Genomic DNA, 230686 nt, shown 5'->3' with positions numbered 1-230686 from the left:
CGGTCCGGTCACCGCCGCGAGCGCCGTTGCCAACACCCATTCCCGGGTACGCCGTAACGACCGTACCGCCCCCGACGACGGCGGCGGACTCACCGTGCTGGCGAGCAGTCTCGACCTGCTGCCCACCATCAACGCCCGGGTCCACGCCGGAAACTGGCTCAACCCGGCCACCGCGGACTTCCCGACCGTGGTGCTCGGCTCCGTCGCGGCCGGCCGTCTCGGCATCACCGACCTGCCCGCCGGCGGCCCGGCCCCTCAGGTGATCATCGAGGACGTCCCGTTCACCGTGATCGGCATCCTCGGCACCACCCCGCTGACCCCGGACATCGACCGTGCGGTGCTGGTCGGGTGGGAGGCGGCCCGCACCAGTCTGCGCTTCGACGGGCATCCGACCGTCCTCTACGTACGCTGCGACGAGGAACACCTGGAGGCGGTCCGCGGCGTCCTCGCCGAGACGATCTTCCCGGAGCGCCCCGGTCAGGTGATCGTCACCCGGCCGTCCGACGCGCTCGCCGCGAAACGGGCCACGCAGAGCAGCTTCTCCGTGCTGTTCCTCGCCCTCGCCGCGGTGGCCCTGGTGGTGGGCGGCATCGGCGTGGCCAACACGATGGTCGTCGCCGTCCTGGAACGCCGCTCCGAGATCGGCCTGCGGCGGGCCCTGGGTGCCACCCGCGGACAGATCCGGGGACAGTTCTTGACCGAGTCGGTGCTGCTGGCCGCGCTGGGCGGGATCCTCGGCACGACGCTGGGCCTGCTGGCCACCGTCGGGTACGCGGCCTGGCAACACTGGCCACTCGTCATCCCGGCGACGGCGGCGCTGGGTGGCGTGGGCGGGGCGGTGCTGATCGGGGTGCTGGCGGGCGTCTATCCGTGCGTACGCGCGGCCCGCCTGACCCCGACCCAGGCCCTGGCAACCGTCTGACACCGATCCGGTCTCGTCATGTGCACCCGGCCGTGTGGTGACAGGCGTGCTGGACACCCGAAATCACCACACCCGTCGGGCCGTGGTGATTACGGGCGCCCAGCACGCCCCAAATCAACACACCCGTCGGGCCGTGGTGATTAGAGGCGCCCAGCACGCCCCAAATCAACACGCCCGTTGAAGGTGTGGTGATTACGGGTGCGCTGCGCGCCCCAAATCAACACACCCGCCGTGCCCCTCCTCGGGGTCGCGCGAAGCATCCCGGTGGACGGGAAAGCCTGACCGGTGCGGCCGCTGGGGGTGCGCGGACCAGCGTCGACGTCGACGGGGACCGCGCCGCGGGTCATGCGGACGGCGGCGTCAGCAGGTAGTCGTCGGCGTCCGGGCTCCACGCCAGCGCCACCGCTCCGCTGGTCGCGGCGGCTTTCGCGAACTGCAGGAAGCTGCGGTAGCCGAGTTTCTTCTCGCTGAAGTCGGGCGCTACCTTGCGTACCTGATTCTTCAGGCCGGAGAGGGCCGCCGGGCCGGAACCCGACGCGAGGTCGGTGACCACCGCGCGGAGCAGGGCGAAGGCCGCTTCCCGGTCGCCGTGTTCGGGCAGGGACACTTCCGGGTCGCCTTTGGCCTGGCCGTCGCTCAATTCGATCACGTTGGTGCCGGCCAGGTGGCGCAGCAGTTCGCCGAAGGCGCGGAAGCCGTAGTCGGCCTCGTTGAACGTCGGGTCCTTGCGCAGCAGGGTGCGTTTGAGAGTGGACGCCGTCACCGAGCCGCTGGCGCTGCGCTGCAGGCCGGAGACGGTCTGGGCGACGAGGGTGGCGAGGGCTTCCGGTTCCGGGGCGGCGAGAGGTTCGGGGACGGCGAGAGGTTCGGGGACGGCGAGAGGTTCCGGGGCGGCAAGCGGTTCGGGGACGGCAAGCGGTTCGGGGACGGCGAGAGGTTCGGCCGCCTTGACGGGTGCCGGGCGGGAACGGCGGGCCTGCGGTGCGGGGGCGTCGACCCCGTCCAGCCGGTCGTAGAAGAGGAACTCGTCGCAGGCCGGCGGGAGCAGCGCCGAGGTGGTGCGTTCCACCCCGACGCCGATCACCCGCTTGTTGAGTTCGCGCAGTTTGTGGACCAGGGGTGTGAAGTCGCTGTCGCCGGTGCAGAGCACGAACGTCGAGATGTAGTCGCGTTCGAAGGCCAGTTCGAGCGCGTCCACCACCATTTTGATGTCGGCCGCGTTCTTGCGGGACGCGCCCATCCGCTGCGGGATGTCGATCAGTTCGACGTGGCCGCGGGTGAGCATCCGGCGGTCGTTGTCGAAGTACGACCAGTCGGCGTATGCCCGGCGCACCACGACCCGGCCGCGTTCGGCCAGGGCGTCGGTGACCGGGCGCAGGTCGAAGGCCATGCCGCCGAGGTGGTCGCGGGCTCCGATCGCCAGGTTCTCGTAGTCGAGGAACATCGCGATGCGCTCTTCTTGATCCACGACCACCAGGCTAGACGCTAAACCAGGGCGGCGGCGGGGAGGCGTACCTCCAGGTCTGTTCCGGGGTTGAGAGTCACCACACGTCCGGCCAGCGACGAGGCGGGCAGGAGCCGCCAATCACCGGCGGAGGGGAGATACCGGTCGGACGTCCAGGCATGGAGCTCATCACTGCTCGAGGCGGCCGGATCGACGAAGACCTGACCGGCCAGCAGCGCGTCGCGGACGGCCGCGTCGTCGCCGTGCCCGGTGGCCGCATTCTGGACGGCGGCCTCGATCTCGTTGGCCGGGGCCGGCCAGCCGAGGGCGCGCGGTGACGGCCGGTAGTCCGGGTTGGGGATCATCTCCTCGGCAGGGCTGCCGTCCTCCCCCACCGGGTAGGCGCCGGCTATCGCGTACGGCGGGATCTGCTCGGCGCCCTCGTAGGCGGGGTCGACGGCGTACATCCAGCGCATGGACGGATTCCTCACTTCTTCTTCGCCACGTAGTCCGGGTTGTCGATGAGCTGCCATCGGCTCTGGCCTGGGGGGATGTCCAGCTGCTGCACGCCGTTCTTGATACCCACGTTGTAGGGCGAGTCGATCAGGAACGCGTGCGAGATGTTCTTACCCGGGATGTGGTCCAGTGCCGCGAACTCCGTCTGCGACGCCTTGGTCACGTCCTTGATCGTCTGCACGTTCAGTTCGACGAACGGCTGACTGTCGGCGCGGATCGCGTACACGTATCCGTAGTGCAGTTTGTAGTCCTTGCCCCCGATGTTCTCGGTGAACTTGACGCCGTCCAGCGGCTTGCCCTGCAGCATGAACGCGATGTCCTTGTCCCGGACGAACTGCAGCGAGACGTTCAGGTCGTCGGTGGTGGAGACGAACCCGCTGAACGTGTTGTCGTCGCGGGCCTTGGAGCTGTTCTGCTGGTGCAGCTTGATGTCGTAGTGCGAGTTCGCGTTGTTGCGCAGGGCGTTGGACTGCAGGCCCTCCTTGAAGATCACGTCCGGGTGCATGTCCGAGCCGTGGTAGAGGAACGTCGGCTGGGACTTGTTGGGCACCAGGCCGGGGATGAAGTCGGCCGGGTTCTTGAACTCGGGCGTGTCCAGCTTCTGGACGATGGCGGGGATGTCGGCGGAGCCGGGGTTCGGCTTGGGCACGCCGGAGCCGCCGGGGCTGGTGCACATCAGGCCGAGCGGGTCGGCGGTCTGCAGCGGGTTGGCCGCGTATCCGGCGGGGTCGATCGCCGGTGCCAGGCCGAGCGGGTCCTGGCTGAGGTAGCGGCCGGTCATCGGGTCGTAGTAGCGGAACACGTTGTAGTGCAGGCCGGTCTCGTGGTCCCGGTACTGCCCCGGGAACGAGACCGACATTTCAGAAATGTCGGAAGCGCCCCACAGGGTGGTGTCGTTCTGCCAGCGCAGCGTGCCGTCCGCGGCGAGCAACTCGGTCGGCGTGCCGATCCGGTCGGTCACCACGGTGGCGAAATCCAGGTCGCCGTCGATCCGCACGGTCCGGGCCACCGGGCGCCCGTCCGACGGATGGTGATCCCAGGTGGTCACCCGCAGCGTGCCGTCCGCCGCGGTGTGCGCCTCCTCCACCAGAGTGCTGCCCGACCAGGCGAAATCGTAGCGCTCGACCCCGTCGGTCTTACCGATCCGGCGTCCCAGCGGATCGTAGGCGTAACGCCAGGTCGTGCCTCCCGGGGTCACTGCCGCGACCATCCGGCCCTCGTCGTCCCAGGAGAAGACCCAAGATCCAACCTCCTCTATGGTACGCCTGACCACTCGCCCGAGGCCGTCATAGGTGTTCGACACCGCCCCCGATGATCGCAACGAGGTGCCGTCGTACACCCCGTCCGGACGACCGTCCACGTAACGGTAGGTCTCGTCCCGGCCCGGCCCGTGCACCCGGGTGACCCGGCCGACGGGGTCCAGCGTGTACGCCGTCCGCCCGGTCCAGTCCACCTTCCCGGCGATCACCCCGTCGGCCCGGTGCTCGAACACCCGCTCGCCGACCGCCGGCAGGCTCTGCCCGAGCAGGCGGCCGTCGGTCCCGTGGCGCTGGGCGAGCACCGGCGTCCCGTCGACCGTCCGGGCGATCTCCCGCCCGGTCACGTCGTGCCGGAACCGGAGCGAGTGACCGGCACTGTCCAGCGTGAACGGCTGTCCGAACGGATCCGCCGTCCAGGTGCTGACCGCCCCGGCCGGGGTGCGCCGGACGACCGTGGCGCCGTCGACGTCGATCCGGACCGTCCGCCCGTTGACCGTCTCGGCGACCTTGCGCCCGTCCGCGTCCCACTCGACGCGCAGGTCCACGCCGGGGCTCTGCGCCGCGACCAGCCGGCCCTGAGCGTCGTAGGAGTAGGACGTGTCGCCGCGCCGGACCAGGTTCCCGGCCGCGTCCCGTTCCAGCGGTACGCCGTCGACCGCGGTCACGTGGCCCGCCGCGTCGTGGGTGAACCGCCGTTCCCGTCCGTCGAAGTCGGTCATCGCCGTGACCCGTCCGGCCGGGTCGTACTGGTAACGCCAGACCAGCCCGGCCGGATCGGTGACCGAGGTGACCCGCAGTTCGGTGTCGTAGGTGTACGCGGTGCGCAGCCCGTCCGCGTCGACGGAGGCCAGCACCACGCCGAACGGACCGTACTCGGTGCGCCGCACGTTGCCGGCCGGGTCGGTGCGTTCGACCGGGTAGCCCTCGGCGTCGTAGACCACCGTCTCGCCGTCGCCGGTGCGGACCGCCCAGCCGGCCAGGCCCTCCACCCGCTCCGGCGCCGCCGGCCGGCCGCCGCGCAGCCGGTCCAGGTCGAGTCGCGCGCCGGTCGCCGTGGCCGACGGGTCGTTGCCGAGCGCGTCGGTCCGGGACAGCTGCTCGTTGTAGCGCCCCCAGGTGGCGGTGCTGGTGTTGCCGAGCGGGTCGGTGACGCTGGTGACGTGGTGGTACTCGTCGAAGGTGTAGACGGTGCTGTGCCCGAGCGAGTCGGTCCAGGTGGTCCGGTCGTCCTCGTAGGTGAGGGTGGCGCTGAGGTAACCGTCCTCGCCCATCGTGCCGACGCAGCGGCCGTCCTCGTCGTAGGTGTACCGGTACCCGAACCCGGTCCGGTCGATCCACTGGGTGATCCGGCCGTCGTCGTCGTAACGGAACCGCGCCGGCCGGCCGGAGATGTTCGCGGCCTCGACGAGACGCCCGCTTTCGTCGTACGCAAAGGAAGCGACCGTGGTGCCGCCCAGGGTGACCGCGGTGATCCGGCCCTCGGTGACGGTGAACAGGACCCGGCGGCCGGACGGGTGGTGCAGTGCCAGCGGTGTGCCGTCGGGCGCCCGCTCGACGCGCAGCGTGTTGCCGGCCGGGTCGGCGACCGTGGCCAGGCGGCCCTGGTCGTCGAAGCCGAGCACCCGGTCGCCGGTCTCCAGGGTGGCGCTGCCGTCCGCGGCCGTCGTCAGCGGCCAGCGCGGGCCCTCCTCGGGCAGCACCGCCGCGCCCGGCACCCCGATCGGGTAGACCAGCACCATGGCGTCCGCGGCGAAGAACAACGTCGCCTTACTGTCGGATTCCAGACGCTGATCGATGGTGGACGACCAGGACGCCCCGAACAGGCCCCCGGCCCGGTACGACGACAGGTGCGTGCGCTCGAGGGCGAACGGCAGCGGCGCGGGCAGTTCCAGGTCGACCAGGGGCAGCACCATCTCGCCGGTGGCCACGTCGATCGGGTCGGTGACGCATTCCCGGATGTCGATCGAGCGGGAGACGTCCTTCGGCACCGGCGGCACCTTGATCTGGAACAGGTCGGTGAGCTTCGCCGCACCCAGGCCGGCCAGGCCACCGAGGTTCTTGACCAGGGTGACCGCGCCCGCGCCGACGCCCTTGACGATGTTCACCATGTCGTTGGCCAGCGTCTTCATGCCCTGCAGCGCGGCCTTGCCGATCTCCTTGAGACCGCCGGCCTTGTAGAGCGCGCTGAGCTTGGAGAGCGAGGTCAGGCCCCGGACCCCGGGGATCACACCGAGCAGGCCGAAGACGAGGTCCATCACCGACCCCTTGCCGCCCGCGAAGTCGACCACCGCCTTGATCAGCAGGATCGCTCCCGCGGCCAGCGCCACCCAGGCCAGCGGCCCACCGATGATCATCGCGATCACGCCGGCCACCAGGGCCACCCACTTGGCGACCTCGCAGATGATGTCCCACATCTGCTTGAACGCCTCGCCGAGCTTCTCCCAGAACGACCGCGGCTGGATGCCCGCGTCGGAGGCGTCGTCGATCTCCCGGGCGCAGGTGCGGGCCGCGCCGTCGCGCAGTTCCTTGGCCTGCATGGCCAGCTGCTTGGCCAGGTCCAGCTCGCCCTGCGCGCCGGCCACCGCGGCCTGGGCCTGGTTGCGCTTCTGTTCGGCGGCCTCGGCGTCCCGGACGGCCTGCTTGACCTGATCGGGATCGGGCTTCTGGGTCTCGGCGCGAGCCCGCTCGGCGGCCTGCGAGGCACCGGAGAAGTCGGCCTCGGCGATGCCCAGCGAGCCCTGCAGGGACTTCAGCTTCTCGGCCGCTGCGCGCCCGTCGGCGAGGGCCCGGTCGGCCTGCGCCTGCGCGTTCTCCAGAGTGGGCGCGTACGCGTCGAGCGCGTCACCGACCATCAGGTGCGAGCGGTACAGCTTGTCGACCTGTCCCGGGAAGTCGCCGAACTGCGAGCGGAACGCGTCGCCGGACTGGCCGACCCAGGTGAGCAGGGCGCCGTCGCCCTGCAGGGAGTCCACCGCCATCTTCGCCCGGTGGGCGTTCTCCGCGAAGTCGTGGAACCGGGAAGCGAGCTGGCGCAGCCGTTCCGGGTCTCCGGGCGTGGGGTCGCCGTCCATGTCCAGGACGTACCAGTCCGCCGGCCGAGCCATTGATGCCTCCCGTTGATCCGTGCGCCGGGAGTCTAGCGTGCCCGGTCACCCAGCGTTCCGATCACAAGGTTGGATGATCTTGCCGGGGCGACGTACGCTGCCCCTCGGCGTTCGAGACGACAGAGGCGGAGGGCCATGGCAGCCGACCGATTGACGGTCAATCTGGACGGCCTGACGGAGTTCTCCGTCCAGTTGGAGGGCATTCGCCAGGGAATGGACTCGGCGAAGTCCTGGATGAACGAGTTCTCCGGCGACCTCGGCGGCCGTGAGGTCGACAGCGCCATCAGTAACTTTGAGTCACATTGGCGGGACGGTCGGGGACGGGTCGACGAGAACTGCGCCCAGCTGATCAAGATGGCCAAACAGGCGGTCGAGAATCTGCGCAAGGCCGACGACGATCTCGCGTCGAACCTGCGCGACAGCATGAAGGGCTGAACATGGGCGTCACCGGTTTCACGATCACCGTGCCCGACTCGTGGTTCGAGGTCGAGCTGCACCCGGACGCCCGCAACGCCGCGATCGGCAAGCTCGTCGAAGACCGGATCAGGGACGTGCCGCAGCTGTACGAACATCGGACGGCCCTGGCCAAGGTGCTGCGTGAGACGTCGCGGCGGGCGTACGACAGCGGCGCCCGGTTCTGCGGCACCCTGGTCACCGTGGTCGGCGACGCGATCATGTCGGCCACCGTCACGGTCACCATCGTCAACGCCCCGGACCAGCAGGGCGCGGCCGACGCCATCGCGCCGCACCTGACCGCCCGTCCCCGGCGCGGGGCGGACTCGCTGTGGCGGGAGGTCGAGTCGGCCGAGCTTCCCGGCGTCGGCCCGGTCCCCCGCACCCGGGGCGTCGACGACGTCACCCTGCCTGACGGCTCCGGCTGGATCCGGTCGCTGATCATGCAGACCTTCGTGCCGTTCCCCGGAACCGACCCGGACCGGGTGGCACTCATCACCGGCAGTTCCCCGGTGCTGGCGCTGGAGACCGAGTTCTTCGACGTCTTCGACGCCGTCACCGGCACGTTCCGATTCACCAGTTAAGGGGCTCTATCATGGCAAACGTCAATGTGACCTACCAGGAGATGCGCGACGCCTCCAACCGGCTCAACTCCGGTCGCGAGGAGATCCTCTCCAAGCTCAGCGAGCTGAAGAACCTGGTCAACAACCTGGTGAACGGCGGGTACGTGACCGACTCGTCCAGCAAGCAGTTCGACGAGTCGTACAACGAGTTCAACGAGGGCGCCACCAAGGTGATCGGCGGCCTCGAGGGCATGGGCAAGTACCTGACCACCGCCGCGGACACCTTCCAGCAGGCCGACGACGAGCTGGCCAAGGCCCTGCGCAGCTGATCTGCGTGGTGAGTTCGGGCGCCTCAGGCGCCCGAACTCACCACAGTCGCCGCGGTGTGTTGTTTTCGGGCGCCTGAGGCGCCCGAAAACAACACACCGCGCTTCTATTCGGGGACCTGCACCGTGATCGGCTCGTTGTCGCCCAGGTGCAGCAGCGCCCGGCCCGGCCGGATCGGCTGCCCGACCGCGGTCCGCTGCAGACGGATACCGACCATGTCGCCGTCGGTCCGGTTCTGCGGCGACAACAGCGCGCCCCGCCGGCTGCGCCGCGCGTCGATCAACCAGCCGCTGAACCCGACACCCAGATCGTCCGGGTCACCCGCGTAAATCACCGCGAGCTTGCGGGCCTCGCCGTTGCGGATCACCTCGCGCAGCTCGCCCGAGGCGGCCGCGTCGCGCAGGGTGGCCGCGTCGTCGACCACGATCAGGCCCCGGCCGGTGACCTGCGCCAGCGCGGCGTTCAGCTCCTCCGGCGTGACATCGGTCCCGGTCAGCACGGTGATCACACCCGGCTTGCCGGCCAGATCCCGGACCGGCGAGGTACGCGGCGCGAGAACGATCACCTGCTGGCCCGAGTCCAGCGCGGACTTCGCCATGCTCGCCAGCATCGTGCTGCGACCGGACTTGGCCGGTCCGCCGACACCGAACGCCGGGACACCGGTCGCCAGGTCCGGCCCGAAGCCGAGCAGCTGGTTCTCCCCGCCGACCCCGGCGAGCAGCCAGCCGGCGCCGTCCGCCGCCCGGGGCAGCGCCTTCGCCTGGGCGTACCCGATCTGGTTGGGGATCTCCCCCAGCCGGAACGGCCGCAGCGCGCCCGGCACCGCGGCGTCGCGCTCGGTGGTCCGCCGGCCGATCTCGGCAAGCGCAGCCGCCTGGGCCGCACCGCTCGGATCCGCGGTCAGCAGCGCCACCTGCACCTCGACGCCGGTCTCCGAACGGAACGCCCGGCCCGGCGCGATCTCGTCCGGCAGGTTGCGCGGGTGCAGGCCGAGCATCGCCACGTCGGTCTTGTCGGCCAGCCGGAACGCCAGCTTGTCCTCGGTCAGCGTGGAGATCCGGCCGCTGAGCACCGACCGGTCACCGGTGATCACCAGGTGCACGCCGACGCTGGCGCCCTCCCGCAGGAAGGTGAAGATCTTGTCGGTGAGCGTGCCGGCGTCCAGCTCACCCAGGGTGGACAGGAAGCCCTCCCATCGGTCCAGCAGCAGGAAGACGTGCGAGAGACGTTCCGTCCCGCTCTTGGCCTTCCGCTGCTCGGTGACGTCGGCGAACCCGTCCGCGGCCAGCACACCCTGCCGGCGGCGGATCTCCTCGCCGATCCGGTCGATCAGCCGGACCGCCCGTTCCACCTCGGACCGGCTGACCACCGCGCCGCAGTGCGGCAGACCGTTCAGCGGCAGCAGCGCGCCGTTGCCGCAGTCCAGGCCGTAGAGATGCACGTCGGCGCTGGAGTACGCGGTCGCGAGCGACCCGGCGATCGTCCGCAGCAGCTGCGAACGGCCGGTCCGGGGTGCGCCCGCCACGATCAGGTGCCCGAACGTCTCCAGCTTCAGGGACGCGGTCCGCTGCACCTGCTGGGCCGGCAGGTCCTCCCGGCCGAACGGGACACCGTCGCCGGCGTCCAGATCACTGAGGAGGACGGACTCGGGCAGGGCCGGCAGCCACGGGCTGTGCTGGGCGGGGACACCGGCCTGCTCGGCCGCCTCCCGCAACGCCTCGACCAGCACCTGCAGGTCGGTGACCTCGTCCTGGTGCTGCTCCTGCGCGGCCCGGGTCACCTCGATCGGGCGGACCAGGTCGGCCCAGTCCAGCACCCGCAGCTCCGGCGCGGGCACCCCGGTGGTGCCCGCCGCACCGGGACGACGGCCGCCGACCCGCCCGGACTGGAACGGCACCAGCGAGGCGTGACCCAGCCGCACGTACGCGCGGCCCGGGGTGCTCTTCGCGATCCGCGCCGCGTCCGGGGCGTTCAGCACGTCCTGGCTCTCCGACGCGTCGGTCACCCGCAACGCGATCCGCAGGTTGGTGTTGGCCCGAATCTCCGGCGACACCACACCGCTGGGACGCTGCGTGGCCAGCAGCAGGTGGATGCCGAGCGACCGGCCCCGCTGCGCGATGTTCACCAGACCGGTCACGAAGTCCGGCAGTTCCCGGGCCATCGACGCGAACTCGTCGATCACGATCAGCAGGCGCGGCAGGGGCGCGGTCTGCGTACGGACGTAGTCCTCGATGTCCTTGGCGCCCGCGTCGGCCAGGATGTGCTCCCGGCGGCGCAACTCGGCGCCGAGCGACTCCAGTGCCCGGCGGACCAGGTGCTCGTCCAGGTCGGTCACCATGCCGACGGTGTGCGGCAGCCGGACACAGGCGCCGAACGCGCTGCCACCCTTGTAGTCGACCAGCACGAACGTCATCGCATCCGGCCGGTTCGCCACGGCGAGCGAGGCGACGATCGTCTGCAGCAGCTCCGACTTGCCGGAACCGGTGGTACCGGCGATCAGACCGTGCGGACCGTCCCGGCGCAGGTCGATCTCGAACGGGCCGTCGAACGACTCGCCGACCACGGCCGCGGTGCTCGCACCCCGCATCGTCCAGCGGGCCAGGATGTCCGTCGCCTTCGGCGGGTCCAGCGACAGCACGTCGAGCAGCCGGCTCGCCCCGGGCAGCGCGGCGTCGTCCTCGTCGTCGCTGACGTCCCGGACCGGCGCCAGCGCGCGGGCCACCCGGACACACCAGTCGATCGACGGGAAGTCCGGCTCGATCCCGGTCAGCGCGCCCGAACCGGTCCGGGAGATCCGCAGGCCACCACCCTCGACCACGGCGACGGCCTGGCACTCGGCGGGGAGCAGGCGCTCGTCGGTGTCCAGGCAGATCGCGTACACGCCGACCGCCGGCCCCTCACGCAGCAGCTGGACCACACCGGGCAGTGACCGCAGCCGGCGCGAGCCGTCCAGCACCACCAGCATGTCCGGCTCCCGGACCCCGGCGTCACCGGTCTCCTTGCGGACCGCGACCCGCTGCTCCAGCAACTCCAGCAGGCCGGCCACCCGGCGGCCCACCGAATCGGCGTCGTGGCCGAGCAGCACCGGCGGCGCGCTCGGATTGTTGCTGCGGGCATGCGGCAGCCAGCGCACCCAGTCCCAGTTCCGCTTGCCGGCCGGATCGGTCAGCACGGTGATCTGCAGATCGGTCGGGCTGTGCAGCACCGCGGCCTGCAGCACCGCCCATCGGCCCAGCGCGGCCCGGGTGTCCCCCGGTCCGGCGAAGCCGATCACACCGTGCTCACTCAGCGACAGGGTCACCGGGGTGTCCGGAATGGACCAGTGCACGGTACGCCGGTGCTCGTCCTGCTCCGGGTCGTCGAGCGCCACCTCGGCGGGCAGCTCGCCACTGCCGACCCGCAGCAGCAGGTGATCGGGGTCGCGGCGGCGGCGCTCCCACAGCCGGCGGCGCGGACCGGTCGCGATCACCGCGATCAGCGCCGGGTCCGGACACAGCTCGCGGCGTTCGGCCTTCTCCAGCTCGAGGGCCTCCCGGGCGTCCTGCTCGATCCGGCTCTTCCGCTCCTGGTACTCCTTGCGCAACTGGGCGTACGACTGCTTGCCCTGACGGCGGTTCATCACCCAGTTGCCGATCAGTGACAGCGGGCTGAGCAGCGCGAGCAGCAGCAGCGTCTTGTTGCCGGTGACCAGCATCAGCGCCACCGAGCCGACCAGCGGGATGACCGCCATCAGCCAGGGCAGCGGGCTGCGCTGCGGCTCCTTCGGCGGCACCGGCAGCTTGAACCTGGTCTGATGACGCGGCGGACGGATCCGCGGCGGACGGTTGTAGTCGAACCCGGTGCCGTCCGCGGACGGTTCCAGGGCGGCGTCCGGGCGGCTGTATTCAGCCAGATCGAACAGCGAGCCGCCGACCCGCAGCAGCAGCCCCGGACGCCACTCGGCCGCACCGGTCAGCTCCTCACCGTCCAGGGTCACCGCGACACCGGACAGCGGCTCGACCGTGCAGCGGGCCCGGACGTCCACACTGACCGCGACCGCGGCGGCCGGCAACGCCGGGTCGGCGATCGCGATCCAACCGTCCGGGTCACTGCCCAGGTCGCCGCCGCCGGCACTGAGCCGGACGAACGCGCCGGTCGCCGGGCCGCCGACGACCCGCAGCTCGAGCAGGCCGGCCTGCTCCGCGGGCGGCCACCCGGCCGGACCGTCCAGGCCGAGCACGCCGCCGTCGCGGACCGGAGCGTCGGCCACCGCGAGCGCCGGATCGATCGGCTTGCCGTCGGCGTAGAGCACCGGCGCCCCGGACCGCTCGTTCACATCCCGGAGCAGCTGTTGCGCAGCGTGACCGAGCGCTTCCACCGTGGATTGGCCGTCGGCGATCAGCGCCACATCGGCCGCGTCACCGGTCCTAGAATCTACAATTGTCAATAACAGCTGCACAGTGCCTCCGGACGCGGAAATCCGCACGCTCGCGGACCTCAGGGCTTCCCGGCAAAGGGCGGTGCGCGACGGGCGGATAGTCGGGCAACGTTATCGCACACCGTAAATGTAGGGTGTCCGCGTCACGATCAACTATGCGCGCGGAGAAGATGACAGATATGGACCGTCGAACCCTTGGTCGCGTTCTGGGGTGGGGGCTGGCCGCGGTCGCCTTCGCACCGGCCCTCGCTCCCCCCGCTCCCGCCGTCGCCGCTCCCGCGGTCACCGCTCCTGCCTTCGCCGCTCCCGCCGTCGCCGCTCCTGCCTTCGCCGCTCCCGCGGTGGTGCGGCAGCTCCGGGCCGACCCCAAGTGGTACCAGGTGCAGTCGGCGGTCGGCGGCAAGCCGGAGTTCCTCTACGGCATCGCCGAGCGGTTCCTCGGTGACGGCGACCGCTACCTGGAGATCTTCGAGCTCAACAAGGGCCGGGTGCAGGCCGACGGCACCGCGCTGAGCGACCCGGCGGCGATCACCAGCGGCTGGATCCTGATCCTGCCGGACGACGCTGAGGGTGAAGGCGTCCAGACCGGTCCGATCCCGAGTGCTGCTCCGGTTGCTCCCGTCGCGTCGGCCAACACTTCGGACGCTTCGGATATTTCGGATTCTTCTGACTCGGCTGTTACGTCCTCTTCGGTGTCCGGCGGGCTGATCGCGGCGATCGTGGCCGGCGTCCTGGTGCTGGCCGGCGCCGGAGCCGGGGTGTGGTGGTTCCTGCGCCGCCGCCGCTCGGCCCCCTCCACCTCGTCCTCCCCCGACGCTGTGGCCGCGCCCAGCCGCACCTTCGACACGGCCGCCGCCTGGAGCATCGACCGCGCCCTGCAGGTCCTGGTGACCAGCGCCGACGCGGCCGGCACGACACTCCCGTCGATCTACGGTGTCTCGGTCGACGAGAGCCGCATCGCGCTGCGGCTCGCCGCCCCGGACGAAACCCCGCCGGAACCGTGGGAATCCGCCGACAGCGGCCGGGTGTGGCAGGCTCAGCTGCGCGACCTGCAGGCCCTGCCGGCCAGCAACGACGTCGCCGCCCCGTGCCCGCGCCTGGTCACCCTCGGCACCGCCGGCGGCGTCCGCGAACTGATCGACCTCGGCCAGGCCACCGGCATGATCAGCGTCCAGGGCGACGCCGCGGCGACCAAGGCCCTGGTGTCCTCGTGGACCGAGGAACTCACGAGCAGCCCGTGGGCCGGCGGCGTACAGGTGGTGGCCGGCGACATCCGCCCGCACCTGACCGGCGGCGAGCGGGTCAGCATCCGCGACGCCCTGGCCGCGGCCGAGGGCGAAGGCTCCGACACGGCGTTCACCCTGCGCGGCGGCGGCAACGCGGACCGCAAACTGGGCGTGCTGATCCTCGGCTCCACCCCGGGCAACCGCGAGCTGGAGCGGGCCCAGTCCCTGGTCAACCGCCCCGACGCCGCCTGGGTGGTAATCGTCCTGGGCAAAACCCGCTACGACCGCTGGCGTTTCACCGTCGACGCCGACGGCAAGCTCGACACCGGCGCCCTGGGCATCACCGTCTACACCGGAACCACCACTCCCGCCCGTTCCTCCCGCTGACGCCCCACCCCACCCGCGTTCCTGCCACCAACGTCCCGCCCCACCCGGGTTCCTGCCACCGACGCCCGCCCCACCCGGGTTCCTCCCGCTGACGACCCACCCCACCCGGGTTCCTGCCACCAACCGTCCCGCCCCACCCGGCGCCCCCGAACCGCACCGAACACACCCCTCATACCGGCCGTTTCCGAACCGCCCCAAACACCCGCTCTCACCAATCGTTTCCGAACTGCCCCGAACTGCCCCGAACGCCCCTCGCACCAATCGCTTCCGAACCGCCCCGAACGCCCGCTCGTAACCGCCCACTCCGACCGCAACTGACCGGTGGGAGTGGGCGGCACGCGCCCCCAGTCCCTTGATCGGGTGCCCTCACTGCCCTAAACCAACAGGCCCCGGCACCCAAGCCGAGGAGACTCGGCCGCGTACCGCGCCCCCTTAATCGGGTGCAGTCACCGCCCACGATGAACGGCCGGCGCACCCAAACTCCCGATCGGGTGCAGCCACCACCCCAAAACGGCAGGCCCCCACCCCCGAAACCTTGATCGGGTACACCCACCACCTGCAAAGACGGCCGGTGCACCCAACCCGCCGATCGGGCACCCCCACCACCCGAAGTGGAGGGCAACGCCCCCGAAACCTTGATCGGGTGCGGCCACCACCTCACCACGACGGCCAGCGCACCCAAACGCCTGACCGGGCACAGCCACCACCCCAAAACGGCAGGCCCCCACCCCCGAAACCTTGATCGGGTACACCCACCACCCGCAAAGACGGCCAGCGCACCCAACCCGCCGATCGGGCACCCCCACCACCCCAAGACGGAGGTCCAACGCCCCCGAAACCTCGGTCGGGTGCGGCCACCGCCCACGAAGACGGCCAGCGCACCCAAACTCCCGATCGGGCACAGCCACCACCTCACCACGACGGCCAGCGCACCCAAACGCCTGACCGGGCACAGCCACCACCTCACCACGACGGCCAGCGCACCCAAACGCCTGACCGGGCACAGCCACCGCCTCACCACGGCCGGTCACCGCCCCGAAACGGCGGGAGTGCTTTACGGCGTACCCCGCAAAGCTTCTGATCGTCTCCCGGTCACCGCCCGTCGTGGAACCGGCCTCCACGCTCCGCACCGGCACGCTCGCGAACACCATCACCGACGGCTACGCAGCGCTACGGCACACTGCCGCAGTGAAGGACGTCGTCGGCGGTGACCAACCGGCGCACCGGTACCCGTAGGATCGCGGCGTGACCACGGCGCCACCTGAGACGACCAGCACCTCCGACCCCTCGGAGGAGGTGCGGAGGGCGGGGCTTCGCCGGGTCCCCGACCTGGTCCGGCGGCGTCTCGCGATCCTCGACGACTGGAAGGACCCGTACTCCTGGCTGGTCACCGTCAGCATCACGCTGACCGCGGCGATCCTGCGTTTCCAGGGACTCGCCAATCCCAAGGGGTACACCTTCGACGAGGTCTACTACCCGACCGACGCGTGGGACATGCTCACGTACGGTGTGGAGTGGGACGCGGAGAAGGATATTCCCGCGTACGTGGTGCACCCGCCACTGGGCAAGTGGCTGATCGCCCTGGGTGAGTATTTCTTCGGCAACGAGGAGTTCGGCTGGCGGGTGTCCGCTGCGGTCGCCGGCACGCTGATGGTGTTCGTCCTCGTCCGCCTCGCCTACCGGATGTTCCGGTCGATCGTGCTGGCCGGGGCGGCCGGTCTGCTGATGACGCTCGACGGGTTCCAGTTGGTGTTGTCCCGGACCGGGCTGCTGGACATCTTCCTCGGGTTGTTCCTGCTGATGTCCTTCACGGCTCTGGTGATCGACCGTGACCACTACCGCCGGCGGCTGCTCGCCGTCGTCGAGGACCCGTTCACCGATCATGCCCGGATCGTGCCGTGGTGGCTGCTGACCAGCGGTGTCCTGTTCGGGTTGGCCTGCGGCGTCAAGTGGAACGCGCTGTTCTTCCTGCCGTTCTTCGGCGGGCTGGTGCTGTACTGGCGGTGGCAGGCCCGGATGTCCGCGGGACTGCGGCAGACCCTGGTGCGCGACCTCGGCTGGGGACTGCTGAGCGTGGCGATCAGTGCCGTGGTGTACCTGTCGACGTGGACCGGCTGGTTCGTCACCGACTACGGCTACTTCCGGCATTACCGGCTGGACAGTGGTCTGAGTGAGCCGCCGGTCCTCGGTGCTCTGCTGAACCTGGCGCACTATCACTCGGAGGCGTACAACTTCCACAGTGGGCTGGATTCGGCGCACCCGTATCAGTCGTGGCCGTGGCAGTGGCTGCTGCTCGGGCGCCCGGTCTCCTTCGACTGGGAGCGGCCGCCCGGCTGCGGCGCGGACCCGTGCGCCGCGGAGATCCTGCTTCTCGGCACGCCGGTCCTGTGGTGGTCGTTCCTGCCCGCGCTGGCCGCCCTGATCTGGCTGGGCATCGCCCGCCGCGACTGGCGTGCGTGGGCGATCCTGACCGGCGCGGGCGCGGGCCTGCTCCCCTGGTTCTACTTCGCCGTGGCCGACAGCCGGACGATGTTCTCGTTCTACGCGCTGCCGGCCCTGCCGTTCCTCATCCTCGCTGTGGTGTACGTGCTGGGCGCCGTCATGACCCCGGACAGCGGGATGGCCCGCGGCACCGACCGGACCGACCGCCAGTTGATCGGGGTGGTGGTCGCCGGGGTGTACGTCGCGGCGGTGGCGCTCTGCTTCGCCTTCTTCCATCCCGTGTTCGTGGGCGAGCCCATCCCGTACGAGGCGTGGCTCACCCGTATGTGGCTCGGCGGACGCTGGATCTGATCCGCCGGCGTCACTGCATCTGGGCGACCACCTCGTCCGCGTTCAGACGTCCCCGGTCGTCGGCCGTCCGGGTGCGCTGCGCCGGCGGGTCGGCCGGGCGGCGCCAGTGCCAGTCGGTCACGGCCTGGTAGGCGGCGACGACCGACAGCAGGCGGTCCTCGCCGTAGGGTTCCCCTCCCAGGATCGTGCCGACGGGTACGCCCGCCGCGCTGAACCCGATCGGGAACCCGATCTCCGGCAGGCCGAGGATGTCGAACGGCACCGGTCCGGTCTGCACCACCACGTCGCAGCGGTCGAAGATCTGGTCGAGGACCCGTTCGAGCAGGCGCTGTTTGGCCCGCTGGCCGGTGAGGAACTCGGTCGAGCCGAGCAGGGCGCCTTGCAGCCAGCCGGTCACGGATACGCCGAAGCCGCGCAGGTCGGTCCGCAGGAGCGGCAGGAACGGCTCGCTGCGTTCGGGCAGGCGCACGTTGTTGAACTCCGTGCCGGTCAGCAGCTCCCACTCGTCGGGCAGCGGCACGTCGACCAGCGAGATCCCGTCGACGCCGTCCAGCGTGGACAGGAAAACGCGGCGTTCGGTGCTGGTCACGTACCCCGGAAGGACCCCGACCCTGGTCTTCCAGCGTGACCGGACGCGGCCTTTGACGGTGACCGGCGTCGCGGCGGTGACCAGGTCGGGCACGGGCGGGAGGCCCTGTGTGCGCGGGTCGGCCGGGTCCTCTCCGGCCATCGCGGTCAGCATGATCGCGGCGTCGCGGGCGTCGCGCGCCAGCGGCCCCGGGTGATCGCGGGTGTAGCTGAGCGGGATGATCCCGGCCAGCGACACCCGGCCCATCGTCGGTTTGAGGCCGGTCAGGTTCTGCGCGTTCGACGGCGCGGTGATCGAGCCGCCGGTCTGTGTGCCGGTGCCGGATGCGGCCATCCGCCCGGCGACTGACGTGGCGGTGCCGGTCGACGAGCCGCCGGGGTCCACCGTCGCGTCGCCGGGCGTCCATGCGTTGACGGTGGTGATCCGCCCGTCCGGGGTGGTCGCCCGGGTCGTGGCGAGCGGCCCCATCTGCGTCTTGCCCAGCACGATCGCGCCGTTCGCGGTGAGCCGCGTGACGGCGGTGGCGTCCCGCGGCGGCACGAAGTCCTGGAACAGGTAGGAGTTCGCGGTGGTCCGCACGCCCGCGGTCCAGTAGTTGTCCTTGATCGCCAGCGGGATCCCGTGCAACGGCCCGGTGTGCTTCCGCCGGCCGGCGGCCTTGGCTGCGGCCCGCGCCTGCTCGGCGAGCACGGTGTTGAACGCCTGGTAGACCCCGTCGAACCGGCCGATCCGGTCCAGGTAGGCCTCGACCAGCGCGGCCGGTGTCAGCTTCCCGTTCTTGATCATCCAGGCGGCTTCGGCGATCGTCAGCTCCGTCGGATCGGCCATCGCCTCGGGCCGCGGCCGCAGGTAGGCGCCGGCACCGAACCGTGCCGGTCCTGCCGCCAGCGCAGACCCGGGGGTGGTCCAGGCCGTCGCCCCGGTCGCTGCGGCGGCGGACACCGCGAGGGTACGCGCCAGGAAGTCCCGCCGGTCCACTGTGCTCACCGCCGCCACTCCGTCCCGATCGACGGGTACAGCATCGGCGCGGGCTGCTGCCCCAGCGCCGGAACCGGGTCGAACTGATACCCGGCCAGCGTCGCGACGGTCCCCCGCACGAACGACCGCAGCGACGCGAGCACGGTCTCCCGCCCCGGCGACCCGGTCTCCGGATCCGGCGCGCTACCGGCGGGCAGCTGATCGAGGTCGATGCCGAGGGACGCCAGCCGAGCCCGGATCATGACATCCAGCTCCGCGTCCGTGGGTGGTTTCACAGCCATGTCGACCACTGTCGATCTCCACTGTGTCCCGCCGATGACACCGTGATCACGTCCCGGTAGCCCGTTCGGGGGTGGCCGGTCGCCCAGGGGAACGGGTCAAGGGCTGAGGAAGACGACGCGGTTACGGCCGGTGCGTTTCGCCTCGTAGAGGGCCTCGTCGGCGATCTTCGTCAGCTGGTCGGGGCCCGCGACCGCCGGCGGCCCGCCCGTCGTCACGCCGACGCTGATCGTGACGACGCCGCCGTCGGCGAGCTCGTGGGGTTCGGCCAGGGCGGCCACCGCCTCACAGGCGCGTTCGGCGACGAGCAGCGCGTTCTCCGGGCCGGCGCCGGGCATCACGATGCAGAACTCCTCGCCGCCGTAGCGGGCCACCAGATCGGTCACCCGGACCGCGCCGCGCAGGGTTTCCGCGACCATTCTCAGACAGTCGTCGCCGCCCTGATGCCCGTAATGGTCGTTGTACTTCTTGAAGTTGTCGATGTCGATCATCGCCACGCCGATCGGTGACTGGGAGCGGCGGGAGCGCAGCCATTCCTCGTCGAGGAACATGGTCAGTTTGCGACGGTTCGACAGGCCGGTCAGCGGGTCGGTCACCGCCAGCAGTTCGAGGCGCAGGTTCGCCTCGGCCAGTTCCTCGGTCCGTTCGGCGACTTTGCTCTCCAGCGACGCGTACAGGCGGGCGTTCTCCAGCGACACCGTCAGCTGGCCGGCGATCAGGCGCACCGCGTCCAGCCGGCCGATGGAGAAGGCCCGGCGGCTCAGCCGATTCTCCAGCAGCAGCATCGCCCGCGGCTGCCCGTGGCTGAGCACCGGCACCGCCAGCAGCGAGCAGTGTTCCAGGCCTTTCAGGTACGGGTCGCGGCCCACCCGGTCGTCCAGGGCCACATCCTCCACCAGCAGCGGCTCCCGGGTGCGTTCGGCGTAGCGGATCGCGGTCAGTGGGAGCAGGCCCTGGTGGGCGGCCTCCCCCACCGGGATCTCCGGGCGGTCGCCTTCGGCCGGCAGGGTCCAGCCGCCGGACAGATCATCCCAGAGGATCATGTGGACGACGGTGGCGCCGGTCAGCTGGCTCAGCACCTTGCGCACGCTGATCCGCAGCGTGTCCAGCGACGTCGCGGAGCTCAGTGCCCGGGCCGCTTCGAGGACCGCGATCAGGTCGATGTCCGCGCTGGACAGGTTCACGCTGTGGGTGCTGCCCACGCTGGCCCCCGCGGACGGGCCACGGGTGATCGGCACGTCGGCCAGCGCCGGGTACGCCCGCAGCATCGCCCGCACCTTCCCGGTGGCACCCCACGCCGCGTACCCCTGGAGGGCTTCGCCCAGCAGTCGTGTGCCGACCTGGTCCAGTTCGTGGTCGAGGTAGAACCGCCCGGCGCGTTCGAAGATCAGCGGCCGGTGCCAGGACGATCCGGTGGTCACCGCGTCGGACATCGCCGCGTCGTACGCGCGCACCGCCGCCGTGAAGTCGCCGTGCACCGCGGCCCGGGTCGCTTCGGCCAGCCGGTGCAGGTGGCGGAAGTTACCGGGGTGGCCGGCGGCGCGGGCGGCCAGGAAGTCGCGGCTGCGGTCCAGGTCGGCCAGGGCGCTCTCGTGCGGCGGCCCGAACACCGTGCCGGCCCGGACCTGCGCGGCGAGTACCGTCACCACGTTCCCGGTCACGGTGTTGTAGCTGCCCGGAATGGCCGCCAGCATCTCCGCCATCCGGGGGCCGTGCCGGGCCAGGGTCGCGTCGTCCCCGGCTATCGCGGCGACCAGGCAGCGCACGATCAGGTAGATGACGGTGGCCATCCGGTCGCCGGCCAGCCCGGCGAGGTAGGCGGGTTCGTCGGAGTCGTCGAACCCGTCCGCGCCGCGCACCGCCTTGATCATCTTGGCGAAGGCACCGAACGTGGCGGTCTCCCGGGCCGCACCGATCCGGTCGGCGAACGCCAGCGCCGCCTGCACCTCGTGGTCCAGCGCGTCCAGGTCGGCGCAGCCCACCATCTGTGCCACCGACGCGTAGTTGGTGTAGAGCGCGTTGCGCAGGTCACCGACGCGCAGCAGGCCGTCACGGGCCTCGTGGGTGTAGCGCACGGCCTGGTCCAGCGGCTCGAACCAGTGCGCGGTGAACGAACTGTGCAACCATTTCACGTGCGGGGTGCCGCTCTCGTACCCGTGTGTCTCGCTGACCCGCAACACGTGCCGGACCGCCGTGTACGCGTCCCGGTAGTCGCCGTCGCCGCGGATGGTCACCGCACCGTGGTAGGCGAGCACCCCGGCGAGGGGTTCGCAGGTGCCGCCGGACGCCCACATCTCCGAGGCCCGGGCCACCAGCCAGCACATGATCTGCTGGTCGGTCAGGTAGGCGACCACGATCAGCCGTTTGATCAGGTGCGCGGAGGCGAGCATCCGGTGGTCGGTCATCTCCGGCAGCGCGGCGGCATCCCCGGCGCTCGCCATCCACGTCCGGAACGTGGTGAGCCCGGCGTCGATGCTCGCCGGCATCCGGTCGTCGGACGGCGGCACCAGCCCGAGCCGGCCGAGCATGCCGATGCCCAGGCGCAGCGCGTCGGCCAGCCGGCGGCGGGCGGTCAGGGTGCTGACCTGCTCGGTCACCGGGCCGGCCAACCACACCGGCGACGCGGCGGCCGCCACGATCTCGTCGAACAGCAGGTCGGCCTGGATGAAACGGCCGAGCGCGCAGAGCGCCGCATGCCAGTCCGCTCGCGCGGCGGCGTACCCCGCATCGGTTTTCGTCAGCAGACGCAGCGCGGTCGCGAGATAGAGCTCGGCCCCCGCATGGTTGGCGAGCCGCCGGGCCGCGTGCGCGGCCCGGCGCAGGAGATCTGCCGCCGCCTGCGTCTCCCCGTCCCGCGCCTCTCCGGGTACGAGCAGAGCACCGGCCCCGGCCAGGTAGTGCGGCGCCGCCGCGATCGTCGACAGCGGCCCGTCCGCGAGCCGCCGCGCGATGGTGAGGCTCAGTTCGGCCCGTTCGGTCACCGCCATCCGCTCGAACGCCGCCTGCTGCACCCGGTCGTGCCGGAACCGCGCCGCGTCCTCGTGCACGACCAGCAGACCGTCGTCGACCGCGGGACGCAGCACCGTCCCGATCACCGCCGGTTCGCAGCCGCTCGCCACCGCCACCAGTTCCGGTCCCGGTTCGGCGCCCAGGCAGGCCATCACCGCGACGAGTTCCCGGGTCCGCGGCGGCAGCGCGTCGATCCGCGCGCCGAGCAGGTCCACCACGTCGCCGCTGCCGACGAACCGCCGCACCTGTTCGGTGTCCCACCGCCAGCCGGCGCCGTCCGGCACCAGATCACCCTCGCGGCGCAGCGCGTTGATCAGTTCGGCGGTGTCGAACGGGTTCCCCCCGGTCCGTTCCCCGAGCACCGCCGCGAGCGGCGCGGCCTGCGGCACCGGCAGCCGCAGCATCTCCGCGACCAGCGTGGCCAGGTCGTCGGCGCCCAGGTTGTCCAGGTGCACCTCGCCGGAGGTCCCCCGGTCGCGGCGCACCCGGGCCCGCACCGCGCTCAACGGGTGCGTCTCGTCGACGTCCTCCTCCCGGTAGGCCCCCAGCACCAGCAGCCCCGGCAGGTCGTCGCGGCCCAGCACGTCGTCGAGGAACCGGTAGGTGCCCGGCGCCGCCCACTGCAGGTCGTCGACGAACAGCACGACCGGATTGTCCGGCCCGGCCACCGTCCGCAACAACGCCAGCGCCACCAGCCGGCTCCGGGCGAACACCTCCTGCGGGTCGGGCACGGCATCCTGCGGTGTCACCTCCTCACCGAACAGCGCCCGGAACGCCGGCATCGTCACGGCCAGCATCCGGTGATCCGGGCCGAGCGCCTCGCGCAGCTGCCCGCGCATGTCGTCGACCACATCGTCCGGTTCGGCCAGCAGCAGCGTGCCGAGCTGGTTGAACGCCTCCGCCAGCGCGTCCGCCCGATCCTGCTGGAACTGGTCGAACTTGCCGTGCACGAACCGCCCGCCGGCCGCCGCCACCGCCGGGCGCAGCCGCTCCACCAGGGCGGTCTTGCCGACGCCGGGCGGTCCGGTGATGAACGCCAGCACGCTGCGCCCGGCCAGCGCCTCACCGAGCAGTTCGTGCAGCGCGGCCAGCTGGGCACGGCGGCCGATCAGCCGCGACGGCGGGGCCAGGCGGATCGGGAAGTCGCGGACACCCAGCCGGAAACCGTCCGGGTTGCCCCGGGCCCAGCGGTCCCGCAGCAGCGCCAGGTCGTACGCCAGACCCTCCCCGCTCTGGTAACGCCGGTCCGGCTCCTTGTGCAGCAGCCGCATGACGATCTCGGACAGCCCGGTCGGCAGACGCGGGTCCCGTTCGGCCGGGGCCGCCGGCAACCGGGCCAGGTGATCGTGGATCAGGCTCAGCGGATCCCGGTCCCGGCCGAACGGCGGAGCACCGGTGGCCAGCTCGTACAGGGTGGCGCCGAGCGCGTACAGGTCGGCGCGGTGATCGACCGGGCGGCCGGTGCGGCCGGTCTGCTCCGGCGCCAGGTACGGCAGGGTGCCGGCCATCCCCTCCTCCGGCCGCAGCGCACCCCGCTCCTGCGCGGGCAGCACCGCCAACTCGAAGTCGATCAGGGTGGGCCGGTCGTCCGCGCCGATCAGGATGTTCGCCGGGCTGACGTCACGGTGCACCACCCCCCGCCGGTGCACCCCGGCGAGCACCTCGGCCAGGCCGTGCGCCAGGTCGATCAGAGCGCCGGCGGGCCACGGGACGGGCAGCCCGGACAGGACACGGGCGGGCGCATGCCGCAACGTCAGGACACCCCGCGGCGCGTCGTCGCCGATCAGGTGCGGGGTGCCGGGCACGCCCCGGAGCAGCCGCAACGCGGCCAGTTCGTTACGCAGTCGCTCGGCGGCACGGGGGCCCAGCGGGCGTTTGCGGACCACCCACCCGCCGTCCTCGGCACGCACCCGGGCGACGTGGGTACGGTCGCTGTCGTACAGCACCTCTTCCGCACCGTCGGACCCCACTACCTTCGCATCGGCAGGCCCCGCCCCGGCGATGAGGCCTTCCCCTCGACGGACCCGGCGGCGGCGACGAGGCCTGCCCTTTGGCGGGCCCGGCTCCGGCGGCATCGGCGGACCCGGCAGCGTCGGCGGACCCGGCAGCGTCGGCGGACCCGGCAGCGTCGGCGGGCCCGGCAGCGTCGGCGGGCCCGGCGGGCCCGGCTCCGGTGGCATCGGCGGACCCGGTCCCGGCGATGAGGCCGGAACCGGGTCCATCGTCGGGTCAGGACCAGGACTTGGTCCAGAGCGCCCGATCAGTTCCGGCCACGAAGACCTCGATCTGGCCGAATCCGGGTGACACGGCGCCCGGGCCCTGGTTGTTCTGGATCCGGCCGTCGAGGGACTCCCATTCGTACCACCGGTCGTCGTCCCAGGCCCGGTGCCACAGGGCGCCGTCGGTGCCCCGGCCGAACAGGTCCAGCCGGCCGCCACCCCAGCTCGCTACGGCCGGCGACGACGTCAGCACGCCGCCCTGGGTGTCCCAGCTGTTCCAGCGGTTGTCGTCGTACGCCCGATGCCAGGCAGCATTGTCGGTGCCCCGCACGAACACGTCGATCCGCCCGTAACCCCACGACACGGCCGCCGGCCCGGAGGTCAGCACCCCGCCCAGCGACTGCCAGTCGGTCCACCCGCCCCGGGTCCAGCGCTTGGTCCACAGCGCGTTGTCGGTGCCGCGGACGAACACGTCCAGCCGGCCCGGACCCCAGCTGGCCGCGGCCGGCTCCGAGGTCAGTACCCCGCCGAGCGACTCCCAGTCGGTCCACTGGTCATTGTCGGACGTCCGGTGCCAGAGCGCGTTGTCGGTGCCACGCACGAACACGTCGATCCGCCCGTCGTCCCAGGAGACCGCGGCGGGCGCCGAGGTCAGCACCCCACCCCGGGACTGCCAGCCGGACCAGTTACGTCCCTGCCGGGACTTCTGCCAGAGCGCGTTGTCGGTGCCGCGGACGAACACGTCCACCCGGTTACGTCCCCAGGACGCCGCCGCCGGCCCGGACGTCAGCACGCCGCCCAGGGATCGGTAGTCGGACCAGTCCGCAGGTCTCTCCTGATTCGCTCGTCTTTCCTGACTCGTCGCGGGCGCTCTCGTCACGAGCCCACTTGCCGCCTGCTCTCGTGCCGTCTGCTTTCTTGCCGTCTGCTCTCTTGCCGCCTGCTCTCGTGCCGCCAGCGCGGGCGACGGTACCGCCGCCGTGCCGAGGCCGAGAGCAACCACCGCGAGCATCGCCCCCATCTTGATACGCATCACTTCCTCCTCACGTTTCCGCAGGTCTAACAGCGCCTGCACTAGATCACGCGAGGCGCCCACACCGACGTGGTTCAGCTGCGCGCAGAAGGACGGCGTGTTTCGTCCCTCGTAGTCCGGGAAGGGAACCCAGGTACCGTCAGCGACTTTCTGAGGAGAATCCCCCATGGCAGGCAACGAGCACGAGGTCAACCGCAGCGCCCGGTCCGGCCAGTTCGTCAAGGAGAGCACCGCCGAACGCGACCCCCGCCACACGACCACCGAGCAGGTGGGCGGCGAGTCGTCCACCGACGACACGGATCGCGAGATCCACCGGAGCGCAAGCACCGGCCGGTTCGTCACCGAGACGACGACGGAGCTGCACGCGTCCACCACCGAAACCCAACACCGCTGACCCCCACCCGGGTACGCCCGGCTCCTCCGCCCCTGGATGATCGAGTCCTGAGTCGTTGCCGGCCGATGGTCGTACGCGATGAGCGATCGCGGGTTGGGCACGTCGATGCCGGTGTCGCGTCCCCGGCGTTCGGCATGTATCCGGACTTCGCACACGACCCCATCTGACCTGCGCTGACTACCTGAAGTGCTGGATCTTGCATGCGGTCTGACCAGCGACTATGCGGCATGTGCGAAAGACGGGGCTAGACACCTAATGAGTGGTCAGGGTGCGAAGCCCATCCGCGTGGTGATTTCGGGCGCGCTGGACGCCTCAATTCACCACACCCGTGGCGGTGTGGTGATTACGGGCGCGCTGGACGCCCCAATTCACCACACCCGTGGCGGTGTGGTGATTACGGGCGTGCTGGACGCCCGAAGTCACCACGCTCGGTCGGGTGTGGTGACTTCGGGCGCGCTGGGCGCCTGAAGTCACCACGCGGTTGTGGGTGTGGCGAATACGGGCATGCTGAGCGCCCGAAATCACCACAGAGGCAGACCCTGACTGCGAAAAGTGTCTAGAGGTGTTAGGGCTGCGGGGCCGGCGGCGTGAACGAGGCGGGGGCGCACGCCGGGTGCAGGGCCAGCAGCACGCCGCCGGTGATGACCCGCAACTGCTCGACCTGTGGGGCGGTCAGGTGGCGGAACAGGTTCTCGTGGAGGGCCGCGTAGTACCCGGGCAGGCAGGCCTCCACCTTGGCCCGGCCGAGGGGCGTGATCGCGGCCAGGGTGAAGCGGGCGTCGCGCGGGTCGGGGCGGCGCTCCATCAGGCCCTGTTTCTGCAGGCGGGTGGCGATGCGGGACAGGTGGGAGGGTGTGACGCTGGCGGTGCTGGCCAGGTCGCCCATGGTGCAGGTGCCGTCGTCGCTGAGGTGCAGCCACCACAGGGTCTGGAAGTCGCTGTGGCTGAGGCCGGACTCTCGCAGGTGTGCGTCGAGGGCGGCGGGCAGCCAGATCATCACACCGAGCAGGGAGCTCCACGTCTCCAGCTCGACGGGGGTCAGATCGTCCCGGCTCACGGCGGCGACGCTAACACGAGTTGGTTTCCGCGGAAAGTAATCCGGATAACACTTGCCGCGGAAAGTATCTCGACGTTACGTTACTTTCCATGGAAACTATGCGAGCCGCACGCTTTCACGACTACGGATCCACCGACGTCCTCGTCATCGAGGAGGCCCCCCAGCCGCACGCCGGCCCCGGCGAGGTCCGCATCAAGGTGGCCGCGGCCAGCGTGAACCCGGTCGACTGGAAGATCCGGATGGGTGCGGTCCGTGACTACTTCCCGGTCGAGTTCCCGGCGATTCCGGGCCGGGACGCGGCCGGCGTCGTGGACGAGATCGGCGACGGCGTCACCGGCGTCACGGTCGGTGACCGGGTCTTCGGTCTGGGCGGGCTCTTCGGTGGCTCCGCGGAGTACGCGGTCCTGTCCGCCTGGGCCCCGGTGCCGGACGCCTGGACCGACGAGCAGGGCGCGGCGGCCGGCCTCGCGGTGGACACCGCGGGCGTGGCGCTCGACGCGCTCGGCGACGTGTCCGGCCGCACGATCCTGGTGGAGGGCGCGACCGGCGGCGTGGGCAGTGCGGCGGTCGCCCTCGCGGTGTCCCGCGGCGCGACCGTGATCGGCACGGCCAGCGCGGGCAAGCACGACTACCTGCGCTCGCTGGGTGCGGTGCCCACCACGTACGGCGAAGGCCTTGCTGTCCGGGTCAAGGAACTCGCGCCGAACGGGGTGGACGGCGTCGTCGACACGGCCGGCTCCGGCTCGCTGCCGGACCTGGTCGGCATCGCCGGGGACGCGTCCCGTGTGGTGACGGTCGCCGACCACCTGCGCGCCGAGGGTCTGGGCGTGCGCCACCTCAGTGCGGGCAACAACCCGGCCCTGCTGGCCGAGGGTTCGGCTCTGGGCGCCCGCGGCGGCTGGGCTCCCAGCATCGCCGCGTCGTTCCCGCTGGAGCGGATCGCCGAGGCGCACGACCTGTCCGCCCAGGGCCGGACCCAGGGCAAGATCGTCGTCACCCCCTGAGGCAACTGAGGAACTCTGAGGCCCCTGCGGCCACTGAGGAACTCTGAGGCCCCTGCGGCCACTGAGGAACTCTGAACACCGGGCCGGCCACGGGGGCGCCCTCCCGTGGCCGATCATGGCATCGACGGTCGTTGACCTCCGGCAGCGCCCGGCCCTAGGTTGGCCGGATGAGACGCTTTGCTGCGGCCGCCGCGTTTCTGCTGCTGGCAGGATGTGGCGGCACGGGGGACAGGGACGACGACGCCGGGAAGCGGGACAAGGTCGCCGTCGGGGTCATCGCGATCATCGACGTGGCGCCGATCTATCTCGGACAGGCGCAGGGATTCTTCGGGCAACAGGACATCGACCTGACACTGACCACGGCACAGGGCGGCGCGGCGATCGTGCCGGGCGTGCTGAGCGGCGAGTTCCAGTTCGGGTTCAGCAACACGATCTCGCTGCTGCTGGCCCAGGGACGGAACGTGCCGATCAGGGTGGTGGCGAACGGCAACAACTCCACCGGGGACGCCGCGAACGACTTCGGCGGGCTCTACGTCCGGGCGGACAGTCCGATCCGGTCGGCCAAGGACCTCGGCGGGCGGACCGTCGCGGCCAACACGCTGAAGAACATCACCGAGACGACGGTCAAGGCGACCGTCAAGAAGGCCGGCGGGGATGCGAGCGCCGTCCGCTTCACCGAACTGGCGTTCCCCGACCAGGTGCCGGCGTTGCAGGCCGGGCGGGTGGACGCGATCTTCGTGGTCGAGCCGTTCCAGCAGGCGGCCATCGCGGCCGGGGCGCGGCGCATCGCCTCCCCGTACGCGGAGGCCGCACCGGACCTGACCGTCGCGATGTACTTCACCTCGCAGCAGCTGATCGCGGAGGACCCGGAGCTGGTCACACGGTTCACGACCGCGATGCGGCAGTCGCTGGCCTATGCGGACACGCATCCGGACGAGGTCCGGGCGGCGCTCGGCACGTACACGAAGATCAGCCCGGAGACACGGGACGCGCTGGTGCTGCCGCGCTGGCCGGTCGAGGTGAACCGCGGGTCGGTGACCGAACTCGGGCGGCTGGCGAGGGAGGACGGCCTGCTCACCGCAGAGCCGGATCTGACCGCGCTGCTCCCCGGATCCTGACCACGTCGGCGAGGGCGACCAGGCGGGCGGTCAGCCGGTCCGGGTCGAGCGGGCCGGGGTCGTCGCCCGCCAGCCACTCGCTGACGATGGTCCCGGCGCCGCCGGTGACGAACGCCCGCAGGTCGTGGATCACCGCCGGGTCGAGGTCGCCGAAGGCGCCCCGCAGCCCGTCGGGGGTGATCAGCGCGCCGAACAGTTCGTGCAGCACCCGGGTCATCGCGAACGCGCACGAGCCGGTCAGCATGGCCCGGTAGAACTCCCGGTATCCGGCGAAGTGCCGGGCCATGGCCAGCATCCGCACCCGCATCGGCTGATCAGGATCGGCCAGGGCCGGGAGCAGTTCGCGTTCCACCAGGTCCGCCGCGGCCGCCACCAGCAGGCCGTCGCGATCACCGAACTGCAGATAGACGAGCTGCCGGCTGACCGTCGCGGCGTCGGTGAACACGCCGACCGGCACGGCGGTGGTGCCGGCTTCGGTGACCAGTCGCACCGCGGCCGCCATCAGCGCGGACCGGTTGCGCAGCACTCGGCGGTCCTGTCGTTCTTCCATCACCGCAACATTAGACAGTTGTCAAAAGCGGTCGATGCTGTTTTCGAGTTCGGCGTCCCCGAGGGTGGCGAGGTGGTCGCGTGGTGACATCTCCTCGCTGTTGACCGCGTCCGGGTCGGCGCCGGCCTCGGCGAGCGCCACCAGCAGGGCGGCCGGTCCCCGGTTGTCGACGGCGTAGTGCAGCGGCGTGTTCCCGTCGCGGTCCCGGGCGTTGACGTCGAGCCCGGCCGCGATCAGCCGCGGCAGCAGCATCGCCGGATCGAAGGCGACGATCCAATGCAGGAGGGTACGCCCGTGCGGGTCCTTCAGCTGCGGGTCGAGGCCCTCGTCCAGCAGGGACAGGACGACACCGGTGCCGCCGTGGATCATCCGCTGCCAGAGGTCGTCGCGGTGCCGCTGGAGTTCGGGTGGCAGCAGGTCGTGGGCGCCGTCGGACCACGCCTGGTCGAGGGCGAAACAGCCGGTGACCTCGCCGCGGAGGGCACGCAGGGTCCGTTCGCGCTGCTGTTCGGCGGGAGTGTGCGCGCAGAGTTCGAGGCAGCCGAGACGCACGCCGACCTCGTGATCACCTTCCTGGCAGGGCACCCGCACCGTGTCCGCCGGGGCGGCCTCGACCACCCGCACCGCCGGTCCGGAGGTCGAGGGGATGTCGCGCGCCAACGGGTGCAGGTCATCGGGTGTCAGGAGACCGCGGGCGATCAGGTCGTGGTCGAGGGAGTAGCGGAACTGGTCCGGTTCCAGGCGGGGCAGCAGGCGTTCGGGCGGGTTGCGGCCCAGCCCGCAGGACTGCCAGGACACGCCGATCCGCGCGTCGGTCACGTCGAGGCGCAGGAACCACCAGGCGTCCACCCACAATGCCCAGGTCGTGGAGTCGCACCGGCTGCTGAGCCACCGCACGTCGCGGGCCAGCCGCACCGGGTCGACGGCCGACATGACCGGGCCGTTCTCGTAGCGGGGCCAGTGTTCCTCCGGGTCGTCGGTGACCACGAGCCCGGCCTCGCCGAAGGCCGCCGCCAGGGTAGGCGCGTCCTGCACCCGAAGACGGTCGTTCCCGGGCACCCCGAGATGGTCACCAGTGGCCGACCATTGGTGGGCGGGGACCGGCAGGCAGCCGTCGCAACTCCGGGACGCCGCGAGGGTGAGGCGTTGCGAGCCGAGCCGGGACCGCGCCGTCCGCACGGTCAGGAACACACCCGACGGTTCGTCGGGGATCAGGGCGTACCGGCGGTCGCGGACCAGGGTGTGGTATCCGTCGAGGATCCGCGGAAGGTGCCATCGGAGCAGGTCGGGCGCGAGGTCGGCGGCGGCCTTCTCGGCCTCGCCGGCCAGGTCGTCGTCGAGGGCGTCGAAGGCGATGTCGTAGCGGGCGGCGGCACAGGCGGCCCGCCAGTCGCCGCGTTCCCGGGCTTCGGCACAGGCCGCGATCATCGATGCGGGCACCGCGTATCGGCGGATTCTCTCCCAGGCCGCGAGATCGCTCATACCTTCCATGTTTACCGGAAAGGTGCGCGGGGCCGGCATCGACCGGCCCCGCGCATCGTCAACGAACGGTCGTGCTGAACGGGGTGACGGTCACCTTGTCGATCAGCGGGGCGTACGCCGACCGCAGCAGCACGTCCGGCCAGTCGTCCGAGGCGTAGGTGGTGCCGTCGAAGTTGGGCAACTCCTGCGAGCGGAACGACAGGGTGTTGCCGCCCTTCTCGAGGGTCACCGGCACGGTCAGCTCCCAGAAGTTGTCGTCGTGGAAGCTGTGCGGGAACAGCACCCGGGTGGCCGTTCCCCCGTTGACCGACAGGTCGGCGTGCCGGGCCAGCGGGTCCGGGTTGTAGTGGGTGGCCACCGCCTGTTCCGGGTTGGAGTACCGGATCCGCAGCGCGTAGGTGCCGGCCCGTGCCGCGGTCACCGGGAACGTCAACGTGTTGCCGTTGCCGGGAAGTCCACCCACACCGGTGACGGCCTTCGTCCCACTGGCGAGTGGCTTCGTCACCACCGACGCGGTGCCGGCCACCGTGGCGTTCTCGGCCTCCAGGACGGTCAGCGGCAGCCTGCCGGCGGACGGCCGCACGTCGAGCCGGTCGATCCGGGTGCCCTTGGCGGTGCCGGTCACCACGACCTTGTTGACGCCGCCGGAGAGCGAGACGGCGGCCTTCGGGGACGTGGTGATCCCGTTGACGGTGACACGCACCGAGCCGCGGTCCACGGCCAGGTCGAGCAGCGCCTCCGCGTCGGCCTTCGCGTAGACCCAGAACGTCGCCGTCCCGCCCCTGCCGAGTTCGGCACCGGCGTGTCGCTGGTAGAACGGTTTCGCGCGGGCCAGGTCGGCCAGTTCGGCCTCGTAGGAGGCGGCCGGGCGGGGCAGGGCGAGGGTGATCCGGTCGAGGATCGCGTCGCCCTCGGTGCCCCGGGTGCCGTCGAGACTGCGGGCCGCCAGCGAGATCGTGTGCCGGCCGGCGGTCAGGTCGACCGTCGTGTCCGCGTGGTCCCAGACCACCCATTTGTAGCCGAGCGGCAGGAACAACTCCTGTTCGGCGGCGCCGTCCACGCGTACGAAGATATTGGTCGGCCCTTGGTCCTTGACGAGGTCGTAGGTGTTCAGCGAGTTGGCGAAGACGCTCAGGTCGTAGGTGCCGGTGGTGGGCACGTCGACGGTGAAGTCGAGCACGCCGTCGCTGCCGGTCCGCAGGCCGCCGACGTCGTATCCGCCCGAGGTGTAGAACTTCGACACGTCCGACGGCGAGCCCTCCGGGCCGTTGCGGCTGTAACCGCTGCCGGTGTAACGGGCGTCCTCCGCCTCGTAGGATCCCTGCCAGGTGGCGGGAGACGCGGCGGTCCGGTCGCTCTTCCCGGCGGGGCTCACCACGATTTCGTACGCGGAAGCCTCCGTCAACTGGTCGAACTCCATCACGACCGATCCGTCGACGACCGTGAGGTCCTTGTCGGCGAGGAGTCGCGGCTGGGCCGAGTCGCCGATCTGCCCGGTCCACGGGATCTCCCGGATCCAGGCGTGCACCTTCTTGCCGAAGGATGTCGGCACGTCGTCGAAGCGGATGTATCCGGCACTCGACGCCCCGCCGAAGATCAACCGCGCCTGCTTCTTGGCGGTGTCGAGACTGGCCACTCCCTGCAGCGTGTAGTTCTGCCCGGGGAACGGCGGCGACACCTTGACGGTCTGGCCGGTCATGCTGCCGTACGCGTTGAACAGCCACCACTGCCCGTTGCCCCGGTTGGCCTGCACCGCCGAATCAGACAGGTTGCCGTCGATGTTCCAGTACGCGATGTCCGCGTCGACCTTGGACTCCTCGATCGCCGAGATCCACTGGATCATCTGGCCGGGCACGCTCGTGTGGTAGTTGAAGGCGTACTCGTTGATGTTGATCGGCAGGTGCTCGCCGGGCAGCAGCTCGGCCTCCCACGCCCGGTACTTCGCGACCGACTCGCGGACCGCCTCGGGGTGGCTCAGCTCGTGCCAGGTGATCACGTCGGGCAGTGTTCCGGCCGCCAGTGTGTGCGTCAGGAAGCCCTTGACCTGGTCATACAGGATGCTGGTGTTGGGCCCGGCGATCCGCGCGTCCGGGATCCGGCTCTTGATGATCTCGTGGACGTCGTCCCAGGCCTGCAGATAGTCGTCCGGGTCGCTGAGCCAGCTGACCCGGTTGTAACTCCACTCGCCGGTGCCGAACATGTTGCCCTCGGGCTCGTTGAACGGCACGAAGACGATGTTGTCGCGATACTCCGGCTCCAGGGTGAGCACCTGCTCGACCTGCTTGACGATCTTCTGTTTGAAGAGGTCGAGCTTCTCCTGCGGGGTGCTGCCCGGCCACTGGTACGGGAATCCGCGGTGGATGTCGGTCATGTAGATGTAGACGTCGCCGTCGGTGCTGTCGGCGAGCGGCTTCACCACCTCGAGGGCGTCCGCACCGGGGTGCTGCGGTCCGTCCTGCGCCTTGGTCGACACGGTCCGCAGGTGCATGCCCTCGATCAGGTTGTTCGTCGGGACACCGTCGCCGTACAGGCCGTAGAGCGTGCCGGCCGCGCCACCGTGGAAGTCGCCGGTGGTCTCGCCGAGGTCGACGATCAGCTCGCCCTCGCGGACCACGGTCACCGTGGCGGTCACGGTCCGGCCGGCCACGACGCCGTTCACGCTGAAGGTGCCGCGCTGGGCGTACCGCGCAGGGTCGACGGCGTCCCAGGTGATCGGGACGTCCCGGTCGTAGCCGTCGCTGAACGTGCCGCGGACCGCGGCCGGCAGCGTGGGCGCCGTCCCGATGGTGGTCCGCACGTCGAATGCGGTCTGGCTGATCCCGGTGGCGGTGGGCGGTGTCGCACCGTAGTCCTCGGCGACCTGGTCGGCGGTGAGCGCCGTGCCGTAGACGCGGAAGTCGTCGACCGCCCCGTCGAAGAGCGGGTCCTGGTAGAACGAGCGTCCGATGTACCCGGCGTGCGGGGTGCTCGCGTCGACGAGTTGGGCCGGGGTGATCGTGGTGGCCGCCGACGACACCTGCGCGCCGTCCAGGTAGCCGGCGATCCGTCCGCCGCCGAGTGTCACGGTCAGCGTCTTCCAGGAGTTCGCGGGCAGCGCCGCCACCCCGGTGACCTGGGCCTCCGCTCCGCCGCCGCCGGTGGTGACCGAGCTCCGCAGCCGGCCGTCGCCGTTGTACGGCGTACTGAACAGGTAGCGGGTGGTGTCCGTGCCGAGCGCGTAGATCCACTGCCAGGGCGCGGTGGTGCCGTCCCAGCGGATCCGGGTGGAGACGGTCAGCTCGGTGCGTCCCTGGAGTGCGCCGATCGGGATGCGGACGTACGCGCCGTCCGAGGTGGGACCGCCGCCGGGCAGTTGGACGGCGTGCCCGCCGGACGCGCCGTCGACCAGGGCGGCGGTGGAGCCGTTGACCAGGGCGCCGTCGAGTCCGTTGCCGGAGCTGTCGGTGATCACGCCGGTGCTGAGGTCGTCGGCGTCGAAGTCGTAGGCGAGCACCGGGACCGGGAGGTCCGCGGCGTGCGCGGGGAGGGCGGGGATGACGGGCAGCGCCACGATGACGGCCACGGTGAGCAAGCGTCTTCCGGGACTCATGTGTTCTCCATGTCGCGGGACGGTTGCGCGAACGTTACGGAGAGAGAACCACGCCCGTCAATGCCCTTCAGGAAATCGATTGCCGCCCACAACACCCCTCAGGGCGTGTTGAGTTGAGGCGCCACAGACGCCCAAAGTCACCACACCCGACGGGCTGTGTTGATTTCCGGCGCCGTGGACGCCCAAAGTCAACACACCGCTCGGGGTGTGGTGACTTCCGGCGCCGTGGACGCCCAAAATCAACACACCGCTCGGGGTGTGATGACTTCCGGCGCCGTAGACGCCCAAAATCAACACACTGCTTGGGGTGTGGTGACTTCGGGCGCCGTGGACGCCGGAAGTCGACACACTGCTTGGGGTGTGGTCAGACGGCGGTGGAGGCGCGCGGCACCAGACGGCACGGGCGGGCGTGCTGGCCGCGGACCGGATCACCGTTGATGGTCTGCAGCAGCAGCTCGGCCGCCGTCCGGCCGATCCCCTCCAGATCCATGTCCACGCTGGTCAGCGCGGGCCGGCAGCCCTCCACCATGACGTCCCAGTTGTCGAACCCGACAAGCGCCACGTCCCGCGGGATCACCCGGCCGGCATCGCGCAGCGCCTCGGCCAGCCCGCGGGCGATCTGGTCGCTGCCGCAGAAGACCGCGTCCACGTCGGCGCCGGTCGACAGCAGGATCCCGGCCGCCTGCCGCCCCCACGCCTCACTCCATTCCCCGTAGAGTGTCGGCGCCGCCGAGGTCAGCCCCTCGGCGGCCAGCGCGTCGGCCGCCGCGGACGCCCGGATCGTCGCCGAGTGGTGATGTTCCGGCCCGGTGACATGGGCGATCCGGCGCCGGCCGATGGCGAGCAGGTGCCGGATCGCCCGGCGGGCGCCGTCCGCCTCGTCCGGGACGACCGAGCAGTCGTCCGGGTCGGCGGAGCTGATGAACGCGTACACCACCGGGACCGGCAGGCGCACGCCGATCGGGGCCCGCGCCAGGGTCCGCCGGCCGGTCACGATGATCCCGTCCACCTTGCGGCTGAGCAGCGTCTTCAGGTAGTACTGCTCGCGGATCGGATCGTCGCGGGCGTCGCAGAGGAAGACCGACATCTGCCCGGCCCCGAGCGCGTCCTCGGCACCGATCAGCAGCGGGATGCTGAACCGGCCGATGCTGTCCGTGGTGATCATGCCGACCGTGTAGGTGCGGCCGGTCTGCAGGCTGCGGGCGGCCGCGTTGGCGACGAATCCGAGCCGCTCGGCGGCCTGCTGGACACGCAACCGGGTCTCCGGCCGGAGCGCGCCGCGACCGTTGAGCGCTTTGGATGCCGTGCCGGTGGAGACCCCCGCGAGCGCCGCCACCTGGCTGATGGTGACCGCGCGTTCCACGCTGCTCAGAGTTTCCTCCCAGGTTTCCGGACGGGCCGAAGGGCCCTGCGTAATGGGACGGTAACTTGCTCTTGACATGCGAGCAAGCCGTTACTTAGCGTCTAGGCAATCGATTTCCTAGCCTATCCGGCTCGGGTGCACCGCCCCCATCGCACCACGCATTGAACACTCCTTGTTAGGGGATTCGATATGCCTTCCTCCCGAAACTCTCGACGACGCCTGCGCGCCGCCGTGGCCGTCGCCCTCGCCACCTGCCTGGTCACCACCGGCTGCTCGTCCGAGTCCGGTTCCGGTGGCGCCACACCGACCGGCGACTACACGATCTGGGATCCGTACCCGCAGTTCGACGACAGCTCCGCGTGGGTGCGGCTGCTGACCACGTGCGGCACCGACGCCGGGGTGACCGTCGAGCGCACCGGATACGACACCACCGACCTGACCAACAAGGCGCTGCTCGCCGCCCAGCAGGACAACTCCCCCGACGTGCTGATCGTCGACAACCCGGTGGTGTCCACGCTGGCCGACGCCGGGGTGCTGACCACCACCGACGAGGTGAAGGTGGACGTCGCCGCGGTCTCGCCGAACCTGCTCGCGGCCGGCCGGATCGGCGGCAAGTCCTACGGCATCCCGATCGGCGCCAACACCCTCGCGCTCTACTACAACAAGAAGGTGCTGGACGCGGCCGGCGTCGACCCGGCGACGGTCACCGACTGGACCTCGCTGACCGCGGCGCTGACGAAGGTGAAGACCGCCGGCAAGAAGGGCATCACCTTCTCGGCGATCGGCACCGAGGAGGGCTCGTTCCAGTTCCTGCCCTGGTTCTGGGGCGCAGGCGCGAACCTGACACAGCTCGACTCGGCGCAGGGCGTCGCCGCGCTGACCCTGTGGACCGACTGGCTGAAGAACGGCTACGCGCCGAACTCGGTCCTCAACAACACGCAGACCACCAGCTGGCAGGAGTTCGCCGCCGGGGACTTCGCGTTCGCCGAGAACGGCACGTGGCAGCTGGCCAACGCCAAGAAGACCGGCTTCGAGTACGGGATCATCCCGATCCCGTCGCAGGCCGGTGGCACCGCCCCGGCGCCCACCGGCGGCGAGTTCGTCACCGCCCCGGTCCAGTCCGACACCGCGCGCTACGCCGTCACGGAGAAGCTGGTCGCCTGCCTGACCAGCGCGGACAACGCGCTCGCCACGGACACCACGCTGTCGTACATCGCCGCGACCGACGCCGTCCAGCGCACGCAGGTCGCCGACGACGACGAGCTGACCGTGTGGGTGGAGGCGGTCAAGGCGGCCAAGGGCCGGACCAGCGACGACCTCGGCACCAAGTACCCGAAGATCTCGCAGCCGCTGTGGACCGCGTTCCAGGCGGCACTGAGCGGGTCGGCCTCCCCGGCGGACGCGTTGAAGACCGCCCAGACCACGGCAGCCGCGGCGACCAAGTGACATCACACGCCTCGACCCTGGCCCGGACCCGGGAGAAGCCCCGGGTCCGGCCCGCAGGCCACGACAGGCTCGCCGCCTGGGCGTTCCTCGCTCCGGTCGTGGTCTACCTGGTCGCCTTCTACGCGTACCCGCTCTACCGCAACCTGGACCTGAGCCTGCGGCACTACACCGTCCGGTCGTTCGTACGGGGGGACGCGCCGTTCAGCGGACTGGACAACTACCGGACCGTGTTCGCCGATCCCACCTTCGGTCCGGCGCTGCTGCACACGCTGGTGTTCACGGTCGCTTCGATCGCGGTGCAGTTCGCGGCCGGACTGGCGCTCGCGGTGTTCTTCGCCCAGCACTTCCGGTTGTCGTCGACGTTGCGGGCGCTGTTCCTCGTACCGTGGCTGCTGCCGTTGATCGTCAGCGCGTCGACGTGGTCCTGGATGTTGAACAGCGACTCCGGGGTCGTCAACTATGCACTCTCGCTGGTCAATGTTGATGCAGTCAACTGGTTGACGTCACCGGACTGGGCGTTGGCCAGCGTCGTCATCGCGAACATCTGGATCGGTATCCCGTTCAACCTGGTGGTGCTCCACAGCGGCCTGCAGGCGATCCCCGCCGAGGTGCACGAGGCGGCCGCGATCGACGGCGCCAACGGGTGGCAGCGCTTCTGGCGGGTCACGTTCCCGCTGCTCCGGCCGGTCTCGGCGATCACCCTGCTGCTCGGGCTGGTCTACACGCTCAAGGTCTTCGACATCATCTGGATCATGACGAAGGGCGGGCCGGCCGACGCGTCGACGACCTTCGCGACCTGGTCCTACCGGCTCTCCTTCGGCAACCTGCTGCCCGAGTTCGGACCGGGCGCCGCGGTCGGCAACCTGCTGATCGTCATGGCGCTGGTGTTCGGACTGCTGTACATCCGGATCCAGAGGAGGCAGAGCCTGTGAGGCAGTACGCCAAGACCGGCCTCGGACTGCTCTTCACCGCGATCATGCTGTTCCCGGTGTACTGGATGGTCAACGTGTCCTTCACGAAGGACACCGACATGCGCGCCGACCCACCGCACCTGTTCCCCTGGGACGGGACCCTCGAGGGTTACCGCGCGGTGCTCGACCAGCAGCTCCCGTACCTCGGAACGAGTTTGATCGTGGGTCTCGGCACCGTCGCGCTGACCCTGGTCCTCGCGGCGCCCGCCGGTTACGCGCTGGCCAAGCTGCGCCCGCAGGGTGGCGGCACGCTCAGCTTCGTGCTGCTGATCGCCCAGATGATCCCGGGGATCATCATGGCGATGGGCTTCTACGCCATCTACCTGCGGCTCGGTGTCCTCAACACGATCCCGGGCCTGATCCTGGCGGACTCCACCATCGCGGTGCCGTTCGGTGTGCTGATCTTCACGGCGTTCATGTCCGGCATCCCCGACGAGCTGATCAACGCGGCGCAGATCGACGGCGCGTCCCGGTGGCGCACCTTCCGATCGGTGATCCTGCCGGTCTCCCGCAACGCGATCGTCACGGTCAGCCTGTTCGCGTTCCTGTGGGCCTGGTCAGACTTCGTCTTCGCCACCACGCTCGACGGCGGCGGCGACCACCAGCCGATCACCCTCGGCATCTACCACTACATCGGCAACAACAACCAACAGTGGAACGCGATCATGGCGACCGCCGTGGTCGCCTCCATCCCGGCAACGCTGCTGCTCATCCTGGCTCAGCGGTACGTGGCCGCCGGTGTGACCGCCGGCGCCGTCAAGGACTGAAGAAGGAACATGAACGACTTCGTGCCGCACGGCCCCGTCCTGCCCACCGCCGACGCGATCTCCGCGCTGCGCCCGCTGCCCGCGAGTGGCGTGCGGCTCAGCACGGAGGGCCTGCTCGGCGGCTGGCAGGAACGCAACGCGACCGCCACCCTGCCGCACTGCGTGACGCAACTCGACCGTCACGGCAACCTGGCCAACCTGCGCCGGGTCACCGGGGACCGCTCCGACGTGGCGTTCCGCGGGTTCTGGTTCGCCGACACCGATGTGCACAAGACGCTCGAGGCGGCGTTCTGGGAGCAGGGCCGCTCCGGCACCGCGTCGCCGTTCACCGTGGACGCCGCCGCGCTGCTGGAGAAGGCGCAGGACCCGGACGGCTACCTGGACTCGTACTACCAGGTGGAGAACCGGGACAAGCAGTGGACCGAGCTGCACTTCAGCCACGAGATGTACACCGCCGGTCACCTGATCCAGGCGGCGGTCGCCGCGGCCCGGACCGCACCGGGTGACGCCGCGGCCCAGCAGGTGCTGACGGTCGCGCGCCGTTTCGCCGATCTCCTCGTCACACGGTACGGGGATTCGCCCGAGGTCGACGGGCATCCGGAGATCGAGACCGCGCTCGTGGAACTGTACCGGGTCACCGGCCACCGGCCCTACCTGGACCTGGCCGGCCGGTTCGTGGACAACCGTGGCCACGGGGTGCTCGGCGAGGGCCGGTTCGGTCCGCGGTACTTCCAGGACCACGAGCCGCTGCGCAGCGCCGCCGAGGTCACCGGTCACGTGGTCCGGCAGCTCTACCTGCTGGCCGGCGCGGTGGACGTGGCCGTCGAGACCGGCGACCGGGAACTGCTGGACGCCGTGGTGCGACTGTGGGACTCGGCGCAGAACAGCCGCACCTACGTCACCGGCGGCCAAGGCTCCCGGCACCGCGACGAGGCGTTCGGTGACCCCTACGAGCTGCCGCCGGACCGGGCGTACGCGGAGACCTGCGCCGCGATCGGCAGTTTCCAGCTGGCGTGGCGGCTGCTGCTGGCCACCGGCGAGGCCCGGTACGCCGACGAGATGGAACGGGTGCTGCTCAACGGCATCGCGGGCAGCACCTCGGTGGACGGGACGGCGTTCTTCTACTCCAACCCGCTGCACCTGCGGACCGGGCACGACGGGTCACACGAGGACGCGCCGACCCAGCGTCTGAGCTGGTACTCGTGCGCGTGCTGCCCGCCGAACCTGGCCCGCCTGATGGCGTCGCTGCACGGATACGTGGCCACCGGCTCGGCCGGCGACGGCCTGCAGCTCCACCTCTACGGTCCGGGAACCGTCGCCGGCGGCGGGCATGAGGTCACCGTCGACACCCGGTACCCGTGGGACGAGCAGATCACCGTGACGGTCTCGTCGGCGGCGGACACACCGTGGACGCTGGCGATGCGGGTGCCCGCCTGGTGCGACGCCCCGCGGCTGATCGTCAACGGGACGCAGGCTCCGGCCCGGGGGCAGATCCAGGACGGCTACCTGCGACTGCACCGCTCGTGGAAGCCGGGCGACACGGTCGTCCTCACGCTGACCATGCCGTCGCGCCTGGTCGCGGCGCATCCGCGGGTGGACGCCAGCCGGGGCGCGGTGGCGCTGGCCCGCGGCCCGCTCGTCTACTGCCTGGAGCAGGCCGACGTCCCGGCCGACCACGATGTGGAGGATCTCGCGCTGGATCCGGCGGCGCCGCTGGCGGTGTCCTATCACTCCGGCGGATTGTCTCCGGTCACTCTGCGCGTACCCATGCGGGTGCGGTCTTCCGATTTTGTTCCTCTTTATTCCGACATCTCATCCTTCAAGACCACGGCGGCCACCGTCACCGCCATCCCCTACTTCCTGTGGGCCAACCGGTCCCCCGGCGCCATGCGCGTCTGGATCCCGCTGGCCACGCGGGAGGAGTAACCGTCCCCTTTTCCCCATCCCCCGAGGTGAAGCAATGCGTTCCCGAAGAAAGGCACTGCTGCTCGCCGCCCTGCTGGTGACCACCGGGCTGGCCGTCCCCAGCCCGGCGGCCGCCGCCGGCAACACCCTCACCGTCAACGTCGGCACCACCGTCCGGCCGGTCACCCACGTCGCGTCCGGCGGCCTGTACGCCGTGGACACCGGCAGTAGACCGCCGCTCGGCCAGATGTACCCGCTGCGGCTCAACCACCTCACCCAGCCGCCGCCCGGCGGCACGCAGCTCGGCAACGGCGCCACCGAGCCGTGCTGCGACGGCCTCGAAGTCGCCGGCAAGGTCACCAGCGCCGGTGCCCAGCAGTTCTACCGGATGCCGGACATCTACCCGAACTTCCCCTACCGGTGGGTGAGCTGGGCGGACTGGGAGGCCAAGGTCCGCACCATGGTGCAGGCCCGGCTGAACGCCACCTCGGCCACCAACGTCGACGGCTGGGAACTGTGGAACGAGCCGGACTGGACGTGGAACACCGCGGCGGCCGGGGCGTTCACCGCCGGCTGGACCCGCACCCACCGGCTGATCCGCACCCTCGACACGGTCACCCCGATCGTCGGGCCCAGCCACTCGATCTACAACCACAACTGGATGGTCGAGTTCCTCACCAACGCCCGGGACACCGCCACCCTGCCCGACGTGATCGTCTGGCACGAGCTGGACAACGACAGCTACCTCAACGTGGCCGCGCACGTCGCCGACTACCGGGCCATCGAGACGTCGCTGGGCATCAGCCCGCGCCCGATCTCGATCAACGAGTACGCGTCGCCGTCGCAGGTCGACATCCCCAGCGTCGCGGTGCACTACATGGCGGTGTTCGAGCGGCACGGGATCCGGTCCGCGGAACGCGCCTACTGGTACGAGGCGGGCACCCTGAACGGACTGCTCAACAACAATCTGCCGACCTCGTCGTACTGGACCTACAAGTGGTACGGCGACATGGCCGGGAACATCGTCCAGACGGTGCCCGGCTCGTGGCTGGAAGGGGTCGCCTCCTACGACAGCACTCGCAAGATCGTGAACGTGGTGCTGGGCGGCGACAGCGGTGACAACACCGTCCGGGTCAACGGGATCAGCGGGCTCGGCTCGCAGGTCCAGGTGACCCTGCTCCGCAGCGGGTACGGCGGCCGGTCCACCAACCAGAGCGCGCCGATCACGGTGTCGTCGTCGGTCCACACCGTGTCCGGCGGCGGCATCAGCGTGCCGGTGACCGGGATGCACGCGTGGGACTCGTACCAGCTGCTGGTCACCCCGACGTCCGGGGTGCCGACCTGGCAGCAACGGTACGAGGCGGAGAACGCCACCGTGGTCAACGCCAACCGGTTCACCTCGACGTCCGCGTCCAACGGCGGTTACGTCGGTCAGCTCGACGGCACGGGCAACGCGCGCAACGCCTCGTTCGTCGACTTCCTGGTCAACGTGCCGCAGGCGCGGGCGTACACGATGAACATCCGTTACGCGAACGCCTCGGGCGCGACGGCTACGCACGGGCTCGCGTACAACGGCGGGGCGTGGTCCACGGTGAGCTATCCGGTGACCGGGACGTGGGGCAGCTTCGGCGCCTCGGTCAACGCGACGGTCAACCTGAACGCCGGCTGGAACACGATCCGGCTGGCCAAGGGTTCACCGAACTTCGCCGGCGGCACCGGGTACGCCGAGTTGGACGCGATCACCCTCTCCTGACGGATGCCCCGGTCGTGACCTTCTCCGGACACGACCGGGCTCCGCGAACAGCCTCACCCCCTGGTGGCGATCTGCCACCCGGACGGGTCTTCACCGAGCGCATCACCCTTTCGGGAGACCAGGCACCGGTGGCCCCTCGGCGACAATGGTGACCGTCCTTCAGCAGCGAGGGATCCAGCGCCCGCTCGAGGACCGGAGCTCCCGCATGCATCCCGAGACCACTTTGGCCGCCGACCAGCTGCACGTCGACACCTTCGGCGACGGCCCGGGCGCCCTGCGTGTCACGGTCACCGGCACGATCGACCGGGCCGGTGCCCGCCGCCTCCACAAGGCCGTCATCAACGCGCTCCGCCGGCACCGCCCGGAACGCATCACGATGGACCTGACCCGGGCCTCGCCGCTCGACCCGGCCGGCGAGCGCTGCCTGCAACTCTGCCAGGCCGACTGCCTGCAGATGGACTGCGGCTTCGTCCAGATCAGACCCGACACGCACCGCTGACGGGCTCTTGGCGGCGGCCCCTATCCTGCAGTCCATGTGGTGGTGGGATGTGCTGCGGGCCGGGAGCCGGGAGAGGTGGGCGGTCCGCCTGTCCGCGGTGGGTGAGGCCCGCACCGCGCTGCTCTACGCCGACCAGGCGGTGGCCGCGCGCCGCAGATCCGCCGACCGGCGGCCGGCCGCCCTGGCCAAGGCACTCGTGGTCCGGGCCGGTTGCCTGCAGGCCCGGGGCCGTCAGGCCGAGGCGGACCGCGACGTCGCCGAGGCGCTCCCGCTCACCGTGGACCCCGGCACCCCGGCCGCGGCACGGACCGTGGCGATCACCGCGTCGCTGCTCAACGACATGGGCCGCACCGACGAGGCGACCACGCTGGCCGATCGGCTGGCCGCCACCCTGCCGGCGTCCGCGACCCTGCTGCAGAACGGTCCCGTTCCCGGCCGGCGGGCTCCCACCCCCGCTGCCGCCTATCAGGCGGATCTGAAAGCTGTGCGCGTCGCCGAGACGCGGGTCGGCAGCCTGCGCCACTCGGGTGACTCCCGCGAACTCGGCCGGGCCTGGGGTGAGCTGGCCCGGGCCCGGTGGCAGGCCGGCAGCCGGCGCAACGAGGCCCTGCGCGCCGCGCGGGAGGCACTCGCCGAAACCCGCCGCTGGTCGCAGGTGGACCCGGACGCTGCGCGGGAAGATCTGATCGTTCATCTCCGGCTCTTCGCGGAGTACGCCGCCGCGATCGGCCTGGGCAGCGACTCCCGGGAGGCCGCCGCCGAAGCGGACCGGCTGGCGAGGGTCCCGGGGCGGTAGGCCGTTCGGCCCTGAACCGCCGACCGCCCGCCTCCTATCGTCAGAGGTGGATGGCGGGTCGGGACGAGGGAAGGCGGGTGGCCGGCATGAGGGCCTGGACCGTGGACGACGTGATGACCGAGGCGGTCGTGGCGGTGGCGCCGGACGCCACCTACCGGGAGGTCGTCGACCTGTTGGTGGGCAAGCGTTTCAGCGCGGTGCCGGTGGTCGACGCCTTCCAGCGGGTCAGCGGGGTGATCTCCGAGGCGGATCTGCTCCGCAAGATCGAGTACGCCGGAGAGGACGCCCCTCTGCTCGAGGGTCCCCGGCGCCGCGCCGGCCGGGCGAAGGCGCGGGCCGGCACTGCCACCGACCTGATGACCAGCCCGGCGGTCGTCGCCCTGAAAGGCACCTCCCTGACCGCCGCCGCCCGCCTGATGGACACCGCACACGTCAAGCGGCTGCCGGTCGTCGACGACCTGGGCCGGCTGGTCGGCATCGTGGCCCGCAGCGACCTGCTCAAGACGCACCTGCGGCCGGACGACGAGATCAGCGCCGACGTGACCGCCGACGTCCTGACCGTCCTCGGCGGTGCCGTCTCGGTGACGGTCAGCGGCGGCGTGGTGACGTTGACCGGTGACCTGGACCGCCGGTCCTCCGCCGATCTGGCGGTCCGGCTGGCCGAGCAGGTCGCCGGCGTGGTCCAGGTCGTCGACCGGTTCACGGTGGCCTTCGAGGACACCGTCACCGCCGGCGTGTTCTACGTGGCCTGAGCCGGTGTCCCGGCCGGGCGCGTGGCGCCGCTGGATGTACCGGGCGGGCCGCCCCAACCGGCTGGCCCGCCTGCTGAACCGGATCTCCGCCGCCCAGTTCGGTGCCGGATTCCTGTCCCCGTCACACTGGGTGACGCTGGAGGTGACCGGCCGCCGCAGCGGGCGCACCGTCGCGTTCCCGCTGGTGGTGACCCGGTTCCGGGGTGAGCGCTATCTCGTGTCGATGCTCGGCGCGGACACCAACTGGGTCGCCAACGTCCGTGCGGGTGGCGGCCGTGCGGTCCTTCGCCGGCGGGGACGCGAGCCGGTCGTACTCCATGAGATGCCGCCGGCGGACCGCCCGGAGATCCTGCGGCGGTTTCTGGCCGTGGCGCCCGGCGCCCGGCCGCACATCCCGGTGGACCGGGCTGCCCCGATCGGCGAGTTCGCCGCGATCGCCGACCGCTACCCGGTGTTCCGGATCGACCGACCCGCCGCCTAGACACGTTCGTGGTCAGGGTGCGAAGCCCATCCGCGTGGTGATTTCGGGCGCGCTGGGCACCCCAATTCACCACACCCCTGGTGGTGTGGTGAATACGGGCGCGCTGGACGCCCCAAATCAACACACCCCTGGTGGTGTGGTGAATACGGGCGCGCTGAACGCCCCAAATCACCACGCTGTCGTGGGTGTGGTGAATACGGGCGCGCTGGACGCCCGAAATCACCACGCTGTTGTGGGTGTGGTGAATTCGGGCGTGCTGAGCGCCCGAAATCACCACAGAGGCAGACCCTGACTGACTCATGAGGTGTCTAGCCCGGCGCGCCGCCCATCGCTCAGCCCGGGGTCTTGCTGCACTCCGCACACCGGCCGAAGATCTCGATGGTGTGGCCCACGTCGGTGAACCCGTGCTCGTGGGCCACCTCGTCGGCCCACTTCTCCACCGCCGGCCCGGCCACCTCGACCGTCTTGCCGCACTGCCGGCAGATCAGGTGATGGTGGTGGGTGCGGCTGCACAGCCGGAACAGCTGCTCGCCGCCCGGCAGCCGGGTGCTGTCGGCCTCGCCGGCGTCCACCAGCAGCTGCAACGTCCGGTAGACCGTGGTCAGCCCCACCTTGGCGCCGCGTTCCTGCAGCATCAGGTAGAGCTGCTGGGCACTGCGGGCACCCTCGACCTCCTGCAGCAACGCGAGGACCTCCCCGCGTTGACGGGTGCTGCGGGTCGCGTTCGGCATCGAGTTCACGGTGAGGCTCCGGAGGTCGGCCGCACAGGAGGCCGCGGCGATCCCGCAATTATGCAACCTTCGGCATGTGATCCCCTTCCGGGCGATCGACCGCGGCGCGTCCGTGCCGCCGACCGCCTCGGTCTCCCCTCTCTCCCCTCTCTCCCGTGGCTGGGGTGTGCCGGCGGCGGTGGTGGTCGGCGATGCCGTCCGGGTCGAAGGCCGTTCCGGACATCGGCCGGGTCGCCCGGATCGCGGCGCGGATGGCGCGGCTGGGCGACGAGCGCGACGCACCGGAGAACTGATCACCACCGTCCGGAGATGGCTGGCGGGTCAGACGCACAGGCAGCTCGCGTCGACGAAGACACGCACCGCTTCGCGGGTGTCGGCCTCGCGCCAGACGACGGCCAGGTGACTGTCGGGGAGGCCGGTGACCGGCCGGCAGAGCACCTCGTCGCGCTGGAACGCGGCCACGTTGCCCTCGGCGAGCAGCAGCACGCCGAGGCCGGACGCGACCGCCTCCCACGCCTCGTCGCTGGTGGTGGCGGTTGCGGTGACCCGGGCTGGTGTCCGCCTCTGATCAGTTGCCAGCCAGTGGTCGCGGAGGGCTCCGGCAGTCGTGGGCAGGGCCACGAACGGCTGGTCCGTCAAGTCCGCGAACGGCACCTCCGGCACGGCGGCGAGCGGATGGTCGGCGCGCAGGGCGACCCAGCGGCGCTCGGCGCGGATCGTCTTGGACGCATAGCCCGGCGGCACCGGCAGCCAGGCGATCGCCACGTCGACGTCGCCGCTGCTCAAGCCGGTGGTCGGGTCGGCCCAGGAGATCTGCCGGAAGCGCAACTGCCAGCCCGGCAGCGTCCGGGCGATCGCGGCGGTGACGGTGGGGATCAAACCCCGGTTGATCCGGGTCTGGAAGCCGACGGTCAGGACCCGCTCGTGCAGGCCGGCGACGGTGCGGTGCGCCTCGTCCCAGTCGGCGAGGATCCGCCGCGCCCGGGGCAGCAGGGCGGCGCCGGCCTCGGTCAGCGCCACCGCGCGATGACCGCGATCGAACAGGGTGGTACGCAGTGATCGCTCCAACTGCCGGATCTGTTTGCTCAGCGACGGCTGGGAGACGAACAGCCGGTCCGCCGCCGCCCGGGTGAAACTCAGCTCCTCGGCCACCGCGACGAAGTACCGAAGATCCCGCAGGTGCGCATCCATAACCAAAAGCTATCCGAACAAGTCTTGGACGTGCCCGCGACGACGGCCCGAGCATGGACGCATGCGAATGGGCGTGACAGGGTTGAATGCCAAGGCGACACTCGGATCGGCGGCGACGGTCCGGCTCGCGACACTGGCCGAGGAGATGGGGTACGCGTCGTGGTGGGCCGGCGAACACGTCGTGGTGCCCAGTCCACGCACGCCGGAGACACCGATGGACCCCACCGATCCGGTCCTGGACCCGCTGGTGCACCTGGCCTACGTGGCTGCGGTGACCACGCGGATCGCCCTGGGCACCGGGATCGTGATCCTGCCGCAGCGCAACCCGCTGGTCCTCGCCAAGCAGGTGGCCAGCCTGGACGTTCTGACCGGTGGACGATTCCGGCTCGGGATCGGTGCCGGCTACCTGGAGCCGGAACTGGCGGCGCTGGGCGTGCCGATGGCCGAACGCGGCTCCCGGACCGACGAGTACCTCGACGCGATGAACACGCTGTGGACGGCGGACCGGCCCGCCTTCGACGGGCGGCACGTGACGTTCGCGGGGATCGACGCGCATCCACGGCCGTCCGGGGTCCGGATCGTGGTGGGCGGGCACAGCCAGGGGGCGCTGCGGCGGGCGGTCAGCCGCGGTCACGCCTGGCTCGGTGTCGGCGACACCCCGGAGGATCTGACCGGGCATCTGGCGCGACTCGCACGCGTGGCCGGTGAGGTGGACCGGCCGGTCCACCTGGGGCGCCTCGAGATCTACTTCCAGTCGATGAGGCCCGTCTCCGCCGGCGACGCCCGCCGTTACGCGGACCTCGGCGTCGACGAGCTGATCGTGTACCCGTTGCCGCTCGACGACGCCGGCGAGGTGGAACGTTTCCTGACGGAACACCGGACGGTGGGCGGGCACTGAGCCCACCCACCGCCAGGAGGTGTCAGGTCAGGACCCGGACGAGGAGGGGATGTACCCGACCACGTCGAGGGTCACATCGGCGGTGCTCGTCGCCGTGTTCAGCACGTTCAGTTTGCCACCGGTGCCCAGGCTCACGTTCAGGGTGGCGCTGCCCGGCTGGTTCGCGGAGTGCGACGCCAGCAGCGTCGACGGGACCGCCGACCCGGTCGGGAAGACCTTCAGGCCGCCCGCCTTCGCCACGTCGTCGACACCGACGTTCACCACGACCGCGTCGACACCGGTCGACGGGATGCCGTTCTTGCCGCCGACGACCACCGGGGTCGAGCTGCCGCCGCCCAGGTTCTGCCCGTTGAGCAGGCGGGTCGGCGTGACCGGCACGAACCCGCCCGTCGGGTAGTAGCCCACCACGTTGGCGGTCAGCTGCGCCGCGCCGGTGGAGGCGTTCTGCAGCAGCACCTTGCCGTCGTTGCCGACCGGCACCGTCAGCCGCTGGGTGACCGACTGACCCGTGTTGTGCAGGTTCGTGACAAGGTTCGGCACGGACCCACCCGATGGGTACGCGATGACACCGCCGTCGCCCTTGGTCTTGTCCGCCGTGACGTCGAGCGTGACCGCGGCGACGCCGGTCGACGGGATGCCGCCCTTGCCGAGGACCGGGACGGTGGCGGTCTTCTTGGCGAGCGTGTCGACCCGGTCGAGCACCTTCGACGCCGTCAACGAGACGAACGGCAGAACGCCCGCGGCCTTCGACAGCAGACGCGTGATGCTGGTGGTGTCGCCGGTGCCGGACGCGAACGACACGAGAACCTTGCCGTCCGGCTGCGCGCCGCCGTCGCTGTCGCCGAGCGCCGGCTCGTCCTGGTCGTCGTCGACCTCGACCTCGCCGTTGTCGCCGAACAGCTTGTCGTCGAGGCCCTTGAGCGTGAACCGGTGCACATAGACGTTACTGTCGTCGCCGCAGTCGGCGTTGGAGCCGATCACGTACACGCCGACGCTCGTCGTGAACGACTTCTCACTGGTCGGCGAGCACTTGTGGGCGTCACCGACGGCCAGGCCGGCCAGCCCGAACGAGGTGTCCGGCAGCCCGCTCGGCAGCAGCTTCAGCACGGCCATCCGCTGGGTCAGGCCGGTGAGCAGGCCGTTCACCAGGAAACCGTTGCCCGTCGACTCGACCGAGTCCGGCTTGAACTTGAGCGGCAGGTTCAGGGTGCCGAGCAGCTTGTCCAGCAGGCCGGTGATCCCGTACTTCTTGATGCCGTTCAGGCCGACCGTCAGCACGTTGTCGCCGTTGACGCCGACCGACACCAGGTTCTGGTCCTTGAGGTTGAGCAGGCCGCTCTGCCCCCACGTGTTGTCCAGGGTGCCGCTGGGCGTGACCGCGGTGATCGTGTGCGTCGCCGGGGTGGTGTCCTCGTCGATGCCGTGTACCAGCAGACCGCCGCTCTTGCGGGCCGCCACGTCGAGGATCTTGTCGACCGCCGCGTCCTTGGCGAGCAGCGTCTGCAGCAGGGTCTGCCCGGTCGAGCTCAGCTTGAGCAGGTTGACGCCCTTGTCGTCGTCTCCGCTGCCGACGATCGAGATCGTGCCGTCGACACCGAGCGAGATGTCACCGGCGAACGGCAGCGACACGGTGCCGTTCACGCCGAACGTGGTGTCCTTCGCCCCGTTGGCGGTCAGCCGGGTGAGGCTGGCCTTGCCGTCCTTGGTGGTGGTGAGGATGAGGGCCCGGCCGGTGGAGTCGACCTCGGTGTCCTCCGGGCTGCCCTCCAGCGTCGTGTAACCGCCCGACCCGAAGGTCGAGTCGAGGTTCGGGATGGCCGCGGGCAGACGCGGAGTTTCGGGTACGGCCGCGGCGGGACCAGCAGTCCCGACGATCACCACGGCCGCGGTGGCTGCGGCGGCGCAGAGGCCGCGCATGAGAGGTTCCATGGTCGGAATGATCGAACCGTACGGCCTGCTACCTGCGGATACGTTCGGTCGGTCACTCGTCTGGGTAGAGGTTTGCCGTTGTGTCGGCTTCGGTTGTCGATTCACGTTCGGGATACTTGTCGCCGGGCCTGGCGGACGTCCCTGCTTTCGCCGTCGGCATAACGCGCCGACAGCGGCCGGTTTTCTGCTTGTCAGGGCCGGTTTTCCGTCGGATCTTTCGTCCCGCTGGAGGCAACTCGTGCAACTGATCGGTCTGTTGGGTGGGATGAGCTGGCAGTCGACGGCGGAGTACTACCGCGTCATCAACGAACTGGTCCAAGATCGCGGCGACGGCCTGCACTCGGCCCGGTGCGTGCTCTACTCGGTGGATTTCGCCGCCATCGAGGCGATGCAGTCGGAGGGCCGCTGGGACGACGCGGCGGCCGCGTTGGGCAGCGCGGCGGTCGCGCTGGAGGCGGCGGGGGCCGACTTCATCGTTCTGTGCACGAACACGATGCACAAAGTGGCCGACACCATCCAGGCGGCGACCACGATTCCGTTGCTGCACCTGGCGGACACCACGGCCGCAGCGGTCACCTCCCACGGTGTACGCAAAGTGGGCCTGCTCGGCACCCGCTTCACGATGTCGGAGGAGTTCTACCGTGGACGGCTGGCCACACACGGCTTGGAGGTGATCGTCCCCTCCCCCGACGACCAGCAGATGGTCAACGACATCATCTACAACGAGCTCTGCCTGGGCGTGACGAAGCCCCAGTCCCGGGCTGATTACCGCACGGTGATCAGCCGTTTGGTGGAGGCCGGAGCCGAGGGCGTCATCTACGGCTGCACCGAGATCGAACTCCTGGTCGACGAGAGCGACAGCCCGGTCCCGGTGTTCCCGACCACCCGCCTCCACTGCGAGGCGGCCGTGAACCGCGCCTTGTCCGCTCCCGCCCTCCGCCGCCCCGAACTCCCCTGACCACGCCCGCAGCCGTCCCCGTCACTACCCGGCCTCGCCCCTGGCACACTGGCGCCGGGCCCGACGTCATGGGCGTTCAGGGACGGACCAGGCCGCTCTCGTAGGCGACTGCCACCAAATGGGCGCGGTCCCGGACACACAGTTTGCTGACGGCCCGGCCGACGTGAGTGCGGGCGGTGGCCGGACTCATCAGCAGTTGAGCGCCGATCTCCTCGTTGGTCATCCCGGTAGCCACCAGGCAGACCACCTCCCGTTCCCTCGGCGTGAGCACGGAGAGCCGGGCCTCGTCGACCGGGCGGGCCGCAGGCGCGTCCACGAACCCCGCGATGAGCGCCCGCGTAGCCGCCGGCGACAGCAGGGACTCCCCCGCGGCCACCAGGTGTACCGCCTCCCGAAGCCGATCCGGCCGCACATTCTTCGTCAGGAAACCGCAGGCACCGGCCCGCAGCATCCCGAACACGTATGACTCCACCTCGTACGTCGTCAACGCAACGATCCGCACCCCCTTCAACGCCGGATCAGCGGTCACCCGGCGGGTCGCCTCGATGCCGTCCACGAACGGCATCTGAATGTCCATCAGCACCACATCGGGCCGCATCTCACGGATCAGGGCCACCGCTTGCGCACCATCCGGAGCCTCCCCGCACACCGTGATCTCGTCGTCGAGCTCCAGCAGAGTGCGAAAACCGGTACGAATCACCAGGTGGTCGTCCGCCAGCAACACACGGATCACCGTCAGAGTCCCGCCGGAAGATGAGCCGTCACCATGAACCCACCGGCATCCCCGTTGCCCGCAGCGAACCTGCCATGGAGCGCAACAACGCGCTCCCGCATCCCCGCGAGTCCATGACCCGCCGGAGTGCCGCTCGGCAGGTCAGCCCTGCGGCCAGCCGCCGCAGGCCCCGCAAAGCCATCCGTGAGCCCCACCCAGGAACCGCTCGCCGCCCCGCCCTCCGGCCCGCGCCTCGGCCCGTTTCCCGATTCGCCCTCCGATGCGTTCCCCTGCCCGCGCCCGGCCCCGGGATCCGATGCGTTCCCCTGCCCGCGCCCGGTCCCGGGATCCGATGCGTTCCCCTGCCCGCGCCCGGTCCCGGTCCCGGTCCCGGGATCCGATCCGTTTCCCGGTTCGCGGTCCGGTTCAGCCGAACGCGAGGTCGCGGATTCGGTTCGAGGATCTGGGGCGTCGGCTCGGGACTCGGTGACGCCCCCGTCGGAAGACCCCCGGCTGTGGTGAGGAACGGAACCGGCCATCGCAACGCCGGTGGCCACCGTGTGACGAGTAGCGCGAGAGGCGAAGTCAGTGGCGGAGGAGTAGACGCCGGAGGTGACCTCGTCGGCAAGAACGGATTGGTCTCGCCGGCCGGCATGATGCCAGCCGACACCGTTGTCGACGATCCGGATCTCCAGGTCGGAACGCCAGTAGAAGATCTCGACCTGGGCCCTCGATGCCTGGGAATGCCGGATCACGTTGGTGAGCGACTCCTGGATCACCCGGTAGGCGGTGAGCCCCACCGACGGCCGCACATGCCGCTCGTCCCCGCTCACTGTCAGATCCACATCGATCCCCGCCTGCCGTGTCCCCTCCACGAGGATGTGCACGTCGCCGAGCCCGTACACCGGCTCGGTGGTGGAACCGACACGGAGCAGCCTGATCGTGTTGCCCAAGTCCGCGAGGACCTCGTCGCCTGCGGTGCGGATCGCCTCGAGAGCCTCGCGCGCCTTCGGTCGATCGATGTCGAACAGCTCGGCGGCCACGTTGGCCTGGACTCCGACGACCGCGACTCCATGCGCGAGCAGGTCGTGCAGGTCCCTCGCCAAACCGAGTCGTTCCTGCATGGCGCGACGCTCCGACTCGCGTTCGGCCTCACGGACCGCCCGGCGGACGCCCTCGGCCAGCTCGCGGCGCAACTCGAGACGGGCACGCACCGCGTCACCGAGTAGGAGCGATCCGACGAGCAGCGCCGTGTCGGTCAACGAGCCGGGCAACGCGCGCATCATCGACTCCATCTCGACAGCACGGGCCAGGACGCCGGAGAGGGCGACGATCCCGGCGACCACGGAACCGGTCCGCAGGTGGCCGGTGACAGCGGCGGTGAACAACGGAACCGCCAGGGCCAGGAATGGGGAGAAGCCCGGGAAGCCGAAGGAGTAGTAGGTCATGAGCGCCGTCGCCGCGACCAGAAGCACAAGACGCGGGGCTCGGCGACGGACCAGGTTGGGAAGCGCGATGACGAGAGCCAGTAGGAAACCCCAGGGAACAGGGTCGCGCTCTGCGGGGTTACGCACCGCCGCCATAGCCATCAACGTGACCGTCAACGTCATCGCGGTCAGGGTCGTGTCGCCCAGCAGAGGATGGCGCCAGGCGTTGTGCTGCAGGACGCGGTCGGCGAACTCCCGGGCCACCATCAATACGTGCCGGGGAGCCGGACGCCGCGTCGACGGGGCATCGGTTCGTTCCACATCGGGCAGTCTAGGTCGGCTCGGAGGACCCTGCGTACGTTCAGATGCGTACGTGGACTGCGCATCTGAACGGATGTGGAAGGCACGGAACCGCCGATAGTTTTCCCGCCGTGACCGACAAACTCTCCCGGCGTTCCCTTCTCCGGATGGGGCTCGGCGGCGTCACCGGCCTGGCGCTTCCGGCCACCGTGGCGACCGCCGTCGCGGCCCGTCTCGCTCTCGAGGCCGCCCACACCAGCCCGTCCGTGGACCGGTTCGCGGTACCGCTGACCATTCCTCCTGTCCTTACTCCCTACGACGCCGCCGGGCCCACCGACATCTACGAGATCCGGCAGGTCACCGCCGAGGCGGAGATCCTTCCGGGATTGCGGACCCCGGTCTGGACCTACGGCGGCGTCTATCCAGGGCCGACCATCGAGGCTCGGCGCGGCCGGCCGGTGTCCGTTCGCCACCGCAACGAGCTGCCGGTGCCCACAGTCGTCCACCTGCACGGTGGCGTCACACCACCGGACTCCGACGGATACCCGCTCGACCTGGTGCTGCCACGTGGCGTACACGATTGGCAAGGTCATCACCTCGGTGCCGGCCCGCCTCCCGGAGGCACTGCGGGGGTCGCGCACGGCGAGCGCACCTATCACTACCCGAACGACCAGGCGGCCGCCACGCTCTGGTACCACGATCACCGCTTCGACTTCACCGGGCCGTCCGTCTACCGCGGTCTCGCCGGGTTCTACCTGCTGCGGGACGAGGCCGAGGAGTCGCTGCCGCTGCCACGGGGGCGACGGGAGATCCCGTTGATGATCCAGGACCGCTTCTTCAACGAGGACGGCACCTTCTTCTACCCGTCGCTCGACCCCACCCTGGTCGAGCGGCCGGGGGTGCAGGCGCTCTTCGCCGACGGGGTCCGTGGCGACACGATCCTGGTCAACGGAAAGCCGTGGCCGTTCCTCACCGTCGACGGGGCGCGCTATCGGTTCCGGGTGCTGAACGGTTCCAACGCCAGGGCGTACCGGCTGAGGCTTGATCCCCCACCACCAGGCGGCGGCGGTCTCGTCCAGATCGGCAGTGACGCCGGCCTTCTGCCCCGGCCGATCCCGCTCGACGAGGTCTACATCGGCCCCGGCGAGCGCTATGACGTGATCGTCGACTTCTCCCGGTACTCGGCCGGCAGCCGTGTCGTGCTGGCCAACGGCGATGGCGACGAGCCGACGGCACAGGTCATGCGGTTCGACGTCGGTTCGCGGGTGACCGACGACTCGGTCATTCCGGAAACCCTCGTCGCCGATCTCGAGCCGATGCCGCCGATCGACGCGCCGACCACGCGCTCCTTCGTCTTCACCGGTGGTCAGGGAGGCATCCCGGCGACCATCAACTACCGCACCTTCCAGGCCGATCGCCTGGATGCCTCAGTGCCTCTCGGCGAGACCGAGATCTGGTCGATCAAGGTGGATCCCGAGCATCCGTTCCACCCGCACCTCGGCCACTTCCGGATCCTCGATCGCAACGGGGAGCCGCCCGAGCCTCAGGACTCGGGGTGGAAGGACACGGTACAGATCCGGGCGGGCGTCGTCCGGGTCGCAATCCGCTTCAACACCTACACCGGCCGCTACGTCCTGCACTGCCACAACCTCGAACACGGAGACATGATGATGATGGCGAACTACGAGGTGATCCCGTGACCGGCATGCGCCGCCTCACTCTCTGGCTCACCTTTGCCGCCGAGATCGGCCATCTCGTCGCCGCATGGGTCGATGCCCGCGGCTGGCCGCTGATCAGTGGTTTCCACGTGGTGATCGCCTGTTGCTGGGGTCTGCTCTTCGCCGGGCTCCACGAACCCGTTCCCCGAGCCCGGACGATCGGTCGCGCCAGGTCTCTGGCAACGGCTCTCCCGGTGCTCTACCTGCTGAGTCACACCGTCGGCCTGCCGACGTTACTGACGTTCACCCGGCTCCCGGTCGACAAGACCGGCATCGTCGTCACGGCCATCGAGGTGGTCCTGCTGATCGTCCTTCTCCGGCTGCGGCAAGGTTCCCCCGCCGAACCTCGGAAGCCCCGGCAGCCCTACGGTTCCCCGCGATGGGGTCGACCGGATGCTCTGACCGCCGTGTTCGGCGCCGGCTCCGACGACCCGGCTGGAAGGCGCGGTGTCACCGACCTCACTGCCGGCCTCGTGGTTGACCGCGAGGGACGGGAGTCCGACTGTGAACCGCGGGACCTTCAGAAGCGTCCGCCGCGGTCGTCTGCCAAACCGGCAGGTGCAGGACGCAACGGCGTGGGCAGCGGCGTCCCGTTCCCGACATCCCGACAGACCGGGAATGAAGGCACGGCACAGGTTGCTCGGGGACGGTCCTGGGTGTGGGGCGGTGGCGGGTGCGGTGGGCCGCTACGTTCCGAGCCATGATCATGGAAACACGGTGGGTCCGGCTGAGTGCGGTGGCGACCGTTGCGCTGTGTCTGGTGGCGGCATTCGGGATCCGATCGTTCACCGGGACCGGCTCTGGGGTGCTGGCTCAGTCCTCCGGGACATTGCTCTACGCCTCCGTCATCTATGCCGGGCTGGCCTTTCTCTGGCCACGGGCGCGGCCTCTGATCCTCGCCGCCGGCGCGATCGGCTTTTGCTGGGCGGTCGAGCTGTCCCAGTTGACGGGTATCCCCGCCTACCTGTCCGCACGGAGCCTGGCGGCACGGCTGATTCTCGGGAGCCAGTTCGATCTGGTCGACATGGCTTGGTATCCGGTGGGTGTGCTCCCCCTGGCAGTCCTGCACTACTGGCTGATCCGCGCCAAGCGCTGACCGGTCGGCGAGCGGAACAGATGTGACGAGGGCGGGTGAGGGCCGAGACCAGGACCACGGCTCAGGCGGTGGCCAGTGCTCCGCGGACGAATACGGCTGTGAGACGGCGGAGGGAAGTGATGGCGAATGTGGGGCCGGTGGGGACTATCAGGCGGTCGGCGTCCAGGCCGGTTACGTCGCCGCCCAGGAACCAGCAGTGTCCGCCCGACGTGGTCAGCGGTGCCCCGACGCCACGACCGCGAGCAGCTCCGCCCCGGATCCTCGTCTCCGATGTGGACTGGATGACATTACGCCGTCGAGGTGGCTACCGGTGTCTCAATTCTGGTTGGCGAGCGGATCGAAGCGGTGGTGTTCGCGTGGCTGCCGGATGGGTCGACTCGGGTGGCTGGACGGGTGGCCGCTGGGCCATGAAGTGGGCTTGAGGTGCGGTTCTGCGGGACGGCCGGTTTCGCGTACCCGGAGGGGAAGTGCGAGTAAGACCTGGCTGGAGCATCACATGGTATTCAAGGTTCCCTATTGCCCTGGCGGGCCACAGCAGCGAAGCTGTTCGCGGTTACCGGCGAGTAAGCCGGTCCGTCCCCTGAAGGAGTCTGGCTCATGGTTTCCCCGAACCAAACCCCCGAGCCCACCGGAAAGCGCGGGCGTCGCGCGGCGATCATTGCGGGCGGCGCGCTCGCGATGGTGGTCGCGGCGGCCACGCCGGCACTCGCCGCTCCCCCGGCGAAACTGCCGGGCAACGCCGAGGCGATCGAGAGCAAGTGGCAGCCGGCCTACGATTACGACACCGACGGCTGTTATCCCACCCCGGCGATCGGGCCGACCGGCACGGTGAACGGCGGGCTGAACCCGACCGGGTCGCTGAGCGGCGACTGCCACGACACATCCGACCTGGACAACACCAACGGGTATTCGCGGTACAAGTGCAACAACGGCTGGTGTGCGGTCGCCTATGGTCTCTACTTCGAGAAGGACCAGGCGCTGGCGAACAGTTCGATCGGCGGGCACCGGCACGACTGGGAACACGTGGTCGTGTGGGTGCAGAACGACGTGGCGAAATATGTGGCGACGTCGGCGCACGGCGATTTCTCCGTGTACGCCTCCAGCAGCGTCATCTGGACCGGGAACCACCCGAAGATCGTCTACCACAAGGACGGTGCCAGCACGCACACGTTCCGGCTGGCGAACAGCAACGACGAGCCGCCGGAGAACGGTTATGGCACCTGGCAGTACCCGACCCTGGTCGGCTGGAACGGATATCCCAGCACCGCGATCCGGGACACGCTGAGCAACTACAACTTCGGGAGTGCGAACTTCGGGCTGAAGGACGCCAACTTCGTCAACCTCATCACCGAGGCGATGCCGTCGGGAATCAGTTTCAACCCGTCGGCCTGACCTTCTGGCCGTGCCGGGCCAAATCAGCAAGCGGCCGACGACCACAACCCGCAAAGGGCGGTTTCCAGCTTGATCCGGGCACGATCGACTTCTTTGCGTTGCGATCGATCAGCTACGCGGACGACCACCTGACGAAATCGGCGGCGCGTTCCTGCCCGGTCTCTTCTGGTGGTCGTGGGCCTCGACGTTGAGCTGCGAGATCACATGATCGTCCGACCACCGGACGGCGTCCCGCGGGCTATACCGCGGGACGCCGTCCGGCACGGAGCTTTCCGGCCAGCGCCTTGACCTGTTCGAACTGGCCGGCCGTCAGGTGGCGCGCGTCCCAGAGCAGGGCTGCGGCCGGGCCGGGTGGCTCGTCGGCACAGTCGATGCCGGTGATCGCCGTGAAATCACGAGATCCGATGTCCAGGAACGCGGCGAAGTGGGTCAGCAGAGCCGGCGTGAGCTGCTTGCCGCCACGCCCGATCACGCCGATCGTCGCCGCGGACAGCATCGGCCCGCCGCCGAGACCGAAAAGGCAGTAGGCCGCGGTGAGCCAGGTGAGATTACGGTTGTGGAGCAGGCGCACGAGCCGCCCGCCCGGGCCGGCCGGATAGATCAGGTGGGGTGGCAGCGGTCGCGGCGGGGCAGTCCGGGGCAGTCGCGGCAGAGCGCCGATGAACCGGTGCAGGTCGTCGACGGCGCCGGGCACATGGATGAGTTCCCAGATCACGCCGCGCACAAGACCGAACGCGTCCGGGTCCGCCGGGGCGAGGTCGTCGGGGACCGGCTGGTCGGCGATCAGGAACAGATCGCTGCGGTGCAGTCCGAGAGCAGGCGCGAGCCGGCGCAGCAGGGCGGGTGCAGGCCGTCCGTCACGTTCCGCGGCGATGATCTCGCGGTCCGCGACAAGAGCGAGATCAGCGAGGGTACGGGTGGTGAGTCCTCGAACCGCCATGAGGCGCACAAGACGCCCGCCGAATGAGGTAAGCATCGAAAGGCAGGCCCAGCGGTCAGGTGGAGGCGCGGATCAGCAGCTCGGGGCGGACCAGCGCCGGCGGCGGGACCGTCCCGGCCAGCAGGTGCTCGACCTGCGCCACGGCCAGCTCGCCCATCTGGCGCTTGTCGATGTCGATCGTGGTCAGTGGGGGCTCCAGGAATTCGCCCATGGTCAGGCCGTCGAAGCCGACCAGCGCCAGGTCCCCCGGAATCGCCAGGCCCTGACGGCGGGCCGCCCGGTGGGCCCCCATCGCCACCAGGTCGTTGAAGGACAGCACCGCGGTCAGATCGGGACGGTCCCGCCGCAGCTGTTCCAACCCCTCCTCGCCGCCGGCCACGGACTGGTGGACGGACGCCACCGCGTCGGCCGCGACCGGGATGCCGTGTTCCGCCGCCACCGCCAGGAACTGTTCCTTGCGGGCGGGGTCCCGCGCGTCCGGGCAGTCGATCATGCCGATGTGGCGGTGGCCGCGGGCGAGCAGGTGGCTGACGGCGGCCTGCATGCCGGTGCGGATGTCGATGTCGACGGCGGCGAAGGCCGGGTCCTGCGGGCGGCGACTCATCAGGACCAGGGGCACGCCCTCGATGGCGGCGGCCACCACGTCGTCAGGCTGGTAGAGGTAGCAGATCAGTGCGTCGACCTGGTCGGACAGGGACCGTAGCAGGGCCGGTTCGCGGTCGGCGTTGTACTGGGTGGTGCTGATCAGGGTCTTCCAACCGCGGCTCTCGGCGGCGTCGATCACCCCGGCGATGATCTCCGGGTAGAACGGGTTGACCACGTTCGCCACGACCAGGCCGACGGTGGTGGTCGCCGGGCGAACCAGGCCGCGGCCGAACCGTGACGGACGGTAGCGCAACTGACGGGCTGCGTCGAGCACCCGGCGACGGGTCTCGGGATCGATCTCGCCCTTGTCGTTGATGGCGCGGGACACGGTCTGGTGGGAGACGCCGGCGACCCGGGCGACGTCACGGAGCGTCACGCGACGGGCGGCGGTCGGGGCGGTGTCCTGCTCTTCGTTTTCCACGGCCTCTGCATCGTAATCCGTTATCCGGTTGACGAGACGCGGCCCACGATGCACGATGCCGTTAACGGTCACGTTAACGGTAACGGACAGCGCGAGGAGGCGTTATGGACATGTATGCGGCAATCATTGCGGCGCGGATGGCCCGGCAGGAGATGGAGTCGGCGCTCCCGCACGCGGAGGTGGTGCCGCCCCGGCAGAGGTGGACACGGCTGCGGCGGCTGCTACGGGGAGGGGCGGCATCCCCTCCCAACAGCCCACAGAACGAGCCGGAGGACCAGCCGGACAACAAGCTGGAAAGCGAGCCGGACGACCAGCCGGAAGACCGACCGGACGACCAGCCGCCGGAGCAGAAGAACCCGGAACGTCAGGCGGCGGCCACGCGATAGACAGCCCCGGCCTGATCGTCGCTCACGTACAGCGCGCCGTCCGGCCCCTGGACCGCCATCACCGGCCGGCCCCACCGGGACCCGTCCGGAAGCTGGAACCCGGTGAGCAGCGTCTGCTGCGGACCGAGCCCACCGTCGCGCCAGGCGAAGAACGACACCTCCGGCGCGCGCGGCGGCTTGCGGTTCCACGAGCCGTGGATGCCGACCAGCGCCCCGGGGCCGTATCCGCCGCTCAGGCCGGGCGACACGGCGAAGCTCAGGCCGAGCGGCGCCGAGTGCGCGCCCATCCCCTGCTCCACCGGCACGAGTGAACCGCAGTCGAGCTTGGAGCCGTCCGGGTTGAGTTGCACGTCGGCGACGTAGGGCCGCTGGGTGTAGCTCAACGGCGAGTCCTTCTCCCCCGGCTGCAGGTCGGGGTCCGGATTGCAGTACGGCCAGCCGAGCTCCCGCCCCGGCGTGAGGCGGGCCAGCTGCTCGAACGGGTGGTCGTTGACGTATTCCTGGACGACGTCGCCCCGGTTCCAGGCTCCGTCCTCGTGGGGGTACCCGATGTTGTCGCGGTGGTTGACGGCCGTCCACACCGAGCCCGCCGGGTCGACGGCGAGGCCGGTCCCGTTGCGGACACCGCGGGCGTACGTCGTGGGTTGCCCGCCGCCCGGGGGCACCCGCAGGATCGACGCGCGTTCCGGGGTGGCGTCCCGGTCCTCGACGGACACGTTGCCGGTCGAGCCGACCGACACGTACAACGCGCCGTCGTCGCCGACGGCCACACTCTTCAGGGCGTGCGAGTACGCCCCGCGCAGTTCGGGACTCTTGTCGTCGGGCAGGCCGCCGACGACGACCCGCTTGTCGGTGACCGTGCCGCGCGCGTACCGGAAGGAATCGACCTTGTCGCTCTCGGCGACGAACAGGGTGTCGCCCCGGAAGGCCAGGCCGTGCGGCTGGTTGAGACCGGACACCAGGGTCTGCTGGGTGGCCGCGCCCGCGCCCGGTGTCAGCGCGAGAACGTCACCGTGCTTGGGGCGGGACACCAGCAGTCTGCCGTCCGGGGTCCAGGCCAGCAGCCGGGCGGCGGGCACCCGGGCCCAGACGTCGACCGTCCACCCGGGCGGGGCCTGCAGTGTCCGGGGCTGATCGAAAGGCGCCGTGCCGGTGCCGTCCAGCGGCCGGACCCGGACCGCGGTCAGGGCCGGCACGTCCGCCGCGGAGGGCGCGGTCGAGGGCGGCGGCGCGGTGCCCCGCGGCGCCGAGCCGGCCGGGTCCTCGGAGGAGCAGGCCACCAGGAGACTGATCACACCGGCGGCCGCCGCCGCACGAGAGCCGATTCGCACAGTTCAGCTTTACCCGACAAATCCGTTCTCGGCAAAACTGGCGATGACGACCTCGGCGACCGGGCGCCAGCCGAGGCGGGTGTACAGCAGCTGACCCTCCTCACTGGCGATCAGCAAGCCGTGCACCGAGCCTCGGGCGACCGCCGCGCTGCTCAGCGCCCCCATCACCGCGCTGCCCAGGCCGCGCCGGCGGTGGCCGGGCATGGTCTCGATCCGGTCGGCGACCGCGTCGGCGCCGCTGCACCCGACGGTTCCCCGCGCGCCGAGTAACCCGTCCGTGTCCCGGGCCAGCACCGTGATCACGTCGCCGGCGGCCTCCACCGTGAGGGTGTAGCCGTCGACCGTCGCCGGTGGGCGGGGCAGGGCGAGCAGGTCGGCGGCCATCAGCATCTCGGTGCGTTTGAGGATGGTCAGGCCGGCCGCCTCCAGGTCCACCACGGTCCGATCCGGATCGTGCGAGGCCACCGAGAGCCAGATGACGCCGTTCTCGGTGCGGGCCAGCGAGACCAGCGGGCCGATGCGATCGCTGTCGGTGATCACGTACTCGATGTCGCGGGCGACGTGCAGGCCCGCGACCCGCAACGCGCCACCCACGTCACGGGCCGGGTCCAGGCCACGGGCGACGCCCCAGCCTCGCTGCCAGCGAACCACCAGCTCCGTCAACGCACTCATCGGCACAGTAGATCATCAAGCCCGGACGGGAGGGCACGGAATCCGCGCGGACGTCGATGACGGTCGCTGCGATACGGTCACCGCGTGTATGCTCAGCCTCACCCGATCGAGGAAGGCGGGGCACATGAAAGCGGGGAACATGACCAGTCGCGACACCCCCGTGGTGGGCGGCAGTGTTCTGCTCGACATCACCGACATTCCGCTGGAACGCCTCGCGGAGCTCGAGTCCCCATCCCTGAGCCGGCTCATGGACGAGCTGGTGGCGCAGTCCGAGCAGCCGGAGACGTCGTTCGGCTTCAGCTCCTCGATCTGACCGATGACCGCCGCCACCGACCGCGAATCGATCTGACCGATGGCCGTCGTCCCTGACCGCGAATCGAGCCGACCGACGGCCGCCCCTTACCGCGAATCGATCTGACCGATGACGGTCGCACCGGCCCGCGAGCTGGTCGTCAAATTCCACGAGCGGTGCAACATCGCCTGCGACCACTGCTACATGTACGAGGCCGCCGACCAGGGCTGGCGTGCCCGTCCGATCCGGATGGCCGCACCGACCGTGGACCGTGCCGCGCAACGGCTCGGTGAACACGCCCGGGCCCACGGGCTCGGCGAGGTCCGGGTGGTCCTGCACGGTGGTGAGCCGCTGCTGGCCGGCGTCGCGGCGATGGAGTCCGCGTTGCGTTCGTTCCGGGACGCCCTGCCGCCGGGGGTCCGCCTCGAGGTGGCCGTGCAGACCAACGGGATCCTGCTGACCGAGTCGTTCCTCGCGCTGTTCCGGGAGCACGGGGTGCGGGTCGGGGTGAGCCTGGACGGCGACCGGGTGGCCAACGACCGGCACCGCCGGTACGCGAACGGCCGCAGCTCGTTCGACGAGGCGCTGGCCGGTGTCGAGCGTCTGCGCCGCCCGGAGAACGCGGCGATCTACGGCGGTCTGCTCTGCACGATCGACCTCGCCAACGACCCGGTCGGCACCTACGAGTCGCTGATCGCGCTCGGCCCGCCGCGGATCGACTTCCTGCTGCCGCACGGCAACTGGGCCCACCCGCCGCCGGGGCTGGCGGATCGTGCCGCTCCACCCGGCGCGGAGCGACGCACCAACACGCCCGGCGCGGAGCGACGCACCGGCACGCCCTACGCGGACTGGCTGATCGCCGTCTTCGACCGCTGGTACGCGGCACCCCGGCTGGAGACCGAGGTCCGGATCCTCGACTCGATCATGGCGTTGCTCTGCGGCGGGGTCAGCCGTACCGAACTGCTCGGGCTGCGGCCACCGTCCGCGGTCGTGGTGGAGAGCGACGGCACCTACGAGGGCGACGACGCGCTGAAGACCACCGACAGCGGGCCCGCCACCGGCCTGTCGGTACACACGCACTCCCTCGACGACCTTCTCGCGCACCCGGCGATCGCCGCCGGTCGACGGGGCCTGGAGAGCCTCGGCCCGCAGTGCCGCGCCTGCCCGGTCGTCACCGTCTGTGGCGGCGGCCTGCAGGCGCACCGCTACTCCCCCGGCGCGCCCGGTGGTGACTTCAGCCGGCCCTCGGTGTACTGCGAGGACCTGTTCGCCCTGATCGGACACGTCCGGCAGCGGCTCGCCGCCGATCTGCTCGGTCTCCGCCGATGACCGATCCGGCACTGCGGGTCTCACGGGCGCAGCTCGACGAGATCGCCTCCGGGACGCCCGGACCGGAGACCCTGGACCTGCTGCTCACCGGGCAGGCCGCCCTGCGCCGGCTGCTGCTGCTCGCGGTGCGGCGACGGCTGGGCGCGGCGGCCGATCCGGCGTTCACACTGCTCGGCACGGCTGCGGTGGCGGCTCGTACCCCGGTGGAGGAGATCGTCACCCGGCCGTTCGCGCACGCGTGGGCGACCCGCGTGCTCGCCGCCGATCCGGAGCGGGCGCGGGCCGCTCTGGACGCGCTGGCGACCGCCGCCGCGATCCGGGCCGGGCTGGAAGTGGACACCGCGCTCACGGCCGCCGGCGGCGAACTGTTCCTGCCCGGGGTGGGCCGGCTCGACGGACTGCACTGCACCACGGTCACGGTCCGGCAGAACGGTGCCGGCACGGACTTCGGCTGCCCGCACCCGGGCGCGTCACCACCGCGGCGGCACCCCGCACGCACGGTCACCGTCGAGGACGGATGGACGATCGGCGTGGAGGACCTGGAACCGGGGCGGGACAGCCTGGGAGCGCCGCGCACCCTGTCGCCCGGTGCGCTGCGCGACGCCGAGAACCTGCTCCGCGAGGCCTGGGCGATCATCCGCCGGCATCATCGGGGGTACGCCCCGGCGGTGCGCGCGCTGTTCCGGTCGGTCGCGCCGTTGACCGCCGCGGGCACCGGCGCCACGAGTTCGTCGTCGCCGCTCGCGGCCGGCTGCGTCGCGATGGATCTCGCGGTGCCCGCGCCGACCGCGGCCCTGCTGATCATCCACGAGGTGCAGCACTCCCTGCTCGCGGCGGCCGAGGACCTGGTCCCGTTCTGCACCGGGCCGGCCGTCGAGCGGTACCGCGCACCGTGGAAGCCGGTGCCCCGGCCGGCGCCGGCCATGCTCCAGGGTGTGTACGCGCACGCCTCGGTGATCGACTACTGGGCGGCGCGGGCGGGTGCGGCGCCGGACGACCGTGAGGCGTGGTGGCAGTTCGCGTACCTGCGGGAGGTGACCACTCCGGCGATCCGGGCGTTGCGGTCGTCCACCGAGCTCACCGGCGCGGGGCGGCGGCTGCTCGACGGCCTGCTCGCGCGGGCGGACGGCTGGGCGGATGTCGCGGTGCCGGCGGCGGTGGCGGGACTCGCGCGGCGGACCGGGCGGGTCGAGGCGGTTCGCTGGCGACTCGGCAACCTGCGCGCGGTGGACGGGGAGGCGGCGCGCGTCGCGGCCGCGTACACCAGCAGTGAGAAAAGACCCGCGCTGGCCGGACCGGTGCTCGCGGCCCGGCCACCCACCCGGCCGGATCCGCCCGGCGGGATCGTCGCGCGGCTGCACGCCGCGGGCTCGGGCCGCACATCCACCGCGCCCGGCGGCACCGCGGAGGCCGAACTCGCCCGCGCCCGGCAGGCGGTGCTCGACCGGCCGGACGACGACGAGGCGTGGCTGGCTCTCGCCGCCGCGCACCCGGCGGTCGCGCTGACCGAACGCCCCGACCTGGTACGGGCGGTCTTCGCGCTCCTGGCCGGCGGAGGAACCGACGGGAGAACCTCGCCGGACGATCTGGCCACCTGGCTGTCGGCCAGATGGCACCAGGAGCATGCCGCAGCGTGGTGACACGCACCGTGACGGTCACTACTATCGGCGTAGATCGATCGCGACGACGGCGGGAGATGGTCGCGTGGGATGGACCGCAGGCCCATGACCCCACGGAAACGGGGCGACGACACGGCCGAACCGGTGTTCTTCTTCAGCTACGCCCGGCCGGCGCGGCTGCCGGCGAGCACCGGGCTCGAGGCCGACCCGGCCAAGGAGGTCAACCGGTTCTTCGCGGATCTGACCAACAAGGTCAACCAGTTGGTGCCGGTGCCGGCCGGCGGTGACGTCGGGTTCATGGACCGCAGGCTCGAGTCCGGTGTGGACTGGCACGACGAACTGTTCCGCAACCTCAGCGGCTGCCGGGTCTTCGTCGCCCTGCTCTCCGCGCAGTACGTCGGTGTCAGCAGATGGTGCGTGATGGAGTGGGACTACTTCTCCCGCCGGGAGGTCCGGTCCCGCCCCGGTTCGCCGTCCCGGCCGCACGCCACCGCGATCATCCCGGTGCTGTGGGCCCCGGTGATGTCGCGGATGCCCTCTACCGTGCGAAGGGTGCAGCAGTTCAGCCCGTCGGTGGAACGCCTCAGGCCGATGTACGAGTCCGAGGGAGTGCTGGGGATGCAGAGTCTCGACGAGAGTGCCTACGCCGCGCTCGTCTGGATCCTGGCCCGCGAGATCCAGAACCGCTGGGCCCATCTGGAGGTGGCCCCCTCCGCCCGCCGGACCACCCGGGGGCTGCTCCGCTCCTTCCAGGACGGTGCCTGATGACCCTGCCCGGCAGCTTCTACTTCTTCATGAGTTACGCCGAGGTGCCCCCGGTGCCGATGCTGCCCGCCGGGGAGCCGGCCACCCGCGACCCGCTCGTCGACACGTTCTTCGCCGACCTGATGGGCGTGGTGCAGCGGCTGGCCCGGGCCGGGGCGCGGCACGTCGGCCTCTACGACCGGACACTGTCCTCCGGCACCGGCTGGCGTGACACCCTGCGTGCCCTGGGCCAGGCCGAGGTGCTGGTCCCGCTCTACTCCCCGCGATACGTGGCCAGCGCCTGGGCCACCGAGGAGCACTACTCGTTCCAGAAACGCCTCGAGGCCGCGCACGCCGATCCGGCCCGGCACATCCAGCCGGTGCTGTGGATGCCGTTCCCGGACGGCGTCGACCCGGCCCAGTACGGCCTGAGCCTCGAGGAGGACGTGCCGCAGTACAAGACGCTCGGTCTGGGCGCGCTCTGCGACGCGGGACGGCTGGACCGGACGCCGGACCCGGAGTACCGGCAGGCGTACGAGAAGATCGTCGAACGGATCGCCCGGCGCATCGTGGACGCCGCCGAACAGTCCCCGATCGGGCCGTCGGCGCCGCCGCCCGAGCCGCCCGGCTCCGGGATCGCCCCGTCCGCCGCCGACCTGCTCATCGTGGTGCACACGGCACCCGGATCGACGGCCCGGACCTGGACGCCGTACGCCGACGCCGGCCGGACCCCGGTCGCCGGGCAGGCCCTCGCGGTGGCCCAGCGGCTGGACGTGGTCGCCGCGATCAGCACCCTGCGCGAGGCGGTCCGGCTGTGGCGGCACCGGCCCGCGGTGCTGCTGGTGGACGTCTGGCTGCTCGACGACGACGAGCGGGCCGCCGGCCTGGCGGAGATCCTGCACGGGCTGCCCCGCTGGGTGACGCCGCTGCTGATCGCCGACGCCGGCGACCGGGTACACGCCACGCGCGTCGCGGAGTTGCGCGACCGGGCGCTCGCTATGCTCGGCGGCGCCGCCGACCCGGCGACCTCCGTGGCCGGCAGCGCCGACGACTTCGTGAAGATCATGCCGGTCCTGGTCAGTCAGGCCCGGAGCCGCTACCTGCATGAGCTGCCCCGCACCTTCCCGAGCCGGCCCCGGCTGGGAGTGGCCGAGCCCCGGCACATGCCCGCACAAGGCGAGGACCGATGACCGCAGAGCCAACTGGCAAGATCGTCACGTTCTACTCGTTCAAGGGCGGGACCGGCCGCACCATGGCACTGGCCAACGTGGCCTGGATCCTGGCCGCCAACGGCCGCCGGGTGCTCGCCGTCGACTGGGACCTGGAGTCGCCCGGACTGCACCGCTACTTCTCGCCGTTCCTGAGCCGTGAGGAGATCGAACACAGCCGCGGCATCATCGGCATGATCCAGAACTTCCAGAACGCGATGGCCCGGCACGACTCGCGCACGCCCGACGTGGACGTCGCGGCGTACGCCCGGCTGGAGGGCCAGGTCCTCCCGCTCACCTGGGACTCGTTCGGTGCGGGCGGGCGTCTCGACCTGCTCTCGGCCGGCAAGATCAGCAAGGATTACGCCACCGTCCTCGCCGGTCTCAACTGGGACGACTTCTACGAGAAGCACGCCGGCGGCCTGTTCCTCGACGCGCTGCGCGCCGAGATGAAACAGCAGTACGACTACGTCCTGATCGACAGCCGCACCGGGTACAGCGACGTCGCCGACGTGTGCACCATCCACCTGCCGGACGTCCTCGTCGACTGCTTCACCCTCAACGAGCAGGGCATCGAGGGCGCCGCCACGGTCGCCCGCCAGGTCGAGGACCACCGCCGCAACATCCGGATCCTGCCGGTGCCGATGCGGCTCGACGCGGCCGAGCGTACCAAGATGGACGCCGGGCGGGCCTTCGCCAAACAGCGGTTCGAGGGGCTGCCCGCCGCGCCGGACCAGGAGACCCGGGACCGCTACTGGGAACGCGTCTTCGTCCCGTACCAGGCGTATTACAACTTCGAGGAGCGCCTGGCCACCTTCGGCGACCAGCCCGGTTCGCAGAACACCATGCTGGCGGCGTACGAGACGCTGACCGCCGAACTCACCGACCACGCCGTCACCACCTTCCCCCGGCTCGACCCGGAACTCCGGGTGCAGATCAACGACCAGTTCGAGCGGCGCCTGACGGTCGCCGAGACGAGCGTCGCGCTGCGCTACGCCGCCGGTGACCGGGTCTGGGCCGAATGGATCACCCACGTCCTCGAGCAGGCCGGTGTCCAGGTCACCGACCCGGTCGCCGACCCGGCCACCGACACCACCGGCATCCGGGACCTGCTGATCGTGTCGAACCGCTCGGAGGCCGACCCGGACCTGCGGCTCACCGCGGCCAACCAGATCCGGCCCACCGCGCTGGCGGTCTGCCTCACCGAGGCGATCCGGGCGCCGCAACTGACCGGCCGGCGGGCGATCTTCCTCGCGGGCCTCGGTGAGGAGACCGCGGTCCGGGCGGTGCTGCGGCTGGTCGGACGGCCCGACTCGCTCTCCGCCGAGCCGTACACCGGCAGCCGCTACCCCGCCGACGAGCCGTACGTGTCCAACCTGGAAGCCCGCAACCAGCGGTTCACCGGCCGCGAGGACGACCTGGTCAACCTGCGGCGGCAACTGCGGGTCAACCGTTCGGCGGTGCTGGCCGGCACGGCGACCGTCGCGCTGCAGGGCATGGGCGGCATCGGCAAGACCCAGATCGCCCTCGAGTACGCGCACCGCTACCGCACCGCGTACGACGTGGTCTGGTGGGTGACCGCGGAGCCGGTCACCTTCGTCGACAGCCAGCTCGCCGACCTGGCACCCCGGCTGCGGCTGCCGACGGTCACCACCAGCCCGGCGATGGAGAACGCCCGGACCGTGCTGGACGCCCTGGTCCGCGGCACGCCCTACAAGCGGTGGCTGCTCGTCTACGACAACGCCGAGGACCCGGACCGGCTCACCCAGTTCCTGCCGCAGGGCGGCTCCGGCCACGTGCTGATCACCTCGCGGACCCCGGCCTGGGGCGGCCAGGCCACCACCGTCCCGGTCGACGTGTTCGCCCGCGAGGAGAGCATCGAACACTTCCGCAACCGGGTCGCCACGATCAGCCGGGCCGAGGCGAACCAGCTCGCCGACCTGCTCGGCGACCTGCCGATCGCGGTCGCCGCGGCCGCCGCGCTGCTCGCCGACGCCGAGTACACCGTGCCCTACCTCGTGGACGCGATCGAACGCAGCGGACCGCACAGCATCCCGCTACCCGGCCAGCAGGCGCCCGAGGAGGTCCGCGCCCAGTCGGTCCAGGCGGTCTGGGAGGCCTCCCTGACCCGGCTGCAGGACCGGTCGCCGGCCGCGTACCGGCTGCTGCAGCTCTGCGCGATGATGGACACCTCGATCGCGCTCGACTTCATCTACAGCGACGAGCTCACCGAGGCGCTCATCCCGGTCGACTCCACGCTGCGCGAACGGATGGTCCGCGGCCGCCTGGTCCAGGAACTCAACCGGCTCGCCCTGGTCCGCACCGACCGGCAGCCCGGCGAGCGCGGCGGCCGCATCACCGTGCACCGGGTGGTGCAGACCGTGGTCCAGTCCAAGATGACCGCCGAGGAACTCAAGGAGACCCGGCACCACGTCCACCTGGCGCTGGCCCGGTTCCGGCCCGGCGGCGAGGTCGACGACCCGGGCACCTGGTCCACCTTCCGGATGCTCTGGCCGCACCTGGAACTCTCCCAGGCCGTCGAGTGCCGCGACGAGTCGGTCCGTCAGCTGCTCATCGACCGGGTCCGCTACCTGTGGCAGGTGGGCGACCTGAACCGCGGGCGGGAACGCGCACGGCGTACCGAACAGGTGTGGCAGACCCGGCTCAAGGAACTGGAGGCGGTCACCCCGGTCGACGAGCAGGAGATCGCGTCCCGCCGCCGGCAGCTGCTGCACCTGCAGTTCAACAAGGCCAACCTGGTCCGCAGCCTCGGCGACTTCAGGGAGTCCCGGTCGATCGACGAGGCCGTGCTCGCCGAACAGGAGGCCCTGCTCGGCCGGGACCACCCGCTGACCCTGGCCACCGCGAGCAGCCTCGGCGGTGACCTGCGCAGCCTCGGGCAGTACCAAGAGGCGCTGGAACGGGACAAGGAGACGTACGCCGCCTGGCAGGACGTGTTCGGCGAGGACCACCCGCGGACCCTGGCCAGCCTGAACAACCTGGCCACGTCGTACCGGCTGATCGGCGACTACACCGAGGCGCTGAAACTCGACGAACGTGCCGCCCGCGGCCGGCGGACCGTGCTCGGCGACCGGCACCCGTCCACGTTGCAGTCGATGGGCCACATCGGCCGCGACCGGCGTGAGGGTGGCGACTACCACGGCTCGGTGATCATCCTGCGGGACGTGGCCCGGATGTTCGCCGAGGAGCTCGGCGAGGAGTCCCGGGAGGCACTGAACGCCAACGCCAACCTGGCCATCTCACTGCGCAGCGTCGGCCGGGAGAGCGAGGCGAAAGATCTCCTCGACAACGCGTACGGGCTCCTCAGCGAAAGTTTCCCGACGGCGCCGGACACCCTGGCCTGCCGGCTGAGCCGTGCCGTGACGCTGCTCGGCACCGCCGACGAGCAGGCCCACGAGGAACTCGTCCAGGTGCACGAGGCGTTCAAGACCGACCTCGGCCCGAAGCACCCGCACACCGTCGTCTGCGTGAACGACCTGGCGATGGCGTTGCTGGCGACCGGGTCGGTGGAGGTGGCCCGGGCGCTGGCCGAGGACGCCGTCCGGGACTTCGCCACGGTGACCGGTCAGGACCATCCGTACGTGGTGGCCGCCGAGACCAACCTGGCGGTCTGCGTCGCCGAGTCCGGGCAGCCGGCCAGGGCGGTCGAGATCCTGCTGCGGGCCTCACGGCGGGCGGCCCGGGTGCTCGGCGAAACGCACCCGGACACGCTGAGCATCTACGCCAACCTGGCACTGCTGGAGGACGAACCGCCGGGGCGGAACGGGCGGCTGACGTCGCTGCTCGAAAGACTGTCCGCTCTGCTCGGCGAGAGCCACCCGACGCTGACCGTCCTCAAACAGGGTCGCCTGCTGCGCCGGGTGATCGACCCTCTGCCGTTCTGACCAGCAGCAGGGTTTTGCCCAGCGCGGTCCGGTCCTCCACCGCGCGGTGCGCGTCGGCGGCACGCTCCAGCGGGAAGGTCTGTCCGATCACCGGCCGGACCTTCCCGGCCGCCGCGTGCGCCAGGATCTCGGTCGCCCACCGCCGCATGTGGGCGCGAAAGTCGAAGAGCTGTTCGATCCCGATCACCTGGATGCCCCGCTCCCGGGCCAGGGCGGCGTCGATGGCGGTGACGTCGCCGCTGGAGGCGCCGTGGACGGAGAACCGGCCGCCGCGGGCCGTCACCTCGAACGCGGCCCGCCCGATCCGGCCGCCGACACCGTCGAACACGACACTCGGACCCTTCGCCTCGAACACCCGCTCGGCCCAGCCGGGCTCCGCGTAGTCGACGACGGCGTCGGCACCGAGCCCCCGCACCACCTCCAGCTTCCTCGGCCCGCGGGCCGCGCCGGCCACCTGGGCGCCCGCCGCGAGACAGAGCTGCACCAGCAGCGTGCCCAGGCCACCGGCCGCGGCCTCCACCAGCACCCGGTCGCCGGCCACGATCCCGGCACGCTCGACGAGGCCCTGCGCGGTGCTGCCGTCGCTGTACAGAGCGGCCGCCTCCGCCAGGCTCACCCCGTCCGGCACCGGGAACAGGTCCTCTTCGGCCGCCACGGCACGCTCGGCGAAGCCGCCGGTGTCCCCGGTCATGGTGACCACCCGCCGGCCGCGCCAGGCCGGGTCGACCCGTTCCCCCACCGTGGTCACCACGCCGGCGACCAGGCCGCCGGGCACGTACGGCAGTGGGGGGCGTTCGTGCCACCTGTCCACGCCCCGCCGGATCTGCGTCTCGACGAACGTCATGCCCGCGACCGCCACGTCGACCACCACCTGGCCGGGGCCGGCGTCCGGTTCCGGGGCGTCGCCCGGAACCATCGACTCGGGTCCCCCGAATTCCGTCACGCGTACTACTCGCACTCGCTCACTCCATCCGTTCGCCGGCACCACGAAGGATCGTGAAACATCAAGCGGGGTTGAGGTCAACCGCGCCGTGATCGAGTCCCCCGCCGTGATCGAGTCCCCGCCGTGATCGAGTTCCCCGCCGTAATCGAGTCCCCGCCGTAATCGAGTCCCCGCCGTAATCGAGTCCCCGCCGCGGTCCCTTCCGGCCACGAACGACACGGCCGACGGGGATCGGCGCAGACCGCCCGGCGCAGACCGCCCGGCCCGGCCACCGGCCCGGACCTCCTCGCCGGAAACGCCGCCCGTCAGTGCGAACCGGGCACCATCGGGACCGCGGCAAGACGGCCCGGGCGTGCTGGGCGGGTCACACCGCTGCGGAGAGTTCCTCGCCGGGGATCTCCTGGTGGGGACGGTCGTCGACGCCGGCCAGCCACGTCAGCACGCTCGGCAGGACACCCATCGCCGCGAAGTGGCCGCGGCCGTTCTGCAGCTCGAGGACGGCGCCAGGGATGTTGCGGGCCAGCCAGCGGGCGTGGGCCGGCGGGGCGAAGTTGTCCTGCTCGCCGTGCCAGATGTAGACCGGGACGCGGATGTCACCGACGGCGAATCCCCAGTCGCGGCGCATGGCGAGCACGTCGTCGATCCAGCCGTGCGGGCCCTGGCTGACCGCCTCGTCGTAGGAGTCGACGAGCAGCCGCTGGATGGCCGCCTCCTGGACGACCCGCCGGTCGGCCGGTGCCATCTCGGTCAGCAGCTGGTCGAGCAGGCTGTTCGGGTCGGCGGCGGTGCGGTTGGCCCGCCACCGGAGGCGTTCGCTGATGCCGGAGTTGTCGGGGTCGGCTGCCGGAATGAAGGCGGCCACGTTGTCGTCGGTCATGCCGGCGCCGAAGTCCAGGTCGGGGGCGTGCGGGGCCATGCCGACCAGGGTCGCGGCGCGGTGCACCATGTCCGGCAGCAGCGCCGCGCAGGCCAGGGCGTGCGGGCCGCCACCGGAGCGGCCGACCACCGAGAAGCGGTCCAGTCCCAGGTCCCGGGCGATGTCGGCGACGTCGGCGGCGGCGTCCGCGACGCGGCGGCCCGGCTGGGGTGTCGACCGGCCGTAACCCGGGCGGTCGTAGGAGATCAGCAGGATGCCACGCCGGTAGAGGACACTGGCGCGGGGCAGCGGCCCGGTGCGGCTGCCCGGGGTGCCGTGGAACAGGAAGACGGGCCAGCCGTTCTCGGCGCCCGTGGCGTTGACGGCGAGGATCCGGTCGTCCCGGGTCTTCACGTCACGACCGCCCACCCGACGTCGGGACACCGGCACCTCCTGACGCGGTCGCTCCATCGGCGATCCCTCGTACCCTACTCGTCGCAAGGCTCCGAGCAAGAAAACTTGACGGTATTACCCCGTATTGTCCATAGGACAGCACTCTCGTGTCCGGACGATGATCGTCCGCCGCATCCTATCCAGACACCTTTCGCAGTCAGGGTTTGCCGCTGTGTTGATTTCGGGCGCCCAGCACGCCCGAATTCACCACACCGCCACGGGCGTGGTGATTTCGGGCGTCCAGCGCGCCCGAAATCAACACACCACCACGGGCGTGGTGACTTCAGGCGCCCAGCACGCCCGAAATCAACACACCACCACGGGCGTGGTGACTTCAGGCGCCCAGCACGCCCGAAATCAACACACCACCACGGGCGTGGTGACTTCAGGCGCCCAGCACACCCGTAATCAACACACCACCACGGGCGTGATGAATACGGGCGTCCAGCGCGCCCGAAATCACCACGCGGACGGGCTTCGCACCCTGACCGCGAAACGTGTCTAATCGGTACGCGCCGCGGACAGCTTCTCGGCCCGGACCCGGGTGGCGAGCTCCTCCGGGGTCAGCGGCTTGGCGTACAGATAGCCCTGTCCGGTGGTGCAGCCGAGGATGCGCAGTTCGTCGGCCTGGGCCGGGGTCTCGATGCCCTCGGCGATGGTCCGCAGCCGCAACACCGTGGCCAGGTGGATGATCGCGGTGGTGACCGCGGCGCCTTCCGGGCTGCCGTCGAGTTCCGCCACGAAGCTTCGGTCGATCTTGAGGATGTCGACCGGGAGCCGGGTCAGGTACTGCAGCGACGAATAGCCGGTGCCGAAGTCGTCGACCGCGATCCGGATGCCGTGGCTGCGCAGTTCGTGCAGGGCCGCGATGCCGCTGTTGTCGTCCACCAGTGCCGACTCGGTGATCTCCAGGATGAGGCGGCGGGCCGGGGCGCCGGTCCGTTCCAGCACCGCCAGCACGTCGTGCACGATGGTCGGCTCGCGCAGCTGACGGGGTGACAGGTTGACGCTGATGTACATCTCCTCCCGGCAGGCGAGCAGTTGGATCAGCGCCTGTTCGAGCACCCACAGGCCGATCGGGATGATGGTGCCGCTGCGTTCGGCGACCGGGATGAACTCGTCCGGGCGGATCAGCCCGCGGACGGTGTGCTGCCAGCGCAGCAGCGCCTCGGCGCCGAGCGCGTGACCGGTGGCCGTGTCGACGATCGGCTGGTAGACCACCTTCATCTCGTTGCGGCCCAGCGCCTGCTGCAGGTCGTCGGCGATCGCCGCGTCGGCGGCCCGCCGGTCCACCATCCCGGGCTGGTACAGCGTGAAGCCGTGACTGCCGGCCCGTTTGCTCTGGTACATGGCCACGTCGGCGCGGCGGATCAGGGTCTTGTCGTCCAGGCCCGGCTCGTGGACGGCGGCGCCGATGCTGGCCCGGACCGGCAGCGTGTCGTCGTCGACGACCACCGGGTGGGCGGCCATCGAGGCGAGCAGCCGCTTGCAGACGGCGCCGGCCTGCTCGTCGTTGACGATCTCGGTGAGCAGTACGGCGAACTCGTCGCCGCCGATCCGCGCGATCGTGCTCTTGCCCCGGATGCCGCCGCGCAGCTGATGCGCCACGTGCACCAGGTACGCGTCCCCGACCGCATGCCCGTACGCGTCGTTGACCAGTTTGAACCCGTCCAGGTCGATGAGCAGGATCGCCGGGTGCTCGCCCCGTTTCATCGCCCGGTCCAGCCCGTCGTCGAGCCCGGCCCGGTTGGCCAGCCCGGTCAGCGCGTCGGTGATCAGCAGCGCCCGGCTGTCCCGCAGCGACAGCATCTGCCGGCCGGCCGCCGCGCAGGTCATCAGGGTCAGCCCGAGCACCAGCCCGCCCCAGGGCATGAACTGCCGCTCGATCAGGGTGACCGCGAGCATGAACAGGCCGCCGCAGATCATCGCGACCATCGGCAGGTACGTCGACCAGGCCGGCGCCTTGGTGATCCGCGGATGGTGCGACAGGTCCCGGGCGCTGCTCAGCGCGACCAGCGGGGCGGCGGTGACCAGGACGCCCGCCGCGATCAGCATCCAGCCGGCGACCATGTTGCCGACGTCGGAGTGGGTGGCGGCGGTCCGGGTCATCAGGATGTCGGCGACGGCCCAGATGCCGATGCCGACGGTGTACACCGTGACCGGCGCGGCGAACCGGGTCACCGCCCCGCGCAGGATGATCGCGGCGACGGCGGTGAGCATCAGCAGGTCCCCGAGGGGCCAGGCGATCGTCCCGATCCAGAGCAGCCGGGGACTCTCGTGGGCCAGCACCGGTTCCAGCGCCACGTACCAGATCGCCATGAAGCCGGCGCCGAGGACCGTGCCCACCTCGGCGACCAGCGCGGCTCTTCGGCGACCACGGAAGTGCCCGAGACCCGCTCCGAACGCGCCGAGCGCGAAGCAGACGTACATCGCGGTCCGGGAGATCATCATCGCGGCGAGCCAGAAGGTGCCGCCGGTCGACTGGGCGACGGCGTACAGCCCGAACGTGACGATCTCGGTGAGCCGTCCGGCGGCGATCAGCCACCACGCCCCCGGCTTCGTCCCGGACCGGCGGGCCGCCCGGAAGCAGCACACCGCGCCGACCACGTCCAGCACGACGAGCGTGAGGATGGTGATCCACGGGCCGGATTCCCGGTCGAGGAGGCCGATCACCTGCCCGGCGACGGCCGCCACACTGAGCCCGGCGAGGCCGGCCGCCCAGCGTCGACCGGCCCGCGACGGCATCCCGCTCCGGCTCTTTCGCGGCACGTCCTCTGATCGGCGGGACGGACACGATTCTGAGCCGTCGGCCACCCGGCCGCGTTTCCCCTGGTCGCGGGGATTCGTTACATTCCGTCAGTGGTAACTGATCTCTGGCGTCACCCCTGGCCGATACCGTCACAGCGGCCGCCGGGCCCGACCCGATGAGCCTGCTGTACACGCCGCTGCGGCTGGGTCCCCGGACCGCACCGAACCGGATCGTCGCGGACGGGCACGGCACCGGACTGGCCCGGGGCACCTTCTCCCCCGAGCTGCTCGCGTACCTGGCCGCCCGGGCGGCCGGCGGCGCCGGCATCGTGATCACCCAGTCCGCCTGTGTCACGGCCGGTCACGGCGACCTCCCGGTGCTGCCGGAGGGCCGGATGATCCCGGCGTTCCGGGCGCTGGCCGACGCGGTCCACCCGCACGGCTCGCTGGTCTTCGTCCGCCTCGAACATCCCGGCGCCCAGGCCGTGTACACCGGGTCGGGCACACCGGTCGCGCACGGTGCATCACCGGTACCCCTGAGGCTGTTGGGGAATGCGCCCGGCGTGCCGCACGCCGCCGACGACGCGTTCCTGACCGACGTGATCCGCGGATTCGCCGACTCGGCCGCCCAGGCCAAAGCGGCCGGGATCGACGGCGTGGAACTGCACTTCGCCCACGGTGACCTGGTCGAACAGTTCCTCGACGAGGAGACCAACCAGCGCGGCGACCGGTGGGGCGACGACCCGCTGCTGCTGGCCCGGGAGATCCTGCACGGGGTCCGGCAGGCGGTCGGCCGCCGGATCGTGGTCGGCGCCCGGGTGACCGGCGGCGTGCCGGGCGACCGCGACGCCACCAACCGCAAACAGCAGACCGTCCGGGAGCTGCTGGAACTCGGCATGCTCGACTACGTGTCGGTGACCGCCGGACACTACGCGGACGCCCGGGGCACGGCCGGGGCGATCCCGGACGCGAGCCACCCGCCGGCGGTGTGGGCCGAGTTCGGCAGGCGGATCCGCGAGGGCTCCCCGGTGCCGGTGATGCTGGCCGGGCGGATCACGTCGGCGCCGCTGGCCGCCTCCCTGATCGACGACGGCGCGGCCGACCTGGTGGCGATGACCCGCGCGCTGGTGGCCGATCCTGATCTGCCGCGCAAGGACCCGGCGCAGGTCCGGCCCTGCGTGGGCATCCAGGACGGCTGCTGGGGACGGCTCGCCAAGGGACAGCCGCTGCGCTGCGCGTTCAACCCGCACGCCGGCCGCGAACTGCTGCCGCTGCCGGCGCCGGTGCGCACCGAACGGCACGTCGTGGTGATCGGTGCCGGCCCGGCCGGGCTCGAAGCCGCCCGCTCCGCGGCGGCCCAGGGACATCTGGTCACCGTGGTCGAACGGTCCGGCCAGGTGGGTGGCCAGGTCCGGATCGCATCGGGTACGCCGTACCGGCACGAACTGGCGGACGTGCTGGATTGGCAGGAACGCCAGTGCCGCAGCCTGGGCGTGGCCATCCAGCTGGATCGGGACGTGGACGCGAACGGCGTACTGGCCCTGCGTCCGGATGTGGTCATCCTGGCCACCGGGTCGCGCGGCACCGCCCTGGACGGCGAGATCGACGTGCGGGAGGCGCTGACCACCCCGATGGGCGACCATGTCCTGGTCTACGACAAGTGGGGCGGGCGGGCCGCGTTGTCGGTCGCCGAAGGTCTGGTGGCGGCCGGTAAGCGGGTGGTGTTCGCGACGCCGCTGACGTTCCCGGGGCAGGGCGCCGACGAGACCGTCCGGTTGCCGTCGTGCCTGCGGCTCGGCGCGGCCGGTGTCCGGTTCCACGCGACGGTCACGCTGACCGGGCTGGCCGGCGGTGAGGCGTGGCTGCGCGACGACTACAGCGGACGGTCGTTCAGCGAGCGGGCGGACGCGGTGGTGGCGTCCCGGCCGCCGCAGCCGGCCGACGAACTGGCGGAGGCGCTCCGCGGCCGCGTCGAACTCCATGTGATCGGTGACGCGCGCTCCCCGCGCGGTGTCACCGAGGCGACCGCTGAGGGTTTCGAGACGGCCCGGCTGCTCGGCGACGTGATCCCGTCGGTGCAGGTGCTGTAGGGCCGGCGGAGAGCACGTTTCCGCAGGTCAAAAAATAATTTGACGACGCCGGTATCCTGCCCGCCATGCCGGCGCAGCGGGAGGTGCCCGGGCTGGAGGGGGTCCGTGGATCGAGCGCGGCCGGGACGCCTTGGAGTAGGTGGGGGAGGTGTGGGCGTACCCCCGGAGAAAGCGTCCGCAGACCGCCGGGATGCGGCAGGAACGGGGTCGGAGCGCCGGATCGAGGTACCCGGATCGCCGGAAATCTCCCGGGCGCGTAGGGTTTCCGGCCGGACCGGTCGCCACCTCTCCCGACGGGCGGCCGGAGCAGGAGGAGCAGAGCCGATGTACCAGCCGCCCGAAGCGCCGAAACCTGGGACCGTCTACGGGCGGGGTGGGGCTGACGCCCGGCCGCCCGAGAAGGGCAAGTCGGGTGGGGTGCATCCGGGGGTGCTCGGGCTGTTCGTGGTGGCGATCCTGTTCGTGGTGGGTGCGTTCGCCTATCTGAACCTGCGGCCCGAGGCGGACGAGTCGGCCCAGGCCAGTGCGCCCGCGTCGGCTGCCGCATCGTCGGCTCCGGCGGCCGCGGCCACCACCAGCGCACCGCCGGAGAACGAGTTGACCACCGGCAAGTGGATCCTGGCATTGAAGAAGGACGCCGAGGTCCGGCTGACCGTGGACGGCGACTTCGCGGCGTTGAAGTCCGGCGACGGAACCGCGCTGACCGTGGTGAAGGGGCTCGCCGACGAGGCGTGTTTCAGCCTGCACGACGGGGACGACCGTTACCTGCGGCACTTCGACTACCGGCTGCGGTTCGACGAGAACGACGACTCGGAGTTGTTCCGGAGTGACGCCACGTTCTGCCCGGAGGCCGGTCTCACCGTCGGGAGCATCCAGTTGCGCAGCAAGAACTATCCGCAGTACATGCTGCACCAGCGGGACTCCGAGGTGTACATCGACAAGTCCGACGGGACCGACGAGTTCATCGAGCAGAGCGGCTTCGTCGTCAAGAAGCCGTGAACGACGCGGATGCCCGGGGCCGACTGCTTGACCACGGACATCCGCTGAACCGGCACGGCCCGGCACGGGGCCGTCGCCTTCCCTGACAGGGATACACCGCCGGGCCGCTCCGGGCCCGCGACGACGGGTTCGCTGTGCGGTTGCGGAACAGGGCGTTCGCCTCCCGGTCAGACCGTCCGGCGGGCGAACCCAGCGACGATCGTGGCCGCCACGTCGCGGAGTTTGCGGTTGCTGTCCTGCGAGACCTTCGTGAGGTGCGCGAACGCCTCGTCCGGGGTGCACCGGCGCTGCGCGATGATCACGCCTTTGGCCTGTTCGATCACGGCCCGGCTGCCCATCGCCTCGCGGAGCTGGGCGGCCAGGGCGACGGCGTCGAAGAACACGCGGGCGTTGTCGAGGGCGACCGAGGCGTACCCGGCGTAGGCCTGTGCCGTCTCGGTGGCGCCGGCGCTGAAGGCAGCCGCGGGACGGGCGTAGATGTTGAGCGAGCCGCCGCGGGTGCCGGCAGTGGTCAGACCGACCGAGAGCACGCTGCCCATGCCGGCCGCCGCCGCGTGCGACGACCAGTGTCCCCAGCGGGTGTCGGTGGCGGTGTCCGGCACCGACACGGTCGAGCGGTCCGCGGCCGCGTCCAGGCACGGGCCGGTCCGGGCGTGGTATTGCCGCTCGTCGAGCCGGGACGCCACGTCACCGGTGGCGGCGGCAGTGAACGGCCCCCGCTCGCCGAGCAGGGTTATCGACACCTCGCCGGCGCCCGGAACGAACTGGACGGCCAGGGCGGCGACCCGGCCGACGAAGTCGTCCCTGCTGGTCTCGCTGAACCTGATGTGCCCGAGCGCGGAGAGTGCATCGGACGGACCGGGGACATGCGTCATGACTGTCAGGCAATCCTTGCAGCGGAGGCGGGGAGGAAACCATGCCCGGAATCGGTGGGATCCCGAACTCGCGCCGCTGCTTGACGCTGATCGGCCCGGTGCGGCCTGCGCCCACTTTACCCGCCGTGAGGCGCCGCCAACCCACCCGGTGAATCCTCATCGGAGTCCATGGTCAGCGCGGGCCGTGGATCTCCTGGTGGAGGCGTTCCATCCGCTGGTCGAGGCGGGCGGCGTCGGTCGCCGCCTCGACGAGTTCGGCGCGCAGGGACGCCGGGACCTCGGAGTCGTGCTTGTAGTAGATCTTGTGTTCGAGGGTGGCCCAGAAGTCCATCGCCACCGTGCGCAGCTGGACCTCGACCGGGACGGTCACCACCCGGTCGGACATGAACACCGGGATCTCCACGATCAGGTGCAGGCTGCGGTACCCGTTGGCCTTCGGCTTGGCGATGTAGTCCTTGGTCATGAGCAGCTTGATGTCCGGCTGCCGGGTCAGCATGTCGGCGACCGTGTAGACGTCCGAGACGAAACTGCACACGATCCGGACACCGGCGATGTCCCGGATCGTCACCCGCAGGTCGTCGAAGGTCAGCTCGCAGCCGACCCGGCGGGCCTTGGCGGCGATGCTGGTGACCGTCTTGAGCCGGGTGGTGACGTGCTCGATCGGGTTGTCCCGGCCACGGAGAGTGAGTTCCTCGGCCAGGATGGTGATCTTCGTACTGACTTCGGCGAGCCCGAACTTGTACACCATCAGGAACCGGTTGAGATCCTCCATCAACGGGTGGACCAGGTCCTGACCCGCCTGCAGAGGGACGAGAGGCCCGTCCGTCATCGTCTCCAGCGTCTTCCTCGATCGCACAACCCAGCTTCGCTCGCGCGACCGGGACCGTCATACTCCGGCCGCGGTCACTCGACATACCGTAGTCGCGGTATGCCACCCGCCGACCGGCGGCCCACAAGCCGACCGAACCGGAGAAATCTGCACGAAGAGCCGAGATAGACGCCCGCGACTCTCCCCTTAGTCTGGGGGAGCGTGACCGTGCTCAGCGAAGGGGGTGTCGTGCACTTCCGGCTACTGGGTCCGGTCGAGGCCGCCGAGGCGGGGCGGCCGCTCGCCCTGGGCGCGTCGAAGCAGCGTCACCTGCTCGCGGCCCTGCTGATCAGCGACGGGCAGCCGGTGACGTTCGAGGCGCTCGGCGACCGGCTCTGGGGTGACGATCTCCCGGCCGACACCCGGGGCGCACTGTACGGCTACGTCGCCCGCCTCCGCCGGGTGCTCAAGCACAGCACCGGCGTCGCCCTGGAACGCTGGTCCGGCGGCTACACGCTGCACGTCCCGGCGGGGTCGGTCGACCTGTTCCGGTTCCGGCGGCTGGCCGGGTCGGCACGCGACGCGACGGCCGGCGACCGGTTCGCCCGGCTGGACGAGGCACTCGGGCTGTGGCAGGGCGACGCGCTCGCCGGGCTGCCCGGGTCGTGGGCCGAACGGGCGCGGGAGAGCCTGTCCCGGGAGCGCCTCGAGGCGCTGACCGCGTGGGCGTCGGCGGCCGCGGACACCGGCCGGCACGGCGTGGCGGCCGACCGGCTCGCCGCCGAGCTGGCCCGGGACCCGCTGCGTGAGGCGGTGGTCGCGGCGATGATGCGGGTGCTGCACGCGGCCGGGCGCACCACCGAGGCGCTGGAGCTGTTCGCCCGGTCGCGGGCCCGGATCCTGGACCGGTTCGGTGCCGAGCCGGGCCGTCTGCTGCAGGAGGCACACACGGCGCTGCTGCGGGCACCCGCCGCCCCCGAAACGGTCAAAGAACCCGACCGGCCGTTCGTCATGCCGCCCGACCTGGTCGACTACACCGGTTACGACAGCCGGATCGCGGACACCCGCGCCGAGTTGCTGGCCGGTGGGGTGCCGCCGGTCGTGGTGGTCTCCGGCCCCGGCGGGGCGGGCAAGACCGCGTTCGCGGTGCACGCCGCGCACGCGGTCCGCGAGCACTTCCCGGACGGCATGATCTTCCTGAACGTGGGCGGCGCCGACCCGCTCGAGCCGTCCGAGGCGCTCAGCCGGGTGCTGCGGATGCTCGGGATCACCGACGCGGACGCCCAGGGCAACCTCGACCTGCGGGAACGCGTCGAACGCTACCGTGCGGCGCTGGCCGGCCGACGGCTGCTCGTGATCCTCGACGACGTGGTGCAGGCCGCCCAGGCGCAGCCGTTCCTGCCCACCGAGTCCGGTTCGGCGCTGCTGGTGACCAGCCGGTTCCGGCTGCCCACGGTGTCCGCGACGGCCCGGGTGGAGCTGGGCGTGATGACCGTCGCCGAGGCGACCGCGCTGCTCACCCGGGTGATCGGGGCCGGCCGGGCGGACGCCGACCCGGCACAGACGCGACGGCTGATCGCCCTGTGCGCGCGGCTGCCACTGGCCGTACGGGTCGCCGGGGCCCGGCTGGTGGCCCGGCCGCACTGGACCGTCGCCCAGCTCGCCGACCGGCTCGACGACGAACAGCGTCGCCTCGACGAACTGGCCGTCGACGAGCTGGAGGTCCGCGCCGGGCTGGCCGTCGGCTACCGCGGCCTGACGCCCCGGGCACAGCTGGCGTTCCGGGCGCTGGGCAGCCTGGACCCGCCGACGGTGACCGCGCTGACCGTGGCGGCGCTGCTGGGGACCGGGCTGTCCGAGGCCGCCGACCTGATCGAGGAGATCACCGACGCGCGGCTGCTGGACGTGGTGGACGCCGACGGGCACCTCACCCAGTACCGGATGCACGACCTGGTCCGGCTCTACGCGAGCGAGCTGGCGCGGGCCGACCCGGACACCATGCGGGCGACCGTCACCGCGGCGGTGTCCGCCCTGCTGCGCGTGGTGGAACACCTCGCCGAACAGCTGCCGGTGGCCCTCCCCCGGCTCTACCACCCGGCGGACCTGCCGGAGCCGCCCGCCGACTGGGCCGCCACGGTGGCCCGGATCGACCCGGGACGCTGGCTGACCCGGGAGGAACCGGCGCTGATCGCCGCGGTGGAACGCGCCGCCGCCCTCGACCTGGCCGCGCCGGCCTGCGGGCTGGCCGACGCGCTGGTGTTCGCGTCGTTCGCCGAGTTCAACAACTTCGACGGCTGGGAACGGACCCACACGGCCGCGGCGGCGACCGCCCGGCTGTCCGGGGACCGGCTCGCCGAGGCGGCGATGGAGTGCGGCATCGGCCAGCTGCGCTACGCCCAGGACCGGTTCGCCGACTCCCGGCGGCACTTCTCCGCCGCGGCCGGGCTCTTCGAGGCGGCCGGCCACGACCGGGGGCAGGCCGTCGCGCTCAACGGTCTCGGCACGGTCGGCCGCGAACTGGGCCAGCACCTCGTCGCGCTGCCGCAGATCAACCAGGCCCGGGAGGTGCTGGAGCGTCTCGGGGACGACGCCGGGGTGGCGCACGCCGACTACAGCCTCGGGTTCGCGCACCGTGAGCTGGGCGACGACGAGGCCGCCGTGCGCCACCTGACCGCGGCGCTCGACCGGTACCGCCGGCTCGGTCACCGGCGCGGCGAGCTGATCTCGATCCGCGGCGTCGGTCTGGTGCACCGGGCCCGCGGCGAGCTGGACGCGGCCGAACAGCACTGCGCGCAGGCGCACGGCATCGCCGTCGACGTCGGTGACCGGCACCTGGTGGCGTTCACCACCCAGGCCCTGGCCAAGATCTGGGTCCGGCGGGGTGACCCGCAGCGGGCCGCCGAACCGCTGGCCGCCGCGCTCGCCACGATGACCGCGCTGCGGGACGGGCACGGGACGGCGCTCGTCACCCGTACCATCGGGGAGATGCACCTGGCCGCGGGCCGGTTCACCGAGGCCGCCGACCAGCTGACCTCCGCCGCGCAGCAGTGGCGCACCCTGGGCATGGAGCTCGGTTACGCGCGCGCCCTGCGGGACCTCGCCGCCACCCGCTGCGCGGACGGCGACCACCCCGGCTCCCACGATCTCTGGGCGCGTGCGTTGCGCATCTTCCAGAGCTTGGGGGTACGCGAGAAGGACGAGCTGGACGCCTGGCGGGCCCGGTTCGGCTGTCACTGTCCGCCGGGGCACGTCACGTCGTCGGTGTCCCGCAACACCCTCACGATGTTGCCGCCGGCCAGCGCCGCCAACTCGTCGTCCGACCAGTTCCGGGCGGCCAGCTCGGCGAACAGGCGCGGATAGCCGGACACGTCGCCGAGCCCGGCCGGCATCTCGTCGCAGCCGTCGAAGTCGCCGCCGAGCCCGACGTGCCGCACCCCGGCCACCTGCCGCACGTGGTCGACGTGGTCGGCGACCTGCGACACGGTCACCGCCGGCTGCGGTCCGATCCGGCGCCGCACCGCGGCGACGGCGTCCCCGCTGCGGGTCACCTCCGCCTCGACCGCCTTCTGCCACTCCCACCGGTCAGCCGAGACGAACGCCGGCACGAACGTCACCATGCAGACACCGTTGTTGCCGGCAAGGCGGGTCAGTACCGCGTCCGGCACGTTACGCGGATGACCGCACACCGCCCGCGCCGACGAATGACTGAAGATCACCGGGGCGGTGGTGGTGTCCAGGGCCGCGTTCATGGTCGCCTCGGACACGTGCGACAGGTCGACGAGCATCCCGATCCGGTTCATCTCGGTGACCACCTGCCGGCCGAAATGGTTCAGCCCGCCGAGCCGCGGGACGTCGGTGGCGCTGTCCGCCCACGAGACGTTCTGGTTGTGGGTCAGGGTCAGATAGCGGACGCCGAGCTGCCGCAGCATCCGCAGCACGGCGAGCGAGTCGCAGATGCTGTGCCCGCCCTCGGCGCCGATCAGCCCGGCGATCCGCCCCGACCGGAACGCCTTCTCCAGCCCGTCCGCGGTGGTGGTCAGCGCCAGCCGGTCCGCGTGCCGGCGGGTCATCACGTGCACCAGGTCGATCTGCTGGAGAGTCTGCACCACCGCCGCCGCCGGGCTCAGCGACCCGGGCACGAACACCGACCAGAACTGCGCGCCGACCAGGCCGGCCGCCAGCCGGGGCAGGTCGGTACGGGTGTCGGGCTGCCCGCGGTCCAGCGTGAACCGTTCCAGGTCCTGCTCGGAGACGGCGGTGCCGGCGAGTTCCCGCAGCGCGTACGGCAGATCGTTGTGCCCGTCGACCAGCGGCACGGTCGACAGCAGCCGGGTGATGCGCTCGTCGTTCACCTGTCCCCCACGGTCGCCCTCTGCCGGCCGTGCGGGGTCACCCCCCGTGTGTGACCCCGCGTCTCCCGTCGGCCGGGCACCGATGTGCCCCGGGGCGATGAGATCACCCTGGCAGACCGGTCTGCCGACGATCTGGCAGATTTCTGGCAGCCTTCTGGCGCGTCCCCCGCCTCGGCGTCGTCCCCACCCCGGCGTCGTCCCGGCACCGGCGGGCGGCCGCGACCGGTCAGCGCCCGGCCAGGACGGGTGGCTCGACGTCCTCACCGGCCAGCACGTCGCGCAGCAGCGGGGGCGCCTCGCCGAACCGGGCCCGCCACTCCCGCGGGTAGCCCAGCGAGACCTCCTCGAAGCGCACCCCGTCGTGTTGTGTCGTGCGGCGGATGTGCAGATGGCCGTAGACCGCGACCTTCGCCCGGAAGCGGGTGTGCCAGTCGGCGGTACGGTCGGTGCCGCACCACTGGGCGAACTCCGGGAAGCGCAGGATGTCGGTCGGGTGCCGGTGCAGCGGCCAGTGCGTGACCAGCACCGTCGGCAGGGCCGGGTCGATCGCGGACAGGCGGCGTTCGGTCTCGGCCAGGCGCGCGTCGCACCAGGCCTCCCGGGACGGGTACGGGTCCGGGTGCAGCAGCATCTCGTCGGTGCACACGATGCCGGTGCGTTCCGCGTACGCCAGCGACTCCGCCTTGGTGGTGGTGCCCGGGGCCCGCCAGGTGTAGTCGTAAAGCACGAACAGCGGCGCCACCACGACCGGGCCGCCGGTGCCCGTCCACACCGGGAACGGGTCCTCCGGGGTGACCACGCCGAGGGACCGGCACGCCGCGACCAGCTGCTGGTAACGCCGGTCGCCGCGGGCGGTCACCGGGTCCTTCGGGTGGGTCCACAGTTCATGGTTGCCGGGCGCCCAGATCACTTTCGCGAACCGGCCGGCCAGGTGCCGCAGGGTCGCCACCACCTCGTCGAACACCTCGCCGACGTCGCCGGCCACGATCAGCCAGTCGTCGTCGGAGGTGGGTGCCAGGCGGTCGGCCAGCTGGAGGTTCTCCTTGTACGCCACGTGCAGGTCGCTCACCGCGAGGAGCTTTCCGGCCGTCATGAGGAGCAGGCTACCGGGATCTGACGGCAACGCGACGCCAGGCGTACCCCTGGAGAACGACCACGGCCGTCACCCGCGGCAGCGAGAACGCGGGCGACGGCAGGCCGTGTCAGGCGGACCGCGAGGTCACCGAAGGTTCCGCGGGTTCCGCAGGTTCCGCTGCTGAGGCGGGCGCGGGCGGGCGGGCCTCGAGACGACCGCCGGGGTCCTGGGACAGTTCGCGGAGCAGGGCGACGATCAGCGCCAGCATGACCACCACGAACGGCAGCGCCACCAGGATGGTGGCCTGTTGCAGGGCTTCCAGGCCGCCGGCGACCAGCAGCACCGCGGCGACCGCCCCGATGGTCAGGCCCCAGACGATCACGAGGGGGCGGCGCGGGTCGAGGTCGCCGCGCGAGGACAGCGTGCCCAGTACCAGGGACGCCGAGTCGGCGCCGGTGATGAAGTAGAGCGCGATCAGGATGATCGCCGCGATGCTGGTGACGTTCGCCGCGGGCAGCGCGTCCAGGAGGCCGAACAGGGCGCCCTCGGCGCCGTCCGCGAGCTGCGCGGTGAGGTCGGCGGTGCCGCTGAGCTGCATGTCCAGGGCGCTGCCGCCGAGCACGGCGAACCAGATCACGCTGACGCCGCTGGGCACCAGCATGACGCCGACGACGAACTCGCGGATGGTGCGGCCGCGGGAGATCCGGGCGATGAAGGTGCCGACGAACGGCGCCCAGGAGATCCACCACGCCCAGTAGAAGATCGTCCATCCGGCCAGCCAGTCCGGGTCGGCGACGGCCGCGGTGAGCGCGGACATCTCGACCAGGTTGCTCAGGTAGCTGCCGATCGAGGAGGGCAGCACGTTGAGGATGGCGCCGGTCGGCCCGGCCAGGAAGACGAAGAGCACCAGGGCGGCGGCGAGCACGACGTTCGCGCTGGACAGCCATTTGACGCCGCGGCTGATGCCGGAGACCGCGGACAGCACGAACGCCACGGTCAGCACCGCGATGATGGCGATGTCCAGGCCTTCGGACTGCGGGATGCCGGTGACGATGCCCAGGCCGGCGGCGATCTGCAGGGCGCCCAGGCCGAGGCTGGTGGCCGAGCCGAACACGGTGGCGAAGACGGCGATCAGGTCGATGGCCCGGCCGGCCGCGCCGTCGGCGTGTTTGCCGAGCAGCGGGTGGAACGCGGCCGAGAGGCTGTTGCCGCGGCCTTTGCGGTAGGTGGCGTAGGCCATCGCCAGGCCGACGACGGCGTAGATCGCCCACGGGTGCAGCGTCCAGTGGAAGAGCGTGAACTGCATCGCCGAGGAGGCCGCCGCGGTGGTGCCGGGTGCGGCGTCGGCTCCCGGTGGTGGCGTGCCGAGGTGCTGCAGCGGTTCGGCGACGGCGTAGAAGATCAGGCCGATGCCCATGCCCGCGCCGAACATCATCGCGATCCAGGCGGGCGTGCTGAACTCGGGACGGTCGTCGTCGCGGCCGAGCCGGATCCGGCCGTACCGGGAGGCGGCCAGGACCAGCGCCGCGACCAGGAAGGCGTCCGCGGCGACCACGAACAGCCAGCCGAAGTCGGTGATGGTCCAGGCCAGGCCGGCGCTTGCGGCGTCACCGAGCGACCCGGGGCTGAGGATCCCCCACAGGACGACGGCAACGATGCCGGCCAATGCCACGGACACGATGACAGGATCCACGGAGGGCTTCCTGTCGGTGATCGGTGGTTGATTTCCGCTCATGGATTTCGGAGCGTAGTCACCCCACCAGGCATTACTTTTCAGCAGTTATACAGATAGTGATCATCAACACGACTCCTGGGCGCAACCCAACCCGGCCAGGGCGAGGTCGGCGAGCGTCGCGCAGTCGTCGTCGCCGGGCGGTCCGCCGTGGGTCTGCTCCCACATGAAGACGCCCGAGTAGGCCAGGAAGACGGCCAGGCGGCCGCGGGACGCATCCTCGATCTCGCCTCTCGCGGCCGCGTGGTCCGCCGCCCGGTGAAAAGGCGCGAGGGTACGCGTGACCGCGCTCGCCATCAGATCCCCGAGTTCGGTGGCGCTCGCCTTGGCGGCCGCGGCGATCGCCCGCCCCTCGGGGCGGGCCGAGCTGTCCCGGATGCGGCACAGCAGCACCAGCAGGTCACCGCGCAGGGTGCCGGTCGCCGGGTCCCGGTCGTGCTCGGCCAGCAGCGGCTCGACCACGGCCTCGAGCAGGGCGGCCTTCGACGGCCAGCGGCGGTAGATGGTGGTCCGGTTGACGGCGGCGGCCCGGGCCACCCCGTCGATGGTGATCGCGGCGAAGCCGACCCGGGTCATCTCGGCGAGGACCGCCGCGCGGACCCGTTCCACCACCTGAACGCTGCGCGCCCCGTGCCGGACGCCGGTGGTGCGCCGTGTCAGCTCCGTCATGGGAGTCACTATGGCATCATCGTGTTGCCTTTTTCGTCTCCATCCCTCTGACGGGAGCCCTCGTGAGTCTCGACTGGATCTACTCCGCAATCTCGTGGATCCTGCTGACCTGGCATGGCATCTGGGACGCCCTCGGCGTCCCCGACGACGCCGTCCTCGGCACCAACTGGACCTGGGTCCTCGCGATCGTCTTCCTGGTCGTCACCCTGCGCGCCATCCTCTTCCCCGTCTTCGTCAAGCAGATCAAGAGCCAGCGGGCCATGCAGGCGCTGCAGCCCAAGGTCAAAGAGGTACAGGAGAAGCACAAGGACGACAAGGAGGCGATGCAGAAGGCGATGATGGAGCTCTACCAGACCGAGAAGGTCAACCCGCTCATGGGTTGCCTGCCGATGTTCGTCCAGATCCCGGTCTTCCTCGGCCTGTTCCACGTGCTCAACCGCCTGCGCCCGGACAACCTGGGCACCGAGAGGTACGGCTGGAGCGCCGAGCAGTTCTACGACGCCACCCACGCCGGCCTGTTCACCGCCCCGCTCGCCGGCAAGTTCGGCTCCTCCGCCGCCGAGCTCGAGGCCCTGGGCGCGTCCGGCGGCGCGGTCAAGGTGATCGCCGCGATCCTCGTCCTGGTGATGATGCTGACGACGTACCTGACCAGCCGCCAGATGATCCTGAAGACCGGCTGGGCCGAGGACCCGCAGCAGAAGATGATCCAGCGCATGATGCTGTACGGCATCCCGGCCACGCTGCTGTTCTCGGGCGCGCTGTTCCCGCTCGGTGTGGTCATCTACTGGGTCACCAACAACCTGATCACCCTCGGACAGCAGCAGTGGGTGCTGCGCAAGTTCCCGCCGGCGAACCTCGCCACCGGCGCGACCCCGCCGGCCCCGATCGTCCCCTGACCCTCACGGCCGGTGTCGAGCTGGAGGGCGGAGCGCGGCGATATCCGGATGCCGTCCGGGTGTGCGCCGCGGGACCTCCACCTCGACCCGGATCGGGCGGTGATCACTGCCCACCCCGCGCATCGCCCCGGACCTCCGGATCCGCAGGCCCGGACTCCGCAGGATGTGATCGATCTGGGCCAGCGGCCGGTGCGCGGGCCAGGTCCGCCCCCGGGCCGCCTGACGGTACGGGCGGGCCAGCAGAATCGTCGGCCAGAACATGTTGAAATCCCCCGCGATGACCGTCGGGCGGTAGTCTCCGGCCAGCCCGCGCCGCAGCCGGAGCAACTGCGCCGGGCCGTACGGCAGCCGGTGGGTGAGGTGCACGTTCACCACCTGCAGGCCGGCCACCTCGACGACCTGCGCCGACCGGTCACCGATGACGTCACCGGGGGCGGCACCCAGCCCGATCGGGGTGCGGACCGTGATCGGATGCCGGCTCAGCACGGCGATCCCCCACGCGCCGATCTCGTCCGGCGCCCGCGGGGCCACCGCCAGGCCCGGCAGGTCCACGTCGCCGGTCATCGGCAGTTCGGCGTACCCGGGGTAGCCGCAGTCGCCGGCCGCCGCCCGGGCCAGACTCACCCCGCCACGCGGGCGCCAGTTCTCCTGCACCAGGACGACGTCCGTGTCCAGAGCGGCGATCGCCTCCTCGACCGGGTAGGCGTACCCGTACCGGTCCAGCCCGCAGTGCAGGTTGATGCTGGCCAGGGTGAGCGGCACGGCAGCGGTACCCCCATCCCCGGCACGTCGCCGGCGGGCCGGATCGTCCCTGCTCCCATCGGACGATTCCGGCCCCTGCTGAGAGCACCCCGGCCCGGGCAGCACGAACGCCCGGTCCCGGCGCGGATCCTCCTCCGCGCCGGAACCGGGCTGCACCGGCGGCGACCGCTGACCGCGGCCTCGAGGACCCACCCCCGGCTCCTCGCCGCCACCGACGACTGCTCCCCCTGACCTCCTGCTCCCCCGCCCGCGGCCTCCCCGCAAGCGCCGCCTACTCCCCGTCCGCGCCGCCCACTCCCCCGTCCGCGTTGCGACAACCATGATCAGCTTTGGCTGAGGGCGATCCCGGTGCCCGCCGGTTGCCGTTCGGGAGCAGGGCACCAGGAGACAGTGCCGCCCACCACCGCCTGACCACGGTCGGCGGGCGGCACTGCCCGGGTGGCGCTCAGTGACAGGCGACGGCGCTCACCGACGAGCGCCAGCTGTGGCAGAGCAGCATGTGCAGAGCGCTGCCCTGCGTCGCCGAGGCCGGTCCGGCCGTGGTCACCACGACACCGCCGGTGGCCATCAGGGCCGTGGCGGCCAGGGTGGCGGCTCGGCGCCTCCAGATCCGTGACGGTCGATCTTGCATGGTCATCCCCGCTCCTCCTACTGTCTACAATGGATGTCCGGAGCTTCGCACGATCGACAGCCCCGGGGAAGGCGCACGGGGGTGCTCATGAGAACGAACCGGCCATGGCGTGGGATCGCGGTGCTTCTCGCGGCGGCGTACACGATGGGGATCCTGATCGCCGGGGAGCCGGCGGCGGCGCACCCGCTCAGCGCCACCGCGATCCTGCTCGATGTCGCCCCGGACCGGGTGACCGGAAGTGTGCAGTTGCCGGTCGACCGGCTGGCGGCCGCGCTCGGCCGGTCGCTCACCGCGGCCTCGGTCACACAGCCCGCGGAACTCGGCGATCTACGCGGATATCTGCGGGAGCACAGCGCGGCGGCGGGCACCGACGGCACGCCCTGGCAGCTGGAGATCAGCGGCGGCCGGGTGGAACGGGTCGACGACGTCGACCACCTGATCTGTGACCTGGTGCTGACACCGCCCGGCGGTGCGGTCGGCGACTTCACCCTCACCTGGACGGCGATCCTGCACCGGCTGGCCGTGCATCAGGTCTTCGTCGGGCTGCGGCCGGCCGACGATGGCGAGCACGCGGTGGCCGGCACGCTGACCTGGCAGCGGCAGACGCTGACCGTCCCGGCGGCCGGCGTGGTCGCGCCGCAGACCGGGTTCCTCGCGGCGATGCGGCTCGGCATCGAACACATCGCCGAGGGCGCCGACCACCTGCTCTTCCTCATCATGCTGCTGCTGCCCGCACCGCTGCTGGCCCGCACCGGCCGGTGGGTGCGCGCCGGCGATCCGCGGCGGAGCTGGCTGCGGGTGGTGCATGTGGTCACGGCGTTCGCCGCCGGCCACTCGATCACGCTGGCGCTGGCTTCCCTGGGCTACGTGTCGCTGCCGGTCCGGCTGGTGGAGAGCGTGATCGCGCTGTCCGTGCTGGTCTCCGGGGTGCACGCGATCCGGCCCCTGGTCCGCGGCGGCGAGGCGTGGATCGCCGCCGGATTCGGGCTGATGCACGGGCTGGCGTTCGCCGCGCTGGTCGCCGACCTCGGGCTCGGCCGGGAGTCGCTGGTGACGGATCTGCTCGGCTTCAACCTGGGCATCGAACTGACCCAGCTGATCGTGGTCGCCCTGCTGATGCCGTCGTTCCTGGCTCTGGACCGCACCCGGCTCTACCCGGGGTTCCGGATCGTGGTCGCCGGGACCGGGATCGTGCTGGCCGCGGCCTGGTTCGCCGAACGGACCACGATGATCGGCGGCAATCCGCTGGAACCGGTCACCGACCACCTGGTCGAGCACCCGTTCCTGACCGCCGCGGCGATCGCCCTGGTGGCGGTGGTGGCGCGGTCGGTGCCCTCGTGGAACCGGGACGCCGCCGGGCATACTGACGGCCGTGTCGATCATGATCGTGCAGAACTCGCCGGGTAGCGGTCCCGGACGTCTCCTGGACTGGCTCGGCGACCGGGAACCGCGGGTCGTCCACGGACCGGACGTGCCCACCGGGCCCGGCGGCCATCAGGCGGTGGTGCTGCTCGGCGGCGGGTTCCTGCCGGACGACGACGGGCGCGCGCCGTGGCTGCCGGCCGAACGGGACCTGGTCCGGGCCTGCGTCGACGCCGGCGTGCCGCTGCTCGGGATCTGTCTCGGCGCGCAACTGCTTGCCGTCTCGACAGGCGGTGCGGTCACCGCGGATCACGGCGAGCCGGAGCGCGGGTCGTGCGAGATCACGCTGCGGCCGGAGGCGGCCGGTGACCCGCTGTTCGCCGGGCTCGGACCGGCCGTACCGGTGATCCAGAACCACCGGGACCAGGTGACCGCGCTGCCACCGGGGGCGGTGCTGCTCGCGTCGAGTGCGGCCTGCCCGGTTCAGGCGTTCCGGGTCGGCGAGCTTGCCTGGGGACTCCAGTTCCACCCCGAGGTCGGCGCGGACCGGCTGTCCACCTGGGACGAGGCGGCCCTGTCCGCGGACGGGCTCGACCTGGGCGCGCTGCGGGCCGCAGCCGAGCGCGCCGAGGCCGCGGCGACCGCTGCCGCGTACAAAATGGTCAGGGCCTTCGCGGACCTGGCCGGACGCTGACCTCGGACCGGTCGCCGGCCGGGGCCGCGGTCGCCGGTAGTCAGCCGGAGTCGCGGTCGCCGGTAGTCAGCCGCGGTCGCCGGCCGTCAGTCGGAGTCGCGGTCGGTGGTGAAGGTCTTGGCCAGCACGGCGGCGATCGCCACGCCGACGACGGCGATGCCCACCTGCACGCCGACCACGGCCCAGTCGAAGGTCCGGCCGGTCACCGTGAACAGGTTGTCGCTGTGCAGCTCCCAGCGGTCGGCGACCCACGTGCCGGCCACCGCGGCGCCCATGCCGATCAGCACGGTCGGGATGATGCCGATGCTCTGTCGCCCGGGCAGCACGATCCGGGCGACGACTCCGATGATCGCCCCGAACACGATCGCCGTCAGGTAGTCCTGCAGGTCCACAACGTCCTCCCCGGTATGTCGAACTCCGCCCATGCCCATAGTGACCATCGGGTCAAACGCCGCGCCTTGCGCCGACCGATAGGGTGATCGGTGGCACTAACTGTCAGCGAGGTGCCCCGGCGGCCGCTCGCCGCCGGGGAGAATCGGGAAGCCGGTGTGAGTCCGGCACGGAGCCCGCCGCGGTGACCGGGGAGCTGCCGCCCACGCGCTCCGGCGCAGCCACTGGCCACCATGGCTGGGAAGGCGGGCGGTGAGGTGACGATCCGGAAGTCCGAAGACCGGCCTCGCGTGGGATCCAGCGGGAGCTGCTTTGTCTGATCTGTATGGTGTCATCCATTCCCGGCGGGACGTTCGGGCCGAGTTCACCGGTGGGGACATCGCTCCGGGCGTACTCGAGAAGGTCCTGAACGCAGCCCACGCCGCACCCAGCGTGGGCATGTCGCAGCCCTGGGATTTCATCCTGATCCGTGATCGCGCCCTTCGGGAGACCTTCCATGCTCATGTACGCGACGAGCGCGCCGTCTTCGCAGCAGGGCTGACCGGCGCGGAGGCCGAACGGTTCGCCCGCATCAAGATCGACGGCGTGCTGGAGTCGACGCTGTCGGTGGTGGTCACCTACGACCCGTCGCGCGGCGGTCCCGCGGTGCTGGGCCGGCATGCGATCGCCGACGCCGGGCTCTACTCGGTCTGCCTGGCGATCCAGAACCTGTGGCTGGCGGCGACCGCGGAGGACCTCGGCGTCGGGTGGGTCTCGTTCTACCGGGAACCGTTCGTCGCCGATCTGCTGAACATCCCGCCGGGGATCCGCCCGGTGGCGTGGCTGTGCCTGGGACCGGTCTCCCACCTGCAGGAGGTCCCCGACCTGGAACGCCACGGCTGGCGGTCCCGCGCACCCCTGGTGGACGCCCTGCACCACGACCGCTGGTAACTCACGGCGCCGGCGGCCGGGCCTTCTGCGGGTGGTGCGCCTCGTGGCGGGCCAGCATCGCGACGAACTCGGCGATCTTCCGGGTACGCGTCTCGGGACGTTTGACCGAGCCGAGGCGGTGGATCAGCGCGTAACGGTTCGTCTTGGTGAGCACGTCGAACATGGCCTGCGCGGCCGGCTCGGCGGCGATGGCGGCCAGCAGGTCGGCGGGCACCTCCGCCTCCGAGGAGGGGGCGTAGGCGGCCGCCCACCGGCCGTCCGCCTTCGCCGCCTCCACCGCGGCCCGGCCGGCGGGCTGCATCAGGCCCGCCTCCTCCAGCCGGGCGACGTGTTCCACGTTGCGCCGCGACCAGATGCTGCGGGCCCGGCGCGGGGTGTACCGGATCCAGGACATCGCCTCGTCGCCCTTGCGGGCCTGGCCGTCGATCCACCCGAAGCACAGGCCCTCGTCGACGGCCTGCTGCCAGGTGAGCGCGGTGACCGTGCCGCCCTTGCGGGTCAGCGCAAGCCAGACCCCCTCGGACGTGCTGTGGTTCCCGGTCAGCCACGCCCGCAGTGCGCCGGCGTCCGCGACGATCAGCTCGTCCAGTTCCGCTTTCCCCATGTAGGCAGGCTAGACACCATTGAGGTCAGGTTCTGTCCGGATCCGGACGTGGTGGCGCTGCGGGTGTTCCCGACACGTTTCGTGATCAGCGTCCGCGTGGTGACTCGGGGCTCTGTGCACGGCCGCAATCACCACGCCCCGCCGCGACCGTGGTGACTTCGGGCGCCCAGCGCGCCATAAATCACCACACCCCACGACCAGCGTGGCGACTTGTGGCGCCCAGCGCGGCTGAAATCACCACGGTCCAACACCAGCGTGGTGACTTCGGGCGCCCAGCGCGCCTGAAGTCACCACGCGGGCGGGCTTCGGCGCCCTGAGCACGAAACGTGTCCGGCCGGCCGCGGCGGCACTCTCGCCCGTGCACACCGGCTTGGGCGGCCGGCCCGGGAGGGACGGGTCAGGAGCCGAGCACGTAGATCTGGTCGGCGGGCGGGGCGACGATGTCGCTGAACGTCGCCCCGAAGTCGCTGAACACCACGGCGTCGCCGTCCTTGCCGGTGATCTGCAGCGGGAGCGGCTCGCCGGTGGTGGCGATCCACAGCACGGTGCCGGTGTCGCCGGCGTCCTTCAGGCCGATCGCCGGCTTGCCGTCGATCTCCTTCTGCTCGCCCTTGGTGAGGGTGCCGTCCGGGGCGAGGAACTCGTCGACGGTGCCGATCGTGAAGATCTGCGCGAAGGCCTCGCCGCCCGCGCCGCCGGCCGAGATCCACCGGCCGTTGATCGACTGGGCCATCAGCTTGCCCTGCTCGGCGCCGGCCGCCATGGCCAGGAACTCCTCGTTGGGGCGCAGGAACTTGCCCTCGCCGGCGGCGATCAGCTCCACCTTGACCTTGTCGAAGGACATGACGGCGCTGAAGTCGGCGCCGCTGACCTTGAGGTCGACGTCGGTGTCCTGGCCCTGCAGGTTGGTGCGGCCCTTGGCCTGGAACGACTTGGCGGATGCGAGCGCCGCCTTGGCCTTGGCCAGGATCGCGTCGGCCTCGAGCGCCGCCACACCGTTGTCGGTGGCCGCGGCCGCCGGGGAGGAGGCGGCCGGGGAGGGGGAAGCGGTGGAGCCCGACTGGCAGCCGGTGAGGGCCAGGGTCAGAGCGGTCACGGCGGCGGTGGTGCGCATGCGAAGCACGGTGTCTCGTCCATCCCCTAGTTGATCTATGTCCGGGACTCTACCGTTGCGACTTGTTCTAGTAGAATGCAAACATGTTGTTCCGGGTGGACGTGGCCGCGACCGAGCCGCTGGCCGACCAGATCGCCGCGCAGGTGCGCGGCGCCCTGATGCGGGGAGAGCTGTCACCGGGCGAGCGGCTGCCGGCCGCCCGCGAGCTGGCCGACCTGCTCGACGTCAATCTGCACACCGTGCTGCGTGCCTACGGGCGGTTGCGCGACGAGGAGCTGATCGAGCTACGCCGGGGTCGCGGGGCGGTGATCCGCGGAGATGCGGACGCGGCCCGGCTGCGCCTGGTCGAGCTGGCCCGGCACTTCGTCCGCGAGGCGCACCGACAGGGATTGGGGGAGGACGAAATGGTGGCGATCATGAGAGAGGCGTGGACATGAGGCGACGGTGGGCGGCGACAGCCCTGGCCGGGACACCGGCCGTGATCATCCCGATCACCTGGTGGTTCTGGGCCGGCGACCTGCCGGACCCGATCGCGACACACTGGAACGCGACCGGCGCCGCGGACCGGTTCAGTGCGACACCCCGGTTCGCCGCGCTGCTGGTGGCGATCACCGTCGCCGCCGTGATCACCGCGATCGTGATGGTGGCGCGCACACCCCGCGGGCAGCGGCACGGCTACGCCACCGGGGTCACGCTGGCCACCGCCGGGGCGGTCACCGGCAGCACCGCCGGCATGTGGGTCGCCACCGCGACCGCGGCCGTGGCGAACCCGGCCGACACCCGGCTGGGCTGGCGCATCCTGTTCTTCCTCGGCGGCCTGGCCTGGGGACTCGTGCCCCGCTGGGCGGCCGGCCCGGCCACCCCGTCGGCCGCGGAGATCCCGTCCGGGGTGGACCCGCTCGACCTCGGGCCGAGCGAGCGGGCCGCCTATGCGACGAGTCTGCGGGCGCCCCTGCTCACCGGGCTGCCGGCGGCGGGCGGGGCGGTGGCTCTGCTGCTCGCTCTGACCGGGCAGCGCCCGATGTGGTTGCTCGTCGCGGTGGTGGCCGTCGTGCTGGTCCTCTTCGGTCGGCTCCGGCTGACCGTGGACCGACGTGGGTTGCGCCTGGTCGCGGGACTTCTCGGCGTACCCCTGAAGGTCGTCGCTCTTTCGAAGATCGCCGCGGTCGAGGTCATGGAGATCAACCCGGCGGCATGGGGCGGCTGGGGTTACCGGATCCTCCCGGGTAGTTCGGCCATGGTCCTGCGCCGCGGCCCCGGCCTGGTCCTGCACCTGCACGGCGGTCGCCGGTTCGCGGTCACCGTGGACCGTCCGGAGATCCCCGCCGCCCTGCTCAGTGCCCTGGTGCAGCGCGTCGGAGCGTGACCCCGGCGGGCCGAAAGCCGACAGCCCCGGCAGCGATCCACTCCTACCATGCGAGTCATGGTCGTCGCCTCGGCGGTACTCACGGGCGCGGGTGTCTCCCGGGGACACCCCGCCGGGCTGCCGTTGGGCGACGAGTTCCACGCGGCGATGCTGACCGGATGCGCCGAGGCCGCCGCGGCGCTCACCGGCGAGCCGATGGCCGACGAACCGGACATCGACGGGCGGCGCAATGTCCTGGGCTGCATCGAGGACTGCGTGGAACACGGCACGGTCGCCGGGGTCCTCGACCTGATGCGGGTTCGCCTGCCGTCCGAGGAGCACCTCCTCTGCGCGTTGCTCGCCGCACGCGGCGTTCTGCAGATCACGCTCAACTTCGACAACGGCATCGAGCTCGGGTACGCGCTGCTCACCGGACAGACCCCGCTGCCCCCGGACGCGCCGGAGCCGTACCACCGGGCGCTCGCCGCATGGCGGGCGGAGATGCCGCCCTCGCCTCCACTACGGGTGGTGTCGGCGCCCGGCAGGCTGGACCTCGACCATCGGCCGTTGCTGGTGAAGCTACGCGGCTCGGTGGACGCGGACGCCGACGCGATGGTGGTGCCGTTACGGCCCACGATGGAGGACCTCGAAGGTGTCCTCCTCGACACGGACCGGCGGCGGGCGCTGTGCGCGGCAGTGGACAGCGGTCACCTGCTGGTGGTCGGGCACTCGGGCCGGGACCTGGACGTCTTCGAGACACTGGTGCCCCTGCTGCGGCCGGGCCGCTTCGACTGGGTGGCCGCCGCACTGACCGACCGGGTCGCCGCCCGGCTCGCCGCGGTCGATCCGTCCCAGCCCCGCCCCGGCCGGGCGGTCGACGTGCTGCGCGCCCAACTCGGTGCGCTGCCGGCCTGGCCCGCCCGCCCACTGGGCGATCCCGACTTCGGAACACGTTTCGCAGCCTGGTGGCGGCAGGTGCCCCCGGTGGCGGCGGCCGAGGCGTACGGCTGGCTGCTCTCCGACGCCGGACGGCACACCGAGGCGGCGACGGTACTCCGGGCGGTCTCCCGGCAACCGGGCCTGTCACCGGCGGCGACGGCCCGGATCCGGGTACGGCTCGCCGACGCCCTGGCCCGCAGCGGCGCCCCGGCGGACACGGCCGAGGCACTGCGCCTCTGGTCGGGCGCCGCCACCGGCCGCGGGGCGCGGACGGCACTCCGCGCGTACGCCATGATCCGCCGCACCGAAGCACGCACCGCGACCGGCCACCCGCCCCTGCTGGCCCTGCCCGCGGCGGCAGCCGCCCTGCTCCTCGCGCAGCCCACCCGCGCCCGCCGCCGGGCAACCGTCCGTGTGCTGATCGGTATCGGTCGCATCGCTCTCACCCACGCCGAAACCCGCCGATCACTGACGGCCGCCGCCGTCGCCCGGGCAGCCCTGGCGAGCGCCGTCCGGGGCGCCCGGCGGGCCGGCACCGCCCACCGCCAGTCCGACCTGGAGCTGCTGCGGCTGCGCACCCGCATCGTGCGCGCCCTGCTGCGCGGCACTCCTTCACCACCGGTGCTCGGGGATCTCGACACGGTGAATCGCGCCTATCTCCATCGGGGCAATCGGGCCGGCCAAGCCGAGATCCACATCGCCCGTGCTCTGTTCGCCCTGGCCGAGCATGATGTCGCCGCTTTCCGGGCCGCGGTAGACGCCATTGGCGATGCGGCATTTCTTGGAGTGCATCCCCACGCGGCCCCGGAGCTGATCCGTCTCCGCCGATGGGCCGACCATCAGGGACTGACAACACCCGCCGATTCCACGGTTGCCCGACCGCCCGCCACCGGCCAGGCTTGAGCCCATGCGCATACCGTGGTTACGGCGATGGCGACGCAAGCCAGTCCTGCCCTCCCCCGTCACGCACGCCGAACCGATGGTCAATCGCAGACTCGAACTCGATGTGCTCCGCGGACACCTGGCCGCGACGATGGCGAGCGGTCATGGACATGCTGTTGTTCTGCTCGGCGATTCGGGGGTCGGCAAGACCAGGCTCGCGGCCGAACTCGCGGCCGAAGCACGACAACGCGATCTGGTGGTCATCACCACCCGCGGCATGGGTTCCGGCGCCGAGCCGTTACTACCGGTCAAGGACGCATTGCGTGACTATCTTGGCGGAACGCCGGCCAAGGTACGCCGGACCCTACTCAATGCGGCGCCGCGGCTGCTCGACGCGATTCCGTTCGTCGGCGCGTTCCTCGGCAAGATCGGCGAGAGTATCGTCGACGGTCGGCAGTTGTACGGCGCCAGCCTCGACGGTATCTACGAAGAGTTGTCCCGTCTTTTGCTCGGTATCGCCGAGAGGCACGGCCTGTGCCTGGTCGTCGAGGATCTCCACGACGTCGACGGAGACACCCTCCACTTCGTCAACTACCTGCTCGGCAAGATCCGGCAGCGCCGGATCTTGGTCCTACTGACGGTGCAGAACGAGGGGCTGCGCGACGCGCCCGACGTTCGCCGGTTACTCGCCCGTTGGAGCACAGAGGGGTACGCGGCGGTGACGGTCACCCCTCTGGAACGCGCGCACGTCGGCGAGTACGCCCGGTCGGTGCTACAGCTCGGCACCGACCCTGACGACGATCTGGTCGACCGGGTCTTCCGGCTCACCGGCGGCAATCCGTTCTACCTCAAGGAGACCTTGCGCATTCTCGCCGATCCCGGCCATGACACAAGCTCGGATGAGGGCGAGCTGCGATTGCCGGCTCGCTTGGAAACCGTGGTCCGGGAGCGACTCGCCCGCGCCGACGAGGAGACCCGTCTGCTGCTCGACGCCATCGCCGTGATCGCTGACGGCACCCAGGGGATAGAGCCCGCACGGTGGGTGATGGACGAGTCGGAGGCGGTGGCCGTACGCGCGTTGGGCCGAGCCTGCCGGCTCGGCATCCTGACCGAGGGCCGAGGCGGAGAGGTCGCGTTCGCTCATGACATCCTCCGCAACGCGGTGTATGGCGAGCTCGGCACCACAGCCCGGCGGTATCTACACGGTCGCGCGGCGGAATGGTTCGACACCCACGGTAGACCGGCAAGCGCGGCGGGTCATTTCGAGTCCGCTGGTCGCGTGCCCGATATGATCCGGACGTCTCTGCAGGCGGCGACACACGCGGAACAGCAGGGCCTCTACCACTCCGCGCTGTTCTTCTACCAGAAAGCGCGACCACACATGGCCATCGAGGACATCGGCCCACGCCTGGGCCACGCGCTCATCACCCTCGGGGACTGGACCGGCGCCGAAGAGGTGATCCGGCGGCTTCCGGCCGGCGACGCCGGTACTGCTCTGCTGCGGTCGGAGCTGGCGTTCGTCCGCGGCGACTTCGAGGGTGCCCGGGACGCGGCACGGGCTGCTCTGGAGGACCCGGGCGTGGACCGGGTGCGTGCCCTGCACCGGGTCGCCGACATCGAGCTCTACCTGGGGGACTTCGCCGAAGCCCGGCGCCGGGCGGAGCAGGCGCGTGAGGCCGCGGCCGGTGCCGCCGTCCCGATCGCGCTGCTGTGCGCACTGCTGGGTGCGGCCGCCTACTTCAGCGACGACCTGGACGGTGCCGAGGCGACCTACCGTGAGGGCCTCGAGCTGCTCGCCGCGCTGCCCGACGATGAGCGGGACGTGCTGGTCGAGATGGTCCTCAAGGGCAACCTCGCCAACGTGGCGCTGACCCGGGGGGACGTGACCGGTGCCGCCGCACTGCACGCGGAGGTGCTGAAGAAACGGCGTGAGGTCGCCGACGCCCGGGGAGCGCTGCACAGCATGCACGGCCTGGCGCTGTGCCGGTTGCGGGCCGGTGACCTGCCCGCCGCCCGGGAACTGCTGGAGCAGACCGATCAACTCGCCGCCGGTCTGGGCGAGACCCTCGAACGGGCCAAGGTGGCGCAGACCCGCGGATTGATCGCCTTGGAGGAAGGCGACAACGAACGGGCCTACGAGCTGATCCGGGGAGCACTCGGTTCCTTCGAGACCTCCCGGTGCCTCTACGACATCACCCATGCGCAGGTGGCCCTCAGCCGGGCCGCGGCCGCGACGGGCCGGGAACGGGAAGCCGTCGAGCTGGCGGCGGCGGCCCGGGCCACCACGGCGACGCGCGGGTTCGATCTGCTGCGGCGTCTCCACCCGGAGGTCGTGTTCTCGGTCGCCGACCGGGTCGCGGGTGCCCTCACCGCCTACGCGTGCGGGGACGCGCTCGGCCTGCCGTACGAGACGTATCCTCCGGAGGGGCCGTCCGGGGCGACCGCCGAGCAGATCGAGACGGTGCACGCCCGGGACGGCTGGGACCTGGGCTCCACCTCGGACGACACCGCCCTGACCCTGCTCGTCGCGCGCCACCTCGTCGACACCGGCGGGGAGGGTTCCGCGGAGGCCTTCCTTGACCTGCTCGGTGAGCACGCACCGGACATCCGCGGTCTCGGCCCGTCGACCACCGAGGCGGTCCGGCTGTTCGCGGAGACCGGCAGGATCGGGCAGGACCGCGCCGGGAACACCAACGGCGCGGCGATGCGGGCGTTCCCGGCCGGGTGGGCCGTCGGCATCGGCGACCGGGAACGCCGGCAACGGCTGGTCATCGAGTTGAGCCGCCCGACGCACCGGGCGCCGGACGCGGTCGTCGCGGCGTGCGTTCTCGCCGAGTGCGCCGCGTGGGCTGTCGAAGGCGCGTCCCGCGCTCTCCTGCTCGAGGTCGCCGCCGAGGCCGCCGCGCAGGCGACCGTGACCTTGGCGGCCACGCCGTCGGTCATGACGGCGATCAACGAGGTGACCACGGGTGTCTGGGCTGTTCCCGATCACGGGCCGAGCATGGAACCCGGCGAAACCGTCGGGGCCGTGCTGCACAGCGTGCACACCGCACCGTCGCTGCGGGCCGGACTGCTCACCGCGATCGGCCTGGGCGGCGATGCGGACACCGTCGCCGCGATGACCGGCGGGCTGCTCGGCGCGGGCTTCTCCCGCGAGGAGGTTCTCAGCCGGTTGCCGTACGCGAACCGGTTGCGCCTGCCGAGCGCCGAGGAGACCCGTCGGCTCGCGGACCGGCTGGTAGCGCTGCGGAACGCGCGTCTCGGCTCCTGGAATCCGTAACGGAGCGGAGACCGGGGTCAGAGTGTGACCGTGCCGGTCAACGCGTCGCCCAGATCGGAGCGCCGGTAGAGCACGGATCGCCCGGACCGGGCGCGTTCGACGAGGCGGGAGCCGAGCAGCACCGCCAGGTGGTCGCCGACCGCGCCGACCGACATGCCGAGCGCCTGGGCGAGTTGGCTGGTGCTGGCCGGTTCGCTGAGGGTGGCCAGCACCAGCGCCCGGGACCGTCCGAGCAGGGCGGCGAGATGGTCCGGGGCGTCCGGGCTGCCGTGTTCGAGCAGGGTGCCGACGCCGCGGGCCGGGTAGACGATCGCTTTCGGCCAGGGTTCGTCGGCGAACACCCCGACGCCGGGCCAGGTGAAGACGGACGGCACCAGCAGCAGACCGGATCCGCCGAGCGCGATCGTGGTGCGGCCGTCGCCGGGCAGGTCGATGCCGCCGTCGCGCCAGCGCACGCCGGGGTGCAGGCCGGCCAGGGCGGCGGCCCAGCCGGACGAGCCGAGCAGCCCCGACCGGTACACCACGTCGCGTTCGCACAGGTGACGCAGCCGCGGCCAGTCGTCGGCGAGGAGTTCCGTCCAGGCGGCGGCGAACAGGGCGGCGATCCGGTCGAGGACGTCCGGGGCGCGCAGTGTCTCCCGGTCCGTGTCGCTCGCGTCGGGGCGCCGCAGCAGGTAGTACTCGATCTCCGCGCGGACCACGTCCGGTGGTGAGGTGCGCAGGGCGGCCAGGTCGTCCTCGATGGTCTGGCCGAACCGGGTGGGCGGTGGCACCAGGAAGGTCGCGCCGGAGCGGGGCAGGTTCAGGGTGAGGACGGCCCGCATGACCGGGTCGGCGTGCAGCGGCGCGAACCGGGGGCGCAGCCGGGCCAGCCAGGTCTCCGGCACTCCGCGCCGCCCCGGGCCGGCGAGCGCCCGGATCAGGTGTTCCAACTCGAGCACCGGCGAGAAGGCGAACCGGGTGTGCAGCAGGTCTTCGGTGCCGACCTCGAACCGGGTCACGACCTGACCTTACGTCCGTGGACGAAACAGTCGGCCGCCGGCGGGACCTGCCCCATGCTCGGTCCATGCTCGTCACCTACCGTGAGGTCTTTGCGGAGCGGTCCTTCCGCACCCTGTTCGCGGCTCAGTCCCTCGCGGTCGGCGCCATCTCGCTGCAGATCTTCGCGCTCTCCGTCCTGGTCTACACCACCACCGGATCACCGCTGCTCAGCGCGGTCGCGTTCGGTGCCGGGTTCCTGCCGCAGTTCGCCGGCGGCCTGCTGCTCGGCGCACTCACCGACCGGCTGCCTCCGCGGCCGCTGATCGTCGCCGGATACAGCGTGGAGGTGCTGCTCACCGCCGTGCTGGCGCTCGCCGACCTGCCCGTCGGCGTCAGCCTCGCCCTGGTCGCGCTGGTCGCCTGCGGCACCCCGGTGTTCGCCGGCGCGGCCGCCCGGGTGATCGCCGACCGGTTGACCGGTGACGCGTACGTGCTGGGCCGCTCGGTGTCCACCATGTCGTCGTCCGCCGCACAGCTGCTCGGCCTGGCCGGGGGCGGGGTCGCCGTGGCCGCGATCGGCCCGCGATCCGCGCTGCTGGTGGCGTCCGGCTGTCATCTGCTCGCCGCGGTCACGGTCCGGTTCGGTCTGCCGGCCATCGCCCCCGCGGTGGTCCGGGCCGGTCGCGGCGGCGCCGTCCGGGACAGTCTTTCCGGGGTACGCGCACTGCTCGGCGACCGTGTCCTGCGGCGGCTGCTACTCGCCCAGTGGCTGCCGCTGTGTTTCGTGGTCGGGGCGGAGGCGCTGCTCGTCGCGTACGCCGCATCCCGTGGCTTCTCCCCGGGTGCGGGTGCCGTCCTGATGGGTGCGCCCGCCGCCGGCATGCTGCTCGGCAACTTCGCCGTCGGCCGGTTCCTGCGCCCCGACCAGCGGGAACGTCACACCGGCACACTCCTGCTGCTGCTCGGCACGCCGCTGGTGGTGCTGGCCGTGGCGCCCCCGCTGCCGGTGGTAGCCGTCCTGCTCGTGGTCTCCGGGATCGGCCTCGCCTTCACCCTGGGGTTGCAGCGCCGCTTCCTCGAGGCGGCACCGGAGGACCGCCGCGGTCAGGTGTTCGCCCTGCTCTCCACCGGGGTGATGGTCTTCCAGGGGCTCGGGCCGCTGGCCCTGGGCGCCCTGGCCGAGGTGACCACCCCGGCCACCGCCATCGCCGCCGCCGGGCTGGCCGTCCTGCTGGTCGTCGCCGTGCTGCGGCTGCGGCGGGTGTGACGGCCGCCCCGCCGTCCATGGGGACGTGGGGGCCGCCGCGCCCCGGATGACGGTGGCCGGCCGGGACGACACCCGGCAGGCACGGGCAGCGCTGATCACCCACGACCATGTGGCCTGGCGGCATGCCACAACACCCGCCGGTGATCACCATTGGACAGAAAGTGATCAACGTCCATACTCGGGAGCGTGTCCCCTGCTCCTGTGCCACCCGATCCGTCGCAGATCGCCGACACCATCATCACGTGGTCCGGATTCATCCTGGCCGGGTTCAGCTTCCTGATCACGGTGATCACCGCGATCCTGGTACTCGCCGGAGTCTTCGGCCTGCGCGAGATCCGCGGCATCCGCAGGTCCGGCGAGAAGGTCTCCCAGGAGGTCGTCACCATCCTCACCGACGCGACCACCCTGCTCGCCCGGCTGCAGGACGAGGTCGCCGGGATCGACCAGCGGATGAACGCCCTGGTCGAGGTCTCCTATCTGTTCAACCAGGGTGAGGTGGCCTACCGCGACGGCGAGTACGCCAAGGCCATCGGTTATCTGGGCCAGGCCGCGAACCTGGACCCGCGCAACGCCCGGGTCCTCTACCGGCTGGGGCGGTCGCTGACCAACATGGGCGACGAGGTCGCCGCAGCCCAGCGGTTCCGGGAGATGCAGGACCTCGGCGCCCGGACCGGCGACGCGGAACGCGGGCTGGCGCTCGTGCACCGCTACAGCGATCCGGGCGGCGCCCTGCGGTACGCCCAGAAGGCGGTCGAGGTGGCCCCGGACAACCACAGCAACCACAACTGTCTGGGCCTGATCCTGCGCGACGGCGGTGACATCGACGGGGCCTTCGCGGCCCACGAGACCGCGGCGACGCTGAGCAGCGAATCGGCGGTGACCCCGTTCTACCTGGCGCTGCTGCGGGCGCGACGGCGGGCGACGCAGCGGGCGGTCGACGAGAGCCGTACGGCTGTCGACCGGGTCGGCAAGCAACGCCAGCTCAGCCCGGTCAAGTCGATGTGGGCGGAGCTGATCCTCTGGGCACACCGCGTGCTGGTCGCGGACTACGATACGGCCGACGGCCATGCCGCGACGCTCGCCCAGATCTGCACGTCGCGGCGGCGCGCCCGGGAGATCGGTGGGCATATGGACTTCCTGCTGCGGGCTCTGGAGCGGGAGTCGATGCTGGACCGCTACCTGCGACCGATCGAGCAGCACTGGCCGCCACGCCCGGGCGAATAGCCCCGGCGATTCGGTAGTGCCGGATCTTCCCGGGCAATAGGCTTCCGCCGTGTTCGCAGCAGGCAACCCGGCACGGGCCGGTTCCGGTGTCTACCTGGCGGAGCAGACGTCGCCACCCCGCAGTCTCGTCGTCGGTGGCCGGCGGCTCACCCGCTTCATGGACGAGATCTACCTGGACCGTCCCTGCGAGAAGCTGAGTCCCAAGAAGATCCAGGTGCTGAACGCGGCCCGCCGCCCGCTGCTCGACCGGGCGGACGTCGCCCAGGTCAACGCCAGCGTGCGCGAGGCCCTCGCCGGTGGCGTGCGGGCGTCCGGTGCGACCAGCGTCCTGGAGTGGGGCTGCGGCTTTCACACCATGCGCGAGCTGTTCCCCGGCGTGTCGTACGCGGGAGTGGACATCGACCCCGATGTCGTGCGGGTGGCCCGCGCCGAGGCCGCCGGTGTGCCGTTCCACCAGGCCGACCAGGACCTGGCTGCACTCCCCGATGCGAGTTTCGACGCCATCGTCAGCGCGTTCGTCTTCCATTTCCGGCTGCCCCGGCTGCATCTCGCCACCATCCACCGGGTGCTGCGCCCGGAGGGGTTTCTGCTGGCCAACGTCTATCGGCGGTCGGCACGGTCACGGCGTGAGCTCGTCGACGAGCTGCATCGTGCGGGGCTGCGGGTGGAACGGGCGCCCGACCAGGCCCGGCTCTGCGCCGACCACGAGTTCTGGTGCCTCAGACGTGCCGATTCCCCGGATCCGGGGCGGGCCGCAGCGGCCCTGCAGTGGGTACGGGGTGCGGATCGGCCGTGACAATGCGACCCTGGGCCGATGCAGCGCTCTCCTCTCGTCACCGGCATCGCCGCGGTGATCCTGCTGGTGGCGGCCTTCGTCGCGTTGCTGGGCCTGGGTTCCGCCCTGGGCCTGATCGACATCACCTTCGGCCTGCCGGCCAGGCTGACGTACACGCCCTGCGCCGTGTTGCAGCCGCTGCCCGAGACGGTCACCGCCTGCCCGCCGGCGGCGGGGGCGCTGTCCGCCGACGGCGCCCGTGCGGCATGATGTTCGTCATGAACACGAACGGAAAGGGCGGCCTCCGCCCGGCTCGATGAGCCTCCCGCGGCGTGAGCCGCACCCCGTGGGCCCCTACCTGGCCCACGCCCTCGCCCTGTCGGCCGAACACGGCCCCGGCCCCTGGCCGGACGGTGGCGAGCCCACCCCAGCGGCCGGCGCTGCACGGCCGCTGATCTCGGACACCGTCGGGGACGGCATCCGGACCCACCATATGGCCCCGACGAACCCGACCCGGACGTGCGCGACCGCATGCTCGCCGTCCGCGCCCGCAACCGCTGAAACGTGGTTCCGGGTGACCGACGGGGGTTCCCGGGATCATGACATCCTCGGCCGGTGAGCACACCATCGGTACGTATCGTCCACCTCTCCGGCCCGGCCTTCCGGGCGCTCGCCGACGGTGACCTGGAGGCGGCGAACGCGGCGTCGCCCGTTCCCGTCTCCGGCTACCTGGCCGGGCCGGAGTGCCGCGGTGTCTGGCTGATGCGCCTGCGCCAGTACGAACAGGACCCCGCGTCGGCCGACTGGACCACCGGCATCATCTGGGACGAGACGCAGTCCCTGGCCGTGGGCCGCGCCGGTTTCCACGGCCCGCCGGACTCGGGCGGCCTGGTCGAGATCGGGTACGCGGTCGACCCGGAGCACCGCCGCCGCGGCTACGCCCGGGCCGCGTTCGAGGCGCTGCTGGCCCGGGCCGCCGCCGAGCCGTCGGTGACGCGGGTCCGGGTCAGTATCCGCCCGGACAACGTCGCCTCGGCGAGGCTGGCGCTGCCCTACGGTTTCGTCAAGACCGGCGAGCAGTGGGACGAGGAGGACGGTCTGGAGTACGTCTACGACCTGGACCCCGGAACCTTGGGAAGCCGACCGGCCGACCGGAAGTAGACGTCGGTCTCTTGTGATCACCAGGCGCGCTGTGATGGCCTTTGAGCGCCCCCGAATCACGGCCCGTGGTGAGGTCACGTGTTCGACGCCGCCCGCTACGACCGCGAGGTGCTTCGCCCGTTGCGGGGCGCCCACGGCCGACTCCCGCCCGGTGATCTGCCGGCCCGCTACGCCGTGGATCCCGCCATGGACGCGGCGGAGCTGACGGCCCACCTAGCGGTGATCCGCGCCTGGTGGGAGCAGCGTGCGCAGGCGCCGGACTTCCGGGCCGAGGTGTGCCGGCTCCTCCTGCAAGCCGACGCCGAGCTCCGTGCCACCGCCGGCGACGCGATGAAGGATCCCGCCTGGTGGCAGGAGCAGGAGCGGGCCGGGCCGGAGACGGTGCTGCCGGACACTGCGGAGCGGATCGTGGCGCCGCCGGCCGAGGTCGCCGGCATGCACGCCGAGCACGACTGGCGGGCCGAGGCCCGGGCGGAGTTCTGGACCGCGCTGGCCCGGCTCGAACGAGCGCCGGCGCCGGCCGGACCCCCGCGGGCGGCGCCGGCCACCGTCGCTCCCGTGCCGACCGGGGCGCCGGCGGAGCACCTGCACGCAACGCCGGTCACCGCCGACGGCGACCGGTGCGAGGTGGAACTCTCCTGGCCGGCCGACGCGTTCTCCGGGGTGCGGATCCGCTATGCCAGCGAGGCGCCGCCGTTCCCCGCCGAGACCCTGGTCCCCTGGTCCCGAGCCGAGCAGTGGGGCACGGAGATCCCGGGGACGCCGGTCCACCGGGACGGCAGGCTGGTGCTGACCGCGGTCGTGCCCACCGGATACCACGTCTATCTGCCGCTGGCGCCCGACAGTGGGCAGGCCCGCACGGGGCGCCTGATCGCGCTCGGGGTGGCCGACCCGGTGCAGCGGCTCCAGACCCGGAGGCACGGGCACGGCACCATCGTCACCTGGGTCTGGCCGAGCGACGCGACGACGGTCCACCTGGAGTGGACGACGCCCGCGACGACCGAACGCCACGCGGTGACCCGGGCCCGGTACACCGCGGCCCGCGGCCATCTGCTCCCGGACACCCGTACCGGTGGGATGGTCCGGGTCCACGCCCTGACCCCCGTCGGTCCGGGCGTCGCCCGGTCGCCGGCGGCGACCGCGGTGGTGTCCCCGGCCGCTACCGAGGTGCACTACCAGCTCCAGCGCCGCCGCCGGTTCGGCGGCAGCGAGCTGGTGCTGTCGGTCACCGCCGACCGCGACTGCACCGAACTGGAGGTCGACGTGGTGGTGAGCACCGGCGAGTTCCTGCCCCTGGCGGCAGGCGAAGGCGCCTCGCTCCGCAGGCTCGGCCCGCTGGTCCTGGTCTCCGGCACGCCCGACCGGCACGTGCTGCCCTGGCCGGAGGTTCCCCGCCACCACCGGCCGTTCTGGATCCGCTGTTTCGCCCAGGCCCCCTATCCGGTCTCCTTCGTGGACCCCCCGATCGAGCAGATGAGGATCGCATGACTCCGACCCTGGCATGCCCGTTCTGCTACAACGTGATCCGGCGGCGGAGTGAGCTGTGGTTCCTGTGTCGGGGCCGGGCGATCGGCGATCAGCCCGCCTGCCGCCCGCTCGTGGACGAGACCCGGCGTAATCTGACCGGCTTCGCCGAGCCCTCGATGCCGGCCTTCCCGCCGGCCGCCGACAGTTCGCTGCTGCTGCGGGCCAGGGCGCACTGCCCGCGCTGCGGCGGCGAGACCCGTGCCCGGGCCTGCCCGTCCTGCCACACCCGCCTGCCGTTGGAGTTTGGCCGTTCACCCAGCCCTCTGGTGGCGGTCCTGGGCGCCCGGGGCACCGGCAAGACCGTCTATCTCACCGTCCTGTCCGAGGAGTTGCAGCGTCGCGAGCTCGGCCGGGAACTCCGGGCCACCGTCCAGCCGATCGGCGCCGGCCAGGACGGTTTCTCCTCCCAGGCCCATCAGGTAAGGCAGAACATCCGCCGGGTGTACGACGAGCATCAGCTGTTCCCCACGACCGCGCAGGCCGTCGACGGGCGTAAGGAGCCGATGGTCCTGGAGTGGCGGGGCGAGCTGGCCGACCGCTTCCGGCGGCGACGGACACGGACTCACTACCTGTCGTTCTACGACACCGCCGGGGAGGACCTGGCCGACGACAACGAGACGCTGGGCCTGCACTACCTGCAGGCCGCCAACTACCTGGTACTGCTGCTCGACCCGTTCCAACTGCCCGAGGTCCAGCAGCTGCTGCGGCTGCCCCAGGCCGCGGTCCAGCAGAACGAGCCGACCCGGGACGTACTGACCCGGATCACCGAGTCGCTGAAGCACAGCGCGCACTGGAACGGCCGGGAGATCACCGTCCCGGTGGCGGTGGCGTTCACCAAGATGGACGCGTTCTACGACCATCTCGGCGAGACCCACCTGTTACGCCGGGCGCAGCGCCGCCGCGGCGGTTACGACGACTCGCACGGCCGCACCATCCACCAGCAGGTGGGCGCGCTGCTCGACCGGTGGGGCGGCGGTGACATCAACGACTATCTGCGCAGCTACTACCGCGACTACCAGTACTTCTTCGTCTCGGCCCTGGGCGCCGAGCCGGACTACGACCACGCGACGGTCAACCCCACCGGGGTACGCCCGCACCGCGTCGAGGAACCGCTGCTCTGGCTGCTGGACAAGGGCGGCATGGTGCCCCGGGTCGGCGTATGAGCGGTTCCTTCCACACCTACGTCTACACCAACTGCCGGGCCGACGACGGCCTGCAACAACGGGACGGCTTCCAGTTCCAGGCCGTCTCCCCAGCGGCCGACCGGTCCGCGATGCCGCTGATCCAGCGCCATCTGCTCTACGAGCCGGCACCGCAGTGGATGCGCGAGCGTCGGCCGGTGACCGACTATCCGCCGTCGCTAGCCCACGTCCGCGACGGCGGGCTGTACGCCACCGCCGCCGGTGTCTACCTGGGCCAGGAGCCGACCGGCGGGCGGGAGGGCAACCAACTGACCCATGCCATCGCCACCGGGGATCCCGGCTCGTACGGCCTGGTCCGGCCGGCGCAGCTGTTCGGCGCGCCGTTCTGGACCGGTGTGCAGGTGCCCGGCAAGCAGTGCCCGCCTCTCGAGCCGGGGTGGCAGCCGGGCCCGCTCACCGTCCCGGAGGCCCAGCTCTTCGTGCAGTCGCAGTATCGCGGGGCGGCCCTGCTGACCGCACTGTTGTCGCATCTGCGGCGGGGCTCGGACCGGCGGCGGGTGCTGTTCCTGGCCCGGCATCCCGAGCCGGTGCTGCGCTGGGTGGCCGCCGCCACGCTGCTGGTGCCGCATCGTCAGGCGCTGGCCATCGACTTCAAAATCTTCACGCTGAATCCGGCATACGCGAACCACCGGATCCTGGCGGTGCACCCGGACTGGGCGACCGGGGCGGCGAACCTGGACAACCAGCTCGGCTACGTGGTGTTCGACCTGATACAGCAGGATTGGACGGCGGTGGAGCGGGACCCGTACAGCGCCCGGTGGGTGCAGTTGTTCCTCGCTGAGGATCCCTACGACGTGATGGACGCGGTCGAGGTGGCCGCCGACGCGGAGGCCGGGTCGCCGCAGATCCGGCCGGCGCAGTCCGAACTGGCGCTGGCCGTGGTGCTGAACCGGTCGCCGCACCCGGGTGCGGTGCGCCCGATCGTCGCCTGGTTGGCGTCCGCGCCACGGCACCTGATCGACCGTTACGGCGCTCAGGTGATCGACCGCCTGCTGGCCAACGCCTCGACGTGGACGGTCGAGGAGTTGCTGGAGCTGGACGAGGCCGTCCAGGACGACCGGACCGGGCACGCCGGGCGAGTACGCCTGGAGCTGCTGCAAGCCGAGATCCAGGGCCTGCGCGACGGCCGTCCGGTGTCGCCCGGCGAGTTGTCCCCGCTGGCCGAGGGTGCCTGGGACGCCGCGGACGCGGCGGAGATGCTCGCCGAGGAGATGCACCAGGCCGAACCGGACCGGTGCGAGGCTCTGCTGCGGCTGGCCTTCCGGTTCGGGGTGGCGCCGGCGCTGGCGATGAGCGAACCGGGGCTGCAGCGGTTCATCGAGCACTGGGCCGCTCGCCCGGACGCGAAGTTCAACCCGGACGAGTGGGCCGGTGGTGACGTCGTCGAGGAGCGGCTGCGGGCCCTGCTGAACCGTCGTCTCGTCGACGACACCGCCCCCGGTTCCGCCGAGCTCTTCGGCGACCAGTGGTGGGACACCCTGCTGACCGACCAGGTGGGCCTGGGCATACCTCTCGATCAGGCGCTGGTCAGTGCCGGGATGCTCCACCTCGACGACGAAGGCCGGGCCGGGCTCTTCCGGACGCGATTGCAGGCCGCCGTCCAGGAGGAGCCGCCCGGGCCGGCCTTCGAGCGGCTGGCCGAGGTGCTGTGGCGGCGGGTCGTCCCGACCATGGCGGAGGCCCGCCGGCTCGCCGTGGTCCAGCCGCGCAACCTGGTGTACGGACCCCGCTACTTTCCGCTACTCTCCACTGCTCTGCTCGCCGGGCCGGTGGACGACCGGGCCTTCCAGGCGGCCTACATCTTGGCCGAGAGCAGCCGGATCTGGGATCCGGGGCAGCGTGTCGCCGCCGTCTTGGCCGACGAGAGCAACGTCCGGTTCGTGATCGTCCAACTCGAGAAGGGTTCGACGGACGCGAACCGGGTGGCCGAGGTGATGCGGCAGGTGCCCGGCCACACCCTGGACGCGCACCTGGACCGGCTGCTGGTGGCGATGGTCGAGTGCCCGTACGCGCCGACCACGATGGCGGTTCTGGACGCGGCGCCGGAGCTGCGCGGCGAGTACACACGCACGGTGGGCGGTGGCCTGGATTCCGAGGTCTGGCGTCCGGCGCAGGTGGCGATGGCGTTCGTCGTGTGCGAGTCGCCCTTCCCGGACGCGTCGGCGGCGGACGTCCAGGTGCTCGATTTCGTACGATCGCGGCTGCGGGACTTCCTGACCCGGACCTCGGCTCTTCGCCTGCGGGAGGTCAGCGAGCAGATCCTGCTGCTCGGTGAGCCGTGGCCGGCACGCTGGGCGGTCGCTCAGCCCCGGCGGCTACTGGGCCGGATCCTGCCGCCGCGCGGTTGAGAGTCGCCCCAGGGTCAGAGGTCGCCGCGTAAGAGGCGGGCCTGGGTGGCGTGCGCCCGGGCCGGTTCGCCCTCGCCGCGGCGCTCGTGGAGTTCGGCCAGGCACTGGTAGGCGAACGCAAGGTGGTGGCGGGCCCCGGCGTCGAGCGGGTCGGCGGTGTGGATCCGCTCCCGGAGCCTGCAGGCGGTGGTCAGCAGGCCGAGCGCGTCGTCGAAGCGGCCGGTCAGCGCCGTCGTCTGCCCCTGCATGGTGAGCACTCCCGCGAGGGCGGCGGTCGCCGGGCCGGGTTCGCCGTCCGGCGCGAGGGTGCGGTAGACGGCGGCGGCATCCGCGAAGGCGTCCTCGGCCTGGTCGAGGTGTTCCAGCTCGGCCAGCAGCAGGCCGCGGCCGGTCTGCGCGGTGGCGACGCCCGGCAGGCGGCTGGGGGCGTTCGCGGCGAGCTCGCGGTAGAGCGCGACGGCCCGGTCCAGCAACGCCAGCCCGGCCGCGTGCGAGCCCAGGTCGGCGAGGTCCATCCCGTGGGCGCAGCAGGCGTAGGCGAGCCGGGACCGGACGTCCCCGGCGCCGGTCGCGGTCAGTTCGTCGTACCGTTCGACCGCTTCGGCACCGGCCCGGACGGCGAGGTCGGGCCGCCCGGCGGCGCGGGCCTGCGCGGCTTCGACGAGCAGCGCCTCGGCGAGCTCCGTTGGGCCGGCCGGGTCCAGGTCCCGGTAGCGGGCCACGCCCTCCGAGGCCGCGTCGACGGCCTCGTCGGCCCGGCCCAGGTCGCCGAGCAGGCGAGCCCGGCACACCAGGGCGTGGGCACGGGCCGGGGCCGTCGCGGGGTCGCCGCGGAGCCGGTCGAGCAGCTGGATCGCCTCGGTGACGGCGGCGAGTCCGTGCAGCGGGCGGTGGGCCCGTTCCAGGCGCAGTGCGTACGCGGTGAGGGTGCGGGCCAGTTCGGCGGTCCCCGGTCCGGCCGCGGCGAGGCGGCGGCGCAGGTCCAGTTCGTACTCGGCGTCCTGCAGCGCGTCGGCGTCCTGGCCGGCGTGTTCGCCGAGCCGGCCGCGTTCCCGGAAGGCGTCGGCGAGTGTCCGGCGGTGCGGCGCGCTGAGGGCGGCGAGTCGTTCGATCGCGGCGACCAGGGCGTCCGCGGTCGCCCGGGGCTGCCCGGCGAAGAGGGTGGCGATTCTCGGCACCCCGTCGACGACGGCCCGGAGCAGGGCTACCGGGGTGGCGCGGTCGGTCACCGTCTCCCGGGCCAGGGCGAGCAGATCGGCGCCGATGCCACCGGAGCGGGCCGCCCGGCGCAGGATCCCGGCGTGCAGGGCCGGGTGGCCGGCGGCGGCGCGCCAGAGGGCGGGCATCAGGCCGGGGGTGTCCGGGCAGGCCGGCACCAGCAGGTCCAGCGCCCGGGCGGCCTGCCGGCCGGTGACCGATCCCAGCAGGGTGAGCAGCCCGTGGTCACCGCCGACCAGGGACAGCACCAGCCGGCGGCGGAGCGCGTGCGGCAACGGCGACCAGTAGTTGTCCTCCTGCGGGCCGGGGTAGAGCTCGTACAGCCAGGTGGTGATCCGCCGGGTCCGTTCCGGGTCGGTGCCGTCGGGGGCGCTGATCCGGCGTGCCGTCTCGTGGGCTTCGGTGGCGCCGGACGCGCCGTACAGCTGGGCCGCGGCGCGGTAGAAGTCGAGCCGGTCCGGGGTGGCGAAGGAGATGCCGGTCCGGACCGCGGACCGTTCGGCGTACCAGCGTTCGCCGTCGGCCAGGTGCCGCAGGTAGTCGGCCGTGCCGGCGGCGGACAGGGCCTGGCAGGCGAGGATCACCCAGTCCGCCGGTGTGGCGGCGCCGAGGTCGGCGGCCCAGCCGGCCACCGTGTGCCGGGCCCGGGTCACCGCGGAGCCGCCGCCGGGGTACAGGTGGCCGGCCAGTTCGGTGACCAGGCCCTGTAGCGCGGCCGGGGTGGCCGCGCCGGCCGCGAACCGGTCGAGCCGGGTCTCGCCGGCCGTGGTGAATCCCCGTGCCTCGGCATCGGTGAGCAGGTCGCGCCACCACTCCCCGGCCGAGCGGGCGACGATCAGTAGGCGGACCGGCCGGTCCGTAGGTGGGGGCAGCGGGTCGAGGACGTGGTCGGCGTACTGGTCGGCGCGGTCGGCGACGATCAGGACCGGGCCGTCGCCGGGCGGCAGCGGCGCCCGGCCGCCGGCCGAGCGCCAGCCGGGCAGGCGGCGGACGAGTTCCGCCCAGAGCCGAGACTTGCCGGTGCCGGCCGGGCCGGAGAGCAGCATCACCGACGTGCCGCCGCCGGTGGTGGCGCACCAGGCGAGCAGCGCGTCCAGTTCGGAGTCGCGGTGGCGCAGCGCCGGGACGGCGCCGCGCGGGTCGAGGAGCCGGACGAGGTCGGCCGGGCCCGGTGTGCGGGCCGGGCCGCCCGGCCCGGTTCCCGGGTGGTCGGCGGCGGGCGCGGCCCGGGTCAGGCGGCGGCGGGCCCGGTCGATGTGGCGACGGCCGAGCGCGGTGACGGCGAACGGCCGGCTGTCGCCGCCCAGACGTTCCTCGCCGCCGCCGGGCACCAGGGTCGGGAACCGGGGCCGGCGGGCGGTCAGGTTGCCGCTGACCGAGACGGAGACACGCTGCCGGACCAGGTCGGCCTGCAGGGTCTCGCTGACGGTGAGGGTGGACAGCAGCAATTCCGGGACGCCGTCGACGAATCGGTACCGGCCGAGTTTCGGGTCCTCCGCGTGCAGCAGCCCGCTGAGCAACAGCTCGGCCAGGTGGGCCGGGGAGGCTGTGGGGAACATCGCGTCGTGGATGTAGCGGATGACGTCCAGGAGCGGTTCGCCGAGGGCGACGTAGCGGGCCAGTTCGAAGGCCTCCCGGGAGGAGTGCGCCCGGAACGCGCGGACCCGCTGGTCCGGGGTGAGCGGCGGGGTCCGTACCTGGTCCGGCGCGGCCGGCGGTCCGGCAGCGGTGACGGCCGCGGTGATCGGCGGTCCCCCGGCGACGAGGGTGCACCACCGGTGCAGCCAGACGCTGTCGATCTCCAGGACCGGCACCACCGGGCCGTCCGGGGCATCGCGCCCGCCGAAGGCGGCGAACCGCAGGTCGGCGTTGGGCGCGCAGGGCCGGGGCGCGGTGAGGGTGCCGGCGACGGTGGGCGCGGCGGTACGGGCCCAGAGCCGGGCGGGCAGGGGTTGCAGGACGGCCACCGGTCCGCGCCGGGCCCAGTCGCGCAGCATGGCGCCGGCCGATCCGGATCGCCAGACGGGGCCGACGCAGTCGCTGACGACGAACACCACCCGCCGGTTGACCGGGTCGACGAGCCGGCGGGGCGCGACCGTACGGTCCTGCCAGTCGGCGAGCCGGGCCTGCGGGCCGGCACCGGTGAGGCGGTGCCGGGCCACCTGACGGAAGACGCCGGACTCCCGCAGCACCTCGATGATCTCGGTGGCCAGTCCCTGCCAGATCGCCATCGAGTCGCCGGCGTCGACGACGACGATCGCGTCCAGCCACAGTCCGGCCGGGGGCCGCATCACGGCCGGCCAGCGGGCGCCGCGGGGGTGGTCGGCGGCGCGGGTGGCGGTCGCCTCCTCGTCCAGGGTGCCCAGGCCGGCGACCGGGACGCGGCGCAACAGCGGGTGCAGGGCCCGCTGGAAGGCGAGGCGGCCGGCCAGGGCGATGGGCCGCGGGACCTCGGCGACGCCCGCCGGCCGGGCCGGGCCGCGCGGGGCGCGGAACGGGTGCAGCTCCACCGGGGGTGGCTGCGCGGCGGGGGCCGGTGGCGGAACCGGCGCCGGCGGGGGCGGCCCCGGGTCCGGCGGGCCGGGCGGGGTGGCGGCAGCACGTCCCGGCGCCGGCCGGGCCGGTGGCGCGGGCAGCGGGGGCCGGCCGGCCGCGGCCGTGCGGATCTGCGCGGCGAGCCACAGCGTCTCGGCCAACTCGACCGGCGTCGGCTCGGCCCCGCCGGCCCGGACGACGGCACGCAGGTCCTCCAGGTTCACCGGCGGACCAGGGGTGTCATCACCACCGCGGCCAGGGCTTCGCGGGTCTTGTCCCGGTCGAGCCGGGCCGCGTGCACCAGGTAGATCGCGTTGAGGAGCTGGTCGGTGGCGAGGCCGCCCGCCTTCTGCCCGGCCAGGAACTGGCGGATGACCGCGGCGCTGTCCGGCGCCATGTCGGGCAGGTGGGCCTCGACGATCTGCTGCAGTTTGCGTTCGTCCGGGGTCTCGATGCGGACCTGGACGCAGCGGCGCAGGAACGCGGGCGGGAACTCCCGCTCGTCGTTGCTGGTCATCACGACGATCGGGAAGCGGCTGCAGCGGACCCGCCCGTCGCGGACGCCGACGCGTTGCGGGCTGTCAATGGTGCTCACCAGGGTGTGCGCGTGCTGTTCCGGCCGGCGCAGCAGCTCGGCGATCTCGAACTCGCCGTCCTCGAAGATGGTGAGCAGGTCGTTCGGCAGGTCCAGGTCCGCCTTGTCGACCTCGTCGATGAGCAGAACCCGGGGTCGGCGGCGGGGCAGGAGGGCGGTGCCGAGCGGGCCGAGCCGCAGGTAGCGGCCCAGGTCCTCGTCGGGGTCCGCGGCCGGGTCGTCGTCGCGGCGGCTGGCCGCGTAGAGCCGGGCCAACGGATCGTACTGATAGAGCCCGTCGCGCAGGGTGGCCCGGCTGGTGATGTTCCAGCGCAGCGCCCGGCCCAGGTTCAGCTCGTGGGCGATGGCGGTGGCCAGCGTGGACTTGCCGGTGCCCGGCGCCCCGGTGACCAGCAGCGGGCGGCGCAGGTACAGCGCCGCGTTGACCAGTTCGACGGTCTGCGGGTCCGGCCGGTACCGCAGGCCGGCCCGGTGTTCCTTGTCCCGGGTCTCCGGGACGAACGGCGGTTCGTCACCGGGGTCCGGGTCCGGGTCGAAGCCCCGCCACGGCGGTGGTGGCGGCAGCGTGCCGATCCGGTCGTTGGGCTCACCGGTCCCCCGGTAGATGTGCCAGGCGTCGTCGGGCACGGTCACCTCACTCCGCGAAGCTGAGCGGCAGGGGCCGCCGCCGGCCGTCGTCACGCAGCAGCGTGACGCCGCTGCCACAGTGTTTGTCGCCTTCGGCCGCCGCGTCCGCGCGGATCCTGCGCAGCGCGGCGCCGATGGTGTCGATGGTCGTGCCGCGCAGCCGGTCGCCGAGTTCCTGCCGGTACCGCACGGTTGGGCAGTCGGCGCCGGGCGGGTGGTCGGACTGGCAGGGCAGCCGGCGCCAGAGCAGGATCGGCGGCCCGGCGGCCACCGCGCCGGCGACGTGTTCCGGGCGGGACCAGTCCCCGGCGAGGCCGAGGGCGAAGGGGCCGTCGTCCTGGCGCAGCCAGGCCTTGTAGCGGACCGGGTCGCCCGGCTGTTCGGTGCAGTCGCGCCAGCGCAGGTGCTCGCCGATACCGGCGTGGCGTTCCCGCAGCATCTCCGCGCTGCGGGTGAGCCGTGCCGGGTTGGCGTGGTGGAACCAGTCGAGGTCGCGGACGGTGACCGGGCGGGTGATGCCGAGCGGGGTGCGGTCGTCGGCCAGGTCGGTCCACTCGTCCACCGGCTCGGCCAGGAAGCTGCGGGGCAGGACGAACTCGACCGCCGCGGCGTCGCTGCCGGCCGGGAGCCGGTCCAGGGCTTCAACGAGCGCGGTCTCGACCTGATCGCGCCATTGCGCCCGGGTCAGCCCGCCGCGGTGCAGAACGGGTTCGGTCAGCTCGCCGTCCGGGCCGGTGACCGTCCACACGGTGAGGTCGTAGGTCTCCCCGGGGGCCGCCGCGGACGGTTCGAGCCGGATCACCACGGCGCACTCGTGGACCGGGACCGGCACGGTCGGGTTGTACTTGAAGATGTGCGTGTTGACCCATCGCCGGATCTCGTCGGTGGGGAACCGGGTCAGCAGGCCGCTGAGGACGCCGAGCATCTCCTCGTCGTCGAGGTCGACCGGCTCCACCACCAGGGATTCGATCAACGCCGGCAGGGTGGTCAGCCGGTGGGGCAGCCCGTCGACCTGGCCGCGAAGCCGGGCGAGGATCCGGCCGACCTTGGCCGGTGGGATCGCCAGCGGCCGCAGCGCCGCGCGCAGCTCGGTGTAGGCGCGGGCGCTGAGCGCCCCGAGCTCGATGATGTCGTCCAGCCGGGGGCAGTGCTGGGCGAGCCGGGCGACCGGCACCATCACGCCGATGCGTTCCTCGCCGGCGCTCGCGCCTTTGATCATCCCCACGACCCGGCCGGTGCTCTCGTGGTACGCGGCCGCGCCGCTGAACCCTGACGGCAGCCAGGCTCCCAGGTCGTCGTCGGCGTCGAGCTGGACGTTGGCGCCCATCAGGCGCAGCGGAGCGGCCCGGAACCGGGTGTTGACGCCGTCGTCGGCGAAGCCGCGGGGGAACCCGAGGGCGGTGAACGGCTGCCCGGCATAGATCTCGACGGCGTGGTGCGGGGCGAACTCGGCCGGCGGTACCCGGACCGGCTGCTCCAGTTCGAGGACGGCGACGTCGGCGGCGTCCGCGGTCGGCGTCCACCACGGGCCGCCGGTGACCACGGCAGCGGGGCGGGGCTCGGGGCGGTCGCGCAGCACGACGGTGGCGGCGGCCTGTCCGCGCACCACGTGGGCGCAGGTCAGGACGTGCCGGGGACCGACCAGGAAGCCGCTGCCGCGTCTTCCGGTGGCCGGGACGTCGATCCGGGCCTGCCAGAGCGGCTCAGTCATGCGTCGTCGGACTCCCGCGGGCCGGCCGTCTGCGCGGACCAGGCCAGCCGGACGATCAGATGCCCCTCGGCGGCGGTCTTGGCGACCACCGCCCCGGTCTCGGCCTTGAACTTGACGCCGAACTCCAGTTCGACGCTGTCCGGCCGGCGGGGACCGCCCCGGAGGGTGCCGAGTGCGCGCTGGGCCATCTCGCGGATCTCGGTGAGGCTCGCCTCGAGGGACTCGCGAGCCTTGACCACCGCGGTGTCCAGTCCGACGTCGACCATCCCGGCGCCGTCGGTGGACGGTGGGTCGATCTCGACCAGCACCGCGGTCCCGTCCGTCGCCTGCAGCCGCATGAGGTCAGTCGGCACGTCGCGCCCTCCCGGTCAGCCGATGTGGCATCGAGCATCCACCGGTGGGCGGGAGGGCACTATCGGCCGTCCGTCCACCATGCCCGCGAACGGTCAGGTCATCGAGTCCGGTTGATCGGGTGGGCCGCCGGCGGGGGCGGCCACCGGGACCGGCGACGGGATCGGGCGGTTCGGGGACGCCTCGGCCAGGTGGTGACGGCAGGTGACCGCGGCGGCGGGCAGCGGCCGGTCCCGGTGGTGCAGCACGCCGATCGGCGGGTGCAGGGGTGGCGGGTGCAGGTGGCGGACCACGATCGGCGGGCCGGCCGGGGCCTCCGCGGCCTGCCGGGTCAGCAGGGCCACGCCGCAGCCGGCCGCGACCAGGGCCCGCACGCCCGCCGGGTGCGGGGACTCGTACTGGACGCGGGGGGTGAAGCCGGCGCTGCGGGCGGCGTCGGTGAGGATCCAGCGCAGCAGGCTGCCCGGTGGTTCGCCGGCGTACGGTTCGTCGCGGGTGTCGGTGAGGTTCAGCCGGGCCGGCCGGTCCAGGGCGTGTCCCGGCGGCACGGCCAGGACCAGGTATTCGTCGAGCAGCGGCAGCGCCTCGAACCGGGGTGGCAGGTCCACGTAGACCGGGCCGACCACCAGGTCCAGGTCGCCTTCGTCGAGGGCGCCGAGCAGCCCGGTCAGCGGCCCGGACCGCAGCCGGACGGTGATGTCGGGGAACCGGTCGCGGAAGGCGCCCAGCACGCGCGGCAGGTCGTAGCCGCCGACGGCGGCCGCGCCGATCGCGACCCGGCCCCCGCTCACGGTGGTGATCTCGCCGAGTTCGGCGCGGGCGCCGTCGAGTTCGGCGAGCACCCGCCGGGCGCGGGCGACGAACATCTCCCCGGCGGGTGTCAGCGCCACCTTGCGGGTGGTGCGGGCGAACAGCGGCACCCCGATCTCCGCCTCGAGGGCCCGGATCTGGGCGGACACCGCGGACTGGGCCACGTGCAGCCGCTCGGCGGCCCGGGTGAAACCCCCGTGCCGGGCGACCGCCTCCACATAGCTGAGCTGCCGTAACTCCACCCTCTCAGGGTGCCGGGCCGGGCCTGCCGGCGGTCCGGTTCACCGCTGGTCCACCGGGAAGGGGTACCCCCATTCCTTGGCGAGCAGTTCGTAGCTGCGGACCCGGTCGGGGTGGTGGTAGGCGATCGTGGTGACCAGTAGTTCGTCGGCGCCGGTGACGCGTTGCAGGGTGCGCAGCTGCTCGGCGACGGTGGCGGGTGAGCCGACGAACCGGGTGGACACCCGGTCGGCCACCAGGTCGCCGTCGGCGCTGCTCCACGCGTACCCCTCGGCCTGTTCGATGCTGGGGAACGGCACCGCGCCGAGCCCGGTCCGGATGCTGCGCACCCACAGGGCGAAGGGCACCGCCAGGCGTTGGGCCGTCGCGTCGTCCTCGGCGACCAGGACGTCCGCCGACACCATCAGGTGGGGTTTCGCCAAGGACGACGACGGCACGAACGATGCGCGGTACGCCTGCGCGGCCTCGAGGACCTTGGCCGGGGCGACGTGGTAGTTCGCGGCGAACGGCAGGCCGCGCGCCCCGGCGGTGCGGGCGCTCTCGCCGCCGCTGCTGCCGAGCAGCCACACGTCGAGGTCGGCGCCGGCGCCGGGGATCGCGGTGACCTCGTTGCCCTCGCCGTCGGTGTAGGGCCCGGCGAGCAGGGCGAAGATCTGGTCGAGGATCTCGTCGAGGGGCAGCGACTCGGCGCCCGGCTGTTGCAGCAGGCTGCTCGCCAGGGCGGTGCGCTTCGAGGCGAAGATCGGCGCCCAGGAGAACGGTTTCGGGATGAGCAGGCCGTCGACGACCTGCTCCTCCTGCGGCACGGCGTGTTTCGCGGTCTCCCGCAGCGCCTCCTTCTTGGCCTGCCCGGACCGGCCCAGCCCCAGGTCGAAGCGTCCGGGGTAGAGCGCGTCGAGCAGCCCGAACTGTTCCACGATCGACAGGGCGGTCTGGTGTCCGGTCTGCACGGCGCCGGAGCCGAGCCGGATGTGGTCGGTGACCGCGGCGATCTGCCCGAGCAGCAGGGCCGGCTGGGCGCTGGCCACGCCGGGGGTGAAGTGGTGTTCGGCCACCCAGTAGCGGTGGTAGCCGAACTGTTCGGCCCGGCGGGCCAGGTCGAGGGTGCGGCGCAGGGCGTCACCGACGTCACCGCCGGCGACGAGCGGGGCCAGGTCCAGGATCGAGAGGGGTACGGGCATGCCTACCGCCCTTTCAGTGGTCGGAGAACGGGGGCGATCTCGCCGGCGAACAGTTCCAGGCTCGCCCGGTGCTGTTCGTCGGTGAGCCCTTCGGTGTCGGCGCTCAGGTGCATCACCGCGTGGCCGAACCGCTCGTGGTACCGGTGCACCTTGTCGATGATCTGTTGCGGGCTGCCGACCAGGATGGAGCTGCGCTCGATCGCGTCCTCGAGGGTGGGGAAGACGGGTTGCACCCCGACCGCCCGGAACGCCTGCAGCCTGCGTTCATAGATCGGCTTGTAGACGGAGACGGCTTCCTGTGTCGTGCGGGCGGCGTAGAAACCGGCCGTGCCGGCGCCGATCCGGATCGCGGCCGGGTCGTGGCCGTGGAACGCCCACCGTTCCCGGTAGTAGTCGATCAGTTCGGCGTACGGCTCGATCGGGTTCGTCACGTTGGCCGAGAACAGCGGGTCGCCGTAGGACGCGGCCAGGTCCACCGATGCCCGGCTCGTCGCGCTGCCGTGCCAGACGGTGATCGGCTGCTGCAGGGGCCGCGGCCAGGTCTCGGCGCCGGTCAGCGACGGCCGGAACCGTCCCTGCCAGGTGACCTCGTCCTCGCGCCACAACCGGCGGAACAGGTCGTAGCTCTCCCGTAGCCGGTCCCACTGGTCGTCGACGGTCACGTGGAACAGCTGCGCCTGGGCCGCCCCGTTGCCCTTGCCGATGATCAGTTGCAGCCGGCCGCCGGACAGGTTGTCCAGGGTGCTGTAGTCCTCGAAGGCCCGGACCGGGTCGAGCAGGCTCAGCGTGGTGACCCCGGTCCACAGTTCGATCCGGGAGGTGCGGGCCGCGATGTGGCTGAGCACCACCGGCGGCGACGAGGACAGGAACGGCCGTTCGTGGCGTTCGCCGACCCCGTACGCGTCGAAGCCGAGTTCCTCGCCCAGCACGGCGTTCTCGACCACCTCGCGCAGCCGCCGGGTCTGGCTCTTCGACCGGTCGGTGTACGTGATCAGGCTGAGCAGCAGGAACTTCATCGCAGGCCCAGGTTCTGCCGCAGGGTGGTGCCGGTGTACCCGGTGCGGAACACGCCGCGTTCCTGCAGCAGCGGCACGACCTGGTCCACGAAGTCGTCCAGGCCGGTCGGGGTCAGGTGCGGGACCAGGATGAACCCGTCGCACGCGCCGGTCTGGACGTATTCGTCGAGGCGGGCGGCGACGTCGGCGGGGGTGCCGATGAAGTTCTGCCGGCCGGTCACCTCGATGATCAGGTCGCGGATCGACAGTTTCTTCTGCTCGGCCAGCGCCCGCCATTCGTTCGCGGTACCGATCCGGTCCGGGTACATGCCGGCGCGGCCCTTGATGATCGTGTCGTCCTCGTCCAGTACCGGATCGATCGACGGCAGCGGGCCCTCGGGGTCGTAGCCGGACAGGTCCCGGTTCCACAGTTGTTCCAGCAGCAGGATCGCGGTCTGCGGGCTGACCTGCTGCCGGCGGATGTGGTGCGCCTTCTCCTGGGCGTCGGCGGCGCTGTCGCCCAGCACGTACGAGACGCCCGGGATGATTTTGAGGTCGTCGGGGTCGCGCCCGTGGCCGGCCACGCGTGTCTTGATGTCGCGGTAGAACTCGCGGGCGTCATCGATCCGGTGGTGCCGCGAGAAGATCGCATCGGCGTGCTCCGCCGCCACGTCGCGCCCGCCGGCGGAGTCCCCGGCCTGCAGGATCACCGGGTGGCCCTGCGGGCTGCGCGGCACCGGAAACGTGCCGGAGATGTCGAACTGGCTGGTGCGGATCCGGAAGTCGCCGCCGCCGGTGTCCCACAGCGCCTTCGCCGTCGTGATGAACTCGGCGGCCCGCACGTACCGGTCCGCGTGGTCGAGGAACCCGCCGCGCCGGAAGTTCTCGCCGAAGAACGCCCCGGGTGAGGTCACCACGTTCCACGCGGCCCGCCCGTTCGACAGGTGGTCCAGGGTGGCCAGTTGCCGGGCCAGTTCGAACGGCTCGTGCCAGGTGGCGTTGAGCGTGCCGGCCAGGCCCAGGTGTTCGGTGACGGCGGCCAGTGCGGACAGCACGGTCAGCGTGTCCGGGCGCCCGACCACGTCCAGGTCGTGGATCAGTCCCCGCTGCTCGCGCAGGCGCAGCCCTTCGGCGAGGAAGAAGAAGTCGAACAGGCCGCGTTCGGCGGTCCGGGCGAGGTGAACGAAGGAGTCGAAGGCGATCTGGCTGCCGGCGCGGGGGTCGCTCCACACGGTGGTGTTGTTCACGCCCGGGAAGTGCGCGGCGAGGATGATCTGTTTAGGCATGGGCCGCCTCCTCGTAACGGTTGACGGCCTGCGGCAGGCCGAGGCGTTCGCGCAGGGTGGTGGCGTCCGACGGGGTGAACAGGCCACGTCGCCGCAGCTCTGCCACCAGGTCGCCGTCCACGTCGGCGCCGGTCAGGCGTACCCCTGAAATGCCGGTTTTCTCTAGTTTTTCAATGACATCAACGGTGTTGTCCGACACCGCCACGTCGATGAAGATCTTCTTCTCGGCCGGGAGGTCCCGCACGATGTCGGCGGCGGCGTCCGGCGTCGTGAAGTACACGTCGACGTCCAGGGAGTTCCACACCTGCGGCCCGTGGGCCAGCGCCGCCACCACCGGCTGCCCCTGCGGCGGCCGCGGCACGATCGACGGACCCTTCACCGAGAAGTACGTGCCGTCGAACTCCACGTAGTGCAGCCGGTCCCGGTCGATGTACCGGCCGGTCGCCACGTCCTTGATGATCGCGTCGTCCTGCCAGCTGTCCCAGAGCCGCCGCACCACCTCGACGGCCTCCCGGGCCTCGGCGAACAGGCCGCCGAACCCGAGCGGTTCGCGGCGCCCGACCAGGGCCGCCTCGCCCGGGTCGGCGGAGACCCGCACCTGCCAGCCCGCCCGGCCCCGGCTCACGAAGTCGAGCGTGGCCAGCGCGGTGGACAGGTGGAACGGTTCGGTGTGGGTGGTGGTGGCCACCGGAACCAGGCCGACGTGCCGGGTCAGCGGTGCGAGCCGCGCGGCCAGCAGCACCGCCTCTGGCCCGGCCCCGCCGAACGTGTCGGCGAACGTGACGAAGTCCAGCTCCGCCTCGTCGAGGGCCCGGATCCGGGCGATCCAGTCGGGGGCGGCGAACGAGCCACCGTCCAGCTCGACCGCCAGTCGTAGGGTCATGTCCTTACCTCCAGTTTCGGCACGGCGGCCAGCAGCGTGCGCGTGTACTCGTGTCCGGCGTGGTCGAAGACGGCCTTGACCGGGCCCTGCTCGACGACCCGGCCGTCCTGCAGGACCAGCACCCGGTCGGCGATGTCGCGGATCACCCCGAGGTCGTGGGAGATGAACAGCAGCGCCGTCCCGTCGGTCTCCCGGATCCCGGCGAGCAGATCCAGGACCTGCGCCTGCACCGACACGTCCAGGGCGGACACCGGCTCGTCGCAGATGATCAGGCTGGGGCGGGGCGCGATGGCCCGGGCGACCGCGACCCGCTGCCGCTGCCCGCCGGAGAGCTGCCGCGGATAGCGGTCCAGCACCTCCGGGCCGAGACCGACCCGGGCCAGCACCGGTTCGGCGCTCTCACCCCGGCCGAGCGCCTCGCCGACGATGCGCCGCACCGTCCAGCGCGGATCGAACGCGGACAGCGGATCCTGGGCGATGAACTGCAGCCGCCGCCGGATCGGCCGGCGGGCCCGTTCCGGGATGCCACTGAACGGCTCGCCCTCGAACCGCACGTGCCCGGACGTCGGGTCGGTCAGACCGAACAGCAGCTGCGCCAGGGTGGTCTTGCCCGACCCGGACTCGCCGACCAGGCCGACGATCTCGCCGCGGCGGATACTCACCCCGACGTCGCGGACGACGGTGCGGTCCCCGTAGACCTTGCGCAACGCGGTCGCCTCGGCGACCACCGGTCCCGGCTCGGTGCGGGCCGGGCGCCGGCGGCCGTTCGCCGCCGCGATCAGTTCCTTCGTGTACGGGTGCCCGGCCGCCGACAGCAGCACACCGGTCGTCCCGGACTCGACGATCCGGCCGTCCTTCATCACCAGGATCCGGTCGGCGAGTCGCGACACCACGGCCAGGTCGTGGCTGATCAGCAGCAGGGTCTCGCCGGCCGCCCGCCGTTCCGCGAGCAGGGTGAGGATCTGCGCCTGGACGGTGGCGTCCAGGGCGGTGGTGGGCTCGTCGGCGATCAGCAGCCGCGGGCCGCCGGCCAGCGCCGACGCGATCAGGGCCCGCTGGCGCAACCCGCCGGAGAGCTGGTGCGGGTACTGCCTCGCGCGGCGTTCCGGTTCCGGCACGTGCACGTCGGTGAGCAGCTGCCGGACCCGGGCGTCGCGGTCGCGGCGCTCGCCGATGCCGTGGGTGCGCAGCACCTCCCCGATCTCCGCGCCGACCGTGCGCAGCGGGTCGAGCGAGACCAGCGCGTCCTGCAGGACCAGCCCGGCGAACCGGCCGCGCAGCCGCCGCCAGTCCCGGCCGGTGGCCCCGCGCATGTCACGCCCGTCGACGGTGAACCGGTCGGCGCTCACCTGCGCGCCCGGCCCGGCGAGCCCGGCCAGGCTGCGCGCGGTGACGCTCTTGCCGGAGCCGCTCTCCCCCACCAGGGCCACGCACTCGCCCGGTTCGATCCGGAAGCTGACCCCGCGGACCGCCTCCACCTGCCGCTTCGGCAGCCGGAAGACGACCCGCAGATTCTCGACCTCGATCATGCGGCCTCCCGGCCCTCGAAGCGGCGCTGGAGACGACGGCCGGTGACGGTCAGGGCGATGACGACGGCGGTGACCACCGCACCGGGCAGGATCGACGCCCACCAGGCCACGTGCAGATAACCGCGGCCCTCGGAGATCATCGCGCCCCACTCCGGGGAGGGCGGCTGCGGTCCGAGACCCAGGAAACTCAACCCGGCGGCGATCATGATGGACTCGCCGAGGCCGATCATCGCCAGGACCGGGACCGGCCCGAGCACGTTGGGCAGCACGTGCCGCAGGACGAGGCGGATCCGGGAACCACCGAACGCGACCGCATGCGTCACGTACGCGGCCCGCCGCACCACGAACGTCTGCGCCCGCACCACCCGCGCGTAGTGCGGCGTCATCGCCAGCCCGATCGCCACGATCAGGCTGGTGGTGCCGACCCCGGCCACCGCGATGAACAGCAACGCGAGCAGCACCAGCGGGAACGCCGACAGCGCGTCGAACCCGCGGCTCAGGGCCTCGTCGGCGTACCGGTGGGTGAGCCCGGCGAGCAACCCGAGCAGCAGCCCGGCGCCGACCGAGATACCGGTGGCCGCCACCCCGATGCTCAGCGAATGCCGGGCGCCGTGCACCACCCGGTCGAAGACGTCACGGCCCAGCTGGTCGGTGCCGAACCAGTGCGCGGCCGACGGCGCCTCGAGCACCCGCAGCGGATCGGCCGCGAGCGGATCCCCGGCGAACAGCCCCGGCACCGCCGCCGCGGCCAGCGCCAGCAGCAGGAAGGCCACCGCGACGGCGACACCGGTCCGGGGCCGCAAACGTGACGTGCTCCCCAGCCGGCCGGTGAACGGCCGGGTCAACGCGACGGTCATCGTCAGCTCCTTCGCAACCGCGGGTCGATGAGCAGGAACGCCAGGTCGGCGACCGTGTTGACGAGCACGAACCCGGCCGCGGAGAACACCACGACCGCCATCACCACCGGCATGTCGCCGCTGCTCACCGCCGACACCGCGACCTGCCCCAGGCCGGGCCGGCCGAACACACTCTCGATGATCACGGTGCCGCCGATCAGGACACCGAAGCTCCAGCCGAGCAACGCCACCGCCGGCAGCAGGGCGTGCCGCAGCGCATGCCGGACCAGCACCGCGTTCTCCCGCAGCCCCCGGGCCCGGGCGGTGACCGCGAACGGCTCGTCCAGCGCCCGGTCCAGGCCGTCGCGCAACACCTGGGCGAGGGTGCCGGCGATCGGCAGGCCCATCGTCAGCGCCGGCAGCACCAGCGCGGACAGGTCCCGGTCACCGGAGACCGGGAACAACCCGAAGTGGAAGGAGAAGACACTGAGCAGCACGATCCCGATCAGGAACGGCGGCGTGGACACCACGATCAGCTCACTGACCGAACTGATCCGCCGCGCCCACCGGCGCCGGGTGGTGACCGCCAGCACCACCGCCAGCACGATGCCGACCCCGGCGGCGGCCAGCGCCAGCTTCAGCGACGGCCACAGCTGCGCGCCGATCACCTCGGTCACCGGGCGCTGCAACAGGTACGACCGGCCCAGGTTCCCCTGCACCGCCCGCCACAGGAAGTCCACATACTGCAGGATCACCGGACGGTCCAGCCCCCACTCGGCGATGATCTGCGAACGGATCAGCGGGCTGTCCGGCCCGTCGCCGATGATGCTGTCCACGGTGTCGCCGGGCGCGGCCAGCAGCGCGACGTACGCCGCCGTGGCCGCCACCCAGAGCACCAGCAGGCCCGCACCGACCCGCCGCCCGGCCGCTGCGATCACTTGCCGGTCCAGAGGTGGTAGGCGCTGACCGGAACACCGGCGGTCGGCTCGAACCCGAGCCCGCCGACGCTGCTCGCGGCGGCGATCTGGTCGGCCGGCGCGTACAGCGGGAACACCAGCGCCTGATCGACGACGATCTTCTGCACCTGCCGGTACGCCTCGGACCGCGCCGCCGGATCGGTGGTGGCCACCGCCGCGTCCAGCAGCCGGTCCAGTTCCGGGTCCTTCGCCCCGGTCCGGTTGATCGGCCCCGCCGAGTGCAGCAGCAGGTTCAGGGCGGCGCCCGCATCCGTGTCGGCCCGGGAGTTCTCGAAGAGCTCGTACTCGCCGTCGGTCAGCGCCTTCGTCGCGGTGCCCTGATCGGCCAGGGTCACCGCCAGGTCGATGCCGGCGCTCTGCTTCACCGCCGCCTGGACCGCCTGGGCCAGCACGTCACGCCGGTCCCGCACGAACGGCGCGTTCTGCACCAGCCGCACGGTGAGCCGCTTGCCGTCCTTGGTGCGGAACCCCTCGGCGTCGCGGGCGGCCCACCCGGCCTCGTCGAGCAGCCGGTTCGCCTCGGTGGCGTCGCCGCCGTACGTACCCTCCAGGGTCTTGTCGTAGAACGGGCTGGTCGGCCCGATCACACTCCACGCCCGGGTGGCCGTGCCCCGGTAGACGCCTTTCAGCACCGCGTCCAGGTCGAGGGCCTCCCGGAACGCCTGCCGGACCCGCACGTCGTCGAAGGGCGCATGCGCCACGTTGAAGTAGTACGAGAACGCCGACCCGGAGTTGAGCCCCCGCTCCAGGCGCAGATCCGGGTTCGCGGTGATCAGCGACTCGTCGGTGGCCGGCACCCCCTCGACCACCTGCACCTGCCCGGAGGTCAGCGCACCGATCCGGACCGACGACTCCTTGAGGAACCGGTAGGTGATCGCGTCCAGGTAGGCGGGACGCGCGCCGTGGTAGGACGGGTTGCGCTCGAACCGCACCTCCTGCCCGGCGACGTAGCTCGTCAGCACGAACGGTCCGGTGCCGGCCAGGTCGGGGCCGCCCGCCTTCAGGTTCGCCGCCGTCGTGAGCGACTTCGGGGAGACCTGCGCGCCCTGCGGCGACGAGACGAAGTCGAGGATCAGCACGTCCGGCTGCTTGAGGTGGAACACGACGGTCGCCGTGTCCACCGCCTCGACACGGTCCAGGTTGCGCAACTGGACCGCGGCCACCCCGGGCGCGTAGTTCGGCTCGCGCAGCTTGTCGACGTTGGCCTTGACGGCCGCCGCGTCGAACGCCGTCCCGTCGGAGAAGCTCACGTCCGTCCGCAGATGGAAGGTGTAGGTCCTGCCGTCTGCCGACACCTCGTAACGCTCGGCGAGCCAGGGCAGGTAGCCACCCTTGTCGTCGTGGGTGAGCAGCGCCTCGAAGGTGTTCCAGACCAGCAGTCGCGCCTTGGCCTGGGCGTACAGGTGCGGGTTGAAGGTGATCGGCTCGGTCTCGACGGCCCAGGTCAGCTCGCCCCCGGCGACCGGTTCACCGGCGGCGGCCGGGACTGCGGACGAGCCGGAGCAGGCGGTGGTCAGGGCCAGGATCGTGGTGACGGCGATGGCGGTCAGGGTACGGCGCATGGACGGCCTCCTCTCCCCATTTCCTATAGCTTCTATAGGAAATTAGCAAGAGAGGTGACCATCGACACCCCGGAATACGACAGCGGGCGGGCGGGGACACCCCCACCCACCCGCCCGCCACCGGAGAAGATCAGTGCTTGGAACCGTACGCCGTCAGGAACCTGTCCCGGAAGTCGCTCATCGGCCACACCGGCGCATCCGTCGCCGGCCTCAGACCCTCGGACCAGTTCCAGTCCGCGATCTTGTCGAGCACCGCCGGATCCTTCGCCAGGATGGTGATCGGCACATCGTGGCTGGCATCCTGACCCGCCACCACCGACGACGGCTGATGGTCACCGAGGAACACCATCACCAGGTTGTCGTCACCGTACTTCTCCACCCAGTTGATCAACGAGGTCAGCGTGTACTCGATCGACCTGCCGTACTCCCGGCGCACCTTCGAGGTGCTGCTCCAGATGTCGGCCTTCCTGGTGCCGTTGGCCACCTGGTCCGCGTACACCGAACCGTCACCGACCTGATCCCAATCCTCCAGATACGTCGGCACCGGCGCCCACGGCGTATGACTGGAGATCAACGGCATCTCCACCATCAACGGCTGACGACCCGGCTTCGTGTACTCCCGCTCGGCCAACTGCTTCAGCGTGTACTGGTCGGGCATCTGCGCCCAACTGAACTTCGGACCCTGATAGCCCAGATTCCGTGAGTCCCACACCCGGTTGAACCCGTAGAACCCGCCCTCCGGCCAGGCCCGCGTCGCACCCGGCATCACACTCACCGTGTCCCAGCTCGCCTTCTTGAACGCACTGGCCAACGTCAACCGGTTACTGGCAGTCAGATTCCGGTACCGCCCCTGATTGTTGATCCACAACCCGGACATCAGCGTCGAGTGCGCCAGCCAACTGTTGCCACCGAACGTCGGCGACGTCAACCAGCCACTACGCGCCGCGAAACCCGCCTGCTCCAGCTTCTGCGTGCCCCCGTCCAGCACCGCGTCCACACCCGGCGCCATCTCCGGCGCCTCCACCGCGTTACGCCCGTAACTCTCCACGAACGTCAGAACGAAATCCTTGCCCTTCAGCCCCGTCAGCAGCTGATCCGCCGGCACACCCCCGAACGCGTCGACGTTCACCTCCTTGGCGAACTCCGCCTCGTTCGCGATACCCGCCCGCGCCTGCCACGCCCGGTCATAGGCGTAGGTCGCACTGCTGCGCGCCGCCACCGGAATACTGTCGAAGAACTGCACCCCCAGCGTCAACGTCAACGCCCAGGCCAGCGTCACGGTCCCCATCGCCGCCGCGGTCCCCCGCCGGTGCCGCGCACCGACAGCCGCCAGACGCAACAACGCCCACACACACAACACGATCACCACAAGCGGCAGCAACACGATCCCGGCCGCCGCGCCATAGGCCGAGGCCTGACCGTAGGAGTCCCGCACGAACCCGTAGGCGTCATCGAAGAGCACCCAGTCGAGCACCGGGTCGAACGGCCGGGCCAGCGTTTCGAAGAACCCCATGTCGAGGCTCTTCTCGACGACGAGCCACCCGAGCATCACCCCCAGCAGCGTCCCCACCACCACCCGCACCCGCCGCGGCAGGAAGATCAGCACCAGCAGCGCGATCGCCGCCTCGATCGGGATCCGCGCGAAGTTCCCCAGCGTCAGCCGCTTCAACACGTTCGGCCACAGCAGCGCCACGAACAGCACACCCGCCGCCAGCACGGTGAACCCCACCGACGCCACCCGCAACCCGAAGATCCGCCGCAACAGTCCCGGCCTGCGCGCCGGCCCGGCGTCGGTCACCCCCGGCGTCTCGGCGTCCTCTTCCTCCTCCTGTACGCGCGGACCCGAACCCTGGTCTTCGTCAGAGGCACGGCCGTTCGTATCGGAGACCTCGGCAGCGGCCCCGCCCTTCTCGGCCGCCCCCTCCGAGCCGTCCGCGGCCGGCGCCTCGTCCAGCACCGCCACCTCAGTCGCGGCAGCCATCTCAGGCAGGCTCTTGATCTCGACCGGCGTCGTCACCCTGGCCGGTTCCGCCGCCTCGACCGGTTCCGCCGGTTCCGCAACCACTACCGATTCCGCAACCGTGGCCGGCTCAGCCGACTCCCGAGCCTCAGCCGAGGGCTCGTCAACCGTCTCCGCGGGTTCACCAGCCTGCGCGACAGGCTCGTCGTTCTCCGTGCTCTCCTCAGCGGGCCCGTCCACCACGGCACCCTCGTCAACCGGGGTGCCCGTCACGGCGGCACTCTCGTCGGGCGCCTCCGGCGGCGTACCCGGCGACTTCTTCCTGCTGTTGTCTTCATCGTTCTGCTCGTCCGGATGCTGCTGCCCATCGGCGAGGTCTGTCGGCTGCACGTCATGGGGAACGGACCCCTGGCCCGGATGGTTCACCCCGTAACCAGATCTCTACGTACGAGATCATCAAGCCGGATACTGGGACCGCCGGGGTCTCTGCCATCGGCGCAACAGCAAGCTGCCACGATCAGCTCATGGCGATCGGCGACGCCCCCGCGCCGGGTGAAGTGGCATTCGAGTGGTCGTCGTGGCGCTACGTGGTCGCGACGGCCGCGATGGGCTTCGTCGCGGCCGTCGGCGCATCTTTGCTGTTCTCGGCACTCGACGGCAGGCCAGACACGCCCGCTGTCGCAGACAGTGCCGCTTTTGTAGCTGTTTACACGATCTCCTTCGCCATATTCTCTCTGCTGTCCTCCCGCGCGCGCCCGGCCGGGTTGAGGTTCGGCGGCGACTGGGTCGAGCCGGCTGCTGAACGGCACGACATGGTCGTGGTGCCCTATGCGGCCGTGGCCACTGCCCGCGTCCGATGGGTGTGGCCCGTCGCGATGCTCGACGTTGTCGTGGTTCCCGCTGACGAATCGCGGGTGATGCGATTCGACCGCGGGGGCCGCCCGCCGTTGCGCAAGCACAAGGGCGATCAACTGCGCTTCTCCATGCCGATTGCAGGGCTGAGGTCCTCGTCGGCGGACATCCGTTCCGAGCTTCGCCGTCGTGGACTCGGCGAGTGAGGGCCCGACCTCCCGCGCAGCCACCTCACACCCTCTATGCCATCCTAGGAGGCTAGCCTCATTTCCCCGGCGCCGATCCCGGAGGCCATGCCACCCGACCCGATAGCGGACCGGTCGGTCCGCCGCGTAGGGCGCAGAACCGACCGGTCCGCATCCCCCGAAGTCCGCTGGAGCCCACCTTCAGCACCCCCGACCAGCAGGGGTCATCACACCGGCTAGACATGTTTCGTGATCAGGGTGCGAAACCCGTCCGCGTGGTGATTTCGGGCGCGCTGGACGCCCCAATTCACCACACCCCTGACGGCGTGGTGAATACGGGCGCGCAGGACGCCCCAAATCACCACACCCCTGACGGCGTGGTGAATACAGGCGCGCTGGACGCCCCAAATCACCACACCCCTGACGGCGTGGTGAATACGGGCGCGCAGGACGCCCCAAATCAACACACCCCTGGCGGTGTGGTGAATACGGGCGTGCTGAGCGCCCGAAATCACCACGCAGGCAGACCCTGACTGACTCATTAGGTGTCTAGAGCGCGCAAGAATTGAGCCGGCCCGCACAGGCCGTCGAGCCAGAGCCGGGCCGGGCCGGGCAGGGCAGGGCAGGGCTGGGCCGGGTGTCAGGGCGACGCGCGGGTGAGTCTGGTGGCCACGGCATCGAGCACCCAGTCCAGGCCGGTCGTGAAGGAGACCTCGGGGTCGACGTCCGCGCCGTCGTGCACCGCCCTGGCCAGCGCCGGAAAGCGTCCCGTGGCCAGCATCGCCGTCACGTGCGGTCCGGAGGCGCGCTGCCACTCCCGCTTGGACAGGCCGGACACGCGCTCGGCCCGCAGCTCGGCGACCTCACGACGGATCGCGCCGGTGAAGTACGCGCTGACGGTCTCGACGGCACGCATGACGGTGTCGACGTCCGCGAGACCGTCGAGCGCGGCCAGCGTCGCCTCGGTCACCGCGAGCCCGTTCGGCCCCAGGGCGGGGCGCCCACCGAGCAGGTCGGCCAGCCACGGGTGGCGCAGCGCGGCCCGCCGGGTGCGATGGGCGAGCCCGCCGAGCGCCGCACGCCAGTCGCCGGCCCGTTCCTCGGGCAGGATCTCGGCGTAGACCTCGTCCACCATGAGGTCCAGCAGTTCCTCTTTGACGGCGATGTACCCGTAGAGCCGCATCGGCCCCGCCTCCAGCCGCGCCGCGACCTTGCGCAGCGACACCGCCTCCAGTCCGCCCTCGTCGGCCAGCGCAACGGCGGCGGCGACGATCCGCTCCCGGTCGAGCGGCACGGGGCGTGCCGGCGGCTCCGGCCGGTCCCACACGGTCATGTCCCCACCTCACCACTGCCCCGCCCACTGCATACCGCCGGGGCCTACCCGATCCCGCCGTTCGCCAATACAGTGTATCGGCATGAGACACCGTATCGCTGTGATCGGTGGCGGCCCCGGCGGCCTCACCTTCGCCCGCGTCCTGCACCGCCACGGCCGGCACGTCACGATCTTCGAGCGCGACGCCGGCCCCGATGCCCGCCCACCCGGCGGCACGCTGGACCTGCACAAGGGCCTGGGCCAGTTCGCGCTGGACCGGGCGGGGCTGCTGCCGGAGTTCCGGGCGATCTCCCGGCCGGAGGGCCAGGCCATGCGCATCCTGGACACCGACGGGACCGTCCTGCGCGACTGGCATCCCGCCGACGACGAGCGGGCCAACCCCGAGATCGACCGCGGTCAGCTGCGTGACCTGCTGCTCGGCGACCTCGACGTCCACTGGGGCCGCCCGGTGACGCGGGTGACCCCGACAGGTCAGGGCGGCGCGCGGGTGCACGTCGCCGACGGGTCGGCGGAGGTGTTCGACCTCGTCGTCGGCGCGGACGGCGCCTGGTCCCGAACCCGCACGGCGGTCTCTCCGGTGGCACCGCAGTACACCGGCGTCACCAATGTCGAGACCTCTCTCGACGACGTCGACACCCGCCACCCCGAACTGGCCAGGCTGATCGGCGACGGTTCCTTGGCGGCGTACGGCATCAACCGTGGTCTCGTGGCGCAGCGCAACAGCGGCGGCCATGTGAAGGTGTACGCCCACTTCCGAGCACCCCTGGACGAGAGTCCGGGCGACTCCGAGGAGATCCGGTCCAGCATGCTGGCGCTGTTCGACGGCTGGTCCGATCGGCTCCTCGACCTGCTGCGGCACGGCGGCACCTTCACGCACCGTCCGCTGTACGTCCTGCCGGTCGAGCACACCTGGGCCCACGTCCCCGGGGTGACGCTGCTGGGCGACGCCGCCCACCTGATGCCGCCCCTGGGAGCGGGCGCGAACCTGGCGATGATGGACGGCGCCGAGCTGGCCGAGTCCATCGTCGGCACCGCGGATCTGGACGACGCCGTCCGCGCCTTCGAGGAACGGATGTGGGCGCGGGCCGCCCGGTGGGCGGGGATCACCGCCGCCGGCCTGGACCGCCTCGTCAACCCGGATCCCGCGGCGGCCGTCGCCCTCTTCGACGAGGTCCAGCCGTCCTGACGGAACCGTTCAACGGACCGCTTGCGGGAACACTCGGTCCACCATCGTCACGAGCGTCGTCGCCAGCAGGGACTGCACCTGCATCCTGGTCAACGCGTTGCGCTGCAGCCACTCGCGGGCCGTGTGGATCGCCAGCCCCACGTATGCCCGGGACATCCCCAGCAACGCCGGACTCGGGTCCTCCCCCAGCCCCACCGCTTTCAGCACACTGAGCGCGGCCACATCGACCGCCTCGTCGATCACGGCGTCCACGTCCGCATCGCCGGCCATGCCGCCGGCGGTGATCGCGGCCAGCCAGGAGGTGCTGTGCCGGGAGACCACGTCCAGGAACCAGCCGACGATCGCGTCGGCCCGCGCCTCCCGATCACCCTGCGGAAGTCCGTCAACGGCCACCGAGGGCACAAAAAGCATGACCCGTACCACTTCGAGATATAGATCCTTTTTAGTCCCGAAGTAGTGGTTCACCAGCCCCCGCGCCACACCCGCCTCACGCGCGACGTCAGTGGTCGAAACCGCAGCATAGGGCCGTTGACCGAACAATCGCACCGCAACCGACAGGATCTGCTCACGACGGGCGTCCGGTTCGAGCCGCCGCCGACGGCCCACCTCCAGTGTCACCCGCCGACCCTAACCCGGCCGCGATTCATCAGGATCCGATATACCCGGTAGGTCGATGCTTTCATCGCGCCCCCCGATTGATCACCCGCTTGTTGACACATCGCCAACAGTGTTTCAGGGTGTGTCGATGCCGACGCCTGGACTGCACGGCTACACCGAGCCGTGGCGCGAACCGGAACACGACGATCTGGCCGAGATGGCCCGGACCTTCTTCCTCAAGGACGTTCTCCCCCACACCGCCCGTCTGGAGGCCCAGGGACATCCGGACCGGGAGCACTACCGCCGGGCCGGCGAGCTGGGCCTTCTCGGATTGTCCGTCCCGGAGGCGTACGGCGGCGGTGGTGGCGATTTCACCCACGAGGCCGCGCTGTTGCACGAACAGACGATGGCCGGCGAGGGTAGCCTCGGTCTCGCGGTCCACAGCGGCATCGTGACCGGATACCTCGTCACTTTCGGCACGGAAGAGCAGAAACAGCGCTGGCTGCCGGGCCTGTGCAGCGGCGCGCTGGTCGGCGCCATCGCGATGACCGAGCCGGACGGCGGCTCCGACGTCCAGGCGATACGGACCCGTGCGGTCCGCGACGGCGACGACTACCTGGTCAGCGGCGCCAAGACCTTCATCACCAACGGGCACATGGCGGACCTGGTGGTCCTCGCGGTCAAGACCGATCAGTCCGCCAAGGCGCGCGGCATCTCCCTGCTGGTCGCCGAGACCACCACGGAGACCGGTGGCTTCCGGCGGGGACGCACCCTCGACAAGATCGGTCTGCACGCCAACGACACGGCCGAGCTGTTCTTCGACGATTTCCGGGTGCCCGCGGCGAACCTGCTCGGCACCGAAGGCGCCGGATTCGTCCAGCTGATGCAGAAGCTCCCCCAGGAGCGGCTGGTGATCGGGGTGGGGGCCGTCGCGGCCATGCAGCGGGCCGTCGAGCTCGCCACCGCGTACGCCAAGGATCGAAAAGCCTTCGGGAAGGTCCTGCTGGACCACCAGAACACCCGGATGGTGCTCGCCGAGTGCGCCACCCGCACCCGCGTCTCCCGGGTCTTCCTGGACGACTGCATCGCCCGGCACGTCCGCGGTGAGCTGGACGTGGCCACCGCCGCGATGGCCAAGCTGTACCTGACCGAGGGGCAGTGCGAGGTCGTCGACCGCTGCCTGCAGATCTTCGGTGGCTACGGCTACACCACCGACTACCCGATCGCCCGGATGTACGCCGACGCCCGGGTGCAGAAGATCTACGGCGGCACCAACGAGATCATGAAGGAGCTGATCGCCCGTGCCCTCTGACGACCGGACCGGCCCGCTGAGCGGCATCCGGGTGGTCGAGCTCGCCGGCCTCGCCCCCGGGCCCTTCGGCTGCATGCTGCTGGCGGATCTCGGCGCCGACGTGGTGCTCGTCGACCGGCCCGGCGGCACCGGACTCGACGGTCCGCTGCAGCGCAACCGCCGGGTCGTCACCCTCGACCTCAAGTCCCCGGACGGCGTCGCCGAAATGCTCAGCCTCGCCGCCCGGGCCGACGTCCTGGTGGAGGGACACCGGCCGGGCGTGGCCGAGCGTCTCGGTCTCGGTCCGGACGTGTGTCAGAACCTCAACCCCCGTCTCGTGTACGCGCGGATGACCGGCTGGGGTCAGAGCGGGCCCCTGGCCGCCGCCGCCGGGCACGACATCGACTACCTCGCGGTCGCCGGGGCGCTGGAACCGCTGGGCCGTCCCGGTCAACGCCCGCACGCGCCGGTCAACCTGCTCGCCGACTTCGCCGGTGGCGGCATGCTGCTGGCGGTCGGGGTGCTGGCGGCACTGCTGGAGCGGGAGCGTTCCGGGCGGGGACAGGTCGTCGACGCCGCGATGGTGGACGGTTCGGCGCTGCTCACCACGTTCCTGCACGGGATGATCGCCGGCGGGGCGTGGTCCGGCGGCCGGGGCGGGAACCTCCTCGACGGTGGAGCGCCGTTCTACGACACCTACGAGACGGCCGACGGCCGGTACGTGGCGGTCGGAGCGCTGGAACCCCGGTTCTACGCCGCGCTGCTCCGCGGGCTCGAGGTCGTTCCGGCGACGGAACAGCAGGACCGGGACGGCTGGCCGGAACTGCGGCGGCTGTTCGCGGCCCGGTTCCGGACCCGCACCCGGGACGAGTGGGAGCAGGTCTTCACGGGAGCCGACGCCTGCGTCAGCCCGGTCCTCTCCCCCACCGAGGCGCCACGGCATCCGCACAACGTCGCCCGCGGCACCTTCGTCGACGTGGGCGGGGTGGTACAGCCGGGGCCGGGACCGCGCTTCTCGCGTACCCCCGTGAAGGAACCGGCCGTGCGGGAGGCGACCACCGTGACCGAGGTCCTGGCCGGCTGGAAATGACCGGACGGCGGTGATCAGGCGGCTGTCTCGGCGGCGATGGGGCCGCGTTTGTCGCGGTACATCGCGGCGTCGGCCTCGGCGGTGAGCACGTCGAGGCCGACCGCACCGCCCGCCGGCCGCGACGCGATCCCGATGCTGACACCGACCGTCACCGTCCGGTCCGTGCCGATCTCCACCGGCCGCCGGATCGCCGCGCGCAGGCGTTCCACGATCGGCGCGGCCTGATCCGGTCCGGTCTCCGGCAGCAGGACCAGGAACTCGTCACCGCCCAGACGCCCGGCCAGCCCCGCCGCGCCGAGCACGCCGACCAGGCGGGTACCGATCTCGTGCAGCAGCAGGTCGCCGACGGCGTGACCGTGGGTGTCGTTGACCTTCTTGAAGCCGTTGAGGTCGAGCAGCAGCACCACCAGGGGCCGGGCCGCGCAGTCGTCGGCGTACCCGGCGAGCTGCGCCCGGTTCGGCAGTCCGGTGAGCGGGTCGTGGGTGGCCTGGTGCTGCAGCGCCCGGCGGGTCTCCTGCAGGTCGGCGAGGTGCCGGGCCAGCGCCGACGACTGGCTGCCGGTGATCACCGCGATCATCAGGTTGAGGAAGATCGCGCCGGTCCGCTCGGCGGCGATCGGCACCACCGGGGCGATCAGCGCCGCGGAGGTGGCCGCCCAGACCGCCATGGCGCCCGGCAGGCGGTTGCGGCTGGCGCCGATCACGATCGGCAGGGCGAGCAGCGGCCAGGTGGCCTGCCCGGTGTACCGCTGGGTCTGTGCCACGAACGCCGTCACCGTGACGGTGTCGAGGACGGTCTGCAGGATGCTGAACCCGGTGTACCGGTCCGCCGACGGCCTGCGCCGGTTCAGGAACGACAGCACGCAGGTGGCCGCGAGCAGCACCGCCACGACCACGCAGACCTGCTCCACCTGCGGCGCGGGGTCCGCCGGCCCGATCCCGCCGACACCCAGACCGAACAGCGCCGTGGCGATCGACCCGATCGCCCGGGTCACCAGGCTCGCGGTCTCGGAGGCCCGGCGCCGCGCCCGCAGCGACTCGTCGATCGGCATCGGTCAGAACCGGAACCCGCCCACCAGGGTGCGCAGTTCCTCGGCCGTACGCGACACCTCGCCGCTGGCCTCCCTGGTCTGGTTGATGCCGGTGACGGTGGCGTTGCTGGCGTCCGACACGTCGCTGATGTTCGCGGCGATCCGGCTGGACCCGGCGGCCACCTCGGCGATGCTGCGGCTCATCTCGCCGGTGGTCGCGGTCTGCTGTTCGACCGCCGAGGCGATGGTGGTCTGGAAGTCGTTGATCTGCGCGATCACCTCGGACACCCGGTTGATCACCTCGACCGCGCCGTTGGTGTCGTGCTGGATGGCGGTGACCCGGGCGCCGATGTCCTCGGTGGCCTTCGCCGTCTCCTGGGCCAGGTCCTTGACCTCGCTGGCCACCACGGCGAACCCCTTGCCGGCCTCGCCCGCGCGGGCCGCCTCGATGGTCGCGTTCAGCGCGAGCAGGTTGGTCTGCTCGGCGATGCTGGTGATCAGTTTGATCACGTTGCCGATCTCGGCGGACGACTCGCCGAGCTGCCGGATGGTGTCGGTGGCCCGGGCCGCCTCGTTCACCGCGATCCCGGCGATCTGCACCGCCTCGCTGGTGTTGCGGGAGATCTCCCGGATCGACAGGCCCATCTCCTCCGAGCCGGCCGCGACCGACTGCACGTTGCGGGAGATCTCCTCGGCCTCGGTGGCGGCCGAGTTGCTCTGCCGGTCGGTCTTGTCCACCGCGTCGGCGATCTGCCCGGACACCCCGGCCAGTTCGTTGGAGGCGACGGCCAGCCGGTCGGCGTCGTGCGCGATGGTGCCCATCGAACTGCGCAGTTTCTCCAGCGACCGGTCCAGGGCGGTGGCCATCGAACCGAGCTCGTCTCTGCTGGTGATGTTGCTGCGGGCGGTGAGGTCACCCCGGTCCAGGGCCTCGAGGACCGCGCCGAGGACCCGGATCGGCCCGAGGATCGACCGGACCATCGGGATCGCCATGCCGATGAGCAGGCCGAGGGCGAGCAGGACGACCACGATCGCGGTGTTGCGGACCGAACTGACCGTGGTGGCCATGTCGGTCTTCTGCTGCTCGATGGCCGCCTCCACCTTGCCGGTGAGGTCGTCGAGATAGCCGTCGGTCTTGTCGTTGGCCTCCGGGATCTCGTCCAGCCGGGCGATCACCGACTTCGGGCTCGCCACGCCCGCGGTGACGAAGTCACTGATGAACGTGTTGAAGTCGGTGAAGTCCGCCCGGTAACCCTCGAAGGCAGCCAGGAGATCGGCGGGCAGGCCGGCGGCCTCGACGGCGTCGGCAGCCTCGGTGGCCGACACGACGTCGTCCTTCACGTCGCCGGTGACGTCCTGGCCGAGCGCCGCCCGGTAGGCGTCGACCTTCAGCTCGCTCTGCCGGTTGTTCAGGTGGTTGAGGGCGGCCAGGCCGGCCTCCAGGGCGCGCAGTTCCTCGGCCTGGCCGGCCAGGCGGGACTGGCCGGCGAGCGTGATCGCCGCGGACACACCGAGCGCCAGGGCGCCGGTGGTGACGATGATGCCCAGCCGTTTGGCCAGGCCGATGTCCTGCAAGCCGCTCATGCGCCCTCCACCGTCCGTCGTCACCTGCCCATCGACCGTGACGCGGATCACCTGAGGAAGCGCTTCAGCTCCCACCGCGGCATCCGGCTCCTGTCACGGCCTCTGTTCCGGCGGAGGAACGGCCTGCCCGGGGCTCAGCGGTGCAGGCGGCTCCGCCACTCGACCGGGACCGCGCCGGCCGGGCCCGGGACCGGCTGATCCTCGGGGCGGCTGGTCGGCGGGGCCAGCTCGGGGCCGGCGAACGCCTGCTCGCTGCTGAAGTCCCAGAACCAGTCCTCGCCGGGCTCGAAGGACTGGACGACCGGGTGGCCGGTCGCCGCGAAGTGGCCGGTGGCGTGCTGCGCCGGGGAGGAGTCGCAGCAGCCGACATGGCCGCACTCGGTGCAGCGGCGCAGGTGGAACCACCAGCCGCCGGCGGCGAGACAGTCGGCGCAGCCGGTGCCGGACGGCGGGACATCGGTTCGGATCTCGGGGCTCGTCACGCCCGGAAACCTATCTCACGCGTGTGTCCGGTCGTACGCCTGCTGCGCCTCGACGACCTGGACGATCTCGCCCTCGAGCAGGTCGATCAGGGCCTGCATCCGTTCGGCGACCTGCGCGCCGAGCGGGGTGAGGCTGTATTCCACCCGCGGCGGGATGGTCGCCTGCACCTCGCGCCGCACGAGACCGTCGCGTTCCAGCGACTGCAGCGTCTGGGCCAGCATCTTCTCGCTCACGCCGTCGACGCGGCGGCGCAGGGCGTTGAATCGGTAGGAGCCCTCGTGGAGGGCGGCGAGAGCGAGACCGCCCCAGCGGCCGGTCACGTCGGCCAGCACTCCGCGGGACGGACACGCCCGTGCGAAAACGCTGGTTATCAGCTCGTCATCGGGTTCGTCCATGACATAGACGATACCTAGGCACACCGCACTGTTCCTCGTGACTGTGCTCACCCCCGGTTGGCACTTTCCAAAAGTTAGTGCATTCTCGTGGCAGGCAAGTCCCCACCTAAGGAGTCACCATGAGCATCGCCGTCACCGGAGCCACCGGACAGCTGGGCCGTCTCGTCGTCGAGGCACTGATCACCCGCGGCACCGCGCCGTCCGAGATCGTCGCCGTCGTCCGGGACAGCGCCAAGGCCGGGGCCCTGAGCGCCCGGGGCGTGCAGGTCCGGGTAGCCGACTACGACGCCCCGGAGACACTCACCACCGCGTTCGCCGGCGTCGACAAGCTCCTGCTGATCTCCGGCAACGCCGTCGGCCAGCGAGTGCCGCAGCACACCGCCGTGATCAACGCGGCCAAGGCGGCGGGCGTGGGCTTCCTCGCGTACACCAGCCTGCTGCGCGCCGACACCAGCACGCTGGGCCTCGGCCCCGAACACAAGGCCACCGAAGAACTGATCGCCGCCTCCGGCATCCCGTTCGCGCTGCTGCGCAACGGCTGGTACATCGAGAACTACACCGGCAACCTGGCCGGCGACATCGAGCACGGCGCGATCTACGGCGCCTCCGGTGAGGGCCGGATCGCCGCCGCCACCCGCGGCGACTACGCCGAGGCGGCCGCCGCGGTGCTGATCTCCGGCGAGACCGGCGTCTTCGAACTGGGCGGCACCACCCCGTTCACCAAGGGCGAGCTCGCCGCCGCCATCGCGCAGCAGTCCGGCAAGCCGGTCGAATACCGCAACCTCTCCGTCGCTGACTTCCAGGCCGCCCTCGTCGGCGCCGGCCTCCCGGAGGCGTTCGCCGGCCTGCTCGCCGACACCGACGGCAAGGTCGTCGACGGCGAACTGGACACCGACAGCACCGACCTGCAGCGCCTGATCAGCCGCCCGTCCACCCCGCTGGACGACGCGATCGCGACCGAGCTGAAGGGCTGAGCGTCCCCTCCTCACCGGGACGCCCGGGAACCCCTAGGCTTCGTCGGTGACGTCGGCGAACGTCCCCCGCAGGGCCTCCACCGCCGCATCGGCGCCGACCCGGAGCGCGACACCACGCTCCCCGGCGCCGAGCGCGACGAACCGCCCACGGGTCCGCTCGTCGGCGATCACCGGCCAGGCGGTCGACGCGCCGAACGGGGTGATCGTGCCCCGCTCGTACCCGGTGACGTCCTTCGCCGTCGCCGCGTCCGGCATGGACAGCCGGTTCACACCGAGCAGCGCCCTCAGTTTCGGCCAGGAGATCACCCGGTCCCCCGGGACCAGCACGAACAGGTAGTCGCTGGCGGCGCGCCGCACCACCAGGGTCTTCACCAGGTCACGGACCTCGACCTGATGGACGGCCGCCGCCTCGGCGACACTGCTGACCGGCCCGTGCCGGACGACGTCATGTGCGATGCCCGCGGCGGTCACCGCGGCGATGGCCGGACTACTCACAATGATCATCGTACGATGCGAGGTAGGCTCGCCTTCATGGCCGACAAGCCGAGACTCACCCCCGGACCGAACCACCCCATCACCGTCACCCCGAGCGGCGACCACATCGTCGTGACGGCCGGCGGTCGCGTGGTCGCCGACACCCGCGCCTCCCTGACGTTGCAGGAGGCGAACTATCCGCCGGTGCCCTACATCCCACTGAGTGACGTGGACACCAGCCTGCTCACCCGCACCGACACGACGACGTGGTGCCCCTACAAGGGCGAGGCCACCTACTACGCGGTCACCGAGGGCCGGGACGCGGTCTGGGAATACCAGGACCCGTCCGAGGCGGTCGCCGCGGTGAGAGGGCACGTCGCGTTCTACCCCGACCGGGTCGACAGCATCGCGGTCACCCCGGCGACCAGCTGACGGTCCACCTCGTACGGGGTGTACAGGGAGATCCGGTCGAGAACACCGCCGAACCGCTTGCGCAGGGCTGCGGCGACCACGGCCGGGTCCCCTACCACCGCGAAGGCGTCGAGCACGTCGTCGTCGATCGCAGCGGCCATCTCCGCCCACGCCTGCCGACGCGACAGCAGGTTCAGACGATCGGCCAGCTCACCCCAGCCGTGCGCCTCGAGCAGCGGACGGTACGCGGGCGTCGAAGCGTAGAACGCGATCTGCTCCCGGACCGCCCGTTCCGCCTCCCGCCGGGCGGCCTCGTCCGCGCCGAGAACCACCATCACCGACATCTCCAGGGAGAATCCGTCCAGATCACCGCCCCGGGCGCCCCGCAGCAACGGCACCAGATGCCCGTGGAGATAGTCGGCGCTGGTCAACGGATGCACGAGCAGACCGTCGGCGACACGGCCGGCCGCGCGCACCATCAGGTCACCGACGGCGGCGAGCGCGATCGGCGGATTGCCGAACCGGTTGGGCCCCGGATTGAAGTAGTCGGACATCAGGGTGTGCCGGTAGAACTCGCCGCGGAACATCAGCCGGTCCCCGGTCTCCCACGCCGCCCAGATCGCGCGAACAGCGGCGACGAACTCCTCCATCCGGGCGGCCGGCTTCCCCCAGGGCATCGCGAACCGGCGCTCGATGTGCGGCTTGACCTGCGAACCGAGCCCCAACCGGAACCTCCCCCGGGAGATCAGCTGCAGGTCGTTGGCGAGCACGGCCACACTCATCGGATTGCGCGCGAACGCGACAGCGATCGCCGACTGCAGCGAGATCCGGGTGGTGGCCCGCGCGGCAAGGGTCAACACGGTGAAGACGTCGTGCCGGGTCTCGGCGGCAGCGAACCCGTCGAAGCCGTCAGCCTCGGCGAGCACCGCGGCGGCCTCGACGTCATCGGGTGAGGCGGTGACCGCAGCGGTGACGTCCACGAGCATGGCCACACCCTAACCCGCGAACCGATCCATCAGCCGGGACGCTGAATCCACGCCTCGCCGTGCACCGTCACACCGGCCGGCGTCCTACGCCACCCCAGTCATCCGGATTCCCGATAAGCGGTGCGGCCGCTCGGCAACCACTGCCTGCGGTCGGGCCCTTTGTTGCTGCTTCCGGCCGACGTTCCTGTTCGCGGGTCGTGGGTCGTGGGTCGTGGGTCGCGGGTCGTTTCAGGAGACCGCGGCGCGGATGGCGTCGGCCATCACCTCGGAAGCCGTCGCCCGCAACAGGTCGAGATCGGTCTCCCCGGCTTCGCCGGTGGCCAGGGCAACCACGGCGTCGCCGTCATAGCGGGAGTGGGCCGGATGAACAGCCCGGGCGAACCCGGTGTGCCCGCTCTGCGCCAGCAGGAAGCAGTCCGTCTTGCTGAGCCGCGCATTGGTGATCAACACGGCGATGGTGGTGTTTCCCCGCCCGAACACCGGTGCGGCAATCTCGCCCCCGCCATCAGCGGCGAAGATCGGCCGCCCGTCGACGCCGAGAACGTCCCCCCACGGATTGACCACAGCCACCGCCGCAACCCGGACGGTCGTCCCGCTGTCGGTCACTCCGCCGGTGCTCGTGCCGCCGGTGCTCGTGCCGCCGGTGCTCGTGCCGCCGGTGCTCGTGCCGCCGGTGGTCACCGCGCGTTCCGCCGTGCCGATACCTCCCGGCGCCAGGCCACCCCGCCACTTGCCGGAATGGGCGCCCGAACCGGCTCCGACCGTACCCCAGCGAAGGTCCTCACCGCTCAGAGCGGCAAGCGCGGCAGCACGCCCCTCCGCAGCACCCGGCGGCTCCCCCGCCACCGACCCGTCGAAGATCGACATCCCCACCACGATCGGCACCGGCCCGAACGGCGTCGCCAGCCCGTCCCCGCGCTCCCGGAGCAGCCGCATCACACCGTCCCCGGCCGCCAGCCCGAACGCCGACCCACCCGACAACACGACAGCATCCACCCGGTCGACCAGGCGATGCGGTTCAAGCAGCGCAAACTCGCGAGTGGCCGGAGCCCCGCCCCGCACCTCCCCGGACGCAACGGTCCCCGGCGGCGGCAGGATGACCGTCACCCCGGTCCCGTCCCCGGTCCAGTGCCCAGCCCACGCCGACAGCAGTTGCGGTTCACTCACACCCGAAACGCTACGCGCCGTCGCTCGCCGCCCCGAAACGGGCAGCGACCGGCCCTGCTTCTCCGGCCCTGCTTCTCCGGCCCTGCTTCTCCGGCGCGGCCCCAACGACTCGGAGTGCCCAGCAGGAGAGGTCTCGTAGGCGCACCCGGCGTCGACCGCCGACCACTCCTGACAGCGGTCCGGGAACCCTGGTGGATGGCGCATCCGCAGCCGCATCCCGGGCCGGGCAGGCCGGGCGGGCCGGGCCGGGCCGGGCCGGGCGGGCGGGCCGGCGTGAGCCTCATCGGCGGTTGTCGTCGACGGGCGCCGGGCCGACCGTGCGGAAACCTGTGTTTCCCGTCGAGGAGTCCGGGGTGTTCGAGGAGCGGGCGGCATTGCGATAGCGGTTGCAGTACGAGTCGTGGCACAGGAACGAACCGCCGCGGATCACCCGGAACGTTCCGGACGGCGGACCGATCGGTTCGTCACGCGGAGACACCGCGTAGTAGCCCGCCGAGAACCAGTCGGCGCACCACTCCCAGACGTTGCCGACCGGCTGCCACAGTCCGTAAGGGTTCGGCTCGTAGGAGCGGACCGGGGCGGTGCCGGTCCACCCGTCCGTGCCGGTGTTCCGGACCGGGAAGTCCCCCTGCCAGATGTTGACCGCATGCCCGTCCGCCGGCAACGCGTCGCCCCACGGGTAGCGCAGCGAAGGCAGTCCGCCCCGGGCCGCACACTCCCACTCCGCCTCGGTGGGCAGCCGCCGTCCCGCCCATGCGCAGTAGGCGCGGGCATCGTTCCAGCTCACGTGCACCACCGGATGGTCGTCGGCTGCGGACGACGACGGTCCGTCCGGGTGCGCCCAGTCCGCGCCCTCGACGCCGAGCCACCACGGCGTTCCGGCCATCCGACCGATCACCTTCTCATCGTCGGCAACGGACAGGTGGAAGACGGCGGACCATCCGTACTCCTCCGCCTCGGTGCGATGCCCGGTCGCCGCCACGAACGCCCGGAAAGCGCCCACCGTCACGGCCGTCGCGTCGATGCTGAACGCCGGCAGCCGCACCTGATGCACCGGTTGTTCGCCGTCCGCGACTGCCCCGTCGCCGTGCGCGTCCCCCATCGCGAACATCTGTGCAGGCACCCTGACCTGCTCAACCGAGTGCGCCTGCTCAACCGGGTGTGCCCCGAAATCCTGAGACAACGACCCTGACAGAACCGACCGCGCCCCGAAGTCCGAGACCTCAAGCGGAACCGACCGGGTTTCGACGTCCGACGCAGCGTGCGAAGACGAGTGGGTTCCGACGTCCAACGCGACTTGCGAAAACGACCGGGCACCGGCATCCGACAGCGCGGGGTTCGGTAGCTGATCAAAGCCGGACCCCGGACCACAGCAGTGCCGCGGCGGTTCGAGACCTGACGACGAATCCGGACCTGACGACAGCACAGAATCCGACGACGTCTCCGAGCATGACGACGGCACTGGCCCTGGCGGCTCGGGACGCGGCTGCGGGTCGGAGGCCGGCTGCGGGTCGGAGGCCGGCTGCGGCCCGGGACCAAGATCCGGCGCCGGGTTCGCGGTGTCCGGCCTGTCGGCCGACGGAGAGCGACAACTCATGTGTACGACTGCTCGTCCAGTCCACTCAACGTCGGGTCATGATCGACCTCGCCGACCGGGTACATCGAGGTCATCCAGTGGAAGAAGCGGTCGTCACGCGCGACGAGCAACGTGTACAGCCGATGCATCATCCGATTGCGGACCGCCGTCACGTCAACATGGTGATACATGTTGACGAGTTCATCGGGGTCGTTCTCCAGGTCGTACAGCTCGTTCGTCGACTCCGGGTTGACGATGAGCTTCCACCGGTCCTCGCGGAGCATTCGCTGCGGATACGGGAAGTGGTGACCGTGGAACTCGCAGACGATGTCGGGTTGCCAGTCCGGTCGTTCACCTTTCACCAGCGGGACCAGGCTGCGGGAGTCGACCGCCGGAGCCGTGTCCGCTCCGGCCAGGTCGAGGATCGTCGCCGTACAGTCGAGCAGGCTGACGAACTCGTCCCTGACCTGCGGATCCTCACCGGGGATGCGGATGATGCCGGGCGTACGGTAGATGTCCTCGTACATCGCCGGGCCCTTGTCGTGCAGCCGGTGCGATCCGGTGAACTCCCCGTGATCGCAGGTGAAGAAGACCGTGGTGGAGTCGGTCCCGTTCACCTCGTCGAGGGCGTCCAGGATCCGCCCGATCTCGAAGTCGATCATCGAGACGTACCCCCAGTAGACCGCGATCAGCTTGCGGGTCACCTCGAGCGGCATCGTGTCGAACGTCCAGTGGGCGCTGTAGTTGCGCTGCACCGGCGGCTTGCCCTCGAACGTCTCGCTGATCGATGCCGGGAGTTCGACGACCGCCGGATCGATCATGTCGAAGTATTCGTCCGGGACGATGTAGGGCAGGTGCGGGCCGAAGAAATGGGTGGCCAGGTAGAAGGGCCGGTCCTCCGCGCGGTAACGCCGCAGGAACTCGATGGTCCGCGTCGCCAGATAATGTTCGAAGGTCGCCTCCCGCGGCTGCTTCAACCGCGCGGCCAGCAGATTCCCCGGCCCGCCGTTCGGCAGCGTTCCCCGGATCCGGTCGTGGATCTCGTAGGGCGGAAGGTCGTTCTCCTTCAGGAAATCCTGATAGTCCTGATGGTCCACCGGATTGTGCCAGCCGGGCAGATGCGGGCCGTCGAATCCGTAATCCGCCGGCGACTTCGCACTGCTCGCGTGCCATTTGCCGAGCAGCCCGCAGTTGTAGCCCCGATCCCTCAGCTCGCGACCGAAAGTGAACGCGTCGTCAGGCAGATCCTCCTGATATCCGACGTTGCGTTCCCGGTTGGCGAGCACCTTGTGCCGGAACGGCGCCTGCCCGGTGAGCAGACTCGCCCTGGCCGGCGTGCAGATCGCGGTCGGCGTGTACCACCGGTCGAACCGTGTGCCGGTCGCCGCGAGCCGGTCCAGATTGGGGGTGCTGACGTGCGGATTGCCGTAGGCGCCGAGCGTGTCCACCCGGTGCTGGTCGGTCATCAGGAAGAGGAAGTTCACTGGAGACCACCACCGGCGTAGTAGGTCGACGGCGCCGGGTTGTTCGCCAGTTTCCCCGCGCCGACGAAGTAGTCGCCCATGCCGGTCAGCCATTTCGTGACCGTTCCGTCGGCCAGGTAGCCGTCCAGGGTCGCGGAGTCGAGCATCTCGCTGTTCGCCGCGTCCGCCTTCACGTCGTCGGCACTCTTGTTCAGCAGTTTCGCGGTCAGTGCGATCGTCGTGTCGGCGTTCTGAGCCCGGAAGTCCATCGCCTCACGCAGCACCTGCAGGACCTTTCCGGTCTTCTCGGTGTCGGCGGCCGGCTCATTGCCCGCCACGAATGCGGTCGGGAACGCCATCTGGTCCGCGAAGTCCGCGTTCTTGGCGAGTTCCACCAGGTCGGGCTTGCGCTGCTTGATGTTGTTGAGCAGCGGGTACCAGATGCCGGCCGCGTCGATCTGTCCCGCACCGAACGCGGTCACGATCGTCGCCGCGTCCATCGGCACACGCTCGACATCGGTCGCCGACAGGCCCGCTTTCTGCAGCGCCAGGGTCAGGATCATGTCGCCCGAGGTGCCCTCCGGCACGCCGATCTTCTTACCCTTGAGCCGGCTCAGATCGGTGATGCCCGCCTGCGCGATCACCCGGTCGGCGTTTCCCAGCGAGTTCAGTGCGACGATCTTCGCTTTTCCGGAGGCCGGCAGCCAGACCGCGCCCGGTCCGATGTATCCGTAGTCCAGGTCGCCGGCGTTCATCGCGGTGATCTGCAGCGGGCCGTTGGTGAAGACCTTCGCCTCCACCTCCAGGCCGTTCTTCGCCCACAGTTTCTGATCGTCGGCGACAGCCAGCAGGCTGGCCCCGTTGTAGTCGGCGATGTATCCGAAGTTCACCTCGGTGAGATCGGCACCGCTCTCGCCGCCATCACCACCGCCACACCCGGAAAGGGCAAGGAGGGAGGCTGCGGCGATTGCCAGGAAAGATCTGGAGGTACGGGAAAAGGTCATGTCACGTCCTTTGTCCGGGCAGGGGGAATCGTCGGCCGACGCGGCTGCGCGACCGTTTTCGACAGGTCTTCTAGCGCACCGGAGCCTCGTGCCGGTGAACGGCGCTCCACACGCGGTTGCGTAACGTCGCGAAGGGGGCGCTGAGCCGGATCTCCTCGGTACGCGGATACGGCAGGTCCACCTCGATGATCTCGGAAACACGTCCCGGATCCGCCGCCATGACGATCACCCGATTGGCGAGGAAGACCGCCTCGTCGACGTCGTGCGTCACGAAGACGACGGTGCGTTTCTCCTGACTCCACGTGGTCAGCAGCTGTTCCTGAAGGCGTACCCGGGTCATCGCGTCGACCGCGCCGAACGGTTCGTCCATCAGCAGGATCGACGGTCCGACGGCATAGGCGCGGGCGATCGCCACGCGCTGTTTCATGCCACCGGACAGCGTTTTCGGCAGCGCGTCCGCGAACCGTTCCAACCCGACGAGGGCGATGAAACGGTCGGCGATCTCCCGCCGCCGCGCTCGCGGAACACCCGCGGTCCGCAGCCCGAACTCCACGTTCTTACGCACCGTGAGCCAGGGGAAGAGCGCGTACTGCTGGAAGATCACGCCGCGCTCGGGTCCGGGGCCGGTGACCGGCTCGCCGTCGACCAGCGCCCGTCCACTGGTCGGCGTCTCCAGGCCGGCAAGGATGTTCATCAACGTGGTCTTGCCGCAGCCGGACGGGCCGACGACAGTCACGAACTCGTTGTCGGCGAGCTCCAGGTCGACGTCACCGAGAGCGACGAACTCGCTTCCTTGGAGCGGGAACACCTTGCGGACGTGCTCGATGGTGATCATCGGGTCTCCTGCCAGGAGGTGAGGCGGCGTTCGGCGAGCAGCAGCAGACGGTCCATCGCCAGGCCGAGCACGCCGATGCTGATCAGCCCGACGAAGATCGTCGGCAGGTCGTAGTACAGCTGTGCGCTCTGCATCCGGTACCCGAGTCCCTGCTGCGCGGCGATCAGCTCGGCGGCGACCAGAGTCGCCCACGACGAGCCGAGGCCGACGCGCATGCCGACGAGGATGAACGGCGACGACGCGGGGATGACGACCCGCGCGAAGATCACCCGATCGCCTGCGCCGAGCACCCGGGCCGCATTGAGCAACGTGCGGTCAACATTGACGACGCCCTGCAACGTTGCGATGACACATGACAGGAAGGAGGCCAGGAAGATCACGAAGATCTTCGGCGTCTCCTCGATCCCCATCAACACGATGGCGAGCGGGATGATCGCGAGCGGCGGGATCGTCCGGAAGAACTGGATCCACGGCTCGACCAGGGCACGGACCGGCGGATACCAGCCCATCAGGAACCCGACCGGCACCGCGAGCAGCACCCCCAGCGCGAACCCGGTGAACACCCGGACCAGGCTCGCCGCCGCGTCCTCGGCGAGCGTCCCGTCGGCGATCAGCTCGACGGCCCGCTCGGCCACCGCCGGGGGTGCCGGGATGTCGAACCCGCTCACCGCGAATCCCCACCACACCCCGATCCCGATCAACACCGAAAGACCGTTCAACACCGTCTTGGGTACGCCGAGGCGCCGCTTCCCCGCCCTCGGCCTCCTGACAGCCGTGGTCTCCGCCTGGACCAGGGTCATGTGGACTTTCCCGTCATAGTCATGGACGTACTGATGCCGCGTCTCGTCTTGACGTCCTCGTCGACGCCGCCATCAACATTGATTCCCAGGCCTTCACATCGACTCGTCAATATGAGCGTCCAGTCGTCATCCCGTGGGGCACCGAGTAATCAGCAAGCAGCGGCGACTGCCGGAACAACGCCGCTACCGCACCCCGAGCCCCGTCGTCATCCCCCAGCCGAGCAGCCCGGACCTCCGGCCCACCACTGCCACTGCCACTGCCACTGCCACTGCCACTGCCACTGCCACTGCCACTGCCACTGCCACTGCCGAAGATTCTTTCTCCGGCGATCACCTCGGCGGCACGGTCGACGATCTCCGGGACGGCACGGATCAGCGGGCCACCGATGACGATCAACTCCGGGTCCAGGATCAGGGCCGCCGCGGCTGCCACCTGGCCCACCGCGACGCCGATCCGGGCCATCACCGCGGCCACCTCGGGTTCGTGCCGGCGGGCCGCCAGTTCCGCCAGGTCGGTCACGCCCGCCGCGACCAGGGCCGGCCCGACCGCCGCCACCGTCTCCAGACACCCTCGTTTGCCACACCGGCAGTCGGCCCCCACATCGCCGGCATCAGCCCCCGCGCCCGGACCGAACGACGGGATGCCCGCCCGGACGTGCCCGAACTCCCCGGCCACCCCGCGCGCCCCCGCCACCAGCCGACCGCCCACCACCAGCCCGCCGCCCACCCCGTCCGCCAACCGGAGGTAGAGGACGTCCCGCGCGTCAGTCATGCCCGCCTCGGCGAGCGCCGCGAACCGCGTGTTGTTGTCCACCAGGATCGGAGCCGTGAAGTGTTCCTGGAAGGCGGCCAGCACCGCCGCCCGGGATTCGTCCACCGGGTACGGCCCGGTCACGCCCACCCCCACGCCCTGCAGCGCGGACAGTCCGATGCCCTGTTCGCGGCCGAGACAGTCGACCAACGACAGCGCCACCCGGATCCGCGCCGCCAGCGACGTCCGGGCCGGGTGAACCGCGACGACGCTAGCGATGATCTCGTGGGCGGCGTCGGCCACCACCGCCCGGACCCGGGTGTGGCCCAGATCGAGTCCGAGGAACTGGCCGGACCGCGGGTCCAGCGCCAGCAGTTCGGCGGGCCGTCCGCTCCCGGCGCGGTGCCGGGCGTCGGTGGTAGCCACCACGATGGCCCCGCGGCCCAGCAGCTCACCGGTGATCTCGGAGAGGGTGGTGCGGGACAGCCCGGACCGGGCGGCGATCTGGGCGCGGCTCAGGGTGCCGTGCTCACGCAGGATCGCCAGGACACGCTCTTCGTGAGCGCGCCTGACCAGCGCGTGGACCCCTCCGGTTACCGGCACGTCGCCACGGTAGGCAGCCGCCAATTTTTCCGTCAACGATCCGACAGAATTATCTCTCCCAATCCGGTAGGAAAACTGGGCGACCCGGACACGGAGGCGGCGACGCGGTGGCCCATGCGTGCCACTCAGCTCAAGTCGGTCCAGCCGCCGACCAGTGCCCACGCGATCCGCTTCGCCGCGGCCACTCCTGCGACCGTCACGGTAGGCAGCCGCGTCGGCGTAGCTCAGTCGTTTGTCACGGCAGCGGGTCAACCTCGAGGTCGACTCAAGCTCAGCGGCATTGCGGGTTGCCCGGCCGTCGCCCACGGTCGTTGCCGGCTCGTCGATGGACCACGGCCGACGGCCCGGTCGGCCGAGCCGTCGCCTGTGGCTCTTTCTCAGCCGAAAAGGAGCCGTGGAGAACGGCTGGGCGCTCCGAGCCGTCGCCCACGGCTGAGAAACGGTCTCGAGAGAGCCGTGGAGGACGGCTGGGTTGCTCGGGCCGTCGCCCACGGCTGAGAAACGGTCTCAAGGGAGCCACGAAGAACGGCTGGACGCTCCGAGCCGTCGCCCACGGCTGAGAAACGGTCTCGAGAGAGCCACGAAGAACGGCTGGACGCTCCGAGCCGTCGCCCACGGCTGAGAAACGGTCTCGAGAGAGCCACGAAGAACGGCTGGGTTGCTCGGGCCGTCGCCCACGGCTCACCCGGTAATGCCGGGCGACCACCGACGACGGCCCAGAACCGCCCGATGCCACCCAGCCAACGTTGATCGAGGCGCCGACCGGGAACGCTACGGCGACTCTCACGGCCGTCGACGGTGGCATCCGTGGACCGAGGACCGAGGACCGAGGACGAACCCCGGGACCGACACGGAGGCGTACCGCAAAAATCAGTAGGTTGATCGCATGAGCATGCGATTCGGGGTTTTCGTTCCCCAGGGCTGGCGGATGGATCTCAATGAGATCGCCGACCCGGTGGAGCAGTACGAGGCAATGACCGCCGTCGGCAAGCTGGCCGACGCCGGCCCGTGGGACAGCATCTGGGTCTACGACCACTTCCACACGGTCCCGGAGCCCACCATCAACACGACGTTCGAGTGCTGGACCGTCACGTCGACGCTCGCCCGGGACACCTCACGGGTCAACATCGGCCAGATGGTGGGCTGCAACGGCTATCGGCAGCCCTCGCTCTACGCCAAGATCGCCTCGACGGTGGACGTCGCCAGTCACGGGCGGCTCTATGCGGGCCTGGGCGCCGGCTGGTACGAGAACGAGTGGAAGGCCTACGGCTACGAGTGGGCCGACGTCCCGGAGCGGATGGCCGCGTTCCGGGAGGCCGTCGAGATCGTGAAGAAGATGTGGACCGAGGAGCAGCCGGTCTTCACCGGTAAGCACTACCGCATCGACAAGCCGATCAACGAGCCGAAGGGTGTCCGCCGGCCGCACCCGTCGTTCTGGCTGGGCGGCGGCGGCGAGAAGGTCACGCTCAAGCTGGTCGCGAAGTACGCGGACGCCTGCAACGTGGGCGGCGGCGACCCGGAGGTGGTCCGGCACAAGCTGGCCGTGCTGAAGGAGCACTGCGAGAAGCAGGAACGCGACTACGACGACATCGTCAAGTCGACGAGTTACTACCTGGACCGGCCGGACGTGCCGACCGCGGAGATCGTCGAGAAGGTGGAGCAGCTGGCCGAGGCCGGCGCGGATTACGTCATCTTCTACGTCCCGCGGGTGGCCTACGACCACGAGCCGATGCAGCGTATCGCGGAAGAGGTGATACCGCGGTTCTCGTAAATTTCGAGAACCTGGCATGATTTCGGTGCCGGGTCCGAAAGTTGCGACGAGATCAGCCGGCGGTAAGGAGCACCGCCATGACGGTCAGCAGGCCCCGCGTGACCATCGCGGCCATCGCCCAGGCCGCCGGCGTCTCGGTTCCCACGGTGTCCCGGGTGCTCAACGGGCGCACCGACGTGTCGCCGCAGACGCGGGAGCTGATCGAGCGGCTGCTGCGTGAGCACGACTACCGGCCCCGCAACTCTCGGCATCCGGGGCGGGCCAAGCTGGTGGATCTGGTCTTCGACGATCTGGACAGCCCGTGGGCGCTGGAGCTGATCCGCGGGGTGGAGGACGTGACGCACGCGGCCGGTGTCGGGACCGTGGTGTCGCAGGTGCATCGTCGCAGCACCGCGACCCGGCAGTGGTTGCAGAACCTGCGGTCGCGGGCGTCGGACGGGGTCATCTTCGTGACCTCGGATGTGGCGGAGCCGGTGCACACCGAGTTGCACCGGCTCAAGGTCCCGGTGCTGATCATCGATCCGGCGGGTGGGGCGGCGGCCGACGTGCCGACGATCGGGGCGACGAACTGGTCGGGCGGCCGGACCGCTACTGATCACCTGCTGGAGCTGGGGCACCGGCGGATCGGGTTCGTGGCCGGCCCGCGGCAGTTGCTGTGCAGCCGGGCGCGGCTGGACGGTTACCGGGCGGCGCTGGAGGCGGCCGGGGTGCGGGTCGACGAGGCGCTGATCCGGACCGGTGATTTCCGGTACGAGACCGGGTTCGCCGCGGCGCAGCACCTGCTCGATCTGGCCGACCCGCCGACGGCGATCTTCGCGTCGAGTGACCTGATGGCGCTGGGGGTCTACGAGGCGGCCCGGCGGCGTGGCCTGCGGGTGCCGGACCACCTGAGTGTGATCGGTTTCGACGATCTGCCGGAGTCGCAGTGGGCGTCGCCGCCGCTGACCACGGTCCGTCAGCCGCTCGCCGAGATGGGGGCGCTCGCCGCGCGCACCGTTCTGCGGTTGTCGCGCGGCGAGACCATCGAGACCCCGCGCCTGGAATTGGTCACCAAGCTGATGGTCCGGGAGAGCACGGCTCCTCTATTTGCCGAAGCCGGCCGTCAACCCGCTGAGTAGCTGCCGTCGCCCGATGATGTAAAGGGTGAGGATCGGCAGCGTGGTGAGCACGACCGAGGCGAGCACCGCGGGGATGTTGACGCTGTACTGGCCCTGGAAACTCCAGAGCGCGAGCGGCAGGGTGCGCTGTTCGGGGCTCTGGGTCAGGATCAGCGGCAGGACGAACCCGTTCCACACGGTCAGTCCCTGATAGATCGTGACGGTGACCAGGGCCGGGCGGGTCAGCGGGAAGGCGAGCCGCCACAGCGTGCCCCACTCGCTGGCGCCGTCCATCCGCATCGACTCGAAGAGTTCCTTCGGCACGTCGCGCACGAAGTTGGACAGCACCAGCACTGAGAGCGGGATGGCGAACGCCAGCGACGGCAGGATGATCGCGCCGAGGGTGTCGTACATCTCGATCTTGATGATGATCAGGTAGATCGGGATGATCACCGCCTGCAGCGGAATGGCCAGACCCATCAGGAACAGCCCGTTGACGGTACGCAGGAAGCGGCTCCCCGCACTGCCCCGCACGATCGCGTACGCCGCCATGAAGGACACCAGCACCGCCGGGCCGACCGCGCCCACCGTGACGATGACACTGTTCATGAAGTACCGGGCGAAGTCGTTCTCCAGGACGAACCGGTAGTTCTCCAGGGTGGGCGACGTCGGTGGGACGAGCGGGTTGGAGTCGTAGTAGTCGCTCTGCATCTTGAAGCTGGTGATGACGATCCAGTAGATCGGCAGGAGCACCACCACCAGCCAGAGCCACCCGGCCAGGCCGCCCAGCCAGTTCCACTGCAGGAACCGCGGCCGCGGCCGGCCCGGTTTCTGCGGTGGCACGCCGCCGACCCGGACACCTCGGTCGTCGAGCACTGTGGTCATCTCAGACACCTTCCAGCTGGCTCTCGGTGGCGTCCCGGCCGCCCAGCCGGCGCAGCAGCAGAGCGAGGGTGAGGCCGACGAGGACCAGGATGACCGCGATGACGCTGGCCGGTCCCATCAGGTTGGCCTTGAAGCCGCGCTGGTACATGTCGACGGCCAGGGCCCGGGTGGCGTCGCCGGGGCCGCCCGCGGTGAGCACGTAGATCAGGTCGAAGAAGGTCAGCGAACCGACCACCATCAGCGTCGAGGACGTGATGATCGTGTACTTGAGCTGCGGCAGGGTGATGCTGAGGAACTGCCGGATCCGGCCCGCGCCGTCGATCTCGGCGGCCTCGTACATGCTGGTCGGGATCTGCCGGATGCCGCCCTGGTAGATCAGCGTGTGGAACGGGATGAACTGCCAGGACACCACGAACACCACGACGCCGAGCGCGAGTGTGCCGTCGCCGAGCCAGTCCTGCTGCAGGAACTCGGCGCCCAGTCCGGCGCCGAGACCGAAGTTCGGGTCCAGCAGCATCTTGAAGGTGATCGAGATGGCCGCCTGGCTGAGCAGCAGCGGGACGAAGAAGAGGACTGCCAGCACCGCGCGATAACGCTTGTGCGCGGCGATGAAGACGCCGAGCAGCAGCGAGAGCGGGGTCTGGAACAGCCAGGACAACCCCATGATCAGGAAGGTGACCCACAGCGCGTGCGGGAGCCGGGGGTCGGCGAGCACGGTGGACCAGCTGTCCGTCCCGGTGAACGAGATGTCCGGGCTCAGACCGTTCCACGAGGTGAAGCTCAGCAGCAGGACACCGAGCAGCGGCAGGACACCGAACACGGCGAACGCCACCAGGGCCGGGACGGCCATCCAGGAGACGGAGGCGCTCCGCACACCGGTGGAACCGGTGGGCGGAGCGCTCCGGACGACGGGTGGAGCGATGGTCATTTGCCGATGACCTGGTTCATGTTGTCGGCGAACTGCTGGGGCGCGATGTCCAGGGTGAACAACTTGGAGATGTTGTCCAGCAGAGCCTCGGCCGCGGTGGGGCTCAGCGCCTGGTCCCAGGACTGGCTGAAGGTCTTGGCGTTGCTGGCCACGCCGTAGATGAAGTTGAGGAACTCGGCATCCGGCGAGGAACCGATCTTCGCGTCCGAGCCCTTGACGATCGGCACGCCGCCGGTCTTGATCCAGTCCTGCTGCTCGGTGTCGTCGAGCAGGCTGGTGAAGAACTTCTTGGCGGTCTCCTTCTGCTCGGCCGAGGCCTTGGAGTAGATGGAGAGGTACTGCCCCGCGTTGCCGACGGTGTTGCTCGGGTCGCCGGTACCGCCCTCGACGGCGGGGAAGTTGAAGTACCCCAGCTTGCCGTCCTTGATGAAGTCGCCACCCTCGGCCGAGATGATGCCGTAGGACCAGCTGCCGTGCAGCTCCATCGCGGCCTTGCCCTTGTAGAGCAGGGCCTGGTCGGCGTTGGAGTCGGCGGTGATCGAGGAGAAGCCCTTGATGAAGCCGTTCGCCTTGATCAGCTCCTGGATCTTGGTGAGACCCTGGATCGAGGCCGGGTTGTTCCAGGCGTCCTTCTCCCCGTCGTAGACGGCGTTGAACACCTCGGGACCGCCGATGCGGTCGAAGAGGAACTCCAGCCACATCATGTTGGTCCAGCGGGACTGGCCGCCGAGCGAGAACGGCGCGATCTTCTTCTCGTTGAACTTCGGCAGCAGGCTCATGATCTCGCCCCAGGACTGCGGGGGCTGCTGGATGCCGAGGTTCTCGAAGACCTCCTTGTTGTACAGCATGATGATCGGCTGCACGGTCTCGGCGGGCATCGCGTAGATCTTGCCGTCCACGGTGGCCGGGCCGAACGAGGAGGGGAACAGACGGTCCTTGACCGCGGCGTTCTGGCTGAACCAGTCGGTCAGGTCGTCGACCTGGCCCTCCTGGACGTAGCTCTTGAGACCGCCGCCGCCCCAGCCCCAGATGATGCTCGGGGCCTGGCCCGCGCCGAGCGCCGTCTTGAGCTTGTCCTTGTAGGCGTCGTTCTGAATCGGATTGACCTTGATCTGGCCACCGGAGTTGGCCTTGTTGAACCGGTCCACCGCGCCCTGCCGGACCGGTTCTCCGGGCGGGCCGCTGAGGAACCAGTAGCTCGCCTCGGACCCCGAGGTGTCACCGGTGTCGGCTGGGCCGGAACTGCCGCAGGCGGCCAGGGCCGCACCGGCCGCGGTTCCCGCGGAAAGGCTCAAGAATGTCCTGCGCTTCACGCTGATCTCCGTTGCATCGAAGAAAGCCGCGGGGGATGAACGCGGCGGCGATATGTCGAGAGCGACATGTCTCCGATTTCCCGAACCGGTTAAGTTACGGAAGTTTCGGGGGCCTGTCGCAAATTAACGCGAGGTTTCGTTAACGTAGGGTTTCGCCGCAACAGGTGTCAAGACCCTTGCCGTAACCGTGCTGTGAGCGCGAGAGTAGGCGGGCGGGGAGCGCCGCGGCTAAGACCGAAACTTTCGGAGGCTTCTGCTATGACCGTCAACCAGCCCTGGCAGGATCCGGCGCTGCCGATCACCGACCGTGTCGAGGCGCTGCTGCGCGTGATGACCCTGGAGGAGAAGGTCGCTCAGCTCGGCAGCCGGTGGATCGGCAAGGACAAGGGTGCGACCGGCGCCGCCGGCCCGGAACCGGAGGAGGGCCACCAGGTCGCGCCGAGCGAGGACACGTTCGCCGGCGGGGACGCCCTGGAGGACGCCAGCCGGCACGGCCTCGGGCACCTCACCCGGATCTACGGCAGCTACCCGGTCACCGCCGCCGACGGCGCCGCCGAACTGATCCGCCAGCAGCGCATCGTGACCGCCTCGCACCGGCTGGGCATCCCGGCGATCGTCCACGAGGAGTGCCTCACCGGCTTCACCATGCACGGCGCCACGGTCTACCCGGCCGCCATCGCCTGGGGCGCGACCTTCGACCCGGCGCTGATCGAGCGGATGGCCGCGGCGATCGGCCGGGACATGGCGGCGCTCGGCGTGCACCAGGCCCTCGCCCCGGTGCTGGACGTGGTCCGCGACTACCGCTGGGGCCGGGTCGAGGAGTCGATCGGCGAGGACCCGTACCTGGTGTCACGGATCGCCGCCGCCTACGTGCGCGGTCTGCAGGGCGCCGGGATCATCGCGACGCTGAAACACTTCGCGGGCTACTCGGCGTCGCGCGGCGCCCGCAACCACGGCCCGGTCCCGATGGGCCGCCGGGAGCTGCTCGACGTGATCCTGCCGCCGTTCGAGACCGCGATCCGCGAGGCCGGTGCCGGTTCGGTGATGAACTCGTACTCCGAGATCGACGGCCTGCCGGCGGCGATCGACCCGTGGCTGTTCACCCAGGTGCTGCGCGAGGAGTGGGGCTTCACCGGCACGGTGGTCTCGGACTACTGGGCGGTGCCGTTCCTGGCGATGAACCACGGCGTGGCGGCGGACAACGGCGACGCGGGCGCGCTGGCACTCGCGGCCGGCATCGACGTGGAACTTCCGGACACCCTCGGTTACGGCACGGAACTCGTCGACCGGGTCCGCAAGGGCGAGATCGTCGAGGAGCTGGTCGACCGGGCGGCCCGCCGGGTGCTGCTCCAGAAGGCCGAGCTGGGCCTGCTCGACGCGGACTGGACGCCGGAGGCCACGGTGGCCGGCGCCGGCGCGGTGGACCTCGACTCGGCGGAGAACCGGGCGCTGGCCCGCGAACTCGCCGAACGGTCGATCGTGCTGCTGGAACCGGGTGACGTGCTGCCGCTGCGCGCGCCGGGCCGGATCGCCGTGGTCGGCCCGTGCGCCGACGACTCGCGGACCTTCCTGGGCTGCTACGCCTTCCCCAACCACGTGCTCCCCCGCTACCCGGGCGTGGAGGACGGCCTCACCATGCCGACCGCGGTGGCCGCGCTGCGCGACGAGCTTCCGGATTCCACCATCGGGTACGCACAAGGCTGCACCGTCAGCGGCGACGACCGTTCCGGATTCGCCGCGGCGGTCACCGCGGCCGCGGAGTCCGACGTGTGCGTGGCGTTCGTCGGCGACCTGGCCGGACTGTTCGGCAAGGGCACCTCCGGCGAGGGCTGCGACGCCGCCGACCTGCGGCTGCCCGGCGTGCAGGCCGACCTGGTCCACGAACTGCTCGCCACCGGCACCCCGGTGGTGCTCGTGGTGATCTCCGGCCGGCCGTACGCGCTGGGCGAGTTCGAGGGCCGGGCCGCCGCCCTGGTGCAGGCGTTCATGCCGGGCGAGGAGGCGGGCGCCGCGATCGCCGGCGTGCTGTCCGGCCGGGTCCAGCCCAGCGGCCGGCTGCCGGTGCAGATCCCCCGGCACCCGGGCGGCCAGCCCGGCACCTACCTGCAGCCCCGGCTCGGCGCCGACCACCTCGGGGCCAGCAACCTCGACCCCACCCCGCTGTACGCGTTCGGCCACGGGCGCTCGTACACCACCTTCGGCATCGACGAGCTGCGGCTGAGCGCGGACCGGGTGCCGACCGACGGCGCGTTCACGGTGACCGTGCGGGTCCGCAACACCGGCGGGCGCGACGGCGCCGAGGTGGTGCAGCTCTACCTGTCCGACCCGGTCGCCGAGGTCACCCGTCCGGTGAAACAGCTGACCGGTTTCGCCCGTGTCGAGCTCGCCGCCGGGGCCGCCGCCGACGTCACGTTCACCGTGCACACCGACCGGGCCGCGTTCACCGGCCGGGCGATGCGGCGCATCGTCGAGCCCGGTGAGCTGCGGGTCCTCGTCGGATCGTCGGCCTCCGACATCGCCGTGCGGGCCGTCGTGGAGCTGACCGGACCGGTACGCGAGGCCGGGCCGCAGCGCCGGCTGTCCACTCCGGCCGAGGTGGTGGCAGTGGATTCGTGACATCCGCTCACGCTGCGCAGCGCTGCGCGCACACTAGGCTGCTGGTGTGCCCGAACCCGCCGCCGTCACCGACGCCGCGACACTGTCCGGACCGGACGCCGTCGCGCTGCTCGACCGGCTGCTGGAGGTGATCGCCGAACGGCCCGGCGGGACCGGGCCGCTGCTGGAGCGCCTGGACCGGGCCGCGGCGCTGGCCCTGCAGCGCAGCCTGCTGCCGGCCCGGCTGCCCGAGGTGCCCGGCGTCGAGCTGGCCGCACGGTACGTCCCCGGGCACCGCGCCGGGATCGGCGGCGACTGGTACGACGTGTTCACCCTGCCGTCCGGCTGGCTCGGCGTGGTGATCGGCGACGTGGCCGGCCACGGCCTGGCCTCCGCGGTGGTGATGGGCCGGGTCCGCAGTGCCCTGCGGGCGTACGCCCTGGTCTGCGACGACCCGGCCGAGGCGCTGACCCTGCTGGACCGCAAGGTGCAGCACTTCGAGGCCGGCAACCTGACCACCGCTCTCTACGTGATGGTCAGCCCGGACCGGGGCCGGGCCGTGGTCTCCTCGGCCGGGCACCTGCGGCCGGTGCTGGCGGTCCCGGGCCGGGCCGCCGGGCTCACCGAGGTGGCCGTCGACCCGCCGCTCGGGGTCGGCCGCCCGGACCGGGCCCGGCACAACAGCGAGGTCCCGCTGCCGCGCGGCGCGGTGCTGCTCTGCTACACCGACGGTCTCGTCGAACGCCGCGACGAGATCATCGACGAGGGTGTCGGACGGCTGGTCACGGCGGTTCACGCGACCGGCGCGGAGGCGGTCTGCGCTACCGTCATGGCGGATACGGACCTGGCCCGGCCGACCGACGACGTGGCGCTCCTGGCGGTCCGCCGCCGACCCTGACGTCCCGTGTCACCGCTGCGGAAAATCTTTCGGAACCCCTTGTTCGCGACGGATTCAGCGGAAAAGATGGGGCCGCGCTCACCGATACCACAGCTGGAGGCCGGATGTCCGCCAAGTCGGTTCTGCACAACGTCATCGGTGGCGAGGCCGTCGCGCCCGCCGACGGGCGCTATGCGGATCTCATCGACCCGTCCACCGGCGAGGTGTTCGCCGCAGCCCCCGTCTCCGGGCGTGAGGACGTCGACCGTGCGGTGCGGGCCGCGTCCGGCGCGTTCGGCGCGTGGCGTGACACCACCCCGAGCGACCGGCAGCGGGCGCTGCTCAAGTTCGCCGACGCGGTCGAGGCCCGGGCGGACGAGCTGGTCGCCGCCGAGTCGCAGAACACCGGCAAGCCGCTCGCCCTGACCGCCAGCGAGGAGTTGCCGCCGGCCGTCGACCAGATCCGCTTCTTCGCCGGCGCCGCCCGCCTGCTCGAGGGCCGCTCCGCCGGGCAATACCTCAACGGCTTCGAGAGTTACGTGCGGCGCGAGCCGGTCGGCGTCTGCGCCCAGGTCACCCCGTGGAACTATCCGCTGATGATGGCGGTGTGGAAGATCGCCCCGGCGCTGGCCGCGGGCAACACCGTCGTCCTCAAGCCGTCCGACACCACCCCGGTCACCACCGTCATGCTGGCCGAGATCGCCGCCGAGTTCTTCCCGCCGGGCGTGTTCAACGTGGTCCTCGGCGACCGCGACACCGGACGCGAACTGGTCGCACACCGTACCCCGCAGATGGTCTCCATCACCGGCTCGGTGCGGGCCGGCATGGAGGTGGCCGGCGCGGCCGGCGCCGACCTCAAACGCACCCACCTGGAGCTGGGCGGCAAGGCCCCGGTGGTGGTCTTCGACGACGCCGACGTGGCGGCGGCCGCCGCGGCCATCGCCGAGGCCGGCTACTTCAACGCCGGCCAGGACTGCACCGCCGCCACCCGGGTCCTCGCCGGGCCGGGCGTCTACGCCGACTTCGTCGCGGCGCTCGCCGAGCAGGCGAAGAACACCAGGACCGGCGCCCCGTCCGACGAGGACGTGCTCTACGGCCCGGTCAACAACGCGAACCAGCTCGACCGGGTCGCCGGGTTCATCGACCGGCTGCCCGACCACGCCGGCTTGGAGGCCGGTGGCGCGCGGGTCGGCGACCGCGGCTACTTCTACGCCCCGACGGTCGTCTCCGGCCTGCGCCAGGACGACGAGATCATCCAGGACGAGGTGTTCGGGCCGGTCATCACGGTGCAGCGGTTCACCGACGAGGACGAGGCGGTGGCCTGGGCAAACGGCGTCGACTACGGTCTGGCGTCGAGCGTCTGGACGAAGGACCACGGGCGGGCCATGCGGATGACCCAGCGCCTGGACTTCGGCTGCGTCTGGGTCAACTGCCACATCCCGGTGGTCGCCGAGATGCCGCACGGCGGGTTCAAGCACTCCGGGCACGGCAAGGACCTCTCGGTGTACGGGCTGGAGGACTACACCCGCATCAAGCACGTCATGCACAGCCTGGGGGCCTGACGTGTCGCTCTCCGAGGATCTGCACAAGCGCCGTCTCGCCGCGGTCGCCCGGGGTGTCGGCTCGGTCGTCAACTCCTACATCGACTCGGCCGGTGGCGCCACCCTGACCGACGTGGACGGCCGGGAGTGGATCGACTTCGCGTCCGGGATCGCCGTCACCTCCGTCGGCAACGCCGCCCCGCGCGTCGTCCAGGCCGTCCGTGACCAGGTGGAACGCTTCACGCACACCTGCTTCATGGTGGCGCCCTACGAGTCGTACGTGGCGGTCTGCGAGCAGCTGATCGCGCTGACGCCGGGCACGTTCGAGAAGCGGGCCGCGCTGTTCAACTCCGGCGCCGAGGCCGTGGAGAACGCCGTCAAGATCGCCCGGCACGCCACCGGGCGGCAGGCGGTCGTGGTGTTCGACCACGCGTACCACGGCCGCACCAACCTGACCATGGCGCTGACCGCGAAGAACATGCCGTACAAACACCGGTTCGGGCCGTTCGCCCCGGAGGTCTACCGGGCCCCGATGTCGTACCCGCTGCGCGACGGCGGCCTGGACGGCGCCGAGGCGGCCCGCCGGGCGATCGACGTGATCGAGAAGCAGGTCGGTGCGGGCAACGTGGCGGCGGTGCTGATCGAGCCGATCCAGGGCGAGGGCGGTTTCGTGGTGCCCGCGCCCGGGTTCCTGCCCGCCGTCGCGGCCTGGAGCAGCGCCAACGGGGCGGTCTTCGTCGCCGACGAGATCCAGACCGGGTTCGCCCGGACCGGGCACTGGTTCGCCGGCGAGCACGAGGGCCTGGAACCCGACCTGGTCACCACCGCCAAGGGGATGGGCGGCGGACTGCCGATCGCCGGGGTGGTCGGCCGCGCCGACCTGATGGACGCGGTGCACGCCGGCGGGCTCGGCGGCACGTACGGCGGGAACCCGGTCGCCTGCGCGGCCGCCCTCGCCGCCATCGAGACGATGCGCGAGCTGGACCTGGTCGCCGCCGCCCGGCACATCGAGGCGGTGCTGGTCCCGGCCCTGCGCACACTGGCGTCGTCGGCGCCGGAGATCGCGGAGGTGCGCGGGCGCGGCGCGATGATCGCCATCGAGATCGTCGAGCCCGGCGGCCTCACCCCCGACCCGGTCCGCACCGCCGCGATCAACAAGGCCTGCCACGACGCCGGGCTGCTCACACTGACCTGCGGAACGTACGGCAACGTGCTGCGTTTCCTGCCCCCGCTGGTGATCTCCGACGAGGACCTCCAGCGAGGCATCGACATACTCGCACGGGCGATCCGCGGTTGACGGCTTTGCTCCCGGACCACCATCCGGGGAAGAATCGCGACGTGACGGACACGGCCCTGGACGAGACCAACAAGCGGATCATCGAGCACCTGCAGCGGGACGGCCGGATGTCGTACGCGACGCTCGCCAAGACCATCGGGCTGTCCGAGGCGGCGGTCCGCCAGCGGGTGCAGCGCCTGCTCGACGGCGGCCTGATGCAGATCGTCGCGGTGACCGACCCGCTCACCCTGGGCTTCGCCCGCCAGGCGATGGTCGGCCTGCGCGTCAACGGTGACCTGCGGGCCATCGCCGCCGAGATCGCCGAGATCCCCGAGGTCGACTACGTGATGATCTGCGCCGGGCGCTACGACCTGCTCGTCGAGCTGGTCTGCACCGACGACGAACACCTGCTCGACCTGCTCAACGAGAAGGTCCGCGCGGTGCCCGGCGTCACCGCCACCGACACGTTCATGTACCTGAAACTCGCCAAGCAGACCTACGCCTGGGGCACCCGGTAGATGCGCGCACCGTCGTTCTGGCTCGACTCCCTCGGCCCGCTCCCCCGGCGCGACCCGCTGCCCGGTGACACCACCGCGGACGTGGCCATCGCCGGGGGCGGCTACACCGCGCTGTGGACGGCGTACTACCTGGCCCGCGCCGCGCCGGACCTGCGGATCGTGATCCTCGAGGCGGAGTACTGCGGGTTCGGCGCGTCCGGCCGCAACGGCGGCTGGGCGTCCGGCCTGTTCCCGGTCTCCCCGGCCCGGCTGACCCGCGCGTACGGGGCGGACCGGGCGGACGCGATGCAGCGGGCGCTGGAGGACACCGTCGACGAGGTGGGCCGGGCGGCGGCCGCCGAGGGCATCGACTGCGACTTCGCCAAGGGCGGGACGATCTCCCTGGTCCGCACCCCGGCCCAGCTGCGGCGGGCGGCCGGCCCCGGCCTGCTCGGCGCGGACGAGGCGCGGGCCATCTGCGCGGCGAACGACGTGCTCGGCGGCGTCTACAGCGAACACTGCGCGGCCCTGCACCCGGCGAAACTGGTTCGTGGCCTGGCCGACGTGGTGCAGCGGCTCGGCGTGACGATCCACGAGGGCACCCGGGTGCTGCGCCTGAGCCCCGGCGCGATCGTCACCGACCGCGGCGTGGTCCGGGCCGGCACGATCGTCCGAGCCCTGGAGGGCTACACCTCCGGCCTGCACGGGCACCGCCGGCACATCGCGCCGGTCTACTCCCTGATGATCGCCACGGAGCCCCTGCCGGCGGCGTTCTGGGACCGGGTCGGCCTGGCCCGGCGCGAGACGTTCACCGACGAACGACGACTGGTGATCTACGGCCAGCGGACCGCCGACGACCGCCTCGCCTTCGGCGGGCGTGGCGCCCCGTACCACTTCGGCTCCCGCATCCGCCGCGAATACGACCTGGTGCCGGGGGTTTTCGAGGCCCTTTCGCGTACGCTGACCGAGCTCTTCGGCATCGCTCCGGCGATCACCCATCGATGGGGCGGTCCGCTCGGCATCCCCCGCGACTGGTTCCCGTCGGTCGGCCTGCGCGACGGCATCGCCTGGTCCGGCGGCTACGTCGGGGACGGGGTGGCGGCGGCCAACCTGGGGGCGCGCACCCTCACCGATCTGATCCTGGGCCGGGAAACCGCGTTGACAGCGCTCCCCTGGGTCAACCATCGTTCACGGCGGTGGGAGCCGGAACCGGCACGGTGGCTCGGCATCAACGCCGGACTGCGCGGGACCGCCCTGCTGGACGGACTCTCCTTGTGATGTCCCGCCCTCGGACAGGAGCTGAGACCATGCCCGGTCGCTCACGCACGCGCTGACCTCACGTCATCGCGTGCTGCCTTCGAACAGCGCGCCTCATCGCCGCCACCGTTCGAGGGAGCACTGTGCCCGGTCTCTGGAAGAATGCCGATTTCCGCCGTCTGTGGGCCGGTCAGACGGCCTCCCAACTGGGCGAGCACACCGGTCTGGTGCTGCTGCCCCTGACCGCCGTCCTGACCCTGCACGTCGGGGCCGAGCAGCTGGGGATGCTCCGCGCGGTGGGACAGGCGCCACTGCTGCTGGTCGCGCTGACGGCCGGGGCGTGGGTGGACCGGTGGCGGGCTCGTACCATCATGGTGCTGTCCGATTCTGTTCGTGCCCTGGTCCTCGGTGTGGTGGCGGTGACCGCGCTCGGCGGCGGGCTGCGGCTGGAGTTCCTGCTGGTCACGGTGTTCGCGGTGGGCGCGCTGTCGGTGTTCTTCGACGTGGCCTACCAGGCGTCGCTGGTGCGGCTGGTCACCCCGGAGCACCTGTTGCGGGGCAACGGCGCGATCGAGGGCACCCGGTCGGCGGCGCAGATGGGCGGCCCGGCCCTCGGCGGCGCCATGGCGTCGGCGCTGCCCGCACCGGTCGCCGCGGCGGTCACCGGTCTGATGTTCCTGCTGTCCGCGCTGGCCCTGACCCGCATCCGCCGGCCTGAACAGCCGGTTTCCTCCCCTGGCAGCGCCCGGTTCCGGATCCGCGACGGCCTGCGGTTCGTGGCGGGCGACCGGATCCTGCGCGCGGTGTGCCTGGCGTCCGGGGCCTTCCAGTTCTCGCATGCGGCACTGACCACCGGGATCCTGCTGTTCCTGCCCCGGGAACTGCACCTGTCCGGCACGTTCGTCGGGCTGACCCTGGCGGCGACCGGCCCGGGAGCCCTCGTCGGTTCGCTGCTCGCCACCCGGTTGCCGGGGCGCCTCGGCTACGGTCCGGTGCTGATCGGCGGGGCATTGATCGGCAACGGGGTGATGCTCTGCCTGCCCCTGCTGCCCGCCGGTGCGACGGCCACGGTCGTGGCGCTGCCGGCGGTCTTCGCCGTCTTCGGGGCGTTCGGGCAGCTCGTCAACGTGACGGTGATGGCGGTCCGGCAGGCGGTGACCCCCGCATCGTTGCAGGGCCGGGCCGCCGCGACGATCACGTTCGCCGGGATGGGCCTGACCCCGTTCGGCGCCCTGGCCGGCGGGTTCCTGGCGGACCAGATGGGGCTCCGGGTCACGGTGACGCTGGCGGCGGCCGGCATGATGCTGTCCCCGCTGGTCATGCTGGTGTCGCCGCTGGCTCGCCTCGGTCGTACGCTGCCCGGCCCCGTCCCTTCGCGATGAGGCCGGCACCCGGACGGCGACGGCGTCACTCCTGATCGGGAATCGTGTGGCCGTGCTCAGCGGGTTCCACATCCGGTCCGTGACGCCCACGAACCCTGAATACGATTCCGGGTTCCACCCGATGGAGAACCAGCACGGATTTGCCGCAACCTCGTTGTGTGGCGAGAAGATGGCGGCAACTGACGGTCTGGCTCCACGTGTTGACATCGGTGAGCTGGATGGCGCAGACGATGGCGCTGTGCGTGCTCCTCTGCGTCGGACTCGCCGCGGACACCATTCCTGATCGTGATGCCGCCATGTCCATGGCTCACGTCCTGGACGGCCGTCTGCTGGGACCGATGGCCGACGCCTCGGCCTTCACCGGGATCATGCTGGCCGCGGCCACGCCCTGGGGGTTCTTCCGGAACTGGTGGGTGCTCGTCAAGTTCGCGATCACCATCATCCAGCTCTACCTGGGCATCTTCCTGCTGTCGCCGGCACTCACGGACTCGCTGGCCACCGGGCCCGCACCGGTGCAGATCGCCGGAACGGCCCTCATGGCGAGCGCCGTCGCGTTCCAGGGCTGGCTCTCCGTGGCGAAGCCGTGGGGAAGGATCCGCCACCCCAGCCGGCCGCAACCCGGAATCGGGCCCCGATGGATCTTCATCATCACGGTGGGTGGGGCCCTCGCGGACCTGGCCCTGGCCATCGCCATCGGCCACCCCATGCCGCTGCTGTCGCTCACACTGCTCGCCGTCGGATTGATGAGCCGGCCCCGCTGGGTGAAGGCCTGATCTTCATCCGGCTGCCGTCGGCTCCTGGGCGGGTGGCAACCGGATGGTGACGGGAGGGCACCGGGCCGGGAATCGAGTGGGCGGCGGGGTGGCCGATGAGTACGGTACGCCCGGCGGCCTGCCGGGTTACCGGCTCCGGAAGGGTTCTTCTTGCGTAAGCTCCTCGGTCGTCTGGCTCTGTCCGCCCTCGTCGCCCCCGCCGCTGTCGCTGCCGTGATGATCGCGTCCCCCGCTCAGGCCGCTGTAGCGAAGCCCACCGAGAAGACCCTGCAGGCCGAGGTCAACCGGCTGATCAACGTCGAGCGCACCTCGCACGGCTGCGCCCCGCTGACGGAGAACAAGGCACTGACCGCCGCGGCCCGCACCCACAGCGCGTGGATGGCGCAGACCGGCGCCTTCTCGCACACCGGCAACGCCGGATCGAACTTCGTGGCCCGGGCCAAGGCCGCCGGCTACGCCAAGCCGTCGGCGGAGAACATCGCCTACGGCTACCGCACCGCCGACACGGTGGTGCAGGGCTGGATGAACAGCACCGGCCACCGCACCAACATCCTCAACTGCAAATCCAAGACCGTCGGCGTCGGCGTGGTCTTCTCCGCCAGCGGCACCCCGTACTACACCCAGGACTTCGGCTTCTGACGGTCCCCCCGCCGTCGAAGCCGGAAAGCGATGCCCCAGCCGATCCCCCTGCGGCTGGGGCATCGCTGCGTAGTCACCGCGGTCGAAACTGAGTCATGGCGCCTTAAAAGGGTCATAGCGCTTTAAAACGGGTCACAGAGGTTGAGACTGCCGACGCCGGGACTGCCGAAGCGCACGGGAGGCGCGGGACGGAGCTTCGTGCGTACCCCGGAAAGGGCTTCAGATGATCGGCGTGGCCGGCGGCGGCCCGGAGAGCGGAAGGCGCACGCAGACGATCGTGCCCGACGGACGGTTCTCGTCCAGGCGGATCGTGCCGCCGTGCAGGAGCACGATCGCGCGGGCCAGGCTCAATCCCAGGCCGCTGCCCGACGTCCCCTGATGCCGCACGTTGCTGCCGCGGAAGAACCGGTCGAACACCCGGGCGCGTTCGGCCGCCGGCGTGCCGATGCCCACGTCCGCGATGCACAGGTCGGCCATCGAACCGTCGGCGCGCAGCGTGATGTGCACCGGCGCGCCCGGCGGGCTGTAGCGGACCGCGTTGGACAGTATGTCGTCGATGACCTGGCGTAGCCGGGTGCCGTCCGCCGCGATGATCAGGGAGCGCGGGAGTTCGCTGACCAGGGTGAGGCGTTCGCCGTCGCGGCAGGCCGCGGTGATCACCGAGGTCACCAGTGCTGCCAGGTCCACCTCCTGTACGTCCAGGACCAGGTGCCCGGAGTCCAGCCCGGCCAGGTCCAGGAGCGTGTTGGCGATGCGTTGCAGGTTTCCGGCGTTGCGCGCGATCACCTGGGTCATCTGCCGCACGTCCGGGTCGAGGGTGGCGGCCTCCTCCTCGAGGAGCGTCGCGTTCGCCGTGATCGCGGTCAGCGGGGTTCGCAGTTCGTGGCCGACCAGGTCCACGAAGTCGCTCTGGGCGCGGGCGAGCTGGCGGGAGAGTTCCTCGGCGCGGCACTGGGCGACGAACACGCCGAACTGGGCGGCGACGCCGTCCAGCAGCACGGTGAGCAGGTCGGGCTCGAACTCCTGGGTGCCCGCGTAGCAGGTGAGCACGCCGAGCAGCGAGTTGCCGTCGCGGACCGGGACGGCCAGGGCGGTACGCACGCCGCGGCTCAGGCAGATCTCGACGCGTTCCCGTTCGTGGCTGGTGCGCAGCTCGGTGCTGAGGCTGATGTCCGGTTCCCAGATGGCCCGGCCGCTCTCCCAGACGCGGCCGGTGATGCCCTGGCCGCGGATGGGCACATGGCCGAAGAAACCGTCCGCCTCGAGGCCGGAGGCGTCCCAGTGGCCGACCGGCAGGAGCAGCCCGGTGGCGTCGTCGATCAGGTACAGCTCGGCGGCGGGCCAGCCGAGGGTGACGGTCAGGGCGCGTAGCGCCTCGGGGGCGGCCTCGGCGGGGGTGGCGGCCTTCTGCAGGATGTGTTCGACGGCGAGGTGGCAGTTGCGGAACCGTTCGACGCGGCGCAGGGCGGTGACGTCGTGGGCGACGGCGACCGCGCCGCGGATGGTGCCGTCGGCGGCGGCGATCGGGCGGGCGATGGTGTGGAAGACCTGCATGCGCTGGCCGGCCCGGCGCACGTAGACGTCGTCGGTGATCACGTCGCCGCTGGCCAGGGCCCGCATCATCGGGGTCTGTTCCCAGGCCAGCGGCCGGTTGTCCGGGGCGGTGAGCATCGTCGGTTCGATGGTGGCCGTCCCCTGGCCGGACATGCCGCGCATCTCGCGCATGACCCGGCTGATGTAGACGACCCGGCCGTCGGCGTCGCAGGCCATCACCCCGGCGTCGAGGTTGCGGACCATGCCGCGCAGGAATTCCGTGTCGACCGGGAGGTCCGGCATGTCGTTCAGGTCGCCGGCAGCCGGGACGCCGGACGGGCCGGGGCGGGTGACGCTGTCCGGGGCGAGCATGGTCGCGGCGATCGTCATCAGCGTGTCGCACTGCGGGTCGCTCCAGGCGCGCGGCCGGCGGTCGAAGACGGTGAGCGAGCCGATCGGCCGGTCCAGGTGGTCGCGGATCGGGACGGACAGGAAGGCGCGCATCCCGAACTCGTTGGCGACCGGATGTTCGGCCAGCCGCTCGTCCGGGTCGTCGAGCATGTCCTGGGCCATGATCAGGTGGTCGGCGCAGACCACGAACTTGCACACCGAGTACGCCAGGGGCAGCTTTTTGAGGTGCGAGATCTGGTCGGGCAGTCCGTGCGAGCCGAGGAAGTGGACGTCGTCGTTGTCGACCAGGGTGATCACGGCGACCGGTGTCTCGATCAGTCGCGCGGCGAGGGTGGCGACGTCGTCGAGTCGGGCGAACCCGCCGGACATGGTTCGCAGGGCTTGATGTACCGCGGCCAGGCGCACGGGGTCGCCGAGAACAGCTTCGTCCACCACCATCATGACCGGCCCGCCCTCTCCGTCGGAAGTCCGTGGTCACTGACTGTCGACGCTAGTACCCGGCCTCGGGGACTTCATACTGAAACCGACATATCGGCCGGGCAGCGGCTGTCGGACACGTCGTGCTCGTGCGGGCCGATCGCGACCAGCTCCTCCATCGTCGCCAGCAACTGGTCGTTCGGGCAGGGCTTGAGCATGATGGCGCAGACCTGCGCGGAGCCGGCCCGGGGATCACCGGGGTGCAGGTGGCCGCTGAGGATGGCGATCGGGGTGAGCCGGACGTCGGCGTGCGACCGGACGGCCTCGATCAGGTCCCAGCCGTCCATCCGGGGCATCCCCAGGTCGGTGAGGATCACGTCCGGGCGGAGTTCGAGGATCTGCTCGTAGGCCGCCTGACCGTCGGGCGCACGCGTCACGGTCATTCCGGCGCGTTTGAAAACCCTGGTCAGCACCAGGGCGATGTCCTCGTCGTCCTCGGCGATCAGCAAACGTGCCATCGTCGGCCCTTCGGTCGCAGCAATTCCCCTCAGCATGCCCCTCGCCGGCTGGGGCCGTAGCGCGTTCCGGTAATCGGGGCAGATTTCCCCCGAAAGCGCCAGACGATTACCAACTTCGATATGTCGGTTGCCGCGTGCGCCTTCCGTTCCGGCCACCGGCCTGCCCAGGATGACGGGATGCGACCCGCCTACGCCGTCGGCGCCCTCGTCGCCGCGCTCCTGCCCGTACCCGTCACCAGCACTCCGGTCTCCTATCGTGACGCCCGCGTCCCTGTCGAACGGCGCGTCCAGGACCTCCTCGGCCGGATGACCCTCGCCGACAAGATCGGCCAGATGACCCAGGCCGAACGGGGCGCCGTCGCCGCGGACCCCACCCTGGTCACCGAGTGGCGCCTCGGCTCGGTGCTCTCCGGCGGCGGTTCGGTGCCCACCCCCAACACCCCCGCGGCCTGGGTGGACACCGTCAACACGCTGCAGCGCGCCGCCCTCGCCACCCCCTTGAAGATCCCCATCCTGTACGGGGTGGACGCCGTCCACGGCCACGGCAACGTGTACGGGGCGACCGTCTTCCCACACAACATCGGCCTCGGCGCGTCCCGTGACCCGCGGCTGGTCGAACAGGTCTACCGGGCGACGGCGGAGGAGATGCGGGCCACCGGCATCCGCTGGAACTTCGCGCCGTGCGTGTGCGTGACCCGCGACGACCGGTGGGGCCGCGCGTACGAGAGTTTCGGCGAGGACCCGGCCCTGGTCACCCGGATGCTGACCGCCGTCGACGGGCTGGAGAAGAACGGTGTCCTGGCCACGGTGAAGCACTACGCCGGCGACGGCGACACCACGTACGGGACCGGCACCGGCGACTACCCGATCGACCAGGGCGTCACGATCACCAGCCGGGCCGACTTCGCCCGCATCGACCTGGCCCCGTACGTCGCCGCGGTCACCCGGCACGGCGTCCGCAGCGTGATGCCCTCGTTCTCCAGTGTCGACTGGACGGATGACGGCGTCGGCAATCCCGTCAACATGCACGGACATCGTGAACTGTTGACCGGCACGCTCAAGGGCAAGCTCGGCTTCGACGGTTTCCTGATCAGCGACTGGGAGGGCATCCACCACCTGCCCGGCACCCTCGCCGACCAGGCCCGCGCCGGCGTCAACGCCGGCATCGACATGTTCATGGAACCGAACACCGCACCCCAGTTCGAGGCGGCGCTCACCGCGGAGGTGCAGGCCGGGCGGGTCCCGATGACCCGCATCGACGACGCGGTGTCCCGGATCCTGCGGGTCAAGTTCCAGCTGGGCCTCTTCGAGAACCCGTACGCCACGGCCGGCGAGGTCGGCACGGCGGCACACCGGGCGCTGGGCCGCGAGGCGGTCGCCGCCTCCCAGGTGCTGTTGAAGAACAACGCGCGCACGCTGCCGCTGCGGCCGGACGCGCGGATCTACGTGGCCGGGCGCAACGCCGACGACATCGGCAACCAGGCCGGCGGCTGGACCCTCGACTGGCAGGGCCGCACCGGCGACAGCATCCCCGGCACGACGATCCTGGACGGCATCCGGCAGGTGGCCCCGGCCGCGTCGGTCACCTTCAGCGCCGACGCGTCCGCGCCGATCGCCCGCACCGACGTCGGCGTGGTGGTGGTCGGCGAGACGCCCTACGCGGAGGGCTTCGGCGACGTGGGCGGCCCGGTCTGCTCGTGGTGTCCCGCACCGCAACAGGAGCCCAAATCGCTGACCCTGCAACCCGCCGACCGGGCCGTGGTCGACAAGGTCTGCGACGCGGTCACCCGCTGCGTGGTGCTGATCGTCTCCGGCCGTCCGCAAGTGATCACCGACCAGCTCGGCAGCATCGACGCGCTGGTGGCGTCGTGGCTGCCCGGCAGCGAGGGCGGGGGCGTCGCCGACGTGCTCTTCGGCCGGCGCCCGTTCACCGGGAGACTGCCGGTGAGCTGGCCGCGTTCGGTCGACCAGGTGCCGATCAACATCGGGGACAGGCCCTACAACCCCCTTTTCGCGTACGGCTACGGCCTGCGCACGTGACGCCGCGGCCGCGTACCGTCGATGAAGTCCTTTGATCTCGTCTTCTTGCTGGGATGTGATGTCGTGGACATTCCCCTTTTCGATATGGGTGCGTGGCGGGCGGCCGACGTGCGGGACCGTGGTGTGCTGGCCGGGCGGCTCGACCGGGCCATGCGGGACTCCGGGTTCTTCCTGGTCGGCGGGCACGGCATCGACGGTGCGCTGCAGGAGCGGATCCGGGCGCAGGCGCGGGCGTTCTTCGCGTTGCCCGGTGCCGTCAAGGACCGCTACGCGACGGGCGTCGGCGGGCGGGGGTGGATACCGTGCGGGCGGGAGGCGAACGCGTTCTACGGGGAGGTCGCCGACGCGGACAGACCCGACCTCAAGGAGACGTTCACGCTCGGACGCGACGAACCCGGGCGCGACCCGGCGTGGTTCGCGGCGAACGTCTGGCCGGCCGAGGTGCCAGGGTTGCGGGAGCCGGTGAGCGCGTACGCGGCGCAGGTCCAGGAGCTCTACCGCGAACTGCTGGAGGTGCTGGCGATCGCGCTCGGGCTGGACGGCGGCTACTTCGTCGAACGGTCCCGGAACGCGCCGTACACGTTCAACATCAACCGTTATCCGCCGCTGACGGTCACCGGGACGCCGCTCGACGGACAGTTCCGGGTCGGGCCGCACACCGACTGGGGGATCCTCACCATTCTCGACCGGCAGCCCGGGTACGGCGGACTCCAGGTGCAGAACCTCGACGGCTCGTGGGCGGACGCCCCGTACGTGCCGGGGGCGTTCACCGTCAACATCGCCGACCTGCTGGCCCGGTGGACCGGCGACCGGTGGCGCTCCACCCGGCACCGGGTGCTGCCACCGCCGGAAGCCGACCGGGACGAGGAACTGATCAGCCTCATCGTCTTCTGCGAGGCGGACATGGATCGCGTCGTCACACCGCTGCCACCTCCGGCCGGCGGCGGCGCGAACCATCCGCCGGTGGTCGCCGGCGACTACTTCCGGGAGCGGGAGGCTGCGGCCTCGGTCGGCTGATCCGGCTCTCCGGCATACGCAGCGATGCCCCAGCCGCAGGGGGATCGGCTGGGGCATCGCTTTCCGGCTTGACGGCGGGGGACCGTCAGAAGCCGAAGTCCTGCGTGTAGTACGGCGCGCCTTGTTCTCGGTCAGCCGGCGTCATCGCCGGGGACACCATGTTCATCGGCCCCGGGTAGGGCCACTCGATTCCCGATCAGGAGTGCCCCCGTCGCCGTCCGGTTGCCACCGGTGCCGACTCGATCCGATCTTGTCGGTGGGTGCCGTTAGAGTCCCGCCATGGCAGAGATCGACTGGTCAGACGTCCGGCCCCGCATCGCCGCCTTGGCGCGACTCACCACTGCCGCGGAGATCTTCGCTGCGACCTCGCACGGCTGGCGGCTGGCGGCGGCGTTGACCGTCGATGAGCTCGCCGAGTTGGAGGACCAGCTCGGTTTCGAGCTTCCGGCCGAGTACCGTTCGTTCCTGCTCGAGGTGAGCCGCGGCGGCGCCGGCCCGGCATACGGACTCTTCCCAGTGCACCGGGTCGAGGGGCGTTGGACGTGGGAGGACGACGGCGCCGCTCTCAACAGCCACGAAGCACTCGCCCGGCCGTTCGCCCACATCCGGGCCTTCAACCCCGCCGAGGACCCGGCCGTCCCGCCGCCGCCCGGACCGGATCAGATCGCCTTGTGGGAGCTGCCTGATGACGGTCCGGCCCACTCGACAGGGGAGCTTCTCGACGATGGCCCGGCCCACTCGACCGGCTTGCTCTACCTCTGTCACCTCGGCTGTGCCCTCCGTCAGGCGCTGGTGGTGAGTGGTCCGTCCCGTGGTCAGATGTGGGCCGATGACACAGCGGACGGGGAGGGCTTCCATCCCCTGCAGAACCCGGACGGCAGCCGCATGACCTTCACCGACTGGTACCGAACCTGGCTTCGCCAGTCAGAACGGACAGCGGCCCGAGGATGAGCGCAGGCTTCTGCCGTGGATGCGGGCGGATGGTGGTGCCACCCGCGCTCAGTCTGGTCCCTCCCGCCACACGCTCGGGGTACACCGAGCTGTTCCGGTGGCAGGGCGTGGCTAGGCTTTATCCGGACAGCACGGGAGGAACGACAATGGGCAACCCGGCATGGGGCTCCGGACGACACGCCGGTATGGGAGAAGGCCTCGCCCTCGGCGAAGAGATCGGCCGTGCTCTCGGCGAAGCCGCCGGCTTGAAGAAGGGCGTGGCGATCGGCGTCGCCGCGAGCGCCGCAGTGATGGCCGCCGGCGTCGGACTCTGGAAACTGGAACCGTGGAAGCTGATCTCCCAGCACTCCCCGGAGCGCGAGCAGGATCCGGCCCCCGACGACGAGCCGGAGACCCGCGAGACCGCCCACACCGCATGACCCAGCGGTGAGCCCTGCCGCAGGCTGGGGCCTCAAGCATCCCGAGACTCATCGGCCACCCGGCCGTCCACACGATTCCCGGTATGGTGCCCTGCCGTCACCGCCCGAGAGGTGCATCGCGGTATATATGTTGCGGGTACGACATCGTTTGCCATGATCATCGGGTGGCATCAGTCTGGCGGACGTCCTCGGAGATCAGCGAGGCGCTCGCGCGTTACGAATCGAAACTTCGTTGGCAACGGCCAAGGCTGCACGGCATCGGCTTCGCCGACGAGCCGGACACGATCATGTTCGTGCGGGTCAACGAGGACGAGGACGTGCTGGCTGCTGCGGTACTCGCCGCGGTCACGGGCTGGCACGGCACCACCGGCTCGGTCCGGCTCGGCAAGAGCAAGCTGGCGAAGGCCGTCAAACGCCTGGCGCCCGCTGAGGCCGAACGTGCGAATCTGCAGATCTGGCGCGAGATTCATGGCTGGTATTGGTCCGGCCCGCATGTCCGCGGCGGCAGCCTGGTCGCCGTCTTCGATGCCGACCCGGACCAGCCGAGCGATGACCCGTACGTCAACCGTCTTCGCGAAGTCGTCGGGTCGGGCCGGCAGGCCACGCCGGAGAACGAGGTCGAGTTCTGGCCGCCGCCGGAGGGCCGCCACCGGCTGCAGGACGCGTGGCGACTTCGCTGGCCGCAGCTGCTGCGGAGCTTTTTCACGCGGCGTGGCTATGCGGACCGGTGGGTGCGATTCCACAGTCTTCCCGAATCGAAACGCTACGCGGACACGCCACTCGAGTACGAGACGATCCTCCATCGGCACAACACGGTCTTGAAGGAGCTGGTCGCGCAGGGGTCGGATCTGCAGGTGATCACGCTGGAGCCCGCCTTCTCCCCGGTGCCGCGGCACCGGACCCCGGTCCTCGAAGACCTGCTGCCCGACGCGGAATGTTGGCTGGTCATGTCGTGGCCCGACCTCGATCCGACGCTGGCCTTCATGCACGCCTACGTCAGTCGCGTCGCATGGCAGCCCGGGCGCCTGGATGAGCTGCTCCGCAGGGTCGCCGATGATGAGCTTCCCCGCGTAGTCATCGCCCCATCCGACCTGGCCTGGGTCTACGGACCATACGACGGCGGCGCAGACGTTCTGCTGGACACTCCAGATCTCCGCGACCGCCTGCGGGACCGATATTCCGCATGGCTGTCCAGCCACCCTGGCGGTCTCTGAAAGCCTGGAGACGGGGCGCATTGAGGCCCAGCCGCAGGGGGATCGGCAGGACAAGCCCTAAGCCCTCGAGCTAGCACCCGGCGCTGTTTCACCATGGGCTGGACAGCCGTGAACGCTAGCCCTGCGGGGGCAGCTAGCGTCCAGCGTGGTGTCGACACGACAGCGCTGAACGCTAGTCGAACCACGAAGCAGAACCCGGCGCACTCGTCTGCCGCCGAGCGGGCGCCGGGCTTGCGTGGACCGGCCGTCGGCGTCCTCGGCCCGGGCTGCGTCAGCCGGCCGCCGTTGTGATCGGGTAGCCGATCGTGGCCACCTCTGTGCGGATCGCGGCGAGGCTCGACTCCGGGTTCAGCGCTCGGACCACGTCGTCGGTGAGCGGGCGCAGCGCCGCGACATGTTTTACCGCGGCCCGGTCGATGCCGGTCTCGTAGTAGTCGCCGGCGAAGTCGGCGTACTCATCGGTGATTTCGTCGCACAGGATGCTGAGCCGGTCAGTGCCGTCGGGGCTGATGTCGTAAAGGCCGCGGGACGGCGGGAACGTGATGCCGGCGGCTGCGTGCCAGCGGTCGTCGGTGGTTCGCCGCCACAGCACCGCGGTCGCGATCATATCGGCGCCGTGGCGGAACGCCGGCTCGGTGAGGTGTTCGGCGAAGTCCGGCGGCAATCCGGCGGTCAGTCGCGGCCAGAGTTCCGCCTCATCGTCGGCGGTGTGGGACGACATCGCGGACTCGTGGTCGAACAGCCGGATGAACACGCCCGCCTCGCCGAAGACGATGGTGTACTCGTCGCCGCTGCCGTTGCTCATCAGCGCTGCTTCGTCGTCGCCCCAGGCGGTGTAGCTGTAGTACTCGAACCCGGTGCCCTGGATCAACTCCAGGACGGCCAGGGCCCGGCACCGGTCGCGCAGCACCGGAATCGAGGGCAGCCGACCGACCATGTCATAGACGTTCACTCGATGACCCTACGAGTCACATCGACCAACGGTGAGGCCCCAGCCGCAGGGGGATCGGCTGGGGCCTCGAGCATCACGGCTTCAGAAGCCGAAATCCTGCGTGTAGTACGGGGTGCCGCTCGCGGAGAAGACCACACCGATGCCGACGGTCGTGGACTTGCAGTTGAGGATGTTGGTGCGGTGCCCGGTGCTGTTCATCCAGCCCTGCACGACGGCGCCGGCCGTCCGGTAGCCATAGGCGATGTTCTCCGCGGACGGCTTCGCGTACCCGGCAGCCTTCGCCCGGGCCACGAAGCTCGAACCCGCGTTACCGGTGTGGGAGAACGTGCCGGTCTGCGCCATCCACGAACTGTGCGTACGGGCGGCGGCGGTCAGCGCCTTGTTCTCGGTCAGCGGGGCGCAACCGTGCTGGGCGCGCTCGACGTTGATCAGCTGGTTGATCTCAGCCTGCAAGGTCTTCTCGGTCGGCTTCGCCACCGCGGCCTGAGCCGGGGACGCGATCATCACAACAGCGACAGCAGCGGGAGCGACGACGGCGGACAGAGCCAGACGACCAAAAAGCTTGCGCAAGAAGAACCCTCTCGGAGAATCAGCGCCCGGCGTCATCGCCGGGCACACCATGACCATCGGCGCCCCGCACGGCCACTCGATTCCCGAACAGGAGTGCCCCCGTCACCGTCCGGTTGCCATCTATCCACCGAACCCCGGACCGAACCCCCGCCAGCCTTGGCGTCAGGTCAGCGTTCCCGCCATTCCTTGTCCGGCTCGAAGAGCAGGCCGTTGTCGTCACGATGGTTGTAGATCGCCAGGTAGCCGGCAACGAAGGTGAAAGCAATGGCGAGGGGTTCATCGCTGCCGCGGTTGTCGGCCGGCTCCAGCACCCGAGCATGACGGAGTTGCTGTCCCGCAAGTGCCTGAAGCTGTCGCAGGGCATCGCGCCGCCACACGAATCCGTAATCGCTGTCAATCGGCCGGCTCGGGTCGATGCTGCTGAAGGTGATCGACACGTCGTCGGTCTTGTAATGGTTGATCTCGACCTGGTCGGTGCCGAAGTCCAGGAGAACCGGCCAGTCAGACACCCATGTGTCATCGGAATCCCAGGTCAGCCAGACATGTCGCAGCGTCCGGCCGGCAAGCCCGGCAAGGCGCTGACCGTGCTGGGCGACAACCGCGTCATAGCCCTGAAGCCACCGTGGCTGGTAGCCACTCATCCTGAAGTCGGACATGTCGACACTCTGCCATCAGCCGTAACCTATGGACGGCATCGGTCACCCGCCTTCAATACGATCTTCCTCGATATCGGCAGACGGCCGGGGGTACGATCCGCCGATGATGCCGTCTTCGCCGGTCACTCGCTCGTCTCTGCGAGGGTTGGTGCCCATGCTGGAACCACAGCGGCTGGCGGACCTTCCGGCCCGCATCTGGAGTGACGCCGAGTGGGAGCGGATCCAGCTGGGTTACGCGGCTCGCGACATGGACGAGAAGTGGGACGTCCTCGTGGAGGGGAAGGTGACGTACCTTCATCGCAGCTGGACAGGCTTCGCGATCTTCGAGGCACGGTTCGACGCGGTGGACGGCGGCTGGCGCATCTCGGAAGCACTGACGGAATCGGCACGATCCCGTCACCGGTATCACTCGGACCGCTACGCCAGAGTGATGCTCGAACTCGTGCTGAGCAGTGTCGTCCTGGGCGAACCCGCGAGTGAACTCCGAGCGGAGACGGTGGCTCTCCTGACAACGGGATCGAGCAAAACCTGATCTCCCCGCGTTACCCGGATCGGGAGCAGAGCCCCAACAGCGGCTTCCTTGTCGAGCAGCCGCCAGCACAGGGGGATAGACACGGCTTGACCTTAGCCTCGCCTCCCAGCCGGACGCGGTGAGGCCCCAGCCGCAGGACGATCGGCTGGGGCCTCCCGTGGACTACAGGCGGGTCCAGGCCTCGGTCAGGACGCCGCGCAGGATGTTCTCGATCTCGGCGAACTGGGTCTCGGTGGCGGTCAGTGGCGGCGCCAGCTGGATGACCGGGTCGCCGCGGTCGTCGGCCCGGCAGTACAGGCCCGCCTCGAACAGGGCCGACGACAGGAAGCCGCGGAGCAGCCGCTCGGATTCGTCGGCGTCGAACGTCTCCTTCGTGGTCTTGTCCTTGACCAGTTCGATGCCGAAGAAGTAGCCGTCGCCGCGGACGTCGCCGACGATCGGCAGGTCGGTCAGCCTCTCCAGGTACGAGCGGAACAGCGGGCTGTTTTTGCGGACGTGACCGTTGAGGTCTTCGCGTTCCATGATGTCGATGTTGGCCAGGGCGACCGCGGCGCCGACCGGGTGGCCGCCGTAGGTGATGCCGTGGGCGAACCAGTTGGTGCCGGTGAGGAACGGCTCGGCCAGGCGCTCGGAGGCGATCATCGCGCCGAGCGGGACGTACCCGGAGGTGAGGCCCTTGGCCATGGTGATGATGTCGGGCTGGTAGCCGTACTTGTCGGCGCCGAAGAACTCGCCGAGGCGGCCGAACGCGCAGATCACCTCGTCGGAGACGAGCAGCACGTCGTAGCGGTCGCAGATCTCGCGGACCCGCTGGAAGTAGCCGGGCGGGGGCGGGAAGCAGCCGCCCGCGTTCTGCACCGGTTCGAGGTAGACGGCGGCGACGGTGTCCGGGCCCTCGAACTCGATGGCCTCGGCGATCCGGTCGGCGGCCCAGACACCGAACTGTTCGGGCGTCATGTTCTCGTCGGGGCGCCGGTAGTAGTTGGTGTTCGGCACCCGGATCGTGGACGGGACGAGCGGCTCGAAGTCCTGCTTGAACGGCGGGATGCCGGTGATCGACAGGGCGCCCATCGAGCTGCCGTGGTAGGCCACCGCGCGCGAGATGACCTTCGTCTTGAGCGGCTTGCCGACCTTCTTGTAGTACGACCGGGCGAGTTTCCACGCGGATTCGACGGCTTCGGAGCCGCCGGTGGTGAAGAAGACCCGGTTGAGGTCGCCGGGGGCCATGTCGGCGAGGCGGCCGGCCAGTTCGATCGCCTTGGGGTGCGCGTACGACCAGATCGGGAAGTAGGCCAGTTCACCGGCCTGCTTGGCGGCCGCCTCGGCGAGTTCCTGACGGCCGTGACCGGTCTGCACCACGAACAGGGCGGACAGGCCGTCGAGGTAGCGCCGGCCGGCGGAGTCCCACACGTAGCAGCCGTCGCCGCGAGTGATCACCGGAACCGGCGCGTCCTGGTAGGCGGAGAGGCGCGTGAAGTGCATCCACAGGTGGTCCCGGGCGGTCGCGGAGAGCTGGTCCACGTCGGCAGGCTTGGGGTCTGTCACGGTTTCTCCCGATTTGGCTGGCCGCGGATGTCAACGACTCCGTTGCATGATGCCTACGGATTCCGTCGCACACAAGCCTCTCAGCAACCATTTCCGTGCCGACACCGCGCCTACGCAGTGTGAAACGCACAACACAGGGGGCATTCGAACCGCAACCACCCAGGCATGCCCCGGCGCCCGCGCTACGGCCTCGCGCCGCACCCCGGTCGCGGAGGGAGCCACGGGCGTCCTGGTAGCGCGTACCCCATCAGGCCTTTGATCTTCTCGATCGGAGATTGACGATGACCGCGATGAGCACACCGACAGCGAAGATGAGCGTGCCCATCACGTTGACCTGCGGCGGAAGGCCGACCCGGGTGGAACCCCAGATCCACAGCGGGAAGGTCTGCACGTTGCCGGCGGTGAAGTTGGTGATGACGAAGTCGTCGATGGAGAGCGCGAACGCCAGCAGCAGGCCGGAGAAGACGGCCGGCAGCAGGATCGGGAAGGTGACCTTCCAGAACGTCGTCCACGCGGTCGCGCCGAGGTCGGCGGCAGCCTCCTCGATGGAACGGTCCAGGCTGACGACCCGGGCGCGGACGACCGTGGCGACGAACGAGATCGAGAACATCACGTGCGCGATGGTCAGCGTGATGCCGCCGGGCGCGACGCCCATCGAGACGAAGAAGCCGAGCAGCGACGCGCCCATCACCAGCTCCGGCGACGAGATCGCGGCGAACATGATCAGGTTGGTGACGCCGGCGCCGCGGAACCGGTAGCGCCCCAGGGCGTAGCCGATGCCGGTGCCGAGCACGGCGGCGATCAGCGAGCTGAGCACCGCCACGACCAGGGAGGCGATCAGCGCGTCGGTGAGGTCCGGCACCGCGAACAGCTGGCCGTACCATTTCAGGGTGAAACCCTGCCAGGTCTGGTTGTAACGGCCGCGCGGATCGTTGAAGCCGAAAGCGATCATCACCAGGATCGGCAGGACGAGCCAGGAGATCAATATCCAGGTGTACGCGTGAAGCACACGATTGCGGGTCACCGGGCCGCCACCTTCATCACGTCGTCGGTGCCCAGCGCCCGGGCGTAGGCGAACACCCCGATCAGCAGCACGGTCATCAGCGTGAAGGCGAGCGCCGACGCGGACGGATAGTCCGAGCTGGTCAGGAACTTGCTCTGGATGACCTGGCCGATCATGGTGGTGCCGGTGCCGCCGAGCAGCTCCGCGTTGACGTAGTCGGAGCTGGCCGGCACGAACGTCATCAGCACGCCGGCGAAGACGCCCGGCAGCGACAGCGGCAGGATCACCCGGCGGAACGCGGTGAGCGGCGAGGCGTACAGGTCCCGGGCGGCCTCGACCACCCGGGGGTCGATGCGTTCCAGCGCCACGTAGATCGGCAGCACCATGAACGGCAGGAAGTTGTACACCAGGCCGCCGATCACCGCGACCGGGGTGCCGAGGAGGTGGAAGCTCTCCGGGAGCAGCCCGGCCTCCTTCAGCGGGTGCAGCAGCACGCCGTCGTCGGTCAGGATCATCCGCCAGGAGATGGTGCGCAGGACGAACGAGACGAAGAACGGCAGCAGGATCAGGAACAGGTACGTCGGTTTGCGCCGGCCGCCGTAGAAGGCGATCCAGTACGCGACCGGGAACGACAGCACGATCAGGATCAGCGAGGTGATCGCGCCGTACACCAGGGACCGGATCAGCTGGGTCTGGTAGCCCTGGATCGACTCCACGTAGGTCTGCCAGTGACCGGTGAAGACGTAGCCGTTGATGATGTCGCCCTCCTGCAGCGACAGCGACAGCATCGTGGCCATCGGCACCACGAAGAAGAGCAGGAGCCACAGCCCGCCGGGGAGGACCAGCAGGTAGGGGGCGAGGATGCGTCTCATCCCAGGACGATCGGTTCGAACGTCCTGGTGAACGCCTGCTGCTTCTGCGGGGTGTCGAACTCCACGTAGTAGTGCAGCTTGCTGTAGTCGGCCTCGGCCGGGAAGACCAGCGGGCTGTCGGCCACCGAGGTCAGGTACTCCTTGTCCTCGCCGGTCGCCGCCGCTGCGTGCTCCTTGATCACGGCCTGGGCGGCCGGGACCGGGCAGACGTAGTTGATGTACTCGGCGAGGGTGGCCGCGTTCTCCACCTCGTAGAAGAAGTCCATCATCATGATCGCGTCGACCGGGTTGGCGGCGGTGATCGGGATGGCCATGTTGTCGGTCCAGATCGTGCCACCCTCCTCCGGGATGACGAACTCGAAGTTCGTGCCGTCGGAGACGTTCTTCTGGAAGATGTCGCCGGACCAGGCCTGGGTGATCCACACCTCGCCCTTGCCGAGCGCGTCGACGTAGCTCTGGTCGTAGTACTGCCGGACGATGCCGGCGTCCTTCTGCTCCTTGAGCTTGGCGGCGGCGGCCGTCCAGTCGGCCTCGCCCGACCCCGCGGGGGTGATGCCGGCCGCCAGCAGACCGAAGTTGCCCAGCTCCTGCGGGTCGCGGAACATGCCGACCTTGCCCTTGAAGGCCGGGTCCCACAGGTCGGCCAGCTTGGTGATCTTCCGGCCGACCTTGTCCGGGTCGTACGCGATGCCGGTGATCCCGGACGCCCACGGCACGGTGTACTGGTTGCCGGGGTCGTAGGAGGTCGCCGCGTAGGACTTGGCGGCGTTCGCGGCGTAGTTGGTCAGCTTCGAGTGATCGAGCGGGGCCAGGAAGCCGGCGTCGCGGAACTGGCCGAACTGGATCGAGTTGGTGATCACCATCAGGTCGTAGCCGATCGACTGACCGGCGGCGAGCTGCGGCTGGACCTTGGCGAACCAGGGTCCCATCTCCTGGATCACCTCGTCGTACTTGACCTGGATCCCGGTCTTGGCGGTGAACTTCGCCAGCTCCGGCTTCGACGGGTCCATGTAGAGCGGCCAGTTCGCGAAGTCCAGCTTGTTGTTCTGGACCTTGCCGGCCCAGTACTTCGCCACCGCGTCCGGGGCCACCGAGGCCGACGGCTTGCCCTGGCCCTGGACGCCGCACGCGGCGAGGAACGCCCCCATCGCCGACATCCCGCCGAGGCGCAACGCGTCACGCCGGCCGAGCCGGCGCCGCGAGAGACCGCGCAGGAGGGTGGGGTCCGGCTCATCGGTGGGGAACATTCAAACTCCGATCGGGTACGAGTGCTGGGGGGCCCAGGTGAGGAAGACGCGCTCGCCCCGGGAGGCGAGATCCTCGGCGTTGCTGGCGTTCTGGTCGAACACCGTGAAGTCTGCACCAGCGCTGGTCGCCACGGTGTAGTTGGTCGATGTCCCGTGGTAGACCACTTCGGTCACCACGCCGGAGAGCAGGCTCGTGCCGGTCGCGGCCGGCGCGCTCCGGTGCAGGTCGATCTTCTCCGGGCGGACCGAGATCTCCAGCGTGCCGCCCGGCCGGATCCCGTCGCGGACCGGCACCAGGACCCGCTCGCCGGGTGCCGGTTCCAGCACCGCGACGTCGCCGTCCAGGTGGCCGACCGTGCCGTCGATCAGGTTCGACGTGCCGATGAAGCCGGCCACGAACCGGGTCGACGGCTTCTCGTAGATCTCGCGCGGCGTGCCGAGCTGCTCGATCAGGCCGGCGTTCATCACGGCGATGCGGTCCGACATGGTCAGCGCCTCACCCTGGTCGTGGGTGACGTAGACGAAGGTGATGCCGACCTCACGCTGGATCCGCTTCAGCTCGACCTGCATCTGCTGGCGCAGCTTGAGGTCGAGCGCGCCGAGCGGCTCGTCGAGCAGCAGCGCCCGCGGCTCGTTCACCAGGGCCCGGGCCAGCGCGACCCGCTGCTGCTGGCCGCCGGACATCTCCCGCGGATGCCGCTTCTCCATGCCGGTCAGCGAGACGATCTCGAGCATCGCGCCGACCCGGCGCCGGATCTCGTCCTTGCCGACCTTCTTGCGCTCCAGACCGAACGACACGTTCTGCAGCACGGTGAGGTGCGGGAACAGTGCGTAGGACTGGAAGACCATGTTGACGTCCCGCTTGTTCGGCGCGACGCCGGTGACGTCCCTGCCGGCGAGGAACACGGTGCCCGCGCTGGGATCCTCGAATCCCGCGACCATCCGCATCGTGGTGGTCTTGCCGCAACCGGACGGCCCGAGAAGCGAGAAGAACTCCCCCTGCGCGATCGCCAGATCCAGGCTCCGGACCGCCGGCACGGATTCGCCGTGCGACAGATAATCCTTGCGTACGCCGACGAACTCGATCGCGGGAGTCGTGGTCATCCATCACCTCTGGTTACTGCCGTCGAGACTCGTCACGTGCCCGCCGAAATCCGGGCGACGGGATACTCTCATGTCCCGATCTCGCCCCGGATTGGAGGGACAGTCCCACACCACGGAGCGCGGTTTCAAGGGAATCCGAAGTAGTTTCCAAGGATGAAACGGAATCAGAATCTCTGATCCCGTCCCAACGACGTATTCGGTGGCGTCAGCCTTTGTAGAAACCGTCCGAAACGGTCAGCGCCTCGTCGATGATCGCGAGGCCTTCGCGGATCTGGTCCGCGGTCGTGGTGCAGGGCGGGACGATGTGGATGCGGTTCCCCTGGGTGAACGGCCAGAGACCGCGGTCTTTGCAGGCTTTGATCACCTGTTCCATGGGTTGGACCTCGTTGAAACCGACAAGTGGCGATTTATCCGGTGCCTTGATCAGTTCGATCGCCCAGAAGACGCCGAGCCCCCGGACCTCGCCGACGCTGGGATGCCGGTCCGCCAGCGCCGCCAGCAGCGGGGCGATGACGTCCGTGCCGAGGGCGCGGGCATGCTCGACGACCCCCTCGTCCTTGAGGATCTGCATGCCGGCCACCGCGGAGGCACACGCCAGGGGGTGACCCGAATAGGTCAGCCCACCGGGGAACGGCCGCTCCCGGAACGTCTCCGCGATCGCATCCGAGATGATCACACCGCCGAGCGGCAGGTATCCGGAGTTCACCCCCTTCGCGAAGGTGATCAGGTCTGGGACCACACCCCAGTGGTCCACCGCGAACCACTCCCCGCACCGGCCGAACCCGGCCATCACCTCGTCGGCGATCAGGACGACACCGAACTCGTCGCAGATCTCGCGTACCCCGGCCAGGTAGCCGGGCGGCGGCACCAGGATCCCGTTGGTCCCGACGACCGTCTCCAGGATGACCGCGGCGATCGTTGCCGGGCCCTCGAAGAGGATCGTGTCCCGCAGGTGCCGCAGCGCTCGTTCGGTCTCCTGCTCCGGGCTCACCGCGTGGAACGGCGACCGGTAGGGATAGGGGCCCCAGAAGTGCACGAACCCGATCGCCACCGGCTCGTTCGGCCAGCGCCGCGGATCGCCCGTGGCGGTGATCGCCGCGGCGGTGGCGCCGTGGTAGCTGCGGTAGGTGGCGAGGACCTTGTGCCGGCCGGTGTGCAGACGGGCCATCCGGATCGCGTTCTCGTTGGCCTCGGCGCCGCCACTGGTGAAGAACACCTTGTTCAGCGGCTCCGGGGCGACCTCGGCGATCATCCGGGCCGCCTCGCCGCGCTTGTCGTTGGCGAACGACGGGGCGATCGTGCACAGGCTCGCCGCCTGCTCCTGGATGGCCTGGACCATCCGCGGATGCTGGTGTCCGATGTTGACGTTGACCAGCTGCGAGGAGAAGTCCAGGTAGCGGCGGTCCCGGTAGTCCCAGAAGTAGCTGCCCTGGGCCCGCGCGATCGGCAGCGGATCGATCAGGCCCTGCGCGGACCAGGAATGGAAGACGTGCGCGCGGTCGTCCGCGCGCACGCTCTCGTCGGTGCTCATGGGTACATCTTCACCGGGTCTGCGGGAACCCCAGGTCGATCTTCGAGGTTCCGGGGTCCGGCCAGCGGGAGGTGACGACCTTGCCGCGGGTGTAGAAGTGGATGCCGTCCGGCCCGTACATGTGGCTGTCGCCGAACAGCGACGCCTTCCAGCCGCCGAACGAGTAGTAGGCGACCGGCACCGGGATCGGCACGTTGACGCCGACCATGCCGGCGTTCACGTCGAACTGGAACTGCCGGGCCGCGCCGCCGTCCCGGGTGTAGATCGCGGTGCCGTTGCCGTACTCGTTGTCGTTGACCAGCTGGAGCGCCTCGGCGTAGCTCTCCACCCGGACCACGCTCAGCACCGGGCCGAAGATCTCGTCGGTGTACACCGTCATGGCCGGCGTGACGTTGTCGAGCAGGGTCGCCCCCAGGAAGAAGCCCTGCTCCGGGAAGTCGCCGGACTTGCGGCCGTCCGCGACGACGGTCGCGCCCTCGGCCTCGCCCGCCTCGATGTAGCCGGCCACCTTGTCCCGGTGCTGCGCGGTGATCAGCGGCCCCATCTCGGACGCCGGGTCCGCGCCGTCACCGATCCTCACCTTCGGCAGCCGGGCGGCGATCGCCGCGACCAGCGGGTCGGCGATGTCCCCGACGGCCACCACCACCGAGATCGCCATGCAGCGCTCGCCGGCCGCGCCGTACCCCGCGCTGATCGCCGCGTCGGCGGCCGCGTCGAGCTCGGCGTCCGGCAGCACCACCATGTGGTTCTTGGCGCCGCCCAGCGCCTGCACCCGCTTGCCGTGCGCGGTGCCGGTCTCGTAGATGTACTTCGCGATCGGCGTGGAACCGACGAAACTGACCGCCGCGACGTCCGGGTGGACCAGGAGCGCGTCGACCGCCTCCTTATCGCCGTTGACCACGGTGAACACGCCGTCCGGCAGGCCGGCCCGCTTCCACAGCCGGGCCAGGAAGAGGCCCGCGGACGGGTCCTTCTCGCTGGGCTTGAGCACGAAGGCGTTGCCCGCGGCGATGGCGGTCGCGCACATCCACAGCGGCACCATGGCCGGGAAGTTGAACGGCGTGATGCCGGCGACCACCCCGAGCGGCTGGCGGATCGAGTAGACGTCGACGCCGGTCGCGGCCTGCTCCGAGAACGAGCCCTTGAGCAGGTGCGGGATGCCGGTGGCGAACTCGACGTTCTCCAGTCCGCGGGCGATCTCACCGGCCGCGTCGGCGAGCACCTTGCCGTGCTCGCGGGTCACGATCGCGGCCAGCTCACCGGCGTTCTCGGCGAGCAGCTCGCGGAACGCGAACAGGATCGCGGCACGCTTGGAGAGCGACGAGGAACGCCAGCTCTTGGCGGCCTCCTTGGCGATGCCGACAGCCTCGCCGACCTCCGCGGCGCTCGCCAGGTCGACCTCGGCGATCTTCTCGCCGGTGGCGGGGTTGAAGACCGGTCCGACCCGGCCCGAGGTGCCGGCGCGCTCGGCGCCGCTGATCCAGTGCGCGATGTGACTCATGCGCCGAGATTATGTGACGACCGTGGACCGAACAATCCCTTGGTTGTACTGTCACAAAATGATCCTCGGCGTTCTCCGCGAGCGGCTCGTCGACCCCAGCTCCCGCGGCCTGGCCGAGGCGGTCAGCCGCGCGGTCGGCGACGGCGCCCTGCCCGGCGGGACGAAGATGCCACCGGTGCGCACCGTCGCCACCGAACTGCGCCTCTCCCCCAGCACCGTCAACGCGGCCTGGCAGCTGCTGCGGCGCGCCGGAACCATCCGCACCGACGGGCGGCGCGGCACCGTCGTCGCCACCCCGGGCGCCGGACGATATCGGGCGGCACTGCCCCGCAGCAACGGCTTCGGGCTCGACCTGTCGACGGGCGTCCCCGACCCGCGTCTGCTCCCCCCACTGCCGGCGCTGCACGGACTCTCCCCCGCGTTCTCCTTCGCACCGACGAGCTACCTCGACGAACCGGTCCTCCCCGGGCTGGACGCCCTGCTGCGGGAGCGGTGGGCGTACCCGCCGGAACGTTTGGCGATCTTCGACGGCGCGATGGACGCGATCGACCACGTGGCGTCGGCCCTGCTGCGCCTCGGCGACGTGGCGGTGGTCGAGAACCCGTGCTTCCCACCCCTGCTCGACCTGCTGGAGGCTCTCGGCGCCCAGGTGGTCGGCGTCGACACGGACGCCGAGGGCGTGCTGCCGGACCGGCTCGCGGAGGCGTTGGCCCGGCGCCCCACCGCGGTCTTCCTCCAGCCGCGCGCCCTCAACCCCACGGGCGCGTCGTGGTCACCGTCGCGGGCCGGCGCCCTCGCCGCGGTCCTTTCCGAGCACCCCCATGTGTACGTGGTGGAGGACGATTCCGCCGGCGACCTGGCCTCCGGACCGCTCTGCTCGCTGGGCACACACCTCCCCCGGCAGACCGTGCACGTGCGCAGCTTCTCCAAGTCGCACGGCCCCGACCTGCGGCTCGCGGCGGTGAGCGCCCCGGCGACGCTGCTCGACCCGATCCTGGAACGCCGCCTACTCGGGCAGGGCTGGACAAGCAGGCTCCTGCAACACCTGCTCCTGGCACTACTGACGGACCCGGATTCGATCGCGGCGGTGGCGGCGGCCCGCACCGAGTACGCCCGCCGGCGCCACCTGGTGAGCGAGGCCCTGGCCGCGTCGGGCATCATCCTGCCGCCCGGCGAGGGCCTGAACATCTGGCTGCCGGTGGCGGACGAGCAGGCGGCCCTGCTGAGCCTGGCGAGCGCGGGCATCGGCGCGGCGGCGGGCACGGCGTTCGGGGTGGGGCCGGCCGCGTCCCCGCACCTGCGGGTGACGGTGGGCCTGATCGCCACCGATCACGCGGAGGTGGCGGCCCATCTGGTGCAGGCCGCCGGCACCGCGGCCGCGGCCATCCCCCGGTGACGCGACGTCACCCGATCCAGGTATTGATTGCCGTCAAGTAGTCATGCAACTATAGTCGTGTGACGCCGATGGTTCGCGGCTGCCCTCCGGGTTCCGTCGGTGCCGCTCTCGCCTGCCCTCCGCCCTTCCGGGGCCGACCCGCTTCCGCTCCTTCGGTGGCGGCCCGCTTCCGCTTTTCCGGTGGCGGCCCGCTTCCGGTCTTCCGGTGGCGGCCCGCTTCCGGTCTTCCGGTGGCGGCCCGCTTCCCGGGGCCGTTCGCTCCCCGGATGGCCGTTGGCCTTTCCGGGTGGCCGTTCGTTCCCCAGGTGGCCGTTCGCCTTTCCGGGCGACCGTCCGCCTTTCGAGACGGTTCGCTCGCCTTTCCGGGCGGTCGCCGGCGGGCACGTTTCGCCTACCAGGGTCGGCAGCGGGTCGTGCGAGACTCGTCGTATGACGGGCACACCTCCGGCCCACGCCGGCCCTTGGACCGAAGAGGAGTACTTGTCACTGGGCGCAACCACCGACCGGATCGAGCTGATCGACGGGAGCCTCGTGGTGAGCCCGGCACCGAACAGTCCACACCAGGAGATCTCGTACCTGTTGACGGCCGCGCTCCGCCCCACAGCCCGAGCCCACGGTTTCCGAGCCCAGCAGGCGGTGAACCTGCGCCTGGCCCCGCACCGCATCCTGATCCCGGACGTGACGGTCTCAACAGCCCCGCGGCTGTCCACCTATGTCGAGGCCGCCGACGCCGTGTTGGTAGCCGAGGTGACGTCCCCCGGCAACGCCGCCGTAGACCGCACCACAAAGCTGACCATGTACGCCGCGGCCGGCATCCCGTGGTACCTCCTGGCCGAACCGGACATGACCGACTACCGCTCCCTGACTCTGCACCTGCTCCACCTGCAGGGAGACACCTACGTCCCCCGCACCACCGCAACCGACGACGAACTCCTGCGCGCTGAGACCCCGTTCCCGATGGCGCTCACCCCCACAACCCTGCTCGACTTCTAAACCAGCCCAAGCCCGTCCCCGCGCTTCCCGGTGCGACACCCACCCGTGCAACGTCATTCTGCGAGGTCGCGCGCCGTCCGGTCTGGCGCCGTCCGGTTCCGCGCCCGTCCAGTCCCGCGTCATCCGGTCCCGCGCCCGCGCCCGTCCAGTCTGGCGCCGTCCCGTCTGGACACCTTTCGCAGTCAGGGTCTGCCTCTGTGTTGATTTCGGGCGTCCAGCGCGCCCGAAATCACCACGCGGACGGGCTTCGCACCCTGACCACGAAACATGTCTCGCGCCGTCCGGTCTTACTTCGTCACCGGCCGGAAGCTGTCGAAGACGAACTGCAGATCGTCGCGCGCCCCGTCCCACTCCGAGTCCGTGGTCTGCCAGTAGAACCCGTAGGCCTTCTTGCTGGACACCACGACCCCGCGGTTGTTGACGTGCTGCCGGGTCCCGCTCCGGGTGAACGTGAACTCCCAGTCAGCGGCCTTCTTGAAGTAGTCCACAGACTCGATCTTGATTTCCTTGTAGCTGGGGAAGTCCCCGCGCGACACCCGATACTCCGACTGACTCTGCCAGTCCTTCACCGGATTCGACTTGGGCTGATTCGTCTGGTCGATGCCGAGCACCCGCCCGTCCCCGCGGAAGTAGACAATCGTCCCCTCCTGGGAACGTTTCCACCCCTCCGGCACGTATACCCGGAATCCCGTCGCATCCTTGTAGTCCACCCACCCGTCCCGCAACGCGGGTATCCCACCCGCATCGGGACTCACGCTGGCGGCGACACTGGGGCTGGCGCTCTCGACCGGCGCGCTGGCCGACGCCTCACCCGAGGGCACTCCGTCCGTGGGCGCCGCACCCGCCGGAGACGCCTCCGCGGAGGGCTGCTGGGCGCTCTCGGTGACCGCAGCCCCTGGCCCGCTCGGCTGAGCCCCGTCCCGATCGGTGCTGTTGTTCCCGGGCCCGACCACGTAGGTCACCACCCCTACCGCCACCAGTGCCGCCACCGCAGCCGCCCCGACGACCAGCCTCCGTCGCCCGTTCCGTTCCGATGGCTCGGCCACAGCGGTCCCCGCCAGCGTCCCGGCACCGGCGGCCGCCGCCACCCGTGTCTCCCCGGTAGCCGGCGTGGCGTCCATCTGCCCCTGCCCGATCCGGGCCTTCCCCAAGGCCCGGTCACTGACGGTGCTGTTCCACGTCGCGGCCCCTGCCGCGCCGACTGCCGTACCAGGCGTCCCCGCCCCGGCAGTCCGCTGCCCGTTCTTCCCCGAGCCCGCTTCAGTCTTCGAAGCTGCTTCCGGTGCCGCTTCCGCCCGTGCTGCTTTCTTCCCCGCAGCGGCTTGCTCCGCTACGGCATCTCCCACGGCCTGCCCCGCAACGGTGTTCCCCGTTGCCGCTCGTTCTGCTGCGGCCTGCTCTGCCGCGCTCTCTCCGGCCGGGGCCTTTCCCGCCGCGGCCTTTCCCGCCGCGGATCTGTCAGCAGCGGCTTCAGCTGCCGAGGCAACGGCCTCCGGCTCGTCCCCATCAGCGGCCTTCGCGCCGCTCTCCCCCGCATCCGAGCCCACTTGCTCAGAGACCGGCGACGAAGACGCCGCGTCCGAAAGTTCTTCCAGGTCGGTGTCCGCATCCACCCGCGTGGTACTCGCGGAACCCGACGTTCCCTCACCGGCACGCTGTTTAGGAATCCGCGGCTTACCCTCCGGTTCAGCCGTCGCGCTACCCAGCCTCGAGGGCGCGCCCGCAGAGTCGGCCGCCGTACTCGTACTGCCGGCCGTAGCACCAACCGGCCCTACAGCCCTACCGTCAAGTCCTGCAGCCGTACCGGGCGCGCCTCCTGCGCCGGCAGCCACATCAGCAACTGCATCTTCGCTCGCCGCCACGCCACGCGCAGACCCGTCGCGCGCGGAAGTGTCGCGCTCAGACCCGTCGTGAACAGACCCGTCGTGAGCAGACCCGTCGTGGAGAGACCCGTCGCGCTCAGATCTGTCTGCCGTAGCCAGGCCACTCACCGCTGGAGCATCCGCCGCTGGAGCACCCGCCGCCGTGCCGTTTGCAGCTGGCGCATCCGCCGCTAGACCACTTGCCGTCGGCGCGTCCGCGGCTAGATCACTCGCTGCGGGCGCGTCCGCTGGCGAGTAGACCTCGTCGCTGGCACGGGACGCCCCGGCCGCCGCCAGGACTCGGCTGAACAGGCCGCGCCTCTTCTGTTTCGGCGCCTTGGCACTGCCCACGGTGCCGGTGACGATCGACTGGAGCATCTGCTCCGTCTCGTCGAGCCCCATCCGGACTGCCGGGTTCTTGCGCAGCAGCCTGTCCAGCACCGGCGTGAGAACTCCCGCCTGCCGCGGCGGGTCGGGCTCCTCGGTGGCGAGCGCGGTCAGCGTGGCCATGGTGGAGCCTCGCTGATAAGGGGAACGGCCCTCCACCGCGTTGTACAACGTCGCGCCCAGCGACCACAGGTCGGCCGCCGGGCCGCCCTTGCCGGTACTGGCCCGTTCCGGCGCCATGAAGTGTGGCGACCCCACCACGACGTCGGTTCGGCTGATCACGGCGTCGTCATCCATCGCCGCGATCCCGAAGTCTCCGAGCAGCACCCGGCCGTCGGTCGCGAGCAGCACGTTGGCTGGTTTCACGTCCCGGTGCTGCACGCCGGCCCGGTGCGCGGCCCGCAGCGCGGCGACCAGGTCGAGGCCTATCTGCGCCACCTGGTACGGATCCAGCGGCCCGTCCTCCACGATCACCTGCCGCAGCGACCGGGACGGCACGTACTCCATGACGATCCAGGTGCGCCCGTCCAGCTGCAGCACGTCGTACACCTGAATGACGTTCGGGTGGTTGAGTCGCGCCGCCGCCCGGGCCTCCCGCAGCGTGCGGCGCGCCGCAGCGTCGGGGTCGTCGCCCAGCGGCTGGTCCAGCTCCTTGATCGCGACGTCCCGTTCCAGGGTCTCGTCGCGGGCCAGATGCACCTCGCCCATTCCGCCGCGGCCCAGGACTTCCCCCAGCAGGTATCGTCCGGCAAGCAACACGGGCGCATCGGGCATGGCCATCGTTATACCCGCCGTCCACAACCGTCACTCCCCTCACCTCCCCTTCGTCCGGATCAGCTCTGACTGCTATAAGGCCTCGTCAGCCCGCTCCCGCCCGTTCCGTCACCGCGTTTCCGTAAATCTGCGCCCGCCCTTCGCTCCGATGGCGTCACCGCGCGTCCGCTCACCCGGTCCGGCCGCCGTACCGCGGCGCGATGTGTAGTCACCACGACACGCTCCGCCGCGACATCACACGTCGGTGGACACGACCACCGCCGGGAGCCGACACACCAGCCGCTGTCTGGCCCTGCAGTCCGCATCCTCTGTCCAGCTCAGCGGCCTGACTCAACGGCTTGGCGGTAATCGAGACAGTCGTGCGGCCGGCACCGCGGCCGTGATCGTCGCCAGCGCCAGACAGGTCGCCACCGTCGCGGTGATCGCCGGCCAGGACACCAGAACCGGCACCGCGGCGCCGACCTGCGCTGCAAGCGAACGAGCCGAACCCGCAATCGCGATCAGGCCGGCCGCCCCGCCGATGAGGGAGCCGATCGCCACCACCAGTGCCGATTCCAGGACCACCGCCCGCACCACCTGCGCCCGGGACGCCCCGGCAAGCCGGAGAACCCGATAGTCAGGACCACGCCGCCGAGCCGTCATCAGCAACGTGTTGCCCACCGCCAGCGATCCGGCTCCAGCGGACACCGCCAAGAGCAGCATCGCGAACATCTGCACCAACCGGTCGTCCTCGGCGTCTGCTTCCCGGGCGAGGTCGTCGCGGTCAGCCACGCGGGCACCGGCTCCCACCGGCCCCTCCGGGACCGGGAACGCCGCGGGGGCCAACGCTGAGGGATCGTGCCGCCGGACCGTGCCGCGAGCCAGGACCAGGTCTGCGGTGAACGGGCCGGGTGATGCGGTCCCGGACACCCGAACCGTCTCCTGATGACCGTCGGCATATGTCACCGCCACCGTCGGCCCGAAGCGGCCAGCCGCATTTTCGCTGACCAGCGCCGTGCCCGGCAGAACGTTCTCGGTACCGGAGACGACCACCGCCTGTCCCGCCACGTAGACGGTCGTGTCCAGCGGAGCGCCTCCCGACGCCGCATCACCAAGTCCGGGCACCCTGTCCGGCACCAGAACGGTCTCGGACGGCACGGTGGCGCTTCGCCGCGCCGTGTAGGCCGCAGCCGACGTCTCCACCGTCCCGGTGACGAAGACCGCGAACGCCACGGTGAACAACACCGGCGCGGCTGTCGAGGCGGTCCGTCGTACCGCTGTTCGGGCGCTCTCCCTGGCGAGTGTCGCGGTCACTCCGGTCATCGGGCCGAGCAGAACGCGGACCAGTACGGGCACTACGGCGGGTGCCAGCAGTACCGCGGCCGTGACCAAGGCGATCGCTCCCAGCAGGGCCAGCATCCCCAGCTCGCTGAGGTCCGGGGCTGCTGCTGCGGACACGCCCGCACCGACAGCACCGGCTGCGGCGACGAGACCGAGGATCCACCGTGCGCGGCTCATCGCCCGCGGTTCGAGCTCGGCGACGCGCAGCGCCTCGATCGGGCTGATCCGGGACACTCGCCGGGCTGCGATCGCCGACCCGGCAAGCGCGACCAGGGGGCCGGCGGCGAAGGACACCGCAAGAACCCAGAGCTGCCAGCGGATGTGGTAGCCGGGCGGTTCGAACCCGGCGTCGACCAGCGCGCCGGCCAAGGGCATCGCGGCCAGCCCACCCGTCACGACGCCGGCCAGCGCGGCTGGCACTCCCCGGGCCAGTGCGGAGCGATGAAGCATCGACCGCACCTGACGCGGGGTGGCGCCCACCGCCCGCAGCAGACCGATCTCGCGACGTCGCTGATCAACCGCGTAGGCGGAGGTCGACGCGACGAGGAAGACACAGGCGAACCCGGCCAGCGCCGTGGTGGCGATGAGGATCTGCATCCCGATCCACCGGGTCCGCGCGTCGACCCGGGGCTCGGCGCGACCGCGTTCGTCGCCGGTCAGCACCCGGTCACCGGCGCCGACCACGGCACGTACGGCTTCCGGGTCGGGATCGCCGGACAGTCCGATGACCCGTACACCTGGGGCGAGCCGGGCGGCCTCCTCGCCGGACACGTGGATGCCGGGCAGCGTGGTGTGCCCGCTGACCCGCCAGTCTGTCGGCCCGGCACCGGTCAGCAAGGTGACAGTGGAGCCGACCGGCACACCGAGGTCCCGGTTCACCACCACCTCGCCCTGGTCGGGTGGGTCGTCGCCGAGCCAGGCGTGACCGCTGGTGCTGTCGACGACCGGCACACCGTCGCGCAGCGGCTGGGCGTAGAAGGTGCGATCCACGACGGCCGCACGGACGCCGGGGACCGCACGCAGGCGATCGGCCAGGGACCGAGCGTCAGCAGCTGACCAGGGCACCGGCTCCGCGAACTCGTCGGGCAGGTTGCCCGCGGCGGGGCTCTGCACCAGCACCGGATATCCGGCCAGCCGTTCCGGCACTCGGGGCTGGCCGGATGTCAGCAGGAGCAGAAACGTCGTGACCAGGCCCGTCCCGAGCAGGACGGCCAGGAAGGTGCCGAGGCGGTCGCGGCTCAGCACCTCCGCTCCAACGCGGTCATCCGGTCCGCCACGGTCGTCGCGTCCGCACCGACGATCTCGTCGGTGACCCGGCCGTCCACCAGGAGCAGAACCCGATCGGCGACGGCTGCGGCCACCGGATCGTGAGTCACCATCACCACGGTCCGGCCGTGTGCGTCCACCAGTCGCCGCATCAACTCCAGCACCTGGTGTGAGGTCTGGCTGTCGAGGGCACCGGTCGGCTCGTCGGCGAAGACCACGGACGGACTGGTGAACAGTGCCCGAGCGATCGCGACTCGCTGCTGCTGGCCGCCGGAGAGCTCGCGAGGACGGTGCCCTGCCCGGTCGGCGAGGCCCACCTCGGTGAGCGCGGCCTGCACAGCGGACGGCTCCGCTCGGCGCCCGGCCAGACGTAGAGGTAAGGAGACGTTCTGCGCCGCCGTCAGCGACGAGACCAGGTTGAACTCCTGGAAGACGAATCCCACCCGGTCGCGGCGGAGTTTGGTGAGCGCCGTCTCGGCCAGGCCGTCGAGGGCCGTGCCGGCGACGGTCACGCTGCCCGAGGTGACCGGCTCCAGCCCGGCGGCGCAGTGCAGCAGGGTCGATTTCCCGGAACCGGACGGACCCATGACCGCGGTGAACGTCGCTTGGCCGAAGTGAACGGTCACCCCGTCCAGAGCGACCACGGCCCCGGCTCCGGCTCGGTAGCGCTTGTGTACCTCGTGCAGGACGACTGTCATGCCCGGAGACGATCCCGGTTTGGGTCCCGGATTTCGTCGGACCCGGGTTTGGTTCTCGGCGTCATCCCTGGGGATGCGCGAAGGCGTCCTCGCCATACCTGGGGATGACCGTCCACAGGCTGACGCGGACGGCGGCAAGCGTCGATAACCTCAACCGCGTGGCTGTCCCGTCGTTCGCCCCGCATGCCTTCCTCGTCCATCGCCTCGGCCCCGTGTCGCGGCTGGTCGTGGACGTCGCTCTGACCGCTGCCGTCCTTCTCCTCTGCTTGCACGCGGCTGCTGAGCAGCCGCTGCCACCCGCTTCCGGGCTGCAGGAACCCGCCTGGCTCACCGCGGTCGCCGCGGGTGTGCTCGCCGGCCCGCTGCTCCTGCGCCGCCGGTGGCCGCTCGTGAGCAGTCTCGTCATCGGCACAGCGGGCGGGGTCGCCATCGGCACCGGTGTCGTCCCGGACTACGCATCCACAGGCCCGGTGGTGGCCGCCGGTGTCGCGCTGTATGCGCTCGGTCTTCGGACGTCCGGTCGCCGGGGGACGGCCGGGGCGGTGACGGCGACCGGGCTGCTACTCATCGGGACGGCCGTCGCCGACATCTCCGCGGACGGCCCCGGCCCAGCCGGGACGGCGTTCGCCGGTCTGGTCTGCGCAGCGAGCTGGGCGGTCGGCTGGACATTGCGGGAACGCCGCCGGCACACCGCGCTCGCCGCCACGCAGAACACCGCACGCGCTGTCGCGGAGGAACGCATGCGCATCGCCCGGGAGATGCACGACATCGTCGGCCACAGCCTGGCCCTGATCTCCGTCAAGGCATCCGTCGCCACTCACGTCGCGGAGCAACATCCGGAGGAAGCCGGGAAGGCCCTCCAGGTGATCGAGACGGCCAGCCGGAGCGCTCTGGCCGAGCTTCGGCGGGCGGTGGGCGCCATACGCACCGAAGCGGCGTTCGCCCCCTCGCCGACTCTCGAGGATCTGACCAGCCTCGCCGGTCAGGCGGGTGATGCCGGGGTCCAGGTGCGACTCGACATCCAGGGCGGCGACGACGCGCCCGAGGGTGTCGTCGTGGCGGCCTACCGGATCGTGCAGGAGTCCCTGACCAACGTGGTGAAACACGCCGCCCCGGCCGTGTGCTGGGTACACATTCGAGGAACCAGAAGGCAGCTGGACGTAGTGGTGAGCAACGAAATGGCATGGCACGGTGCGGTCGCCGTGGACGGCACCGGAATCATCGGGATGCGGGAACGAGTGGCCGCCTACGGCGGGACATTCAGCGCGGGGCCACAGGACGACGATCGATTCACCGTCACTGCGACCCTTCCGTACGAATCATGAGCAGTGACACCCTGGCCTCGGTCCGGGTCCTGATCGCCGAGGATCAGGAACTCCTGCGAGCCAGCCTCAGGCTGCTGGTGGAGGCCACACCAGGTCTCCAGGTCGTCGGCGACGTCGGGACGGGTGTGGAAGCGGTGGAACTCGCCCGCAAGGAACAACCGGACGTCGTGCTCATGGACATCCGGATGCCCAAGCTCGGCGGCATCGACGCAACCCGGCAGATCTGCGGTGATCCCCTGACACCCAGCACCCGGGTGCTCATCCTGACCACGTTCGACTTCGACGAATACGTGTTCGCCGCGCTCCGCGCCGGTGCCAGCGGGTTTCTACTCAAGGACGCCAAGCCGGCCGAACTTCTGGGCGCGGTCCGCGTGGTGGCCGACGGGGAGGCCCTGCTCTCCCCGGCCATCACGCGGCGACTCATCGACCACTTCTCCGCCCGGCCGGAACCCGCGAGCCGCCCAGCCTTGGAACTCGCCGAGCTGACCGACCGTGAACGGGAGGTTCTCACCCTGGTCGCCGAAGGGCTTTCCAACACCGAGATCGCGGAGTATCTGCGGCTCAGTCTCGCCACGGTGAAAACTCATATCGGACGTCTGCTGGCCAAGCTGCGTGCTCGGGACCGTGCCCAGCTCGTGATCGTCGCCTACGAGACGGGGCTGGTGGTCCCAGCACGCTGACGATTCGCGCGATTAGTCAGGTTTGACCGGGGTACGTGGTGGCGGACGAGGGCTCAGGACGGAGGGACCATGAGGCACACCGACGCAGAAGCTGATCATGCGCAGTCTGAGAACGCGCGGACGGCGCAGCTGATCGGTCAGCTCAGCGATCAGGTGACCACCCTGGTCCGGGACGAGTTGGCCGCCGCCCGGCTGGAACTGGCCGAGAAGGGCCGGCGGGCCGGCAAGGGCGCGGGGCTGACCAGCGCGAGCGGCGTCATGGCGGTGTACGGCCTGGGCACCTTGTTCCTCACAGCGGGAGCCGCACTGGCGCTGGTAATGCCGGCCTGGACCGCCGCCATCGTGGTGGCCTTGCTCTTGCTCGCCATCGCGGCCCTCCTGGCCCTCGGCGGCAAACACGAGGTTCAACAGGCGATCCCGCCCACCCCGGAGACAGCGCTGGCAAGCGGCCGCCGAGACGTGGCGGCCTTCGTGGCCGCGGCCCGCCACGGGAGGAACTCATGAGCGCCGACAACCCGACGTCGCCACACGACAGCGCCCGCGACGGCCGATCCCCCGCAAAGAATCACCCCATCACCCCGACCACCCCTGGAGCCAAGGCGTCGTCACCCACCTCAGCAAAGCCCGGAGTTCAGGCGGCATCGGCTCCCCCGGCAAAGCCTGGAGCCGGGACGGCGTCGGCCAGCTCGCCTAAGCCCGCGGACAAAACACCCCCGGCGACGTCCGCGGATTCCTCTCCCACCGAGAAAGCTCCCTCAGCCACGTCTTCGAGTTCACGCTCGGGCTCGGACGGAACTGCGGGTTCAGGCTCGAAAACGACTTCGGGATCGGGATCGGGATCGGGATCAAAACCGCCGGCTACCCCGAAGCCGCCCGCCTCACCGAAGCCGCCCGCCTCTTCCCAGCACGTCGCTTCGCCGAAACCGCCCACCTCGTCGCAGTCTTCCACCTCACCGAAGCCGTCGACTCCCGCTAAGTCACCCGCTACGGCAACACCCCCAACACCCCCAGGACCCGCAGGACCCGCCAACAAGCAGACAACAGCAGCAGGGCAGACGCCGGCGCATGACGGTTCCAAGCCCACTGGCAATGCCGCAGCCAACCAACCAGCTGGGCAGCCGGGAGGCAAACAGGCAGGGTCGGCTCCCGTGCCCGCCTCCGCCAAAGGCAACAAACCGGCCGGCCAAAATCAGGGGCACCAGAACCACGGGAAGCAGGCCCCCTCGAAACCGCCGGGAAACGGCGGATCCACGTCGAGTGGCGGCACGTCCTCGTCCTCGAGGCCGGGTCCCAACAATCGCGCGATCGGCCGCGCCAAGGTCGCCACGCCGCCGACCAGCACCCCCAGCTCTCCGCCGAAGCCGTCGGCCTCCCGGTCCCAACCAGACTCGGCCAAGGTTCCTCCCCCGCCGGCTTCCGTGCCGGCACCCGCCGCACCCCCAACGGCCACCAAACCTGCGTCCGCCGCGAGTTCAGCCTCACCGGACACCCCGCCAGCAGCCACCGCAGGCTCAGCCTCATCAGCCGTCAAGCCGGCATCCGCCGCAAGCTCAACCGCACCGAGCCTCAAGTCGTCAGCTGCCGAAAGCTCAATCGCGCCCAAAACTCCGGATGCCGAAGTCGCGCAGCTCAAGGTGGGCTCAGAAACGGGGAGCGACGCTCTGGACGGTGCCGGTGCGTCTGCCGGAAACGGCGCAGAAGGCGCCGCTGTCGGCGAAGCTGGAACTGGCTCGGCCGGCAAGGCCACCTCATCAGGCGAGGCCGACGGTTCAAGCAAGACCGGCGGTTCAGACGTGACGGACGGCTCGAGCAAGACCGACGGCTCAGGTAAGGCCGGTGACGCGGGCGAGGCTGAGACGCGGGGCACGTCGAATACATCCGATAAGGGTAGTTCGCAGGACGACACCCGCTCGGCGGGCGAGGACGACTCGCGCGGTGGGACGGCTACATCAGACAAGGTTGGCGCACCGGTGAAGACAGAGGCTCAGCAGAAGACAGGGGCAGGACCGGGCTCGGCAGGTAAGGGCCAGGCCACGGCGGGTTCCACCGGCGAGAACGAGGTCCGCGCGACCAGCCGACCTAGCGGTTCGCCGGCGCCCGTGGCGGGCGACAAGTCAGTGGCGGGCGACAAGTCGGTGTCGTCCGCTACGGCTGAGTCCAGGCCCGCCGCCTCCTCCCCGAAAACCACCGGTCCTGAATCCGGGAACGCCTCCTCCTCGCTGAAGACCACCAGCGCTGAAACCGAGGCTGCCGCTCCCTCCCCGAAGAGCAGCAGCCCTGGATCCGAGAACGCCGCCTCCTCCTCGAAGACCGCCGGCGCCGAAACCGGGACTGCTGCATCCTCCGCCCTCTCGTCGAAGGGCGCTGAGCCCGGAGCCGAGACTGGCGGATCATCGGCGAAGAGCGCTGCTTCCGAGTCGGAGACTGCCGCTTCGCCGCAGAGGACTGAACAGAAGGCCGATGGGCCTGGTAACGACGCCGCCAGCACAGCGAAGCGTCCTGCTGGGGACGGAAAGGGAAACGCTGCCGTTGATGCGAGGACTGGCAGCGCTGAGCAGGAAGCGGCCGCTACTGCTGAACGGGTTGCTGCCAACAGTGGTGGCCATGCCAAACAGACTGTGGCGGAAACCGGCGTCCACGTGGCTGAGTATGCGGCGGAGGCCGCCGAACATGCGGGGGCTGTGCTGGGTTCGGTTCCTCGGCGGGTCGGCGCGGAACCTCAGCGGTATGCTCTGATCGGCGCGGCTCTGGCCGCGGCCGCGGTGGGCGTGATCCTCATCCGGAGGGCTCGCCGATAGGACGAAATCGGGCGCGGCGCGAACCACCACCCTGATCGGCAACTTGGTCGGCGCTCTAGTCAGCGCCGACGGCTCTACCTGCTCCCGGCCTGCTCCCGGGCCTGCTCCCGGGCCTACTCCCGGGCTCATCTCATCACTGCCGCTGGGCCTCACGTCACCACTGCCGCCGAGCCCCACGTCATCACTGCCGCTGGGCCTCAGCGCGCCTGGAGGGCTCGCCGTAGAGACGGCTTCGGGGGTCGCCGCGCAGCTCATGTCGTGGCCAGCGCGATCCGCCGCCTCGGGACGTGAGCCTCGCCCGGGACTGCTTGCCGGCAGGATGACGTCGGGCGCATCGCTGAGTAGGTCCTGGTCGGCACGGTCCTGGCTGCCGCCGCCCCGGGGCCTGGGATCGATCCGGGGTGACTCGCCGCGCGATGACGATTTCGGGTGCTGTGCGGGTTTCGGGGTACGCGGTGCACGCCCCTGCGGGCTGACGCCTCGTCGGCCCGCTGAACAGGCTGGCGCGGGTTCGAACCCACGAACCCATATTTACGACCACGAGCGCGGACTCGTCCGGCAGCGCCGACCGCGAAAACGCTGCCTGATCGTCGCGTCTGCGGTGGATGGCTGGGCGGACGGGTGCTTCGACGGGACCACGGCCGGCCTTCAAGGCAGAGACAGGGCGCGAGGCGGCACCGGCGGATCAGGCAGGCGCCGCCGGACCGGGACAAGGCCCCGGCCGCGCACCCCGAACGGATTCTCGCCCCCGATCATTGAAACGTCTCACAGGCGGGGCGGTCAGCGCGCCGCTGCTGCGGCCGTGGATCTTCTGGCCTATCAAGTGTCAACTCTTGACCCTGCCCTAACGGGATCGTAACGTGAGTCACACCTCGCATAGAACGTTTCAACAAGCCCTTTCACAGGAGGCGTCATGCGCCCTCGGTTCACTGCGGCCGTCGCTCTCACGGCGACCGCCGCCCTTGCCCTCACGGGCTGTACCAAGAAGAACGACACCGACACCGCGGCGGGTGGTGACGCCGGCGCCAAGACGTACAAGGTGGCTTTCGTCCCGAAGCTGCAAGGTGTGCCCTACTTCGAGGCGATGAACGCCGGCGGCAAGGAGGCGGCTGCCGCGCTCGGCAACGTCGAGTGGCTCTACCAGGGGCCGACGCAGGCGGACGCGGCCGCGCAGGCCGACATCGTCCGCTCCTACATCCAGCAGAAGGTCGACGCGCTGATCGTGGCGCCGAACGACCCGGACAGCATGGCCCCGCTGCTGCAGCAGGCCAAGGACGCCGGCATTCACGTCGCGACCGCCGACACCGACGCTCCGTCCAGCGTGCGGGAGGTCTTCGTCAACCAGGCCACCGCCGACGGCATCGGCCAGGGGCTCACCGATGCGCTGCTCACCGCGATGGGCGGCAAGGGCAAGTATGCGATCGTCTCCTGCGGCCAGACCGCCGAGAACCTGAACGCCTGGATCGAGGTGCAGAAGGCGTACACGAAGGAGAAGTACCCGGAGGCCCAGATCGTCGACATCGTCTACGCCGGTGAGGATCAGGCGAAGGCGACACAGATGGCGACCGACCTGATGAACGCGCACCCGGACCTGACCGGCCTGGTCGGCGAGTGCACGTCGAGCGCCCCGGGTGTGGCGCAGGCCGTCAAGGACGCCGGGAAGATCGGCAAGGTGTTCACGGTGGGCCTGGGCACGCCGCAGGCGATGAAGCCGTACCTGCAGGACAAGTCGTCGACTGCCGCGATCCTCTGGGACGTGGAGAACCTGGGCTACCTGACCGCGTGGGCCGGTGCCCAGATCGCGCAGGGCAAGTCGTTCGAGGCCACCAACAACGTGTCCGGTGACCTGTCCGCGGTGACGTACGACAGCGCGAGCAAGATGCTGCTGCTCGGCCCGGCGCTCGCGATCACCGACCAGAACGTCGACCAGTTCAACTACTGATGACCGAGACGATCGATACCCCGCGACTGCGCCTGACCGCTGTGTCCAAGCGGTTCGGCGCGGTTCGGGCCATTCAGCACGCCGACATGACCGTCCGGGCGGGCACTGTGCACGCCCTGGTCGGGGAGAACGGCGCCGGCAAGTCCACCATGATCAAGATCGTTGCCGGGGCGGTCACCGCGGACACCGGTGAGATCGAGTTCGACGGGGCGCCGGCCCGGATCGCCTCCACCACGGACGCGATCGGGCTCGGCATCGCCACCGTCTACCAGGAACCGCAGTTGTTCCCGGAGCTGACCGTGGCCGAGAACATCTTCCTCGGCCGCGAGATGAAGAAAAACGGAAGGATCGACTGGGCCGGGCAGAACGCGCGCGTGGTCGAACTCCTGGCCCTGCTCGGGCTGCCGGGCCGCTACGCCACCGCCACCGTCGGCGACCTGTCGGTGGCCGAGCAGCAGCAGGTGTCGATCGCGAAGGCGCTGTCCGGCGACGCGAAGGTGCTGATTCTCGACGAGCCGTCGGCGATCCTCACCGACGCCGAGATCGAGGTGCTGTTCGACGTGGTCCGGCGCCTCACCGCCTCCGGGGTGTCGGTCATCTACATCTCGCACCGGCTGGACGAGTTGTTCCGGATCGCCGACGAGGTCACCGTCATGCGCGACGGGCGGACCATCGGGACGTACCCCATCGGTGATCTGAGCGTGCGCCAGATCGCGCACCTGATGGTGGGCGGGGAACTCTCCGACGAGCGTCCGCACCGGCAGGTCCCGGACGGGCCGGCGGTGCTGGAGTTGCGCGGGCTGGGCCGGGAGAGCCGTTTCCACGACGTGGACGTCACGGTCAAAGCGGGTGAGATCGTCGCCCTCTACGGGCTGGTCGGCAGTGGTGTCTCCGAGATCGCCGCCTGCATCTACGGCATCGATCGCGCCACATCCGGGGAAATACATTTGAATCAGCAGAGAGTCACGCCGCGCAACCCGGGCCACGCGCAGAGACTCGGCATCGCGCTCCTGCCGGCGAACCGCAAGGTCGAGGGCATGTTCGGCTTCCAGTCGATCGCCTTCAACATCTCGGCCGGCCACCTCAAGCTGCTGTCCCGGTTCGGCGTCCTGGTCGACCGGGCGAGGGAGAAGACCGTCGCCACCGACATGATCAAGCGGCTGGCGGTGAAGACGCCGCACGAGCGTCAGCCGATCAGCGCCATGTCCGGCGGCAACGCGCAGAAGGTGGTGCTGGCCCGGCAACTGGTCGAGCGCCCGACGGTGCTGGTCCTCGCCGAGCCGACGCAGGGCGTGGACGTCGGCGCCAAGGAGGAGATCCACCGGCTGATCACCGAGCTGGCGCAGGAGGGCACCGCCGTCCTGGTGGTCACCTCGGACCTGCCGGAGGCGCTGCGGATCGCCGACCGCATCCAGGTGGTGCGGCGCGGCACGACGACCGACGAGTTCGGCCCGGACGCGAGCCAGGTCGACCTGCTGGCGGCGGCTGCGGGAGGCACGGAATGACCACGGAGTCGTTGAACAAAAACGATAAAACCGAAAAAAACGAAAAATCGCCTAAGCGGGTACGCGTCCTGCCGGCGCCCGTCACCGGCCAGGAGGTCGTCCTCGTCGGCGTGATCGCGCTCCTCTGGGCCGGCCTGGCCCTGAGCACGCCCGCGTTCCTGACCGCCGGCTCGATCCAGCCGCTGCTCGTCGCCACCGCCCCGATCGCGCTGATCGGCGTCGGCATGACGATCGTGATCATCACAGGCGGTATCGACGTCTCGGTCGGCGGCGCGATCATGGTCTGTTCGGTACTGACCGCGAAGACCCTGGTCGGCTCCGGGGTGAACCTCGGCGTCGCGGTCCTGCTGTCGGTGCTGACCGGCGGTGTGCTGGGCCTGGTCAACGGGGTGCTGATCGCCTACGGGCGGGTGCACGCCATCATCATCACGTTCGGCACCGCGAACCTGTTCATGTTCCTCGGGCTGCAGATCTTCGGCTCGGGCACGGTGAACGGGATCCCCGGCACGCTCGCCTTCTTCGGCCGCGGACCGGACGGCCGGACGCTCGGTGTCCCGCACGCCTTCCTGATCACCGTCCTGGTCACCGCGGCGGCCTGGTGGTACCTGCGGCACACCGCGGGCGGCCGGCACTTCTTCGCCATCGGCGGCGACGCCCAGGCGGCCCGGCTGGCGGGCGTCCGGGTGCAGCGGCGCGTGCTTCTCGCGTACACGACGACGGGTCTGCTCGTGGGTCTGGCCTCGTGTTTCGTGATCGCCCAGGGAACGTCGACGCTGGATCAGACCGTCGGGTCGGGCAAGGAACTGGCGGTGATCGCCGCGGTGGTCATCGGCGGAACCTCGATCATGGGCGGGCGCGGTTCGGTGCTCGGCACCCTGCTCGGCGCGCTGCTCGTGCAGTCGGTGGCGTCCGGGGTGACCCAGCTGGGCTGGCGGTCACAGCTGTCCGACCTGTTCGTCGGCATCTTCATCATCGTGGCGGTCGGTGCCGACCTGCTGCGGGCGCGGGCGCGGAGGTCCCGATGACTACGACAACCCGGGGAAGATCCGACATCACGCGACTGCTCCTCACCCAGCGTATCCCCCTGCTGGCCGTCCTGATCGTCGTCGTGGTGGTCACGTTCTTCATCAACGACGCGGGCGGCTACCTGACCGCCTCCTACGACTTCGACTACATGTCGGCGTCGCTGATCAGCGCCGTGCCGCTGGCCATGCTCGGCCTTGCCGAACTGATCGTCATCCTCTCCGGACGCGGCGGCATCGACCTCAGCGTCGGCGCCATCGTCTCCCTCTCCGGGATGATCTTCGGTTTCGCGTACGGCCAATGGGGCTGGCCCCTGTGGTTCGCGATCATCGCCACGGTGCTGTTCGGCGGGCTCTGCGGCGCGGTCAACGGTGTCCTGGTCAGCTACATCGGCTTCCCGGCGTTGATCGCCACGCTGGCCACGTTCTACGCCTTCAAGTCGATCGCCATCGTGATCAACAACCAGCAGCCGATCAGCACACCGCCGATCCAGGAGCTCTACTCACTGAGCAAATCGGTGGAACTCCCGGTCATCGGCGCCTCCATCCCGGACGTACCCCTCGGGATCTTCACCTTCCTGCTCCCCACGGTCGTCGCCGTCTGGCTCCTGCTCGCCAGGACCGCCTACGGCCGCCGCCTGTACGCGATCGGCACCAACGACGTCGCCGCCCGCTGGTCCGGACTGCCCGTCCGGGACACCCGTTTCAAGGCGTACGTCTACGCCGGCCTGATCTCCGGCCTCGTCGCCGTGGTCACCGTCGCACAGTTCGCCTCCGCCCGCCCCGACGCGGGCGTCTCCGGCAGCGGCATGGCGCTGCCGGCCATCACCATCGCCGTGCTCGGCGGGGTGGCGATCACCGGAGGCATCGGCAGAGTCGCCGGCGTCGTCCTCGCCACCCTGCTGATCGTCTGGCTGAACGCCGGCATCCTGCTCGCGTTCGTCGGCAACGAGGGCTCGCAGTACCAGCTCCTCGCCCTCGGCACCGTCCTCGTCTTCGCGGCCCTGCTGAACGGCCTGACCACCCGACGCTACGGAGGAACCGTATGAACCTCAGTGCACTGGACGACTTCACCATCGAGGTCCCGAGCTGGGCCTACGGCAACTCGGGGACACGGTTCAAGGTCTTCACCATGCCCGGCGGGCCGCGCAACCCGTACGAGAAGATCAGCGACGCCGCGCAGGTGAACCGCCTGACCGGCCTCGCACCGCGGGTGTCGATCCACATCCCCTGGGACCTCGTCGACGACTGGTCGGACCTGCGCGCGCACGCCGAGAAGCTGGGCGTGAAGCTGGGCGCGGTCAACTCGAACGTGTTCCAGGACGACGACTACAAGCTCGGTTCGCTGTGCCACCCGGAGAAGCGGGTCCGCGACAAGGCGATCGCGCACCACAAGCTCTGCCTGGACGTGATGCGCCAGACCGGATCGACGGACCTGAAGATCTGGCTGCCGGACGGCCTGAACTATCCCGGTCAGGACTCGCTGCGCGGCCGGCAGGACCGGCTGGCCGACTCGCTGCAGCAGATCTACGCGGCGATGGACGACGACCAGCGGCTGCTGCTGGAGTACAAGTTCTTCGAGCCGTACTTCTACAGCATGGACATCCCGGACTGGGGCACCTCGCTGGTGCACTGCCTGGCCCTCGGTGACAGGGCGTCGGTGGTGCTCGACACCGGCCACCACGCCCCCGGCACCAACATCGAGTTCATCGTGATGCAGCTGCTGCGCGTCAAGAAGCTGGGGGCGTTCGACTTCAACTCCCGCTTCTACGCCGACGACGACCTCATCGTCGGTTCGGCGGACCCGTTCCAGCTGTTCCGCATCCTGAGCGAGATCGTGTCGCTGGGCGCGCACCGGCCCGAGTCCGGGGTCAACTTCATGCTCGACCAGTGCCACAACATCGAGGAGAAGATCCCGGGTCAGATCCGCTCGGTCCTCAACGTGGAGCAGGCGCTGGCCAAGGCCCTGCAGGTCGACCAGGAGGCGCTGGCCGCCGCCCAGGTCGAGGGCGATGTGCTGGGCGCCCACGCGGTGCTGATGGACGCCTACGAGACTGATGTGCGGGGCGCCCTGGCGGACCGGCGCGAACAGCGGGGCCTTCCCCGCGACCCGCTGGCGGCTTACCGGCATTCGGGGTACGCGGAAAGCATCGCGACCACCCGCACCGGCGGCGCGCAACTCAGCTGGGGAGCCTAGGCACCCAACCGGACGGGGCGGCGAAAGTCGCCCCGTTTCCGCCGTTCCCGGCACATCCCACCGGCGACCGGCGCACGATGATCTCATGACAGCTCCGCCCCCGGACCGGAATTCCCGGGTCGCGAGCGTCCGCGCCCGGCTGGCCGACCTGATCGACCCGGTGCCCGACCCGGACGAGATCGCACTGGTCATCCGCCTGCTCCGCTCGTACGCCGGCAAGACCCCGGCGGCCGCGGAGAAACTGGTCGGCCTGCTCCGGGCGGGTGACGTGGCCCGGGTCCGCGACCACGCGCACGGCATGAAAGGGTCGGCCACGAACATCGGGGCGAACGCGTTCTCCCTGCTCTGCGCGGACGTGGAGCAGTACGCCCGGGTCGGCAGGCTGGCCGACCCGGACAGCACCGAGGACCTGATGAACATCGAGCTGGCGGTCACGCTGGAGGCGGTGACCGCGGTGGCCGCCGACTTCGAGGCCCTCCCCTGACGTCGCCTCTCCACGTGGGCCGGCGGGAGCCCCCACCGGTCAGGAACTTCCGCTGCGCCGGACGGCCGGCCACAGCCGGAACTGATGGATGGCCTCACCGAGATTGAGTGGGCCGCAGGAGATCTCGAACCGGTCGTCCACCATCTGGGCGATGAACCAATCACGCTCGTTCCGGCGGACCTCCTGCTTGGCGAACGTCAGCCCCTCCGTACCGGTTTCCTGCGTTCCGCCCACGCCGCCAATCCACGACGGCCGAGCCGGCCCTCCGAAACGGCGGCTGACCGGACCGCCCACAGCGAACGCACTCGCGGTCGGCACCGGCAGGACTGGCACGCTGTGCACCATGGAGCCGTTGAAGGTCACGTACGACGAGGTCGCCAATGCGGCCTACATCTACCTCCAGGCGCCCGGCACTCGGGTGGCGAGAATGTATCCGTGCGATCCCGTCGACGTGGACGGCATGATCAACCTGGACTTCGATGCCGATGGGCGCCTGGTCGGTCTTGAGGTGCTGGACGCACGGGCGAAACTCGCGCCGGAGATCCTGACGCAGGCCGAGAACATCACGCGGCGAACCACGGGCGGACAGTAGCGCACCACCCCGGTTCGCGACTGGAAGAGAGCACACCGCGCGGCAGATGAGGACGTCACCACCAGAGCCACTGGGCGTTATGGCGATGCTGCTGGACGGTGGGGATCGTGTCGACTATTCCGTCGCCGCGGTGTTCCTTGGTGGCATTTCGGCATGCGACGCGGGCTGCTTGCCGCTCCCGGCTGGTCCAGACATGGTCGATGAACCAGCGAGGTGGGCCCCCGCCACCGACCAGGAGGCGCAGTCCGGTTCGCCGGTGATGCGGACCGTCTCTGTCCGTGCGAGACATGATTCTCCCCTTTCGGAGCCGCGTGTGCGGTCACCTAAGTGGGATGGGATGTGGCGCTCATTCCTGCGCGACGGTCGACAACCATGACTCGCAGAATAGTCGGAGCCATCCGCTCATCGGCAGATCAGTCGGCCCGATTGGTGCGGGGATGAGGTCGGGCCGGCCGAAGAACAGGACTCGTCGGAGGCAGGCTCTCGCAGTGGCGGATTGTTCCACGGGCAGGCGCGTCTGGAGGACGACCTCGGTGTCGGGGAGATTCGAGGCAACCGCGGCCTACCCGATGAACACCATCGGCGCATCGTGATACCTGCCAGATGGCCGGGGGCGGAACACGCTGTGATGGGCGGTAGTGGTCAAAAGCAGAACGCGGCCCGGACTGTGGTGCTGAGATTGCCGGATGGGTGTTCGCGTCTTGCTGGATGAGGATCGGGTCTTCGTGACCTACCACTCGGCGTCGGTGTTCAGCGGCGATGACCTGTTCGAGGAGGACTACGACCTCGAACAGGCCTGGACGGGGCAGAGCAACGGGCTCTGTGGTGCCGCGGTGGAAGGGCTGCTTCTTCTGAACGTGGGTCAGCACACCGGGTGGGTGCCTTTCCGGGTGGAGTTGCACGCTGGTGAACCGTCCGTCGACGACCGGTGGGAGGACATAGTCGACGTGTCGTTTCGGCCGACCCGGGACTCCGTTCACCTAGCCGGCCTGGACGGCGAGGCGTACCCGCTGGTGCTGCCGCGGCAGGACTATCGGGTCCGCTATCTGGCGTGCGGCCTCGATGAGGCCCAGGCCGAGGACGGGCGCGACGCGTACCTGATGCAGCTGTGGCCGGCGCCGCCGGCCGCAGACCGGATCGTCAGACAGACCAGCGAACAGGCCGCTTACTGGCATCGCTCACACCGCCCGCCCACCCCGCAGGAGGAGGCCGAGGAGAACCGGCAGTAGACCGAGGCACAAGCCGCCCAAGACCGGGAAAGGTGGGGCGAACGGGTCCCCAACGAACGCCTCCGTAACGCGCACGGTTCGGCCCTCGACCTGATCTCGGCGCTGGACATCGACCTGGAGTTCCGGCAAACCGGTTCGCTATCTGAGCCGCGACCAGCGTTAACGGCTGCCGCGGCGGACGATGTACTTCTGGTAGTCGGGGACGGCTACCAGGACCGTCTCGACCAGTTCGACCACGCGGGCGAAGTTCGTCAGGCGGTCCAGCATCACCTCGGTGGCGACCGTGCCGCGGCCGATCAGCACCAGGCCGTTGGTGGCCACCAGGTCCTCGGCGAGGCGCATGCCGACTTCGAGTTCCTTGGTGTTCACCGTCTTGGTGACGTCCTTGGCCGCCTGCACGCCCTTGACCTTGCGCAGGGCGGTGAGCACGTGCTGCGGGCAGATGCCCTTCTCGTCGAGGGCGCTGATCGCGTTGGCGTCGGTGATGCCCCGGCTCTCCAGGGATTCGAAGTCGATCGCGGTGCGCATCACGCCGATGCCCGATTCGACCAGTGGGGAGCGGCCGCCGTCCGGGGCCGGTTCACCGGCCAGGCCGAGGATCATCGCGACCACGTCCTGCATGTTCGGGATGTCGTGCAGCAGGCGGGCGGCGACCCGCGGCATCGCGTCGATCATGGCCTGTTCGTCGGTGTTCAGGGGGAGGCCGCGTTCGCGTTTCTGCAGGACCGCGGGCGGCACGGTGACCGCGCCGAGTTGCGCGGCCATCGCCGCCACCTCGATCTCCCAGTGGGCGTCGAGTTGCAGTGCCCCGCACAGTTCGGCGACCAGGGTGCGGATCCGGCCGGCGCGGGCGAACACCACCGGGCTGGCCAGTTCGAGGACGCCGAACAGGGCCTGGATGCTGGCCCGTAGGGTCTGGTCGAGTAGTTGCCGCTCGCCGACCGCCTGACCGTTCTGGGCGACCGCGTCGTGCACCGCGCCGCGCAGCTCGCCGGTGCTCGCCGGTTTGAGCAGGTAGCGGTAGACGCCCCCGGAGTTGATCGCGGCCATCGCGGTGTCGATGTCACCGGCGCTGGTGTGCAGCACCCGGGTGGTGTCCGGGTGGTCGATCTGCAGGTGCCAGAGCAGTTCGATGCCGTCCATGCCGGGCAGGCGCAGATCGCAGACTACCGCGGCGACCGGCCCGCTCTCGGCCAGGACCTGGAGTGCCTGTTCGCCGCTGGTGGCGGTCACCAGCCGCAACGAGCGGCCCAACTGGGACACCAGCTCCCGCAGGACGCCCTCGTCGGTGTCGACGAGCAGTACCGTCGGTTTGCCCTTGTCGGAGGTGGGTGCCCGGTACAGGTCGTTGTCCTGGAACAGGTCGGTTTTCATACGAGCCATATCGCCGGATCCGGGCACGGCCTGAGTGATGTGTCACCGCGATCCCACCCGGCCGAAGTCCTCAGTCCGCTTCGCTGGACGCCGAATTTCGGAACAGGCCGACCGCGGATCCCCCGCCCGACTCACCGGAGAACGCATGCAGATGAGCGCAGTAGGGGAAGACGCCCGCCTCGCGGCGGTGCACAGCTATCACCTGCTGGGGGCGCCACGGCCGGTCGTGCTCGACGAGCTGACCCGGCTGGCCAGTGCGGTCTTCGAGACGTCGATCTCCACGGTGACGCTCGTCGGCCGGGAACGCCAGTGGTTCGCCGGCAACACGGGCATGCCCTGCGACGGCGGCGACCTGAACTCCTCGTTCTGCCGGATGGTGATGGACCGCCGGGTGTCGCTGGTGGTGCCGGACGCGCTCGGGGATCCGGAGCACCGGGACTGGCCGAACGTGGTGGGCGCCCCGCACATCCGGTTCTACGCCGGGGTGCCGCTGGTCGACGAGGACGGGCACGTCCTGGGGGCGATGGCGGTGATGGACGACCGGCCCGGCGAGGTCGGCGACCGGCAGATGGACATGCTGGCCACGATGGCGCGGCAGGCCGCCGGGCATCTGTCCGCGATCCGCAACCGGCGGCTGCTGGCCGCGGTCGGTGACGAGCTGTCCCGGGCGATCAGCCGTGAGGAGGATTTCGTCGCGGCCGTCTCGCACGAGCTGCGCACCCCGGTGACCACCATCCAGGGATACCTGGAGCTGCTGGTCGACAACGACGAGCTGGCGCCGTACCAGCGGCTGATCGACCCGATCCAGCGCAACGGCGAGCGCCTGGTCCGGATGGTGGATCACCTGCTGGCCGGTACCCGCCCGGCCGCCGCGCCGCTGCCGCTGCTGCGGGCGCACACCGACCTGGTGGCGGTGGCCGAGGCGGGGGTGGCCGCGGTCCGGGTGACGGCCGACCAGCGGGACGTGCGGATCGAGGTCGAACCGACCGAGGGCACGCTCAAGGTGCCGGGTGACTTCACCCGGCTCAGTCAGGCCGCCGAGCATCTGGTGCGCAACGCGGTGCTGTTCAGCCCGACCGGCGCCCGGGTCACCGTCCGGGTGCTGCCCGGCGCGATCGAGGTGACCGACGAGGGCGCCGGCATCCCGCCCGACGAGCTGCCGCACGTGGCCGAACGGTTCTTCCGGGGCCGGCACGCCCGTGAGCAGGCCGTACCCGGTGTGGGTCTGGGTCTGAGCATCGCCGACCGGATCATGCGGGCGCACAACGGCACGATGAGTGTCACCTCGGCGGGCGCCGACCAGGGCACGACCGCGCGGATCACCATGCCGGTCTGACCCGTTCCTGCCGGTTGCGTCCCGCTCAGACCGATCCGTGCGTTGCCGATTCTTCAGGCGACGTACCGGTGCGATCGAGGAGACAACCATGGCGGTCCTGCGTCGTCTGCGGCTGGCCGGGCGGCTCGGTGCGGCGTTCGCCGTCGTTCTGGTGCTGCTCGGTGTCGCGGTCGGCATCGGTGTCGTGGCCTTGAACGCGCAGGCCGGCGCGGCCGCCCGGATGCGGACCCTGCAGACGCTGATGCACCAGGTCGACGAGCAGAAGTACTACGACGGGGACATCTCCGGCTGGCAGGTCGCCTACGTGTGGGACGTCTACCGGCTGGGCCCGGCCAAGGCGCTGGCGGCGACCAGTGACAACCGGGCCGGGTTCCTCGCCGACGCGGAGAAGCTCAAGACGCTGCTCGCCGAGACCGACACCGTCGCGATGACGGACGCCGAACGCATCGTGTTCAGCAACCTGACCACGCTGTGGACCGACTATTTCACCACCGATGACAAGATCGTCGCCTTGTACGCCGCCAACAGGATCGCCGCCGGCGACGCGATGGTGCTCGGGGACGGCTACGACATCTTCTTCAAGATCGTCGAGGGTACGGATCAGCTGGTCGCGTCGGTGACCGCGCGGGCCGACCAGGCCAGCACCGACGCGCAGGCGGACGCGGCCTCCGCGCGTACCATCATGATCGTTGTCTTCGTCCTTGCCGTCGCCGCCGCGGTGGCCCTCACCATCCTGGTCACCCGCAGCCTCACCCGCCCGGTCGCCGGTCTGGTCCAGGCGCTGCAGGCGATGGCCCAGGGCGATCTCCGGGTACGCCCGGACACCTCCGGCACCGACGAGATGGCCGTGATGGGCCGCGCGGTGGACGAGGCCGTCGCCGGAGTCCGCGCCACGGTGCTGGAGATCGTCGACAACGGCGGCCGGCTCACCGTGGCCTCCGAGACGATGCGGCAGGTCAGCAGGCAGATCGACGCCGCCGTGGCGGACGCCGACCAGCAGGCAGCCCTCGCCTCGGACAGCGCCCACGGCGTCTCCGGCAACGTGCACACGGTGGCCGCCGGCTCCGAACAGATGGGCGCGGCGATCGGCGAGATCTCCCGCAACGCCGCCGACGCCGCCCAGGTCGCCTCGGACGCCGTCGGCGCGGCCCGGGCCACCAGCGACACCGTCAACCGGCTCGGCGACTCGTCCGCGCAGATCGGCGACGTGATCAACGTGATCAGCGCGATCGCGGCGCAGACCAACCTGCTCGCCCTGAACGCCACGATCGAGGCGGCCCGGGCCGGCGAGGCGGGCAAGGGCTTCGCCGTGGTGGCCAGCGAGGTCAAGGACCTGGCCCAGGAGACCGCCCAGGCCACCGAGAAGATCTCCCAGCAGGTCGCGGCGATCCAGAGCGACACCGGCCAGGCCGTCACCGCGATCGACGAGATCAGCCGGATCATCGAGCAGATCAGCGACTACCAGACCACGATCGCGTCGGCGGTGGAGGAGCAGAGCGCCACCACCGGCGAGATGAACCGGGGCGTGAGCGAGGCCGCGGCCGGCGTCAACGACATCGCCGCGAACATCGCCGGGGTAGCGAGCAGCACCGCCTCCAGCCGCGAGGCCGTGAGCCTGGCCGCGCGTACCGCCGAAGAGGTCCAGACCCTCGCGGACGATCTGCGGGTCACCGTCGGCCGCTTCTCTGTCTGATATTGACCATCATCGTTGAGATCCTTATCGTCTGACTCACGTTGTCGGAGCGAGGGGACCGCGTTGAAGACTTCCCGCCTGCTGTCATCCGGACTCGTCGCCCTGCTGCTGCTCGCCGGACCCGTTCCGGCCCGCGCGGCGGCCGCCGACGGCACCCAGCCCTATGCCTCCTACTGGCATCCGAACAGCATCCTGAACTGGGATCCGGCCACCGACCCGGACGCCCGGTTCAACCGGTCCCGGGTGCCGCTCGCCGCGCGCGCGTCGGACCCGGCCCTGCGGGCGAACCCGAACGCCCACGCCGGTGAGGGCCGGATCGCCTCGCTGGTGTCGTTCGCGCCGACCTCGAACAACCCGTCGCAGGGCGCGCCCGACCCGAACTACTACGCGTTCGGCTACTGGCAGTACATCGACACCCTGGTCTTCTGGGGCGGTTCGGCGAGCGAAGGACTGATCCTGGCCCCGAACGCCACCGTCATCGACGCCGCACACCGCAACGGCGTGAAGGTGTACGGCACCGTCTTCTTCCCGCCCGCGGCGTACGGCGGCCAGATCCAGTGGGTCCGCGACTTCGTGCAGAAGTCCGGCAGCGCGTACCCGGTGGCCGACAAACTCGTGCAGGTCGCCGAGCACTACGGCTTCGACGGCTGGTTCATCAACCAGGAGACCGGCGGCGGCACCGCGGACCTGGCCACCGAGGTGCGCAACACCCTGCGGTACGCGCGCTCCCGCGGCCCGGTCGAATTCATGTGGTACGACGCGATGACCGAAAGTGGCAGCGTCTCCTGGCAGGACGGCCTGAACGCGTCCAACGACGCGTTCCTCCAGGACGGTGACGCCCGGGTCAGCGACACGATGTTCCTCGACTTCGGCTGGAGCGCCACCAAACAGACCACCTCGCGGACCAACGCCCGCGCCCTGGGCCGCAGCGAATACGACCTGTACGCGGGCATCGACACCGAATCCAACGGCTACAACACCGGCGTCACCTGGAGTTCGGTGTTCCCCGACGGGCAGCCGCACGTGACCGGACTGGGCCTGTACCGCCCCGAATGGACGTGGAAGTCCAGCAGCTCCCGCGCCGACTTCCACGCCCGGGACGCGCGGTACTGGGTCGGCGCGAACGGCGACCCGTCGAACACCGGCACCACGTCGTCGTGGAAAGGCCTGGCGGCCTACGTCGCCGAATCCACCGCGATCACCGCGAAACCGTTCGTGACCAGCTTCAACACCGGGCAGGGCGACTTCTACGCGGTCGGCGGGCAGCGGGCGGGCGCCACCGGCTGGAACAACCTGTCCCTGCAGGACGTGCCACCGACCTACCGCTGGGTGGTCCAGTCGGCCGGCACGAAACTGGCGCCGAGCATCGACTTCACCGACGCGTACGAGGGCGGCAGCTCCCTGAAACTGTCCGGCAGGCTCGACGCGGCGAACACGGTCCGGCTCTACCAGACCCGGCTCCCGGTGGCCGCCGACACCCGGCTGTCCGTCGCGGTGCGGACCCCGGCGGCCGGGCCGACCCACCTGTCCGCCGCGGTGTCCTTCACCGACGACCCGGCGACGTTCGTGACGCTGCCCCTGGGCGACACCGACAGCACCGACTGGCAGATCAAGACCATCGACCTCTCCGAGTACGCGGGACGCACGATCGCCCAACTGGGCCTGCACGTCTCCGGGGCCGCGGACGCGTACTCGGTCAATGTGGGCCGGCTCGCCGTGTACGACGGGGAGGTGGACGCGGTCCCGCCGCCCTCGGAGCTGACGGTCCTCGGCGCGTCGAGCGTGTCGGCGACCCGCCAGTCGCTGCGGCTGTCCTGGACGGCGGCGCCCGGCCCGGTCCACCACTACGACGTGTTCGCGCTCGACGGTTCCGGCACCCGGGTCCACCTGGGCGGCACGACCGGCGACGCGTACTTCGTGCCCCGCTTCGACAGCCCGGCGACTCAGGTCGAGGTGGAGGCGGTCGGTGTCGAGGGCGGCCGTTCCTCCGCAGTGGTGGCCGAGGTCGCCTGGCCCTGATCCCACGCGTAGTCGAAGGTGCCACTCTCGACACGGCCGATGAGTACTTCGACGTCGTCGGCCTGGTGGATGCCGCTCACCCACCCCTCGCTGGTGATGTCGACCATCAGCACCGGCGAGGGATCCCGCCGCAGGTCGAGGGCGAGCTGCTCGCGGCCGCCGCTGTGACCGATGACGGCGATACCGGGGTGCGCGCCGGTGCCGGCGTCCCACGCCTCATGCAGCTCGAGCATCTCGCGGGGAGTGAGCAGGATGAGGTAGGCGCCGCTCGCCAGCTGCCCCTGCCGGAACCAGGCCGGGCTTTGCAGATAGTCACGCCACGCCTGCGGGAGCGGCCGGCCCAGGGCGTCAGCGGCCTCGTCGAACTCGTCGTCGCCGACCGGTCCGCGGAACTCGGCCTCCTCATCGTTCACGCCGCCATTCTGGTACAGCCCCATCTCTTGCTGCTAGGCATGGCAACACCGGCCTCCAGGGTAATCCGAGCCCATGGACAGCGCCGAAGATCGGTGGCGCTGTACGACCCGGGCCCGGACGGCCCACGCGGCTTCGAGTTCCAGCGCGACCTCCGCGACCACGACGACCCGGCCGCCTGGCAGCCCCCGGTCTACTGCGTCGTGACCGGTGACCACGACGTCCACTACGGCGGGATCCTCGCGGTCACCTGGCAGGCATCACGATGCACGATGCTCTTCACCGAGCAGGCTGCGGCCGCCTTGAACCTCCCCGGCACCGAGCTCATCCTCCAGTTGCGCCTGACCGAGGAGCAGTCCGCCACGGCGACGACCGGCCTCGAACCGGTCCTGTCCTTCGGCGCCCCCGACCTCGTCCCCGCACTGACCGGCTTCGACTGATCCACCGATGTGAGCGCGCCCGGAACGACGACTTCGGTGCGCCAGGAGGATCGGCTCAGTACTCGACGCCGGCTCGGGCTATCAGGCCGATGGCGGTGTCGAGGGCGATCGCCCGGGCGAGCGTGAAGGCCTGGCCGGCTGCTTCGGCCTTGGCACGTTCGGCGCCTTTCTTCTCGGACGCCGTGCGCCCGGGGACCGGAAGGATGTCGCCGTGATACTGCATCGCGGCCACCGCGGTGAAGGTCGTCCAGGATCCCCAGGGGAGATCCTCCCTGTTTTTCACCAGCTCGGTGACGGCATCGACGCGGGATTGCCTCTGCAGCATGCGCGAGGCCGAGGTCCCGTACCCGGAAAGGATCTCCTCCGCCCTCTCGGCATGGATCTCCCGGCCCCTGCGCAGTCGCTTCGGCACGTCCGGGAGGCTTCTCGTCGGGGGGCAGGACAACAACGGTGTCTCCGGCAGTGCGGCGTCATGGCGGCGACGCAGCTCCTGGCTGATCGGAAACATCAACCCGATGGCGAAGGGCGCTGAATTCAGCTGTGGTTCCGGGATCCCGGGTTCCATCTCCCGGACCATCTCCTTGACATGCGCCGCCAGAAGGTTCTCGAATGCGAACAGCCAGATGGCTCCGGTGGTCCGCTCCACTCCGGGCAGGAGCAAGCAGACGGTGTCCGTGACGTCCCGGCGTACCGTTCGGGCCAGAATCCGGGACGTGAGCGGGGGCATACCGAAGTTTTCCAGGTCATCCGCGTCTTGATCGTGCGGCAGGACCCGCTTTACCCATTGGGCCAGAGCCACGTGCGCGTTCTCCGTCCATTGTCTGCGACGTGCCGGGCCCGTCAGTCTAGACGTAGGGTGCCCGCCCTCAGGTCGTCTGAAGCTGCTCAAAGGAGACACGCCTTCTTCCGCCGCTCAGAAGGTGCGCCCGGCCCGGTCCCTCCCGTGCCCCGGCGGGTAGGCAGCACGCGCTGCAGTCGCCGTCGACGACTCAGCGGGCTGCTCTGTCGTGGAGCCGGGTGGAGGTCAGAGGGCGATCGGACGATAGGCGAGCACTGCATCGACGATTTCCTCCGCCGTTGCGTTCGCCAGTTCGGATGGCGGGTGGAAGATCAGGCCGCTCGCACCCGGCATCACGGTATTGCGATCGAATGCTGCGATGTACCAGGCGTCGGTCGGGTCGGCGAGGATGCGGCGCACGATCTCGACCAGCTCGTCACGGGTGATGTCGGGCACTCGGACCGGAGGCGGTGTGCACGCCCACTCGATCAACTCTGCACGGCCCGGCGCTCCGCAGCGGTAAGAGAAATCTTCGACCGCGAAGCTGTGGCCGGTGGTCTTGTTGAACGTCTCGAGAGCGGCGGTGGCATCTGGGCTGATGCGGCTTGGCCGGACAGTTGCGGGTAGCGGACCCGTTTCGGGCGGGGTCGAGGCCATCCACCACCGGGCCATGGCAAACGAACTCAACTGCCGCTGTCCGCGCTCTGGCCTGGCGTGGCCGCGGCCGATCCAGCGGGCGGCTGCGGCGCGGCGTCGCGTCGTGCCGGCGTGAGAGCGTCGGTGACGTTCGCTCGGTTCGGGAGCTGTTCCGAAATGGGCTTCACATCCACCATGGGTGTGGACAGCGTCGTCATACCTATGCCCCGAACCGCCGTGTCGCATTGAGGTGCGTACTCGGCTGCCGCCGAGCGGGTGATCGATGTGCGGCCACCAGCAACGCGTATGAGTATGAAGTCCCTTGATCGGGTGCGCCCGGCGCTAGCAGGGGCGCTCTCAGCCCTCGGCGAAGCCCGGTCGTCGGTTAGGGTCCCGCTCCTGACCGGAATCCACCCCCAAACAGGCCGGGGAGGCAGCTGCTTTACGGAGCTGGATCCCTCGGATGCCGGACGCACCAGGCCAGGATAGTGGCGCCGGCAGGGTTCCCGCGCACTCACATGTCGCATATCGGTGGTTCTCTACGGGTGTGCCCTCTTTCAGTAGCGAACCGGGGTGGTGCCGTTACCGTCCGCCCGTGGTTCGCCGCGTGATGTTCTCGGCCTGCGTCAGGATCTCCAGCGCGAGTTTCGCCCGTGCGTCCAGCACCTCAAGACCGACCAGGCGGCCATCGGCATCGAAGTCCAGGTTGATCATGCCGTCCACGTCGACGGGATCGCACGGATACATCCTCGCCACCCGAGTGCCGGGCGCCTGGAGGTAGATGTAGGCCGCATCGGCGACCTCGTCGTACGTGACCTTCAACGGCTCCATGGTGCACAGCGTGCCAGTCCTGCCGGTGCCGACCGCGAGTGCGTTCGCTGTGGGCGGTCCGGTCAGCCGCCGTTCCGGAGGGCCGGCTCGGCCGTCGTGGATTGGCGGCGTGGGCGGAACGCGATCCCCGCGACGAGGAGCAGCGTCACCGGCAAGCTGAGAAGCCACAGCGCGACGATGGGGTCGATCCAGCCCACCTCGCGCGCCATGTCCACGAGCGCCCCGGACAGAATGGCGCCGCCGAAGGTGAAGCAGAACGAGATCGCCGAACGCCGGGACGGCCAAGCCGCGGGGGTGCCCTTCAGGACGACGGGCGCGCCGGTGAGTAACGCCAGCACCCCGCCCCCGATGACGTACGCGGCGAGCGCCAGCGCCAAGATGTCGATGATCACGCTGGCGAACCTAGTGGCCGGCGCGGCCGAAGCGGACCGGCCTTGCAGGTGATGAGCTCCGGCCGGTTGTGCAAAGGTTGCGGGACCGCCGATGAGAGTGACCACTACCCGGGGTCGGCGACTTCCGGCGGGTGCCTCGGGCGGCGGTACGCTCGGCGGCCATGAGCACAGTCAGCACCCGATTCCGTGACCCCATGGTGCGGCTGCGGCGTTTCGGAGGCGACATCCTCGTCCGCTGCCCGGCCTGTTCCGGCCGCGCATCGATCCGGCCCGCCCCCTCCGCCGATAATCCCCGCGCGGCCGGGCTGCATCGCAGGCTCACCTGTTCCGGCTGCGGGCACGTCGCCCACTGGAGCGCGCCGCAGCACGGTAACGGCCGTTCACTACCGCACCTGTCCGGACCTGAAGACCCCTACTTCGGGCTTCCCCTCTGGCTGCGCACCGACTTCCGCGGGCACGTCTTCTGGGCCTACAACGCCGACCATCTCACCCTGCTGGAGCAGTACCTGACCGCTGATCTTCGCGAGCGCGGTTCGGCCTTCTCGTGCTGCGACATGAGCCTGCTCGAACAGCTTCCCGCCTGGATGAAAGCGGCCAAGCACCGCGGTGACCTACTGCGCGCCGTCCATCGTCTGCGGGCCCGCCTGTCCTGAACTCAGCGAGAAGGCCTGCGCAGGTGTCACGCGGGCGGGGCGGTGCTCGTCCCGACCAGGATCGCGCGGCCCAGCGTGTGCGGAATCATCACGATCTGCAGCATCGCCGGGGAGGCGCCCGGCGGCAGGTCGAGGTGTTCCACGCTCAGCGCGGTCGCGCACACGAACAGCCGGTGGACGCCGGTTCCGGGTGGCGGTTTCACGCCCGACCACGCGGCGACGCCGAGCGAGTTCGGCAGGGCGGGCAGCACGGCCCCGGCACCGTGTTCGAGACCGCCGCGACCGGCCGGGATGTCGACGGCCACCCAGTGCCACAGCCCGCCCGGGATCGGCGCGTCAGCGTCAAAAGCGGTCACGACCACGCTGCGCGTCCCTTGCGGCAGCGCGCTCCAGGTCAGCTCCGGCGATTCCCCAGGGCCGTCGTCGCCGGCGTACGCGGTGAGCGGCAGCGCCCCGCCCGCGGCGAATTCGCGGCTGCTCAGGGTGAACGCCGGTGCCGGGAACGCCAAGGCGTAGGGGTCGTAGGACACGATCACTCCTCGAGGATATGCAGTCTTGCTGTACATTCCAAACGTACAGGCATGCTGTACTTTTCTGTCAAGAGGCCGACCGGAGGGACGAGCATGGCGACGAACGACGACGATCTGGCGGAGGAACTACGGGCGGCGGTCGGCGAATTCGTGCGCCGCGTCCGCGACCTCAGCACCATGCCCGCCGGTCAGGCCGCCGTCCTGGGGCACCTGGATCGCCGCGGCCCCCTCGCCATCGCCGACCTGGCCCGCCTCGAGGACGTCCGGCACCAGTCCATGACCCGCACCGTCGGACTGCTCGCCGACCAGCATCTGATCACCCTCGGCGCCGCCGAGGACGACCGCCGCCGCGTCGTCGTCACCATCACCGACAGCGGCCTGGCCCGCCTGCACGAGCAGCGGCAGGCCCGCGCCGCCTGGATCGCGACCGCGATGGAGACCCTCGGCCCGGACGACCGCACGACCGCCGCCCGCATCCCCGCGATCCTCAGGGCCCTGACGGCGAACTGACCCGCCGGGTGTCGCCTTCGGCATAGACCGCACCCGCTGCCGGGGTGAGGCTGGCGCCATGCCACGACGTATCATCTCCACTCCGGACGCGCCGGAGTTCCCCAGCTACAGCCAGGGCACCCGCGCCGGCAACACGGTCTACGTCGCCGGGACCGTCGGCGTCGACGTCCGCACCGGGCAGCTCGCCGGGCCGGGCATCCACGACCAGACCCGGCAGGCGCTGCACAACTGCGCGGCGATCCTCCGCGCGGGCGGCGCCACCCTCGACGACATCACCATGGTCCACACCCTGCTGCTGCGCTCCGAGGACGCCGACGGCGTGGTCGAGGTGTTCGACGAGTTCTTCCCGGACGTCCGGCCGCCCCGCTGTGTCAGCCGGCTCGGCGTCGACCGCCCGGGAATCCTGGTGTCCGTCGCGATGGTCGCCGTCGTCGACGACTGACCGGATCAGATCAGCGCTGTCCCCACTGTTCCCTGCTGATCTCGTACCGCAGACCGCCCTGCTCGGCGCCCTCGACCATCAGCATGTCGGGTGGGGTCTCCAGGGCGCACGCCACCGTCATCCCGGCCTTCTCCAGCACCTTCTGCGAGGTCACGTTCGAACACATCGTCTCGCCCCAGGCCAGGCGCACGCCGAGCTCGGTGAACCCCTTGGCCAGCAGGGCCCGCGAGCCCTCGGTCGCGTACCCGTTGCCCCACGCCGCCTGCCGCAGCCGGTACCCGAGCTCGACCTCGTCCAGCGGCCCGTCCCAGTCGGGGCGCAGGTGGAACCAGCCGATGAAGGCCCCCTGCCCTTTCTCGTACGCCGCGAACAGCCCGAAGTCGCCGTTCCACTTCTCGTAGCAGGCGAGGATGTTCCGCAGGCCGCGCTCCCGGTAGTGGTCCGGCGGCGTCGGCTCACCCCCGGTCAGGTAGCGCATGACCGCCGGATCACTGTCCAGCTCGGTCAGCAGGTCCGCGTCGTCGGCGGTGAAGTGGCGCAGCGTCAGGCGATCGGTCTCAAGGTAGGCGTTCACGGGCGCATCCTGACCGACCCCGGCCGAAATGACCAACGCTTATCACGCCCGGACACGTTTCGTGGTCAGGGTGCGAAGCCCATCCGCGTGGTGACTTCAGGCGCGCTGGACGCCCGAAGTCACCACGCTGTTGTGGGTGTGGTGAATTCGGGCGTGTTGAGCGCCCGAAATCACCACGGAGACAGACCCTGACTGCGATTAGGTGTCTAAACGGTCTGGCGGCCGGTCAGCAGGTTCAGGACGCCGGTGACCGAGAACGAGCGGCGCACGATGCCGCGCACCCGGACCACCCGGAAGGCCACCCCCCGCGCCTCCGCCTCCTCCTGCACCGTCAGCAGCACGTCGATGCCGCTCGAGTCGCAGAACGTCAGGGCGTCCAGGTCGATCAGCAGTTTCTGCGGCGACGGGTCCGCGGACAGCACCTCGCCGGCCGCCTCCGTCACCAGGTCGGTGGTCGCCAGGTCCAGCTCGCCACGCAGCGCCAGCCGCACCGCCGGGCCGTCGTCGAGACGCACGATCTTCACCACGCACCTCCACGGGCGCTCGCCGCGTCCCGGACCGTCGCGCCGGGACACGGGAGGAGCTCCACGCGTACCTTCTTGCCGCCTTGATGGTTGTGCACCGACCACCCGGCGCTCATCGCCTCGATGAGCGCGATCCCCCGCCCGCCGAGCCCGTCCGGGTCGCGGCGGCGCGGCACGACCGACGAACCGTCGGCGACCGAGACCACCACCACACCGTCGTGCGACTCGACGTTCAGCGCCACACAACCGCCGCCGTGCAGGACCGCGTTGGTGACCAGCTCGCTGACCACCACGGCGGCGGAGTCCAGCCAGTCCGGGTCCTGAAAACCCCACCCGGCCAGCACTGCGGAGACAGCCCTGCGAGCCGCGGCGGGTGCGCCACGGTCCAGAGGGACGTCCAGATGTGCGGTCAATGTGCTCATACAAACCCCGGGGATTCGTGGATGTGCGGCGCCATCATGCCCCGGCCGGGTGATCTTCAAACCCGGCGGGGTCCCGCCGCCACGGGACTTCCGGCCCTGACCGGTCACGCGCGGGCAGATCAAGGTAGAGGTAAGCACCGAACAGGGAGGCAAGCTAATGGATGCGTGGCGCGGGTTCACCGGCACGACGTGGCGCACCGGGATCGACGTGGCCGGGTTCATCCGGGACAACGTGCGGCCGTACGACGGTGACGCCACGTTCCTGGCGGGGCCGACCGAGCGCACGAGCCGCGTCTGGGGACAGCTGACCGCGATGTTCCCGGCGGAGCGCGAGAACGGCATCTACGACGTGGACGCCGCCACCCCCTCGACGATCACGGCGCACGCCCCCGGGTACATCGACAGGGACGCCGAGGTGATCGTCGGCCTGCAGACCGACGCGCCGCTGCGCCGGGCGATCATGCCGGCCGGCGGTCTGCGGATGGTCGAGAACGGTCTGAAGGCGTACGGGCGGGAGATCGACCCGACCGTCAAGAAGATCTTCTCGACCTACCGGAAGACGCACAACGAAGGGGTGTTCGACGCGTACCCGGCCGACGTGCTGGCCGCCCGCCGCTCGCACATCATCACCGGGCTGCCGGACGCGTACGGCCGGGGCCGGATCATCGGCGACTACCGGCGGGTCGCGCTCTACGGTGTGGACCGTCTGATCGAGGAACGCCGCCAGATCAAGACGTCGCTGGACGCCCGCCTCTCCGCCGCCGACGTGATCCGCGACCGCGAGGAGCTGGGCGAGCAGATCCGGGCGCTCGGCGAGCTCAAGACGATGGCCGCCTCCTACGGGTTCGACGTCTCCGGCCCGGCGACCACCGCGCAGGAGGCCATCCAGTGGCTGTACTTCGCGTACCTGGCCGCGACCAAGGAGCAGAACGGCGCGGCGATGTCGCTGGGACGCACCTCCACGTTCGTCGACGTCTACCTCGAGCGGGACATCACGAACGGCCTGCTCTCCGAGGCGGAGGCCCAGGAGCTGATCGACGACTTCGTCATCAAGCTCCGGATCATCCGCTTCCTGCGTACCCCGGAATATGATGAATTGTTCTCCGGGGACCCGACCTGGGTGACCGAGTCGATCGGTGGGGTCGGCGCGGACGGGCGTCCCCTGGTGACGCGGACCAGCTTCCGTTACCTGCAGACCCTGTACAACCTGGGGCCCGCGCCGGAACCGAACCTGACCGTGCTGTGGTCGGCGAAGCTGCCCGAGGGATTCAAGGAGTTCTGCGCCCAGGTGTCCATCGACACCAGCAGCATCCAGTACGAGAGCGACGACCTGCTCCGGCCGTACCTCAGCGACGACGCGGCCATCGCCTGCTGCGTGTCCGGGATGCGCGTCGGCAAGGACATGCAGTTCTTCGGTGCGCGCGCCAACGTCGCCAAGGCTCTGCTGTACGCGATCAACGGCGGCCGTGACGAGATCAGCGGTGCCCAGGTGGCTCCGGCGTCGTCGTCCCTGCCCGACGTCCTCGACTACGACGAGGTGTTCGCGGCGTACGACAGGACACTCGACTGGCTCGCCGAGACATATGTTGATGCACTCAACGTCATCCACTACATGCACGACAAGTATGCATACGAACGTGTCGAGATGGCCCTGCACGACTTCCCGGTGCACCGGTTCATGGCCACCGGTATCGCCGGCCTCTCGGTCGCGGTGGACAGCCTGTCGGCCATCAAGCACGCCCAGGTCAAGGTGGTCCGCGACGACCGGGGGCTGGCCGTCGACTACGAGGTGGACGGCGAGTTCCCCACCTTCGGCAACAACGACGACCGGGTGGACGCCATCGCCGTGGACCTGGTCAGCCGGTTCATGGAGAAGATCCGCCGGCAGCCGATGTACCGGGGTGCCGAACCCAGCCTGTCCGTCCTGACGATCACGTCGAACGTCGTCTACGGCAAGCACACCGGCAACACGCCCGACGGCCGCCGCGCCGGCGAGCCGTTCGCGCCGGGCGCCAACCCGATGAACGGCCGCGACAAGCACGGCATGGTCGCCGCCGCACTGTCGGTCGCCAAGCTGCCCTACCGCAGCGCCCGCGACGGCATCTCGCTGACGATCACCACCACCCCGGACGGCCTCGGCCGGCCCGAGGAGCGGGCGGCGAACCTGTCCGGTGTCCTCGACGGCTACACCGAGGGCGGCGGCTTCCACATGAACGTCAACGTGCTCGACCGGGCCACCCTCGAGGACGCGATGGAACACCCGGAGAACTACCCGCAGTTGACCATCCGGGTCTCCGGTTACGCCGTCAACTTCGTCCGGCTCACCCGCGAACAGCAGCGCGACGTCATCTCCCGTACCTTCCACGGGTCTCTGTAGGAATCTGATCATGACAGTCATCGGCCGTGTGCACTCGTTCGACGTCTCGACCGGCGTCGACGGCCCGGGAACGCGCTTCGTCGCCTTCCTGGCCGGGTGCCCGCTGCGCTGCCAGTACTGCCACTCCCCGGACACCTGGTTCCGGCGCAGCGGACGGCCGATGACGGACGACGAACTCATGACCGAGATCGGTCACTACGAACGATTCCTCAAGGTCGCGCACGGCGGTGTCACCCTCAGCGGCGGTGAAGCCCTTCAACAACCGGATTTCGTACGCGAGATCTTCACCCGTTGCCGCGAAAAAGGCATCCACACCGCCCTCGACACGAGCGGCTTCCTCGGCGACAAGGCCGACGACGCCCTGCTCGACGTGACCGACCTGGTGCTCCTGGACATCAAGGCCGGCGACGAGGACACGTACGCCCGGGTGACCCGCACCGGCCGCCTCGAACCCACGCTCCGCTTCGCCGACCGGCTGGCCGCCCGCGGCACGAAGATCTGGATCCGCTTCGTCCTGGTCCCCGGCCTGACCGACTCCGTGAAGAACGTCGAGCTGGTAGCCGAACACGCCGCGTCCATCCCCACCGTCGAACGGGTGGAGGTCCTCCCCTTCCACCGCCTGGGCGCCGCCAAGTACCAGGCCCTCAACGAGCCGTTCCCCCTGGCCGAGACGCCCGCCCCCACCCCGGAGTTGCTGGAGCGGGTGCGGGCCCAGTTCCGCGCCCACGGCCTGACCGTCTTCTGACCCGCCACCTCCGTCCCGCCCTTACGTCCCGCCTTTACGACACGCACTTACGTCCTGCTGTTACGTCCCGCCGTTACGTCCCGTCCCCACAGACTCAGCCGTGGCTCACGGCCATCCGCCCCTTCCCACCGTGAGCCACGGCTGCCCTTCCTCCCGCCCACGCCGGATCATCACCACCCCACCCACGCCGGATAACCACCGCCCAATCCACGCCGGATCACCACCACCCCGCCCACGCCGCGGCAGCCGCCGTCTCCCCGTCACGAAGCCCGGCCCGGCACCGAATGCCCCGCCGGCCGAGTACGTCATCCCCGGCACCTGATCACCTCCGGCCTCGGGCACCCACCCCGCGCGGCCGCCCAGCCCGTGCCCCTCCCCTCGCCGCACCCGACCCTCCCCGCGCACCTCCGCGCACAGCTCCGCGCACGGCTCCGCGCCAAGGCCGACCTTGGTGCACTAACCACCGAGGACGGTGGCTTCTGCACCAAGGTCGGCGCGGCAGACGCACCACGATCACCACATGCGCCGGGCGAATCGCCGCAATCGGTGCAGGCGGCGATCCGGCCCTCACACAAACGAGCGCCGGCAGGCGGCTGGCGGCACTAAGCCACTCAAGCGGGCTGCACAGGCGGGCCGCACAAGCGGGGTGGCTGCATAGGTGGACCGCACAAGCGGGCTGCATAGGTGGACCGCACAAGCACTGGACACGAAAAGTGGCCAACGCGCCAAGATCCGACGAGTCGCATCAAGCGGGCAGCAGCGACGCCGCCTCGGGCTTCGCCGCCGTCGCCTCCTGCCCCCCTGGACATCACGCGAACCACGGTCCTCAGCAATACACGAGGAGCTACCCGAGGACCGAGCCGTCGTCCACGGCTCTCCGCAGCTCGACAAACCACCATGAACTACGGCTGAGACAACCGAGCCGTCACCCACGGCCCTTCACAGCTCGACAAACCACCATGAACAACGGCTGAGACAACCGAGCCGTCACCCACGGCCCTTCACAGCTCGACAAACCACCATGAACAACGGCTGAGACAACCGAGCCGTCACCCACGGCCCTTCACAGCTCGACAAACCACCATGAACAACGGC

192 protein-coding genes, 1 pseudogene and 1 riboswitch (1 of these 194 only partly in view) are annotated in these 230686 nt (G+C 70.7%); of the genes and pseudogenes, 96 read left to right on the top strand and 97 right to left on the bottom strand.

Annotated features, from left to right (window positions below; translation table 11 throughout):
* On the top strand, positions 1 to 922 hold the 3' portion of the coding sequence (locus QSK32_RS23640) for an ABC transporter permease (protein WP_045741571.1). The gene continues 284 nt to the left of window position 1, outside the view; only the last 922 of its 1206 coding nucleotides appear in the window; its start codon lies beyond the left edge, outside the window; the stop codon is at positions 920 to 922.
* Between the two features lie 343 nt (positions 923 to 1265).
* Here the strand turns inward: QSK32_RS23640 and QSK32_RS23635 are convergent, their stop codons facing one another.
* From QSK32_RS23635 to QSK32_RS23625, 3 genes are read right to left on the bottom strand one after another with little or no spacing between them, the layout of a single operon-like run.
* Positions 1266 to 2390 (bottom strand): NYN domain-containing protein, encoded by a 1125-nt coding sequence (locus tag QSK32_RS23635; RefSeq protein ID WP_285473194.1) that lies wholly within the window; start codon positions 2388 to 2390, stop codon positions 1266 to 1268.
* 17 nt (positions 2391 to 2407) lie between these two features.
* Positions 2408 to 2842: a type VII secretion system-associated protein gene (locus tag QSK32_RS23630; RefSeq protein ID WP_245673884.1), complete on the bottom strand. Its 435-nt coding sequence runs from the start codon at positions 2840 to 2842 to the stop codon at positions 2408 to 2410.
* A gap of 11 nt (positions 2843 to 2853) precedes the next feature.
* On the bottom strand, positions 2854 to 7245 hold the full coding sequence (locus tag QSK32_RS23625; RefSeq protein ID WP_285473193.1) for a DUF6531 domain-containing protein: 4392 nt from the start codon (positions 7243 to 7245) through the stop codon (positions 2854 to 2856).
* A 135-nt stretch (positions 7246 to 7380) separates the two neighbouring features.
* On the opposite strand from QSK32_RS23625, the gene QSK32_RS23620 reads away from it, so the two are divergent.
* The 3 genes from QSK32_RS23620 to QSK32_RS23610 are packed head-to-tail and all read left to right on the top strand — an operon-like array spanning position 7381 to position 8590.
* Complete coding sequence (locus QSK32_RS23620) at positions 7381 to 7680, top strand: hypothetical protein (RefSeq protein ID WP_045741570.1); 300 nt, start codon at positions 7381 to 7383, stop codon at positions 7678 to 7680.
* Between the two features lie 2 nt (positions 7681 to 7682).
* Entirely contained in the window at positions 7683 to 8282 is a 600-nt protein-coding gene (locus QSK32_RS23615) for a hypothetical protein (protein WP_285473192.1), read from the top strand.
* Positions 8283 to 8293: 11 nt separating this feature from the next.
* Positions 8294 to 8590: a WXG100 family type VII secretion target gene (locus QSK32_RS23610; protein ID WP_045741568.1), complete on the top strand. Its 297-nt coding sequence runs from the start codon at positions 8294 to 8296 to the stop codon at positions 8588 to 8590.
* A 104-nt stretch (positions 8591 to 8694) separates the two neighbouring features.
* Here the strand turns inward: QSK32_RS23610 and QSK32_RS23605 are convergent, their stop codons facing one another.
* A complete protein-coding gene (locus QSK32_RS23605) occupies positions 8695 to 12903 on the bottom strand; it encodes an FtsK/SpoIIIE domain-containing protein (protein WP_285473191.1) in 4209 nt (1402 codons plus the stop codon).
* Positions 12904 to 13184: 281 nt separating this feature from the next.
* Here QSK32_RS23605 and QSK32_RS23600 point away from each other — a divergent pair, with 281 nt between their 5' ends.
* Both QSK32_RS23600 and QSK32_RS23595 read left to right on the top strand, forming a co-directional pair.
* On the top strand, positions 13185 to 14618 hold the full coding sequence (locus QSK32_RS23600) for a hypothetical protein (RefSeq protein WP_285473190.1): 1434 nt from the start codon (positions 13185 to 13187) through the stop codon (positions 14616 to 14618).
* 1245 nt (positions 14619 to 15863) lie between these two features.
* Entirely contained in the window at positions 15864 to 17411 is a 1548-nt protein-coding gene (locus QSK32_RS23595; protein ID WP_045745927.1) for a dolichyl-phosphate-mannose--protein mannosyltransferase, read from the top strand.
* A 10-nt stretch (positions 17412 to 17421) separates the two neighbouring features.
* On the opposite strand, the gene QSK32_RS23590 is transcribed toward QSK32_RS23595, so the two are convergent.
* The 4 genes from QSK32_RS23590 to QSK32_RS23575 all read right to left on the bottom strand — a co-directional run bounded on the left by QSK32_RS23590 (position 17422) and on the right by QSK32_RS23575 (position 25497).
* Complete coding sequence (locus tag QSK32_RS23590) at positions 17422 to 18987, bottom strand: amidase (RefSeq protein WP_285473189.1); 1566 nt, start codon at positions 18985 to 18987, stop codon at positions 17422 to 17424.
* On the bottom strand, positions 18984 to 19259 hold the full coding sequence (locus tag QSK32_RS23585; protein WP_285473188.1) for a hypothetical protein: 276 nt from the start codon (positions 19257 to 19259) through the stop codon (positions 18984 to 18986). Before QSK32_RS23585 ends, QSK32_RS23590 begins: the two co-directional genes overlap by 4 nt.
* 96 nt (positions 19260 to 19355) lie before the next feature.
* Positions 19356 to 24212 carry a diguanylate cyclase gene (locus tag QSK32_RS23580; protein WP_285473187.1) on the bottom strand — a complete coding sequence of 1619 codons (4857 nt, stop codon included), beginning with the start codon at positions 24210 to 24212 and terminating at the stop codon, positions 19356 to 19358.
* Positions 24213 to 24495: 283 nt separating this feature from the next.
* Complete coding sequence (locus tag QSK32_RS23575; RefSeq protein WP_502872551.1) at positions 24496 to 25497, bottom strand: PLL family lectin; 1002 nt, start codon at positions 25495 to 25497, stop codon at positions 24496 to 24498.
* A 187-nt stretch (positions 25498 to 25684) separates the two neighbouring features.
* Here QSK32_RS23575 and QSK32_RS23570 point away from each other — a divergent pair, with 187 nt between their 5' ends.
* Positions 25685 to 25912, top strand: a complete 228-nt coding sequence (locus QSK32_RS23570; protein WP_285473185.1) for a hypothetical protein — start codon at positions 25685 to 25687, stop codon at positions 25910 to 25912.
* A 565-nt stretch (positions 25913 to 26477) separates the two neighbouring features.
* Here the strand turns inward: QSK32_RS23570 and QSK32_RS23565 are convergent.
* Positions 26478 to 26969: a MarR family winged helix-turn-helix transcriptional regulator gene (locus tag QSK32_RS23565; RefSeq protein ID WP_045745923.1), complete on the bottom strand. Its 492-nt coding sequence runs from the start codon at positions 26967 to 26969 to the stop codon at positions 26478 to 26480.
* A 98-nt stretch (positions 26970 to 27067) separates the two neighbouring features.
* Here QSK32_RS23565 and QSK32_RS23560 point away from each other — a divergent pair, with 98 nt between their 5' ends.
* Both QSK32_RS23560 and QSK32_RS23555 read left to right on the top strand, forming a co-directional pair.
* Positions 27068 to 27973 (top strand): NADP-dependent oxidoreductase, encoded by a 906-nt coding sequence (locus QSK32_RS23560; RefSeq protein ID WP_353050986.1) that lies wholly within the window; start codon positions 27068 to 27070, stop codon positions 27971 to 27973.
* A gap of 167 nt (positions 27974 to 28140) precedes the next feature.
* The gene (locus tag QSK32_RS23555) at positions 28141 to 29091 is read left to right on the top strand and encodes an ABC transporter substrate-binding protein (RefSeq protein ID WP_285473183.1); all 951 of its coding nucleotides are present in this window, start codon (positions 28141 to 28143) and stop codon (positions 29089 to 29091) included.
* Here the strand turns inward: QSK32_RS23555 and QSK32_RS23550 are convergent.
* The 4 genes from QSK32_RS23550 to QSK32_RS23535 all read right to left on the bottom strand — a co-directional run bounded on the left by QSK32_RS23550 (position 29048) and on the right by QSK32_RS23535 (position 36075).
* Entirely contained in the window at positions 29048 to 29641 is a 594-nt protein-coding gene (locus QSK32_RS23550) for a TetR/AcrR family transcriptional regulator (protein WP_285473182.1), read from the bottom strand. The two genes, QSK32_RS23555 and QSK32_RS23550, sit on opposite strands and share 44 nt — an antisense overlap.
* A 21-nt stretch (positions 29642 to 29662) precedes the next feature.
* On the bottom strand, positions 29663 to 31123 hold the full coding sequence (locus QSK32_RS23545; protein WP_285473181.1) for an ankyrin repeat domain-containing protein: 1461 nt from the start codon (positions 31121 to 31123) through the stop codon (positions 29663 to 29665).
* A 58-nt stretch (positions 31124 to 31181) separates the two neighbouring features.
* The gene (locus QSK32_RS23540; protein ID WP_285473180.1) at positions 31182 to 34712 is read right to left on the bottom strand and encodes a LamG-like jellyroll fold domain-containing protein; all 3531 of its coding nucleotides are present in this window, start codon (positions 34710 to 34712) and stop codon (positions 31182 to 31184) included.
* Between the two features lie 364 nt (positions 34713 to 35076).
* Positions 35077 to 36075 carry a LacI family DNA-binding transcriptional regulator gene (locus QSK32_RS23535; RefSeq protein WP_245674189.1) on the bottom strand — a complete coding sequence of 333 codons (999 nt, stop codon included), beginning with the start codon at positions 36073 to 36075 and terminating at the stop codon, positions 35077 to 35079.
* Positions 36076 to 36264: 189 nt separating this feature from the next.
* On the opposite strand from QSK32_RS23535, the gene QSK32_RS23530 reads away from it, so the two are divergent.
* From QSK32_RS23530 to QSK32_RS23490, 9 genes are all read left to right on the top strand, one after another.
* A complete protein-coding gene (locus QSK32_RS23530; protein ID WP_285473179.1) occupies positions 36265 to 37521 on the top strand; it encodes a sugar ABC transporter substrate-binding protein in 1257 nt (418 codons plus the stop codon).
* On the top strand, positions 37518 to 38453 hold the full coding sequence (locus QSK32_RS23525) for a carbohydrate ABC transporter permease (RefSeq protein ID WP_285473178.1): 936 nt from the start codon (positions 37518 to 37520) through the stop codon (positions 38451 to 38453). Before QSK32_RS23530 ends, QSK32_RS23525 begins: the two co-directional genes overlap by 4 nt.
* Positions 38454 to 38497: 44 nt before the next feature.
* Positions 38498 to 39259, top strand: coding sequence for a carbohydrate ABC transporter permease (locus QSK32_RS23520; protein ID WP_285473285.1), 762 nt, complete (start codon positions 38498 to 38500; stop codon positions 39257 to 39259).
* A 9-nt stretch (positions 39260 to 39268) separates the two neighbouring features.
* Positions 39269 to 41185, top strand: a complete 1917-nt coding sequence (locus tag QSK32_RS23515; RefSeq protein WP_285473177.1) for a glycoside hydrolase family 127 protein — start codon at positions 39269 to 39271, stop codon at positions 41183 to 41185.
* Between the two features lie 34 nt (positions 41186 to 41219).
* Positions 41220 to 42917 (top strand): CBM35 domain-containing protein, encoded by a 1698-nt coding sequence (locus tag QSK32_RS23510; RefSeq protein WP_285473176.1) that lies wholly within the window; start codon positions 41220 to 41222, stop codon positions 42915 to 42917.
* A gap of 205 nt (positions 42918 to 43122) precedes the next feature.
* Positions 43123 to 43416 (top strand): hypothetical protein, encoded by a 294-nt coding sequence (locus tag QSK32_RS23505; RefSeq protein WP_285473175.1) that lies wholly within the window; start codon positions 43123 to 43125, stop codon positions 43414 to 43416.
* 34 nt (positions 43417 to 43450) lie between these two features.
* Positions 43451 to 44212 carry a hypothetical protein gene (locus QSK32_RS23500; RefSeq protein WP_285473174.1) on the top strand — a complete coding sequence of 254 codons (762 nt, stop codon included), beginning with the start codon at positions 43451 to 43453 and terminating at the stop codon, positions 44210 to 44212.
* 86 nt (positions 44213 to 44298) lie between these two features.
* Complete coding sequence (locus tag QSK32_RS23495) at positions 44299 to 44964, top strand: CBS domain-containing protein (protein ID WP_285473173.1); 666 nt, start codon at positions 44299 to 44301, stop codon at positions 44962 to 44964.
* Between the two features lie 4 nt (positions 44965 to 44968).
* Entirely contained in the window at positions 44969 to 45445 is a 477-nt protein-coding gene (locus QSK32_RS23490; RefSeq protein ID WP_245674188.1) for a nitroreductase/quinone reductase family protein, read from the top strand.
* Positions 45446 to 45777: 332 nt separating this feature from the next.
* Here QSK32_RS23490 and QSK32_RS23485 read toward each other — a convergent pair whose 3' ends face one another.
* Positions 45778 to 46176, bottom strand: coding sequence for a Fur family transcriptional regulator (locus QSK32_RS23485; RefSeq protein ID WP_045745909.1), 399 nt, complete (start codon positions 46174 to 46176; stop codon positions 45778 to 45780).
* Positions 46177 to 46331: 155 nt separating this feature from the next.
* On the opposite strand from QSK32_RS23485, the gene QSK32_RS23480 reads away from it, so the two are divergent.
* Positions 46332 to 46469: a hypothetical protein gene (locus QSK32_RS23480; RefSeq protein WP_157411355.1), complete on the top strand. Its 138-nt coding sequence runs from the start codon at positions 46332 to 46334 to the stop codon at positions 46467 to 46469.
* 28 nt (positions 46470 to 46497) lie between these two features.
* Here the strand turns inward: QSK32_RS23480 and QSK32_RS23475 are convergent, their stop codons facing one another.
* Positions 46498 to 47367, bottom strand: a complete 870-nt coding sequence (locus QSK32_RS23475) for a LysR family transcriptional regulator (protein ID WP_045745908.1) — start codon at positions 47365 to 47367, stop codon at positions 46498 to 46500.
* A 73-nt stretch (positions 47368 to 47440) separates the two neighbouring features.
* Between QSK32_RS23475 and QSK32_RS23470 the strand changes: the two genes are divergently transcribed.
* The gene (locus QSK32_RS23470) at positions 47441 to 48265 is read left to right on the top strand and encodes a TIGR03619 family F420-dependent LLM class oxidoreductase (protein WP_211275516.1); all 825 of its coding nucleotides are present in this window, start codon (positions 47441 to 47443) and stop codon (positions 48263 to 48265) included.
* Positions 48266 to 48292: 27 nt separating this feature from the next.
* Here the strand turns inward: QSK32_RS23470 and QSK32_RS23465 are convergent, their stop codons facing one another.
* Positions 48293 to 50194, bottom strand: coding sequence for a hypothetical protein (locus tag QSK32_RS23465; RefSeq protein WP_285473172.1), 1902 nt, complete (start codon positions 50192 to 50194; stop codon positions 48293 to 48295).
* Positions 50195 to 50432: 238 nt separating this feature from the next.
* On the opposite strand from QSK32_RS23465, the gene QSK32_RS23460 reads away from it, so the two are divergent.
* Complete coding sequence (locus tag QSK32_RS23460) at positions 50433 to 51152, top strand: aspartate/glutamate racemase family protein (RefSeq protein WP_285473171.1); 720 nt, start codon at positions 50433 to 50435, stop codon at positions 51150 to 51152.
* Positions 51153 to 51228: 76 nt separating this feature from the next.
* Here the strand turns inward: QSK32_RS23460 and QSK32_RS23455 are convergent, their stop codons facing one another.
* Both QSK32_RS23455 and QSK32_RS23450 read right to left on the bottom strand, forming a co-directional pair.
* Positions 51229 to 51885 (bottom strand): response regulator, encoded by a 657-nt coding sequence (locus QSK32_RS23455; RefSeq protein ID WP_045745904.1) that lies wholly within the window; start codon positions 51883 to 51885, stop codon positions 51229 to 51231.
* A 2-nt stretch (positions 51886 to 51887) separates the two neighbouring features.
* Entirely contained in the window at positions 51888 to 53558 is a 1671-nt protein-coding gene (locus tag QSK32_RS23450; protein WP_285473170.1) for a histidine kinase, read from the bottom strand.
* Between the two features lie 164 nt (positions 53559 to 53722).
* Between QSK32_RS23450 and QSK32_RS23445 the strand changes: the two genes are divergently transcribed.
* From QSK32_RS23445 to QSK32_RS23435, 3 genes are all read left to right on the top strand, one after another.
* The gene (locus tag QSK32_RS23445; protein ID WP_285473169.1) at positions 53723 to 55291 is read left to right on the top strand and encodes a multicopper oxidase family protein; all 1569 of its coding nucleotides are present in this window, start codon (positions 53723 to 53725) and stop codon (positions 55289 to 55291) included.
* A gap of 718 nt (positions 55292 to 56009) precedes the next feature.
* Entirely contained in the window at positions 56010 to 56405 is a 396-nt protein-coding gene (locus tag QSK32_RS23440; protein WP_045745901.1) for a ribosomal maturation YjgA family protein, read from the top strand.
* Between the two features lie 597 nt (positions 56406 to 57002).
* Positions 57003 to 57797 (top strand): NPP1 family protein, encoded by a 795-nt coding sequence (locus QSK32_RS23435; RefSeq protein ID WP_045745900.1) that lies wholly within the window; start codon positions 57003 to 57005, stop codon positions 57795 to 57797.
* A gap of 238 nt (positions 57798 to 58035) precedes the next feature.
* On the opposite strand, the gene QSK32_RS23430 is transcribed toward QSK32_RS23435, so the two are convergent.
* Both QSK32_RS23430 and QSK32_RS23425 read right to left on the bottom strand, forming a co-directional pair.
* The gene (locus QSK32_RS23430) at positions 58036 to 58737 is read right to left on the bottom strand and encodes an XRE family transcriptional regulator (protein WP_285473168.1); all 702 of its coding nucleotides are present in this window, start codon (positions 58735 to 58737) and stop codon (positions 58036 to 58038) included.
* A gap of 55 nt (positions 58738 to 58792) precedes the next feature.
* Positions 58793 to 59803 (bottom strand): LacI family DNA-binding transcriptional regulator, encoded by a 1011-nt coding sequence (locus QSK32_RS23425; RefSeq protein WP_285473167.1) that lies wholly within the window; start codon positions 59801 to 59803, stop codon positions 58793 to 58795.
* Between the two features lie 104 nt (positions 59804 to 59907).
* Between QSK32_RS23425 and QSK32_RS23420 the strand changes: the two genes are divergently transcribed.
* On the top strand, positions 59908 to 60189 hold the full coding sequence (locus tag QSK32_RS23420) for a hypothetical protein (protein ID WP_285473166.1): 282 nt from the start codon (positions 59908 to 59910) through the stop codon (positions 60187 to 60189).
* Here the strand turns inward: QSK32_RS23420 and QSK32_RS23415 are convergent.
* Complete coding sequence (locus QSK32_RS23415; protein WP_285473165.1) at positions 60168 to 61520, bottom strand: PQQ-dependent sugar dehydrogenase; 1353 nt, start codon at positions 61518 to 61520, stop codon at positions 60168 to 60170. The genes QSK32_RS23420 and QSK32_RS23415 overlap by 22 nt on opposite strands.
* Before the next feature lie 9 nt (positions 61521 to 61529).
* A complete protein-coding gene (locus QSK32_RS23410) occupies positions 61530 to 62192 on the bottom strand; it encodes a GNAT family N-acetyltransferase (protein WP_045745897.1) in 663 nt (220 codons plus the stop codon).
* 139 nt (positions 62193 to 62331) lie between these two features.
* On the opposite strand from QSK32_RS23410, the gene fxsA reads away from it, so the two are divergent.
* The 6 genes from fxsA to fxsT all read left to right on the top strand — a co-directional run bounded on the left by fxsA (position 62332) and on the right by fxsT (position 71289).
* Entirely contained in the window at positions 62332 to 62505 is a 174-nt protein-coding gene (fxsA, locus tag QSK32_RS23405) for an FxSxx-COOH cyclophane-containing RiPP peptide (protein ID WP_063775564.1), read from the top strand.
* Positions 62506 to 62613: 108 nt separating this feature from the next.
* The gene (locus tag QSK32_RS23400; protein ID WP_285473164.1) at positions 62614 to 63813 is read left to right on the top strand and encodes an FxsB family cyclophane-forming radical SAM/SPASM peptide maturase; all 1200 of its coding nucleotides are present in this window, start codon (positions 62614 to 62616) and stop codon (positions 63811 to 63813) included.
* Positions 63810 to 65453, top strand: coding sequence for an aKG-HExxH-type peptide beta-hydroxylase (locus tag QSK32_RS23395; protein WP_285473163.1), 1644 nt, complete (start codon positions 63810 to 63812; stop codon positions 65451 to 65453). The genes QSK32_RS23400 and QSK32_RS23395 overlap by 4 nt, the downstream gene beginning before the upstream one ends.
* 84 nt (positions 65454 to 65537) lie before the next feature.
* Positions 65538 to 66197 (top strand): TIR-like protein FxsC, encoded by a 660-nt coding sequence (locus QSK32_RS23390; RefSeq protein ID WP_045745894.1) that lies wholly within the window; start codon positions 65538 to 65540, stop codon positions 66195 to 66197.
* The gene (locus QSK32_RS23385) at positions 66197 to 67366 is read left to right on the top strand and encodes a hypothetical protein (RefSeq protein WP_045745893.1); all 1170 of its coding nucleotides are present in this window, start codon (positions 66197 to 66199) and stop codon (positions 67364 to 67366) included. Before QSK32_RS23390 ends, QSK32_RS23385 begins: the two co-directional genes overlap by 1 nt.
* Complete coding sequence (fxsT, locus tag QSK32_RS23380) at positions 67363 to 71289, top strand: FxSxx-COOH system tetratricopeptide repeat protein (protein WP_285473162.1); 3927 nt, start codon at positions 67363 to 67365, stop codon at positions 71287 to 71289. The genes QSK32_RS23385 and fxsT overlap by 4 nt, the downstream gene beginning before the upstream one ends.
* Here fxsT and QSK32_RS23375 read toward each other — a convergent pair.
* Both QSK32_RS23375 and QSK32_RS23370 read right to left on the bottom strand, forming a co-directional pair.
* Entirely contained in the window at positions 71240 to 72232 is a 993-nt protein-coding gene (locus tag QSK32_RS23375) for a zinc-binding dehydrogenase (protein WP_285473161.1), read from the bottom strand. The two genes, fxsT and QSK32_RS23375, sit on opposite strands and share 50 nt — an antisense overlap.
* 364 nt (positions 72233 to 72596) lie before the next feature.
* Entirely contained in the window at positions 72597 to 73532 is a 936-nt protein-coding gene (locus tag QSK32_RS23370; protein WP_285473160.1) for an alpha/beta fold hydrolase, read from the bottom strand.
* 127 nt (positions 73533 to 73659) lie between these two features.
* Here QSK32_RS23370 and QSK32_RS23365 point away from each other — a divergent pair, with 127 nt between their 5' ends.
* Entirely contained in the window at positions 73660 to 74046 is a 387-nt protein-coding gene (locus tag QSK32_RS23365; protein ID WP_285473159.1) for a hypothetical protein, read from the top strand.
* On the opposite strand, the gene QSK32_RS23360 is transcribed toward QSK32_RS23365, so the two are convergent.
* Positions 74043 to 76286, bottom strand: coding sequence for a putative bifunctional diguanylate cyclase/phosphodiesterase (locus tag QSK32_RS23360; RefSeq protein ID WP_052720898.1), 2244 nt, complete (start codon positions 76284 to 76286; stop codon positions 74043 to 74045). The two genes, QSK32_RS23365 and QSK32_RS23360, sit on opposite strands and share 4 nt — an antisense overlap.
* A 179-nt stretch (positions 76287 to 76465) precedes the next feature.
* Here QSK32_RS23360 and QSK32_RS23355 point away from each other — a divergent pair, with 179 nt between their 5' ends.
* Together QSK32_RS23355 and QSK32_RS23350 are read left to right on the top strand one after the other, a co-directional pair.
* On the top strand, positions 76466 to 78379 hold the full coding sequence (locus QSK32_RS23355; protein WP_045745391.1) for an oxidoreductase: 1914 nt from the start codon (positions 76466 to 76468) through the stop codon (positions 78377 to 78379).
* Between the two features lie 324 nt (positions 78380 to 78703).
* On the top strand, positions 78704 to 79378 hold the full coding sequence (locus QSK32_RS23350) for an AbfB domain-containing protein (RefSeq protein WP_083449361.1): 675 nt from the start codon (positions 78704 to 78706) through the stop codon (positions 79376 to 79378).
* Positions 79379 to 79545: 167 nt separating this feature from the next.
* On the opposite strand, the gene QSK32_RS23345 is transcribed toward QSK32_RS23350, so the two are convergent.
* Together QSK32_RS23345 and QSK32_RS23340 are read right to left on the bottom strand one after the other, a co-directional pair.
* Complete coding sequence (locus tag QSK32_RS23345; RefSeq protein ID WP_285473158.1) at positions 79546 to 80253, bottom strand: GAF and ANTAR domain-containing protein; 708 nt, start codon at positions 80251 to 80253, stop codon at positions 79546 to 79548.
* A 172-nt stretch (positions 80254 to 80425) separates the two neighbouring features.
* A complete protein-coding gene (locus QSK32_RS23340) occupies positions 80426 to 81082 on the bottom strand; it encodes a GTP pyrophosphokinase (RefSeq protein WP_052720899.1) in 657 nt (218 codons plus the stop codon).
* Positions 81083 to 81283: 201 nt separating this feature from the next.
* Here QSK32_RS23340 and QSK32_RS23335 point away from each other — a divergent pair.
* Positions 81284 to 83743 (top strand): annotated as a pseudogene (locus QSK32_RS23335) (AfsR/SARP family transcriptional regulator); the annotation flags it as partial.
* Between the two features lie 548 nt (positions 83744 to 84291).
* On the opposite strand, the gene QSK32_RS23330 reads toward QSK32_RS23335, so the two are convergent.
* The 4 genes from QSK32_RS23330 to QSK32_RS23315 all read right to left on the bottom strand — a co-directional run bounded on the left by QSK32_RS23330 (position 84292) and on the right by QSK32_RS23315 (position 88889).
* Positions 84292 to 85413 carry a dipeptidase gene (locus QSK32_RS23330; RefSeq protein ID WP_285473157.1) on the bottom strand — a complete coding sequence of 374 codons (1122 nt, stop codon included), beginning with the start codon at positions 85411 to 85413 and terminating at the stop codon, positions 84292 to 84294.
* Positions 85414 to 85639: 226 nt separating this feature from the next.
* Positions 85640 to 86506, bottom strand: a complete 867-nt coding sequence (locus QSK32_RS23325) for a metallophosphoesterase family protein (RefSeq protein WP_285473156.1) — start codon at positions 86504 to 86506, stop codon at positions 85640 to 85642.
* 109 nt (positions 86507 to 86615) lie between these two features.
* Positions 86616 to 88223 (bottom strand): BCCT family transporter, encoded by a 1608-nt coding sequence (locus QSK32_RS23320; RefSeq protein ID WP_045745399.1) that lies wholly within the window; start codon positions 88221 to 88223, stop codon positions 86616 to 86618.
* Positions 88224 to 88286: 63 nt separating this feature from the next.
* Positions 88287 to 88889, bottom strand: a complete 603-nt coding sequence (locus QSK32_RS23315) for a TetR/AcrR family transcriptional regulator (protein WP_045745400.1) — start codon at positions 88887 to 88889, stop codon at positions 88287 to 88289.
* Positions 88890 to 88951: 62 nt separating this feature from the next.
* Between QSK32_RS23315 and yidC the strand changes: the two genes are divergently transcribed.
* Positions 88952 to 89785 (top strand): membrane protein insertase YidC, encoded by an 834-nt coding sequence (gene yidC / locus QSK32_RS23310; protein WP_285473155.1) that lies wholly within the window; start codon positions 88952 to 88954, stop codon positions 89783 to 89785.
* A 3-nt stretch (positions 89786 to 89788) separates the two neighbouring features.
* Here yidC and QSK32_RS23305 read toward each other — a convergent pair whose 3' ends face one another.
* A complete protein-coding gene (locus QSK32_RS23305) occupies positions 89789 to 90547 on the bottom strand; it encodes an endonuclease/exonuclease/phosphatase family protein (protein ID WP_285473154.1) in 759 nt (252 codons plus the stop codon).
* A gap of 445 nt (positions 90548 to 90992) precedes the next feature.
* Positions 90993 to 91184: a hypothetical protein gene (locus QSK32_RS23300; protein WP_157411293.1), complete on the bottom strand. Its 192-nt coding sequence runs from the start codon at positions 91182 to 91184 to the stop codon at positions 90993 to 90995.
* Positions 91185 to 91265: 81 nt separating this feature from the next.
* Between QSK32_RS23300 and QSK32_RS23295 the strand changes: the two genes are divergently transcribed.
* Positions 91266 to 92585, top strand: coding sequence for a HupE/UreJ family protein (locus QSK32_RS23295; RefSeq protein ID WP_285473153.1), 1320 nt, complete (start codon positions 91266 to 91268; stop codon positions 92583 to 92585).
* Positions 92560 to 93234, top strand: a complete 675-nt coding sequence (locus tag QSK32_RS23290; RefSeq protein ID WP_285473284.1) for a type 1 glutamine amidotransferase — start codon at positions 92560 to 92562, stop codon at positions 93232 to 93234. Before QSK32_RS23295 ends, QSK32_RS23290 begins: the two co-directional genes overlap by 26 nt.
* Positions 93235 to 93320: 86 nt before the next feature.
* Here QSK32_RS23290 and QSK32_RS23285 read toward each other — a convergent pair whose 3' ends face one another.
* The gene (locus QSK32_RS23285; RefSeq protein ID WP_285473152.1) at positions 93321 to 93626 is read right to left on the bottom strand and encodes a GlsB/YeaQ/YmgE family stress response membrane protein; all 306 of its coding nucleotides are present in this window, start codon (positions 93624 to 93626) and stop codon (positions 93321 to 93323) included.
* 95 nt (positions 93627 to 93721) lie between these two features.
* Positions 93722 to 93925, top strand: a riboswitch (cobalamin riboswitch).
* Positions 93926 to 93936: 11 nt separating this feature from the next.
* Between QSK32_RS23285 and bluB the strand changes: the two genes are divergently transcribed.
* Positions 93937 to 94554 carry a 5,6-dimethylbenzimidazole synthase gene (gene bluB / locus QSK32_RS23280; protein WP_045745405.1) on the top strand — a complete coding sequence of 206 codons (618 nt, stop codon included), beginning with the start codon at positions 93937 to 93939 and terminating at the stop codon, positions 94552 to 94554.
* A 1-nt stretch (position 94555) separates the two neighbouring features.
* Here the strand turns inward: bluB and QSK32_RS23275 are convergent, their stop codons facing one another.
* Together QSK32_RS23275 and QSK32_RS23270 are read right to left on the bottom strand one after the other, a co-directional pair.
* Complete coding sequence (locus QSK32_RS23275) at positions 94556 to 95158, bottom strand: YdeI/OmpD-associated family protein (protein WP_045745406.1); 603 nt, start codon at positions 95156 to 95158, stop codon at positions 94556 to 94558.
* A gap of 397 nt (positions 95159 to 95555) precedes the next feature.
* Positions 95556 to 96272: a hypothetical protein gene (locus QSK32_RS23270; RefSeq protein ID WP_045745407.1), complete on the bottom strand. Its 717-nt coding sequence runs from the start codon at positions 96270 to 96272 to the stop codon at positions 95556 to 95558.
* An 83-nt stretch (positions 96273 to 96355) separates the two neighbouring features.
* Here QSK32_RS23270 and QSK32_RS23265 point away from each other — a divergent pair, with 83 nt between their 5' ends.
* From QSK32_RS23265 to QSK32_RS23250, 4 genes are all read left to right on the top strand, one after another.
* Complete coding sequence (locus QSK32_RS23265) at positions 96356 to 96709, top strand: GntR family transcriptional regulator (protein WP_045745408.1); 354 nt, start codon at positions 96356 to 96358, stop codon at positions 96707 to 96709.
* Positions 96706 to 97638, top strand: a complete 933-nt coding sequence (locus QSK32_RS23260; RefSeq protein ID WP_285473151.1) for a DUF1648 domain-containing protein — start codon at positions 96706 to 96708, stop codon at positions 97636 to 97638. The genes QSK32_RS23265 and QSK32_RS23260 overlap by 4 nt, the downstream gene beginning before the upstream one ends.
* A 57-nt stretch (positions 97639 to 97695) precedes the next feature.
* Positions 97696 to 99459 (top strand): hypothetical protein, encoded by a 1764-nt coding sequence (locus QSK32_RS23255; protein ID WP_285473150.1) that lies wholly within the window; start codon positions 97696 to 97698, stop codon positions 99457 to 99459.
* A gap of 76 nt (positions 99460 to 99535) precedes the next feature.
* Positions 99536 to 102718: an ADP-ribosylglycohydrolase family protein gene (locus QSK32_RS23250; protein WP_285473149.1), complete on the top strand. Its 3183-nt coding sequence runs from the start codon at positions 99536 to 99538 to the stop codon at positions 102716 to 102718.
* A 17-nt stretch (positions 102719 to 102735) separates the two neighbouring features.
* Here QSK32_RS23250 and QSK32_RS23245 read toward each other — a convergent pair whose 3' ends face one another.
* Positions 102736 to 103719 carry an ArsR/SmtB family transcription factor gene (locus QSK32_RS23245; RefSeq protein WP_045745411.1) on the bottom strand — a complete coding sequence of 328 codons (984 nt, stop codon included), beginning with the start codon at positions 103717 to 103719 and terminating at the stop codon, positions 102736 to 102738.
* Between the two features lie 65 nt (positions 103720 to 103784).
* Between QSK32_RS23245 and QSK32_RS23240 the strand changes: the two genes are divergently transcribed.
* The 8 genes from QSK32_RS23240 (at position 103785) to QSK32_RS23205 (ending at position 113203) form a co-directional block, all read left to right on the top strand.
* Positions 103785 to 104966 carry an MFS transporter gene (locus tag QSK32_RS23240; RefSeq protein WP_285473148.1) on the top strand — a complete coding sequence of 394 codons (1182 nt, stop codon included), beginning with the start codon at positions 103785 to 103787 and terminating at the stop codon, positions 104964 to 104966.
* Between the two features lie 186 nt (positions 104967 to 105152).
* Complete coding sequence (locus tag QSK32_RS23235; protein WP_157411295.1) at positions 105153 to 106190, top strand: tetratricopeptide repeat protein; 1038 nt, start codon at positions 105153 to 105155, stop codon at positions 106188 to 106190.
* A 49-nt stretch (positions 106191 to 106239) separates the two neighbouring features.
* A complete protein-coding gene (locus QSK32_RS23230) occupies positions 106240 to 106986 on the top strand; it encodes a class I SAM-dependent methyltransferase (RefSeq protein WP_045745414.1) in 747 nt (248 codons plus the stop codon).
* A gap of 18 nt (positions 106987 to 107004) precedes the next feature.
* Positions 107005 to 107235, top strand: coding sequence for a hypothetical protein (locus QSK32_RS23225; RefSeq protein ID WP_285473147.1), 231 nt, complete (start codon positions 107005 to 107007; stop codon positions 107233 to 107235).
* Between the two features lie 345 nt (positions 107236 to 107580).
* Complete coding sequence (locus QSK32_RS23220; protein WP_045745417.1) at positions 107581 to 108126, top strand: GNAT family N-acetyltransferase; 546 nt, start codon at positions 107581 to 107583, stop codon at positions 108124 to 108126.
* 78 nt (positions 108127 to 108204) lie between these two features.
* Positions 108205 to 109614, top strand: coding sequence for a hypothetical protein (locus QSK32_RS23215; protein ID WP_285473146.1), 1410 nt, complete (start codon positions 108205 to 108207; stop codon positions 109612 to 109614).
* Positions 109611 to 110816 carry a TRAFAC clade GTPase domain-containing protein gene (locus tag QSK32_RS23210; RefSeq protein WP_285473145.1) on the top strand — a complete coding sequence of 402 codons (1206 nt, stop codon included), beginning with the start codon at positions 109611 to 109613 and terminating at the stop codon, positions 110814 to 110816. Before QSK32_RS23215 ends, QSK32_RS23210 begins: the two co-directional genes overlap by 4 nt.
* Complete coding sequence (locus QSK32_RS23205; RefSeq protein WP_045745420.1) at positions 110813 to 113203, top strand: GTPase-associated protein 1-related protein; 2391 nt, start codon at positions 110813 to 110815, stop codon at positions 113201 to 113203. The genes QSK32_RS23210 and QSK32_RS23205 overlap by 4 nt, the downstream gene beginning before the upstream one ends.
* Before the next feature lie 14 nt (positions 113204 to 113217).
* On the opposite strand, the gene QSK32_RS23200 is transcribed toward QSK32_RS23205, so the two are convergent.
* The 14 genes from QSK32_RS23200 to QSK32_RS23135 all read right to left on the bottom strand — a co-directional run bounded on the left by QSK32_RS23200 (position 113218) and on the right by QSK32_RS23135 (position 132889).
* Entirely contained in the window at positions 113218 to 117180 is a 3963-nt protein-coding gene (locus QSK32_RS23200) for a tetratricopeptide repeat protein (protein WP_052720904.1), read from the bottom strand.
* Positions 117177 to 118184, bottom strand: a complete 1008-nt coding sequence (locus QSK32_RS23195; RefSeq protein ID WP_211275488.1) for an AAA family ATPase — start codon at positions 118182 to 118184, stop codon at positions 117177 to 117179. The genes QSK32_RS23200 and QSK32_RS23195 overlap by 4 nt, the downstream gene beginning before the upstream one ends.
* A 1-nt stretch (position 118185) precedes the next feature.
* Positions 118186 to 119889: a VMAP-C domain-containing protein gene (locus QSK32_RS23190; protein ID WP_285473144.1), complete on the bottom strand. Its 1704-nt coding sequence runs from the start codon at positions 119887 to 119889 to the stop codon at positions 118186 to 118188.
* Positions 119886 to 120242 carry a CU044_2847 family protein gene (locus QSK32_RS23185; protein WP_211275489.1) on the bottom strand — a complete coding sequence of 119 codons (357 nt, stop codon included), beginning with the start codon at positions 120240 to 120242 and terminating at the stop codon, positions 119886 to 119888. Before QSK32_RS23185 ends, QSK32_RS23190 begins: the two co-directional genes overlap by 4 nt.
* 93 nt (positions 120243 to 120335) lie before the next feature.
* Positions 120336 to 121292 (bottom strand): LysR family transcriptional regulator, encoded by a 957-nt coding sequence (locus tag QSK32_RS23180; protein ID WP_045745423.1) that lies wholly within the window; start codon positions 121290 to 121292, stop codon positions 120336 to 120338.
* Positions 121293 to 121331: 39 nt separating this feature from the next.
* Complete coding sequence (locus QSK32_RS23175; protein ID WP_285473143.1) at positions 121332 to 122471, bottom strand: LLM class flavin-dependent oxidoreductase; 1140 nt, start codon at positions 122469 to 122471, stop codon at positions 121332 to 121334.
* A gap of 2 nt (positions 122472 to 122473) precedes the next feature.
* Positions 122474 to 123487: an LLM class flavin-dependent oxidoreductase gene (locus QSK32_RS23170; RefSeq protein ID WP_045745425.1), complete on the bottom strand. Its 1014-nt coding sequence runs from the start codon at positions 123485 to 123487 to the stop codon at positions 122474 to 122476.
* The gene (locus tag QSK32_RS23165) at positions 123484 to 124752 is read right to left on the bottom strand and encodes an LLM class flavin-dependent oxidoreductase (protein ID WP_045745426.1); all 1269 of its coding nucleotides are present in this window, start codon (positions 124750 to 124752) and stop codon (positions 123484 to 123486) included. The genes QSK32_RS23170 and QSK32_RS23165 overlap by 4 nt, the downstream gene beginning before the upstream one ends.
* Entirely contained in the window at positions 124745 to 125635 is an 891-nt protein-coding gene (locus tag QSK32_RS23160) for an LLM class flavin-dependent oxidoreductase (protein ID WP_045745427.1), read from the bottom strand. Before QSK32_RS23160 ends, QSK32_RS23165 begins: the two co-directional genes overlap by 8 nt.
* A complete protein-coding gene (nikE, locus tag QSK32_RS23155; protein ID WP_285473142.1) occupies positions 125632 to 127164 on the bottom strand; it encodes a nickel ABC transporter ATP-binding protein NikE in 1533 nt (510 codons plus the stop codon). Before nikE ends, QSK32_RS23160 begins: the two co-directional genes overlap by 4 nt.
* Positions 127161 to 128021: an ABC transporter permease gene (locus QSK32_RS23150; RefSeq protein WP_285473141.1), complete on the bottom strand. Its 861-nt coding sequence runs from the start codon at positions 128019 to 128021 to the stop codon at positions 127161 to 127163. The genes nikE and QSK32_RS23150 overlap by 4 nt, the downstream gene beginning before the upstream one ends.
* A 2-nt stretch (positions 128022 to 128023) precedes the next feature.
* Positions 128024 to 128938 carry an ABC transporter permease gene (locus QSK32_RS23145; RefSeq protein ID WP_285473140.1) on the bottom strand — a complete coding sequence of 305 codons (915 nt, stop codon included), beginning with the start codon at positions 128936 to 128938 and terminating at the stop codon, positions 128024 to 128026.
* Positions 128935 to 130539 (bottom strand): ABC transporter substrate-binding protein, encoded by a 1605-nt coding sequence (locus QSK32_RS23140; RefSeq protein ID WP_285473139.1) that lies wholly within the window; start codon positions 130537 to 130539, stop codon positions 128935 to 128937. Before QSK32_RS23140 ends, QSK32_RS23145 begins: the two co-directional genes overlap by 4 nt.
* A gap of 130 nt (positions 130540 to 130669) precedes the next feature.
* Positions 130670 to 132889, bottom strand: coding sequence for a sulfatase-like hydrolase/transferase (locus QSK32_RS23135; protein WP_285473138.1), 2220 nt, complete (start codon positions 132887 to 132889; stop codon positions 130670 to 130672).
* Between the two features lie 134 nt (positions 132890 to 133023).
* Here QSK32_RS23135 and QSK32_RS23130 point away from each other — a divergent pair, with 134 nt between their 5' ends.
* Positions 133024 to 133557 carry a hypothetical protein gene (locus QSK32_RS23130; protein WP_285473137.1) on the top strand — a complete coding sequence of 178 codons (534 nt, stop codon included), beginning with the start codon at positions 133024 to 133026 and terminating at the stop codon, positions 133555 to 133557.
* 619 nt (positions 133558 to 134176) lie between these two features.
* Here the strand turns inward: QSK32_RS23130 and QSK32_RS23125 are convergent.
* Positions 134177 to 134869, bottom strand: coding sequence for a TetR/AcrR family transcriptional regulator (locus tag QSK32_RS23125; RefSeq protein WP_285473136.1), 693 nt, complete (start codon positions 134867 to 134869; stop codon positions 134177 to 134179).
* Between the two features lie 82 nt (positions 134870 to 134951).
* Here QSK32_RS23125 and QSK32_RS23120 point away from each other — a divergent pair, with 82 nt between their 5' ends.
* Positions 134952 to 136055: an FAD-dependent oxidoreductase gene (locus tag QSK32_RS23120; RefSeq protein WP_285473135.1), complete on the top strand. Its 1104-nt coding sequence runs from the start codon at positions 134952 to 134954 to the stop codon at positions 136053 to 136055.
* A 9-nt stretch (positions 136056 to 136064) separates the two neighbouring features.
* Here QSK32_RS23120 and QSK32_RS23115 read toward each other — a convergent pair whose 3' ends face one another.
* On the bottom strand, positions 136065 to 136673 hold the full coding sequence (locus QSK32_RS23115) for a TetR/AcrR family transcriptional regulator (RefSeq protein ID WP_285473134.1): 609 nt from the start codon (positions 136671 to 136673) through the stop codon (positions 136065 to 136067).
* A 127-nt stretch (positions 136674 to 136800) separates the two neighbouring features.
* Here QSK32_RS23115 and QSK32_RS23110 point away from each other — a divergent pair, with 127 nt between their 5' ends.
* Together QSK32_RS23110 and QSK32_RS23105 are read left to right on the top strand one after the other, a co-directional pair.
* The gene (locus QSK32_RS23110) at positions 136801 to 137964 is read left to right on the top strand and encodes an acyl-CoA dehydrogenase family protein (protein ID WP_285473133.1); all 1164 of its coding nucleotides are present in this window, start codon (positions 136801 to 136803) and stop codon (positions 137962 to 137964) included.
* Positions 137954 to 139033, top strand: coding sequence for a CaiB/BaiF CoA transferase family protein (locus tag QSK32_RS23105; protein ID WP_285473132.1), 1080 nt, complete (start codon positions 137954 to 137956; stop codon positions 139031 to 139033). Before QSK32_RS23110 ends, QSK32_RS23105 begins: the two co-directional genes overlap by 11 nt.
* Before the next feature lie 14 nt (positions 139034 to 139047).
* Here QSK32_RS23105 and QSK32_RS23100 read toward each other — a convergent pair whose 3' ends face one another.
* The 4 genes from QSK32_RS23100 to QSK32_RS23085 all read right to left on the bottom strand — a co-directional run bounded on the left by QSK32_RS23100 (position 139048) and on the right by QSK32_RS23085 (position 142526).
* Positions 139048 to 140085 (bottom strand): GGDEF domain-containing protein, encoded by a 1038-nt coding sequence (locus QSK32_RS23100; protein ID WP_285473131.1) that lies wholly within the window; start codon positions 140083 to 140085, stop codon positions 139048 to 139050.
* 3 nt (positions 140086 to 140088) lie between these two features.
* Complete coding sequence (locus QSK32_RS23095; protein ID WP_045748340.1) at positions 140089 to 141648, bottom strand: methyl-accepting chemotaxis protein; 1560 nt, start codon at positions 141646 to 141648, stop codon at positions 140089 to 140091.
* A gap of 134 nt (positions 141649 to 141782) precedes the next feature.
* Positions 141783 to 142130, bottom strand: coding sequence for a UBP-type zinc finger domain-containing protein (locus QSK32_RS23090; protein ID WP_285473130.1), 348 nt, complete (start codon positions 142128 to 142130; stop codon positions 141783 to 141785).
* Positions 142131 to 142145: 15 nt separating this feature from the next.
* Positions 142146 to 142526: a winged helix-turn-helix transcriptional regulator gene (locus QSK32_RS23085; protein ID WP_045748338.1), complete on the bottom strand. Its 381-nt coding sequence runs from the start codon at positions 142524 to 142526 to the stop codon at positions 142146 to 142148.
* Between the two features lie 119 nt (positions 142527 to 142645).
* Between QSK32_RS23085 and QSK32_RS23080 the strand changes: the two genes are divergently transcribed.
* The gene (locus QSK32_RS23080) at positions 142646 to 143500 is read left to right on the top strand and encodes an SDR family oxidoreductase (RefSeq protein ID WP_285473129.1); all 855 of its coding nucleotides are present in this window, start codon (positions 142646 to 142648) and stop codon (positions 143498 to 143500) included.
* A gap of 33 nt (positions 143501 to 143533) precedes the next feature.
* Here QSK32_RS23080 and QSK32_RS23075 read toward each other — a convergent pair whose 3' ends face one another.
* Positions 143534 to 144004 (bottom strand): aminoacyl-tRNA deacylase, encoded by a 471-nt coding sequence (locus tag QSK32_RS23075; protein WP_502872549.1) that lies wholly within the window; start codon positions 144002 to 144004, stop codon positions 143534 to 143536.
* Between the two features lie 6 nt (positions 144005 to 144010).
* Here QSK32_RS23075 and QSK32_RS23070 point away from each other — a divergent pair, with 6 nt between their 5' ends.
* Positions 144011 to 144406, top strand: coding sequence for a DUF427 domain-containing protein (locus QSK32_RS23070; RefSeq protein ID WP_285473127.1), 396 nt, complete (start codon positions 144011 to 144013; stop codon positions 144404 to 144406).
* On the opposite strand, the gene QSK32_RS23065 is transcribed toward QSK32_RS23070, so the two are convergent.
* The 8 genes from QSK32_RS23065 to QSK32_RS23030 all read right to left on the bottom strand — a co-directional run bounded on the left by QSK32_RS23065 (position 144358) and on the right by QSK32_RS23030 (position 153570).
* A complete protein-coding gene (locus QSK32_RS23065) occupies positions 144358 to 145371 on the bottom strand; it encodes a TIGR03617 family F420-dependent LLM class oxidoreductase (protein ID WP_285473126.1) in 1014 nt (337 codons plus the stop codon). The two genes, QSK32_RS23070 and QSK32_RS23065, sit on opposite strands and share 49 nt — an antisense overlap.
* 228 nt (positions 145372 to 145599) lie before the next feature.
* Positions 145600 to 146538, bottom strand: a complete 939-nt coding sequence (locus tag QSK32_RS23060; protein WP_285473125.1) for a P1 family peptidase — start codon at positions 146536 to 146538, stop codon at positions 145600 to 145602.
* Positions 146539 to 146818: 280 nt separating this feature from the next.
* The gene (locus tag QSK32_RS45750; RefSeq protein WP_502872548.1) at positions 146819 to 148135 is read right to left on the bottom strand and encodes a formylglycine-generating enzyme family protein; all 1317 of its coding nucleotides are present in this window, start codon (positions 148133 to 148135) and stop codon (positions 146819 to 146821) included.
* Positions 148132 to 149598 carry a sulfatase family protein gene (locus QSK32_RS23050; protein ID WP_285473123.1) on the bottom strand — a complete coding sequence of 489 codons (1467 nt, stop codon included), beginning with the start codon at positions 149596 to 149598 and terminating at the stop codon, positions 148132 to 148134. The genes QSK32_RS45750 and QSK32_RS23050 overlap by 4 nt, the downstream gene beginning before the upstream one ends.
* Positions 149595 to 150581, bottom strand: a complete 987-nt coding sequence (locus QSK32_RS23045) for an aliphatic sulfonate ABC transporter substrate-binding protein (protein ID WP_285473122.1) — start codon at positions 150579 to 150581, stop codon at positions 149595 to 149597. The genes QSK32_RS23050 and QSK32_RS23045 overlap by 4 nt, the downstream gene beginning before the upstream one ends.
* Before the next feature lie 70 nt (positions 150582 to 150651).
* Positions 150652 to 151416 (bottom strand): ABC transporter ATP-binding protein, encoded by a 765-nt coding sequence (locus QSK32_RS23040; RefSeq protein ID WP_045747905.1) that lies wholly within the window; start codon positions 151414 to 151416, stop codon positions 150652 to 150654.
* Positions 151413 to 152120, bottom strand: coding sequence for an ABC transporter permease (locus QSK32_RS23035; protein ID WP_285473121.1), 708 nt, complete (start codon positions 152118 to 152120; stop codon positions 151413 to 151415). Before QSK32_RS23035 ends, QSK32_RS23040 begins: the two co-directional genes overlap by 4 nt.
* Before the next feature lie 202 nt (positions 152121 to 152322).
* The gene (locus QSK32_RS23030) at positions 152323 to 153570 is read right to left on the bottom strand and encodes an ROK family transcriptional regulator (protein WP_285473120.1); all 1248 of its coding nucleotides are present in this window, start codon (positions 153568 to 153570) and stop codon (positions 152323 to 152325) included.
* Between the two features lie 886 nt (positions 153571 to 154456).
* On the opposite strand from QSK32_RS23030, the gene QSK32_RS23025 reads away from it, so the two are divergent.
* Entirely contained in the window at positions 154457 to 155341 is an 885-nt protein-coding gene (locus tag QSK32_RS23025) for an LLM class F420-dependent oxidoreductase (protein WP_045747903.1), read from the top strand.
* A 41-nt stretch (positions 155342 to 155382) separates the two neighbouring features.
* A complete protein-coding gene (locus QSK32_RS23020) occupies positions 155383 to 156459 on the top strand; it encodes a substrate-binding domain-containing protein (protein ID WP_157411577.1) in 1077 nt (358 codons plus the stop codon).
* Here the strand turns inward: QSK32_RS23020 and QSK32_RS23015 are convergent.
* The 3 genes from QSK32_RS23015 to QSK32_RS23005 are packed head-to-tail and all read right to left on the bottom strand — an operon-like array spanning position 156424 to position 159564.
* Positions 156424 to 157323, bottom strand: a complete 900-nt coding sequence (locus QSK32_RS23015) for a carbohydrate ABC transporter permease (RefSeq protein ID WP_045747901.1) — start codon at positions 157321 to 157323, stop codon at positions 156424 to 156426. The genes QSK32_RS23020 and QSK32_RS23015 overlap by 36 nt on opposite strands.
* A gap of 1 nt (position 157324) precedes the next feature.
* Positions 157325 to 158251, bottom strand: coding sequence for a carbohydrate ABC transporter permease (locus QSK32_RS23010; protein ID WP_045747900.1), 927 nt, complete (start codon positions 158249 to 158251; stop codon positions 157325 to 157327).
* Entirely contained in the window at positions 158248 to 159564 is a 1317-nt protein-coding gene (locus QSK32_RS23005; protein ID WP_083449709.1) for an extracellular solute-binding protein, read from the bottom strand. Before QSK32_RS23005 ends, QSK32_RS23010 begins: the two co-directional genes overlap by 4 nt.
* Positions 159565 to 159822: 258 nt before the next feature.
* Between QSK32_RS23005 and QSK32_RS23000 the strand changes: the two genes are divergently transcribed.
* From QSK32_RS23000 to QSK32_RS22960, 9 genes are all read left to right on the top strand, one after another.
* A complete protein-coding gene (locus QSK32_RS23000; protein ID WP_285473119.1) occupies positions 159823 to 162180 on the top strand; it encodes a glycoside hydrolase family 3 N-terminal domain-containing protein in 2358 nt (785 codons plus the stop codon).
* Between the two features lie 46 nt (positions 162181 to 162226).
* Positions 162227 to 163057, top strand: a complete 831-nt coding sequence (locus QSK32_RS22995; RefSeq protein ID WP_285473118.1) for a PP2C family protein-serine/threonine phosphatase — start codon at positions 162227 to 162229, stop codon at positions 163055 to 163057.
* Between the two features lie 104 nt (positions 163058 to 163161).
* On the top strand, positions 163162 to 164598 hold the full coding sequence (locus QSK32_RS22990; RefSeq protein WP_045747897.1) for a gamma-aminobutyraldehyde dehydrogenase: 1437 nt from the start codon (positions 163162 to 163164) through the stop codon (positions 164596 to 164598).
* Position 164599: 1 nt separating this feature from the next.
* Entirely contained in the window at positions 164600 to 165874 is a 1275-nt protein-coding gene (gabT, locus tag QSK32_RS22985) for a 4-aminobutyrate--2-oxoglutarate transaminase (protein ID WP_285473117.1), read from the top strand.
* Between the two features lie 41 nt (positions 165875 to 165915).
* On the top strand, positions 165916 to 166371 hold the full coding sequence (locus QSK32_RS22980) for an Lrp/AsnC family transcriptional regulator (RefSeq protein ID WP_211275618.1): 456 nt from the start codon (positions 165916 to 165918) through the stop codon (positions 166369 to 166371).
* On the top strand, positions 166372 to 167628 hold the full coding sequence (locus tag QSK32_RS22975) for an NAD(P)/FAD-dependent oxidoreductase (protein WP_285473116.1): 1257 nt from the start codon (positions 166372 to 166374) through the stop codon (positions 167626 to 167628).
* A gap of 122 nt (positions 167629 to 167750) precedes the next feature.
* A complete protein-coding gene (locus QSK32_RS22970) occupies positions 167751 to 168989 on the top strand; it encodes an MFS transporter (RefSeq protein WP_285473115.1) in 1239 nt (412 codons plus the stop codon).
* A 218-nt stretch (positions 168990 to 169207) separates the two neighbouring features.
* A complete protein-coding gene (locus QSK32_RS22965; protein WP_157411576.1) occupies positions 169208 to 169762 on the top strand; it encodes a hypothetical protein in 555 nt (184 codons plus the stop codon).
* Positions 169763 to 169912: 150 nt separating this feature from the next.
* Entirely contained in the window at positions 169913 to 170401 is a 489-nt protein-coding gene (locus tag QSK32_RS22960) for a CAP domain-containing protein (protein ID WP_285473114.1), read from the top strand.
* 219 nt (positions 170402 to 170620) lie between these two features.
* Here the strand turns inward: QSK32_RS22960 and QSK32_RS22955 are convergent, their stop codons facing one another.
* On the bottom strand, positions 170621 to 172786 hold the full coding sequence (locus QSK32_RS22955) for a sensor histidine kinase (RefSeq protein WP_285473113.1): 2166 nt from the start codon (positions 172784 to 172786) through the stop codon (positions 170621 to 170623).
* A gap of 71 nt (positions 172787 to 172857) precedes the next feature.
* Positions 172858 to 173280 (bottom strand): response regulator, encoded by a 423-nt coding sequence (locus QSK32_RS22950; protein ID WP_045748467.1) that lies wholly within the window; start codon positions 173278 to 173280, stop codon positions 172858 to 172860.
* A gap of 120 nt (positions 173281 to 173400) precedes the next feature.
* Here QSK32_RS22950 and QSK32_RS22945 point away from each other — a divergent pair, with 120 nt between their 5' ends.
* From QSK32_RS22945 to QSK32_RS22925, 5 genes are all read left to right on the top strand, one after another.
* Entirely contained in the window at positions 173401 to 175320 is a 1920-nt protein-coding gene (locus QSK32_RS22945; RefSeq protein ID WP_157411645.1) for a glycoside hydrolase family 3 protein, read from the top strand.
* A 63-nt stretch (positions 175321 to 175383) separates the two neighbouring features.
* On the top strand, positions 175384 to 176337 hold the full coding sequence (locus tag QSK32_RS22940; RefSeq protein WP_245674387.1) for an isopenicillin N synthase family dioxygenase: 954 nt from the start codon (positions 175384 to 175386) through the stop codon (positions 176335 to 176337).
* 279 nt (positions 176338 to 176616) lie between these two features.
* Positions 176617 to 177288 (top strand): SMI1/KNR4 family protein, encoded by a 672-nt coding sequence (locus tag QSK32_RS22935; RefSeq protein WP_285473112.1) that lies wholly within the window; start codon positions 176617 to 176619, stop codon positions 177286 to 177288.
* 146 nt (positions 177289 to 177434) lie between these two features.
* The gene (locus QSK32_RS22930) at positions 177435 to 177707 is read left to right on the top strand and encodes a hypothetical protein (RefSeq protein WP_285473111.1); all 273 of its coding nucleotides are present in this window, start codon (positions 177435 to 177437) and stop codon (positions 177705 to 177707) included.
* A gap of 164 nt (positions 177708 to 177871) precedes the next feature.
* A complete protein-coding gene (locus QSK32_RS22925) occupies positions 177872 to 178921 on the top strand; it encodes a DUF3885 domain-containing protein (RefSeq protein WP_285473110.1) in 1050 nt (349 codons plus the stop codon).
* A 271-nt stretch (positions 178922 to 179192) separates the two neighbouring features.
* Here QSK32_RS22925 and QSK32_RS22920 read toward each other — a convergent pair whose 3' ends face one another.
* The 3 genes from QSK32_RS22920 to QSK32_RS22910 form a co-directional block, all read right to left on the bottom strand.
* A complete protein-coding gene (locus tag QSK32_RS22920; protein ID WP_285473109.1) occupies positions 179193 to 179873 on the bottom strand; it encodes a hypothetical protein in 681 nt (226 codons plus the stop codon).
* Positions 179874 to 179954: 81 nt separating this feature from the next.
* Positions 179955 to 180377, bottom strand: coding sequence for a CAP domain-containing protein (locus QSK32_RS22915; protein WP_285473108.1), 423 nt, complete (start codon positions 180375 to 180377; stop codon positions 179955 to 179957).
* Between the two features lie 233 nt (positions 180378 to 180610).
* A complete protein-coding gene (locus QSK32_RS22910) occupies positions 180611 to 181099 on the bottom strand; it encodes a hypothetical protein (RefSeq protein WP_285473107.1) in 489 nt (162 codons plus the stop codon).
* A 154-nt stretch (positions 181100 to 181253) separates the two neighbouring features.
* On the opposite strand from QSK32_RS22910, the gene QSK32_RS22905 reads away from it, so the two are divergent.
* Complete coding sequence (locus tag QSK32_RS22905) at positions 181254 to 181631, top strand: hypothetical protein (protein ID WP_285473106.1); 378 nt, start codon at positions 181254 to 181256, stop codon at positions 181629 to 181631.
* A 162-nt stretch (positions 181632 to 181793) separates the two neighbouring features.
* Here QSK32_RS22905 and QSK32_RS22900 read toward each other — a convergent pair whose 3' ends face one another.
* From QSK32_RS22900 to QSK32_RS22870, 7 genes are all read right to left on the bottom strand, one after another.
* The gene (locus tag QSK32_RS22900) at positions 181794 to 183176 is read right to left on the bottom strand and encodes an aspartate aminotransferase family protein (RefSeq protein WP_285473105.1); all 1383 of its coding nucleotides are present in this window, start codon (positions 183174 to 183176) and stop codon (positions 181794 to 181796) included.
* Between the two features lie 247 nt (positions 183177 to 183423).
* Positions 183424 to 184200 (bottom strand): ABC transporter permease, encoded by a 777-nt coding sequence (locus QSK32_RS22895; protein WP_045747447.1) that lies wholly within the window; start codon positions 184198 to 184200, stop codon positions 183424 to 183426.
* Complete coding sequence (locus QSK32_RS22890; protein ID WP_045747448.1) at positions 184197 to 185051, bottom strand: ABC transporter permease; 855 nt, start codon at positions 185049 to 185051, stop codon at positions 184197 to 184199. Before QSK32_RS22890 ends, QSK32_RS22895 begins: the two co-directional genes overlap by 4 nt.
* The gene (locus QSK32_RS22885; RefSeq protein WP_285473104.1) at positions 185048 to 186298 is read right to left on the bottom strand and encodes a polyamine ABC transporter substrate-binding protein; all 1251 of its coding nucleotides are present in this window, start codon (positions 186296 to 186298) and stop codon (positions 185048 to 185050) included. The genes QSK32_RS22890 and QSK32_RS22885 overlap by 4 nt, the downstream gene beginning before the upstream one ends.
* Positions 186299 to 187402 (bottom strand): ABC transporter ATP-binding protein, encoded by a 1104-nt coding sequence (locus QSK32_RS22880; RefSeq protein WP_285473103.1) that lies wholly within the window; start codon positions 187400 to 187402, stop codon positions 186299 to 186301.
* Between the two features lie 205 nt (positions 187403 to 187607).
* On the bottom strand, positions 187608 to 188933 hold the full coding sequence (locus tag QSK32_RS22875; RefSeq protein ID WP_285473102.1) for an aspartate aminotransferase family protein: 1326 nt from the start codon (positions 188931 to 188933) through the stop codon (positions 187608 to 187610).
* 10 nt (positions 188934 to 188943) lie between these two features.
* The gene (locus QSK32_RS22870) at positions 188944 to 190434 is read right to left on the bottom strand and encodes a CoA-acylating methylmalonate-semialdehyde dehydrogenase (RefSeq protein ID WP_045747452.1); all 1491 of its coding nucleotides are present in this window, start codon (positions 190432 to 190434) and stop codon (positions 188944 to 188946) included.
* 58 nt (positions 190435 to 190492) lie between these two features.
* Between QSK32_RS22870 and QSK32_RS22865 the strand changes: the two genes are divergently transcribed.
* On the top strand, positions 190493 to 191830 hold the full coding sequence (locus QSK32_RS22865; protein WP_285473101.1) for an aminotransferase class I/II-fold pyridoxal phosphate-dependent enzyme: 1338 nt from the start codon (positions 190493 to 190495) through the stop codon (positions 191828 to 191830).
* A 480-nt stretch (positions 191831 to 192310) separates the two neighbouring features.
* Positions 192311 to 192823 carry a Uma2 family endonuclease gene (locus QSK32_RS22860; RefSeq protein WP_245674304.1) on the top strand — a complete coding sequence of 171 codons (513 nt, stop codon included), beginning with the start codon at positions 192311 to 192313 and terminating at the stop codon, positions 192821 to 192823.
* Positions 192824 to 193110: 287 nt separating this feature from the next.
* Here QSK32_RS22860 and QSK32_RS22855 read toward each other — a convergent pair whose 3' ends face one another.
* The 3 genes from QSK32_RS22855 to QSK32_RS22845 form a co-directional block, all read right to left on the bottom strand.
* Positions 193111 to 195846, bottom strand: coding sequence for a serine/threonine-protein kinase (locus tag QSK32_RS22855; protein WP_285473100.1), 2736 nt, complete (start codon positions 195844 to 195846; stop codon positions 193111 to 193113).
* Between the two features lie 330 nt (positions 195847 to 196176).
* Complete coding sequence (locus QSK32_RS22850; RefSeq protein ID WP_285473099.1) at positions 196177 to 198411, bottom strand: ABC transporter permease; 2235 nt, start codon at positions 198409 to 198411, stop codon at positions 196177 to 196179.
* Positions 198405 to 199130 carry an ABC transporter ATP-binding protein gene (locus QSK32_RS22845; protein WP_285473098.1) on the bottom strand — a complete coding sequence of 242 codons (726 nt, stop codon included), beginning with the start codon at positions 199128 to 199130 and terminating at the stop codon, positions 198405 to 198407. Before QSK32_RS22845 ends, QSK32_RS22850 begins: the two co-directional genes overlap by 7 nt.
* 158 nt (positions 199131 to 199288) lie before the next feature.
* Here QSK32_RS22845 and QSK32_RS22840 point away from each other — a divergent pair, with 158 nt between their 5' ends.
* From QSK32_RS22840 to QSK32_RS22830, 3 genes are all read left to right on the top strand, one after another.
* Entirely contained in the window at positions 199289 to 200455 is a 1167-nt protein-coding gene (locus tag QSK32_RS22840) for a sensor histidine kinase (protein WP_285473097.1), read from the top strand.
* Positions 200452 to 201135, top strand: coding sequence for a response regulator (locus QSK32_RS22835; protein WP_045747457.1), 684 nt, complete (start codon positions 200452 to 200454; stop codon positions 201133 to 201135). The genes QSK32_RS22840 and QSK32_RS22835 overlap by 4 nt, the downstream gene beginning before the upstream one ends.
* Before the next feature lie 69 nt (positions 201136 to 201204).
* The gene (locus QSK32_RS22830) at positions 201205 to 201639 is read left to right on the top strand and encodes a phage holin family protein (RefSeq protein ID WP_285473096.1); all 435 of its coding nucleotides are present in this window, start codon (positions 201205 to 201207) and stop codon (positions 201637 to 201639) included.
* 127 nt (positions 201640 to 201766) lie between these two features.
* Here QSK32_RS22830 and QSK32_RS22825 read toward each other — a convergent pair whose 3' ends face one another.
* Complete coding sequence (locus QSK32_RS22825; protein WP_285473095.1) at positions 201767 to 202084, bottom strand: hypothetical protein; 318 nt, start codon at positions 202082 to 202084, stop codon at positions 201767 to 201769.
* A 240-nt stretch (positions 202085 to 202324) separates the two neighbouring features.
* Positions 202325 to 202531, bottom strand: coding sequence for a hypothetical protein (locus QSK32_RS22820; RefSeq protein ID WP_285473094.1), 207 nt, complete (start codon positions 202529 to 202531; stop codon positions 202325 to 202327).
* A 2315-nt stretch (positions 202532 to 204846) separates the two neighbouring features.
* Between QSK32_RS22820 and QSK32_RS22815 the strand changes: the two genes are divergently transcribed.
* The 6 genes from QSK32_RS22815 (at position 204847) to QSK32_RS22790 (ending at position 211083) form a co-directional block, all read left to right on the top strand.
* Positions 204847 to 205875 carry an autoinducer 2 ABC transporter substrate-binding protein gene (locus tag QSK32_RS22815; RefSeq protein ID WP_045747461.1) on the top strand — a complete coding sequence of 343 codons (1029 nt, stop codon included), beginning with the start codon at positions 204847 to 204849 and terminating at the stop codon, positions 205873 to 205875.
* Positions 205875 to 207380: a sugar ABC transporter ATP-binding protein gene (locus QSK32_RS22810; protein WP_045747462.1), complete on the top strand. Its 1506-nt coding sequence runs from the start codon at positions 205875 to 205877 to the stop codon at positions 207378 to 207380. The genes QSK32_RS22815 and QSK32_RS22810 overlap by 1 nt, the downstream gene beginning before the upstream one ends.
* 110 nt (positions 207381 to 207490) lie before the next feature.
* The gene (locus QSK32_RS22805) at positions 207491 to 208405 is read left to right on the top strand and encodes an ABC transporter permease (RefSeq protein WP_245674306.1); all 915 of its coding nucleotides are present in this window, start codon (positions 207491 to 207493) and stop codon (positions 208403 to 208405) included.
* On the top strand, positions 208402 to 209451 hold the full coding sequence (locus QSK32_RS22800; RefSeq protein WP_285473093.1) for an ABC transporter permease: 1050 nt from the start codon (positions 208402 to 208404) through the stop codon (positions 209449 to 209451). The genes QSK32_RS22805 and QSK32_RS22800 overlap by 4 nt, the downstream gene beginning before the upstream one ends.
* Positions 209448 to 210599: an L-rhamnose isomerase gene (rhaI, locus tag QSK32_RS22795; RefSeq protein WP_285473092.1), complete on the top strand. Its 1152-nt coding sequence runs from the start codon at positions 209448 to 209450 to the stop codon at positions 210597 to 210599. The genes QSK32_RS22800 and rhaI overlap by 4 nt, the downstream gene beginning before the upstream one ends.
* Positions 210600 to 210684: 85 nt before the next feature.
* On the top strand, positions 210685 to 211083 hold the full coding sequence (locus tag QSK32_RS22790) for an Hpt domain-containing protein (RefSeq protein WP_045747466.1): 399 nt from the start codon (positions 210685 to 210687) through the stop codon (positions 211081 to 211083).
* A gap of 39 nt (positions 211084 to 211122) precedes the next feature.
* Here the strand turns inward: QSK32_RS22790 and QSK32_RS22785 are convergent, their stop codons facing one another.
* Complete coding sequence (locus QSK32_RS22785) at positions 211123 to 211416, bottom strand: Imm53 family immunity protein (protein ID WP_285473091.1); 294 nt, start codon at positions 211414 to 211416, stop codon at positions 211123 to 211125.
* A 10-nt stretch (positions 211417 to 211426) separates the two neighbouring features.
* Between QSK32_RS22785 and QSK32_RS22780 the strand changes: the two genes are divergently transcribed.
* Both QSK32_RS22780 and QSK32_RS22775 read left to right on the top strand, forming a co-directional pair.
* On the top strand, positions 211427 to 211675 hold the full coding sequence (locus QSK32_RS22780; RefSeq protein ID WP_285473090.1) for a DUF2283 domain-containing protein: 249 nt from the start codon (positions 211427 to 211429) through the stop codon (positions 211673 to 211675).
* Between the two features lie 701 nt (positions 211676 to 212376).
* A complete protein-coding gene (locus QSK32_RS22775) occupies positions 212377 to 212904 on the top strand; it encodes a hypothetical protein (protein ID WP_285473089.1) in 528 nt (175 codons plus the stop codon).
* Positions 212905 to 213063: 159 nt separating this feature from the next.
* Here the strand turns inward: QSK32_RS22775 and QSK32_RS22770 are convergent, their stop codons facing one another.
* A complete protein-coding gene (locus tag QSK32_RS22770; RefSeq protein ID WP_245674372.1) occupies positions 213064 to 214287 on the bottom strand; it encodes a response regulator in 1224 nt (407 codons plus the stop codon).
* Positions 214288 to 214429: 142 nt separating this feature from the next.
* Between QSK32_RS22770 and QSK32_RS22765 the strand changes: the two genes are divergently transcribed.
* From QSK32_RS22765 to QSK32_RS22755, 3 genes are all read left to right on the top strand, one after another.
* On the top strand, positions 214430 to 215614 hold the full coding sequence (locus QSK32_RS22765; protein ID WP_285473088.1) for a sensor histidine kinase: 1185 nt from the start codon (positions 214430 to 214432) through the stop codon (positions 215612 to 215614).
* An 88-nt stretch (positions 215615 to 215702) separates the two neighbouring features.
* Complete coding sequence (locus QSK32_RS22760; RefSeq protein WP_285473087.1) at positions 215703 to 217307, top strand: methyl-accepting chemotaxis protein; 1605 nt, start codon at positions 215703 to 215705, stop codon at positions 217305 to 217307.
* 63 nt (positions 217308 to 217370) lie between these two features.
* Complete coding sequence (locus QSK32_RS22755; protein ID WP_502872547.1) at positions 217371 to 219326, top strand: endo-beta-N-acetylglucosaminidase; 1956 nt, start codon at positions 217371 to 217373, stop codon at positions 219324 to 219326.
* On the opposite strand, the gene QSK32_RS22750 is transcribed toward QSK32_RS22755, so the two are convergent.
* Positions 219251 to 219739 carry an SMI1/KNR4 family protein gene (locus QSK32_RS22750; RefSeq protein ID WP_157411616.1) on the bottom strand — a complete coding sequence of 163 codons (489 nt, stop codon included), beginning with the start codon at positions 219737 to 219739 and terminating at the stop codon, positions 219251 to 219253. The two genes, QSK32_RS22755 and QSK32_RS22750, sit on opposite strands and share 76 nt — an antisense overlap.
* A 93-nt stretch (positions 219740 to 219832) precedes the next feature.
* Here QSK32_RS22750 and QSK32_RS22745 point away from each other — a divergent pair, with 93 nt between their 5' ends.
* On the top strand, positions 219833 to 220177 hold the full coding sequence (locus QSK32_RS22745; protein ID WP_285473086.1) for an Imm10 family immunity protein: 345 nt from the start codon (positions 219833 to 219835) through the stop codon (positions 220175 to 220177).
* Positions 220178 to 220232: 55 nt separating this feature from the next.
* Here the strand turns inward: QSK32_RS22745 and QSK32_RS22740 are convergent, their stop codons facing one another.
* From QSK32_RS22740 to QSK32_RS22725, 4 genes are all read right to left on the bottom strand, one after another.
* Positions 220233 to 220976 carry a hypothetical protein gene (locus QSK32_RS22740; protein ID WP_045748300.1) on the bottom strand — a complete coding sequence of 248 codons (744 nt, stop codon included), beginning with the start codon at positions 220974 to 220976 and terminating at the stop codon, positions 220233 to 220235.
* 225 nt (positions 220977 to 221201) lie between these two features.
* Positions 221202 to 221612, bottom strand: coding sequence for a bacteriocin immunity protein (locus QSK32_RS22735; protein ID WP_285473085.1), 411 nt, complete (start codon positions 221610 to 221612; stop codon positions 221202 to 221204).
* 561 nt (positions 221613 to 222173) lie between these two features.
* A complete protein-coding gene (locus QSK32_RS22730; protein ID WP_285473084.1) occupies positions 222174 to 222413 on the bottom strand; it encodes a DUF2283 domain-containing protein in 240 nt (79 codons plus the stop codon).
* A 71-nt stretch (positions 222414 to 222484) separates the two neighbouring features.
* Positions 222485 to 222814 carry a hypothetical protein gene (locus tag QSK32_RS22725; RefSeq protein WP_285473083.1) on the bottom strand — a complete coding sequence of 110 codons (330 nt, stop codon included), beginning with the start codon at positions 222812 to 222814 and terminating at the stop codon, positions 222485 to 222487.
* Between the two features lie 161 nt (positions 222815 to 222975).
* Here QSK32_RS22725 and QSK32_RS22720 point away from each other — a divergent pair, with 161 nt between their 5' ends.
* Entirely contained in the window at positions 222976 to 223467 is a 492-nt protein-coding gene (locus QSK32_RS22720) for a hypothetical protein (RefSeq protein WP_285473082.1), read from the top strand.
* Positions 223468 to 223493: 26 nt separating this feature from the next.
* Here QSK32_RS22720 and QSK32_RS22715 read toward each other — a convergent pair whose 3' ends face one another.
* Entirely contained in the window at positions 223494 to 223997 is a 504-nt protein-coding gene (locus QSK32_RS22715) for a YbhB/YbcL family Raf kinase inhibitor-like protein (protein WP_285473081.1), read from the bottom strand.
* A 93-nt stretch (positions 223998 to 224090) separates the two neighbouring features.
* Between QSK32_RS22715 and QSK32_RS22710 the strand changes: the two genes are divergently transcribed.
* Together QSK32_RS22710 and QSK32_RS22705 are read left to right on the top strand one after the other, a co-directional pair.
* Positions 224091 to 224507: a MarR family winged helix-turn-helix transcriptional regulator gene (locus QSK32_RS22710; protein ID WP_285473080.1), complete on the top strand. Its 417-nt coding sequence runs from the start codon at positions 224091 to 224093 to the stop codon at positions 224505 to 224507.
* A 58-nt stretch (positions 224508 to 224565) separates the two neighbouring features.
* Positions 224566 to 224949 carry a RidA family protein gene (locus QSK32_RS22705; RefSeq protein ID WP_045748451.1) on the top strand — a complete coding sequence of 128 codons (384 nt, stop codon included), beginning with the start codon at positions 224566 to 224568 and terminating at the stop codon, positions 224947 to 224949.
* A 10-nt stretch (positions 224950 to 224959) separates the two neighbouring features.
* On the opposite strand, the gene QSK32_RS22700 is transcribed toward QSK32_RS22705, so the two are convergent.
* The 3 genes from QSK32_RS22700 to QSK32_RS22690 form a co-directional block, all read right to left on the bottom strand.
* Entirely contained in the window at positions 224960 to 225523 is a 564-nt protein-coding gene (locus tag QSK32_RS22700; RefSeq protein ID WP_045748452.1) for a GNAT family N-acetyltransferase, read from the bottom strand.
* A 206-nt stretch (positions 225524 to 225729) separates the two neighbouring features.
* Positions 225730 to 226047 carry an STAS domain-containing protein gene (locus QSK32_RS22695; protein ID WP_169792579.1) on the bottom strand — a complete coding sequence of 106 codons (318 nt, stop codon included), beginning with the start codon at positions 226045 to 226047 and terminating at the stop codon, positions 225730 to 225732.
* On the bottom strand, positions 226044 to 226469 hold the full coding sequence (locus QSK32_RS22690; RefSeq protein ID WP_045748453.1) for an ATP-binding protein: 426 nt from the start codon (positions 226467 to 226469) through the stop codon (positions 226044 to 226046). Before QSK32_RS22690 ends, QSK32_RS22695 begins: the two co-directional genes overlap by 4 nt.
* Positions 226470 to 226626: 157 nt before the next feature.
* Here QSK32_RS22690 and pflB point away from each other — a divergent pair, with 157 nt between their 5' ends.
* Both pflB and pflA read left to right on the top strand, forming a co-directional pair.
* Positions 226627 to 228846 (top strand): formate C-acetyltransferase, encoded by a 2220-nt coding sequence (pflB, locus tag QSK32_RS22685; RefSeq protein WP_285473079.1) that lies wholly within the window; start codon positions 226627 to 226629, stop codon positions 228844 to 228846.
* Between the two features lie 10 nt (positions 228847 to 228856).
* Positions 228857 to 229591, top strand: a complete 735-nt coding sequence (pflA, locus tag QSK32_RS22680) for a pyruvate formate-lyase-activating protein (RefSeq protein WP_045748455.1) — start codon at positions 228857 to 228859, stop codon at positions 229589 to 229591.
* Positions 229592 to 230686: the final 1095 nt, after the last annotated feature.

This window comes from Actinoplanes sp. NBRC 101535, assembly GCF_030269225.1.
In the GTDB taxonomy this organism is placed as follows: Bacteria; Actinomycetota; Actinomycetes; order Mycobacteriales; family Micromonosporaceae; genus Actinoplanes; species Actinoplanes rectilineatus.
The sequence above is the reverse complement of the archived record's forward strand: the minus strand, read 5'-3'. Positions and strand labels throughout refer to the sequence as shown.

Bases quoted from the DNA above. Each gene is read 5' to 3' on its own strand.
- fxsT (WP_285473162.1), top strand. From the start codon at position 67,363: ATGACCGCAGAGCCAACTGGCAAGATCGTCACGTTCTACTCGTTCAAG.
- QSK32_RS22845 (WP_285473098.1), bottom strand. From the start codon at position 199,130: ATGACAGTCGTCCTGCACGAGGTACACAAGCGCTACCGAGCCGGAGCC.
- rhaI (WP_285473092.1), top strand. From the start codon at position 209,448: ATGAACCTCAGTGCACTGGACGACTTCACCATCGAGGTCCCGAGCTGG.
- QSK32_RS23270 (WP_045745407.1), bottom strand. From the start codon at position 96,272: ATGCGCACCACCGCCGCCGTGACCGCTCTGACCCTGGCCCTCACCGGC.
- QSK32_RS23610 (WP_045741568.1), top strand. From the start codon at position 8,294: ATGGCAAACGTCAATGTGACCTACCAGGAGATGCGCGACGCCTCCAAC.
- QSK32_RS23125 (WP_285473136.1), bottom strand. From the start codon at position 134,869: ATGACCGTGTGGGACCGGCCGGAGCCGCCGGCACGCCCCGTGCCGCTC.
- QSK32_RS23225 (WP_285473147.1), top strand. From the start codon at position 107,005: ATGCAGCGCTCTCCTCTCGTCACCGGCATCGCCGCGGTGATCCTGCTG.
- QSK32_RS23560 (WP_353050986.1), top strand. From the start codon at position 27,068: ATGCGAGCCGCACGCTTTCACGACTACGGATCCACCGACGTCCTCGTC.
- QSK32_RS22705 (WP_045748451.1), top strand. From the start codon at position 224,566: ATGCCACGACGTATCATCTCCACTCCGGACGCGCCGGAGTTCCCCAGC.
- QSK32_RS23150 (WP_285473141.1), bottom strand. From the start codon at position 128,021: ATGACCGTCGCGTTGACCCGGCCGTTCACCGGCCGGCTGGGGAGCACG.
- QSK32_RS23620 (WP_045741570.1), top strand. From the start codon at position 7,381: ATGGCAGCCGACCGATTGACGGTCAATCTGGACGGCCTGACGGAGTTC.
- QSK32_RS23485 (WP_045745909.1), bottom strand. From the start codon at position 46,176: ATGCCGAACGCGACCCGCAGCACCCGTCAACGCGGGGAGGTCCTCGCG.
- QSK32_RS22955 (WP_285473113.1), bottom strand. From the start codon at position 172,786: ATGATGGTGGTGGACGAAGCTGTTCTCGGCGACCCCGTGCGCCTGGCC.
- QSK32_RS22870 (WP_045747452.1), bottom strand. From the start codon at position 190,434: ATGAGTCACATCGCGCACTGGATCAGCGGCGCCGAGCGCGCCGGCACC.
- QSK32_RS23585 (WP_285473188.1), bottom strand. From the start codon at position 19,259: ATGGCTGTGAAACCACCCACGGACGCGGAGCTGGATGTCATGATCCGG.
- QSK32_RS22865 (WP_285473101.1), top strand. From the start codon at position 190,493: ATGATCCTCGGCGTTCTCCGCGAGCGGCTCGTCGACCCCAGCTCCCGC.
- QSK32_RS22800 (WP_285473093.1), top strand. From the start codon at position 208,402: ATGACTACGACAACCCGGGGAAGATCCGACATCACGCGACTGCTCCTC.
- QSK32_RS23040 (WP_045747905.1), bottom strand. From the start codon at position 151,416: ATGATCACCATCGAGCACGTCCGCAAGGTGTTCCCGCTCCAAGGAAGC.
- QSK32_RS23385 (WP_045745893.1), top strand. From the start codon at position 66,197: ATGACCCTGCCCGGCAGCTTCTACTTCTTCATGAGTTACGCCGAGGTG.
- QSK32_RS23100 (WP_285473131.1), bottom strand. From the start codon at position 140,085: ATGCCGATCGACGAGTCGCTGCGGGCGCGGCGCCGGGCCTCCGAGACC.
- QSK32_RS22890 (WP_045747448.1), bottom strand. From the start codon at position 185,051: ATGAGACGCATCCTCGCCCCCTACCTGCTGGTCCTCCCCGGCGGGCTG.
- QSK32_RS23420 (WP_285473166.1), top strand. From the start codon at position 59,908: ATGGACATGTATGCGGCAATCATTGCGGCGCGGATGGCCCGGCAGGAG.
- QSK32_RS22975 (WP_285473116.1), top strand. From the start codon at position 166,372: ATGCGCGCACCGTCGTTCTGGCTCGACTCCCTCGGCCCGCTCCCCCGG.
- QSK32_RS22935 (WP_285473112.1), top strand. From the start codon at position 176,617: ATGGCAGAGATCGACTGGTCAGACGTCCGGCCCCGCATCGCCGCCTTG.
- QSK32_RS45750 (WP_502872548.1), bottom strand. From the start codon at position 148,135: ATGAGTTGTCGCTCTCCGTCGGCCGACAGGCCGGACACCGCGAACCCG.
- QSK32_RS23205 (WP_045745420.1), top strand. From the start codon at position 110,813: ATGAGCGGTTCCTTCCACACCTACGTCTACACCAACTGCCGGGCCGAC.
- QSK32_RS23300 (WP_157411293.1), bottom strand. From the start codon at position 91,184: ATGACCATGCAAGATCGACCGTCACGGATCTGGAGGCGCCGAGCCGCC.
- fxsA (WP_063775564.1), top strand. From the start codon at position 62,332: ATGACCAGTCGCGACACCCCCGTGGTGGGCGGCAGTGTTCTGCTCGAC.
- QSK32_RS22720 (WP_285473082.1), top strand. From the start codon at position 222,976: ATGAGCACAGTCAGCACCCGATTCCGTGACCCCATGGTGCGGCTGCGG.
- QSK32_RS22875 (WP_285473102.1), bottom strand. From the start codon at position 188,933: ATGAGCACCGACGAGAGCGTGCGCGCGGACGACCGCGCGCACGTCTTC.
- QSK32_RS23350 (WP_083449361.1), top strand. From the start codon at position 78,704: ATGTACCAGCCGCCCGAAGCGCCGAAACCTGGGACCGTCTACGGGCGG.
- QSK32_RS23500 (WP_285473174.1), top strand. From the start codon at position 43,451: ATGTGGTGGTGGGATGTGCTGCGGGCCGGGAGCCGGGAGAGGTGGGCG.
- QSK32_RS23545 (WP_285473181.1), bottom strand. From the start codon at position 31,123: ATGAGCGATCTCGCGGCCTGGGAGAGAATCCGCCGATACGCGGTGCCC.
- QSK32_RS23360 (WP_052720898.1), bottom strand. From the start codon at position 76,286: ATGCCGTCGCGGGCCGGTCGACGCTGGGCGGCCGGCCTCGCCGGGCTC.
- QSK32_RS22760 (WP_285473087.1), top strand. From the start codon at position 215,703: ATGGCGGTCCTGCGTCGTCTGCGGCTGGCCGGGCGGCTCGGTGCGGCG.
- QSK32_RS23555 (WP_285473183.1), top strand. From the start codon at position 28,141: ATGAGACGCTTTGCTGCGGCCGCCGCGTTTCTGCTGCTGGCAGGATGT.
- QSK32_RS23290 (WP_285473284.1), top strand. From the start codon at position 92,560: ATGATCGTGCAGAACTCGCCGGGTAGCGGTCCCGGACGTCTCCTGGAC.
- QSK32_RS23510 (WP_285473176.1), top strand. From the start codon at position 41,220: ATGCGTTCCCGAAGAAAGGCACTGCTGCTCGCCGCCCTGCTGGTGACC.
- QSK32_RS23095 (WP_045748340.1), bottom strand. From the start codon at position 141,648: ATGAGCGGCTTGCAGGACATCGGCCTGGCCAAACGGCTGGGCATCATC.
- QSK32_RS23625 (WP_285473193.1), bottom strand. From the start codon at position 7,245: ATGGCTCGGCCGGCGGACTGGTACGTCCTGGACATGGACGGCGACCCC.
- QSK32_RS22710 (WP_285473080.1), top strand. From the start codon at position 224,091: ATGGCGACGAACGACGACGATCTGGCGGAGGAACTACGGGCGGCGGTC.
- nikE (WP_285473142.1), bottom strand. From the start codon at position 127,164: ATGATCGAGGTCGAGAATCTGCGGGTCGTCTTCCGGCTGCCGAAGCGG.
- QSK32_RS22915 (WP_285473108.1), bottom strand. From the start codon at position 180,377: ATGATCGCGTCCCCGGCTCAGGCCGCGGTGGCGAAGCCGACCGAGAAG.
- QSK32_RS23140 (WP_285473139.1), bottom strand. From the start codon at position 130,539: ATGCGCCGTACCCTGACCGCCATCGCCGTCACCACGATCCTGGCCCTG.
- QSK32_RS23130 (WP_285473137.1), top strand. From the start codon at position 133,024: ATGGCGATCGGCGACGCCCCCGCGCCGGGTGAAGTGGCATTCGAGTGG.
- QSK32_RS23000 (WP_285473119.1), top strand. From the start codon at position 159,823: ATGACCGTCAACCAGCCCTGGCAGGATCCGGCGCTGCCGATCACCGAC.
- QSK32_RS23550 (WP_285473182.1), bottom strand. From the start codon at position 29,641: ATGGAAGAACGACAGGACCGCCGAGTGCTGCGCAACCGGTCCGCGCTG.
- QSK32_RS22765 (WP_285473088.1), top strand. From the start codon at position 214,430: ATGAGCGCAGTAGGGGAAGACGCCCGCCTCGCGGCGGTGCACAGCTAT.
- QSK32_RS22930 (WP_285473111.1), top strand. From the start codon at position 177,435: ATGGGCAACCCGGCATGGGGCTCCGGACGACACGCCGGTATGGGAGAA.
- QSK32_RS23495 (WP_285473173.1), top strand. From the start codon at position 44,299: ATGAGGGCCTGGACCGTGGACGACGTGATGACCGAGGCGGTCGTGGCG.
- QSK32_RS22905 (WP_285473106.1), top strand. From the start codon at position 181,254: ATGCTGGAACCACAGCGGCTGGCGGACCTTCCGGCCCGCATCTGGAGT.
- QSK32_RS23400 (WP_285473164.1), top strand. From the start codon at position 62,614: ATGACGGTCGCACCGGCCCGCGAGCTGGTCGTCAAATTCCACGAGCGG.
- QSK32_RS23025 (WP_045747903.1), top strand. From the start codon at position 154,457: ATGAGCATGCGATTCGGGGTTTTCGTTCCCCAGGGCTGGCGGATGGAT.
- QSK32_RS23010 (WP_045747900.1), bottom strand. From the start codon at position 158,251: ATGACCATCGCTCCACCCGTCGTCCGGAGCGCTCCGCCCACCGGTTCC.
- QSK32_RS22885 (WP_285473104.1), bottom strand. From the start codon at position 186,298: ATGTTCCCCACCGATGAGCCGGACCCCACCCTCCTGCGCGGTCTCTCG.
- QSK32_RS22855 (WP_285473100.1), bottom strand. From the start codon at position 195,846: ATGCCCGATGCGCCCGTGTTGCTTGCCGGACGATACCTGCTGGGGGAA.
- QSK32_RS23465 (WP_285473172.1), bottom strand. From the start codon at position 50,194: ATGGAACCTCTCATGCGCGGCCTCTGCGCCGCCGCAGCCACCGCGGCC.
- QSK32_RS22790 (WP_045747466.1), top strand. From the start codon at position 210,685: ATGACAGCTCCGCCCCCGGACCGGAATTCCCGGGTCGCGAGCGTCCGC.
- QSK32_RS23475 (WP_045745908.1), bottom strand. From the start codon at position 47,367: ATGGATGCGCACCTGCGGGATCTTCGGTACTTCGTCGCGGTGGCCGAG.
- QSK32_RS22880 (WP_285473103.1), bottom strand. From the start codon at position 187,402: ATGACCACGACTCCCGCGATCGAGTTCGTCGGCGTACGCAAGGATTAT.
- QSK32_RS23515 (WP_285473177.1), top strand. From the start codon at position 39,269: ATGAACGACTTCGTGCCGCACGGCCCCGTCCTGCCCACCGCCGACGCG.
- QSK32_RS23085 (WP_045748338.1), bottom strand. From the start codon at position 142,526: ATGGACGAACCCGATGACGAGCTGATAACCAGCGTTTTCGCACGGGCG.
- pflA (WP_045748455.1), top strand. From the start codon at position 228,857: ATGACAGTCATCGGCCGTGTGCACTCGTTCGACGTCTCGACCGGCGTC.
- QSK32_RS23240 (WP_285473148.1), top strand. From the start codon at position 103,785: ATGCTCGTCACCTACCGTGAGGTCTTTGCGGAGCGGTCCTTCCGCACC.
- QSK32_RS23165 (WP_045745426.1), bottom strand. From the start codon at position 124,752: ATGCCTAAACAGATCATCCTCGCCGCGCACTTCCCGGGCGTGAACAAC.
- QSK32_RS23505 (WP_285473175.1), top strand. From the start codon at position 43,123: ATGCATCCCGAGACCACTTTGGCCGCCGACCAGCTGCACGTCGACACC.
- QSK32_RS23320 (WP_045745399.1), bottom strand. From the start codon at position 88,223: ATGAGCGGAAATCAACCACCGATCACCGACAGGAAGCCCTCCGTGGAT.
- QSK32_RS23435 (WP_045745900.1), top strand. From the start codon at position 57,003: ATGGTTTCCCCGAACCAAACCCCCGAGCCCACCGGAAAGCGCGGGCGT.
- QSK32_RS23600 (WP_285473190.1), top strand. From the start codon at position 13,185: ATGGACCGTCGAACCCTTGGTCGCGTTCTGGGGTGGGGGCTGGCCGCG.
- QSK32_RS22830 (WP_285473096.1), top strand. From the start codon at position 201,205: ATGAGGCACACCGACGCAGAAGCTGATCATGCGCAGTCTGAGAACGCG.
- QSK32_RS22770 (WP_245674372.1), bottom strand. From the start codon at position 214,287: ATGGCTCGTATGAAAACCGACCTGTTCCAGGACAACGACCTGTACCGG.
- QSK32_RS23065 (WP_285473126.1), bottom strand. From the start codon at position 145,371: ATGCTCGTGGACGTCACCGCTGCGGTCACCGCCTCACCCGATGACGTC.
- QSK32_RS23015 (WP_045747901.1), bottom strand. From the start codon at position 157,323: ATGACCACAGTGCTCGACGACCGAGGTGTCCGGGTCGGCGGCGTGCCA.
- QSK32_RS22810 (WP_045747462.1), top strand. From the start codon at position 205,875: ATGACCGAGACGATCGATACCCCGCGACTGCGCCTGACCGCTGTGTCC.
- QSK32_RS23255 (WP_285473150.1), top strand. From the start codon at position 97,696: ATGGTCGTCGCCTCGGCGGTACTCACGGGCGCGGGTGTCTCCCGGGGA.
- QSK32_RS23295 (WP_285473153.1), top strand. From the start codon at position 91,266: ATGAGAACGAACCGGCCATGGCGTGGGATCGCGGTGCTTCTCGCGGCG.
- QSK32_RS23265 (WP_045745408.1), top strand. From the start codon at position 96,356: ATGTTGTTCCGGGTGGACGTGGCCGCGACCGAGCCGCTGGCCGACCAG.
- QSK32_RS23325 (WP_285473156.1), bottom strand. From the start codon at position 86,506: ATGACGGCCGGAAAGCTCCTCGCGGTGAGCGACCTGCACGTGGCGTAC.
- QSK32_RS22735 (WP_285473085.1), bottom strand. From the start codon at position 221,612: ATGGCCTCGACCCCGCCCGAAACGGGTCCGCTACCCGCAACTGTCCGG.
- QSK32_RS23355 (WP_045745391.1), top strand. From the start codon at position 76,466: ATGAGCCTGCTGTACACGCCGCTGCGGCTGGGTCCCCGGACCGCACCG.
- QSK32_RS23540 (WP_285473180.1), bottom strand. From the start codon at position 34,712: ATGAGTCCCGGAAGACGCTTGCTCACCGTGGCCGTCATCGTGGCGCTG.
- QSK32_RS23575 (WP_502872551.1), bottom strand. From the start codon at position 25,497: ATGCTCGCGGTGGTTGCTCTCGGCCTCGGCACGGCGGCGGTACCGTCG.
- QSK32_RS23080 (WP_285473129.1), top strand. From the start codon at position 142,646: ATGAGCATCGCCGTCACCGGAGCCACCGGACAGCTGGGCCGTCTCGTC.
- QSK32_RS22690 (WP_045748453.1), bottom strand. From the start codon at position 226,469: ATGAGCACATTGACCGCACATCTGGACGTCCCTCTGGACCGTGGCGCA.
- QSK32_RS23160 (WP_045745427.1), bottom strand. From the start codon at position 125,635: ATGACCCTACGACTGGCGGTCGAGCTGGACGGTGGCTCGTTCGCCGCC.
- QSK32_RS23630 (WP_245673884.1), bottom strand. From the start codon at position 2,842: ATGCGCTGGATGTACGCCGTCGACCCCGCCTACGAGGGCGCCGAGCAG.
- QSK32_RS23520 (WP_285473285.1), top strand. From the start codon at position 38,498: ATGCTGTTCCCGGTGTACTGGATGGTCAACGTGTCCTTCACGAAGGAC.
- QSK32_RS23395 (WP_285473163.1), top strand. From the start codon at position 63,810: ATGACCGATCCGGCACTGCGGGTCTCACGGGCGCAGCTCGACGAGATC.
- QSK32_RS23075 (WP_502872549.1), bottom strand. From the start codon at position 144,004: ATGATCATTGTGAGTAGTCCGGCCATCGCCGCGGTGACCGCCGCGGGC.
- pflB (WP_285473079.1), top strand. From the start codon at position 226,627: ATGGATGCGTGGCGCGGGTTCACCGGCACGACGTGGCGCACCGGGATC.
- QSK32_RS23615 (WP_285473192.1), top strand. From the start codon at position 7,683: ATGGGCGTCACCGGTTTCACGATCACCGTGCCCGACTCGTGGTTCGAG.
- QSK32_RS23315 (WP_045745400.1), bottom strand. From the start codon at position 88,889: ATGACGGAGCTGACACGGCGCACCACCGGCGTCCGGCACGGGGCGCGC.
- QSK32_RS22990 (WP_045747897.1), top strand. From the start codon at position 163,162: ATGTCCGCCAAGTCGGTTCTGCACAACGTCATCGGTGGCGAGGCCGTC.
- QSK32_RS22835 (WP_045747457.1), top strand. From the start codon at position 200,452: ATGAGCAGTGACACCCTGGCCTCGGTCCGGGTCCTGATCGCCGAGGAT.
- QSK32_RS23430 (WP_285473168.1), bottom strand. From the start codon at position 58,737: ATGGCGGTTCGAGGACTCACCACCCGTACCCTCGCTGATCTCGCTCTT.
- QSK32_RS23410 (WP_045745897.1), bottom strand. From the start codon at position 62,192: ATGAGTGCGTTGACGGAGCTGGTGGTTCGCTGGCAGCGAGGCTGGGGC.
- QSK32_RS23345 (WP_285473158.1), bottom strand. From the start codon at position 80,253: ATGACGCATGTCCCCGGTCCGTCCGATGCACTCTCCGCGCTCGGGCAC.
- QSK32_RS23210 (WP_285473145.1), top strand. From the start codon at position 109,611: ATGACTCCGACCCTGGCATGCCCGTTCTGCTACAACGTGATCCGGCGG.
- QSK32_RS22950 (WP_045748467.1), bottom strand. From the start codon at position 173,280: ATGGCACGTTTGCTGATCGCCGAGGACGACGAGGACATCGCCCTGGTG.
- QSK32_RS23190 (WP_285473144.1), bottom strand. From the start codon at position 119,889: ATGACTGAGCCGCTCTGGCAGGCCCGGATCGACGTCCCGGCCACCGGA.
- QSK32_RS23275 (WP_045745406.1), bottom strand. From the start codon at position 95,158: ATGGGGAAAGCGGAACTGGACGAGCTGATCGTCGCGGACGCCGGCGCA.
- QSK32_RS22815 (WP_045747461.1), top strand. From the start codon at position 204,847: ATGCGCCCTCGGTTCACTGCGGCCGTCGCTCTCACGGCGACCGCCGCC.
- QSK32_RS23045 (WP_285473122.1), bottom strand. From the start codon at position 150,581: ATGACCTTTTCCCGTACCTCCAGATCTTTCCTGGCAATCGCCGCAGCC.
- QSK32_RS23365 (WP_285473159.1), top strand. From the start codon at position 73,660: ATGATCGTCCGCCGCATCCTATCCAGACACCTTTCGCAGTCAGGGTTT.
- QSK32_RS23110 (WP_285473133.1), top strand. From the start codon at position 136,801: ATGCCGACGCCTGGACTGCACGGCTACACCGAGCCGTGGCGCGAACCG.
- QSK32_RS23250 (WP_285473149.1), top strand. From the start codon at position 99,536: ATGGTCAATCGCAGACTCGAACTCGATGTGCTCCGCGGACACCTGGCC.
- QSK32_RS23450 (WP_285473170.1), bottom strand. From the start codon at position 53,558: ATGGTGGCCCGGGAGTTCGCCGACCGCGTCCTGCAGCACAACGCCTGG.
- QSK32_RS23390 (WP_045745894.1), top strand. From the start codon at position 65,538: ATGACCCCACGGAAACGGGGCGACGACACGGCCGAACCGGTGTTCTTC.
- QSK32_RS23440 (WP_045745901.1), top strand. From the start codon at position 56,010: ATGATCATGGAAACACGGTGGGTCCGGCTGAGTGCGGTGGCGACCGTT.
- QSK32_RS23120 (WP_285473135.1), top strand. From the start codon at position 134,952: ATGAGACACCGTATCGCTGTGATCGGTGGCGGCCCCGGCGGCCTCACC.
- QSK32_RS22965 (WP_157411576.1), top strand. From the start codon at position 169,208: ATGGCGCAGACGATGGCGCTGTGCGTGCTCCTCTGCGTCGGACTCGCC.
- QSK32_RS23260 (WP_285473151.1), top strand. From the start codon at position 96,706: ATGAGGCGACGGTGGGCGGCGACAGCCCTGGCCGGGACACCGGCCGTG.
- QSK32_RS22780 (WP_285473090.1), top strand. From the start codon at position 211,427: ATGGAGCCGTTGAAGGTCACGTACGACGAGGTCGCCAATGCGGCCTAC.
- QSK32_RS23570 (WP_285473185.1), top strand. From the start codon at position 25,685: ATGGCAGGCAACGAGCACGAGGTCAACCGCAGCGCCCGGTCCGGCCAG.
- QSK32_RS23340 (WP_052720899.1), bottom strand. From the start codon at position 81,082: ATGACGGACGGGCCTCTCGTCCCTCTGCAGGCGGGTCAGGACCTGGTC.
- QSK32_RS23170 (WP_045745425.1), bottom strand. From the start codon at position 123,487: ATGAAGTTCCTGCTGCTCAGCCTGATCACGTACACCGACCGGTCGAAG.
- QSK32_RS23530 (WP_285473179.1), top strand. From the start codon at position 36,265: ATGCCTTCCTCCCGAAACTCTCGACGACGCCTGCGCGCCGCCGTGGCC.
- QSK32_RS22945 (WP_157411645.1), top strand. From the start codon at position 173,401: ATGTCGGTTGCCGCGTGCGCCTTCCGTTCCGGCCACCGGCCTGCCCAG.
- QSK32_RS23070 (WP_285473127.1), top strand. From the start codon at position 144,011: ATGCGAGGTAGGCTCGCCTTCATGGCCGACAAGCCGAGACTCACCCCC.
- QSK32_RS22910 (WP_285473107.1), bottom strand. From the start codon at position 181,099: ATGTCCGACTTCAGGATGAGTGGCTACCAGCCACGGTGGCTTCAGGGC.
- QSK32_RS23175 (WP_285473143.1), bottom strand. From the start codon at position 122,471: ATGCCCGTACCCCTCTCGATCCTGGACCTGGCCCCGCTCGTCGCCGGC.